The sequence below is a fragment of the Pseudomonas sp. 2835 genome, assembly GCF_050435905.1.
Taxonomy (GTDB): Bacteria; Pseudomonadota; Gammaproteobacteria; order Pseudomonadales; family Pseudomonadaceae; genus Aquipseudomonas.
The window spans coordinates 1-224,242 of sequence record NZ_JBNDLE010000002.1 but is presented as its reverse complement, the minus strand read 5'-3'; the positions used below and the strand labels follow the sequence as shown (position 1 = coordinate 224,242).

The window sequence follows — 224,242 nt, the reverse complement described above, 5'->3', positions numbered from 1 at the left end:
GCCCCTGTGGGAGCTGGTCTTGCCAGCGATGGAGCGTAGAGCGCTGCCGTTACTTCTGGGCCGGCTTGCTGCCGACGCCATCAGCGCGGAACATCTGGCGGATGCCGCGCACCGCCTGGCGGATGCGGTCCTGGTTCTCGATCAGGGCAAAGCGCACATGATCATCACCATAGTCACCAAAACCGATGCCCGGCGACACGCAAACCTTGGCCTCGGCCAGCAGCTTCTTGGCAAATTCCAGCGAGCCCAGGTGAGCATACTCCTCGGGAATCTTCGCCCAGACGTACATCGACGCCTTGGGGTTCTCGACCATCCAGCCCAGCTCGTGCAGGCCTTTGACCAGTACGTTGCGGCGCTGGCGATACTGCTCGGCAATGTCGCGTACGCACTGCTGGTCGCCTTCCAGGGCAGCAATGGCCGCGACCTGCAGCGGGGTGAAGGTGCCGTAGTCGTGGTAGCTTTTGATGCGAGCCAGGGCGCTGACCAGCTCGGGGTTGCCGACCATGAAGCCGATCCGCCAGCCCGCCATGTTGTAGCTCTTGGACAAAGTGAAGAACTCCACGGCAATGTCCTTGGCCCCGGGCACCTGCATGATTGACGGCGCCTTCCAGCCGTCGTAGACGATGTCGGCGTAGGCCAGGTCGTGGATCACCAGCACGTCGTACTGCTTGGCCAGGGCCACTACCCGCTCGAAGAAGTCCAGCTCGACGCACTGCGCGGTCGGGTTGGAGGGAAAACCGAGGATCATCATCTTCGGTTTCGGGATGGACTCGCGGATCGCCCGCTCCAGCTCATTAAAGAAGTCCACGCCCGGAATCAACGGCACCGAACGCACCTGGGCACCGGCAATCACTGCGCCGTAGATATGAATCGGATAGCTGGGGTTGGGCACCAGCACGGTGTCGCCATGGTCGAGGGTGGCGAGCATCAGGTGCGCCAGGCCTTCTTTGGAACCGATGGTGACGATGGCTTCGCTTTCCGGGTCGATCTCGACCTCGTAACGGTCCTTGTACCAACGCGAAATCGCCCGGCGCAAGCGTGGAATACCGCGGGAAGTAGAGTAGCCGTGGGTGTCTTCACGCTGGGCGACCTGCACCAGTTTTTCGACGATGTGCGGCGGCGTGGCCCCGTCGGGGTTGCCCATGCTCAGGTCGATGATGTCCTCGCCACGACGGCGTGCAGCCATCTTGAGTTCGGCGGTGATGTTGAAGACGTAGGGGGGGAGACGATCAATGCGCGCAAAGCGGCGCGGCGAACCTTGGTCAGCCATGGCTTCCTCGAAGACGTAAGCGCCCGGAACCGTCCGAGCGACGTTGGCCACTGCGGTGGCCGAAGCAGAAGATAGGGCCTCGGCCGCCGCGCTGTCCAGCACAAAAATCGGTACTAACGGATTTCCTTGTAGGACGACGTCTGCCAGCGCACTGGCGCAGCCAAGCCTTCGACGGGCATCAGGCCGCTGCCTTTGACCGCGCTGAACCCGGCAGTCTGGCTGCCCAGAGAAACGGCACGCTCGCCCTTCTCCGACTCGGTCACCAGGGTGTACGAATGCTTACGCATTGCCTGATATTTGCTGTCATCCTGGACCAGCACCTGGTGATAAGCCTGCAGCTCACGTTCGCCCAGGTTAAGCATTTTTTGCAGTTTCACTCCCCAGCGAGTCAGGCAGACTTCAGCAAAATGGCGAACGATCAAGCCAGGTTCGGCCAGTACTTTGCTGCCGGCGGCACCGTCGGCAGCGGCATTGCCCACCAGCGTAGCGTGACGTCCGGGCATCGGATAGACGTGGCAGCGGGTACCGGCATGGGTTTTGGGAATCACGCAGGAAAAGCCCTTTGAGCGCTCGTCGCGGGAGAAGAAACCTACGTACTGTTTGACGTTTTCGCCCAGTTGCACGCGGTGGCGGTCGAAGTTACCAATGCCCGGCACCGGATCGATGGCGAATATATTCACTGGAAGCTTTTTCAGCTCACTGTCGCCAAGCATGGCATTGGCCAGCATGTGGCAGCTGACGGCGCCCCTGCTCCACCCCACCAGGTTGACCTGGGTGGGAATGACCCCGTCCTTGCGAAACTGCTTGATAATCTGCTCCTGGAGCAGCTGCGGGGTAATCTTGCGATTGCCGTAGTTGTAGGTGCGCCAGAACCAGGACGCCGTAGCGGTCGAGTTGGGGATAGGGATGCCAGCAGCCTTCAGGCGCTGATACTCCTCCTCGCTCAGTTCCGTGCGCTGCCAGTTGCTCTGCCCCTTGATGATCTGCAGTGCGTGCTGGACGTTCTCCTCCCAGCCTTTGCCGAACAAGGTCTGGTTCCAGTTGTAATAACCACCGGGTTCGACGAACAGCTCATCGGCTTGCAGGTTGCCACTGCCCGGGCCATCGACGGCGATCCAGTGGGCATACTCCTTGCCCTGGTCGTTTGAGGCGAGGGTCGAAACCAGCTCGCCATTCCAGAAGCTGGGGTTGTTGTCGTCGAATCGGTGCGACCCAGTGCCGCAAAAATACACGGTCAAAACACTCATGCCATGATCCTATCGGGTTGAAGATCACGACACGCTACCGCCGGCACAGCACCCGCGGCAGGCGGAAAGCCTCCCGGGCAACGGGCACCGAGCCGCTGCCAGGGAGTGTTCGGCTCAGTACACTTGAACCCGCCAGAGCTCGCGGGAAGCCGAAGCCGGCGACATCGGCAAGCGCCCGTGCAGGGTTTGGTAGTTGTCGATAAGCACCAGGTCACCCTCGACCCATTCATGGGCAATCAGGCATTCCTCGTCATACACCAGGGCATTAAGTTGCTCGAGCAGAGCCTGCTGAGCGTGCGCCTCGAACCCTTGCACTTCCTGGCTCAAGGTCTGCAGGCTGGACTCGGTACCCTCCTGATAACGCAGGATCCGCTCACCGGTGCGCGGGTGCAGGTCGACCAGGCTGTAGTGGCGCGGCGAGCCACCAAAGTAGGTCATGCGCGTGTAGTAGGTGATATCAACCCCTTGCCACAACCGCGCTACCTGGTTGCCGACCTTGCGCAGGGCGTTGCGGCTGTCGACGATGGTGGTCTGCCCTTCCCCCGGTTGCGGCGCCGTCTTGCAATAGAGCATGAACTTGCTCGCGCAGAACTTCGGGTCACGCTGAACCTGGGCATCACTGTCCGGCAGCATGTTCAGGTCCCAGTGCAGCGGGGTCTTTTCCAGAGAGTGCACCACACCTTCGGGCTTGTCCGCCGGTTTGACCACATGCACCTTGCCGAACGCCCACTGATAAATGGTGCCAAAACGCTCGCAGTCGCGGGCGAAGCTGTCACGGTCGTCGAAGGTGCAACCACGCAGGCAGACAAAGCCGAATGTCTCCACCAGCGCTTCGAGCAACTGCGTCGAAAAGCGCTCGAAGCCCAGGCCCAGCGGATCCCGTACCACCAGGCCGAACAGCGGCCGTTTCTGCAGTTCGAACTCGAAGCCCTGCAGCGCCTCACCCGTGCTTTCGTGGTACAGCCAGGGGCGCCCCTGGTACTGCACCAGCACATGCTTGTCGATGTCCACTTCAGCCCGGCCACGCAGGGTCTGGCTGCCATCCAGGTGGCGTACCGGCACAGCATGCCAGGGGCTGGAAACCCGGGTCAGACCGTCGGCCAGGGCCAGGGTGAATTTCGGCCCGGCGTTGTCGTACTGATGCACCGACAGGCGGATGTCGTCGGGGAAGAAGCGATTGACCGCAGCGTTCAACGCCTGCCCGCGGAACATCATCTGGTAAGCCTTGTAGCCAATCTGCAACAGGTGATCGTCTTCGCTCTGCCCCGCTTCGCGGCATAGGCGCAAATCGTTGTAGAGGTGGCTGCAGAGCTTGTCGTGGGCGTGGCTGAGGGTTTCGTCATGGCGGCTCTGTTCGATCAGTGCCTCGACGTTCTTCCACGGCAAACGCGCCTGCTTGACCAGGGTCGCGCGCACGGCATCGGCACTGCTGGCCTGGGGGAACAGGTCTTCCATGCTCACCCAGTTGATTGTGTGGGTGGTGCACAACTCGCGCAACGCCTGGTTGTAGGCTTTGCGCACATCGTCGGGCACCCCGACGATGTCGTTGAAGGTGGTGCCGTCGCTGAGGATCGATACCACGCAACCCGCTGCGTGCAACGCGGCAATGTCCTGGCCCAGTTGGTCGAGGCGCTCGATGGCCATGGCCTCGCCGTAGTCCGGCATTGTGCCGAAGGTCTGGTCGCGGGCGTTCGGCGACTTACACGGGAAGCCCGGCAAAACCAGGCGCACCGGTGCCTGTTGATCATAAAAGCGGGCAAGGCTGGTGGCCAGGTCAGCCCTGCCCGCCGTGTCGAAGCGATCGTCATTGTCCTTGAGCAGATAACCCGCCAGCACGTCGCTGACCGCCTTGATCCAGGTGTCCTTGTGTTGCATGACCTTTCTTCCTTGAGAGGTGGTGTTTCAACGCTGGCTGGCGAGAGTGCCAGCCATGCAAGAAGTGGGTGCCTGTTGCAAGGCTTGCAGCAGCTCTGCCGGCTGCTCGCAGTAAAGATCCGCCGCCTGCGCCTGCAGGGCGTAGACCGGGCCATAGCCCCAGGTCACGGCGGCGCAGTGCATGCCCGCCGCCCGTGCAGTCATCAGGTCGATGACGGTATCGCCAACGAACAGGCAACGCGTCGGCTCGACAGCCAGGTACCTGGCAGCTTCCAGGGCCGCATCAGGTTGCGGCTTGAGCGGGTGGCCGCGGCGCTGGCCAAGGACAAGTTCGAAAGTGCCTGAAGGGAACAACTGTGCGGCCAGCTGCAGCGCCATGTCATGGGCCTTGTTGGTGACGATGGCCATCGGCAGTTGCAACCGGCGGCACCCCGCCAGCAGCTCCAGCACGCCGTCAAACGGTCGCGAAAACTGCACCAGGTGCTGCTGGTAACACGCGATGTAATGCTCATGCAGGGCCTTGTCGTCGGCAAGCCCCAGGCGTGCGGCAACCCGCTCGAGCATCGCTGCGGTACCACCGCCCACGTAGGCACTGATGGTTTCCAGCGACAGCAGCGGATAACCCTGCTGCTGCAGCACCCGGTTCAGGCACCAGACGATATCGGGCAAGGTGTCGACCAGGGTGCCGTCGAGGTCGAAGATCACGGCATCAGCCGCCAGCAGTGCAGACATCATTGCGCACTGGCGTAGTGGCAAGGGCGGCCCTGGCGGAACACCAGGCGGCTGTAGCGCTCGTCGATGTTGCTGCGCTTGTCGAGCATTACCACCCCGCTGCGCTTGATCGCCACCGAATGCCAGGGCGTGCGCCAGAGGTCGCTGGTGGGTACCAGGCGAATACCGATTTTCGCCGATACCGCCAACTGCGGGTGGATCGACAGGCGCAGGCATTGTGGATAACGCGCCTGCAGTAACGCACTCCAGGCTTCGCTGCGCTGGATCACCCGTTGCGAGGCCGGCTTGGCAATCTTCTTCACGGCGTTCAGGCTCATGCCGGCAAATTCGGCAAGGCCCGAGTAATCCTCGGACAAGAAGCGGTGGATGCCGCAGTACATCAGCATCATGTGCGGCTCGTCCTGAAAGCGCTGGCCCAGCGCGATCAGCGACTGGCCGTATTCGATCATCAGCTCTTCACGCATGGAGTCCAGACAGCCCAGCTGCGGGTAGGCATCCTTGAGGTCGAACAGGGCGAAGCTGTTCGGGTAGTGCTGCTCGGCGTAGCGCTGGATCTCGTCGGTGTAGGCCTTGACGTGCTCGTCTGGCACGCGCACCAGGTCGGAGAACACATAGCCGTCGGAGCAGATGTGAATCAACGCCCCCGGCGCATACAGGGCCTGGATTTCCGCGCACAGCTGCTGCAGCTCGTCGATGGCGTGGCGCTCGGCAAGGTCTGGCAGGTGGCTGAGGGTTTTCTGCCGGTTCGGCGATTTGCCCGGGAAGGCCGGCAGGACCATCTCGATACGCTGGCCGGCTTCGATGGCCTTGAGGACTTTATCAAGGTGCGGCTCGAGCACGTCGACCGACAGCTCATCATCCTGCCCGGGCGCCAGGCTACGACGACGGAACAGGCAGTCGAGCACCTGCAGGGCGGTATCGAAATGAGCAGAGGTGTGGCGTTCGCGCAGCGGCGCGAGGCACGCCCGTTGATCAACGGCGTTTGGCTCGGTCATGTACAGTCCCTTGTGTGATGGATCACGGCCAGCATCCTCTGGCCCTGCGCAGATACTCCTTACCTGCGCGGCGATAAAATCCGGCAAACCCGGGGTACTTGTCAACAGCAGTTTCGGTCGTTTGTGGAAACGCCGCACAAACAAAAACGCCCCAGGCTTCGCAGCCTGGGGCGTTTTCATTACACGCTGATGAATCAGTGCGCGTAAGTCAGCAGCAGCTCGGTCGGCACTTTGGTGTCCAGCGACATCATCACGCTCAGGGCAGTGATGGTGAAGATCGAGAACACGAACAGCTTGCGTGCCCACAGGCGGTCATCGACAGCCTTGTAGCCGGTCCAGGCCATGTACAGCCAGTACATGCCCATGGCCGCGGCTACGGCCATGTAGCTCATGCCGGCGTAGCCACCCAGGGTCAGCATCAGGGTCGCTACCAGGAACGCCACGATGTACCAGAGGATGTGCTTCTTGGCCACGAGGATCCCGCGCTTGACCGGCAGCACCGGAATCGATGCGGCCAGGTAGTCGTTGAAGCGGAAGATCGCAATGGCGTAGGAGTGCGGCATCTGCCACAGGCTGAACATCACCAGCAGGGTCAGTGCAGCCAGGTCGAAGCTGTTACTCACCGCGCAGTAGCCGATCACCGGAGGCATGGCACCGGACAGGCTGCCAACCAGGGTGCCGTGCACCGATTTGCGCTTGAGGTACAGGCTGTAGAACCCGACGTAGATGACAAAGCCGATCAGGCCGAACAACGCCGCCAGGGCGTTGGCCTGCACGTACAGCAGGCCAAGGCCGGCCACCCCGAGCAGGGTGGCGTAGGCCAGCGCGACTTTCAGCGAGATCTGGCCCTGGACCATCGCACGGTTCTTGGTGCGCTCCATCTTGATGTCGATGTCACGGTCGATGCAGTTGTTGAACACGCAACCGGACGCCACCACCAGCGAAGTGCCAATCACCGTGGCCAGGAACAGCATGAAGTCGACATGCCCTTGCGCGGCAAGGAAAAAACCGCCTGCCACAGAAAGCACGTTACCGAAAATGATCCCCGGTTTGGTGATTTGGATAAAGTGCTTAACGGACATGTCGTCTTACCTCACTTCGCCATCATGCTGGTGTGGATGCTGAACATGATCCACAGCGACAGGCCGACCAACAGTGCAATGACCATCACGGTAAACATGAAGGTCGACACGTTGGAGCGCTGCTCGGCGGAACGGTCCATGTGCAGGAAGTACACCAGGTGAACCACGACCTGGATGACCGCCAGGGCCACCACGACCATGATCGTGATGTCCTTCGGCATGCTCGGGAACATCACCAGGCCGAACGGAATCGCCGTCAGGATCACCGACAGGATGAAACCGATCACATAGGACTTGACGCTACCGTGGTTGCCCTCGGCGTGGCTGTTATGTGCGTTAGCCATTTACAGAACCCCCAGCAGATACACGACGGTGAACACGCAGATCCAGACCACGTCCAGGAAGTGCCAGAACAGGCTCAGGCAGCTCATGCGGGTCTTGGCGGTGCCAGTGATACCGTGCTTGTTGATCTGGTACATCATCACTGCCATCCAGATCAGACCTGCAGTCACGTGCAGACCGTGGGTACCGACCAGCGCGAAGAACGCCGACAGGAAGCCACTGCGCTGCGGGCCGAAGCCCTCGGCGATCAGGTGATGGAACTCATAGACTTCCATCGCGATGAAGCCGGCACCGAACAGGAAGGTGACAGCCAGCCAGCCCAGCACGCCGCCCTTGTTGCCCTTGAACATCTGCAACATGGCGAAGCCGAAGGTGATACTCGAGAACAGCAGCAGTGCGGTTTCGACCGCGACAAAGTCCAGCTGGAAAATGTCGTGACCCGACGGGCCGCCGGCAAAACTGCCGGACAGCACCGCGTAGGTGGCGAAGAGCGACGCAAACAGGATGCAGTCGGTCATCAGGTACAGCCAGAAACCGAATACGGTCATCTGGCCCGAGTCGTGGTGGTGGTCGTCATGCCCATGGTCGTGACCATGAGCATGAGTATCAGCGTTAATTACATGACTGGACATTGATTAAACCCGTTCAAACGATTCGACACGTGCGCCAACCGGAGTACCGGTAGCCAGGCCCAGGGACTTCATGCGCTCACCTTCGATGCGCGCCACTTCCTCGGCTGGAACCATGTAGCCCTGGTCGTCCCGTGCAGCGTGGGCGACGAAGACCGCGATGGTGCCGATCAGGCTTGCGCCAACCAGCCACCAGATGTGCCAGATGAAGGCGAAACCGAATACGGTGAGCAAGGCACCCATGAACACACCAGTGGAGGTGTTGTTCGGCATGTGGATCGCTTCGTACTTGGCTGGAACCTTGTAGGCAACACCGGCTTCCTTGGCTTCGTGCCAGGCATCCAGGCCGACTTTCTCAGGCATGGTGGCGAAGTTGTAGAACGGTGGTGGCGACGAAGTCGACCATTCCAGGGTACGGCCGCCCCATGGGTCGCCGGTCACGTCCATGTTGTCCTTGCGGTCGCGGATCGAGACGTACAGCTGGATCAGCTGGCAAGCGATACCGAACAGGATCAGCACGGCGCCAACAACGGCTACGTACAGGTAGGGTTCCCACAGTGGGTTGTCGGAGTGGTTCAGACGACGGGTCATACCCATGAAGCCCAGTGCGTACAGCGGCATGAAGGCCACGTAGAAACCGGAGATCCAGAACCAGAAGGCAGCTTTGCCCCACTTCTCGTTCAGGGTGAAACCGAAGGCTTTCGGGAACCAGAAGGCGAAGCCGGCGATGTAGCCGAACACCGCACCACCGATGATCACGTTGTGGAAGTGCGCGATTACGAACAGGCTGTTGTGCAGAACGAAGTCAGCACCTGGAACAGCCAGCAGTACGCCAGTCATACCACCGATCGAGAAGGTAACCATGAAGCCCAGGGTCCACATGATCGGCGCGGTGAAGCGCAGACGGCCCTGGTAGATCGTGAACAGCCAGTTGAACAGCTTCACCCCGGTTGGAATCGAGATCAGCATGGTCGCCAGACCGAAGAAGGTGTTGACGCTGGCGCCCGAACCCATGGTGAAGAAGTGGTGCAGCCAAACCGCAAAGCCCAGGACCGCGATCGCGCCCGAAGCGTAGATCATCGACTTGTGGCCGAACAGGCGCTTGCCGGCGAAGGTCGAGGTAACTTCCGAGAACACACCGAAGGCCGGCAGGATCAGGATGTAAACCTCAGGGTGACCCCAGGCCCAGAACAGGTTGACGTACATCATCGGGTTCCCACCAAGCTCGTTGGTGAAAATGTGGAAGTCCAGATAACGGTCAACAGTCAGCAGAGCCAGTGCAGCGGTCAGGATCGGGAACGAAGCGACGATCAGCACGTTGGCCCAGGTGCAGGTCCAGGTGAAGATCGGCATGTCCATCAGCTTCATGCCAGGCGCGCGCATTTTCAGCACGGTGGCGAGGAAGTTGACACCCGTTAGCGTCGTACCCAGACCCGATAGCTGTAGCGCCCAGATGTAGTAATCGACACCCACGCCAGGACTGTACTGGATACCCGCCAACGGTGGATAAGCGACCCAGCCGGTCTTGGCGAACTCACCAACACCCAGGGAGACGTTGACCAGCACGACGCCGGAAACCAGCAGCCAGAAGCTCAGGGAGTTGAGGAACGGGAAAGCAACGTCACGCGCACCGATCTGCAGAGGCAGGGCCAGGTTCATCAGGCCGGTGAAGAATGGCATTGCCATGAAGATGATCATGATCACACCGTGAGCGGTGAAGATCTGGTCATAGTGTTCGGGCGGCAGGTAGCCCTCGGAACCGCCGGTGGCCATGGCCAACTGCGTGCGCATCATGATGGCGTCGGCAAAGCCGCGCAGCAGCATGATCATCGCGACGATGATGTACATCACCCCGATCTTCTTGTGGTCGACCGAAGTCAGCCACTCGGACCACAGGTAGGTCCACTTCTTGAAATAGGTGATAGCACCAACGAGCGCGAGACCGCCGAGCGCGATCATGGCAAGCGTCACCATGACTATCGGCTCGTGATACGGAATCGCATCCAGACTTAGTTTACCGAACATCTCTTACTCCTCTGCCCCAGCAGCTGAATGCATACTCACGTCCATCCCTTCGGTACCGGCCGCTTCTTTGCTCTGCTCTTTTTCGTGGACCGGCCGGCCGCGGTTCATGCCTTCGTACTTGTCGACGATGGACTGGAACTGCTCAGGCGAGGCCACGCTGTACAGCGCGACTGGATTGTTTTCGCTCGTTTTGGCCAATGCTGCGTATTCAGCGGCATCCAGCTTTTTAGGCGATTGCTTGACTTCGTTCACCCATGCTTCGAAATCAGCCTGGGAGGTGGCGGTTGCCTTGAACTTCATACCGGTGAAACCAGCACCGCTGTAGTTGGCGGAGATACCGTCGAACTCACCGTTCTCGTTGGCGATCAGGTGCAGTTTGGTGGTCATGCCAGCCATTGCGTAGATCTGCCCGCCCAGGCCCGGGATGAAGAAGGAGTTCATCACCGAATCCGAGGTCACGCGGAAGTTGACCGGGGTGTTGGCCGGGAAGACGATCTTGTTGACCGTGGCAATGCCTTGTTCCGGGTAGATGAACAGCCATTTCCAGTCCAGGGCGACCACGTCGATCTGCACCGGCTTCACGTCGGAAACCAGCGGACGATACGGGTCCAGCTCATGGGTGGTCTTGTAGGTCACGTAACCCAGGGCAATGATGATCAGAACCGGGATGGTCCAGACCGCCACTTCGATCTTGGTCGAGTGCGACCAGTCCGGGGTGTAGGTGGCTGCCTTGTTGGAAGCGCGATACTTCCAGGCAAACGCCAGGGTCATGAAAATGACAGGAATCACCACCAGCAACATCAAGCCGGTAGCGATCAGGATAAGGTTCTTTTGCTCAATGCCGACCTGGCCCTTCGGGTCGAGCAGGGTCCAGTTGCACCCACTGAGTAAAAGCATGCCTAAAAAGGGCAGAATGCCAAACAGTCTGGGGTAACGCTTTTTACTCATCTCACGACCTCTAGAGCAGCTTGCTTCAATGCAATTTGTGTTTTGGTCGCCAACACTTCGTCCTGCCAAGCGTCAGCATTTATGGGATCGAATACGGTCATGCCTTGAGGCCAGCTGCGGCGGCTCGGCATAAACCGGGTATTGCGGTGTTTATTATTTTGACTTCAGTAGGCAACAGGCCTGTGTTCAGACCAATTCCATTTGGTGCGGGAAATCACGGAGGGGGGTCAGCCCGGCATCGCCGCAGGCGATGCTCGTCAGAGTCAGCGAAAAGAGCCCTGGAGCTCCTTTAATCCTGCGACTCGCAAGCGGTGCCGAACGGAAATTGGGGGCGATTGTAGATAGGTAACCTATCGTTGACTATGACTTATTGAGCAACAGTCCTTTACCAATTGTGTAACAATCGCGCCTGAAAAATCAGTTTCGCGACAGTTTGTCGCACCCCTTTCAATACCCCTGGAACGCCCGCTCTACAAGGGCTCGAACTTGATCAGGATCAAGTTTGGTGCGACAAACTTTGCAAATCTCATTGCACAACAGGCTTGCGTCAATACATGACTTTTGTCTAAGCCTGACGGCGGTTGCGGTAGATGCCCAGGGGCACCAGAACGGCGGTCAGTATAAAGGCAACCAGCGCCCATTGCGCCAGGGACAGGCCCATTACCGGTGGGTACGGCGTGGAGCAGAAACCATCGACCTGAAACACCAGCGGCAGTACCGAGGCCAGTGGCAAGCCGTCGACAATCGGTTGCAGGGTATCGATGCCGCAACTGACCGCCGGGTTGGCGAGGATGTACACATGGTTGCCGGCAGCGGCGATACCACCGATGGCGCTGAGCACCACCAGGCCCTCGAGCAGGGTCAGGCTGCGCTTGCCGGGCATCGCCGCGCCAATAAAGGCAAACAGCGCGATCAGCAGCAACGCATAGCGCTGCAGGATGCACAGCGGGCATGGCGCCTCGCCAAGCACGATCTGCATGTACAGCGCCCCACCGATCAGGGCCAGACAGATCACCCCCAGCAGTACCAGAAAGCGCCGTTCCCGATTCAGGCGCGATGTTTGCTCGTTCATTGCTGTTCCTTCGTAGACTGGATGGCTCGACTGCCGACCCGCAATTCTACACGCTGAAGCAGACCATAGAGAGCGGCAAAAGTGCCGCGCCAGGCCTTCGTGAAGAATGGCGAGAAGCAGAATACTGATTTGCCACTATCTTAGTCCTGTGGATTACCCTATCATTAACACTGTACAAATAAACAGTATCGAATACATCGATTACCAAAGGCATGTGAGGTGATGAATGGCCGTCGAAGTGGTATACCGCAGCAGCCGCGACCTGGAGCGCTTGTTCATGGATAAAGCCGAAGCAGACCGTCACGACAAGATGCTGGAGCTGGCCGAGCTGCTGGCCGAAGTCCTGAAGAAAGCCGTGCCATCGCTGAGCGAACAGCAGGTCGAGGATGCCGGTATCTATATGGCGAAAAACCGTGATGTGTTCGCCAAGGCCTTCAAGAGCCAGCCCGATGCCCTGTCGGAACTGCTGGCCGACGGCGCCGCCGAGTGACCGGCGTTCAGCTGTAGATCAACCGTTCGGCGAGCATCTGCGCCACCCGTGCCGGCGAACGCTTTTCGGCCTGGGCATGGGCAAACACCTCGGTCAGGCGCGAGGGTATCCGCGCCAGGTGCGCGGTAATGGTGCCCAGGTCCTCGCCACGGTGCTTGAGCGCCACGTAGATCAGCCCGCCAGCGTTGATCACGTAATCCGGCGCATAAAGGATGCCACGGCTTTCCAGCTGATCGGCCACCTGCAAGGTGGTCAGCTGGTTATTGGCCGCCCCCGCCACCGCCGCACAGCGTAGCTGCATCACGCTCTGGCCGTTGAGCACCGGCCCTACCCCGCAAGGGGCAAAGATGTCACAGGGCGTGCTGATCAACATCTCGTTGGCCACCGGCCGGGCATTGAACTGCTCGATCGCCAGTTGCACCCGGCCCGGATCATGGTCACTGACCAGCAACTCGGCGCCGGCGGCATGCAACTGCTCGGCCAGCGCGTAGCCAACATTGCCCAGCCCCTGTATGGCAATGCGCAAGCCTTCGAGGTTATCGCTGCCCAGGCGCGCCATCGAGGTGGCGCGAATGCCGGCAAACACCCCCATGGCCGCATGGGGCGACGGATCGCCTGCGGCGGTGGTGCTGGTGACGTGCTGGGTGGTCTGGGCGATGCAATCCATATCCAGGGTCGAGGTGCCGCTGTCCACGGCGGTGATGAAGCGCCCCTGCAGGGTTTCGACAAAACGCCCGAATGCCTCGAACAAGGCCGCGCGGTTTTCCACATGGGGGCTGCGAATGATCACCGCCTTGCCCCCGCCCAACGCCAGCCCCGCCAGGGCGGCCTTGTAGCTCATGCCTTGGGCCAGGCGGATGGCATCGACCATGGCACTGTCGTCGTCCGGGTAGGCCAGGTAGCGACAGCCTCCCATGGCCGGGCCCAGGTGTTCGCTATGGATGGCGACCACTGCTTTGAGGCCGGTCGGCGGGTCGATGCACAGGTGCAGCGACTGCGTGCGGGTGCTTTGCATGAGAGCGAACATCGGCAGGCTCCTCGATGAGGTGCTGATCCCAGTATAGGTCGCGCTTTGAACCTCGATGACAACACTCGGACCACTGGACGAAAGGCCGCGCCAGCGCTACAACAGAAGCTTGAGCGGAGGTTGTCATGAACCCACGTAGTGCCTGTCTGGCTTGCCTTGAGCGTGACCCCGTCGCCTTGCTGGAAGCGGCGCTGTGGATCGCCGCCGAGCACGACGACAGCGTGGTGCCTGCGCGCGTCCTGACCGAGGTTCAGGCCCTGCAGCAGGAGGTCAGCGCCGGGCTGCCGATGCTGCCACTCAGCGAACTGGCCCAGCCGTTGTTGCGCCGCCTCAACGCCCTGGGTTTCCAGCAGGACGAGTACCACCCGCTGCGGCCCCAGGCGGCGCTGCTCGACAAAGTCATGCAACGACGTCGCGGCCAGCCCCTGGCCCTGGCCCTGCTGACCCTGGAACTGGCCCGCGGCCTGTCGATCCCCCTTGAGGGCGTGAACTTCCCCGGGCATTTCCTTTTGCGCGTGCCGGGTGCCGACCACCTGCTCGACCCTTGTGGTGGCAGGCGCCTGTACCCGGCCGATTGCCGCGAGCTGCTGGGCCGTCAGTTCGGCCCGCAGTTGGCCTTGAGCGCCGACCACCTGCTAACTGCCAGCCCGCTGCAGATGCTCCAGCGCCTGTCACGCAACCTGCGTCAGCTGCACAGCAGCCACGACGATCACCTCGAAGCCCTGAAGGACGCTGAACGGGTGCTGCAGCTAGGCCCGGGCACTGCCGCTGACTATATGGCCCGCGCCACCCTGTATCAGCACCTGGAGTGCCCCCAGGCCGAACGCTTCGACCTGGAGCACGCCTTGCTGCTCAGCGACGATCCAATCCAGCGCTTGCGCCTGACGGAACGCCTGAGCCATCTGCCACCGGTGTCGCCGTCGGTGCACTGACAGCCTCGCCCGGGCTGCGCACCTGAAGGATCAAAGGGCAGCGTGATTTATGGTGCGTCGGGCTGCCTCGACGGGTGGGCCTGGGCAAACGCCGAATGCGCTTCGGCCAGGGCCGCGACCCGGCGAATGCGCGGGAAGCCACTCAAGTCGATATTGAAACGCTCGGCGGCGTACAACTGCGGAATCAAGTAGATATCGGCCAGCCCCGGCTCGTCGCCAAAGCAGAAGCCTTGATCACCGATCAACTGCTCGACCGCGGCAAGGCCCTGGCTGATCCAGTGGCCGATCCACTGGTTGACCTGCGCATCGTCATGGCCCAGGGCGCGCAGCTGATTGAGCACGCTAACGTTGTGCAGGGGGTGGATATCGCAGCCGATCAGTGCCGCCACGCCACGGGCCTGGGCCCGGCGCACCGGGTCCTGGGGCAGCAGCGCTGGCTGTGGATAAACTTCTTCCAGGTATTCGATGATTGCAGGCGACTGCACCAGCAGCTCACCGGAATCGATCTTCAATGCCGGCACCCGCCCTTGCGGGTTGAGGGCCAGGAAGTGGGCTTCGCGCTGTTCGCCCTTGAGCAGGTTGACCGGCAACTGCTGGACTTCCAACTGCTTGAGCGCAAGGGCAATCCGCACCCGATAGGATGACGTCGAGCGGTAGTAGCTAAAGAGTTCCATGGCCCTGCCCTCTCAGTGCGCCGGCAGGATCTTGCCGCGGCATTCGCCGAAGCCGATCGAGGCCACGCCGTCGCGTTTGCAACGGGCACGCAGGATGATCTCGTCGCCGTCTTCGAGGAACTTGCGCACCTCGCCAGACGCCAGCTCAACCGGCTCCTTGCCGCCCTGGGTGATTTCCAGCAGGCTGCCAAACTGGCCAGGCTGGGCACCGGACAAGGTGCCGGAGCCGAACAAGTCGCCTGGCTGCAACTGGCACCCGTTGACGCTGTGGTGGGCAACCATCTGCGCCACGGTCCAGTACATGCTCAAGGTGTTGCTCAGGGTCAGGCGATGGGCGGGCAGGTTCTGCTCGCGCATGCGCTCGGTCAGCAGCAGCACTTCCAGTTCGATATCAAAGGCGCCGTTGGCCTGGTCGCGCTTGTCGAGCAGGTACGACAGCGGCTGCGGATCACCCTCCGGACGCGCCGGCTGGGCGCAGCGGAACGGCTCCAGGGCTTCGGCAGTGACTACCCACGGCGAAACGGTGGAGATGAAGCTCTTGGACAGGAACGGGCCCAGCGGCTGGTATTCCCAGGCCTGGATGTCGCGCGCCGACCAGTCGTTGAGCAGGCAGAAGCCAGCGATGTGCTCGGCGGCTTCAGCGACCGGAATCGAATCGCCCATGTCGTTGCCCTGGCCAATCCAGATGCCCAGCTCCAGCTCGTAGTCCAGGCGCGCGCACGGGCCGAAGCTCGGCTCGGTCTGGCCGGCGGGCAGGGTCTGGCCTTTTGGCCGGCGCACGTCGGTACCCGATGGGCGAATGGTCGAGGCGCGGCCGTGGTAGCCGATCGGCACATATTTATAGTTGGGCAGCAGCGGGTTGTCGGGGCGGAACAGCTTGCCGACATTCTTGGCGTGCTCGATGCCGACATAGAAGTCGGTGTAGTCGCCGATGCGCGCCGGCAGGTGCAGTTGGCACTCGCTGGCCACATGCAGCAGCGGTTTAAGCGCGGCCTGGTGTTCGCTATGCTCGCCGAGCAGCTCCAGCAGGCGCTCGCGCAGGGCAACCCGGGCGCTACGGCCGAGGGCGAAGAAAGCGTTCAGCGCACCACCACGGGTGGCTTCGACAGCAACACGGGCCTGGCCGTCGAACAGGCCGGTGGCCAGCACCGCTTCGAGGTCGAGGATGGCATCACCGATGGCCACGCCACAGCGCGGCGCCTGGTCTTTGCGGCTGAAGATGCCCAGGGGCAGGTTCTGCAGCGGGAAGTCGCCGTGGCCGTTGGCGTGTTCTACCCAACTGCGGGCAAGGGCGGACTGATTCATGGGTTATCTCCGATTCGGGGTAAAGGTGCTCGGCAACGAGGCCCAGCAACTATCGTAGTCGGCCTGCAATTGCGGGCATTCCAGCGCATGACGGCTCGGGCGCAGCACCTGGCTGGTCTCGAACATGAAGGCCATGGTGTTGTCGATCTTGTTCGGTGCCAGCTCCACGGCGATGGCCTTGCTGCAGGTCTCGGCATCCGGGCCGTGAGCGCTCATGCAGCTGTGCAGCGAGGCGCCGCCGGGCAGGAAGCCTTCGGCCTTGGCGTCATACTCGCCCTGGATCAGGCCCATGAATTCATTCATCAGGTTGCGGTGGAACCAGGGTGGACGGAAGGTGTTCTCGGCTACCATCCAGCGCGGCGGGAAGATCACGAAGTCGAGGTTGGCCATGCCCGGCACGCTGGTCGGCGAGGTCAGCACGGTGAAGATCGAAGGGTCCGGGTGGTCGAAGCTGACCGTGCCGATGGTGTTGAAACGGCGCAGGTCATATTTGTAGGGCACGTTGTTGCCGTGCCAGGCGACCACGTCCAGAGGCGAATGGTTGAGCTGGCAACCCCACAGTTCGCCGAGGAACTTCTGCACCAACTGCACCGGGCCGTCGATTTCTTCGTAATGGGCCACCGGCGCGAGGAAGTCGCGCGGGTTGGCCAGGCCGTTGCTGCCGATCGGCCCCAGGTCCGGGATGCGCAGCGGCGCACCGTGGTTCTCGGCCAGATAGCCGCGGGCCTGGGCGTCGAGCAGTTCGACGCGAAACTTCAGGCCTCGGGGCAGCACGGCTATTTCCAGCGGCTCGACCTCCAGCACGCCCAGCTCGGTGACGATGCGCAGGCGGCCCTGCTCGGGCACCAGCAGCAGTTCGCCATCGGCGTTGAAGAACACCCGCGCCATGGAGCGATTGGCGCAGTAGGTATAGATACTGATGCCGGCCGGTTTCTCGCCTGCCGAGTTGGCCGCCATGGCCACCCAGCCGTCAATGAAGTCGGTTGGCTCGCTGGGGATCGGCTGCGGGCTCCAGCGCAAGCGGTTGGGCGTCACCGGGCCCAGCGGGCCACCGGCCAACTGACGCTGCAGGCGCTCGAAGCGCGGGTGCAGGGCCGAAGGACGAATGCGGTACAGCCAGGTGCGGCGCAACTCGCTGCGGGCCATGGTGAAGGCGGTGCCGGAAAACAGTTCGGCATACAGACCGTAAGGCGCTTTTTGCGGCGAGTTCTGCCCGACCGGCAGGGCGCCAGGCAAGGCTTCGCTGGCGAATTCGTTACCGAATCCACTCTGGTAGCCAAGGACAGGGGTGTTATCGAGGTTCATCGAGCCTCCGGGCCCAGTGCAGGCCGGTCAATGGCAGTGGGCTGCGGGCCTTGAAGGGGTGGCAGCGCTTCTGCGTTATTTTTATCGTAATTACATTACGCATAACGTAATTTGATTGGTGAAGACCGTCAAGCTATAAAGACGCCCATTGAACTCCCCGGATCGACTACTCCATGGCCAAAGCCAGCACCCCCGCCGATAGCTCCGGCAAACAGAAGGTCCGCTCGGCCGAAGTCGGCACCGACATCCTCAAGGCCCTGGCCCAACTCTCACCCTCAACTTCACTGTCGCGCCTGGCCGAACACGTCGACATGCCGGCGAGCAAGGTCCACCGTTACCTGCAGGCGTTGATTGCCAGTGGCTTTGCCGAGCAGAACCCGGCCACCAACCATTACGGCCTCGGCCGCGAAGCCCTGCGCGTGGGCCTGGCGGCACTGGGCGGGATGGACGTATTGAAAGAAGCGGCGCTGCCGCTGTCGCAACTGCGCGATGAGCTCAACGAAAGCTGCTTCATCGCCGTGTGGGGCAACCAGGGCGCCACCGTGGTCAACATCGAGCCGGCGGTGCGTGCGGTTACCGTGGTTACCCAGATCGGTTCGGTGCTGCCCTTGCTGACGTCCTCCACTGGCCTGGTGTTCGGCGCTTACCTGCCAGAACGCGAAACCATCGATCTGCGCGAGCAAGAGCTGGCCGCGTCAGGTCACAGTGCTGACGAATACCAGGCATTGTTTGCAACCATCCGCCAACGCGGCCTGCATCATGTCCACGGCCTGCTGATGCCCGGCGTCGATGCGCTTTCCGCTCCTGTGTTCAACGCCGTGGGCAAAATTGCCGCAGTGCTGACCGTGGTCGGCCCGACCTCGATTTTCCACGCGGATGAACAGGGCCCCGCTGCGCAAAAACTGCTGGCCACCGCCAGGACCATCAGTTGGCGCATGGGGCATGAGGCCTGAGCCGATCGCGTCAGGCAGGAACCGTTCGCTCCAGGTGCTTGAGGAACAAGGTGAGTTCGTCGTCCAACGCCTCACCGACGTTGGAGACTGTTTCCGCACCCGCCTTGCCAAAGTCGGCGACCAGCTTTTTCAGCAGTTCGGTGGTCGGCGAACCGGGGCCCTTGGACAGCTTTGATAACACTCTGGCGCAGCGCCCTGCCAATCCGGAAATCGACACGACCCCCACAGCCGTGACAACAAACCACTTCAAGGCTGAAGCCCGATCGCCATCCTCGTAAGCCAGCGCACCTTGCACGAACGAGCGCAGGGTCAGCACTACGTTCAGCGCCAGGGTGGCCGGTGGAAAGGGAATCGAAAGAATCGCCGCAACGCCGATGGCGACCTCGAAGAGGATGCCCCAGATTCGTTCAGCCACACTGGTGGTGTCGGCCTCCACATCGGCAATGATCCGCTCGACCATCACGTCGAATTCATGCGCAAGATCGGTTACGCGCTTATAGGCGCTGATCGCCTTGAGGACCATTGCCTGACCATCAGCGGCACGTTCAACGCTTTCGATCAGGCTGCCGATGGCCGGCTGATCTTCGATGCTCACGCGCAGGTAGAAATAGTCCTGCAGCGCTTCCCATTGAAGCGCCAACGCTTGCGGCGTACGGAAGATCAGGTCATCCGGGGCATCGGGGGTGTAGACAAGATCTTCGACAACGCCTTTCGATACGTTCCTGAACAGATACACACCCTCTACCCTTCGGCCACTCAGAGCCAGTTGAAACAGACCGTTCTTACTAGTGGTCCGCTCACCGCCAACGACCACAGGCTCGAGATCGACCAGATTGTCGACAGCAATGCCCAGCCACCCGCTCTGCTCGGACGACAGGCGCCCCGCCATGCCTTCACTCAGCCAGGCGCGGCGGATCTGCAAACGCAGCACCTCGCGGTGAAGCAGGCGACGGCGTTTGTACTGTGACTCAGCGGGGTCGAGCAGGCGCCGGCGAATCATCTGGATGTAGTGCTCACCCAGCTTGGCAGATCGAATGTAGCCATCGACAGAGGCACGATCGAGTCGTGACAGGTCCTGGCCGATGGTGGAGGTGATTCTGGCAAAGCCAGCGAAGTTGAAACTACTGTCGTAGCCTTCAATGACCGTGCGGGTGAGCGTCTTTATGTCACCGTCCTCAAGCTCCACCAGTACGGTATCAGGGTCTATATCAGACGCAGGTACACGCTTCTTGATCCAGTCTTTCACCTGGCGATGGGCGTATTTGGCAAAGGGCTCGATGGTGTTGATCTGTTGGTAGGCGTCCTGGACCGCACCCAGTTGGGCATCAACATGGCTCAGTTGCTGGCGTTGAACCCGGGATGCATCGATGAACCACTGAGGCGTGGCCAATTGCAGTTGGTCAAGCAACGCAGATACCTTTCTGGAAGCAACGTGCGACAACACCGTCGGCCAGCTCGCATCGGGCCAGCGCTCCAGCGCCACTGTTTGGCGGGACCAGGTGCCCGGCAATTTTTGCGTCTGCTTGAGTAACCGACTGAACCTCATCCTGGCGTTGACCGGCACTTGGCCAAGCAAATAGGTTTGCCCCTGGTCGGTCTCGGCCCACCGGGCAATTTCCAGGCTGAGCTGTCCCTCATTGCTGAACACGCGCAAATCCGCTTCAGGCGCGCCAGGGGCATAGAGCAGGAAACGATGATCATCCTGCGAGCCAAAGCTCAGGTAGAGCATGTCCTTGAACGCCAACTGCAAGGGCTCAAGGATCACCGCACCCGCGTCGATCTTAAGCGCAGCCAGTACGCCGGTATGGTTGCGAGCAGCTTCCAGGGCATTGCAAGCCTCAGGGTCGAACCCTTGGTACCGCGCGGCCAGGGCGCTCAAGGCCAGCCGTGCATTGACCACGTCGCTCATCAGTTGAGGGCCGGAGCCTTCAAGGTAGGAAGACTGCAGTGCTTGCGGATAACTCAGGCGCACCTCAAGTTCATCGATCATTCGTTGAATGACATCCGGTGTCAGGCGCGCGGCCAACGTGGCATCGATGATGTGGGCCTGAAACTCACTGCCGGAGTAACCACCGGACAACACCCACTGCACCAGCGGCATCTCGCGCTCACCGAGTATCGTTTCGCCCTCGACGTCCAGTGCGTGACTGACTCGAACGCGCAGTAGCCTGGCATCTGTCTCGACACCCAAGGCCAATAGGTAAGCGGCGATCTGCGTAGCGGCATAGTCCTCAACGCTGGCCCTACCTTGCAGGTGTTCATCGACCCGTTGCTGGCACAAGGCAACAGCGCCTTCGCGCAACTCGAAGGCGGTACGTTGTTCACCCTGAAGAGCACGTAACCATTCAGGCAATTGTGCGTGGCGGTGCTGCCTGAGCCTGGTTGCAAGGCGTTGTTGCAGCAGAGCGTGGACAGGCACCTCGCGCAGGGCCTGACGGACATCGTCTACCTGTTGTCGAAACGGACTCTCGCTCAGCGATACCAGGCTCAACAGCGGCGTGTGGCCTTGCGCAAGTAACTGTTTTATTTCGTACGGCAACGGCTGCACCAAGAGGTCCTCGGCAGCCGGTGCGCACAGGCGCAGCGTCATCCTGTCGATGAATCGCCGCGCATCCCCCTGCTCTTGCAGCCCCTCCTGGAGGCTGTAAAACCAGAGCTTGCTGGTTGATGACAGGTCGAACGACTCGCTGATGACAAACGCCAACGGCAACATCGCCGTCTCTCCCTCGATATCGAGGGCCAGCATGCGAACGTGCTCATCGGGATCGAAAATCTGCTCCTCCAGCGCTGCCATTTCCGGCTGCTGCCAGGGATGGCGCAAAGCAAAGTAGCGCAGATCGAAAAAAAACAATTTCGACAGGTGCACAAACAGGCTCAGCGGCTTTGTAACCGGCTTGCGTGCCTTTTCCCAGAAACTGATCAGCGCCGCATCCTGCAGCGTTGCCACCGACTCAAGCTGACGCTGGATTTCAAAAGTGGTGCTGGTCATTTCCAGCAGCAGTGTCTCCAGAGTACTGTCGTCGTAGCTCAACGCGGGTGTGTCAAGCGAACGGGTCGATTCCATGTGCTGATCTCCGTTGGTGGTGAATAGTCATTACGCGGCTAATTGACTTGCCCACCTTCAGGGAAATTTCAGCGAAACCCGTCCCGGTTGCTAACTCTGGAAAGTGCCCAGGCTCCCGGTTTTTCAAACCCAATGAATTGTCCTACAGCTAACTAAAGCAACAGCCCATTTCCATATAAGAATAAAAGGACAGTGTGCACAGTTGCTTACACGCGTTCACTGACACTCGTGAAACAGCGGGTTACTGTCTTGCGGGCTGACTGTTACCTGAGTTGTAACAGTGAATGTCAGAAACACCTATTTTTCCGATTCTGACAGGCGCCTATTCTGGTTACACCCAGACGGTGCAGACGCCAAATGAAAGCGTCAGCACATTCCATCAACCGGCGTGCACACCCCGCCTGATGGCGTCTTCTCCAGGTTCACCGACGTTGATTTTGAAGCTCCTTGATCTGCGTCTTACTTGGCCGCTGCACTGCAGCGGCCTTTTTTATGCCTGCAATTCAGTCGTCGTCGGCGTCGTCAAAGTGGAATCGGTGTAACAATCGGTGGGCGATGGGCGCCAGGATCAGGCCGATGCTGGCGACGAACACCAGGCCGACATACAGGCCGTAACCTGCGAAAAATAGCTTGCCGCCGATAGACTCGGGGAGGATCACCGGCCCTACCCCGCCCAGCAGCAAGGTGGCATTGAACACGGCATCATGCCAGGGCACCTGCGGCTCGAAGTACAGATGGCCAACCACGCCAAACAGGATCGAGCCAACCAGCAACAGGCAGGCAGCAATACCGTGCCACATCAGGCGATAGCCGAACTGTCGGGTAGAGATGACAGCGTCCGTTCTGGATTCGTACATCCTCTGTGCTCCTGCAACCAAGGTGGCCGTCCAGCATAGGCAACTTGAGCCGGCGACCACAACCTTGGGCCAGGTTCAGCCCTGTGGATACTTCTGCAGGTTGGCCATCATCTGCTGCAGGGCCTCGAGACTGTCTTTGGGATGTACGGCATTGTCGAAGCTGCCGATTTGCTGCCAGTTGGCAGCGATATCTTCAGGCGAAAAGCCTTCGCGCGGATCGAAGCCGACACCCAGGCTACGCTCCCAGCGCACCTTGCCGACCCAGCCGCCGCCGACTTCATACAGGCCGCCACTGTCCTCGCAGGCGTCACTGCCCAGGTACACCACCAGCGGACTGACCAGCTCAGGCTTGAGCTGTTCGAACACTTGCTGCGGAATCAGCCCTTCGGTCATGCGCGTGCCGCCGGTGGGGGCGATGGCGTTGACCAGGATGCCGTGCTTGCGCCCTTCGATGGCCAGGGTGCGGGTCAGGCCGTACAGGCCGAGCTTGGCCGCGCCATAGTTGGCCTGGCCGAAGTTGCCATAGATACCCGAGGTCGAGGCGGTGAAGATCACCCGCCCCCAGTTCTGCTCGCGCAGGTGCGGCCAGGCGGCGCGGGTGACTTTGTAGGCCCCTTCGAGGTGGACCTGATAGACCTGCTCCCAGTCGCTGTCGTCCATCTTTTGGAAGGTCTTGTCGCGCAGGATGCCGGCATTGTTGATGACAATATCGACGCGACCGAAGCTGTCCAGGGCCTGCTCGACAATGTGCCGGCCATCGGTGACCGAGTCATGGTTGGCCACGGCCGTGCCGCCCGCTTCACGAATCTGAGCCACCACCCGGTCGGCGGCCGAAGCGCTGGCGCCTTCACCATGGGTCGAACCACCCAGGTCGTTGACCACTACCCGGGCGCCGTGCCGGGCAAACAGCAGGGCATGGGCGCGACCCAGGCCGCCGCCGGCACCGGTGACAATCACCACTTTATCGTCCAAGCGAATCGTCATGCTCAGTTCTCCAGCAAAACAAGGGAGGGATGCCCGAGTGTCGGCCAGCCGCGGCTGGCACACAATCAAGCGGGCAGGCGCTGAATGGCAGGCGATAAGGCCAGTCGATGATTGCGCGCGCCGGGTCGCTCAGGACCAGGCGACTTTCTGCGGCACACTCACCAGGGGTTGTTCGCGAAACGCCAGGTAATGGCGCAGCACCTGTACCGGTGCTTCGGTGTGCGGGTAATGCCCGATGCCCTGGAGCATTACGGTATCGGCATTGGGTACCAGCTCCTGGTAACGCTCAAGCATATGCGCTCCGGAAACCGGATCGACCGCACCGTTGATCAACCGCAGCGGCACCCCTTCACCCTGCAGGGCACCAACCCAGCGCTCGCGGTGAGCAACCCGTTCGGGAAGGTAGGTGATCAGCTTGTGCAGGATGCGCGTACCGCGGTTTGAGGCAATCAGGCTCCAGTAATCGTCCAGCGCGCTTTCGCTGGGGTGGGTACAAGGGCCGTAGATCTGGGTGACGTTTCGCACCAGGTCATCGCGCCCGAACGAACGCCCGACCAGCCAGCCCAGGCGGCTGAGCAGCAGCTTCTGGATCAGCAGCGGCCGGTGGCACTCGGGGAACAGGCCGCCATTGAGAAACACGCAACTGGCGATTTGCGCCCGGCCCTCATGGTGACGGGCGAGCAATTCCTGGGCGACGCTGCCACCGTAGTCATGGCCGAGCAGATGCACCGGCTGCTCGACCTGCAGGTGCGCCAGCAGCGCCTGTTGCAAGTCGGCCTGCTCCAGCAGGCTGTATTCGTGGTGCAGCGGTTTGGCCGAGTCGCCAAAGCCGAGCATGTCACAGGCAATTACCCGGAAGCGCTGGGCCAGCGGGGCCCACAGGTAATGCCAATCCCAGCTGGCAGTGGGAAAGCCATGAATGAGCAGTAGCGGTTCGCCCTGCCCTGCGGTCCAGTAACGAATGGCCTGGCCACGGAACGAGAAATTCAGGCCCCGGGTCCGCCAGACGCACAATGGAATCTCGGCCAAAGGCATCACAGTGGTCCCGGTAAGTTACAGGTGGTCGTGTTGGGCAAGGCATCGGCTGCGATCATTGCAATCACCTCGGCACATTCGTGTGCTCTATTGATCGACAGTCTAGTCAGGCAGGCCCTGCCCGAGAGTTGCGTTGGCAGCCAGCTTATTGACCCTTGGAGTCAGCGCGCAAAATAGCGAGGTAAATCACAGCAGCAAGGTCAGTAATGGCGCGGCAAACAGATTGAGCAGGCCGGTGAGGACCATGACCAGGCCGGCCACCGAGCCCTCTTCGCCGCCCACTTCATGCGCGCGGCTGACGCCCGCACCATGGGCGCCAACGCCGAACAGCGCGCCACGGGCCAGCGGTGTACGCAGCGGCAGGTACTTGAGCAGCACGCCACCGAACATCGCCCCGAGCACCCCGGTAAACATCACGAATACCGCAGTCAGCTCCGGTACGCCGCCCAGATCCTTGGCCAGCGGCATGGCAAAGGGCGTGGTGATCGAGCGCGGCACCAGCGACAGGCTCACCGAGTTGTCCAGTGCCAACAGGTGCGCCAGGCCCCAGGAACTGCCGATCGACGCCGCACTGCCGACCAGCATGCCCAGCGTGAGGGCTGGCCAGTGGCGTGCCAGCAAGGCGCGCTGTTGCCATATCGGCACGGCAAAAGCCACGGTGACCGGGCCCAGCACCGACATCAGCCAGTGGGTATTACGCGCGTATTCGGCGTAGGCCGTGTGCAGCGGCACGGCAATCGCCAGCAGCACCGCCGGCACCAGGATCAACGGCGATAGCAGGTAGCGCCCGGTGCGCCGGTACAACCAGCGGCTGCCCAGGTAGGCCAGCAAGGTCAGGGCCAGCCAGAACAGCGGCATCGGCTCAAGCGTCATGGCGCAGCCTCCAGCGGCAGATCCACTCCACCGTCACTGCCGTCACCACCATCACCAGCAAGGTACTGACGCCAATCACCAGCAAGATCCGCCAGCCTTCATCGCGCAGCAGGCTGCCGTAGTCGAGCAGGCTCATCAGTGCCGGAATGAAGAACAGCAGCATCTCGGCCATCAGTACCCCGGCACCGAGCTGCAACATGGCCGGTTTGAGCACGCCCAAAGCGAACAGCAGCAACAGCAGCGCCAAGCCGATTACGCCGCCGGGGATCGGCCAGGCCAACCAGGTGGCGAGCAGGCCACCCACCTTATAAAGAGCAAGCAACACCGCAAGCTCGGCGAGCAAGCGGATAAATCGGGTTAACGCAGGGGGGTTCATCGCGGGGGTCCTCTGAGGCCTGTATTTTAAAAGCCTGCTCCCCACGCCAAAAGCGAATTGTTAGACTGCCAGCTATTCCAGACTGGAATTCAAACGATGGAATTCAAACAACTACGCAGCTTTCTTGAAGTGGTGCACCGTGGCGGCTTTACCCAGGCCGCGCAAACCCTGCACATCAGCCAGTCGGCGGTGAGCAAGCAGGTCGCGCAACTGGAGCAGGACCTGGGCGTGCCGCTGCTGGAACGTCAGGGTTCGCACCTGCACCTGACCGCCGCCGGCAAGATCGTGCTGGAACGCGGCGAAGCCATGTTGCGCCTGCACCAGGAGCTACTGAGCGAACTGGATGACCTGAGCCAGCTCGCCCGCGGCGAACTGCGCCTTGGCCTGCCGCTGCTGGGCAGTGATGCGCTGTTCGCACGATTGTTCGCCGAGTACCGGCAACGCTACCCGAACATCAGCATTCAACTGTTCGAAGGCGGCAGTCGCAGTGTCGAGCAGGCCGTACTTAGTGGTGAACTGGAACTGGGCGGCAGCCTGACGCCCAGCGACCCGACCTTTGCCTACCAGCCGTTTTGCAACGAGCCCCTCGATGCCCTGCTGCCCACTGACCACCCATTGGCCGCTGCCGGCCAGGTCAGCCTTGCGCAACTGGCTGATACTCCGTTCCTGCTTTATCAGCGCAGCTTCGTGCTCAATGACCGGTTGCTCGGCGCTTGCCAGCAGTTGGGCTTCACCCCCAGGGAAGGCGGGCGCAGCGGCCAGGCCGACTTTCTCGCCGCGCTGGTGGCGGCAGGCCAGGGGGTGGTGCTGTTGCCCAGTGTGGTGGCCCGCGGCCTGGAACGACCGGGGGTAGTGCGCCTGGCCCTGAGCGAGCCGACCGACCTGCGCTGGGACATCGCCTTCATCTGGCGCCAGGGCGCCTACCTGTCGCGCGCCGCCCAGGCCTGGCTGCAGCTGCTGCGCGAGCAGCCACAGCCGCAATGATCAGCCGCGCAGCTTTTCGGCCAGCTCGGCAAGCCACGGCTCGGCGTCGGTTTCCGGGGTAACGGTTTCGCTGGCATCCAGGCGCAGCATCGGCTGTACCTCTACCAGGCCCAACTCGACAAACAGCTCACGCAGTTGCTCGCCGCCGCCGCAGTAGGTATCGCCGTAACTGGAATCGCCCAGGCCAATCACCGCGCCCTTGAGCCCGCGCCACTCGGCTGGCAGCACATCGCGAATGGCACTGAACAGCGGCATGAGGTTATCCGGCAGCTCGCCCATGCCGGTGGTCGAGGTCACGGCGAGGAACGCCTGCGGGGCAAAGCCCTGGATATCCTGCAGGGTTGCCCGGTTGGCGTGCCAGGCCTCGAAACCCGCCTCTTTGAGCAATTTCTCGGCATGCCGAGCGACTTCTTCAGCGGTGCCATAGACCGAACCGGAAAGGATCACGACTTTCATAGAGATTTCCGAAACTGAGTAAAAACGTAGGATACTAGCATCAGGCACTGGCAAAAGGCCTTAATCTGCCGCTGTACAGCGACGGCCAATCCACTAGAATCAGCCAGCATGCCCGATCTACAGCCCTTGCGGACCTAACAAGATGATCAATGCCACACTTCTTCAGCGCATGATTGACGCCTCCAACGACGGGATCGTGGTGGCCGAACAGGAAGGCGACGACGACACCATCCTGATCTACGTTAACCCGGCCTTCGAGCGCCTGACCGGCTATGACGCCAACGACATCCTCTACCGCGACTGCCGCTTCCTGCAGAACGACGATCGCGACCAGGGCGCCCGGGCATTGATTCGCCAGGCGATCGAGGACGGCCTGCCGAGCCGGGAAATCCTGCGCAACTACCGCAAGGACGGCAGCGCGTTCTGGAACGAGCTGTCGATTACCCCGGTGCTCAACGAGGCCGACAAGCGCAAGTATTTCATCGGCATCCAGAAGGACGTCAGCCGTCAGGTCGAAGCTGAACAACGGGTCGTCGAGCTGGAGCGTCAACTGGCCGAAGCCCGGGCGCGCATCGCGGCGCTGGAAGCCGACCAACGGTCTTAACAAACACGCCGTTTGGTTGTCCATGACGGTGAAGAAACGCATTCACGATTGTAACTTCGAGTTCGACCATGCAAGCAGATGCCCTTCTGACCCAGGATGAGCTGGACTTCATCCGGTCCATGCAGCACGCGACCCAGCCCATCCCGGCTGAACCGGCGTCGCGCCTGATGGTCAATGGCGGCAGCGAAATCAAGAACCTGCTGACCCGGTTGATCGCCGACGAACAGGTGACCCTGCAAGCCCAGTTCAACAACCAGCAGATGACCTTCCCGCTGCAACTGGTCGAAGACGAGTTCCATGCCCTGCACCTGCAACTGGGTGCGCCGAACATCTACGAAGAAGGCGCCGTGGTTCGCCCCTGGCGCCTGACCCTGGAGCAACCGGTGGCCCTGGAAGACGAGCTGGGCCTGAGCACAGGCTTGTGGGTGCGGGAAATCTCGTTCAAGGGTGTGCTGCTGGAAGTGCGCGAGCTGCCCGAACCACCGAAACACTTCGACCTCTGGTTCAGCCCCGACGGCGATGCCCCCATCGCCCTGCACGGCACCCTGCAACGGCGCACCGGCGAACGCCTGGCGGCCTATAACCTGAGCCAGAGCCTGCCGGCTGAAATCGAACGGTTACGCGAGTACATCCTTCAGGCACACCGCCGCGCCCATCCCGAGTTGCACCCTCAAGAATCCAGGTGACCGGCCAGGTACTGCTGCAGCCGCCGGCGCATCAATCGCCCCTCGCTGCCCAGGCACGCCACTTGCGAGCCCATCAGGCTGTCCTGAGCCAGGTCCGCCGCTTCACCCGCCAGCAATAACGGACACTCCAGTGCCAGCGCCAGGCGCGCCAGGCGCTTGGGCAAGTCAGTGGCCGGTGGATGATTGGAAAACAGCACCAGGGCATGCGGTGTCATGCGTTCGCAGACCAGGCCCAGCTCTTCCAGGGGCTGGCCGAGGCCGAGCACGCTGATGGCGATTTCACTGGTGCCGAGCAACAGTGCCGCCACCAGCAACTCAAGCTCGCGGCACTGGCCGGGAATTGCCGCCAGCAGCACACGCACTTCCTGCTGCTCACGCGCCAGTTGCAAACGCTGCAATACCCGCCCGCGCAGGAAACTGTCGAGAAACAGCCACTCACTGGCCTGCCCGAAGGCTTCGTGGGTACTGCGCAGCTCCTGCCAGACCGGCATGAGAATGTCCTGGAACACCACCAGCTGTGGATAACTGCTGAACACCTGGCCGTACACCCGCTCCAGGCGGCGCTCGTCGAATGCCCTCACGGCCTGGCGCACCTGCGCTTGCCACTGGTTGAAGTCGGCCTGGGATTCGTCGCTACGCTGGGGCTGGCTTTCGGCCTTGAGGTTCTGGCTCTTGGCCAGGATGCGCCCGACCTTGCTGACAGCGACCCCGCGCTCGATCCAGCCGAGGATGCTGCGTACCTCGTCGATATCGGCCTGTGAATACAAGCGGTGCCCACTTTCGGTGCGCGTCGGCTGAATCAGCCCATACCGGCGCTCCCAGGCACGCAGGGTGACCGGGTTGATACCGGTCATGCGCGACACTTCGCGGATCGGGAACAGTTCTTCGTGGTCCAACTCACGGGTATTCAATGAAGGCTGGTCTGGTTCGATCATTGCCGGGAAACCGCGGGTTTATGGGCCAATTGCCATTCTACTCCGCCTATCACCGGCAGGACCATTGGCATTTCTAACAGGTCGCCGACCACCAGCACTGACGAGTCAGATTATTTAAGGAATAATCCGCGCCCGATTCTTGCATCGATTCTTGCACAGAAGCGAATACCGCCCAGCACCCCGGGCGGCGTTCAAGGGGCAGGCCTACCCGCCACGCCCAGTTGCCAGGAGATATACCATGTCTACCCCACCCGTAACCCTGATGGTTACCCGCCGCGTCGCCGATGGTCGCTACCAGGACCTGATGGCCTGGCTGCACGAAGGCGAACAGCTGGCCACCGACTTTCCCGGTTACCTGGGTTCGGGCGTGCTCGCCCCGCCGCCGCAAGGCAACGAATTCCAGATCATCTTCCGCTTCACCAATGAACAGACCATGCACGCCTGGGAGCATTCGGCCTCGCGCAAGGCCTGGCTGGCTCGAGGCAACGGCCTGTTTGCCGAGCCGTCGGAACAGCGGGTCAGCGGCCTAGAAGGCTGGTTCGGCAGCAACCCGGTGCAGCGCCCGCCGCGCTGGAAACAGGCGGTGGCGATCTGGCTGGCGTTCTTTCCGGTGTCGCTGCTGTTCAATCTGCTGTTCGGTCATTGGCTGGGCGCGCTGGAGCTGGTGCCGCGCATCCTTCTCAGCACCCTGGGCCTGACGCCGTTGATGGTGTATTTCTTTATACCGCTGTCCACCCGCCTGCTGGCCAGCTGGCTGAACGCCAGCCCAGCCCGCCCGGGGCCGCAGGGCGCGCGCAATCCCGCCTAGTTCGGGTATGCTGGGGGTTATCCAAGCGAACCAGTAAAAGTTGACCGCCCCCACCATGAACAGCCCAATTCTTGTTACCGGAGCCAGCCAGCGAGTCGGGCTGGCGCTGGCCCTGAACCTGGCGCAGGCCGGCCATACCGTGGTCAGCGCCAGCCGCAGCAAAAGCCCCGAGGCCGAGCACCCGAACATCATTCAGTTCCAGGCCGACCTGTGCCGGGAAGACGACCGTCTGGCCCTGATCGAGCACCTGCAAGGCAACTACGACGGCTTGCGGGCGATCGTGCACAACGCCTCGTTGTGGCTCGACGATGACCTGGCCAACCTCAACACCATGTTCAAGCTGCACGTCGAGGCGCCTTACCACCTGAACCTGGCCCTCGGCGCACAACTGGCCAAAGTCGACAAAGCCGACATCATCCATATCTGCGACGAGACCTCTTCGCGCGGCAGCGGCAGCCATATCGGCTATGCCGCCACCAAGGCGGCCTTGCAGAACATGGTGCTGTCGTTCGCCGCCAAGTACGCACCGAATATCCGCGTCAACGCGATCCTGCCGGGCTTGCTGATCCTCAAGGAAAACAGCGACGAGGCCTACCGCCAGCAAACCCTGAAAAAGGCCCTGCTGGAATTTGAACCTGGTGCCCAGCCGCTGATCGACGCCGTGCGCTTCTTGCTCGACAGCCAGTACAGCACCGGCAGCAACCTGGTCATCAACGGTGGCCGCCACCTGAAAAACCGCATCGCGGTAGACTGAACTACCGCTGTCACGAGAACGTCCATGAACGATCAACAGAAACTCGAACTTGAAGCCGCCGCCTTTCGCCGCCTGGTTGCCCACCTGGACAGCCGCAAGGACGTGCAGAACATCGACCTGATGAACCTCGCCGGCTTCTGCCGCAATTGCCTGTCCAAATGGTACAAGGCCGCCGCCGACGAAAAGCAGATCGAGCTGAGCATGGATGAGGCCCGCGAAGTGGTCTACGGCATGCCTTACGCCGAATGGAAATCCCTTTATCAGCAAGAAGCCAGCGCCGAACAACAAGCGGCGTTCGCCAAAGGAAAGCCCAATGACTGATCTGAACACCCTGCGCGCCAGCCTGACATCCGGCGAACATGCCTTCGCCGACACCCTGGCCTTCATCGCCGCCAACTACAGCTACCAGCCACAAGCCTTCACCAACGGCGGCGTCGACAACGCAGCCGGGCAGAACGAAGGTTCGTGCAAGACCCTGGGTTTGGCCCTGCTTGAAGGCCTGAGCGATGAAGAAGCCCTGTTGGCGTTCGGCGAGCACTACCGCTCGGTACTGGCCACCCCGCAAGGCAGTGACCACAGCAACATCCGCGCCCTGATCGCGCACGGCCTGGCTGGGGTCAAGTTCGCCGAGCAGCCGCTCAAGCGTCTGGTCTGATCAAGCGCCCCGGCGTGCCTTCGGCCAGTTGCCCGTGCTGCAGCCAGTGCAGGGCAATTGGCCACAGCCGAGTCTGGAAGCGGCTGTGGAAAAAGGCGAAATGACCGATCCGGGCCTCGTCGATATCCCCCGGGGCGATGCGCAGATGGCTGCGTTCACTGGCCTCGAAATACCCCAGTAAACGCTCGATGGCGGCCACCGTACCGAACGGGTCATCGCTCAGGCTGATGGCCAGGGTTTGCGCCCTGACCCGGGCGAAGGGCAACTCACTCAGTGCCTGGCCACTGGGTCGCTGCTCATAAGCGCCTGTGCGCGTGCTCCAGTCCTGTACCACTCCGGCCGGTGTGTCTTCCAGCCAGCCCAGGCGCTTGCCGGGAAAGTAACCAAATACCCGCGTCAGCAACGGCATCAGCACATGCCATTTGCCGAACAGTTGCCAGCGACTGTCGGCGGCATAGTCGCGCCAGTAGGCAAACTGCGCGCCTACCGTCACCAGCCGGCGCAGTTGATCGGCCGACGGCGCCAGCCCCGCCGCGCAGCCACCAAAACTGTGCCCGACCACATCGATGGGCTGGCCGGGAAACTCGCGCTGGGCGCGTTGCAGGATGGCTTCGAAATCCAGTGCGCCCCAGTCGGTCCAGGACGCCTGGAAATGGCGCAGGGATGCCGGACGCGATTCGCCGATGCCGCGATAGTCATAGGTGATGACATCCAGGCCATGGCCGAACAGGTATTGGGCAAACCGGGCGTAATAACTGCAGCGCACCGAGGTGGCGGCGTTGATGATCACCAGCGCGCGCGTGGCGTCCGGCACTTGCTGGCGCCAGCAGAAACCGCCGAGCGAGTAACCGTCGGCGGTGATTTCACGAAAGGCTTCACCGCTGTTGCTGGCAACGGGCAAAGCCGGGAATGCTTCGAGACTGCTCATCGACCTCTGTCATGCCGACGCCGCTACCTGCGGTGCAGGGACCTTGCGCAAGCCGCTCAGTCGCGACCCATCGTAACGGCTTTCGCGGAACAGGCGCCAGCGTCCGAACAAGCCATACACATGCATCACTCGGCCCTGCTCGTGATAGCCCATGCGCAAGTGCAGCTTGAGCGCGGGGATATTGTGGGACTCGCAGACATCCACCACCGTATCGCAGCCCTTGGCGCGCATGGTTTCCCACAGGCTGATCTGGGCATCCACCGACAGCCGGGAGCCAAAGAAGGCGGGGGTCATTTCCCCCCCGAACTCAAAGAATTCACCGGGCTTCACCGGGAAGGTGCAGCCATAGTAATGCCGGTCGTGATAGTCACGCATGCTGGCGAAGATGAACGCTACGGCATCGCCCTGCTCATCCAGGTACATGTGCCCGGTGTGGCCTTCGGCGGCCAGCTCACGCATGGTCTGCACACGGTTGCCGAAATAGCGGGCAAAGGCGTCGGCGTTGTCCTCGGTGATCTCGACCAGGCGTACCGGGGGATGCTCGCGCTGGTTGTGCGGCGGTACCGGGCTGACCAGGTCGCGCTCCATCCACAGCAACTCCCAATGGAAGTAGATGTAACGCTCACACAGGGTTTTAAGGACCTTTTGCAGACCCTTTTGCCTGATCCGCTCTTTTAGTTTTTGCAGTCCACTCATGGTGCCTCCTGTCGAAACCTTGACGGTTTAAAGGGCATTTGAATGAGTGGTATAGATCAGCGCCGAGGAGGGGGTAGCAAATGGCCACTGAGATACTTGTTACAAAATGCTTCTAAATTTAACTGCTGTTACCGCACCCCGGTAAAACGGGTGCGGTAACAAGTGCTTACAAAATTCTCTTAGAGCTCGATGCAGTCGAACCGTACGTCGGTAGCGACATCGGCGTTGTAGTCAACATCCTGACGCTCGAAACCGAACAGGTTGAGGAACTGCTTCTTGTAACCGGCGTAGTCGGTGATTTCGAACAGGTTCTCGGTGGTCACCTGCGGCCACAGGGCCTTGCAGGCATCCTGTACGTCGTCACGCAACTCCCAGTCGTCCAGGCGCAGGCGGCCTTTCTCATCCAGCTGCGCCGGGGCACCGTCAGCACGGTACATGCGGTCACGGAACATGCGGTCCAGTTGGTCCTGGGTACCTTCGTGAACGCCCTTCTCCTGCATGATTTTGAAGACCATCGACAGGTACAGCGGCATCACCGGAATGGCCGAGCTGGCCTGGGTCACCACCGACTTGAGCACGGCCACGTTGGCGCTGCCACCCACTTTGCCGCTCAGGCGCTCGGCCGTCTCGTCCAGATCCTGCTTGGCCTTGCCCAGGGCGCCGTGCCAGTAGATCGGCCAGGTGATCTCGGTACCGATGTAGCTGAAGGCCACGGTGCGCGCTTGTGGCGCCAGAACACCGGCTTTGCTCAGGGCGTCGATCCACAGCTCCCAGTCCTGGCCCCCCATGACGGTGACGGTGTCGGCAATTTCCTGCTCGCTGGCAGGCTCGATGGACGCCTCGATGATGGTGTCCTTGTTGGTGTCGATAGCGGTCGACTTATACGGCTGGCCGATTGGCTTGAGCGCCGAACGGACCAATTCGCCTGCGCGCTCGCCAGCCGAAGCAGGCAGCTTGCGCACCGGCGAGGCCAGCGAATAGATCACCAGGTCGACCTGGCCGCCCATTTCGTTCTTGATCAGTTCGATGACCTTGGCCCGCGCTTCGTCAGAGAAGGCGTCACCGTTGATCGACTTGCTGTACAGGCCGTCGGCCTTGGCGAACTTGTCGAAAGCGGCAGCGTTGTACCAGCCCGCAGTGCCGGCCTTGGTTTCGGTGCCCGGTTTTTCGAAGAACACGCCCAGGGTATCGGCCTTGAAACCGAACGCAGCGGTGATACGCGCCGCCAGGCCGTAGCCGCTGGAAGCACCAATCACCAGTACCTTTTTCGGACCATCCTCGCGCACGCCCAGTTTGCGGGTGGCTTCGATCTGATCACGTACGTTCAGCTCGCAACCGGTCGGGTGCGTAGTGGTGCAGATAAAACCGCGGACTTTGGGATGGATGATGGCCAATGTCTGTACCTCGTCAGTGAATTTGCTGAGGGAGCCGAATCGCGTGGACTCAAGGTTCCGTTTGCTGTGAGGGTGAGACTACACCCGCAGCGTTGCCGACACATCCGGCTCCCTGGAATCCTGCAGGGCGCTACTTTGTCACAGCGCGGAAAACTTCAGCAACCGCTGATCTCAGACCCGGAACGCACCGATCAGACGCTTGAGCTCCAGCACCTGGGTCGACAGTTGGCGGCTGGCGTCCTCGGTCTGGTGTGCGCCCTGGGTGGTGTTATCCGCCGCCCGGTTGATCTCGACGATGTTCTGGTCGATGTCATGAGCCACCGCCGTCTGCTGCTCCACCGCGGCGGCAATCTGCTGGTTCTGGTCGACGATGCTGCCGATGGCACCGAGGATATTCTCCAGCGCCTGCTGCACCTGCTGCGACTCGCCGACCGTACCCGAGGCCATCTGATGGCTGCTGTCCATGGCCTTGACTGCAGCCCCTACCCCGCCCTGCAGGCGCGAAATCATTTGCTCGATTTCTTCGGTGGAGTGCTGGGTGCGCTTGGCCAACGTGCGCACTTCATCGGCCACCACGGCAAAGCCCCGGCCCTGCTCACCCGCCCGGGCCGCCTCGATGGCGGCGTTGAGGGCCAGCAGGTTGGTCTGCTCGGCAATGCTCTTGATCACCTCCAGCACCCGGCTGATGGCCTGACTGTCACTGGCCAACTGGTTGATCACCGCCACCGACTGATCGATCTCGCCGGCAAGGCGGGCGATATTGCCTTGCTGGGTTTGCACCAGGCCACGGCCGCTGACGGTTTCCTGATTGACACTATGGGCGCTGTTGACCGCCGCCGCAGCGCTGCGCGCCACCTCCTGGGCGGTGGCTGACATCTGGTTCATGGCCGTGGCCACCTGCTCGATCTGCCCGCGCTGGCCGCTGACCGCCTGGTTGCTGCGTGCCGACACCGCATGCACCTGCTCGGCCTGGCGCTCGACCTGGGCGACGGTGTGGCCGACTTGTTCGATCAGGTCATGGATCCGCCGAACGGTGCCGTTGAATACCTGGCCCAACTCGCCCAGCTCATCACGGCTGCTGGCCTGGAAGTTCACCGTCATATCACCGGCGGCGACCTTGTCCATCACTGCGCCGAGGCTCTTGAGGGTATTGCGGGTCGAGGCGTAAAAGCCGCTGTAGAGGTAGACAATCAGCAGGAACACCGCGGCCAGTGCGCAAACCTGCAGGATCATGTGCGAACGGTGTTCAGCCAGGCGTTGCTCCAGCTGGTGGCCAAGGAACTCGCCAATGGCGGTGTTGAGCGTGTAGGTCTGCTGCATCAAGCCGCTGATCTGCTGGAAGAACCCCGGCCACGGCTTGTCGAGCGTATCGGCCACTACCACCTGTTCTTCGATCAGCTCGCTGGCCTGCTTGAGCGATGCCTGGCTGCTGCTGGCCAGGCTGCCGAGCCTGACCTGCGCGCCCGGCTCGGTGGCCAGTGCCTCATCCAGGCGGATGGCATAATCAGCGCCGAGCTTTTCCAGCTTCTGCAGCAGGTCATCGAAACGCGCACTGGAAGCCGAATTGACGAAGCCCTGGCCCAGCGAATAAGCGCCAATCGCTCGCCCTTCGCCGAGGGTTTGCGTCACTTGCGGGGTGACCGTGGTCATCAGTTCGCTGAGCTGGCGAATCGCCGAATCGCTGTCCTGGCTGAGCCCGGCCTGGCTGGCAACTACCTTGCTGAGCACTTGGGCCTGGCCCAGCAGCTTGTCGAAAAACGCCACTTTACTGGACAGCGAAGACTCACCCTGGGCCGCCTTGAGGGTCGCGAGCATCTCGCTGCGCTTGTCGTCGAAGACCTTGGCCTGAGCCTCGTCGCTGGTCATTGCAGTCAAGCCAGACAGCCGGTTCTGCACCTGTTGCTCGACACTGGCGATCTGCACCTCGACATCCTCGGCCTTGCCCGACTGACCGAGCACGGCGTTGATCTGCACCAGGTTACCGAGGGTTTCAACCTCGCCGCGCAAGGCCAGGCTGTTGCCCAGCAGCTCCAGGCTCTGCAGCTCGGTGCGAGTGGCGTGGAACTGCGCATAGGAATCTCGCACCAGATAGTAGTTGGTCACCAGCATGGGCAGGAAAAACAGAATACTGATCAGGCTGAACTTCATGCCGAAGCTCAGTCGGTTCATCAGCGCGATGGCCGGATACAACAGGCTCTTCACAGGTGGCGCCCTCCGATTCTTATTGTTCTGCACACAGTGGCACAAGGCCACTGAATGTATTCAGCAGCACCTGTATAGCGCATATCGGATCGGGGGTTTGTAACTTAAGGTTAACCGGCAGCGGAGCGACCAACGGCCGCTGCGCAACCGGCTTCAGCCAAGGACTGTCCACAGGGCGAAACAGGCGTACCAGAGCACTGCCGAGCGCAGCAGCAACTCCCACAGATTATCCAGCCCGAGCAGGCCATCGGGGCCGGCCGACGTGCTGGCCGGCAAATCACCGGCTACACGACCAACTGCGCTGATCAGGCCGGCGGCACTGATATGCCAGTTGAGCAGCTCGTGCAGCATCACCCGGCTGACCGCCACGAAGTTGCCGACCAGGGCAAAACTCACGCCCAGCACACGCACCGGAGCCCAGTCGAAGGCGTGGCGCAACTGCAGGGCATGATCGCGCAATGCGGGTGTCCGAGCATGTTCGCCAGCCAGGGCCAACAACCGGTACGCCAGGGCGGCCGCCGGGCCGAGCAGGAAGTACCAGAAAATCACCGCAAAAAAGCTTTGATAGGCCTGCCACAACAAGTTGCCCTGCACCCGTTCCAGCAATGCCTGGGCATCGTCGGCGGTCAAGCCCAGGTCGCGCTCGGCCACATGCACCGCCGCCTGTTCGTCGCCGCGCCGCCAGGCATCGCGAAACGGCCCTTGCGCCGCCTTGATGTCGCCGCGACCGAGGCTGTAGATCAGCACCAGCAGGTGCACCGGCAAGGCCAGCAAGCCGTAGGCAACCGGCTCCAGCACATGCAGCAGCAAGGCCAGCAGGGCCACCGGCAGCAGCACCAGAATGGTCAGCACCCACCAGGGATGACGCCTGCCGTCACGCTCAAGGCGTGCAAGCTCGGTGACAAAAAAACCGTCGCGTTGCAGACGCTGACGCAGGGCTGAGAACTTCTCGAACCACAGCACCAGCAACAACACCAGAAAACTCATGCTTCGCTCTCCTTGTCCTTGAGGCCTGCGCGGTAGCGCGGCCAGTCAAAAGCACCGCCGGGGTCGGTCTTGCGTCCCGGGGCAATATCGCTGTGGCCCTGAATCCGTTCAGTGCCGATGGCTGGCCAGGCAGCCTGAATCTGCCGGGTCAGTGCTTGCAGCGCCTGGTACTGGGCATCGGTGAAAGGCAGCTCGTCGGTGCCTTCGAGCTCGATGCCGATGGAAAAATCGTTGCACGCCTCGCGCCCCTCGAAACTGGACACACCGGCATGCCAGGCGCGGTCCAGACAGGAGACAAACTGCGTGACCTTGCCGTCACGTTCGATAAGAAAGTGCGCCGACACGCGCAGGTGCTGGATGCCTTCGAAATACGGGTGTTCACTGGCATCCAGGCGGTTCTGGAAGAACTCCTGGACCTTGCCGGTACCGAATTGCGCCGGTGGCAGGCTGATATTGTGGATAACCAGCAGGGAGATGACTTCACCCTCGGCGCGGGCATTGCAGTTGGGTGAAGGACAATGGCGGACGCCGGCGAACCAGCCAGTAGCGCGGTCCAGTTGCATAGAAAATCCTGAGACACGGGGGCACCGGCTCAGTATGCCCCGTGGTGACGCGGGATGCATCGTTAAAACGCGCAGGAACCTAGCGTGCCTGCGCCTGGCGCAACTGGCTGAGCACCGAGTCCAGGGCCCGGTCGAACAACAGGGTGTCGTCCAGCTGGCGTACATGGCCGCGGCGCAAGGCCACCGCCAGGGCCATGCGCGACCATTCGCGGACCTTGAGGCCGGTGCGATTGACGAAAATGAAGCGATCGGTGCTGTCGATCTGGGCGATCAGCTTGCAGCGCTGCACTTCGTCTTCATCGAGCAATTCGACCCAGGCGCCGATGCGCAGGCGCTCAACCTGCAGCAGCGCCGGGTCGTCATCGGCCAGGCGTACCTGGGCCGCTTGCGGATCGCCGGCCTCAGGCGCGCGCAGGACGATTTCATCGAGCACAAGCACCCGCTCGCTGGCATCGTTGTGGCTCACCCGGCCGCCCACCACCGGCGTGTCAAACAGCTGCACATGCAAAGCCTCGAGCTGGGCAAAGAATTCGCTGGTGGCAAACGGATCGAAGGCGGCGCTGGCCAGGCCGTCGCGCAAGGCCTTGAGCAGGCCCGGCACAAGCTCCAGCAGGCGCAAGCGCGCAGAGTCTTCAGTGTGTGGCTGCACGCTCCAGATCAGCTCGTCCATGGTCTCCAGGGCTTGGAGCCACTGGCTGGAAGTGTCGCCATGCTTGAGGCAGGCCAGCAACAGCACCTGGCTCCAGGCCTCTTCGAGCAAACGCACCACCACCCGCGGCAACGAGCGGCCAAGCAGGCGCCGGTTGAGTTCCTGCTGAACCCGCTGACGGGCCAGGGCAGTGCGTGCACGGCCTTCTTCGGCGTCGCGGGTGCGTTGTTCGAGCAGTTCGTTGCGACGGCGCTCATCACTGCTGAAGGCAAGAAACTCAACAAGCAGTTCTGAGAAGATCGCCGGGTCGTCGACAAAGTCGCTGAGCAGGCGCTGGACGATTTTTTCCACCCGCAGGTACAGGCTGTCGCGCTGGCAATCATCGCTGGTGCCCCAGCCCATCGCCGCCGAGGCGATCTCGTTGAGCAGGCGTCGGGCCGGGTGGCTGCTGCGGCTGAAAAAGCTCTTGTCGAGGACCGCGACCTTGAGCATCGGGATCTGCATGCGCCCGATCAGGGCGCGCAACGTGCGCGGCAGGTTGCGGTCGGCAAGAATGAATTCGAAGAGCATGGCGATGAGGTTGATCACATCTTCGTCGACCACCTCGATCTTGCGGTAGGTGCCGCTCTTGACGCTGACCCGGGTCAGCAGTTGTTCAAGCTGCTGGTGCAGGTCGAAATCGTCGGTCTGCGGGGTGGGCGGTACGTAGTGCTGCAGGTGCGAAAGCAGCCGCAACAGGTCACGGGTACTGATCGCCTGCACCTGCTCGCACGCCTCAAGGCGCGGGGCAACCCGCCCGCGCACCGGCGACAACAGGGCCTGCAACGAGGCAAACACCGCCTGGCCGTTGGCATCCAGCGCGTCATTGGCCGGCTCGTTATCGGCTGCGCTGGCGGCAGCCTCGCGTTCTGTCTGCGGGCGGTCCTGGGCTCGACGGCGCGGCACGGCCTTGAGCTCGGGCAGCACGCCGGTGGCAATCAGCAACTGGTTGGCTTCCCCGTACAACTGATCGGCGTCGTGCAGCACATAGCGCTCGAACAGCTTGAGAATGATCAGCTTGACCTTGATCCCCACGCCCAGGCTGCGCCCGGCACGCAGGAAGTAATCGCAAAGCATTGCCGGGCCCAGCGGGTTGCGCGGATCGTCCAGGGCCTGGCCGACCAGGGCGCTGAAACGCAAGGTCAGCTGGTTGAGGGCGATGCCGTCACGGGCCAGCACCCGCGCGACCATCGCATCCAGCGCCACGGTGCGCTCCAGTTCGTCATTGGCCACCAGCGCCAGGCGGTCGTAGCCAGGGCCATGCAGGGCCGGCAGGGAATCGGGCTGGCCGATCTGCACAAAGGCTTCATAGAAGTGGTCAAGATAGCCGCGCTCGATGTTCTTGCGCTTGAGGCGCAGGTCGCGCATGGCTTCGAAAAGGATGTTCTGTTGGACGTTGTTGGTGGCCTTGTCGGCCATCTCGAACAGGGTGTCGTCGGCGTTGTCGAACAACGCCTGCAGGCCCTGGCGCAGTTGTAGCGCGGCCTTGTCACGTACCTGCAGAAGCACTACCGGCAGACGAGCGAGGGGCGCGCTGTGCGCCTGATCGGTGATGGCCTTGATCGGCACCACCTTCCCGTCGTTGTGCATCCTGGTCTCCTTACAGGTTCGATTTTGAGCTTTTTAGCGGTCGTCAAAGCTATGACGCCAAATACAAGGCGCATTATCGAGTAAAAATCTTTCACTCGCCAGTGCGCGCATGCCGCTGCTGATAGACCGGCGTCCGGGCGAAAAGCTCATCTGGCCTGACCAAAGGTCAAGCTTTGGCCGCCGCTGCAGTGTTTGCTGCAAGCGCGGGCTGCCCTGCCCTATAATCGCCAGCACTTAGCTTGTGGAGCCCGCCATGCCGAATTTACGCCTCGCCGACCTGACCGCCGAAATCGAAGCCAACGTGCGCCGTGCGTTGCTTGAAGACATCGGCAGTGGCGATATCACCGCCCAGCTGATCCCGGCCGAACGCCTGGCCAAGGCCACCATCATTACCCGCGATGACTGCGTGATTGCCGGCACGGCCTGGGTAGACGCGGTATTCCGCCAGCTCGACCCACGGGTAGCGGTGCACTGGCAGGTCAAGGATGGCGAGCGCGCCAGCGCCAACCAGGTGCTGTTCCACCTCGAAGGCCCGGCCCGCTCCCTGCTCAGCGGCGAGCGCTCGGCGCTGAACTTCCTGCAGATGCTTTCGGGCGTTGCCAGCCACGCGCAGTTCCTTGCCGACAAGGTTGCCGACACCCAGGTCAAGCTGCTCGACACCCGCAAGACCCTGCCCGGCCTGCGCCTGGCGCAGAAGTACGCCGTCACCTGCGGCGGCTGCCATAACCACCGCATCGGTCTCTACGACGCCTTCCTGATCAAGGAAAACCACATAGCCGCCAGCGGTGGCATCGCCGCAGCCATCACCGCCGCGCACCGCATTGCCCCGGGCAAGCCGGTGGAGATCGAGGTCGAAAGCCTGAGTGAATTGAAAGAAGCGCTGGATGCCGGCGCCGACATCATCATGCTCGACGAATTGAGCCTGGACGACATGCGCGAAGCGGTGCGCCTGAATGCCGGCAAGGCCAAGCTTGAGGCCAGTGGCGGGGTGACTGAAAGAACCTTGCGGGTAATCGCTGAAACGGGCGTGGACTACATCTCGATCGGGGCGATGACCAAGGATGTGAAAGCGGTGGACCTGTCCATGCGCCTGAGCCTCTGAGGCAGATTGCAGACACAAAAAAACCGGCCATCAGGCCGGTTTTTTGTTAGCTCACAAGATCAACTGTGGGAGCTGGCCTTGCCAGCGATCGAGCGCAGAGCGCTCGCGCAATCCTCAGAGCGCTGCGTTCTGCAGCCCATCCAGGTAACGCTCGACATCCAGAGCCGCCATGCAGCCGGCACCGGCCGAGGTGATGGCCTGGCGGTACACGTGGTCAGCCACGTCACCGGCAGCGAACACACCTTCAACGTTGGTCGCAGTGGCATTGCCGTCACGGCCGCCATTGACCACCAGGTAGCCGTCCTTCAAGGTCAGCTGGCCTTCGAACAGCGAGGTGTTCGGGGTGTGACCGATGGCGATGAACACGCCGTCGACCTTGATTTCGTCGAAGCTGCCGTCGTTGTTCTTCAGGCGCGCACCGGTGACGCCCATGTCGTCGCCCAGCACTTCGTCCAGGGTGGCGTTGAGCTTGAGCTCGATCTTGCCTTCGGCCACGCGGGCGTTGAGCTTGTCGATCAGGATCTTCTCGGCGCGGAAGGTCTCGCGGCGGTGGACCAGGGTGACCTTGCTGGCGATGTTGGCCAGGTACAGGGCTTCCTCGACGGCGGTGTTGCCACCACCGACCACAGCGACCGGCTTGTTGCGGTAGAAGAAACCGTCGCAGGTCGCGCAGGCGGAAACGCCCTTGCCCATGAACGCTTCTTCCGATGGCAGGCCCAGGTAGCGAGCGCTGGCGCCGGTGGCGATGATCAGTGCGTCGCAGGTGTAGGTAGCGCTGTCGCCCTTGAGGGTGAACGGCTTGCTGGCCAGGTCAACGGCGTTGATGTGATCGAACACCACTTCGGTCTCGAAGCGCTCGGCGTGTTCCTGCATGCGTTGCATCAGCGCCGGGCCGGTCAGGCCGTGGGCGTCGCCCGGCCAGTTGTCGACTTCGGTGGTGGTGGTCAGCTGGCCGCCGGCCTGCATGCCGGTGATCAGCAGCGGCTTGAGGTTGGCGCGCGCGGCATAGACCGCAGCGCTGTAACCGGCAGGGCCGGAACCGAGGATGATCACTCGCGAATGGCGTACTTCAGACATGTCACACTCCTGTCGAGCTGGCGCTCAGTGGCCAGCCTCTTTAGCCGGGATCGCCGGCTGGAATAAAAAAGAACCCGCGAAGCACTTGGGGAAGGCTTTTGGCCGCAGGTCCTGAAAAGCGTTAACGGGCAGCCTTACAGGCTGGCGGCGTTCTCGGCCAGGTAGTCGGCAACGCCCTGGGCGTCAGCCTTCATGCCTTTCTGGCCTTTGCGCCAGCCAGCCGGGCAGACTTCACCGTGTTGTTCGGTGAACTGCAGGGCTTCGACCAGGCGGATCATCTCGTCGACTTCACGGCCCAGCGGCAGGTTGTTGACCACCTGGTGCTGGACAACGCCTTGCTGGTCGATCAGGAACGAGGCACGCAGGGCCACGCCGTCATCGTGCTCGATGCCATAGGCACGGGTGATCTCGTGCTTGACGTCGGCAACCATGGTGAACTCGACCGCGCCGATACCGCCCTTCTCGACCGGCGTGCTGCGCCAGGCGTGGTGGGTGAACTGCGAGTCGATGGAGACGCCGACTACTTCCACACCCAGCTCGCGGAACTTGTCCATACGATTGTTGTGGGCAATGATTTCCGACGGGCAGACAAAGGTGAAGTCCAGCGGCCAGAAGAACAGCACGACATATTTGCCGCGCAGGGAAGAAAGCTTGAAGCTGTCGACGATCGAACCGTCGCCCAGCACTGCCGCCGCATCGAAATCAGGGGCTTGCTTGTTGACCAGAATGCTCATGGAAACTCCTTGAAAGTCAGAATTCGAAGGCGTTGAAAAGATGTGCGCACTTTAGCGAGGTGGCAGAGATTAAGGAAATATCCTTAGACAATCCACCTTATAGGCCGGCTCTATTCATCAGCAAAGGCGCGCGCGGTTTATCTATGAAGCCCGGTATAGATGCTGCCGAGGTTTTGTTACAGCCCGTTTCTCGCTCTGCGCCGCGCTTTCGCCCGCCGCGCAAACTCGGTAAGGTCAGCGCGTTTGCCTTTACCCGGAGCCTTCCCTTATATGCAAGCCCCTGTCCTCTCTGGCCCACAGTACCTGCGTGAAGGGCTGAAACTGGTCCTGAGCCCGAGCCTGCGCCTGTTCGTGTTGCTGCCACTGGCAGTCAACCTGCTGCTGTTCGTCGGCCTGATCTACTTCGCCGGCCATCAGTTCAGCCTCTGGGTCGACACACTGATGCCCAGCCTGCCGAGCTGGCTGAGCTTCCTCAACTATGTGCTGTGGCCGCTGTTCGTGGTGCTGGTGGGGCTGATGGTGTTCTTCACCTTCACCATGCTGGCCAACATCATTGCCGCGCCGTTCAATGGATTCCTGGCGGAAAAGGTCGAAGTGGTGGTGCGCGGCACCGATGATTTCCCGGCCTTCAGCTGGGCCGAACTCACCGCCATGGTGCCCCGCACCCTCGGCCGCGAGGCGCGCAAGCTGGGCTACTTCCTGCCACGGGCGATCGGCCTGTTCATCCTGTCGCTGATCCCGGTGGTGAACATCGTTGCCGCGCCGCTATGGCTGCTGTTCGGTATCTGGATGATGGCCATCCAGTACATCGACTACCCAGCCGACAACCACAAGATGAGCTGGCAGGACATGCTCGCCTGGCTTCGCGAAAAGCGCTGGCAGAGCCTGGGCTTTGGCGGCTCGGTGTACCTGGTGTTGCTGGTGCCGTTCCTCAACATCCTGATGATGCCGGCAGCGGTAGCTGGCGCCACGCTGTTCTGGGTGCGCGAACGCAAGTGAGCTGGCGCCGCGTAGCCACCCGGCTACGCGGCACGTCCATCAGCTCGACAGCTGGTTGGAGAACTGCCCGACCGCATTGACCACCTTCTGCGCACCGTCCTGAATCTCGACAATCACCGTGCCGGTCTGCCCGGCCAGTGACAGGCCCTGCTCGGCCTGGCGCTTGCTGCTGTCGATGATGTCCACCGCCGCCTTGGCCAGCTGTTCGTTCTGCTGCACCACCCGGGCGATTTCCTCGGTGGCGGTGCTGGTACGCGAGGCCAGTTGCCGGACCTCGTCGGCGACCACGGCAAAGCCACGGCCCTGTTCGCCGGCACGCGCAGCCTCGATGGCGGCGTTGAGGGCCAGCAAGTTGGTCTGCCCGGCAATGTCGCTGATGGTCTTGATGATCGAGCCAATCACCTGCGACTGCTTGTCCAGCGCCTCGATGCCTTCGGCGGCTTCCTGCATGTAGGTTTCCAGGCCGCGCATGACGTCAACGGTCTGGGTCACCACCTCGGTGGCCTTGCGCGCACAGGCGTCGGTTTCCAGCGAAGTGGTGTAGGCGATATCCGCAGCCTGGGCGACGGCTACTTCCTGATTGACCTGATCGGTGATCACCGTGGCGAACTTGACCACTTTGTAGAGCACGTCATGGGCATCGATAATCGGGTTGTACGACGCTTCCAGCCACACCACGCGGCCATGGGCATCGATACGCTTGAAGCGTTCGGCGACGAATTCACCACGGCGCAGCTTGTCCCAGAACGCGTGATAGCCGACCGAGTTGTACTCTTCCGGCTCGCAAAACAGGCGGTGATGCTTGCCCACAACCTGATCAAGCTTGTAGCCCATGGTTTGCAGGAAACGCTCGTTGGCCGTCAGCACCTCGCCGTTGAGGTTGAACTCGATCACCGCTGTGGAGCGCATCAGCGCCTTGATCAGGCTCTCGTGCTCGCGGGAGGTTTCGATGGTGCGGGTCAGGTCGCTGGAGTGCAGGGTGAAATACTTGATGCGCCCTTCGCTGTTTTTAACCGGCTGAAGAATCGAGCGCAACCAGGCCTCTTCGCCGTTGCCACGCAGCAGACGCACGGCACCATTGAGGTGCTCGCCGCGGGTGATGGCTTGCTTCATGCGCTGGTAAAAATCGAGCTGCTTGACGTGGGCGGGGACGATTTCTTCGATGTTGCGGCCAATCAGTTGATGGCTGCTGTAGAGCATCTCTTTTTCGAAGTTGCTGTTGACCGATTCGATGCGCCCTTGCGGGTCGAGCTGTAGCACCAGCATCTCACTGTCGAGGCTGCACTTAACTTGCTCCACGGATTGCAATTCTTCACGCAGCCGGAGGATTTCTTGCTTGAGTTTGCTGTTGAACATGACGCTCTCCCGGAGCGAAATCAGTCATTCGAATGCTTCTGCATCGGCTGCCTGACCTGCAATCTTGAGTCGCTCGCTGGGAAATATTTATACGCCGGAAATCGCCAGTAATCAGGCGTCATCGATCTGTCATTTTGCGGTCACAGCGTGGCAATCCGCACGGTCGACACTGGGTTCATGAGCACACCGTCCCTGCATGTCACCCTGATCAGCGAAACCTTCCCACCGGAAATCAACGGCGTGGCCAATACCCTTGGCCGCCTCAGCGATGGCTTGTGCTCACGCGGCCATCGGGTCGAACTGGTGCGCCCCCGGCAGGCAGCCGAACAGCCTTCGGCCAGCGACGACAACCTGCTGCTGTGCCGCGGCTGGCCGTTGCCGGGGTATCCGGGTTTGCAATGGGGCCAGGTGTCGATGCACAAGCTGATGCGGCGCTGGCGCCGGCAACGCCCGGACGTGCTGTACATCGCCACTGAAGGCCCGCTGGGCCTGAGCGCCCTGCGCGCGGCGCGGCGCCTGGGGATCGCAGTGGTCAGCGGTTTTCATACCAACTTCCAGCAGTACTCCAGCGAGTACGGCCTGGGCCTGCTGGCACGCCTGCTGACCCACTACCTGCGTTGGTTCCACCGACGCACCCACACCACCCTGGTACCCAGCCTCAGCCAGCGCCTGGAGCTGGAACGACGCGGTTTCGACAACCTCAGCCTGATGGCCCGCGGGGTCGACAGCCAGTTGTTCAACCCGGCGCGGCGTAGCCAGGCGCTGCGTGAGCAATGGGGGGTGGGCGCCGATGATATTGCCCTGCTGCATGTCGGACGCCTGGCCGCCGAGAAGAACCTCGGTTTGCTGCAACCTTGCCTGGCGGCCCTGCAACAGCAGTACCCGCAGCGGCGCATCAAATTGATCGTGGTCGGTGACGGACCTCAACGCGCCATGCTGGAACAACGTCTGCCCGGCGCGGTGTTCTGCGGTGCCCAGCGTGGTGAAAGCCTGGCGCAGCACTTCGCCTCCGGGGATATCTTCCTGTTCCCCAGCCTGACCGAGACGTTCGGTAATGTGGTACTTGAAGCGCTGGCATCAGGGCTGGGCGTCGTTGCCTATGACGAAGCAGCAGCGGCCCAGCACATTCGCCACGGCCACAGTGGCGCGCTGGCCATGCCGGGGGATGAAGCGGCGTTCATCGATGCCGCCTGCTGGTTGCTGGAAGAGCCAGAAACCCTGCGCCGGGTGCGTCTCAATGCCCGCCAGCATGCCAGCCGCCAGGGCTGGCCGGCGATTGTCGAGCAATTCGAAGCGCACCTGCAGGCAGCCTGTCGCCAGGGCCAAGGCAGCGTTGCGCGCCCGGCCCCGGCGGCACTTGCGATCAAACCAGGGTCGTCAACGCCTCACGGCTGAACGGCAGAATGTCCTGTTCGCGGCCATCGCGCACCTTGGCGGCCCACTCAGGGTCGACCAGCAGCGCCCGGCCGACCGCCACCAGGTCGAACTCGTCGTTGTTCAGGCGTTTGAGCAGGTTCTCAAGGCTGGCCGGTTGCGCCACCTTGTCGGTCGCTACCATGAACTGCAGGAACTCGCCATCCAGGCCGACGCTGCCGACAGTGATGGTCGGCTTGCCAGTGAGCTGGCGGGTCCAGCCGGCCAGGTTGAGGTCCGAGCCGTCGAATTCCGGCTCCCAGAAGCGCCGGGTCGAGCAGTGGAAGATATCCACACCGGCCTCCACCAGCGGCTGCAGGAACGCGCCGAGGGCTTCGGCGCTGTGCACAAGGCGGGCGCTGTAGTCCTGCTGCTTCCACTGCGAAAAACGGAAAATGATCGGGAAGTCCGGGCCCACCGCAGCGCGCACCGCCTGGATCAGCTCGATGGCAAAACGCGAACGGCCGGCCAGGTCGCCGCCGTACTCATCCGTGCGCTGATTGCTGGCCTCCCAGAAGAACTGGTCGATCAGGTAACCATGGGCACCGTGGATCTCGATACCATCCATACCGATAGCCTGGGCATCACGAGCGGCCTGGGCGAACGCCTCGATCACGTCACGGACATCGGCCTTGCTCATGCCATGCACCACAACCTGGCCGTCCTTGAGCTTCTCGCTCGGGCCACAACCCGGCACGCTGGCGTCCGGCTCGGTGCCAAGGCGGCGCACGCTGCCCACGTGCCAGAGCTGCGGCACGATGCGCCCGCCTTCAGCATGTACAGCGTCGACGACGTTCTTCCAGCCGGCCAGGGCATCTTCACCGTAAAAGCGCGGCACGTTCGGGTAGCCGTTGGCCGCTTTATGACCGACAGTGGTGCCTTCGCTGATGATCAGCCCAACGCCTGCCGCGGCGCGGCGGCGGTAGTACTCGACCACTTGCGCATGAGGTACGCCGCCAGGGCAGAAAGTACGGGTCATCGGCGCCATGACCACACGGCTTGGCAGCTCGAGGGCGCCCAGTTGGAAGGGAGTGAACAGTGCGGTGGCGGACATGAGGCGCTCCTGGGAATGGGGAATGCGCCTGAGGATAGGGGGAGCCGTTCGGGTGGCCCAGTACTATTGATCTGGGTGATTGAACAGCATCGCGGGGCAAGCCCGCTCCTACAGAAGTGTAAGAGCGGGCTTGCCCCGCGATGAGGCCGATCAGGCCGATCAGGCCAAAGCCTTCTCGATGGCCTGCACCACCGTTGGATCATCCGGCGCCGTACGTGGCGAGAATCGCGCCAGCACGCGGCCGTCCTTGCCAACCAGGAACTTCTCGAAGTTCCAGGTGATATCGCCGGGGAACTCGGCGCCTTCGCCGGCCAACAAGCGGTACAACTGATGGCGGTCATGGCCATTGACCTCCAGCTTGCTGCCCAACGGAAAGGTCACGCCGTAGTTCAGGCTGCAGAACTGCTGGATTTCCTTTTCTGTGCCCGGTTCCTGCCCGGCAAACTGGTTGCACGGCAGGCCCAGTACACTGAAGCCTTTGCCCTTGTACTGCTGGTAGAGGTTTTCCAGCGCCGCGTACTGAGGGGTCAGGCCACACTTGGAAGCGACATTGACCACCAGCACCACCTGGCCCTTGAACGGCGCCAGAGGCAACTCCTGGCCATCCAGTGCCTGCAATTTCAGGTCGTGAAATGCACTCATGACGTACTCCCCTTTCCAGATCCCGGTTGCCGCTGCGGGCTGCAATCAGTAAAACCAGCCCATTAAAAAGGCGCCCTGCCAAGCCGTCTTCCCCTGCTGGAGTGCGACGGACTTGCCCGGGCGCCTTCGCGACTCTCTGAGCTTAGCGCAGAAAATCAGTGGTGATGGCCACCTTCGCCATGAACGTGGCGATGGGCGATTTCTTCTTCGCTGGCATCACGAACATCGACGACCTTGACCTTGAAGTTCAGGCGCTGGCCAGCCAGTGGGTGGTTGCCATCAACGGTGACGTCGTCGCCGTCCAGGTCGCGAATGGTGACGATCTGCATCTGGCCATCCGGCGCCGAAGCGTGGAACTGCATGCCCACTTCCAGCTCGTCGACACCTTCGAACATGCTGCGGTTCAGGGTGCTGACCAGCTCGGCCAGGTATTCGCCGTAGGCGTCTTCCGGCTCAACGGTAACGTCCAGCTCGTCACCGGTGGTTTTGCCTTCCAGGGCTTTTTCCAGGCCCGGGATGATATTGGCTGCACCGTGCAGGTAGACCAGCGGAGCGCCGCCGGCGGAGCTGTCGATGACCTCACCAGCGTCGTTGGTCAGGGTATAGTCGATGGAGACAGCCTTGTTGGCGGCGATCAGCATGGGGCGAGACCTTTTGCATAAGAATGTAGAACGAACAAGTGTAACCAAGGCATCGCCTGAAAGCGAACGCAACCCGGACAAACGGGTTGCCGGATCCTTCAGCCAGGTGCTGGGTTTCCATCAGGACGAGGACGGCCACTGGGTGGTCGAGCTGTCGTGCGGGCACACCCAGCACCTGCGCCACCAGCCGCCCTGGCAATCACGCAGCTGGGTGCTCGACCCCGAGCAACGCCAGCAACGCATCGGCCAGGCATTTGCCTGTGGCTGGTGCGCTCAGGGGGTCGATAGCGATACCCTTGGCAATTGATTCTTTTGCACAGCTCATTTCGAGAAGCTCGCATGCAGACATTTTTTATCGCGCCGACCGATTTTGGCGTCGGCCTGACGTCCATCAGCCTGGGCCTGGTGCGCACCCTGGAGCGCGCCGGGCTGAAGGTCGGCTTCTTCAAGCCGATCGCCCAGCCGCACCCGGGCGATACCGGCCCGGAACGCTCCACCGAACTGGTTGCCCGCACCCATGGCCTCAAACCGCCACAACCGCTGAGCCTGGCCCATGTCGAGCGCATGCTCGGCGACGGCCAGCTGGATGAACTGCTCGAAGAGATCATCACCCTGTACCAGCAGGCCTGCGTCGGCAAGGACGTGGTGGTGGTCGAAGGCATGGTCCCGACCCGCCACGCCAGCTACGCCGCGCGGGTCAACCTGCACCTGGCCAAGAGCCTGGATGCCGAGGTGATCCTGGTCTCGGCGCCGGAAAACGAAGTGCTCACCGAGCTGTCCGGGCGCGTCGAACTGCAGGCCCAGTTGTTCGGCGGCCCGCGCGACCCGAAAGTGCTCGGAGTGATCCTCAACAAGGTGCGCACCGACGAAGACATGAATGCCTTCGCCGCGCGCCTGACCGAACACTCGCCGCTGCTGCGCGGCGGCGACTTCCGCCTGCTCGGCTGCATCCCGTTCCAGGCCGGCCTCAACGACCCGCGCACCCGCGACGTCGCCGAGCTGCTTGGCGCCCAGGTGCTCAACGCCGGCGACTACGAAACCCGGCGCATGAACAAGATCATCATCTGCGCCCGAACCGTGGCCAACACCGTGCCGCTGCTCAAGCCCGGCACCCTGGTGGTGACCCCGGGCGATCGCGACGACATCATCCTCGCCGTGAGCCTGGCGGCGATCAATGGCGTGCCGCTGGCCGGCCTGCTGCTGACCAGCGACAGCAAGCCCGACCCGCGCATCCTCGAACTGTGCCAGGGCGCGCTGCTGGCCGGCTTGCCGATCCTCTCGGTGAGCACAGGCTCCTACGACACCGCCAACCAGCTCAACGGCCTGAACAAGGAAATCCCGGTGGATGACCGTGAGCGCGCCGAGCTGATCACCGATTTCGTCGCCAGCTACCTGGACGCCGACTGGCTGCACCAGCGCTGCGGCACCCCGCGCGAGCTGCGCCTGTCGCCCGCGGTGTTCCGCTACCAGTTGATCCAGCGCGCCCAGCAGGCCAACAAACGTATCGTTCTGCCCGAAGGCGCAGAACCCATGACCGTGCAGGCCGCCGCCATCTGCCAGGCCCGCGGCATTGCCCGCTGCGTGCTGCTGGCCAAGCCCGACGACGTCCAGGCGGTGGCCCGCGCCCAGGGCATCAGCCTGCCCGAAGGCCTGGAGATCCTTGACCCGGACCTGATCCGCGAGCGCTATGTCGAGCCGATGGTCAGCCTGCGCAAGAGCAAGAGCCTCAACGCGCCGATGGCCGAACAGCAGCTGGAAGACCCGGTGGTGATCGGCACCATGATGCTGGCCCTGGACGAAGTCGACGGCCTGGTCTCGGGCCTGGTGCACTCCACCGCCAACACCATCCGCCCGGCCCTGCAACTGATCAAGACCGCACCCGGCTGCAGCCTGGTGTCGTCGGTGTTCTTCATGCTCTTCCCCGAGCAGGTGCTGGTGTACGGCGACTGCGTGATGAACCCGCACCCGACGGCCAATGAGCTGGCGGAAATCGCCCTGCAGAGCGCCGACTCCGCCGAAGCCTTCGGTATTGCCCCGCGGGTGGCGATGATCAGCTATTCCAGTGGTGATTCGGCCACCGGCGAAGAAGTCGAGAAGGTCCGCGAGGCCACTCTCCTGGCCCAGGAATCCCAGCGCGGCCTGCTGATCGACGGCCCGTTGCAATACGACGCCGCCGCCAACCTGGAGATCGCCCGGCAACTGGCGCCCAACAGCCAGGTGGCCGGGCGCGCCACGGTGTTCGTGTTCCCCGACCTGAACACCGGCAACACCACCCACAAGGCTGTGCAGCGCAGCGCCGATTGCGTCAGCCTGGGGCCGATGCTGCAAGGCCTGCGCAAGCCCGTCAACGACCTGCCGCGCGGCGCCCAGGTCGACGACATCGTCTACACCATCGCCCTGACCGCCATTCAGGCCAACCGCTCACTGGATAGTTGAACATGCTCGGATTGCTACCCGCGCCATTGCGCGGGGTTATCGCCTCGCTGCTGCTGGGGCTCAACACCATCGTCTGCTGCACCCCGTTGTTCATCGTCAGCCTGTTCAAGCTGCTGCTGCCGTTCGCTGCGGCGCAGCGGCTCACCGATGAACTGATGCGCCACATCCACGAAGCCTGGATCAGCAACAACAATGCCTGGATCAACCTGCTGGGCAAGGCCCGCTGGCAGGTCGAAGGCCTGGCCGGGCTGGACTACCAGCACAGCTACCTGGTCACCAGCAACCACCAGAGCTGGGTCGATATCCTGGTGCTGCAGTACGTGCTCAACCGGCGTATCCGCCCGCTGAAGTTCTTCCTCAAGCAGGTGCTGATCTGGGTGCCGGTGATCGGCCTGGCCTGGTGGGCACTGGGCTTCCCGTTCATGAAGCGCTACTCCAAGGCGTACCTGGCCAAGCACCCGGAAAAGGCCGGCAAGGACCTGGAAACCACTCGACGCACCTGCGCCAAGTTTCGCGGCAAGCCAACGGCGATCTTCAACTTCGCCGAAGGCACGCGCTTCACCGCAGCCAAGCATCGCCAGCAGCAGTCACCGTTCAAGCACCTGCTCAAGCCCAAGGCTGGCGGCATTGCCTTTGTGCTTGATGCCATGGGCGAGCAACTGCAATCGATCGTCAACGTCACCATTCATTATCCGAACGGTGCGCCAGGCTTCTGGGACTTGTTGTGCGGGCGGGTCAGGCACATTGTCGTGCACTTCGAGGAACTGGCGATTCCGGCCGAGTTCCTGGGCAGGAACTACGACCAGGATGAAACCTACCGCCTGGCCTTCCAGCAATGGATAAACCAGCTGTGGAGCGACAAGGACGCCTTGCTCGAACGGCTGCGACAAAACGCCGACGGGTAATTTGCCGGACAGCATCTATGCTCACTTCCTACGATGATTTCACTAGCAATCACAAGGAACGTAAGCCTATGAAACCGCTGCGCCGCTTTGCCCATGCTTTTGCTGTTGTTTCACTTCTGTCTGCAGCCAGTTTTACGGTGCAGGCAAAAGACATCCTGATCGACGCTGTCGCCACTGAGGATGTGGTGAATACCAAAGTCCTTGCCGTTGACCTCGATAAGCGCGTCGTTACGGTGGCAGGGCCTGAGAACTCTGAGGTGCCGATCCAGGTGAGCGAACAGGCCAAGGACCTGCATAACCTCAAGGTCGGCGACCTGGTCAACATCACGGTCAACCGCTCGGTTGCTACTGTGCTCGAAACCGACCTCACCAAGGCCCCGGGCATCAGCAAGGAGGCCGGTGTCATTCGCGCCACCAAGGACAACCCTAACCCAGGTGGTGAGGCATTTCGGCAGATCAAGGTCACCTCGAAGATCACCAAGATTGACCTGAAAACCCATGAGGTAACGCTGACGCCACCTGAGGGCCCGCAAAAGGTCGTGAAGGTCGAAGACCCTGACCTTCAGGCGCGCATGAAAAATCTCAAAGTCGGCCAGTCTGTGGTCATCGTTTACACAGATGTGCTGACAATCACTACCAAAAGTCCAAGCTGAGTCGCCTGACCTACCGTATCGCCGGCAAAGCCGGCTCCCACAGTTAATCTGGGCACACTCCGGACCTGTGGGAGCTGGCCTTGCCAGCGATCAAGCGCAAAGCGCTCGCAACTCAGGCGCCGGCTGGCATCCTGATCGCCCGGCTCTCCAGCCCATCGAGCAACGCATCAATCAATGCCTTGGCCATTTCATGGGAATGCAGGGTCGCCTGAAGGAACCCTCGCCCCGGCTCACGAGTATGCTCGACCGCCAGCGGCCCAGTCAGGCTCGCGCACTTCAAATACAGCGACGCATGCACCAGCGCATCTTCGACATTGACCCCGGCGCGCACGGCGAATAACTGTGGATGACCGACATCGCAGAGGCCGAAGGGCGTCTCTGTGGTTTCGAGAAGGTGGAATTCAGGTGGGTCTGGAACGATCTTTTTCATGATGAAGCTCCTGATGTGAAGGGAGCTGCACCACCTCTGTCGCCAAACAGAAATGGTGGCAGCTGTACGCAGGTTGGCGAACCGAGACATCAGGACAACCCGGCAGGGCCGAAGCCCTCCCGCGCACAACTGCCATAACGACTGACGTCATGGAAGCAGGATGATGTACTCGGGTCGCCAAACCCGATCGCTGATACTTCAGCGACCTGGTGAGCCTAGTGGCGTACTTCCCCCGGAGCAATCATCTGCAGGGCGACAGAATTCGTAGGATAGGTCCTAGGACACTCAAACCACCAGCACAAGGCTGTTGCAGGATGCTAGCCAGGCCTCTGTGGGAGCTGGCCTTGCCAGCGATGAGGCCACTGCAGGCACAAAAAAGGGGAGCCAGGCTCCCCTTCTTCACATATTGCGACTTACTGGTACTGCTGCCCAGGAATCGGCTTGAGGTTGACCTCTACCCGACGGTTCTGCGCGCGGCCGTTGGCGTCGGCGTTGCTGGCGATCGGCTGGTCCGGGCCCAGGCCGCGGGCGCTGACGCGGCTGCCATCGACACCCTGGGAGGTCAGGTAGGTGACCACCGATTGCGCACGACGCTGGGACAGGTCCATGTTGTGCTGGCGGCTGCCGGTGCTGTCGGTGTAGCCGACCACTTCAATGGTGTTCTGGTTGAACTGCTTGAAGGAGTTGGCCAGGTTGTTCAGCGGCGAGTAGAAGCTCGGGGCGATGTTGGCCGAGTCGGTGGCGAAGGTGATGTTGCCCGGCATGATCAGTTTGATCTGGTCGCCCTGGCGCTGCACCTCCACACCGGTGTTGGCCATGCTTGCACGCAATTCGGCTTCCTGCTTGTCGGCGTAGTAGCCATAACCTGCTGCGGCAGCGCCCACGGCGGCAGCGCCGATCAGCGCACCCTTGCCGCGGTTGTTATGGTCGATGGCGGCGCCCGCGATGGCCCCGGCCAGCGCACCCAGGCCGCCGTACTTGGCGGTTTTGCTCATCCCTGTGGAACCCTGCTGCGCCTGACCCTGGCTGTCATACGGGTTGGGGCTGGCGCACCCGGACATCAGCGCGGCAGCGGTAGCGACGATAATCAAACGACGCATGGTGAACATGGACAAGCTCCTACTGTAATTCGAAAGTGCAGCGGATCTGATTCGGATCTATGCCAGCCTTGGATTGCAGCAAAGCAGAAAAATTCCCTGAAGCGTCAGGCGCGCACGAACGGGTTCTGACGCATCTCGTCGCCAAGGAGGGTGTCCGGGCCATGGCCGGTGACCACCGTGGCCTCCTCATCCAGGCTGTACAGGCGCTGCTTGATCGAACGAACGATAGTCGCCTGATCGCCACCCCACAAATCTGTGCGACCAATCCCACGACGAAAAAGCGTATCGCCTGCAATCAGAAGCTTGGCCTCGGCGAACCAGAAACTCATCGATCCCGGCGTATGCCCAGGGGTGTGCAAAGCCACGCCACAACCGCAGGCCAGCTCTTCATCGTCGGCCAGCCAGCGATCTGGCGGCGGTACCGGGGTGTAGGGCACGCCGAACATCTGGCACTGCATTTCCAGATTGTCCCAAAGAAACTGATCGTCCTTGTGCAGGTGCAAGGTGGCGCCGGTCTTTTCCTTCAACTGCCCGGAGGCGAGGAAATGATCCAGATGCGCGTGGGTATGGATAATGCTCACCACCTTCAGGCCATGGGCATCGAGGCGGGCGAGGATCTGCTCAGGGTTGCCGCCCGGATCGACGACGATGGCCTTTTTGCTGATCGGATCGCCGATGATCGTGCAATTGCACTGCAGTGGGCCGACGGGGAAGGTTTCGCGGATCAGGGCGGGTGTGGCCGGGTTCATCGCAGCAGTCCTGTGGAGCAAATGACGGAGTGTCGCACAGGCCGGCAAAGCCTGCGACGACGCTCGTCAGCTTAGCCTTGAGTGCACAGGCGTTACGGCAGATACAGCCTGAACAACCCGCCGCCCAGGGCCCCGCCATTGGCGATCTCGATCCGCCCTTTGACCCCGTTGCGCTCATGCAGGCCGGCAATCCGCGCCGCAAAGTACAAACCCAGGCCGGTGCTGCCGCTCTGGCCATCGATACCCTGCACATACTCCTGCTGGCGCTCGAGCATCCGCGTCGGGAAGCCCGGGCCGTCGTCGTTGATGCTCAGCACCAGTTGCTCGCCTTCGTCACTGACGCTGATCAGCAAGGTGTGGCCAGCATAGCGGATGGCGTTGTTGAGAATGTTGGCAACCACCGAACCGACCAGTTCACGGTCGAAAAAGCCCAGCGGGCTGGCGGTTTCGATGCGCCAGCTGGCGAGGATGTCGCGGTGCTGCAGCAGGTTCTGCTGGGCCGCCAACTGGGCTTCGATGAAGTCGTCAAGCTCATGGTAGTCGGGGCACATGGGCAGCTGGTTGACGCCCAGTTTGTACAGGCCCAGTAACTGCACCAGCATGCCGTTTAGGTGGCTGAACTCGTGCTCCATCACCCCCTGCTCGCTGCCGCTACGCAGGGCCTCGGGCAGGCGCGCCAGCCACTGGCTGTGGGCCTGGGTCAGGGCGGCGAGGGAGTTTTTCATATCGTGTACGGTGGAGGCGATCACCGTGGAGAAATCCAGCCCCTGATTGTCCTGGTTCATGCGCCAAAAGCCCGGATGTGCAGTTTGCGGTAGCGATCGTAGCGGCTGTCGCTTTTCGGGATGCCGGTGACGCTGCCCAGGCACGCGCGGCATTCGTCCATGATCGCCGGCGGCGGTGTCTCGCCACCGATGCGCAGCAAGGCTTGCGCGGTGTTGAGGGCGATACTGATGTTCTTCGGCTGCAGCGTCAGCGCCCGGCGGAACTGCGCCAGGGCTTCGCTGAGCTGGCCTGCCTGGTAGCTGCGTACGCCCTGGCGGTTGAGGTCGACCGCTTCGGTTACCGCGCCGAGCACGCTCGGGTCGTCGGTGAGCTGCGCCACACTCTGCATGACCTTGGGGTCGTCACCGTAAGTTTCCACGCAGCCTTTGAGGATCGAAGTGCCGGCGGCTTCCTGGCCGAGTTTCTGCAGTTGCGTGGCCACCACCAGCGCCGCTTCCACCGAAAAGAACTGGTCCATCTTTTCCAGCCGGGCCATGGCCTGTTCAGTCAATTTGGCGGCGGTTTCGGCGTCGCCGGCCTGCTGCAGGCTGGCAGCTTTCATCAACCGCGCGCGCACCTGCAGGCCCTGGTCTTCGACGTTCTCCTTGGCCACTTCGCTGAGCACGGTGTTGATCTCGACCCGGGTGCGCGCATCCAGGCCGTTGCCGGCGTTCTTGTTCATCAGGGCCTGGACCAGCCCGAGGTTGCTTTCCGGGTCTTTGTAGCGCGAGCTCTGGCCCTGGTTGACGGCATGCCGGTAGGCCTTGGACGAAGTGTCGTAGTCGTCGTTGCTCAGGGCCAGCTTGCCCAGCATCATCTGCCGGCGCACAGCCAGCGGCGAGAGGCGCACGGCCTCTTCCAGCACGCCCTGGGCGCGCTTGCTTTCACCCTGGGCCACCAGCACTTCGGCCAGGCCGTCGTACAGGCTGGGCATCATCGGGAAGGCCTTGAGCGCCTGCTCGTATACACCCTGGGCCTGGGCCAGCTGGTTGCGCTTGTACAGCAGGCTGCCGAGGGCAGCGTAGGCCCAGGGCGTGGCGCGGCTGGCGATGATGGTGGTGAGGAATTTCTCCAGCTCATCGAAACGGTTCAGGTCGCGCAGGGCGTCGGCGCGGTAGCGCAAGCACAGCGGGGCAAAACGCGGATCCTTCTTGCACAGCTCGGCGCAGGCCGCCAGCACTTCGGCCGGGCGGCCGCGGTCCAGGGCCTGGAGGATCGGCTTGAGCAGGGTCTTGCGCTGCACCAGTTTTTCCAGGCGCTGGGCCAGGCCGATGCGGTTGAACGGCTTGGTCAGGTAGGCGTCGGGCTCGTGTTCCAGGGCACTGAGGACAATCGCCTGGCTGCTTTCGGCGGTAACCATGAGGAACACGCACTCATGGCTGATCAGTTTGTCGAGGATCAGGTCTTCGAGCACCTGCTGGCCGTTCTTCTTGCCATCGCCCAGGTGGAAGTCCTGGAGAATGAAGTCGTAGCGTTTTTGCGCACACATGCGCAGCGCCTGCTCGCCGCTGTCGGCGGTATCGACATCACGCACGCCCAGCTCGCGCAACATCGAGCGGGCCGAGCTGCGAAAATCGGAGAAGTCATCGACGATCAGAAAGCTTTTTTGGCTGTAGACCTGCATCCACGAAACCTGTCATGGCAAATAAAAAAATAGACGCAGAGACACCTTCACGGACAGGCTCGGCTTCGCGGGTAGATTCGTTGCGGCGCTTAATCAGGCCGCACTCGCAGAGTATCGGCCACACAGGGCGATAGCTTGAGGCGTACAGAGCGCATATTTGCTGGACGCGAGTGCCAGCAACGGAAGAAATAATGGCACTGCGCCATCATCATTGATGTTCACTGCCGAGTAAAGCTAATGCAGCATGCCCAACGCCTTGGCCCGAGCCACCGCCTGGGTACGGCGCTCGACGCCAAGTTTGCTGTTGATGTGGCTGGCGTGGGTTTTCACCGTGTGCAGGGAGATGAACAGGCGCTCGCTGATCTCCTGGTTCGAACAGCCCTGGGCGATCAGTTCGAGTACAGCCCTCTCGCGGGTGCTCAGGGCTTCGCTGCTGCCGCTGGCCGTTTCAATCGGTTCAAGCGTCGGCAACAGCTCCAGCAGGCTGCTCTGCGCCGGCCCCTGGGGTTGCTGCAGCAACTGCTCGCGCAGCCACTGCGGGTGATCTTGCAATAGCCGCTGGAAAGGCTGCAGCGCACCGCCGCGGGCCGACTCCAGGGCCAGCACCAAAAGGCCACGCGCCTGGGCTTCGTTGTTATTGGCCAGCAGCAGCACGGCCCAGTGGCACAAGGCGGTGACGCAAAGCATCTGCCCGCCGCTGGCCTGGCCGCGCTCCACCAGCGCCTGCAAGCGCCGCCCGGCCTGTTCCAGGCGGCCCTGGGTGCGTTCAAGCAAGGCCTGTTGCAGTTCGATATGCAACGGCAGCAACGGGTGAAACTCCGGGGCGGCCGCCGCCTGCTCGCCACCGTAGGTCTGGCCCAGGCGCAGCAACCAGGATTCGGCCAGGTCGGTGCGCCCCTGGGCCAGCCACAGCTCGCATTTGACCAGGGTGATCATCGCCAGGTAGAAAATCGGCGGCACATCCCAGATGTGCATGAGCCGCTCGGCCTCGGCGAGCTCGGCGAAGGCTTCGGCAAAGCGCCCTTCGCGGCCATCCAGCGAAGCGATCACGCAATGGCCGATCAATACGCTGATATCGCGACAGGCGCGCGCCTCGATCAACCCGGCACGCAGGCGGCTGCGCCCAGCTTGCGGTTGCAGTCGGGCCGCCAGCAGGTAACCCTCGTACAGGGTCAGCCGGGCCCGTGCCGCGTACAGGCGTTGCGCCGACAAGCCTTGCAGGCGTTGCAGGCCCTGGCGCACTTCATCGAGAGCGCGCAATACCTCACCACGGGCGTGCAGTACCCGCGCCCGGTCGTAGTGAGCCAGGGCCTCGAACAACGGGTTGCCGACCCGCTGGGCCAACTCCAGCGCCTCGCGGTTCCAGCCACGGGCGCGCCAGAAATCGGCATCGGCAATGGCCAGGTTGGACAGGGTCGATAGGCATACCAGCCGCTGCCCATAGCGTTTGAACGGCAGGCTGTGCAGGGCTTCGGAGCAGTATTCAAGGGTGCGCAGACGGTCGCCGCGACCACGGGCGATCACCCCGCTGAGCGCCAGCCATTGAGCGAGCATGGATTTTTGTGCGGTGGCCGAAGGCGCCGGCAAGAAGCGGCTCAGGTGGCTGGCCAGCTCTTCGGCGGCGTCCAGTTGCCCGGCCAGGCCCAGGGCCCAGCTGTACAGCACGATCAGCCGCGGCGTGCTGATCAGCAGGCTGTCGGGCAGGTCCATCTTCCAGCGCAACAGCATGCCGACGTTCTGCTCGGCCAGCAGCTGCTCTTCGGAGAGGTTCTGCACCAGGTTGGCGGCCACGTCCAGGTGCCCGGCGCGCAAGGCCTGCTCGACCGCTTCATCGAGCAGACCCTGGCCGTGGAACCAGCGGCAGGCGCGTAAATGCAGGCTCGACAGCGGCAAGCTTGCCTGGCGGGTGCGCAGCAGGTCGGAGAACAAATGGTGATAGCGGAACCAGCGCCCATGTTCATCCAGCGGAACGAGGAACACCTGGTGCGCCTGCAGGTACCGGAGAATCTCGACGCTGTCGTGGCTTTCGCGCAGGGCATCGCAGAGCTCGGCGCAAAAGCGCTCCTGGCAGGCAGTGTCATAAAGAAAGCCCTGCACTTCGGCCGGCAGCATCTCGATGACTTCTTCAAGCAGGTAGTCGCGAATCAGCCCTTCGCCACCGTGCAGGGCCTGTGGCAAGGCGCTGTCGGCACCGGCTTCACTGGCCGCCAGCAGCCAGAACCGCAAACCGGCGACCCAGCCATCGCTGCGCTGGATCAGGTTGTCCAGCGCCTGCCCGCGCAACACCGTCGGTTGCTGGCCCAGCACGGCGAGGGACTCATCGGTGGTCAGGCGCAGGTCCTGCTCATTGAGTTCGAGCAACTGGCGCGACAGGCGCAGGCGCGCCAAATGCCAGTCCGGCCGCTGGCGGCTGGTGACCAGCAGTACCAGGCCAGGTGGCAGGTGATTAAGGAAAAACTGCAGGCAACGGTCGAGCACCGGGCCCTGGGCCAGGTGGTAGTCGTCCAGCACCAGTAGCAAGGGATTGTGCGGCTGCAGGTGACGAGCCAGTTCATCAAGCAGGCCGTCGAGCCATTCTTCAAAGGCAAACGGCTGGTGCCGCTGGCGCATCTTCAGCAGGCCCAAGGCCTGGCCGCCCAGCGCCGGGCAGTACTGTTGCAAGCCTTCGAGCAGGCGTTCAAGAAAACGCCCGGGATCGTTGTCGCGCCGGCTCAACCCCAGCCACAGGCTGCTCCAGTGGTTGGGCAGGCCCTGGCAGAACTCCACCGCCAACGAACTTTTACCGAACCCTGCCGGTGCATTGACCAGCAGCAAACGCCCCCCGAGCCCCGCCTGCAAACGCTGACACAAGCGCGCCCGCGGCACATGGCCTTCGGGCAGCGGCGGGCGAAAGAAACGGCCCTCCAGGACGCTCATGGCCTGGCTGGCGAACCCTTGCGTACGGGACAGATCAGTCATGGCCGGCTCGTTTTTAGTTAGGGAATCGTCGGCAGTACGGATCAGGGCAGACTAGCGGGTTAAACCGCACATTTGAAGATGATTGCCCCGTTTTGCGGAAAAAAGACTACAACAAAAAACGACAAACCCGAGGCAGTCAGAACGCAAAAACAGAAACGCCCCGGCAAGCCGGGGCGTTCTGGGAGATCACACGGAGGTTTGAAACTTAGCGCACGCCTTCCTGGCGAAGCGCTGCAGGCTGGAAGTCAGCCTTGGAGGCAGTGAAGCCGAAATCGTAGGCTCGCTTTTCCTCGTTCTTCATGCCCAGGGCCAGGTAGCGACCCGACTGCAGGTCGTAGATGGCTTCCAGGGTGTACCACGGCACCTGGACGTTGTAGTAGTCCTGGGAGTGGGCCTCGGACACGCGCCACAGCTGGTTGCGACCGTCGTACTGGTCGATCACCGCCGCTTGCCAGGTGTCTTCGTCGATGTAGAAGTCACGCTTGGCGTAGATATGGCGCTGGCCTGGTTTCAGGGTTGCGACCACATGCCATACCCGGCGCAGCTCGTAACGGGCGAGGTCCTGGTTGATATGCCCGGCCTTGATGATGTCGGCGTACTTGAGCTTCGGATCGTCGAGCTTGTAGCTGTTGGAGGCGATAAACAGCTCTTTCTTGCCTTCCAGCTTCCAGTCGTAACGGTCCGGTGCGCCGTTGTACATGTCCAGGTTGTCGGAGGTGCGCAGGCCGTCGGCAGCGGTGCCCGGGCCGTCATAGGACACCTGTGGCGCTGCCCGTACCCGACGCTGGCCGGCGTTGTAGACCCAGGCTTTACGCGGCTCTTTGACCTGGTCGAGGGTTTCGTGCACCAGCAGTACGGTACCGGCCAGGCGCGCAGGCGCTGTCACCTTCTGCTTGAAGTAGAACAGCACGTTGCCCGGGTTGGCTGGATCGTAGTCTTTCATCCGGTCACGGAAGACGAACTGGTCCTGGAAGTACACCAGGCTGAACGAGCCGTTCTGTTGCGGCGTGGCCTGGGTTACCAGGCGGGTCACGCTGCCGCCACGGTAGCGGGTGATGTGGTTCCAGATCACTTCCACGCCGCTTTTCGGAATCGGGAACGGCACGGCGGTATCGAAGTTTTCCAGACCGTTGCCGCCGCCGACCAGGTTGGTGCTGGTGGCGTTTTTCTTGATCGCCGCGAACACCGGGTCCGGCACGGTAGCGCCCCGGTGGGTCGGGTACACCGGCATCTTGAAGGTGTCCGGGTAGCGCTTGAACATGGCGACCTGGCCTGGGGACAGTTTGTCCTTGTACTGGTCGACGTTCTGCGCGGTGATGGTGAACTTCGGTTGCTCGTTGCCGTACGGGTCGGAGAGGAAGCCCTTGGCATCGACGTTACCGGCACCTTTGGACAGCGGCTTCCAGGCCGTGATCGAGCCGTCGGCGTTACCGGCCTTTTCCGCACCCATCGGCGTCAGGCTGGCGCCCAGCTTGGCCGCCTCGTCGGCGGAAACCGCCGCCATGACACTGGTCGCCAACAGGGACAGGCCCAGTACACCGGCTTGCAGCAGAGTCTTGGTTGTTTTCATCTTCATGGTCGTCCTGAATCCGAATTCTTAGAAGTTCACGCCGAAGCTGAGGGCGATGAAATCGCGGTCATCCACGGTGGTGTACTTGCCGTCGAAGAAGTTGGTGTACGACAGGCTGGTGGTGTAGGTGTTCTGGTACTCGGCGTCCAGGCCCAGGCTGATCGCCTTGCGCCCTTCCTCGAAGTTGCTGCCAGGGCCTGGCGAATAGCCCGACACGTCATGGGACCAGGCAATGCTCGGCTTGAGGTTGACCCCGGCGAACACGTCGTTGTAGTCCCAGATCGCCCGGGCGCGGTAGCCCCAGGAGGTGCTGGTGGTGTAACCGTCGTTCTCGCAATTGCGGCTGCGGTTGGCGTCCGAAGCACCCGGGCCTGCGCCATTGATGGTGCCGGTGTTGATGATCGCCGAGCAGGTGTCGAGGTTGCCGGCGCCTGGGGTTGCCGGCAGCGGGCCTGGGCCGTAGACCGGGTCACGGCCGTAACGCACATCGTGGGCGTTTTCCAGGCCGCCGACATGGGTCACGCCGACTTCACCCACCACGGTCAGGCGGCTGGCACCCATGACCTGGTCGAAGAAGTGCGTCAGGGTGGTCTGGAACTGGGTGATTTCCTTGCGACGGTAGCCGTTCAGGTCCTGGCCCGGCACACCGTTGAGCAGCGAGGCGTTGGCCAGGGTGCCGCCAATCGGACGCACGCCGGCATAGAGGATATCGGTGGTGTTGAGCTGCACCGGGGCGTTTGGCCGGTAGCTGATTTCACCGCTCCATGCCGTGCCGGTAGGCAGGGTGGTGGAGAAACTCAAGCCGTACAGGCGGATGTCTTCCGGGTACTCGACGAAGTAGCTGGAGTTGCCGGCGACGATCAGCGGCGCCAGTGGACGCAGTGCTGCAGGCAGCCCGGCCAGGCCGGCATAGACGCGCGGATCGGCACCGTGGGCGCTGAAGATCGGCGCACGGCTGTGGTAGTTCATGAAGTAGGCACCGAATTCGGTACCCAGCGGGTCGTACATGTAACGGAAGGCCACACCGAACTGGCCGCTGTCACGCGCATCGCGGTCAGGGCCACGGGCAACCCTCACACCTTCGCCGTTGACGTCCACACCCTGGCTTGCGAGGAAGCCGCGGGCGGCCGCTGGCAAGGCGTTGGCACTGTTGAGTACGCGCAGGTTATCGGTACAGCCGTCGGCAATGATGTCCGGCTGGGAGAAGAAGGTGCCGCAGTTGTCGACGACGGTCTGGTCCCATTCGAGCTGGTAGAAGGCTTCGGCCGAGAGGTTGTCGGTCAGGCTCTGGGAAACATAGAACATGTTGACCGGAATCAGGCCTTCCTTGATTTCGGCACCCGGGCGGCGGAAGGCCGCCACGTCGATCGGGTTGATCGAGTTGATACCGTTACCGATGAAGGTACTTTCACCCCAGCTGACCACCTGCTTGCCCAGGCGCACCGAGCCTGGCTGATCGGCGATCGAGTAGTTGTGGTAGACGAAGGCGTCGAGGATCTGCCCGCCGGACGACTTGGCGCCCTCTTTGCGGTTGGAGTCGCTGATGTCCTTGAACTCGCGATGCTCATCCTTGAGTTCGAAGTCGTACCAGTACTTGCCACGGACGAATACCCCGGTATCGCCGTACTTGAGCTCCAGGTCATGGATGCCCTTGAAGATCTTCGAGAAGGTCTCACCGCGCTTGAAGTTCAGGTGTCCGTCATCGGAGGTTTGCGACAGGCCCTTGCCGCCGTTGTTGACGCCGATCAGGTTCTTGTTCGGGCTGGCTGTCGACCAGCTCGCCCCCACCGACAGCGACGAGTCGAACGAGCCTTCGATTTCACCGATGTTGAAACTGACGCCGAATGCAGGACCGGCGAGCGTAGAAGCGAGGCTGACGGCCAGGGGCAGTTTCGCCCGGCGCCAGAACAGATTTGCTGATGTCATCGACGCTACTCCATGTACTTTATTTTTATGGCAGTGAGTCCTTTGCAGAAACGCATCGGTCGAGCGGTGTGAGCGCACCTTTTGCTCGAGCGAGTGGCTGGGCACATGCATGTGCGATCCCCCGTTCCTGAAAATCCCCTGAACCGACTATAGCCAGCAGGTTGAACTGCTTGATCCCTCTAAAGTGTGATTTGCATCCCAACCCCTCTGGCGTGGTCTGCAGGACCGGCCACTACGCTGGCAGGGGAAGAATGGCTTAATTTTGTCATTTGACAAGGCGGCCATGCGTCTGGCGTGCGGGTCGCGCCGAATCTGGCGCGACCCGCCAGCTTTTACAGGGTCGAGAGAAAAGTGCTGTTACTGGCTTGCCACTGGCTGATATCCAGGCGGATGCGCTTCTTGTCGAGCTTGCCGACGCTGGTCTTGGGAATTTCAGTAACAAGGGCGATCTGGCTGGGGATCGCCCACTTGTTGATGTGCCCCAGTTCCACGAAGGGCTTGAGATGCTCCTTGAGGACCTTGGCGTCGATGCTCTGGCCGTCGTGGATCACCAGCAGGGCAAACGGCCGCTCGCCCCACTGCGGATCGGCGACACCGACCACCGCCACTTCGCGGATCGCCGGGTGGCGGCTGATCAGGTCTTCGAGCTCCAGCGACGAGATCCACTCACCGCCGGTCTTGATCACGTCCTTGATGCGGTCGCGGATATCGATCACACCCATGCTGTCGAGGGTGGCGACGTCACCGGTGTGCAGCCAGCCGCCCTGCCAGAGCTCGGCGCCCTTCTCGGGCTCGCGGAAGTAACCCATGGTCAGCCAGGGTGCGCGCAGCACCAGCTCGCCCTGGGTCTCGCCATCGGCCGGGAGGAAGTTGCCCTCACCATCGACAATCGCGGTTTCCACCAGCGGCACCGGTACGCCGGCCTTGATCCGGTAGGTGATGCATTCGTCTTCGCTGCCAGCCAGCAGCTCGTCGTTGAGGTGGGCGCAGGACACCAGCGGGCAGGTCTCGGACATGCCGTAGGCGGCGGTCAGCTGGATCCCGTGAGCCTTGGCCGCCTCATACAGCGCGCGGTTCAGGGCGCTGCCGCCGATGATGATTTTCCAGCCGCCAAAGTCCTGTTGCTGGGCGCCCTTGGCGTTGAGCAGCATCTGCAGGATGGTCGGTACACAATGCGAGAAGGTGACCTTCTCGTTGCGCCACAATTCACAGAGCATCTCCGGCTCGTAGCGTCCGGGGTAGACCTGCTTGATGCCGAGCATGGTCGCCACGTAGGGAATGCCCCAGGCATGGACATGGAACATCGGGGTGATGGGCATGTATACATCATTGCTGCCAAGCAGGCGCACGCTGTCGATACTGCCGGTGACCGTCGCGGCCGCCAGGGTGTGCAGCACCAGTTGCCGGTGGGTGAAATACACCCCCTTGGGGTTACCGGTGGTACCGGTGGTGTAGAACGTGGTGGCAACCGAGTTCTCGTCGAAATCAGGGAAGTCATAGACCGGGCTGGCCGCCGCCAGCAAATGCTCGTACTCACCGACCAGGTTGGGCAGGTCGGCAGTTTTTTGCTCGCCATCGGTCAGCAGCAGGGTTTTCTCCACCGTGGTCAGTTGCCCGGCAATGGCCTGGTAGAGGCCAACGAAGTCGCTGTTGACCAGCACAAAGCGGTCATCGGCGTGGTTCATGGTGTAGAGGATCTGCTCCGGCGACAGGCGCACGTTGATGGTGTGCACCACCGCGCCAATCATCGGAATGGCGAACATGCATTCGAGGTAGCGATGGCTGTCCCAGTCCATCACCGCCACGGTGTCACCGGCCTTGACTCCCGCCTCGGTGAGCACATTGGCCAGCCGCGCAATGCGCTCGTTCAGAGTCAGGTAGCTGTAGCGCAACTGATCGCGGTAGACGATCTCGCGGGTTTTCTCGTAACGGCTGCCGGACAGCAGCAGGCGCTTGATCAACAGCGGAAACTGATAAGCGTCCTCGGCGGGAGGAATGACGCGAGTCTGCAACATAGGAGTCCCTTTTCTAGAATGCACAGGCTGGGCAAGACATGCCTTACTCTAGAACGCCACAGCAGCGGCCAAATCAGCCAAAGGAATGATTTGACCGGCGCAGGGACTAGTGGCTTTTAACCATCAATGTCAGTGCATTTCGGTGAAGGCGATCTTCACCCCCAGGGCAATCAGTACCGCGCCCATGGTGCGGTCGAACCAATGGCCCATGCGCGCGAAAGCGGCGCGCACCCGCTGCTGGCTGAACAGCATGGCCACCAGGCAGAACCACAGGCCGGTGGCCACGGCCAGGTACAGCCCGTAACCGGCCTGGATCGCCAGCGGCGTGTGCGGGTTGATGACCACAGTGAACAGCGAGAGGAAGAACAGCGTCGCCTTGGGGTTCAGGCCGTTGGTCATGAAGCCTGCGACGAAAGCTGCACGCGGTGTGCGCTCAACCGTCGAAGCCTGCACATTGTCGCTGCCGGGCGTGGCCGGGCGAGCACGCAGGGCCTTGAAGCCGATGTACAGCAAGTAGGCGGCTGCCAGCCATTTCAGCGCGTTGAACAGCATGATCGACTGTGAAACGATCAGGCCGATGCCCAGCAGCGAATAGCCCACATGCAGGAAAATCGCAGTGCCGACGCCGAAGGCCGTCCAGGTACCGGCGCGCCGGCCGTGGGTAACACTCTCGCGCACCACCACGGCGAAGTCCGGGCCGGGGCTGGCCACTGCCAATAGGTGAATCAACGCGACAGTCAGAAATTCGGCCCAGTACATTGGGGCTCCTTGAGGCAAAGAAGGCAATCGGGGGCGCTACATTACGCTTTCGTCCTTTCGGGCAACAGTCTATGGCAAAGCGGGCTTGACTCTCCTCCTAGGGGCAAGCGTTAGCCTCAGCGCTTTTACCCCTGGACCTGCCTTCGATGAGCAAACGAATTCTGGTGATACTCGGCCACCCTTCGCGTAACAGTTTCTGCGCCGCAGTGAGCGACAGCTACATCAGCAGTGCCCGCGACAAAGGCCATGAGGTGAGCCTGCTGGAGCTCGGCACTCTGGCCTTCGACCCGATCCTGCGCGAGGGTTATCAACAGGTACAACCCCTGGAGCCCGACTTGCTGCACGCCCAGCAACTGATCAGTTGGGCCGAACACCTGGTGTTCGTCTTCCCGGTCTGGTGGGGCGGGATCCCGGCGTTGCTCAAGGGCTTCTTCGACCGCATCCTGCTGCCCGGTTTTGCCTTCAAGTACCGCAACAACTCGCCCTTCCCCGAACAGTTGCTCAAGGGCCGCAGCGCCGACTTGCTGGTAAGCATGGACACCCCGCCCTGGTACTACCGCTGGGTCTACCGCATGCCGGCGCTGCAGCAGATGCGCCGCACTACCCTGGGCTTCTGTGGAATCAGGGCGCAAAAGACGTTAACGTTTGGCCCCATCATCAGCTCGAGCCAACGCCAACGCGACACCTGGCTGCAACAGGTGCGCAGGCTGGCTCACCGGCATTAACAGGACGTTCGATGTACATCGGCAAAGCCGCGCAGTTGTCCGGAGCGACCATCAAGAGCATTCGCCACTACGAGCGCATCGGCCTGCTGCCGGCGCCCAGGCGCCAGGGCAGTTATCGCCTGTATGACCAGCAGAGCGTCGCCCTGCTGAGCCTGATCAAGTGCGCGCAAAAGCTCGGCTTCAGCCTCAAGGAGATGCAGGCGCTGGTCGCTGAAGACCAGGCCGGCCTGCCAATCGAGCGGGTGCGCCAGGCGATTGCCGGCAAAAAAAACCAGTTGCAGATGCAGATCCAGGCGCTGCAGCAACAACACCAGGGCCTGCTCGAACTGGAAACCAGCCTCGAGCACAGCCATTACGATTGCTTCGCCTATACCGCTTGAGCCCTTACTGGAGCCGCCCCATGCCCACCTCCCGTCGCGCCGTATTTCTCGACCACAGCTCCCTGGACCTGGGTGACCTGGCGCTGGATCGCCTCAAGGCCTGTTTCGATGAGCTGCAACTCTATCCGGCAACAGCCCCGGAGCAGGTCGCCGAACGTTTGCAGGGCGCGACCGTGGCGATCAGTAACAAGGTCATGATCGACGCCGCCACCCTGGAGGCCTGCCCCGAATTGAAGCTGATTCTGGTGGCCGCCACCGGCACCAACAATGTCGACCTGCAGGCTGCCCGTGCCCAGGGCGTGGTGGCCAGCAACTGCCAGGGCTACGGCACGCCGTCGGTGGCGCAACACACCCTGGCCCTGCTGCTGGCCCTGGCCACGCGCCTGAGCGACTATCAAAAGGCCGTCGCTGACGGCCAGTGGGCCCAGGCCAAACAGTTCTGCCTGCTGGACTTCCCCATCGTCGAGCTTGAGGGCAAGACCCTCGGCCTGCTCGGCCATGGCGAGCTGGGTGGCGCCGTCGCGCGCCTGGCCGAAGCCTTCGGCATGCGTGTGCTGCTTGGCCAGTTGCCCGGTCGCCCGCCCCGCGAAGACCGAATTGCGCTGGATGAGCTGCTGCCACAGGTCGACGCCCTGACCCTGCATTGCCCGCTCAACGAACACACCCGTAACCTGATCGGCACTCGCCAACTGGCCCTGCTCAAGCCCGGCGCCTTTGTGATCAACACCGCCCGCGGCGGCCTGATTGACGAGCAGGCCCTGGCCGATGCCCTGCGCGCCGGCCACCTGGGCGGCGCGGCGACCGATGTGCTGAGTGTCGAGCCACCGGTCAACGGCAACCCGTTGCTGGCGCCAGACATCCCGCGGCTGATCGTCACCCCGCACAGCGCCTGGGGCGCGGTCGAGTCACGCCAGCGTATCGTCGAGCAGTTGAGCGAGAACGCCGAGGCGTTTTTCGCCGGCAGCCCGCGCCGCCAGGTCTAAGCCTGCCCAGGCTCTGGTAAACTGCGCCACTTTTTTCAGGAGTCGCCGTCCATGGACCCGCGCAGTGAAGTGTTGCTTCGTCAGGCCGAACTTTTCCAGGGCTCGCTGTTGCTGGCCGGCTTGCCGGCCGACGACCTGCTCGGCAAGTTGCCGGCGGCCCATGGCTGGAGCTGGCACGCCGGCGACCAAGCGGCGCTCGACGCACGTTTCACCGGGCGCAGCCACTTCGGTGTAGACGCACCGGCCAAGGCTTTCGAGGCCGCCGTGTTGTTTTTGCCCAAGTCCCGCGACCTGGCCAATTATCTGCTCAACGCCCTGGCCTCGCGGCTGGCCGGTCGCCAGCTGTACCTGGTCGGCGAGAAACGCGGCGGTATCGAAGGTGCGGCCAAACAGCTGCACGCCTTCGGCAAGCCACGCAAACTCGACAGCGCCCGCCATTGCCAGCTGTGGCAGGTCACGGTAGAGCACGCGCCCGAAGCCAAGCCCCTGGAAAGCCTGGCCGAGCAATTCCAGCTGGAACTGGCCGACGGCCCGCTACAGATCGTCAGCTTGCCCGGCGTATTCAGTCACGGTCGTCTGGATCGCGGCAGCGCCCTGCTGCTGGAAAACCTCGATCATCTGCCGGGCGGCCACGTGCTGGATTTTGGCTGTGGCGCAGGCGTTCTCGGGGCGGCAATCAAACGCCGCTACCCGCAAAACCGCATCACCCTGCTCGATGTCGATGCCTTTGCCGTGGCCAGCAGCCGCCTGACCCTGGCCGCCAATGGTCTGGAGGGTGAAGTGATCAGTGGCGACGGCATCGATGCCGCACCGCGCGAACTGGATGTGATCATCAGTAACCCGCCGTTCCACACAGGCGTTCACACCAACTACCAGGCCTCGGAAAACCTGCTGCGAAAATCGGCCGACCATCTGAAAAAAGGCGGAGAAATGCGCCTTGTTGCCAACAGCTTTCTGCGCTACCAGCCACTGATCGAAGAGGCTCTGGGCAACTGCCGGATCCGCGACGAGGGCCAAGGCTTTCGTATCTACCAGGCAACACGCGGTTAAAAAGAGCGCTTGCCGAAACGGATTTGCCTAGGCAGAATCCGCTCCGTCCTAGGGGAGTAGTCTCCCGCGAGCACCCAGCTCGCCCGGTACGCGTCAACATACTTGGTCCACAGACCATGGCGCGTGCGACCCACGGTCCGCACAGACGGACCCAGGGTTTGACAAGACCTATGACACGAACACCTTACCCGGGGCGGGAAGGCTGTACGTGTCATAGCCGTGTCGACCCGCCCCCGTAGGAATCCTGATGCTGGAATCATTGCTCGTCCCCACCGCGATCGTGGCCCTCGCCGAAATTGGCGACAAGACCCAATTGCTCGCGCTGATCCTTGCTGCGCGCTTTCGCAAACCCTGGCCGATCATCGCCGGTATCATCGCTGCAACCCTGGCCAACCATGCCGCCGCAGGTGCTGTCGGCGCCTGGGTCAGTACCTTCTTCTCCGCCGCTACCCTGCACTGGATTCTCGCCGCGAGCTTTGCTGCCACCGCACTGTGGACGCTGATCCCGGACAAGATGGACGATGACGAAGCCAGCACCGCACGGCGCTTCGGCCCGTTCCTGACCACCCTGATCGCGTTCTTCATCGCTGAAATCGGCGACAAGACCCAGGTCGCCACGGTGATGCTGGCGGCGCAGTATCCGCACCTGATCATGGTGATTATCGGTACCACCCTGGGCATGCTGATTGCCAACGTGCCGGTGGTATTGGCGGGTAATTTTGCTGCAGAGAAACTGCCGCTGACCCTGATCCGCCGCCTGGCGTCGGCTGCATTCTTCGTCCTGGCCGCGGTGGCGGTGTATTCGGCGATGCAGGTCAGTGGCTGGATAGGCTGATCACTGACCAGCCAGCTCTCACAGCCCTTTATACACAGGCCCCTGTGGGAGCCGGCCTTGCCGGCGATGGGCCGCAACGCGGCCCCGGTTACCCTTTACTTGCGGGCCTGCTCATACAACGGCATCACCTTCGGAATCGCCGCCTGCAACGAAGCCTTACGGCTGTCCGACGCCGGGTGAGTGCTCATGAACTCAGGCTGCGAGCCGCCCGAAGCCTGGGCCATCTTGTCCCACAGGCTGATCGCCGCATTCGGGTTGTAACCGGCACGGGCGGCCAGCTCCAGGCCGATCAGGTCGGCTTCGTTCTCGTTGGCGCGGCTGTTGGGCAGGGTCATGCTGTACTGCACCACAGTGTCGGCGATCGCCATGCTGTCCTGGCCCAGGCCCAGCAAGGCCCCGGCGCCCTGGCGAGCCATCTGCACACCATAGGCCTTGGACATCGCTTCACGACCATGCTCGCGCAGGGCGTGGGCGATTTCATGGCCCATCACCGCAGCGAGTTCGTCGTCAGTCAGCTTGAGCTTTTCGATCAGGCCGCTGTAGACGAAGATCTTGCCGCCAGGGCCGCAGTTGGCGTTGAGCTCGTCGCTCTTGATCAGGTTCACTTCCCAGTTCCACTGCGCCGAGTCCGGGCGGAACTGCGGGGCCTGGGCAATCAGGCGGTCAGCGATGAGCTGCACGCGCTTGGCATTGTTGCTGCTCTTGTCGAGCACACCCTTGCTCGATGCCTCGCCCAGGGTTTGCTGGTAGGACTGGGCATACATCTGGTTGACCTCATCGGTCGACAGCATGCTGAACATGTATTGCTTACGCTCGACACCCACGGCGCCGCCGCTGGTGGTGTTCACCGCCTGGCAGCCAGCGAGCAGGACGCTGGCGCTCAATGCACCGATTACAAATGATTTACGCATGAAAACACTCCCTTCGAACATGCCGCGTATCCTAGGCCGACTCGGTTGAGCCCGCCATATCCCTGATGAAGATTTCTCCAGACGGTGCTCATGCTTTCGCCCGGCCGGGCCGATAACGCAAGGCAGACGCCTTTCCTTGCGCTTGGAGCCCCCACATGAAGTTCCGGTCGATCCAGTTTTCCGTCGCCGCCCTGGCTGGTGCCATTGTCCTGAGCATTGTCGCCGCCCTGGTGCTGTACGCCGTGTACGCCGGCGAACGCACCCAGGAGTTGGTGCAAAGCCGCACCCAGCAGCAGTTCGAGGCGGTGATCGAGCAGCGCCTGACCGCCCTGGCGCGGACCCAGGTCAGTGAGATCCAGCGCGGCCTGGAAGCACCGCTGCTGATTGCCAAGGGCCTGGCCACCAGCAACGCCATGCTCGGCATGCAGGACGCTAGCGGCAATCCGCTGCTGAAGATCGAACGCCAGCAAATGATCGCCCTGCTCAAGCAGACGGCGCTGACCAACCCGCTGATCCTCGGCACCTACCTGGGCTGGGAAAGCAACGCCCTGGACCACGACGACACGCGCTTCGTCGGCACCTCGATCACCGGCATCGACAGCGCCAGCGGGCGCTTCCTGCCCTGGTGGTTCCGCAACGAAGACGGCAGCCTGGGCCTGGACAAGCTGGCCGACGTCAACGACCAGACCGTCCTCGCCACCGGCGTGCGCGCCAGTGAGTACTACCTGTGCCCACGGGAATCGAAGAAAGCCTGCGTGATCGACCCGGCACCTTACAAGGTAGGCGACAAAGTGGTGATGCTTGCCTCATTCGTCGAGCCGATCATGATCGACGGCACATTCCAGGGCATTGCCGGCGCCGACCTGTCGGTGAACTTCATCCAGGAGCTGCTCAATACCGCCGACCGCCAGCTCTACGACGGTGCCGGCGAACTGGCACTGGTGTCCGGCAACGGCCGCCTGGTGGCCTTTACCAAGGACCCGGGCAAATTCGGCGAAAAAGCCAGCGACGTCCTCGACGCCAATGCCGCCGCCACCCTGGCGCAACTGAGCGGCGAGAACCTGCACTACGAAGTCGACCAGGGCGCGGGTCGCATCGAGTTGTACCTGCCGTTCAAGATCGCCCATACCGACGCACGCTGGACCCTGCTGCTGGAACTGCCGATCAGCGCGGTGATGGCCGATGTGCAGAAGCTGCAAAGCGACCTCAGCGACCAACGCCGCACCGACATCACCGGCATGACCGTGGTCGGCCTGGGCATCGCCGCCCTTGGCCTGCTGGTGATCTGGCTGCTGGCCCACGGCATTGCCCGGCCACTGCGACAGATGGTGGCGATGCTCGATGATATCGCCCAGGGCGAAGGCGACCTGACCCGCCGCCTGAGCAGCGACCGCGCCGACGAACTGGGCTCGATCGCCAAAGGCTTCAACACTTTCCTGAGCAAGCTGCAGGCGATGATCAGCCAGGTGGTGGCCTCGGTACAGAAGGTCAGCGACTCCTCGGAGCACACCGCCGACATCGCCATTCGCACCAACCAGGGCGTGCACAAGCAGATGGCCGAAATCGACCTGGTGGCCACCGCCGTGCACGAAATGACCGCTACCGCCCAGGACGTCGCGCGCAACGCCACCCATGCCGCCCAGGCCGCCAGCAATGCCGACCAGGCTGCGCATCAGGGCCTGGCCATCGTGCGCGACACCTCCAGCTCGATCAGCGCCCTGGCCGAGGAAATCGGCCGTGCCGTCGGCGTGGTGCAGAACCTGGCCCGCGACAGCGAGAATATCAACGCGATCCTCACCGCCATCCGTGCGATTGCCGAGCAGACCAACCTGCTGGCGCTCAACGCCGCCATCGAGGCGGCTCGTGCAGGTGAACAGGGCCGTGGCTTTGCCGTGGTGGCCGACGAAGTGCGCAACCTGGCGCAGAAAACCCAGCAGGCCACCGAAGAAATCCAGCAGATGATCCAGCAGCTGCAGCAGGGTACCCGCGATGTGGTGCGTGTCATGGAAGACAGCCAGGGCAAGACCGACGACAGCGTGCAGCAAGCTGCGCGCGCCGCCCAGGCGCTGGAAAGCATTACCCAGGCGGTGTCGGTGATCAACGACATGAACACGCAGATTGCCAGTGCCGCCGAAGAGCAGAGCGCGGTGGCCGAAGACATCAACCGCAACGTGATCAATATTGGCCAGGTGGCCAACGAAGTGGCTGGCGGGGCGGATGAGTCGAGCACTGCCAGCGCCGAGCTGACCAAGCTGGCCGAGCAACAGCGGCGCTTGATCAATCAGTTCAGGGTGTGAGGTCTTGGGGCTGCTTCGCAGCCCATCGCTGGCAAGGCCAGCTCCCACAAGGTCAGTACACACACTCCACTGTGGGCCGGCCTTGCCGGCGAAGCCCTTTCAAGCACCCTCAAGCCGGGGTCAAACACTCCGGCCCATTAAGCTTCGGATCGTTGACCATATTGGCCAGCACCCGCTCACGCAGCGGTGCCTGACTGCTCGCCAGCAGCTCGTACAAGCGCGCCGGCGGGGTCTCGGGATCAAGCCACGCTGCCTGCCCGGCGGCATCGAGAATCAGCGGCCGGCGCTGGTTCAGCGCCGCCTGGGTCACCACTGCGGTACTTAGCCAGACCTGATCCTGCACCGGATACGCCTCCCATATCGCCGCAAAAAACAACGACGAGCCCTCCCCCGGCGTCAGCCAGTAGGGCCGCTTGCGCTGGGTGCCGCGCCATTCGTAAAAGCCGTTGGCCGGCAACAGGCAGCGGCGCAGGCGAAAGGCTTCACGGAACATCGGCTGTTCGGCCAGGGTTTCGGCGCGGGCATGGGCCGGGGTCCGCGAGAGGTCGGTGAGCCAGGCCGGGGTCAGCCCCCAGCGCGCCCGCGCCAGCTCCATCTGGCCGTCGTCGAGGCGGCGCTGGATCAGTACCGAGGCACCGGGGGAGATATTCCATTGTGCTTGCTGGTCACAGGGAAATCCCGGCAGGGCAGCAAAGGCGGGAGACCAGCGAAACAGCGCATAACGTCCACACATGAGGGCAAAAACCTAGCAAATCAGGGTTCCGGGGATGTTCTCCGGTTCGTCGCCCACAAGTGGCAGGGCACTATTGTACGCGGCGATCAGCTCGCGTGCGCAGGCAGCCTGCTCATCGGCCACCGCCAAACCGAGCAAGCCGTGCATCGGCAGGTCGCCCATGGCGCCCATCAGGTCGCGGCCGACCAGGTGCACGGTGATGCCTTCGTTGTCGAGCATACCGATGAGCATTTGTGCTTCCAGCAGGCTCTCAGGGTCGTAGATTCGCTGCATCAGTCATTCTCACCGTAAACGTCCAGCATCCATTCCTCGCCATGCACCTGCAGCACGAAGCGGATCGGCTTGCAGCACACCTGGCAGTCTTCGATGTACTCCTGATCACCGCCCGACAGGTCCACCGTCGTCTCGACTTCTTCACCACAATAAGGACAATCGTAGATCGCTGTCTCCAGCATCGCGGCCTCCCGAGTGACTTGTGCGTATAATTGCCGGTCTATTTACAGGCCCTGAGTGTGTCTGAGCCGTTTTTCAGACCCCGGCCCTACCTATTACCCTAGCCGTTTCCAACAAGAGAGCATGATGGGCGAATTCGATGCCATCCGACCGTACGACGACGCTGAAGTCCCTGCCGTTCTGGCACGGCTGCTCAGCGACCCGGCATTCCTCGATATCCTCACCCACTTCCGCTTCCCGCGCATGGCCGGGGCTTTTGGCTGGCTGCTCAAGCCGCTGATCGCCCGGCGCCTGCGCAAAGAGTTTGCCGGGGTCAGTTGCGTCTCGACCCTGCAGGACAAAGTCGAGTACTACGTCGACCATACCATCGAGCGGGCAACCGACGGCGTGACCTACACCGGCGTCGAACAGCTCAAGGCCGGTACCGCCTACCTGTTCCTGGCCAACCACCGCGATATCGTCATGGACCCGGCCTTCGTCAACTATGCCGTGTACCACGCCGGCCTGCCGACCCCGCGCATCGCCATCGGCGACAACCTGCTGCAAAAGCCGTTCGTCAGCGACATGATGCGCCTTAACAAGAGCTTCATCGTGCATCGCTCGATCACCGGCCGGCGGGAAAAGCTCGCGGCTTACCAGCTGCTGTCGGCCTACATCAACCACTCGATCCGCAACGACGGCCAGTCGATCTGGATCGCCCAGGCCGAAGGCCGGGCCAAGGATGGTGATGACCGTACCGATTCGGCAATCCTGAAAATGTTCCACATGAGCCGCAAGGACGAGCCGTTCGGCGCCGTGATCCAGTCGCTGAACCTGAGCCCGGTGTCGATCAGCTACGAGTACGACCCGTGCGATCAGGCCAAGGCCCGCGAGCTGTATATCCGCGCCACCACGGGCACCTACAGCAAGGCGCCGGGTGAGGATGACATCAGCATCGCCCAGGGCATCACCGGCTACAAAGGCCGCGTGCACATCAACTTTGCCCCGCCGGTGACGGAGTTCGTCGAGGACACCAAGCAACTGGCCGCGGAGATTGACCGGCAGATTCTGGCCGGCTACCGGTTGTTCCCGGTGCATTACCTGGCTTATGCGCAGTGGGCCGATGCCGACCCGGCGCTGGAAGTACCGGCGGCGGCCAAGGTGTTTACGGCCGATGAACTGGCCCGCGCCCAGGCCGAATGGCAGCGCCGCCTGGACGCCTGCCCGGCCGAACAGCGGCCGTACCTGGTGCAGCAGTACGCGATGCCGGTACGCAATCAGTACCGGGTCAAGGCGGGGTTGGCGTTGTAAATTTATTGCGGATCAAGCCCGCTCCTGTAGGAGCGGGCTTGACCCGCGAACGGTTCACACCCAGGTGCTGAACCAGGACAGCAACAAGGCCAGCGCCAGAAAGGCAAAGCCGAGAATGTAGTAGAAGCGGTTGATGCGCAGGCTCATGCCATCGACCACCGCTTCATCACCAGCCAGGCCCGCCAGGGTTTGCGCCGCGCGGCGGCGGGCACTGTGCAGCAGCAGGCCGCCCGGGCAGGTCAGCACCAGGGCCAGCAGATTGATCAGCTTGGCCGGATGGGCGGCGAACAGCCCCCAGATCACTTGCAACGACATCGCAAAACCTCAAAAGAAGTACATCGATACTTTCGACACGGCGGGCATTCTACCCAAGCGCCGTGCCCTTGCCTGTGCTTTGCGACAAATGACGATTAATTCCCGGCGTCACACGCTCGTCATCAAGACGCGCCACTCTATCGGCCGTCGCCACTTACCGGAGCTTGTCATGCTGCACGCCGAAAACCAGGACCGCCTCTACCTGATCGCCCAGAGCGACGAGCAGCAGGCGCTGATCGACGGCCTGGCGTTCAACGTCCAGGACCGCCAATGGCTGGTGTATTGTGCCCTGGGCGGGCATGCCCATGATCACCTGCCCGAGGTTGACGGCCCTACCGGCATCAGCGTGCTGGACTTCTACGTCGAAGCCGCCTGATCGCCCAGAAACGCAAAAGCCCGATGCCTGCCATGCAGACATCGGGCTTTTTGCTGTTATGACTTATTCGCCGAGGATCTGACCGATGGCCTGGTCCTTGAACAGACGGGTCAGCGCATCGCTGAGCACATCGCCCACCAGCTTGGTGTTGGTTTCCTGGTTGGGCGCCATGCCGAAGCGCTGGTCCAGCGAAGCGCCGTAGCGGCCGCTGTAGCGACGGTTGGCGTTGGCCACGTCGGCCTTGAAGGTCGCACCGATGGTGGCTTCGGTCACGTACATGCCCTCTTTGGGCGACTGGTACTTGAGTTCGGTCAGGGTCACGGTCAGCTGCGGCGCGTTGTAGGCGTTCGGCGTCGGGGTGAAGCCCAGCAGGCGCACGGCCGCTTCGGCCTGGGCCTGCAGTTTTGGCAGGATGTCGTTGCCGGTCACGGTGATGGCGCTGGTTTCAGGGTACAGGCCGCCACGGGTGCCCAGGGTTTGCGAAGCACGGCCATCGACGACCTTGACCACCACCGGCTGGCCATGACCGACCGGCGCCAGCTGGGCGTTGAGTTTCGGTTGCGGGCTGAGTTGTTGCGGGCTGTGGGCACAACCGGCCAGAGTCAGACTGGTCACCGCGATCAAACCGAACAACAAACGTTGCAACATGCTCATCTCTCCAGAATAGGCAGCAAAGGCCGCCAGTATAACCAGCACGAGGCAGACCAGCTATCGGCGTGCCATTAGTGAATAAGACCGGCCTGCCCGGCCCCGGTTCGCTGTCACAATCGTTTCATCACTGCCCGGTTATCCTAGGCTCAGTTCTTCACAGGGATACCCGCCATGTCCTCGCTCCTGGCCCTGCTGTTCAAACGCAACCCGCAACGCTGCTTCGCCCGCCTCGACGCCCTGGGCCATTGCCAGGCCTTCAAGCAGTGCGCACAGGCCCCGGCGACCAGTGGTTGGGTGGAAATCAACGAAATTCGCCTGGCCTGGCTCAACCGTCCGCTGCCCGCCAGCGCCCGTGTTTCAAAGCGTGTCAGTGGAAACTGGCTGCAACGCAGCCTCGCCGCCTGAGTTTTGCCTCAATAAAAGTCGCTAATAAAGAGCTTTTCTGCCCGCGACATCGCTATAATCTCCCCCCGATTATAAGGACGTCTCCTGATCGGGCCTCGCAGTACCGCCAATGCCCAGCATTGCGCATCCCCCGCACCGCCCACAGAGAGCCTTCCACACAGGTCTTGCACCAGCCAGTGTGCCTGCGTCATTCGGCCATCTGCTCTGCCTGAACCTGCCGGGTCTGCCATCGCGCAGCCCATTTTGAGGTTCACGACTCCAAAAGAGCGTGAAAAAACGGGTTTTCACAACTTCACGAGAGTGTGGCGAGCAATGAACAGTCTGGCATGTGCAAAAGCACCTAAAGTGTCCCGAACAGCCCTGAACAGCTGGCAACAGCGCTCATTTGCAATGGGTGCCTGAAACCGGTCCATAACGCACGACGGATACCTTGACCATAAGTCGAATTGCCGCACCGGCTGTAAAATGCGTTCATAGGCAACGCAAAGCCCGGTTGGTGGTGTCCGCTGAAGTTGCAAAAACTGCGAATAATCGGACATGGCGATCCTGGCAAGCCAGGGATCCTATGCTGTCAATTTGGTGCTGAAGATTTTGGAGACGCGTTAATGGCGCAGAACGAAGCAGTCGATGTAGTACTGGTAGGGGCAGGCATCATGAGTGCCACCCTGGCCGTACTGCTCAAGGAACTCGACCCGGCGATCAAGCTGGAAGTCGTCGAGTTGATGGATTCGGGTGCCGCGGAAAGTTCCAACCCGTGGAACAACGCCGGGACCGGCCATGCCGGGCTGTGTGAACTGAACTACACGCCACAGGCCGCCGACGGCAGCATCGATATCAAGAAAGCGGTGCATATCAATACCCAGTTCGAGGTGTCCCGGCAGTTCTGGGCCTACCTGAGCAAAAAAGGCGCGTTCAGCTCGCCACGGGCGTTCATCAACCCCGTGCCGCACCTGAGCTACGTCGAGGGCGAGAAGGGCATCAGCTTCCTCAAGAAGCGTTTCGAGATGCTCAAGCAGCACCACGCCTTCAGCGAAATGGAATACACCGAAGACAAGGCGGTGATGAACGAGTGGATGCCGCTGATGATGCCGGGTCGCCCTGCCGACCAGCAGATCGCCGCCACCCGCGTCATGAAAGGCACCGACGTCAACTTCGGCGCGCTGACCAACAAGCTGCTCAAGCACCTGGCCAACGCCCCCGAAGCACAGGTCAAGTACTGCAAGAAGGTCACCGGCCTGCGCCGTAACGGCAGCGGCTGGACCGTCAGCATCAAGGACGTCAACAGCGGCAGCAGCCGTGAAGTCGATGCCCGCTTCGTATTCCTCGGCGCCGGTGGCGCGGCCCTGCCGCTGCTGCAACTGTCGGGCATCGAAGAGAGCAAGGGCTTTGGCGGCTTCCCGGTCAGCGGCCAGTGGCTGCGTTGCGACAACCCGGAAGTGGTCAAGCGCCACCAGGCCAAGGTCTACAGCCAGGCCGCGGTAGGTTCGCCACCGATGTCGGTACCGCACCTGGATACCCGCGTGGTCGACGGCAAGACCTCACTGTTGTTCGGCCCGTATGCCGGCTTCACCACCAAGTTCCTCAAGCATGGCTCGTTCCTTGACCTGCCGCTTTCGGTGCGCATGGGCAATATCGGCCCGATGCTGGCCGTGGCCCGCGACAACATGGACCTGACCAAATACCTGGTTAGCGAAGTGATGCAGTCGATGGAGCAGCGCCTGGACTCCCTGCGTCGCTTCTACCCCGAGGCCAAGGCCGAGGACTGGCGCCTGGAAGTGGCTGGCCAGCGTGTGCAGATCATCAAGAAAGACCCGAAAAAAGGCGGCATCCTGCAGTTCGGTACCGAACTGGTTGCAGCCAAGGACGGCTCCCTGGCCGCCCTGCTCGGTGCATCCCCTGGTGCTTCGGTGACTGTGTCGATCATGCTGGAACTGATCGAGCGCTGCTTCCCCGAGCAGGCCAAGGGCGCCTGGGCGGCCAAGCTCAAGGAAATCTTCCCGGCCCGGGAAAAGGTCCTGGCCACCGACGCGGCCCTGTACCACAAGATCAGTGCGTACAACGACGAGGCCCTGGGCCTGGTCGAAAGCAGCCCGGCGCAGAGCTACGCATAACCTGCCGGCATAAAAAAACGCCCTTCGGGGCGTTTTTTTATGGGCGCTGGTATCAGCCGCGAGCCTTGTCGATGATCTCGACGTACTCGGGTGCGTTGCGCTGGTCCGCGATGGCTTCAACGAAGGTCTGGCCGTGCTCGTCCTTGCCGTCCAGGTCATAGCCAGCTTCGACGAAGAAGCCGACATAGCGCTCGAAGTCATCGACGCGCAGGCCGCGGTAGCCCTTGATCAGCTTGTGATGAGACGGCGAAGTAGCGCCATCGGCCGGCTCGTACTGCAGGAACGACTTGATGTAGTCGTCGCTGATCTCATCACCAATCACTTGCTTCTTGTCTTTACGCATTGCCGACTCCAACTGAACCATCACGGACATTTTCACGGGCCGGCAGTTTACCCCCGGGCAGCGCCGGCACTCAACGCGCGCGTACGCTGCCGGTGTGCAGATCGGCCCAGATATGGCCATTGGGGTAGCTGAGGAACTGCACATAGACAGTATCGTTGCGCAGCAGGTCGAGCATCACCCGGTACTGGGCCAGTGGGTAATTGAGGGTCAGGGTCTTGCTCTTGTCGTCGAAGACCGGCTTTTTCAGGCTTTTGCTTTCGGCGTCGAAGCTGATCAGCACCTGGCTGATGGTCGCGCCCTTGCTCAGCGGCTTGCCCTTCAGGCGCAGGATCAACGGCGAAGTGACGGGAATGGGTTGCTGATTGGACTGGCGCTGATTGCCTACTACCACCGAATAGCTGGTGACCTGCAGCAACTGCTGCGAATCGGCAACTTCCTTGCGCAGCCCAAGATCATCGGGCGGCAGGAACTGGCTGTGCAGGGGCGCCGCGGCCAGCGGCATGCTCAGCAGGAACAACAGGGGGAAAATCGCACGCATGTCAGGCTCCTTGGGGGCAGCCTGGCACTCTAGCATGGGACGGCGTCAGCGCGGGGCAGGCCCACCCAACATGGGCGGGCTTGCCACAAGACTGTATCTCAGAGGCCTTTGACGGCGTAAATGCCGTTGGCGTTGCGCCAGTAGCCTTTGTAGTCCATGCCATAACCGAATACGTAGCGGTCAACACAGCTCAGGCCGCAGAAATCGGCCTTGAGGTCGGCGCTGGCCTTGCGGTCGTGGTCCTTGTCGATCAGCACGGCAGTGTGCACGGCGCGGGCGCCAGCGTGCTTGCAGAAGTCGATAATGGCGCTGAGGGTATGACCTTCATCAAGAATATCGTCGATGATCAGCACATCGCGATCGATGAACGAGACTTCCGGCTTGGCCTTCCAGAACAGGTCACCGCCGCTGGTCTGGTTGCGGTAGCGGGTGGCGTGCAGGTAGGACGATTCCAGCGGGAACTGCAGATGGGTCAGCAGCTTGCCGGCGAAGATCAGGCCGCCGTTCATCACGCAGAAGACGACCGGGTTGCTGTCAGCCAGTACTTCGGTGATCTGCGCGCCCACGCGGGCGATGGCTGCCTCGACTTCGGCTTCGGTGTGCAGGCAGTCAGCCTCGCGCATGACTTGACGGATGTGCTCGAGATCGGCGGACATGGCGCTCTCCAAGGGGCGGCAATTGAGAAAAGCGGGCAAAGGTACGCATCCCGTCGCATCAGATCAAGCATTTCTGGACTAACGTCCAGTAAGTCTGAGGACATGCATGGCTGAATAGATTAATCTAGCGCGGTTTTTTTGCCCGCCCCCCGGAGCTTTTCCCTATGCCTACCCGTGAGATCCGCCATCCGCTGATCCGCCACAAGCTCGGCCTGATGCGCCGCGCCGACATCAGCACCAAGAACTTTCGCGAGCTCGCCCAGGAAGTCGGCACGCTCCTGACCTACGAAGCGACCAAAGACCTGCCGCTGGAAAGCTACGAAATCGACGGCTGGTGCGGCAAGGTCCAGGTCGAGAAGATCGCCGGCAAGAAGATCACTGTAGTCCCGATCCTGCGCGCCGGCATCGGCATGCTCGACGGCGTGCTCAGCCTTATTCCAGGCGCCAAGGTCAGCGCCGTGGGCGTGGCCCGCAACGAGGAAACCCTCGAAGCGCACACCTACCTGGAAAAACTCGCCCCGGAAATCAACGAGCGCCTGGCGCTGATCATCGACCCGATGCTGGCCACCGGCGCCTCGATGGTCGCCACCATCGACCTGCTGAAAAAAGCGGGTTGCAAGGACATCCGTGCCATGGTCCTGGTTGCTGCCCCCGAAGGTATCGCCGTGGTGGAAAAAGCCCATCCGGACGTGCAGATCTACACCGCCTCGATTGACCAGTGCCTGAACGAGCACGGCTACATCATCCCGGGCCTGGGCGATGCCGGTGACAAGATCTTCGGTACCAAGCAGAAGGACGCCTGAACATGCAGGATGAGTTCAACGACCCGCTCTGGCGCCAGGTCGTCTCCGGCGCGCAGATGCTCTTCGTCGCCTTCGGCGCGCTGGTATTGATGCCGCTGATTACCGGCCTCGATCCCAACGTCGCGCTGTTCACGGCGGGTTTGGGAACTCTGCTGTTTCAGGTGGTTACCGGCCGTCAGGTACCCGTGTTCCTGGCCTCGAGCTTCGCCTTCATTACCCCGATCATCCTCGCCAAGGGCCAGTTCGGCCTGGCCGAGACCATGGGCGGGGTCATGGCGGCGGGCTTCGTCTACACCTTCCTCGGCCTTGCGGTGAAAATCAAAGGCACCGGCTTTATCGACCGCCTGCTGCCGCCGGTAGTGATCGGCCCGGTGATCATCTCGATCGGCCTGGCAATGGCGCCGATTGCCGCCAACATGGCCATGGGCAAGGCCGGTGACGGCACCGAGCTGCTGCCGTACAGCACCGCGATGATGATCTCCATGCCGGCACTGCTGACCACCCTGATCGTCGCAGTATTCGGCAAGGGCATCTTCCGCCTGGTGCCGATCATCGCCGGCGTGCTGGTGGGCTTTGCCCTGTCGTTCTACTTTGGCGTGGTCGACACCGCCAAGATCGCCGCCGCGCCCTGGCTGGCGCTGCCGCACTTCACCGCGCCAGCGTTCAACTGGCAGGCAATCCTGTTCATCGTACCGGTGGCCCTGGCGCCGGCGATCGAGCACATCGGCGGGGTTATTGCGGTGGGCAGCGTGACTGGCCGCGACTACCTGAAAAAACCTGGCCTGCACCGCACCCTGCTCGGTGACGGCATCGCCACCACCACTGCCGGCCTGTTCGGCGGGCCGCCCAACACCACCTACGCCGAAGTGACCGGCGCGGTGATGCTGACCAAGAACTACAACCCGAAGATCATGACCTGGGCGGCAATCTTTGCCATCACCCTGGCCTTCATCGGCAAGTTCGGCGCGCTGCTGCAGAGCATTCCGGTGCCGGTAATGGGCGGCATCCTCTGCCTGCTGTTCGGCTCGATCGCGGCGGTGGGCATGAACACCATGATTCGCCACAAGATCGATCTGAGCGAAGCGCGCAACCTGGTGATCGTTTCGGTGACCCTGGTGTTCGGTATCGGCGGCGTGCTGATCGGTAGCGGCACAGGCCCCGATGACTGGGGCCTGAAGGGCATCGCCCTGTGCGCGGTGGTGGCTATTGCCTTGAACCTGCTGCTGCCGGGTAACGACAGCTGGAAAAACAAGGCGCTGGACGATCAGTTGCCTTGATCTGATTGCCTGATGGGGCCGCTGCGCGGCCCATCGCTGGCAAAGCCAGCTCCCACAGAGTGCATGCATCGCCATTGTGGGAGCCGGCGTTGCCGGCGATGGGTCGCACAGCGGCCCCTTGCTTTCAACCTGCTTGCAGACACATCCCCTTCAACGCCTGCACCCATTGCGGGTGATCATTCAGGCACGGCACCAGCACCAGTTCCTCGCCGCCGGCCTCGACAAACTGCTCGCGCCCGCGGTCACCAATCTCTTCCAGGGTTTCGATGCAGTCGGCAACAAACGCCGGGCACATCACCAGCAGTTTTTTCACCCCTGACTTGCCCAACTCGTCCAGCCGCGTTTCGGTGTACGGCTCGATCCACTTCGCCCGCCCCAGTCTTGACTGGAACGACACCGACCACTTGCCGTCGGGGATGCCCATCTTCTGCGCGAACGCCTGGGCGGTGCGCAGGCACTGGCCGCGATAGCAGACCGCAAGCACCTCGGGCGAAGCGTTGCGGCAGCAATCGGCGTCCTGGAAACAATGCTTGCCGGTGGGGTCGAGTTTTTTCAGGTGTCGCTCGGGCAGGCCATGGAAGCTGAGCAGCAGGTGATCGTAATCCTCCTGCAAATATGGCTGCGCGCTGGCTACCAGGGCGTCGATGTATTCCGGCTTGTCGTAGAACGGCTGCAGAATCGCCATCTCGAGCGGCAGCTTGTGGTCGGCAATCACCTGTTTCGCCTGCTCGATGACCGTGGTCACGGTGCTGTCGGCAAACTGCGGGTACAGCGGCGCCAGGGTGACCTTCTTCACGCCCTGGCTGGCCAGGCGCGCCAGCACCGTCGGCAACGAAGGTTCGCCGTAGCGCATGGCGATTTCCACCGGGCCGTGGCTCCACTGCTCGCGCATGGCCGCCTGCAGGCGGCGGGTCAGCACCACCAGCGGTGAGCCTTCGTCCCACCAGATCGAGGCATAGGCATGGGCCGACTGCTCCGGGCGCTTGATCAGGATCAGCGATACCAGCAAGCGCCGCACCGGCCATGGCAGGTCGATGACATAGGGGTCCATGAGAAACTGATTGAGGTACCGGCGCACGTCGGCAACAGAAGTGGAGGCCGGTGAACCCAGGTTGACCAGCAGCAAAGCGTGATCGGTCATGCAACGTCCTATTTCAGAGGCGGCTGGACAACTCGTCCAGGGCCGATTGCAGATCATTGAAGCGGAAGGTGAAACCGCCAGCCAGCAAACGCACCGGCCGCGCCCGTTGCCCGCCCAGCAGCAGGGTCGACAACTCGCCAAGCCCGGCCTTGAGCACCAGCGCCGGCAGTGGCATGAACGCCGGGCGGTGCATGGCCCGACCCAGACGCCTGGCGAACTCGCGGTTGCGCACCGGCTCTGGGGCACAGGCATTATAAGGACCGCTGGCATCCTTGTGCTGCAAGAGAAAATCAATCAGGGCGACCTGGTCGTGTATATGAATCCACGGCATCCACTGCCGACCGTCGCCGATAGGCCCGCCCAGCCCGAGTTTGAACGGCAGGCGCAGGCGCGACAAAAAGCCGCCCTCGCTCGACAGCACCAGGCCAGTGCGCACCAGCACCACACGAATCCCCAGCGGCTGCGCAGCCATGGCGGTTTCTTCCCAGGCGATGCACAGCTGACTGGCAAAATCCTCCTTGACCGGCTGCGAGGCCTCGGTGAGCTCACGCTCGCCACCATCGCCATACCAGCCTACCGCCGAGCCCGAGATCAGTACCTCGGGGCGCTGCTGGCGCGCCTCGAGCCAGGCCAGCAATTGCTCGGTCAAGGTGATGCGACTGGCCCAGAGCAAGGCGCGACGGCTGGAACTCCAGGGCCGATCGGCGATCGGCGCGCCGGCCAGGTTGATCACCGCGTCCACGCTGTCGTCATCGGCCAGCTCATCGAGGCGGGCAATGCCGCGCACGCCAGCGCCACACAACCTGCCCACCTGCTCGGGGCGTCGACTCCAGACCGTCAGCCGATGCCCCTGAGCCAGCCAGTGCTGACACAGGTGTTGGCCGATCAACCCGGTACCGCCGGTCAGCAATATATGCATGGCTGTGTCCTCGCTTGGCGCGCCAGTGGTCTATTTTTAACAACAAGGCACTTTTTTGACCGATCGCTCTCGGATAAACATAGGCCAACCTGTGGTAACGAGCGGAATCATCTTATACAAGATTCATGCATTGTACAGGTTTGCCGGGCAGCGTAGTCTGCAACCACAAGGTTCGAAGAGGCCATCATGACTGTACCTATTGCCATCATCGGGGCCGGTATCGCCGGCCTGTCCGCCGCCCAGGCGTTGCAAAAGGCCGGGCAGACCGTTCATTTGTTCGACAAGGGCCACGGCAGTGGTGGGCGCATGGCCAGCAAGCGCAGCGACGCCGGTGCCCTCGATCTCGGCGCCCAGTACTTCACCGCCCGCGACCGGCGCTTCGTCGACCAGCTTCAGCAATGGGTGACCGCTGGCTGGGCAGCAGAGTGGAAGCCACAGTTGTACCAGTACCAGGATGGCGTGCTCAGCCCCTCCCCCGATGAGCAGACACGCTGGGTCGGCGTACCGCGCATGAGCGCGATCACCCGCGGCCTGCTCAAGGATGTCACGGTGAACTTCAGTTGCCGCATCGCCGAGGTCTATCGCGGCCAGAAGTACTGGCACCTGCAGGACACCGACGGCTGCAGCCATGGCCCCTTCAGCCGCGTGGTGGTGGCGGTGCCCGCGCCCCAGGCCACCCCGCTGCTGGCATCGGCACCCAAGCTCGCCGCAGCCGCCGCCGGCGTGCAGATGGACCCGACCTGGGCAATTGCCCTGGCCTTCGATACACCGCTCGACACGCCGATGCAAGGCTGCTTCGTGCAAGGCAGCGCACTTGATTGGCTGGCGCGCAACCGCAGCAAACCCGGGCGCGATGAACACATGGATACCTGGGTACTGCATGCCACCTCCAGCTGGAGCAAGCAGCACATCGACCTGGCCAAGGAGGCGGTGATCGAACAGCTGTGGGGCGACTTCGCCGAACTGGTCGGCTGCGTGGTGCCTGCTCCCAACTTCTCCCTCGCCCACCGCTGGCTCTATGCCCGACCGGCCAGCAACCATGAATGGGGCGCCCTGGCCGACGCTGACCTGGGCTTGTATGCCTGCGGTGACTGGTGCCTGTCGGGCCGGGTCGAAGGCGCCTGGCTCAGTGGCCAGGAGGCTGCCCGACGCCTGCTCGAGCACTTGGAGTAACACCTGCCGGGGCTGCTTCTGTTCAGCCCCGCTTGACGTTTTTCAACACCCTGGACAAAGGCTGTACAAGTGATTTGACTTGCATAGGTTTATCTCTATGATGGGATTTATCTGTACAGGTTTTTACTTTTGTACAATCTTTTTCAGGATCTGTTCATGGACACTCGTGACCTGCCGCGCAAACCCCGTATCGCTGTCAGCGCCTGCCTGATCGGTCAGGAGGTGCGTTTCAACGGTGGTCACAAAGCCTCGCGGCTGTGCAACGAGATCCTCAGCGAGCATTTCGATTTCGTCCCGGTCTGCCCGGAGGTCGCCATCGGCCTGGGCGTTCCGCGTGCCCCCATCCGCCTGGTCGGTGATCCTGCCGACCCGCAGGCCGTGTGCAGCCGCGACCCCGGCCTGGATCTGTCTGGCCCGCTACGCGCCTACGGCCAGCAGATGGCCAAGGACCTCGACGACATCTGCGGCTACATTTTCATGCACAAATCACCGTCCTGCGGCCTGGAGCGGGTCAAGGTCTATCAGGCCAATGGCTACCCGGCGCCCGAGGGTGGCCGCGGGCTCTTCGCCGCCGCGTTTTGCGAGCAACGTCCCGACCTGCCGGTGGAAGAAGACGGCAGGCTCTGTGATCCGGTACTGCGCGAGAACTTCATTACCCGGGTGTACGCCTACGCCGACTGGCAACAGGTAATCGCCGCTGGTGTCAGTCGCGGCGCCCTGATCGCTTTCCATGCCCGCTACAAATATCAGCTGATGGCGCACAACCCCCAGCAGTACAAGATCCTCGGCAAGCTGTTGGGCAGCATGAGCCGTGACGACGATCCCGAAGTGCTCGCCCCGCGCTATTTCAGCCAGTTGATGCAGGCCCTGAGCCGTTGCGCCAGCCGTGGCACTCACAGCAACGTGCTGCTGCACCTCAGTGGTTACCTGCGCGATGCCCTGAGCCGCGACGACAAGCAGGAAATCCGGCAATTGATCGCCCAGTACCATGCGGGCGTAGTACCGCTGGTGGTACCGCTGACCCTGCTCAAGCATCACTTGCGCAACCACCCCGCCCCCTACCTGGCGCAGCAGGTGTACCTGCAACCGCATCCGGAAAACCTGAGCTTGCGCAATGCCATCTGAAACCCTGCTGCCGATCCGCGAGGTGACGCGCCTGACCGGAGTCAACCCGGTCACCCTGCGCGCCTGGGAAAGGCGCTATGGCTTGATCGTGCCGCAACGCACCGGCAAGGGCCATCGCCTCTATAGCCAGGAAAACGTCCAGCGTATCCAGCAAATACTCACCTGGCTGAACCGCGGCGTTGCGGTCAGCCAGGTCAAAACCCTGCTTGCGGCCAACCCCGCCGAAGCACAGCCCCCCGCCGGCAGTGACTGGCAAGCCCTGCGTGAGCAGCTCAAGGACGCCATCGCCGCCCTCGCCGAGCGCCGCCTTGAGCAACAGCTGAACCAGGCCATGGCCCTGTACCCGGCGGCAACGCTCTGCGAACAGCTGTTGATGCCACTGCTTGCCGACCTCGAGCTGCGCTGGCAAGGCCAGTTTGCCGCGGGCCTCGAGCAAGTGTTCTTTCATTCCTGGCTGCGCAGCAAACTGGGTACGCGGATCTACCACAACAACCATCAGCTCGGCGGCGCCCCCTTGCTTTTGGTCAACGGCTCGGACTTGTCCTTCGACCCGCGACTGTGGCTGAGCGCCTGGCTGGCGAGCAATGCCGGATACCCGGTGCAGGTCTTCGACTGGCCGCCGCCGGGCAACGAGTTGAGCCTGGCGGTGGCACGGCTGCAGCCATGGGCGTTGCTGCTGAGCATCGACAAATCGGTCGACATCGCCCGCTTGCAAAGAAGCCTGGCCAACGTCGAAATCCCGAAACTCCTGTGCGGCCGCGCAGTCAGCATTCATAAGCATGCCCTGCAGGCCTGGACGGACAAGACGCTGTTTGCCCTCGATTCGCCCCAGGCGGCGCTCCGGTGCCTGCAACAACTGAGTGGGCGCATGCCCGAACACCCCCATGAACGGTAAAGGAACAGCATGCAACTGATCTGGCTGCGCAGCGACCTGCGCGTATTCGACAACACTGCACTGGCAGCGGCCTGCGAACGCGGCCCGACCCTGGCGGTGTGGCTGCTCAGCCCCGGGCAGTGGCAGCGCCACGACGATGCGCCGTGCAAGGTCGATTTCTGGTTGCGTAACCTGCAAAGCCTGCGCACAGCGCTGGCGCAGTTGAACATTCCCCTGCTGATCCGCCACGCCGACACCTGGCAACAGGCGCCGCAGGCTCTGCTGCAGCTGTGCCGTGAACATCAGGTACAGGCCGTACACTTCAACGAAGAGTACGGCGTCAATGAAAGCGCCCGCGACCAGGCGGTGCGGGACGTCCTCGCGCAGCAAGGCATTGGCGCCCATGGTTATCTTGACCAGTTGCTACTGCGCCCCGGCAGCATCCTGACCCGCAGCGGCGGTTACTTCCAGGTTTTCAGCCAGTTCCGCAAGGTCTGTTACGAGCGTTTGCACTTGGGCTTGCCACCCTTGGTCAAGGCAATCAAGGCACAAGCGCCGATGCCTATTGCCAGCGACCCGGTGCCTGCCGAGGTGGCCGGCTTCAATACGCCCTCCCAGGCGTTACGCGAGCTCTGGCCTGCCGGCGAAGAAGAAGCCCAGCGCCGCCTGCAGCGTTTCATTGATGAATGTGCCGAAGACTACCAGGAGCACCGCGACTTCCCCGCAGTCGCCGGCACCAGCCAACTGTCTGCCTACCTGGCGGCAGGAGTGATTTCGCCGCGCCAGTGCCTGCATGCTGCGCTGGGCCACAACTTCGGCGAGTTCGACAGTGGCAACCGCGGCCTGGTGACCTGGATCAACGAGCTGCTCTGGCGCGAGTTCTACAAACACATCCTGGTTGGCTACCCGCGGGTTTCGATGCACCGCGCCTTCCGCCCGGAAACCGAGGCGCTACCCTGGCGCCACGCGCCGGACGAGCTCAAGGCCTGGCAACAAGGGCAGACCGGTATCCCGATCATCGATGCGGCCATGCGCCAGTTGCTCGCCACCGGCTGGATGCACAACCGCCTGCGCATGGTCGTCGCCATGTTCCTGACCAAGAACCTGCTGATCGACTGGCGTGAAGGCGAGCGCTTCTTCATGCGCCACCTGATCGACGGCGACCTGGCCGCCAACAACGGCGGCTGGCAGTGGAGCGCCTCGACCGGAACCGACGCGGCGCCCTATTTCCGCATTTTCAACCCGGTGAGCCAGTCCCAGCGATTCGACAGCGAAGGGCGCTTCATTCGGCAATGGCTGCCAGAGCTTGCCGACCTGGATAAAAAAAAAATCCACAACCCCGTGCCTGTTGGCGATCTTTTTGCTACTAATCATTATCCGCACCCCATTGTGGACCTCGGTAGCAGTCGCCAACGTGCGTTGAATGCATTCAAGAGTTTACCCACACGGCAGGAAGAGAGGGCAGTAACGTGAGCGAACCCATCGCGCGTAAGGTGTGGGTCACCGGTGCAAGCAGCGGCTTGGGCCTGGCGCTGGTGCAACAACTGCTTGAGCAGGGCTGGAAAGTCGCTGCCAGCGGGCGCGTATCGCCTGAATTGAAAGGCCTGTCGCAGCTCAACCCCGAGCAGCTGTTGCTGCTCGACGGCAATCTCACTGACGGTGCGCAAGCAGCGCAAGCCAGCCAGCAACTCAAGACCCACTGGGGCGCCCTCGACTGCCTGCTGGTGAATGCCGGTACTTGCGATTACCTGGACGCCAGCCTGCCGCCGACGGCGATTTTCGAAGCCATCGCCAGCAGCAACCTGAGTGCCTCGGTTCACTGCCTGAACGTGGCAATGCCGCTGCTGGAAAAAGGCCAGGCGCCCCAAGTGCTGGCGGTCCTCAGCCGCTATTCGGCGTTGCAACTCTGCGAGCCAAGCCAGCCGGCAACCGCGGACAACAACCTGGCGCAGGTGTTTCGCGCTGAGCGCCAGAACCTGGAGGGCAAAGGCATCGCCTTGACCGTGGTCGCGCCACAAGCTTTAAAAACGCCACTGGTGGCGGTTCAGGTCCGGCCTGAACTATGGACGCCGGAAAGCGCCGCAGATGTGATCATTCAGAGGCTGCCGGAACGAGCTCCCGAGCTGCTGCTCGAAGCCCTCAACCTCAACAGCCTCTGGCCACTGCCCCAACAACCTGCAAGCCCTGTGTAAGACACAGGGCAGTACTTTTCAGGTCAGAGCGGCATACGGTAGTGCAACGCGTAACTTTCTACCCCATCGTTGGGCGTTTGCAGCCCGGCGTTGGAATAGTGGATCGCGCGCACGCCAACTTCATGCCCGCCAGCAAAGCGCAGACCAAAGCCGATACGGTCTTCGAACTGGAAAGAAGAACCGAGTTTATTGCTCTCAACTTCGGTACTGGAAAACGCGGCTACGCCAATACCGGCTTCGATATAGGGCTTGACCGACTCACCGGCGAACTCGTAAACGAATACCGGCGCAAACGACAGGCTGTGGTTACTTGCCGTCTCGTCGCCATCCCAATAGGTGTAGGCACCGTCCCAATAGCCGGTGATACGGCCTACGCTGGTCTGCCACCAGCTTGCATCCCAGTTCGATTGCAGACCGAGGCGGTAGGTCATGGTCGAGTCGCCGGTCTGTCCGACCGAGAACGACACGTCCGCTGCTTGAGTTGCGAAAGATTGCCCCAGGGTAACGGCTGCAAGAGCAGCCAAGCAAAGCAGTTTCTTCATGAGAAACGTCCTTTTTCCTAATGCTGTTGTTGGTTTTTCTGTCTCACCAGACAATAAATAGAAATCGGCAGCGTTGCGTTAGTTCAGTCAATGTTGAGTGCTTTTCACACTTTTTTTACATTGGGAAGCTTCGCACACTGTCAGATTTATTCCACAACATTGGAAGGATGTTTCGCAAATGTTCGGGGCTGGCACTGGTCCAGAATTGCGCATCGCCAGCCGGCCCTGCAGCCAGTAACTCACGCTCGCCCAGCAGCCGCTGCAATTGCCGGGCAACCGCGGCGCCGGTGTCGATGATCGCCACCGAAGCGGGGATCATTTGCGCCAGCAAGGGCTTGAGGAAGGGGTAATGGGTACAGCCGAGGATCAGGGTGTCGCAACCCGCGTCGAGCAAGGGCTTTACATACCCTTGCAGCATTTCGCGCACCACCGGGCTGCTCAGATCGCCCGCTTCGATGCATTCCACCAGGCCCGGGCAAGGCTGGGTGACGACGCGAATGTCGTTGGCAAAGCGATCGAGCAAGGCGACGAACTTGGCGCTTTGCAGGGTGCCAGTGGTGGCCAGAACGCCGACCACACCGCTGCGGGTCGCGGCGGCGGCAGGTTTTACCGCAGGCTCCATGCCCACGATCGGCCAATGTGGGTACTGTTCGCGTAAATCTGCCACTGCCGCCACGGTGGCGGTATTGCAGGCCAGGACCATGGCCTTGGCCCCCTGCTCGCGGAAGAACTCAGCGACCATGCGACAGCGCTGGCGGATGAACTCCGGCGACTTCTCGCCATAGGGAATGTAGCCGCAGTCACCCACATACAGCAGCGACTCGTTGGGCAGCAGGCGCTGGATCTCGGCCAGCACCGACAGGCCGCCGACTCCGGAATCAAAAACGCCGACCGGCGCCGTCGCAGCGTCAGCCATGATGCTCGCCACACACGCTACAGCCAGGGTCGCGCTTGACCCGCAGCTCCCGGAAGCGGCTGCCGAGGGCATCAATCAACAGCAAGCGGCCTACCAACGGCTCGCCGAAACCGGCCAGCAGCTTGAGCGCCTCGAGCGCTTGCAGGCTGCCGACCAGGCCCACCAGCGGGCCAAGCACACCGGCTTCGCTACAGGTCAGTTCGGCTTCGCTGCCATGCCCGTACAGGCAGTGGTAGCAGGGGCTTTGCGGGTTGCGCGGGTCGAACACCGACAACTGCCCTTCCAGGCGAATCGCCGCGCCACTGACCAATGGCTTGCCGTGGGCAACGCAGGCGGCATTGACGGCTTCGCGGGTGGCAAAGTTGTCGGAGCAATCGAGCACCAGGTCCACGGCCTTTACCGCTTCGGCCAATGAGTCCTCATCCAGCGCGCTGCGATGTGCTTTGAGGGTGATTTGCGGGTTGATCGCCGTCAGGCGGGCAAGCGCCGAATCGACCTTGCTCAAGCCTACCGATGCGCTGTCGTGCAAGACCTGGCGCTGCAGGTTGGTGACATCCACGGTATCGAAGTCGGCCAGGTGCAGTTCGCCAACCCCGGCGGCCGCCAGGTACAGCGCCACTGGCGAACCGAGGCCGCCAAGGCCGACGATCAGCGCCTTGCTGTTTTTCAGCCGTAGCTGACCGTCGATATCCACCTGTGCCAGGAGGATCTGCCGGCTGTAGCGCAAAAGCTCCTGGTCGCTCAGCACGACAGCCGTCCCAGGGTGATGCGCTCGTGTCCGTTAAGATCGAGGCGGCTTTCGATCTGTTCGAAATCATGTTTGGCCAGCAGTTCGCGCACCGCGGCGGCCTGGTCGTAACCGTGTTCGAGCAGCAGCCAGCCAGCCGGCAGCAGGTGCGCCGGCGCCTGGCTGACGATGCAGCGCAGGTCGTCCAGGCCGTCTTCGCCGGAGACCAGCGCGCTGCTGGGCTCAAAGCGCACGTCGCCGGCCACCAGGTGCGGGTCGGCGGCGGCAATGTACGGCGGGTTGCTGATGATCAGGTCATAGCGCTCGCCGGCCAGGGCATCGAACCAGTGGCTGCTGCGTACGTTGACGTTGTTCAGTTGCAGGCGCTGGCGGTTGCGCTCGGCCAGGGCCACGGCTTCGAGTACGCGATCGACAGCGGTGACCTGCCACTGTGGACGCTCACTGGCCAGGGCCAGGGCAATCGCCCCGGTGCCGGTGCCCAGGTCAAGCAGCCTGGCGGCGCTACCCGGCAACAACTGCAGGGCGGTTTCCACCAGCAGTTCGGTTTCCGGGCGCGGGATCAAGGTATGCGGGGCCACTTCCAGGTCGAGGTTCCAGAACCCCTGCTGACCCAGAATGTAGGCCACCGGCTCACCGGCGCGGCGGCGCTGCAGGTAGTCGGCAAAGGTCAGCGCCGCTTCGCTGCTGACAATCCGCTCCGGCCAGGTGTGCAGGTAGCTGCGCGACTTGCCGATGGCCGCCGCCAACAGCAGTTCGATATCCAGACGCGCGGTCGGCGAATCCGGCAGCTCCGCACCGCGGAGCAAGCTGGCAATAATCGTCATTTACTCACCCAGTGCTGCCAGTTGATCCGCCTGGTACTCGGCCAGCAACGGCTCGATTACCGCGTCGACCCCACCGGCCAGAACGTCATCCAGGGAATACAGGGTCAGGTTGATGCGGTGATCGGTCACCCGCCCCTGAGGATAGTTGTAGGTACGAATTCGCTCGGAACGGTCACCCGAACCGACCAGCAGCTTGCGCTCACTGGCCATGGCATTCTGCGCCGCGCTGGTCTGGATGTCGTTGAGCTTGGCCGACAGCCAGGACATCGCCCGGGCGCGGTTCTTGTGCTGGGAACGTTCTTCCTGGCACTCGACGACAATGCCGGTGGGCAAGTGGGTGATGCGGATCGCCGAGTCAGTCTTGTTGATGTGCTGACCACCGGCACCGGAGGCGCGGTAGGTGTCGACACGCAAGTCCGCCGGGTTGATCTCGATCGCCACCTGCTCGTCCGGCTCCGGCAGCACCGCCACGGTGCAGGCCGAGGTGTGGATACGGCCCTGGGATTCGGTCTCGGGCACACGCTGGACGCGGTGCGCACCGGACTCGAACTTCAGCTTGCCGTAGACACTGTCGCCTTCGACCCGGGCAATGATCTCCTTGTAGCCGCCATGCTCGCCTTCGTTCTCCGAGAGGATCTCCAGGCGCCAGCCGCGTTTTTCGGCGTAGCGCGAGTACATGCGGAACAGGTCGCCGGAGAAGATCGCCGCCTCGTCACCGCCGGTACCGGCGCGGATTTCCAGAAACACGTTGCGCCCGTCGTTGGGGTCCTTGGGCAGCAACATGCGCTGCAGCTGGTTTTCCAGCAGGGCCAGTTGCTCCTTGGCTTCGCGCACTTCTTCCACGGCCATTTCGCGCAGGTCCGGGTCGCTGTCCTTGAGCAGCGCCTGGGCGCCGGCCAGGTCATCCTGGACCTTGCGCCACTGGGCGTAGGTAACGGCTACCGGCTCGACTTCAGCGTATTCACGGGAATAGGCGCGAAAGCGAGTCTGGTCGCAAATGACCTCGGCATCGCCCAGCAGGGCGGTCAGTTCCTCGAAACGGTCCTGGAGTGTGTCCAGTTTATTCAGCAGCGACGCTTTCATTGCGGGGTTTTATCCGTCGAACCCTCGGAGAGGGCAAAGAGTTCCTGGGCCATGGCCAGCGCATCGAGGCGGCCTTCGGCAGAGAGCTTTTTCAGTTGCACGCTGGGCGCATGCAGCAATTTGTTGGTCAGGCCACGGGCCAGCTGCACCAGCACCTCGTCGGCACTGGCACCATTGGCCAGCAGGCGCTGGGCCTTTTGCAGCTCTTCGTCACGCAGGCGTTCGCTCTGCTGACGGTATGCCTTGAGTACATCCACCGCAGCCAGCTCGCGCAGGCGCAGCATGAAATCTTCAGCACCCACCGAGACCAGCTCTTCGGCAGCCTGGGCAGCACCCTGGCGACTCTTGAGGTTCTCGGCGACCACTTCGTGCAGGTCATCGACGGTGTACAGATAGACGTCATCGAGTTCGCCAACCTGCGGTTCAATATCCCGCGGCACGGCGATGTCGACCATGAAGATCGGCTTGTGCCGGCGCTGCTTCAGGGCACTTTCCACCGCGCCCTTGCCGAGGATCGGCAACTGGCTGGCGGTGGAACTGATGACGATATCGCTGTTGACCAGTTCCTGGGGGATGTCGGCCAGCAGCACCGCGTGGGCCCCGAACTGTTCGGCCAGGGTGCTGGCGCGCTCCAAAGTGCGGTTGGCGACGACGATGCGCCGTACGCCCTGCTCGTGCAGGTGACGGGCCACCAGGGTGATGGTTTCACCGGCACCGATCAGCAGCGCCTGGCTACGGCCCAGGTCGCTGAAGATCTGCTTGGCCAGGCTCACGGCGGCAAAGGCCACCGACACCGGGTTTTCGCCGATGGCCGTGTCGGTACGCACCTGCTTGGCGGCGCTGAAGGTCGCCTGGAACAGGCGCCCGAGCAGCGGGCCGATGGTCCCGGCTTCGCGGGCCACGGCGTAGGCCGACTTCATCTGGCCGAGGATCTGCGGCTCGCCCAGCACCAGCGAGTCGAGCCCGGAGGCCACACGCATCATGTGCCGCACGGCATCGTGATCTTCATGGATGTAGGCGCTGGCGCGCAGTTCATCCAGGCTCAGCTGATGGTATTCGGCCAGCCAGCGCAGGATGCTCTCTGCGGCCAGGTGGTCCTGCTCTATATAAAGCTCGCTGCGGTTGCAGGTCGAAAGGATCGCGGCTTCGCGGCTGGCGGTCAGTCGGCAGAGCTGCTGCAAGGCGTCCACCAGCTGCTCAGGGGTAAACGCCACGCGCTCGCGTACGTCTACCGAGGCAGTCTTATGGTTGATACCGAGGGCAAGAAAGGCCATGCAAGGTCGCTGATTGTGACGAGAAGCCGATAATTGTCCTACTTCGCAGAGCGCAGAACAACCACCGCTCGCTATTGTCTCTATAGTCTACCCCTACCGAGACCTTCGCTTATGGGTTTGCCCCGGCGCTTGTGTCATGATGATCCGACCGCTGGTAAGCCGCCCAAATCCCGATTATGAATAGATCCTACGCGTTGCTCCTTGCCCTTGCCTTGCTCCAGGGCTGCCAGACCCTGGCCCCGGATTCACCGGATGCCAAGGCGCCTGCAGATGCCGCCCCGGTACAACCGGCCAAGCCCACCGTCTACGGGTCGTTCAGCCAGGACACCGTGTACAGCCTGCTGACTGCCGAACTCGCCGGCCAGCGCGATCGCTTCGACATCGCCCTGGACAACTATGTCAGCCAGGCAATCAAGACCCAGGATCCGGGTATCTCCGAACGCGCCTACCGCATCGCCGAGTACCTCGGCGCTGACCAGGCCGCGCTCGACACCGCGCTGATCTGGGCGAAAAACGACCCGAACAACCTCGACGCCCAGCGCGCCGCTGCCATTCAGTTGGCCCGTGGCGGTCGCTATGACGAGTCGATGGTGTTCATGGAGAAAGTTCTCCAGGGCCAGGGCGACACGCACTTCGACTTCCTCGCCCTGTCGGCGCTGGAAACCGACCCGGACACCCGCGCCGGCCTGCAAAACAGCTTTGACCGCCTGCTGGTGAAATACCCTGACAACGGTCAGTTGGTGTTCGGCAAGGCCTTGCTGCTGCAACAGGACGGCAAGGCCCAGGCCGCCCTCGACCTGCTCGAAGCGCATCCGCCGGAGTCGGGCGAGATTGCCCCGGTGCTGCTGCGCGCCCGCCTGCTGCAGGGCCTGGACCGCGGCAAAGAGGCCCTGCCGCTGCTGCAAAAAACCATTCGCCAGTACCCGGACGACAAGCGCCTGCGCCTGACCTATGCGCGCATGCTGGTCGAACAGGATCGCCTGGCCGATGCCAAGGCCGAGTTCGTCAGCCTCGTCCAGCAATACCCGGACGACGACGAACTGCGTTATTCGCTAGCCCTGGTCAGCCTTGAAACCAAGGACTGGGACGAAGGCGCCGGCTACCTCGAAGAGCTGATCGCCCGCGACAGCCATGTCGATGCCGCGCACCTGAACCTGGGCCGCATCCATGAAGAGCGCAACGACCCCGAAAGCGCCCTGAACGAATACGCCCTGGTCGGCCCCGGCAACGACTACCTGCCGGCGCAACTGCGCCAGGCTGACATCCTCATTGCCAATGGTCGCAGCGCCGAGGCATCGCGGCGCCTGGCCGCGGCCCGTGATGCCCAGCCCGATTACGCTATCCAGTTGTACCTGATCGAAGCCGAAGCCCTGGGCAACAACGACAAGGACGCCCAGGCCGAGCAGGTGCTGAAGCAGGCGATCAAGCAGTACCCGGACGACCTCAACCTGTTGTACACCCGGGCCATGCTGGCGGAAAAACGCAACGACCTGGCGCAGATGGAAAAAGACCTGCGCAGCATCATCAGCCGCGAGCCGGAAAACGCCATGGCCCTCAACGCCCTGGGTTATACCCTGGCCGACCGCACCAGCCGCTACGCCGAAGCCAAGTCGCTGATCGACAAGGCGCACCAGATCACCCCGGACGATCCGGCGGTGCTCGACAGCCTCGGCTGGGTCAACTACCGCATGGGCAACCTCGACGAAGCCGAGCGCCTGCTGCGCCAGGCCATCGAGCGTTTCCCCGATCACGAAGTCGCTGCCCACCTGGGTGAAGTCCTCTGGGCCAACGGCAAGCGCCGCGAAGCCCGCCAGGTCTGGGCCAAAGGCTTCGAAGCCCAGCCCGACAGCCCTATCCTGCGCAAGACCGTCCTGCGCCTGACCGGATCGGAGACTCTATAAGCCTATGTTTTTGCGCCACTGCATCACTTTCTGCCTGATCGCCCTGCTTGCCGGTTGTGCCGGCTTCGGCTCCCGTGAGGCCCTGCGGGGCGAAGGGAACCCCCAGCTGTGGCGCGAGCACAAGCAACAGCTGAGCACCCTCGATGGCTGGCAGATCAACGGCAAGGTCGGCATCCGCGCGCCGAAAGACTCCGGCAGCGGCACGCTGTTCTGGCTGCAACGCCAGGATTACTACGACATCCGCCTGTCCGGCCCGCTCGGCCGCGGCGCCGCCCGCCTGACCGGACGCCCCGGCGGCGTCACCCTGGAAGTCGCCAACCAAGGCCGCTTTGAAGCGCAAAGCCCGGAAGCACTGCTCGAAGAGCAACTGGGCTGGGAGCTACCGGTGTCACACCTGGTCTGGTGGATTCGCGGCCTGCCCGCCCCCGACAGCAAGAGCCAGCTGACCCTCGACGGCGACAGCCGCCTGGCCAGCCTCAAGCAGGACGGCTGGGACGTGCAGTACCTGAGTTACGCCGAACAGAACGGCTACTGGCTGCCCGAGCGTATAAAGCTGCACGGGCAAAACCTCGACGTGACCCTGGTGGTCAAGGACTGGCAACCTCGGCAACTGGGCCACTGATTTATGAACACTGCAACCCTGACCCTGCCGGCACCGGCCAAGCTCAACCTGATGCTGCACATTCTTGGCCGCCGCGCCGATGGCTACCATGAGCTGGAAACCCTGTTCCAGTTTCTCGACCATGCCGACGAGCTGTCTTTCGCCCTGCGCGATGACGGTGAAGTGCGCCTGCACAGCGAGATCGACAACGTTCCCCATGAAAGCAACCTGATCGTCAAGGCCGCGCGTAAGCTCAAGGCCCTGACCGGCTGCGACAAGGGCGTGGATATCTGGCTGAAAAAAATCCTGCCCATGGGCGGCGGCATTGGCGGTGGCAGCTCCGACGCCGCCACCACCCTGCTCGGCCTCAACCTTTTATGGCAACTGGGCTTGAACGAAGACCAACTGGCCGAACTGGGCCTTACCCTGGGCGCCGACGTGCCGGTTTTCGTCCGCGGCCATGCGGCGTTCGCCGAGGGCGTGGGCGAGAAGCTGACCCCGGTCGAGCCCGAGGAGCCCTGGTATGTTGTGCTGGTCCCGCAAGTATTTGTTAGCACAGCAGAAATTTTTTCCGATCCGCAGTTGACACGTGATTCCTTGCCCCTTAAGATGCGCCCCGTTCCCAAGGGAAACAGTCGAAATGACTGCCAACCGGTGGTAGAGCAGCGTTACCCAGAGGTACGCAAATCGTTGAATTTGTTAAACGAATTCACCGACGCTCGGCTTACCGGAACTGGAAGTTGTGTGTTTGGGGCCTTCCCAAACAAAGCTGAAGCTGATAAAGTTTTGGCCCTTCTTGCAGAGACCCAAACAGGGTTTGTAGCTAAGGGAAGCAACGTTTCGATGTTGCATCGCAAGCTGCAGAGTCTGCTCTAGGAATCGAGCACCAGGTGCTCGCAGCAACAGATACAGGGGCGTCGCCAAGCGGTAAGGCAGCAGGTTTTGATCCTGCCATGCGTTGGTTCGAATCCAGCCGCCCCTGCCATTTTCCTTATACTCATCCAGGTATACCCTCAGCCTTCAGGTACTGCGCGTGTCCAAGATGATGGTCTTTACGGGGAACGCTAACCCCGATCTGGCTCGGCGTGTCGTACGTCAGCTGCATATCCCACTGGGTGATGTTTCTGTCGGCAAATTCTCCGACGGCGAAATCAGCACTGAGATTAATGAAAATGTTCGTGGTAAGGACGTTTTCATCATTCAGCCGACTTGCGCGCCAACCAACGATAACCTGATGGAACTGGTAGTGATGGCCGATGCCTTCCGCCGCTCCTCAGCTTCCCGAATCACTGCCGTGATTCCTTACTTCGGATATGCCCGCCAGGATCGCCGTCCGCGTTCGGCGCGTGTAGCTATCAGCGCCAAAGTCGTCGCTGACATGCTCACCGTCGTTGGTATCGACCGTGTTCTCACCGTCGACCTGCACGCTGACCAAATCCAGGGTTTCTTCGATATTCCGGTAGATAACATCTACGGCTCCCCCGTTCTGGTGGATGACATCGAAGACCAGCGTTTCGAGAACCTCATGATCGTGTCCCCGGACATCGGCGGCGTCGTGCGTGCACGTGCTGTTGCCAAGTCCCTGGGCGTTGATCTGGGTATCATCGACAAACGCCGTGAAAAGGCCAATCACTCCGAAGTGATGCATATCATCGGCGACGTCGAAGGACGTACCTGTATTCTCGTCGACGACATGGTCGACACCGCCGGCACCCTGTGCCACGCGGCCAAGGCCCTGAAAGAACACGGCGCTGCCAAGGTTTACGCCTACTGCACGCACCCTGTCCTCTCGGGTCGGGCGATCGAGAATATCGAGAACTCCGTGCTGGACGCACTGGTGGTGACCAACACCATCCCGCTGTCCGCTGCAGCACAAGCCTGTGACCGTATCCGTCAACTGGATATCGCACCGGTTGTTGCCGAGGCGGTTCGCCGCATCAGCAATGAAGAATCGATCAGCGCGATGTTCCGCTGAGGGTTTTACCCTCGCGAACTCACGTTGACGTAAAGCGCCCCGCCCCAACACTGGTTGTTGGGGCGGGGCTTTTTTGCCCATCCCGCTTTGGCGCTGGTCGCAAACGCCACTCGGGAATGGCTATTTTGGAGATACAAAATGACTGATTTCATTCTGAACGCCCAAGCGCGTACTGACCTGGGGAAAGGTGCGAGCCGCCGCCTGCGTCACTCCGCCAACATCCCTGCCGTTGTCTACGGTGGTGGTCAAGCTGCTGAATCCGTGACCATCCTGACCAAGGAAATCACCAAGCTGTTCGAAAACGAAGCTGCCTTCAGCCACGTTATCGAACTGAACGTCGACGGCAAGAAGCAAAACGTCGTTGTCAAAGCGATGCAGCGTCACCCTGCCAAGCAGTTCATCATGCACGCTGACTTCGTCCGCGTTGTTGCTGGCCAGAAACTGACCGCCAAAGTACCAGTGCACTTCATCAACGAAGAAGCTCCGGTCAAGAAAGGCGGCGAGATCTCCCACGTAGTCAACGAGATCGAAGTTTCCTGCGAAGCCAAAGACCTGCCTGAGTTCATCGAAGTCGACCTGGCCAACGCCGAAGTCGGCGCGATCATTCACCTGTCGGACCTCAAAGCTCCGAAAGGCGTTGAGTTCGTCGCTCTGGCTCACGGTAACGACCTGGCTGTTGCCAACGTTCACGCTCCGCGTGTTGCGCCTGAAGCTGCAGAAGGCGCTGCCGAGTAATCTACTCAGCACGCCGGCGTTGACCGGGTTACAGTGCCCAGCGCTGTAACCCACAACTCCAAGGAAGAGCCCCTGACGTGACCGCCATCCAACTGATCGTCGGCCTGGGAAACCCAGGCCCCGAATACGAACAGACCCGGCATAACGCAGGGGCTCTTTTCGTAGAACGCATTGCCAGCGCCCAGCGCGTCAACCTGACCGCTGACCGCAAGTATTTCGGCCTGACGGCTAAATTCAGCCATCAGGGCAACGACGTTCGTCTGCTGATTCCGACCACCTACATGAACCGCAGCGGCCAGGCCGTTGCTGCATTGGCGAATTTTTTCCGCATTCCGCCAGATGCCATCCTGGTGGCCCACGACGAACTCGACCTGCCTCCCGGCGTCGCCAAGCTCAAGAAGGGCGGCGGCCATGGTGGGCACAACGGGCTGCGCGACATCATCGCCCAGCTCGGCAACCAGAATGACTTTCACCGTCTGCGGCTTGGCATCGGCCACCCGGGTGACAGCAGCAGGGTCTCCGGCTTCGTCCTCGGCAAGGCGCCACGCGCCGAGCAGGAGAAGCTGGACGCCAGTATCGATTTTGCCCTCGGCGTGCTGCCGGACATCCTCGCCGGCGACTGGACGCGTGCGATGAGAGAGCTGCACAGCCAAAAGGCCTGACTCCACGAAGAGGGATTCACCATGGGTTTCAATTGCGGCATCGTCGGCCTGCCCAACGTCGGCAAGTCCACCCTGTTCAACGCCCTGACCAAATCCGGCATCGCCGCTGAGAACTTCCCGTTCTGCACCATCGAGCCGAACAGCGGCATCGTGCCAATGCCCGATGCACGCCTGGATGCCCTGGCAGCCATCGTCAAGCCGAACCGTGTGCTGCCGACCACCATGGAATTCGTCGACATCGCCGGCCTGGTTGCCGGTGCCTCGAAAGGTGAAGGCCTGGGCAACAAGTTCCTCGCCAACATCCGCGAGACCGACGCCATCGCCCACGTGGTGCGCTGCTTCGAAGACGAGAACGTGATTCACGTCTCCAACAGCGTCGACCCCAAGCGCGACATCGAGATCATCGATCTGGAACTGATCTTCGCCGACCTCGACAGCTGCGAGAAGCAACTGCAGAAGGTTGCGCGCAACGCCAAGGGCGGTGACAAGGACGCCCTGGCACAGAAAGCCATCCTCGAAAAACTGATCCCGCACTTCACCGAAGGCAAGCCTGCGCGCAGCCTGATGAAGAACATGGCAGACGACGAGAAAGCCCTGATCCGCGGCTTCCACCTGCTGACCAGCAAACCGGTCATGTACATCGCCAACGTTGCCGAAGACGGTTTCGACAACAACCCGCACCTGGACGTGGTCCGTGCAATCGCCGAAGAAGAAGGCGCGATCGTGGTGCCGGTGTGCAACAAGATCGAAGCTGAAATCGCCGAGCTCGACGACGGTGAAGAGAAGGACATGTTCCTCGAAGCCCTGGGCCTCGAAGAGCCGGGCCTGAACCGCGTGATCCGCGCCGGTTACTCGCTGCTCAACCTGCAGACCTACTTCACTGCCGGCGTGCAGGAAGTCCGCGCCTGGACCGTCCGCGTTGGCGCTACCGCCCCGCAAGCGGCCGGCGTGATCCACACCGACTTCGAGAAAGGCTTCATCCGTGCCGAAGTGGTCGCCTATGACGACTTCATCCAGTACAAGGGTGAAGGCGGCGCGAAAGAGGCCGGCAAATGGCGTCTGGAAGGCAAGGACTACATCGTCAAGGACGGTGACGTGATGCACTTCCGCTTCAACGTCTGACCCGCTGCCAGCAGCCCGAAACCCCTTGAGGTCATGCCTCAAGGGGTTTTTCTTTGCCTGCGCTACGCGCAAACACTGACCAATAGCCGGATCTATACTCAAAGCCGCATTCACACGGCTCTTGCCCACAGATCAGGTACCGGCGCATGGCTAAGAAAAAAGAAAAGCAAGGCAGCAGCGAACGCCTCCCCCGCAAAGAATACGAGCAAGCGCTCAAAGCCCTGCACATCGAGCTGGTCAAGCTGCAGCAATGGGTGGTGGCCAAGGGCTTGAAGGTCTGCATCGTCTTCGAAGGTCGCGACGGCGCAGGCAAAGGCGGCACCATCAAGGCCATCACCGAGCGTGTCAGCCCGCGGGTGTTTCGTGTGGTGGCGCTGCCAGCGCCAACCGAGCGGGAAAAAAGCCAGATGTATGCCCAGCGCTACATACAGCACATGCCCTCGGCCGGCGAAGTGGTGATCTTCGACCGCAGTTGGTACAACCGCGCCGGCGTCGAGCGGGTGATGGGCTTTTGTACCGAAGAACAATCGAAAAAATTCCTCTCGGTAGTACCGTCCTTCGAAAAAATGCTGGTGGAGTCCGGGATCATCCTCATCAAGTATTGGCTTGAGGTCAGCCCCCAGGAGCAAGAGCGGCGTCTGAAGGAGCGCATCACCGATGGCCGCAAGATCTGGAAGCTGACACCGATGGACCTCAAGTCCTTCACTCGCTGGGACGACTACACTCGCGCCCGCGATGACATGTTTGCCGCCTCCGATACTTCGTGGGCCCCGTGGTATGTGGCTGTTTCCGAGGACAAGCGGCGGGTGCGCCTGAACATCATCAGCCACTTCCTCAAGCAGGTACCGTACAAGGACATCACCCACAAACAGAAGATCGAGCTACCCAAGCGCGGCAAGATCGGCCGCTACAAGAGCACCCGCTACACCTCGCGCATGGTGCCTGAGCGCTTTTGAAGCGGCCATCGCCCTAGGCTGCCCCCTGATCTACGCGCTGGGCGCGGAAGGCCCGGCGCCGGGCGCTGCGGGCGAACACCACGAACAGCGCCGCCATGGCCGTCAGTGCCATGGGCAGGCCATGGGGGGCGACGTCCATGGCCGCGCCGCTGAGCAGCGGCCCAAGCAGGCTGCCGACGCCCCAGAGCAAGCCGACGCTGGCGTTGGCGGTGACCAGGTCCTGGCCCTTGAACTGCTGGCCGATCAGCACCAGCGCCAGGGTATAGACCCCGCCCGCCACCGCGCCGAGCACCACCAGGGCCGGCCACAGCAGCCACTGCATACCAATCAGCCACGGCAGCGCCAGGCCGATCAGCATCGCCACCACACCGCATACCAGGTGCACGGTGGTGCGCTCGCAGCGGTCGGCCAGCCAACCGATCGGCAGCTGGAAAAGCATGTCGCCGGTAAGGATCACCGTCACCATCAACGCTGCGACGCCCACCGCGTAGGTATGGTTGGTGGCATATACCGGTAACAACGAGAGAATCACTGCATCGAAAAACGAGAAGAACAGCACGCCCATGCACAAGGCTGGCGCCACGCGGAAAAAGCCCGCCAGGGAAAAGCTCTTGCCGCCCTCCTCGCCATGCTCGACGTGGTCATTGGGCACCGTCAGCACGATGCACAGCAGGGCCAGGCCGTAGCAGCCGGTCACCACCGTGGTCACCCAGGTGCTCTGCGCCCCGAGCAGCGCCAGCATTGCCGGGCCGAGCATCTGGAAACCGGTGAAAGCGGTGGCGTACAGGGCCATGATCTTGCCGCGGTTGTGCTCCGGGCTCAGTTCGTTGACCCACGACTCGCCAAGGATGATCGCGATGCCCATGCCAATCCCCAGGCCCAGACGTAACAGGCCGAGCAGGTAGATCGAGGAAAAGCCCCATTCGAGCAGGCCGATGCTCAGGGTGCACAGGCTAAAGCACAGCAGGTAGATGGTGCGCCGGGTCAGGTGCCGGCAACAGGCATCGACCATGAACGCCGAGAGCATCATCCCCGCCGCCGGAATCGCCGAGACAATGCCGATCTGCAAAGTGCTGGCACCGGCGTCGAGCAAACGCAGCGACACCAGCGGCAAACTCGCCCCGAGGCTGAAACCGACCACCGAAACCGCAAACAACAAGCCCAGCAACAAACGCGTATTCATCACCACTCCGAACTCACCGGCGCAAAGCACGACATCGCACCTGCGCAGGCGCTTACATGACCGTAAAAAGATTTGCATACAGGCGCGCCAGCCACGGCAAAACGCCGGGCATGCAGCTGCCAGGTCAGGAGGTGGGGCGGTGAGGTGAGAAGGTAAAGGCGAACAAGACGCTGCGCCGCCGCTTGAGCACTGTGTCGCACGGCCAGTCGCACACAACGGCCTGGATGACAGCCGGCTGGATGGCGCGTGGACGGGAAAAGCGCTTCATGGGTCTACTACAGGTAAAAAGGAAGGTCGGCACTCTAGGTGAAGCCCGGGCTAGACGTCAATCTCACCGTGCTACTCTCGCGCCACCATGGAAGAGGAGCAACGCATGTCCGAGCATCATCAGTTCGTTTTCCCCCGCTATCGCCACCTGCCGCCCGCGGACTGGCAAGCCCTGGAGCGACAGCTGCTGGCGCTGGGCCTGCTGCAGCCGGCGGCGCCCGATGCCCTGGATGAAACCGGCGACAGCGATCACAGCCTCTGGCGCAGCCCGCTGTACCGGCCGAGTGCCACGCTGTGCCGGCGCCTCGGGATCGAGCCCGACCCTGCGCAGGTCGTGCGCCTGTTCGAATTCGAGCGCGGACAGCCGTTCGTCTGCACTGGCGAGAACTTCACCCTGCCCAGCCAGTACCAGCAAGCGCAGGTGGACGAGGAAACCTTCATGCAGTTCATGGGCGACGCTATCGAAGCGCCGCACAGCCGATGGCGCAACCCTGTCGATGGCAACGCCTACTACCTGATGGACCTGGACTGGGACTTCAGCTTCGGTGTTGGCGAGCAAGTGCTGCGCAGCGACCGCCTCAACCGCGCCGAAGCCGAACGCCTGGCGGCGCTGATCGGCGAGCTGGCCGGGCAGCCGATGAGCTGTGCCCACCGGCATCGCTGAAGCGCGTCAGTGCTTGCGGGTGGACGGCAGGAGAATCGCCAGCAGGCCGAACAGCGGCAGGTACGAGCACAGGCTGTAGACGTACTCAATGCCCTTGAGGTCGGCTAGATAACCCAGCGCCGCCGCGCCAATGCCGCCAAAACCGAACATCAGGCCGAAGAAAATCCCGGCGATCATGCCGACGTTACCCGGCACCAGCTCCTGGGCGTAGACGACGATGGCCGAGAACGCCGAGGCGAGGATGAAGCCGATGATCACGCTGAGCACGCTGGTCCAGAACAGGTCGGCGTAAGGCAGCATCAGGGTGAACGGCGCAACGCCGAGGATCGAGAACCAGATCACCGCCTTGCGCCCGATGCGGTCACCGATCGGTCCGCCAAAGAAGGTCCCGGCCGCGACTGCGCCGAGGAACAGGAACAGGTACAACTGCGAGCTGGCCACCGAGAGGTCGAATTTCTCGATCAGGTAGAAGGTGAAATAGCTGGTGAGGCTGGACATGTAGAAGTACTTGGAGAACACCAGCAGCCCCAGCACCACCAGGGCACCGATCACCCGCTGGCGGGAAAGGCCATGGGTGGCGCGCTGGCCCTGCTTGGCCTTGAACAAGTTCAGGTGTTCCTTGTACCACCGGCTCAGGCCGTAGGTGACCAGTACTGCGCAGACCGCGAACAGGCCGAACCAGGCCACATTGCCCTGGCCGAAGGGGATGATGATCGCCGCCGCCAGCAGCGGGCCGAAGGCGGAACCGGCGTTGCCACCGACCTGGAAAGTCGATTGTGCCAGGCCAAAACGCCCGCCCGAGGCCAGTCGGGCAATACGCGAGGTCTCCGGGTGGAAGGTCGAGGAGCCGATGCCCACCAGAGCCGCCGCCAGCAGAATCATCGGGAAACTGCCGACATAGGCAAGCATGACAATCCCCACCAGGGTGCACAGGGTGCCCAGCGGCAACAGGTTCGGCATCGGCTTGCGGTCGGTGTAGAAACCGACCCAGGGCTGCAACAGCGACGCGGTGATCTGGAAGGTCAGGGTGATCATCCCGATCTGGGTAAAGGTCAGGCCATAGTTGGCCTTGAGCAGCGGATAGATCGACGGCAGCACCGCCTGGATCAGGTCGTTGATCAGGTGCGCCAGGGCACAGGCGGCGATGATACGCATCACCAGCGGGCTGCTCTGGGCGGTCGCGGTGCTGGCGGGTGACGTTGACGAGGCAGTGCTCACAGCCATGACAAAAGCTTCCATCCGGGGGGCGGGATCCAATTATCCAGAAATCGTTAGCAAGCGCACTATTCTTTTCGACCAACGTGCTTTTGATGTACTTGTTAATAATTCTCAATAACGTTAGCATCCCCAGCGTTTTCCCAGACTCCACTGCCTGCCTATCCGAGGCCCGCATACGCCATGTCCGACGACCAGGACAACCGCAGCCTGTCGCTGCTCTATCAGCATCACCGCAGTGAACTGCTGGCCTTCCTGACCCGCCGCGTGCGCTGCCGGGAGACCGCCCGCGACCTGCTGCAGGACGCCTTTGTGCGGCTGATGCACAGCGAACGTGGCGAGGTTGGCAACCTGCGGGCCTTTCTGTACCGCATCGCCAACAACCTGAGCATCGACCATGCTCGGCGCAGTCAGGTACGTGGGGTCAATGATGAGCAGGCGCTGGAGCAACTGCTCAACGAAACCTCACCCGAGCGCAGTGCCGTGGCCGGAAATACCCTTGACCATCTTGAACGCCTGATCGACGGCCTGCCCTCGCCGACCCGCGAGGTATTTTTGCTCGCCCGGGTCGAACAATTGAGCTACAAGGACATCGGCGCGCGCCTGGGGCTCGACCCGCGTGCGGTCGAGCGTCATTTGAACAAAGCCCTGAGCCATTGCGCCGCGGCTGCCCTGCATAACCGAAACAAGACTGACCAGCCATGAACCCATCGCCAAATAGCGCACACCCAAACGAACCTGGCGATCGGGAACAGCAGGCCCTGGACTGGTTTACCCGGCTGCGTGCCCACGATGTTCCGCGGGAGGAACGCCAGGCCTTCGAAAACTGGCGCCTGGACCCCGAGAATGCCCGCACCTTTGCCGAGGTCGAACTGTTCTGGCAACAACTGGAACTGCCCGCGCGTCGCCTGCACAAGATCAAACGCGGTGCCGCCCCACGCTCCTGGGGTGGCTGGGCTGTAGCGGCCAGCGTACTGCTGATCAGTGGCCTGGTGATGCTGCAATTGCCATTGCTGCAACGCCTGAACAGCGATGTTGCCACCGCCGTCGGCGAACGCCGGCAGATCCAGCTGGCCGACGGCTCACGGCTGACTCTGGACAGCGCCAGCGCCGTCGATGTCGACCTGCGCGGGCCGGTGCGCACGCTGCGCCTGGTGCAGGGGCAAATGTTCATAGAAGTGACCCACGATGGCAGGCCCTTTGTCGTCGACATCGATGATGCCCAGGTGCAGGTGCTGGGTACGCGCTTCTCGGTCAGCCGCGGCCGCGATCACGATGAAGTGGTGCTGCTCAAGGGCAAGGTCGAGGTCAGCAGCGCCGGCGACAAACGCATGCTCGCCCCCGGTGAACGCGTGACCCTGAGCGGTAGCCGCCTCGACCAGGTCGAGAAAGTCGATGCCGAACGCCTGCTGGCCTGGCGCGAGGGGCAGTTGCGGGTACGTGAGGTGCCACTGCGCCAGGTGCTGGAACAGCTCGCCGAATACCAGGGCAGCCGCCTGCTGTACATCGATGAACAGGTCGGCCGGCGCCCGGTCAGTGGCAGCTTTAACCTCGACCAGGCCGCCAGTGCCATCGATGCCCTGGCACGCACTCAGAACCTCAACGTGAGCAACCTGGCCGGGCAATGGATCATCGTCCGCTAAGCCGGTGAAAATATATTTCCCAGGCATTCGGTAATTGTCTTTGCTGCTGCGTCACACCTCCACATAAGAAGCATTATCGTTTGTATTCTCTGGGGGAGGACACATGCAGTACCCACGCGATTTCCGATTCAGCCGTCAGCCGCTGGCCCGCGCCATCCTTGCCGCCAGCCTGTTTTGCGTAACCCTGAGCCTGCCGGTGCAGGCCGCCGAGTCTGCTCAGACCCAGGCCCAGGCGCTGGACTTCAACATCCCCGCGCAAGCCTTGGCCGATGCCCTGGACCAGTTCAGCGCCCAGAGCGGGCTGCAGGTGATCTACGACGTTAACCAGTTGGCCGGTCACTCGTCGCCTGGAGTCAAGGGCCGCATGAACCCGACTCAGGCGCTGCAGGCCCTGACTGCCGGCAGCAGCGCGCGCCTGAGCCAACCCAACGCCAGCAGCTTCGTCATCGATTTGCCGATGGAGCTGGGCAGCGCCCTGCAACTGGATGCCATGAGCATTTCCGGCAAGGCCCCGGGCTCCACCACCGAAGGCACCGGGCTGTACACCACCTACTCGTCCAGCAGCTCGACGCGGCTCAACCTCACCCCGCAAGAAACCCCGCAATCGCTGACGGTGATGACCCGCCAGCGCCTGGATGACCAGCGCCTGACCAATCTCAGCGATGCCCTCGAAGCGACCCCCGGGGTGATCGTCGTGCGCGACGGCCTGGGCGCCGAAACCGACAGCTACTACTCGCGCGGCTTCGTCATCCAGAACTACGAGATTGACGGCGTGCCGACCGTCACACGGATGGACAACTACACCCAGAGCATGGCGATGTACGACCGCATCGAGATCGTCCGCGGCGCCAGCGGCCTGATCAGCGGCATGGGCAACCCGTCGGCGACCATCAACTTGATCCGCAAGCGCCCGACCGCCGAAGGCCAGGCCAGCGTCACCGGCTCGGCCGGCACCTGGGACCGCTATGGCACCGGTTTCGACGTCTCCGGGCCGCTGACCGAAAGCGGCAACGTGCGCGGCCGCCTGGTGGCCGACTACAAGACCGAAGGCGCCTGGGTCGACCGTTACAAGCTGGAGAGCCAGCTGCTGTATGGCATCACCGAGTTCGACCTGAGCGAAGACACCCTGCTGACCATGGGCTTCAGCTACCAGCGTACCGACGTCGACTCGCCGCTGCGCACCGGCCTGCCGACCCGCTTCAGCACCGGTGAGCGCAGCAACCTCAAGCGCTCGATCAACATGGCCCCGGACTGGTCGTACAACGACCACGAGCAGACCAGCTATTTCGCCTCGATAGAGCAGCAACTGGGCAACGGCTGGAGCGGCAAGATCGAGTACAGCCACTCCGAGAACAAGTTCGACGAAGTGTTCGGCTTTCTCATGGGTGAGCTGCAGCCTGACGGCAGCGGCCTGAGCCAGTTGCCGGTGCGGTTTTCCGGCACCCCACGCCAGGACAACCTGGACCTGTACCTGACCGGCCCGTTCAGCCTGTTCGGCCGTGAACATGAACTGATCGGCGGCGTGACCCTGTCCAGGTACAACGAAAACGTGCCGAGCTGGGGCGGCTGGCGCTATGACTACAACGCAACACCGGGCGCGTCGGTGGAGAACATCTTCGACTGGGACGGCAAGCAGCCCAAGCCGGACTGGAGCATCAGCGGCAAATCGTCGATGGAAGAAACCCAGTACGCCGCCTACCTCACCTCACGCCTGCACCTGACCGACGACCTCAACCTGATTCTCGGCAGCCGGGTCATTGACTGGAAGCGTGACACCGAAGATCGCCCGTACGGCGGTGAAAAGACCGAGGTCAACCGTAAGGAAACCGGCGTATTCATCCCCTATGCCGGGGTAGTCTATGACCTCGATGAAACCTGGGCCCTGTATGCCAGCTATACCAAGATCTTCAACCCGCAAGCCTCCTGGGTCACCGACGAGAACAACAAGCCGCTCGACCCGATGCAAGGCGTTGGCTACGAGATGGGCGTCAAGGGCAGCCATTTCGACGGCAAGCTGAACTCCAGCCTGGCGCTGTTCAAGCTCGAACAGGACAACCTGGCGATCTGGCTGCACGACAACGTCTACGACGCCAAGCAGGACACCACCTCCAAAGGCCTGGAGATGGAGCTCAATGGCGAGCTGGCCGAAGGCTGGCAGGCGTCGGCGGGCTACACCTACACCCTGACCACCGACAACCAGGATGAGCGCATTGCCACCGTGTATCCGCGCCACAGCCTCAAGACCTTCACCAGCTACCGCCTGCCGGGCATGCTCGACAAAGTCACCGTGGGTGGCGGGGTCAACTGGCAAAGCAAGGTTGGTACCGACCTGCACAGCTTCGACCAGGGCAGCTATGCGCTGGTCAACCTGATGGCGCGCTACAACATCAGCGAAAACCTCAGCGCCACGGTCAACCTCAACAACGTTTTCGACCGCGAGTACTACTCGATGGCATCGTCGTACGGCAACTACGGAGCGCCGCGTAACCTGATGACCACGTTCAAATATGACTTCTGAGCCCGTTTACGGCTAAGCGGTTGATCGCGCGTTAATTTTTTTGAAAAAGAGTGTTGACACAAATCCGTTTCAGGCGAATAATGCGCGCCACTTGGCTACATAGCTCAGTTGGTTAGAGCATAGCATTCATAATGCTGGGGTCCGGGGTTCAAGTCCCTGTGTAGCCACCAAGTACTAAAAAGGGCTTACCGCAAGGTAAGCCCTTTTTTCTTGCCTGCGATTTTTACCCCGCCCGCTTAGCGCACATTGGCGAACACCACTGCCAGCCCCAGGCCGATCAAGGCCACGCCGATCACCCGGTCAACCAGACGCTGGCGTTCGAGCATGGCCCGGCGCAACACGGCGCTGGAGAAAAACACCGCCACCAGGCTGAACCACAGCCAGTGGGCGAACGACATGAACGCGCCATAGCCGAAGTTGACCGCCAGCGAACTGCCCGGCTGAACCACCTGGGTGTAGGCACTGACCACGAAGAGCATGGTCTTGGGGTTCAGGGCGTTGGTCAGAAAGCCCGAGCGAAACGCCGCCAGCACACCGAGCTGGCTGGCGCTGGCGCCGTCCAGGGAAATCCGCGTGGTGTTGGTCAGCGACTTGTAGCCCAGATAAATCAGGTAGCCCGCCCCCAGCACCTTCATGGCCAGGAACAGCGCCGGGCTCTGGCTGATGATCACCGCGATGCCCAGCACCGTGTACAGCACATGCACCTGCACGCCCAAGGCGATGCCCATTGCCGCCGCCAGGCCCGCACGCCGGCCGAAGGCATAACTGCTGCGGGTAACCATGGCAAAGTCGGCGCCTGGGCTGATTACCGCCAGCACGGTAAACAGGGCAACGGCTATGAGTTCATTCACGTAAAGTTCCTCGATCTGCTAGGCCAATGCACAGATAGCTCTGCACGGCGCCATTATCGAAAGCTTCGGGTAAGGCCAAAAGCGATTTATAGTGAGGCAAATCCGCTAGTTTTTCTCACAGATATGAAACTGCCTGCACTGTCCGCCTTTCGCTATTTCGACGTTGCCGCGCAAACCCAGAGCTTTGTGCGCGCCGCCGAGCTGCTCAATGTCACCCACGGTGCGGTGAGCCGGCAGGTGCGCCTGCTGGAAGAGACGCTGGGGGTGCAACTGTTCGAGCGGCGCAACCGGGCGATCTTTCTCACCGCCGCCGGCCGCGCCCTGCATGGCACCACCCTGTCGGTGTTCGAGCAACTCGAAGGCGCGGTGTACCGCCTGCAGCAACAGGCGCGGGAGAACGTCCTGGTGCTGTCGTGCGAGCCGACCATCGCCATGCGCTGGCTGATCCCACGGCTGCCGGCCTTTCATGCCGCTCACCCGGATATTCACCTGCACCTGGTGGCGGCCGGCGGGCCGATCGACTTTGCCCGCAGCGGCGTCGACCTGGCCCTGCGTCGTGATGACTTTCGCTGGGACACCAACCTGCATGCGCTGAAAATCTGCGATGAATGGGTCGGGCCGGTGTGCAGTGCCAGTCACACCCTGCCTGATCACGGCCTGGCCGGCCAACGCCTGCTACACAGCGCTTCGCGCCCCAACGCCTGGGCCACCTGGCTGCGCCAGTGCGGTGAGTCGGCCAAGGGCAGCAGCCGCGCCGATTACGAGCACTTTTATCTGTGCATCCAGGCGGCGGCAGCCGGTCTGGGTGTGGCCATGGCCTCGCGCCTGATGGTCCAGGATGAAATCGACAGCGGCCAGTTGCAGGCGCCGCGCGGTTTTATCCAGGACCAGTCGGCCTACTACCTGCTCAGCCCCCGGGCGCTGCTCGAGGACGATAAGAGCCGCTGCTTCGCCGAGTGGGTGATCGGCCAGTCACAGGCCTGCCTGGCTCACCTTGGCTGAGCCCTGCTGGCCGTGGCCGGCGCACAGAAGGAGGAGCCGGCACTGAAGTCGCCACCCCAGGTGCGGTAGCCCGCCGTGTCGATGTGAATGCGCCCCGACGGGTAGCGCCCCAGGCCCATGTTCCAGTCCTTGCCGTGGGCCTGCCAAAAGCTGCACAGCGGGTTCGGGTCGGCCCAGGCCGGCAGCAGCAGGTCGACCGCGAAGGCACGGGTATGGGCACTGGCTACCGCTCCACCGGCGCAGCGGTTGAGCACCGGGTCGCGGTAGGCCGAAACCACTTCATAACGCTTGAGCACGCCCTGCTCGCCCAGGGTCTTGAGCAACTGCAGGGTCGAGCGCACCGCCGGCCACTGCGCCGCGGGCGCCAACGCAAACGGCTCGGCCTTGCACAAGCGCCAGTCACTGGCCGAGCGCAACAGTTGATGAATTGGCACCACGCCATACAGGCGCGCATCCACCAGCATTTCACGAAAGGGCCGGGTCTGATGATCGCCCGCCCACTGGGCAAACAGGTACAGGTCGCGCTCTTCAGCCTGCGCCTGCATTGCCGCAAGCGCTGTCAGTAAAAGTCCTGCACCGATACCGGCCTTGCACCACGTTTTCATCAGCCTGCTCCCCTTCCCAACCCCCGGGAAATTCCTCCAGTATGGCAAGCCTCCCGACTGCGGGGAGGAACTGACAAGGAGTTAAGCATGCACAAGACTGCTCCACTGACCTTTGCCCTGGCCACGCTGGCCTTCAGCGCGGCCATCCAGGCCGACGCCCGCATCGACCTGGGCAGCCAGGAGCGCGTGACCCGGCTGTTTGCCTACCCCAACAACTGCAACGTCATCTGCTTTCGCGACTGGACCCTTGAGCAAACCGTGGAGCACTACCTGACCCAGAGCGTGCAACGCGACGGTTACGCCGCAGCAACGGTAAAGGTCAAGCGCGACAACGACACACTGCATGCCGACATCCAGGGCGTACCGAGCGACTACAGCAAGCCCCTGCAAGCACTGCTCGACACCGGCGAGCTGGCCTACCAGGGCGCCACCCAGCTCAACCGCGAAGGCAAATGGGCCTACAGCTGGAACCTGTTCCTGCCCCTGGGCATGGCCCTGGAAAAGCGCCGCAGCATCGAACTGCTGCACTTCCCGCCGGACTACTCGCTGACCCAGGCCCAGGACTACCTGCGCTCCAACACCACCGACCGCTGGGCCACACTGCTGACCTTCAACGGCATCCCCGCCGAACAGACCCCGGCCTACCAGACCATCGTCGACATCGCCCCGATCGCGGCGCCGGCCAGTGCCGGCAAGGAGCTTGAAGGCGTATATGGCTACTTCAAGGATTATCAGTTGCAGATGGTCAAGGAGATGACCCGAACCGGCAGCGGCGCCTCGTTGCCGATGGTTGCCTTCGGCTCGCCAGTGCGCAGCTGGATCGAGCAGCAGTATGGGCCCAGGCTCTATGTACTGGGCCTGGCCAGCATCAGCCCGACGCCTGGGCAGAAGGTACCGGTACTGGGTGCCAACCACCCGAGCGCGATCTGGTATGCGGCGGATAAAACCAACTATGGCGGCGACCAGGATAAAGCCGATCAGGCCGGCCTGAAGATGATGGGCCAGGATTTGAGCGCTGCCTGCTGGCAGGCCGGCATGGGCCGTAACCCGGCGGCGGATGCCAAGGCAACGCTGGGCGCCTGTACGCAGAAGTGGCAGGTGACGGCGAAGAAGCAGACCTGCGAGCTGTATTTTCGCAGCATTCGCAACATGACCCCGGAGCAGGCCAGTGCCAAGTGCAATACCGGGGCGGTGACGCGGACGTTGCGGGACTTGCAGAAGACTTGAGGTGAAGCCTGTCGCGGGGCAAGCCCGCTCCCACTTCTGTAGGAGCGGGCTTGCCCCGCGATGGCCTCAATCCTGCGGACGCAACCGGTACTGCGGCGGCAACTGGTCGAGGCCGCTGATGGTTGCATTCAGGCTCTTCCAGCGGCCGTCCTTGATGCCATAGATGCAGCCATGCACCGACAGGCTCTGGCCACGGTGCCAGGCATTCTGGACGATGGTGGTATGGCCGACATTGGCCACCTGCTGGATCACGTTCAGCTCGCACAGGCGATCCACCCGCTCTTCCTCGGTCGCAAGCTTGGCCAGCTCCACGCGGTTCTCGTAGTACAGGTCACGAATCGAACGCAGCCAGCCGTCGATCAGGCCCAGTTGGCGATCCTGCATCGAGGCCCGCACACCGCCGCAACCGTAATGACCAGTGACCAGGATATGCTTGACCTTGAGCACGTCGACCGCGTACTGGATCACCGACAGGCAGTTGAGGTCGGTATGCAGCACCACGTTGGCGACATTGCGATGAACGAACAGATCGCCCGGCAGCATGCCGACGATCTCGTTGGCCGGTACCCGCGCGTCCGAGCAACCGATCCAGAGAAACTCAGGGGTCTGCTGACGCGCCAGCTTGGCGAAGAAATCCGGATCTTCCTGCTTGATCGCATCGGCCCAACGCGCGTTGTTATCAATCAGTTCTTGTAGATCGTGCATGTTCAAGCCTCATGGTTGGTGCGCATCTTGTGACAGGCGCCGGCCCGTTCAGGTCACGCCTTTGAATCTTCGGCCAAGTGGCAGGTCCACCGCATACGCCCACCCGCAGGAGGATCAACCATGAGCCAGGAACACCGCCCGCTGCACGCCCCGCAGCCAGCCCCGATCGACACCGACGAAGACCGCATGGGCTCGGTTGAAGAGCTTCACTTTGACAAGGATACCCCCAATGTCGATACCGGTTTCGACCCAAGCGACGACGACCTCGAGCCAGAAACCCTGATCCCCGAAGACGGCGCCCGCTCGCCCAGCGAAGCCGGTGCCGATCACCCGGCAGACTGGGACCTGAGCGTAGTCGACGAAGATGACATCGGCGGCGGCAACGGCCTGGATGAAGCAGAACTGGCCCGGCGCGACCCGCTGGACGGCAAGCGCGAGCGCTGAGCCGTTACTCGAACAGCGTGCAGGCCATGACCAGAGCGTCTTCGCGCCCGCCAGCAACCGGGTAATAGTCACGCCGGCGACCGATTTCATTGAAGCCGTAGCGTTCGTACAGACGATAGGCCGACTGGTTGCTGGCGCGTACTTCCAGGAAGCACTCGCGGCCGTTGCTGGCGTAGGCGCGCTTCATCAGCTCTTCCAGCAGGCGCAGGCCCAGGCCGCGGCCCTGGCTTTCTGGCTTGATGGTGATGTTGAGCAGGTGCGCCTCGTCGATGATCACGTTGATCACGCCGTGGCCGACCTGCTGCTCGCCTTCGAACATCAGCCAGATTTCATAGGACTTGAGCCCGTCGAGGAAAATCCCGCGGGTCCAGGGGTGGCTGAAGGCGGCGTATTCGATCTTCAGTACGGCATCCAGATCCGCCTCGGTCATCCGGCGAAAGCTGATTGTGTCACTCATTGCTTGGTTTCCAGCGCGCCATCAGCCGGCGCATGGCTTGCCAGACGTGCGCCTTGCGCTGCGGCTCGTCCATCAACAGTTCGAGCCCCGGCAAGGCCCAGGCAGCGCCCAGGCCTTCAACCGGCAACTCGCGGTAATAAGCTTCGGCGTCGGCCTCACCGGCAAAGCGCACGGCAGGCAGGCCAATCAGCCACAGGCAGACGCACGGCGCCTCTTCAAGCCGGGCCTGGATAAAGCCCTGAACGAAATCGGTCGCGGCCTGCGGGCCCTGGTCAAGGTTGCCGCGCACCAGCAACGGCCAGCGCACCGGCTCGCCGATGATCTGCGGGCTGTCCGGCAGGCCGGCGGCGCGCAGCATGTCCTTGAGCAGCAGGTAGGACGGGTCGCGGCTCTGGAACGGCTCGCCGGTGGCCAGCTCGACCAGCAGCAGGCAGTTGCCAGCCCGCAGCAGCTGCAGGGCAAAGCGTGGCGGTGGCACCGGCGCAGGCCTGGCGACCACGGGCTTTTCGGCTTCGTCCACCGGCTTGGCCGCCACTTTCGGCGTGCTGCCCGGGCGCGGGATCTCGATCTTCGGGCGCTCGCCAGAACGCACCAGCGGCGCGCTCGGCGCAACGCTGGCGGAGGCAGGTGCCTGCTGCTGCGGCTCAAACGCCGGTTCCTCGAGTGCCGCCACCGGCAACAACAGCTCCGGGCGCGACGGCGCAGCGAACGGCAGTTCGGCACGCGGCAGCCAGTGCACCACTTGCATGGCGTTGAGATAAGCGCGGCGGCGGGACTCGATTAACAAGAAGGATCGGCCATCTGTGGATAAGTCAGGGCCGATATTCTAACGTTGTTCGCCGCTCGGCGCCGCTGTTGATCGGCAGAAAACCGCCCGACAGCAGCTTGAAGCGATCAAGGGGGTGAATCGACAGGCGTCTGATGCAGTACAATCGGCGCTTTTATTTGGCAACGAGTCGACCCGCCAATGATCGAACCCAAGCGCGTCCTGCGCGCCCTAGCCGAACACTGGGCCCTGCTCGAGCCGTTGTGCGAGCGCTTCGACGGGGGCACCCTGAGCCTGGCCGAACTGCGCCAGCAACTGGCCACCCAGCAGCTGGAGAGCACGCCCCAGGACATCACCAGCCTGCTCGACGTATGGATCCGCCTGGATATCCTGGTGCCAGTGGCAAAAAGCCCGAACCGTTTCGAGCTCAACGCCCAGATCCATGACTTTCTCGCCTACCTGCGCCGCGAGCACCGCCTGGGCCTGTGCCTTGAGATCGAAGCCTACCTGCGCCACCTCGAGCGCCTGGCCGGGCATATCCAGGATGCCTTCGAGATTCGCGACGGCAACGACCTGGCGCGCCAGCTGCGCCTGCTCGACATGCGTGTGCGCGACGTACTGAAGAAGCTCGACAACGACGAACAGGCGCTGGTCGCCGTGGCCGAACGCGCCAAAACCAGCGACCGGCAGATCCCCTTGCGCCAGCGTTACGCTGAAGTCCTGGCGACCTGGGACGAATACGTCGAGCCGATGATCCAGCTGGTCAACGCCGATGGCGCCTTCGAGCAAGGCGTACGCAAGGTCGAGACCGTGCTGCTGCGCTTGCTCGGCGAGCAGGCCCGCCTCGGCCACCTGGTCGATGACGACATGCTCCTGCGCACCCATGCGCGCATCCTGGAGATGCAGACCAGCGCCCAGCTGACCCTGCGCCATGCCCGCGAGCTGCTGCTGCCGCTACGTGAAGAAGCGCGCCGGCACAACGCCGTGACCCGCGGCGCCGCCCTGGCCCTGTCGGTGATCCGCCGCAAGGGCCTGGACGCCGTGCCGCAAGCGGCCATGTCGCTGTTCACCCGCCCGCAGAGTACCTTCCTCGGCAGCGCCAGCCAGGTCGAAGCCTACGTTTATGCCCTGGCCCGCTTCGAGCCCAAGCCTGCGCAGTTCCCCAAGGCCCACAAGAGCCACAAGGGCGACGCCCCGCGTGCGCCGCGCACGGTCAAGGAAATGCTCGAGCGCTGCGAAGACGCCCTGCCGCTGCCGGACCTGATGGTCTGGCTGCTCGACCAGGAGCCCGAAGGCGCCACCGACGAGCTGCTGTACTGGTTCTCGCGCCTGTCGCGGGAAAAACGCTTTACCCGCGCGCGCCTCGAGCGCCGCGAATACACCACCCGCGAACACCTGGTCAGCCTGCGTTCCTTCGCTCTGACATCGAGCCGCGAACCATCGCCTGAGCCAACTGCGAGCCCTGCCCATGCATCTTGATCTTTCCGAACTGTCCCAGCTCGCACCGATCTTCCGCGAGCTGTTCAAGGGCTTCCACATCAGCCGCCGCGACCCGGAGCTGTACGCCCAACTGTCGAACTTCCAGGACCAGTACCGGGGCCTGTTCAAGGCCCTGGGCTTTGAACTGGTGTGCGACACCCGCGGTTTCTACTACTTCGTCCCGGACCTGGCTGCCGCCCAGGTCAACAAGACCGCGCAGCGCCTGTCGCTGTTCACCTTCATCCTGGTCGAGCACCTGGCCGACCAGGGCCGCGACCCGATGTCGGTGCTCGACGGCGGCAGCCTGGGCCGCGACGAGCTGCCTTCGCTGCTGGAAAAATACCGCGACCTGTTCATCCAGGCCGAAGTGCAGACCCCGGACGAGCTGGAAGAAAAGATCATGCGCCGCATGACCCAGCTCGGCTTTGCCCACGAAGAGAACGGCATCTACCGCTTCCTGCCGCCGATGCACCGTTTCCTCGACGTCTGCCTGTCGGTCCAGCAGGACCGCGACCTGGCCGCCAGCCTGCACAGCGCCCTGCCGCTGCCAACGCCGGTACTGGTCGAGGAAGAGAGCCCGGAAGAGCTCAACCGTACCGACGACCCGCTGGACCTCAGCCCGTTCGAAGAAAGCGAAGAAGACGCCTTGGCCCGAGCCATAGCCGAAGAGCAACAGGAGATTGACGCATGAGCCAGGAACGCTACGGCATTCGCCGCTTCGCACTGCTCAACACCGCCGGCTACAGCCTGGGCCTGTTCCCCCTGGAACACCCATTGTCGGTCTACGGTGCCAACAACCTGGGCAAGAGTGCCTCGATCAACGCCCTGCAGTTCCCGATCCTGGCGCGCATGTCGGACATGAGCTTCGGCAAGTACAGCCTCGAGCAGTCGCGCCGGTTCTACTTCGCCACCGACACCAGCTACATCCTCTGCGAGGTCAACCTGCCCCACGGCCCGCACGTGATCGGCGTGGTCGGCCGCGGCCCGGGTGGCGGTTTCGGTCACCAGTTCTTCGCCTATGCCGGCGAACTGGACCTGGCCCACTACCAGAAGAACGACACCTGCCTGCGCCAGAAAGAGCTGTTCAGCAACCTTGAGCGCAATGGCCTCAAAGCCTACGAGCTCAAGCCAGACGAGCTGCGCCGCCTGCTGGTCGGCGGCCACACCTCGATCCCGCTGGACCTGACCCTGATCCCGCTGCGCTCCACCAGCGAGCAGAGCCTGAAGACCTTCCGCGCGCTGTTCATCAACCTGCTGCACATGCGCGAGATCACCGCGGCCAAGCTCAAGCAGCTGTTCCTCGATGCCTTCGAGCACAGCCTGCGTTCGGGCAGCGTCGACTACATCGCCGCCTGCGAAGAAGCCTTCCGCGACGTGCGGCGCATGGAGCAGGACTACAACTCGCTGGTCGCCGCCGGCCCGCTGGTCGAGGCCCTGGCCAATGGCGTGGCCCAGCGCGACATCCTGCGCGGCAAGCTGCATCGCCTGTCGCCACTGCTCGACTCGCTGCTCGGCACCTGGCAGGACTACGCCAGCGCGCGCAAAGAAGAGCTGGTGATCCAGGCCGAGCACTACAAGAACGAACAGGACAGCCTGCAGAACGACCAGCGTGGCGGCACCCAGGAGCTGATGCGCCTGGAGCGCGAGATCACAGGCGTGCAGCGCTGGCTCGGCGAGCTGTCGGTGCTCAAGCACCGCTTCGCCCTGGTCGACGACGTCAAGGTCCTGGAACAGCAGCTGCTGGCCGCCAAGGACGCCCACGACGAACTGGCCGGCGCCCTGGCGCAGTCGCGCCAGTTCAGCGCCGAAGACCTCGAAGAGCGTCTGCGCGAGCTGGAAAAACGCCTGAAATCGGTCAAGCAACAGCTCGACCATGCCGACAACAACAGCTACGCCCGCCTGCGTGAAGAGTTCTCGCAACAGGACGTCGAGCGCCTGATGCGCCTGTTCAACGGTGCGCTGTTCAGCCTGCCGCTGGGCGAGCGCGGCATCGAGCTGGACGACAGCGACGTCTGGGTCAAATCCCTGGAAGCGGTACTCGACGGCTTCAAGGGCGAGCGCTTCGAAGCCCCAGGCCTGTCCATCGACCTCTCGCACATCGAGCCGCCTGCCTTGCAGGCCCTGGCCGACCGCGCCGCCCTGCGCGACCAGAAGGAGCGCCTGGAAAAAGAGCTCAAGCAGCTCAAGACCCAGCAAGCCGTGGCCGCCGACCGCGCCGCGAGCAAGACCCAGACCGAAGCCCTGTACCAGCAGGTACTGGATGCACAGAAAGCCCTGGAAGACTTCCGCCGCGCCGAGACTCTGTCCGCCGAGGAAGGCGACAAGCTCGAGCAACTGGCGCAGATGGAAGCGGCCCAGGACGAGCTCAAGCGCTCCAGCGATGCCTTCACCGAACGCGTCCAGCAACTGTCGGCCAAGCTGCAACTGGTCGGCCGCCAGATCGCCGACATGGAAGCCAAGCAGCGCACCCTCGACGACGCCCTGCGCCGCCGCCAGCTGCTACCCGCCGACCTGCCGTTCGGCACGCCGTTCATGGAGCCGGTCGACGACAGCATGGACAACCTGCTGCCGCTGCTCAACGACTACCAGGACAGCTGGCAGGGCTTGCTGCGGGTTGATGGCCAGATCGAGGCGCTGTACGCCCAGGTACGCCTCAAGGGCGTGGCCAAGTTCGACAGCGAAGACGACATGGAGCGTCGCCTGCAGCTGCTGATCAACGCCTATTCGCACCGCACCGAAGAAGCCCTGACCCTGGGCAAGGCGCGCCGCGCTGCGGTCACCGACATCGCCCGGACCCTGCGCAACATCCGCAGTGACTACGACAGCCTCGAGCACCAGCTGGCGCTGTTCAACCGCGAGATCAACAAGCGTCAGGTGTCCAACCTGCAGAGCTTCCGTATCGTTTTGGCACCAAACAAGGAAGCGCTCAAGCACATCGACCAGATCATCCACAGCGCCGGCCAGTACGAGGAAGGCGAGACCCTGTCGGTGTTCGACCTCAGCGCCAGCGCCGAGCAGGACAACAAGAACGAAGAGGCCAAGGAATACCTGGCACGGCTGGTCGCGGCCAACCACAACCAGCTGGGCCTCAAGGACCTGTTCGAACTGGCGTTCGAGATCACCAAGGTCGGCGGCCAGCCGGTGATCCACACCGACATCGACGGTGCAGCCTCCAACGGCACCACCATGACCATCAAGGCGCTGACCAACATGTACTTGTTGCTGCACCTGATGGACCGTGACCTGGCCGGCCGCGTGCGCCTGCCGTACTACCTGGACGAAGCGGCCGACATCGACGAACGCAACCAGGCAGCGCTGCTGGAAACCAGCTTGCAGCTGGGCTTCGTACCGATTCTGGCGAGCGTCAAGCCGCAGGTCTCGGCGCATGTCGCCATCGACCTGGAAGGCGGCAGCGGGCCGAACGGGATCTACATCGACGAGGCGGACTGGAAGTACATCAGCCGCCGGGATGTGGAGAAGGCAGTGGTGCGGACAGAAGAGGAAGAAGCTTCGGTTTGAGGCATCTGCAGGGGCCTTTCAGGCCCCATCGCCGGCAAGGCCGGCGATGCAGTCAACTCGGTGTTACTGCGCCCACGGCAGGATCGGAATCGCCGTTACCGCGTTTTGCGGGCTGCCTTCGATGATCCGGTCGGAGTACACCAGGTAAACCAGGGTATTGCGCTTCTTGTCGAGAAAGCGCACCACCTGCATGGTCTTGAACACCAGCGACGTGCGCTCCTTGAACACCTCGTCACCATCCTTGAGCTGCTCCTTGAAGCGAATCGGCCCGACCTGACGGCAGGCGATCGACGCCTCGGCGCGGTCTTCAGCCAGGCCCAGGCCGCCTTTCAGACCGCCAGTCTTGGCCCGCGACAGGTAGCAGGTCACGCCCTCGACCTTGGGGTCGTCAAATGCCTCGACAACGATGCGGTCATTCGGCCCGACGATCTTGAATACCGTCGATACCTGACCAATCTCCTCGGCCGACGCCAATACCGGCAACGCCAGCAGCGCTGCTGCAATCATCCCTTTGAACACAGGTATTTCCTCAGACCAGAATCAGGTTGTCGCGGTGCACCAGCTCCGGCTCGGCGATGTAGCCCAGCAGGCCCTCGATCGCGTCGGACGGCTGGCCAATGATTTTCTGTGCTTCCAGGGCGCTGTAGTTGGCCAGGCCGCGGGCGACCTCAAGGCCATCCGGGCCGACGCAGACCACCATCTCGCCACGGCGGAAGCTGCCCTGCACGGTCTTCACGCCGACCGGCAACAGGCTCTTGTTGTCCTTGCGCAAAGCCTTGACCGCGCCATCGTCGAGCACCAGGGTGCCGCGGGTCTGCAGGTGCCCGGCCAGCCACTGCTTGCGTGCGGCGATCATGCCGCGCTCAGGCGACAGCAAGGTACCCAGGCGCTCGCCTGCCTTGAGCCGGTCGAGCACGCGCTCAAGGCGCCCACCGACGATGATCGTGTGGGCACCGGAACGCGCCGCCAGGCGCGCGGCGCGCAGCTTGGTCTGCATGCCGCCACGGCCCAGGGCACCGCCGGTACCGCCGGCCACGGCGTCGAGGCTCGGGTCATCGGCACGGGCTTCGTAAATCAGTTGCGCATCTGGGTTGTTGCGCGGGTCGGCGTCGAACATGCCGTCGCGGTCGGTGAGGATCACCAGCAGATCGGCTTCCACCAGGTTGGCCACCAGCGCGGCGAGGGTGTCGTTGTCGCCGAAGCGGATCTCGTCGGTGACCACTGTGTCGTTTTCGTTGATCACCGGCACCACGCCCAGCTCCACCAGGGTGCGCAAGGTGCTGCGGGCATTGAGGTAACGCTTGCGGTCAGACAGGTCGTCGTGGGTCAGAAGGATCTGCGCGGTGTGCCGGCCATGCTCGGCAAAGCTCGACTCCCAGGCCTGTACCAGGCCCATCTGGCCGATTGAGGCCGCCGCCTGCAGCTCGTTCATCGCACTCGGTCGCTTGGCCCAGCCCAAACGGCTCATCCCGGCGGCAACCGCCCCGGACGACACCAGCACCAACTCGACACCAGCCTCATGCAACGCCACCATCTGCTCGACCCAGACACCCATGGCCGCGCGATCCAGGCCCTTGCCATCTGCTGTCAGCAGGGCACTGCCGATTTTCACGACCCAGCGCTGCGCACCCGTCACCTTGCTCCGCATTTTCTTCCAACCTATTCAGATCTTTAGATACCAAAACGCCGCTCCTGAGAGCGGCGTTTAGTGTACTGCAACGAATCAGTCGCGCACGTAAATGATTTCCGGGCCGTCTTCGTCGTCCTCGTCCCAATCATCGTCATCGTCGTCGCCGATGTCGTGCACGCTCTTGACGCCGCTGCGGCGCAGGGCGCGGGCGTCGTCCAGGGCCTGCAGCTGGGCACGGGCTTCGTCTTCGATGCGCTGGTCGAGCTCGGCCAACTCTTCGGCATAGGCCGGGTCATTGGCCAGGCGGTCGGCGCGGTCTTCGAGGTAGCGCATGATGTCGCGGCTAAGCTGCTCGGTGCCCTGCTTGGAGATGGCCGAGATCACGTAGACCGGACCTTCCCACTGCAGGCGCTCGACCACTTCCTTGACCCGCTCGTCACGCTCGTCGTCCATCAGCATGTCGGTCTTGTTCAGCACCAGCCAGCGGTCACGCTCGGCCAGCGACGGGCTGAAGCGGGTCAGCTCGTTGACGATGACTTCGGCGGCGTCGGCGCTGCTGCTTTCATCCAGCGGCGCGAGGTCGACGAGGTGCAGCAGCAGGCGGGTACGCGCCAGGTGCTTGAGGAAGCGGATACCGAGGCCGGCACCGTCGGAGGCGCCTTCGATCAGGCCGGGAATGTCGGCGATGACGAAGCTCTTCCAGCGGTCGACGCTGACCACACCCAGGTTCGGCACCAGGGTGGTGAACGGGTAGTCGGCGACTTTCGGCTTGGCGGCCGATACCGAGCGGATGAAAGTACTCTTGCCGGCGTTTGGCAAGCCCAGCAGGCCGACGTCGGCCAGTACTTTCATTTCCAGTTTCAGGTCACGCTGCTCACCCGGCTTGCCCGGAGTGGTCTGGCGTGGCGCTCGGTTGGTACTGGATTTGAAACGGGTGTTGCCCAGGCCGTGCCAGCCGCCCTGGACCACCATCAGCTTCTGGCCTGGCTTGACCAGGTCACCGATGACTTCCTGGGTGGCCGAGTCGATCACCGTGGTGCCGACCGGCACGCGCAGGATCAGGTCGTCGCCCTTCTTGCCGGTGCAGTCGGTGCTGCCGCCGTTGGAGCCACGCTGGGCTTCGAAGTGACGGGTGTAACGGTAGTCGACCAGGGTGTTGAGGTTATCGTCGGCAACCATGTACACCGAGCCGCCGTCGCCACCGTCACCGCCGTTGGGACCACCGTTCTCGATGAATTTTTCGCGGCGGAAGCTCATGCAACCGTTACCGCCGTCACCGGCTTTGACCCGGATCGATACTTCGTCAACAAACTTCATAAAAACCGCCTCTCGTCAGCTGGACGAGCTGAGTGACACAAAGACATAAGGCTCTTGCAAAAGTGAGCGCGGCGGCCCCGTCACGACAGTAACAACCCACGCCGGCAGCCCATACAAACAGCTTTGCAAGAGACTCACCCCACAAACGAAAAAGCCCCGTCGCGAGACAGGGCTTTTCCAGCGTTCGCGCGATTACTCGGCGACAACGCTCACGTAACGACGACCGAAGGCGCCTTTAACTTCGAACTTGATCTTACCCGCGATCTTGGCGAACAGGGTGTGATCTTTACCCATGCCAACGCCGTAGCCAGCGTGGAATTGGGTGCCGCGCTGACGCACGATTATGTTGCCAGGAATGATAGCCTGGCCGCCATACATCTTCACGCCAAGGCGTTTGGCTTCTGAGTCGCGACCGTTACGGGTACTACCACCAGCTTTTTTGTGTGCCATGGTTCAAATTCTCCAGAAATGGATTCAGGCGATTAAGCCGAAATACCGGTGATCTTGATTTCGGTGAACCACTGGCGGTGGCCCATACGCTTCATGTGGTGCTTACGGCGGCGGAACTTGATGATGCGAACTTTGTCGTGACGACCTTGGGAGATCACTTCAGCAACAACCTTGGCACCAGCAACGACTGGAGCGCCGATGTTCACGTCGTCGCCATTGGCAACCAACAGAACGCGGTCGAAAGTCACGGATTCGCCAGTGGCGATTTCCAGTTTTTCGATTTTCAGGTATTCACCTTCGGCGACTTTGTACTGCTTGCCACCGGTAACAATTACTGCGTACATGGGTATTTCTCCGATAATCCTGCTCACCCAGCTCTTTATAGGAAGAGTGTTGGCTGGCATGGCTGCATAGGGCTGGAACGGCCCAGTGCAATTGCGTAAGGCAGGTGCTGCCCAGGAAGTTCAGGGTGCGCGATTGTACGCAAGCCCCGCTTTGCTTGCAAGTCCCACCCCCGGCCCGCGGGCAGCGCGCCTTGACACGCCGGGACCCGCGACCTAGCATGCCGCGCAACCTTTATGGAGCACCTGTGGCCGATGCAACCCCAAGCTTTCTACCGTGCGGTAGCGGACGACTTCAGCGCCGTTGACGAGATTATCAAGAAACAGCTGACTTCGCGTGTACCGCTGGTATCGAAAATCGGCGACTACATTACCTCGGCCGGCGGCAAGCGCCTGCGCCCGTTGCTGGTGCTGTTGTGCGGCAAGGCCCTGGGCCGCGAAGGCGACGACCTGCGCCTGCTGGCCGCCACCATCGAATTCCTGCACACCGCCACCCTGCTGCATGACGACGTCGTCGACATGTCCGGCATGCGCCGTGGCCGCTCCACCGCCAACGCCCTGTGGGGCAACGCGCCGAGCGTACTGGTCGGTGACTTCCTGTATTCGCGCTCGTTCGAGATGATGGTCGAACTGGGCTCGATGCCGGTCATGCAGATCCTCTCCAAGGCCACCCGGGTCATCGCCGAAGGCGAAGTCCTGCAGCTGTCCAAGGTACGCGACGCCAGCACCACCGAAGAAGTCTACATGGACGTCATCCGCGGCAAGACCGCGATGCTGTTCGAGGCCTCGACCCACAGCGCCGCGGCCCTGGCCCAGGCCACCGAGGAGCAGAGCGAAGCCCTGCGCACCTTCGGCGACCACCTGGGCGTGGCCTTCCAGCTGGTCGACGACCTGCTCGACTACAAGGGCGATGCGCAAACCCTGGGCAAGAACGTCGGTGACGACCTGGCCGAAGGCAAGCCGACCCTGCCGCTGATCTACACCATGCGCGAAGGCACCGCCGAACAGGCTGCGCTGGTTCGCCAGGCGATCCAGAAAGGCGGCATCGAAGACCTCGAGAGCATCCGCGCGGCCGTTGAAGCCTCGGGCTCGCTGGACTATACCGCCAAGCTGGCCCGCGACTACGTGGCCCGCGCCATCGCCTGCCTGGACGTACTGCCGGCCAGCGAATACCGCGATGCGCTGGTCGAGCTCAGCGAATTCGCCGTCGCCCGCACGCACTGACCCCCCTGCCCCGGCCCATCGCTCGATGGGCCCGATTAGCCTCTGACGGACAAAACCCTATACAATGTAGGTTTTGTACCTGTACGTCTTGAGGAACCTTAGTGAGCACTTTGCCACCCTGCCCCAAATGCAACTCCGAATACACCTACGAAGACGGCGCCCAGCTGATCTGCCCCGAGTGCGCCCACGAGTGGTCGGCTGCCGGTGAAGCCGAAGCGGCCAGCGACGAAGCGGTGAAAAAGGATGCAGTGGGCAACGTCCTGCAGGACGGCGACACCATTACCGTGATCAAGGACCTCAAGGTCAAGGGCACCTCGCTGGTGGTCAAGGTCGGCACCAAGGTCAAGAACATCCGCCTGTGTGATGGCGACCACGACATCGACTGCAAGATCGACGGCATCGGCCCGATGAAGCTGAAATCGGAATTCGTCCGCAAGGTCTGATTCTTCTGGGTTTCGGGGTCGCGCTGCGGCCTCGACAACCCACAGGCGGGAAAAAACCGCCAATAGGCACTTGCTATTTTGATAATAAGAATTATTCTCATTGAACGCTTTCAAGGAGAATAGCCATGACTTATCTGATAGACGCCTGGCTTGACCGCCCCCATCCTTACCTGCGCATCCTGCACCGGGAAACCGGCGAGGTCTGTGCCGTGCTTGAAGAAGAAGCACTGGACGAACTGCGCGACCAGGGCGACCTGGACCTCAATGGTTTGAATTCAAGTGAGCCGAGTGTGCTCAAGGAGCTGGTGCGAAACCTGTTCCTGTTTTGCTATGCGCGGGCGTTGCGCCCTGGCGGCGGGACCGATTGGAACTGAACAGCATCGCGGGGCAAGCCCGGCTCCCACAATGAACCGGTGTGAACCACCCTGTGGGAGCTGGCCTTGCCAGCGATGAGGGCCGCAAGGCCCTCTGACGTTCTTACAGAACGTCCAGCAGCTCGACGTCGAACACCAACACGCTGTGCGGCGGGATGCTGCCAACGCCCTGAGCGCCGTAAGCCAGCTCGCTCGGAACGTACAGGCGCCATTTGCTACCGGCGTTCATCAGTTGCAGGGCTTCGGTCCAGCCGGCGATTACGCCGCTGACCGGGAATTCTGCTGGTTGGCCGCGCTCGTAGGAGCTGTCGAACACGGTGCCGTCGATCAGGGTACCGTGGTAGTGGGTACGCACGCTGTCGTCGCGGCTTGGCTTGGCGCCTTCGCCAGCAGTCAGTACTTCGAACTGCAGGCCCGAAGCCAGGGTGGTGATGCCGTCACGCTTGGCGTTCTCAGCCAGGAAGGCCTTGCCTTCGCCAGCAGCAGCTTCGGCCTTGGCAGCAGCTTCGGCTTGCATGATTTCGCGGATGACCTTGAAGCTGGCCGACAGGTCGGCTTCGCTGACGCGGCTGTCCTGACCGTTGAAGGCGTCGGTCAGGCCGGCCAGGATGGCGTCCAGGTTCACGCCTGGTGGCGGGTTGTCACGCAGTTGGCCACCCAGCTGACGGCCGATGCCGTAGCTGACGCGAGTTTCGTCGGTAGACAGGTTGAGTTCGGACATTTGCTTGCTCCGCTGCAGGGCGCATGACAGCTGCGCCCTTTATGAAAAGGGCGAGCAGCCTAGCACACTGCGGTTGCGCAGATCAGCTACCAGGCCGAACGTCGAGGCATGGGTATTTTCAGGTCGCCGTCACCGGCGTCATCACCACCGCACATCTCGTCGTCCATCGACCAGTGCACCAGGTGCAGTGGTATAGCGGGCAGGCCGTCAATCAATCGCTGCGCGTCGACTACCGAATGCACTTGCAGACGCCGTCCACGCTTATCTGCCAAGGGATGTGCACGGCCTTTGACCCGGGCTTCGATAATGTAGTCCCCGCCCTCAATGGCAATCAGGTTGAGTTCATCGACATGACCAGCCCTGGCCTCGGTGTTCAGTTGTTGAAGGTTCATTGCGATACCTCATTACTGGAACTTCGAGTGACCGTTCATTTTTTGTACAGCCGCGAACAAAGCACAAGGCAAAAACGCAACCGCCCGTCCGTTTTGCAACGGACGGGCGGTATTTGACTGGCAGGACGCTGATCAGTGCTTGGTAACCTTGTCCAGGTAACCCATGGCAAAGGCCGAGACCACGAAGGTCATGTGAATGATCACGTACCACATCAGGTACTGGGTCTCGATGTTGCGCGCATCCATGAACACCCGCAGCAGGTGGATCGAGGAAATCGCCACGATCGAGGCTGCGACCTTCATCTTCAGCGAGGACGAGTCCATCTTGCCCAGCCAGCTGAGCTTTTCCTTGTCTTCGTCGATGTCCAGCTGCGAGACGAAGTTCTCGTAACCGGAGATCATCACCATCACCAGCAAGCCACCGACCAGGGCCATGTCGATCAGCGACAGCAGCACCAGGATCAGGTCGGCTTCAGCCAGGGCGAAGACGTTGGGCAGGACGTGAAAGATCTCCTGGAAGAACTTCAGTGCCAGCGCCAACAGGCCCAACGACAGACCAAAATAGATCGGCGCGAGCAGCCAGCGCGAGGCATACATCGCATTTTCGATAATACGTTCCATTGAAAACTCGTCAGGTTGGCAAAAAAGCGAGCGCGAGTATAACAGCCACCCATGACAGAAAAAGCCCGTGGCACGCTGCCACAGGCGCAGCGCGGGCGTTTCAGGTTTCCGGATGGAACTGGAAGTCGCCGACGTGATGGACGCGTTCGCCGTTGATCCGGCGCAGTTGCGCTTGCAGGTGCACGCACCAGATCTGCGGATCGTCGGCCAGCTGGTAACCGTGCAGGGTCAGGCTGTCGACAATGGCATTGAGCACCGACTCGGCCACGAACGGCCCGTGAAACGGACCCTGGGCCTTGATCGCAGAGGGTTGCTCGCCAGCCATGCCGGCAGCAAACAGCAGGGTCCACATGCCGTTGTCACCGGCCAGTGGGCGAATACTGCATTCAATGCGGGTCACCAGGCCCAGGCATTGACGGGTGAGGCTGAGGCTGCGCGGCATGGCGGAGGTCCTCGGTAAACCCTTGTTCAGCCCTCAGGTGAGGGCTGTCTCATTCCTGTACCTACGACTGTCCCTGAACTGAAGAATAGAAGAATTCCGCCCATGCGTGGAAAAACCGGCGCCGAATGGTCATGTTCCATTTAGCGCCGTTTTTTTGACTCGTACCACTCAGATCAGGACGGCTTGACCTGGGCCAGGGCCTGCTCGGCCTGCTCTTTTTCTGCCTCCTTGAGGTCCTCTTCGCTGATCATCTCGGCGATCACCCGCAGGCGCTCCACTACCCGGGCGTTGACGCTGCCTTCCGGGAACTGGCCTTCTTCATCCGGCTCACCGGCAGGTTCACCGACCAAAAGACTCAAGGCCTCGTCGGCCTGGCTCACGGCGTAGACATGGAACATGCCGGCGCGCACCGCCTGCAGCACCCGCTCGTCGAGCATCAGCGTGGCAACGTTGGCGCGCGGGATGATTGCACCCTGCTCGCCAGTCAGGCCTCGGGCTTCACAGAGGCGGAAGAAGCCCTCGATCTTCTCGTTGACCCCACCCACCGCCTGCACTTCACCGAACTGGTTAATGGAGCCGGTGATGGCGAAGCACTGCTTGAGTGGGGTTTTCGACAAGGCCGAGATCAGCGTGCAGGCCTCGCCCAGGGAGGCGCTGTCGCCGTCGACGTAGCCGTAGGACTGCTCCAGGGCGATACTCGCAGAGATCGCCAGGGGGAATTCCTGGGCATAACGGCTGCCCAGGTAACCGGTGAGGATCATCACCCCCTTGGAGTGGATCGGCTGGCCAAGGTTGACCTCGCGCTCGATGTCGACGATGCCGCTGCCGCCGGGGTAGACCGTGGCGGAGATCCGCGCCGGCACACCGAAGGCCGAATCGCCGACTTCCAGCACGGTCAGGCCGTTGCACTTGCCCACTGCGGCACCATCGGTATCGATAAGGATGATGCCGGCCAGCATGTCGTCGAGAATCCGCGCCGAGACGCGCCCGGTGCGAGTGGCCTTGGCCTTGAGCGCGCGCTCGATGTGCCCGGCGTCGGTCATTTCGTCATTGGCCAGGTGGCGGATGAAGTCTGCCTCGCTGACCAGCTGGAACAGGTCGCCGATACGCGCCGACAAGCGCCCCTGGTGTTCGGCCAGGCGCGCGCTGTAGGTCGCCAGGCGCGCCACCGCATCGGCACTCAGCGGCGCCATGCCCTCTTCGCTGGTGCGGGTCTTGAGCAGTTGGGCGAACTGCTCCAGGCTCTCGTCGACCATGGGGATGTCTTCGTCGAAGTCGACCAGCACCCGGAACATTTCCTGGAAGTCCGGATCGTGATCCTGCAGGGCGTAGTACAGCTGGCGCGCACCGATGATCACCACCTTGATGTTCAGCGGGAGCATCTGCGGGTTGAGAGTTACTGTGGCCAGGCGGCCGAACTCGCCCAACGGCGATTCCATCTTCAGCTTGCGCGACTGCAGGGCGCGCTTGAGGGCGTCCCAGACAAACGGCTCGCCGAGCATCTTCTCGGCTTCCAGGATCAGGAAGCCGCCGTTGGCCCGGTGCAGGGCCCCCGGGCGCAGTTGCCGGTAAGTGGTGTACAGCGCGCCCTGGTCAGTGCTGTATTCGATACGGCCGAACAGGTTGTCATAGGTCGGATGCGGCTCGAACACCACCGGTGCGCCGCCGCTGGCGTGATGACCGACCACAAGGCTCGGTGCGTATTGCTCTTCGAGCAGCTTGCGCGCCTGAGCGTCGGTCTTGCTGTCATCGACCAGTTGCTCGACCACGGTGCGCAGCAGGTAGACCTGCATGGCCTGCAGGTAGGCACAGACGGCGGCGTTCTCGGCGTACTTTTCAGACAGCGGCGCCAGCAACGGCTGCAGCGCCAGGGTGATGGTTTCTTCATTGAGCTGACGCAGCTGGTTGCTCGATTCGCGCTTCCATTGCGGCAGGCTCGCCAGTTCTTCGTTGAGGCGCTCTTCAAGCGCGGCGATATCGTCGTGGAAACGCTCACGCTCGGCTTCCGGCAACTGAGCGAATTCGGCTTCGTCCAGCGCCTTGCCATCGGCCATCGGGGTGAAGGCGACGTTACTGCTGTCGCGGTACAGGGCCACGTCTTTTTCCAGCGAGGCGCGCTCGATCACATCCAGGGCGCGGTCGTAACGCTGGTTGAAGGCGCGGTCGATGGCGCTCTTCTTCTGCTGGTAGGAGGGGTGCTCGAACACCGCCGGAAAAGTTGCCAGCAGGTTGTCGATCAAACCACCGATGTCGCTGATGAAGGCCCCGGCGCTGCCCGGTGGCAGCTCCAGGGCGCGCGGCTCGCGTGGCTCGTCGTAGTTGTTGACATAGACCCAGTCCGAGGGCGTTTGCAGGCGCTTGCCTTCGGCCTTGAGGTAGCGTTTGACGAACGAGAAGCGGCCGGTGCCGGGCTCGCCCATGACGAATACGTTGTACCCAGGACGTGGCATGGCGACGCCGAACTGCAAGGCTTCGACTGCACGCTCCTGGCCAAGCACACCGCGAAAAGGCTCCAGATCATTGGTGGTGGAAAAAGCGAACTGTTCAGCGGAAAACGGCCGGGTCAGGGCTTCGGGCGCAAGACGCAGGCTCGCAGCGACAGGATCGGGCATCGGGCTTCCTTACTTCGGCGGGGCGGATGTCAGCATTCTGGCGCCGTGCGCGTGCGCCTTGCAAGGCTCATCGCTGCTAATTGTCGCAGGGGCGAAAAGCCGATCTACGTCAATATTTTCAGGCAATCTTTCGCAATAAATCACGGAACCCTTAGATCGTGCCTAAACTCCAAACTGCGCGGCTGGGTAAATAACCGACCCGCCCTGGCAACTGGTCCTACAGATATGCCAGACAACCCTGACCTTTGGTATGTAATTCTAGAAAGAGAACAATGCTATGAAACGGATTCTTCTGGGTACTCTGTTCACCGCGGTCTCCCTCAATGCCATGGCCCAGGCCCCTGGCGGACCGGACTGCGGCTGGGGCAACATGCTGTTCGAGGGCCAACGCGGCACACCGGCCCACTTCCTTGCATCCACCACCAACGGCACCTCCGGCAACGCCACTTTCGGCATGACCTCGGGCACCAACGGCTGCTCGACCAATGCTGCGCTGACCTATGGCGGTAAATCATGGTTCGCCATGAACGGCATGATGAACGAACTCTCCGAAGACATGGCCAAGGGTCAAGGTGAAGCACTGACCACCTATGCCGTGGTGCTCGGTGTCGCACCGGAAGATCGCGCGCACTTCGCCGCGGTTACCCATCAACACTTCCAGGACATCTTCAAGACTGCCGATGCAACGGCTGAAGACGTGCACAGCAATACCCTCGCCGTCCTGAAAAGCGATCCGCGCCTGGCCAAATACGCCACCCAGGCTTAAGCTCGGCCCTCCCGCCCCTTAACCGGGGCGGGTTGTTGTCCGCCTCTATCGGCATCATTCAGACTTAGTTGCCCGACATGCTCAAACGCCTTGCCTACCTGGCGCTCTGTGCCTGCGCCCCGCTGCACGCTGCCCCTTCATTCGATGACGCCCGCCTGAAGCAACTGGCGGCCGACCGCTACTGGATCGCCCTTGGCCATTACGAGACGGCCAAGCTTGGCGGCTGGCGCAGCTACGTCGATGACAAACGCTTCTTTCTTGCCCAAGACGGCGCCCATCACCCGGACCAGGAGCTAAACGCCACCGTCAAGGCGCTATACGCACCGGCGAGCCTGGGCGACAAACATGCCCAGTGCGTGTTCCCGGCGCGCACCCGCTGGCTGCGCGAGCAGTTGCAACTGAACGACCTGCCGAGCCCGGACTGCAAGGAGTACACCCAGTGGTTCAAGGACGTCTCGCCGCACAGTGCGGTGATGATCTTCCCGGCCGCTTACCTGAACAGCCCCTCGTCAATGTTCGGCCATACCCTGCTGCGCATCGACCAGGCCGACGTGCAGAGCAATGAAACCGCCCTGCTCAGCTACGCGATCAACTTCGGCGCTTATATCGAAGGTAGCGACAACAGCATCCTCTACGCCTGGAAGGGCCTGATGGGCGGTTATCCGGGGCTGTTCGCCCTGGTGCCCTACCAGGAGAAACTCTCCGAGTACCGTAGCCTGGAAAACCGCGACCTGTGGGAATACCGGCTGAACCTGACCCCGGAAGAAACCGGGCGCATGGTCGAGCATGTCTGGGAACTCAAGCAGATCCAGTTCGATTACTTCTTCTTCGACGAAAACTGCTCCTACCGCCTGCTTGAACTGCTGCAGGTGGCGCGCCCGAGCCTGGACCTGACTTCCCAGTTCCCGCTGACCGCGATCCCCACCGACACGGTCAAGGCAGTCAAGCAGGCCGGCCTGGTCGAGCGCATCGACTACCGGCCGTCCCGCGAGCGTGAACTGCTGGAGCGGGCCAAGCCGCTGGATGCCGAGGAACAGCAACAGGTGCTGGCAGTCAGTGCCGACACCGCACAACTGCAAAGCCCCGAATTCACTGCCCTGCCCCGCGAGCGCCAGGCCCTGGTGCAGGACGCCGCCTACCGCCTTGAGCGTTACCGCGCCAACGGCCAGGAGCGCGACCCGGCGCGCAGCAAACGCAGCTTCGAGCTGTTGCGGGCAATCAACCGCAACCCGCCGCCGGAGCTTGATATCGAGCGTCCGGGGCTGCCTGAAGACGGTCATCAGTCGCGCACCTGGCAAGTAGGCCTGGGCAGCCGTGATGATCGCGCCTACGCCGAATATGGCCTGCGCATGGCTTACCACGACCTCAACGACAACGCCTACGGCTTCCCCCTCGGCGCGCAGATCGAGATCCTCCAGCTCAAGCTGCGCCAGTACGAAGGCAACGACTGGCAGGTGCAGCGCCTGGACCTGGCGACCATCCGCTCGCTGACCCCGCGCAACGCCCTGCTGCAACCCTGGTCATGGCAGGTTGCCGGCGGGCTTGAGCGAGTGCTAGGCAAGCATGGCGACGAGGTGCTGGTCAGCCACGTCAACGGCGGCGCCGGCGCTACCTGGCAGCTGGCCGACGACCTGCTGGGCTTTGCCCTGGGCACGGTGCGGGTCGAGCATAACAATGACTTCGCCGGCTTCATTGCGCCGGCTGCGGGCTTCAACACCGGGCTGCTGTGGCGCAACCCGCTGGGCAACCTGAGCGTCGAAGCCAAGGCCGATTACTTCACCAATGGCGAGGTGCGCCGTAGCCTGAGCTTGAACCAGCAGTGGGAGCTGTCCCGTGACCTGGGTTTACGTTTGAGTGCCAGCCGCGACTTCAGCAAGCTGGCGTCGGCGCAGAACGAGGTGATGCTGGAATTGAAGTGGTACCAGTATTAGCAAGGCTGCGCCTTGCATCGCTGGCAAAGCCAGCTCCCACAGGTCAGGTGTACACAGTCCAGTGTGGGAGCCGGCCTTGCCGGCGATGGGCTGCGCAGCAGCCCCAATACCCTGATCACATCCTTTTGACACGCCGCCGACAATTCCCCACCTAGACTTTCCCTGGCAAGCGGAGAGTCTGAACATGCGGTGGTATTGGCTGGTAGTGACGCTAATGGGTGTAATTGCGGGTTGCCAGACAACCCATGAGCAATTGATCAATCAAGGTTACCCACCGGCCTATGCCGATGGCTTCCAGGACGGTTGCAGCAGCGGTCGCCAGGCCGCTGGGGTGATGGCCGGGGACTTTCGCAAAGACGTGCCGCGCTACCTGCACAACCGCCAGTACGAGTCCGGCTGGGACGACGGCTTTCGCCAGTGCCACGCCATGCAGGAGAACCAGGACCTGCAGGAATATCGCGCCCGCCATTGGGATGAGCGGGATGAGCAGTGGCAGGAAGAAAAGGATCGCGATGCCGCGCGCGCCTATCGACGCAAATAAGTGCTGTGGCGACGACCGGCCGGCGATGTGCTGATCGAAGTCGTCGCCATCGAGCCCGAGGCTTAAACCACGCCCTGGGCCAGCATGGCGTCGGCAACCTTGACGAAGCCGGCAATGTTGGCGCCTTTGACGTAGTTGATCCGGCCGTTCTCTTCGCCGTAGTGCACGCAGGCGTGGTGGATCGACTGCATGATGTTATGCAGCTTGCTGTCCACTTCACCGGCAGTCCACAGCAGGCGCATGGCGTTCTGCGACATCTCCAGGCCACTGACGGCAACGCCGCCGGCGTTGGACGCCTTGCCCGGAGCGAAGAGAATGCCGGCCTCGATGAAGATATCCACAGCCTCGAGAGTGGTCGGCATGTTCGCGCCTTCGGCCACGCAAATGCAGCCGTTACGCAGCAGGGTGCGCGCGTCTTCGGCGTCCAGTTCGTTCTGGGTTGCGCATGGCAGGGCGATGTCGCAGGCCAGGCTCCAGGGGCGCTGGCCCTTGCGGAACTCCAGGCCAAAACGCTCGGCCAGCTCGCTGATGCGGCCACGCTTGACGTTTTTCAGCTCCATCAGCGCATCCCACTGCTCGTCGCTCATGCCGGCTTCGCAGTACAGGGTGCCTTCGGAGTCGGACAGCGAAATCACCTTGCCGCCCAGGTCCATGACCTTGCGCGCTGCATACTGGGCAACGTTGCCGGAGCCGGAGATGGCCACCCGGCGACCGTCGATACGCAGGTCCTGGCGCTTGAGCATTTCTTCGGCGAAGTACACGCAGCCGTAGCCGGTGGCTTCGGGGCGGATCAGGCTGCCGCCATAGGTCATGCCCTTGCCGGTCAGCACCGAAGTAAACTGGTTGGCCAGGCGCTTGTACTGGCCGAACAGGAAGCCGATCTCGCGAGCGCCGACGCCGATATCACCGGCCGGCACGTCGAGGTCGGCGCCGATGTGGCGGTACAGCTCGCTCATGAATGCCTGGCAGAAGCGCATGACTTCAGCATCGCTCTTGCCCTTCGGATCGAAGTCCGAGCCGCCCTTGCCGCCGCCCATGGGCAACGAGGTCAGGGAGTTCTTGAACACCTGCTCGAAGGCCAGGAATTTCAGCACGCCAAGGTTCACCGAGCGATGGAAGCGCAGGCCGCCCTTGTACGGGCCGATGGCGCTGCTCATCTGGATGCGGTAGCCGCGGTTGACCTGGACCTTGCCCTGGTCATCGACCCACGACACACGAAACAGGATCGCCCGCTCCGGCTCGACCATCCGCTCGAGGATACCGGCCTGCAGGTAGTGTGGGTTGGCTTCGAGGAACGGCCAGAGGCTGCGCAGCACCTCTTCGACCGCCTGATGGAATTCAGGCTGGGCCGGGTCGCGTTGCTTGAGGCGGGCGAGGAAATCTTCGACAGATTCGATCATGTAGACATTCACCAGATGGAGTTGGACTTATTGGTTTTTTTCCGACTTTACCAAGAAGCCACGGCACCGCAACAGGGCGCAATGTCGTTTTTATGAAATTAAATGGTGCATTTGTATAAGTGTATACATGTTCACCCGTATCGCGGGGCAAGCCCGAGTCCACAGGGCCGGGGTAAATTTCGGGCAAAAAAACGGGGCCCGCAGGCCCCGTTCCAGTGCAAAACCCTGAGGGTTATGCCAGTTTTTTGTGCCGTACGCGGTGCGGCTGGGCAGCCGCTTCGCCCAAGCGCTTCTTGCGATCGGCTTCGTACTCGGTGTAGTTGCCTTCGAAGAACACCGCCTGCGAATCATCTTCGTAGGCCAGGATGTGGGTCGCCACACGGTCCAGGAACCAGCGATCGTGAGAAATCACGATGGCGGCGCCCGGGAAGTCCAGCAGGGCTTCCTCCAGCGAACGCAGGGTTTCGACGTCGAGGTCGTTGGACGGTTCGTCGAGCAGCAGGACGTTGGCGCCCTCTTTCAGTGTCAGGGCCAGGTGCAGACGGCCGCGCTCACCACCGGAAAGGTCCTTGACGAACTTCTGCTGGTCGCCGCCTTTGAAGTTGAAACGGCCAACATAGGTACGCGACGGGATCTCATAGGTGCCGATGCGCAGTTGGTCGGAGCCGTCGGAGATCTGCTGGAACACGGTCTTGTTGCCGTCGAGGTCTTCGCGGCTCTGGTCGACACAGGCCAGTTGCACGGTTTCACCGATCTCGATGCTGCCCGAGTCCGGCTGTTCTTTGCCCATCAGCATGCGGAACAGGGTCGATTTACCGGCACCGTTACCGCCGATCACGCCAACGATGGCGCCTTTTGGCATGGAGAACGACAGGTTGTCGATCAGCACGCGATCGCCATAGCCCTTGGTGACGTTCTTGAACTCGATGACCTTGTCACCCAGGCGCGGACCGGCCGGGATGTAGATCTCGTTGGTCTCGCTGCGCTTCTGGAACTCCTGCGACTGCATTTCTTCGAAGCGTTGCAGACGGGCCTTGGATTTGGACTGACGTGCCTTGGCGCCTTTGCGCACCCACTCCAGCTCTTCCTTCATGGCCTTTTCGTGGGCCGACTGCTGCTTGGATTCCTGAGCCAGACGATCGGACTTGGCTTCCAGCCAGCCCGAGTAGTTGCCTTCGTACGGAATACCGGCGCCGCGGTCGAGCTCGAGGATCCAGCCGGCAACGTTGTCGAGGAAGTACCGGTCGTGGGTAATCGCTACCACGGTGCCCGGGAAGTCGTGGAGGAAGTGTTCCAGCCAGGCGACGGAGTCGGCATCCAGGTGGTTGGTCGGTTCGTCGAGCAGGAGCATGTCAGGGGCCGACAGCAGCAGGCGGCACAGGGCCACACGGCGCTTCTCACCACCGGACAGGTGCTCGACCTTGGCTTCCCAGGCTGGCAGGCGCAGGGCGTCGGCGGCCACTTCCAGCTGGCGCTCGAGGTTGTGGCCATCGCTGGCCTGGAGGATGGCTTCGAGCTTGGCCTGTTCGGCGGCCAGCTTGTCGAAGTCGGCATCCGGCTCGGCATAGGCGGCGTAGACCTCGTCCAGGCGAGCCTGGGCGTCCTTGATCACACTGACCGCTTCCTCGACCACTTCACGCACGGTCTTGGACGGGTCCAGCTGTGGCTCCTGCGGCAGGTAGCCGATGTTCAGGTCCGGCATCGGACGGGCTTCGCCGTCGAACTCGGTGTCGACACCCGCCATGATTTTCAGCAGGGTGGACTTGCCCGAGCCGTTGAGGCCGAGCACGCCGATCTTGGCGCCGGGGAAAAACGACAGGGAGATGTTCTTCAAGATTTCCCGCTTCGGCGGGACAACTTTGCCCAGCCGATGCATGGTGTAGACGTATTGAGCCATGGAAAAACCTAGCGTCAGAGACGAAAAAATAGAAGCGAAACAGATGAAGGGAGCCGTGGCACCCAGGAAAGGGCCAAAGCTACCGTAATGCGCCGGGTTGGGCAAACCGCCGACGAACAGGGCTGGCACTTTGCCACGTTTGCGGGCATGCTAGCCGCCCTTCGGGCGTCCGGCTTATAGTGCGCACCGGAGCCGTCGCCAGGAACGCGGCACTTGCCAACCAGCAGCTCTAAACCTGCCATCCAGCCATACCGCAGGATCAACGTTTGACCAATCTCACTCAGCCGTCCTCCCTGCGCAAGCCGGCCACTGCGCCAGGCTTGCCGCTGCGTGGCTCATTGAAAGGCGCGCTGGCCCTGTTGGTGCTGTTGCTGCTCGGCCTGCTGTTGTGGCAGTTGATCGCCCAGTTCCGCCACACCCAGGCGGACCAGTACCAGCACAGCCTCAACGCCAGCGCCGAACTTGCCGATCACATGAGCCTGAACATGGCGCTCAAGGCCCAGGTGGCGCTCAACCAAATCCAGCATTACCGCTCGTCGCCTGCCCCGGAGCAACTGCCGAAGGTCATCGAGCAATTACGCCAGCAGCAACCCAATCTGCAAAACATTGCCTGGATTGGTGCCGATGGCAGCCTGCAGGCCGACAGCCTGAAAGGTACGCCCGATTACCAGGCACTGGACGAACTGATTCGGCTCAACCAGGGCCGCGACTTCTATTACAGCAACAGCGCCGACAACCAGCAGGTCTACCTGTTGCTGCGCCAGCCGGGCGAAGCCCCCAGCGGTTACTGGTTCCTGCGCCTGGCGCCAAGTTACTACAGCGACCTGACCAATCACCTGGACCGCCCCAACCACCCGTTGTGGCTGCTGGAAAACAGCCGCACCGGCGAGATCATCAACCGTCACCAGCCCACGCCCGGCAGCGACGAACCGCTGCAAAGCGTGATGCTGGCGTTCCTCGACAACAGCACCTGGCAACTGCGCGGCCTGTTCGATGCCGGCCTGGCGCGCCAGCAACTGCTGCCGGCGCTGATCGGCAAATGCATGCTCGGCCTGTTCTGCGCCCTGATCCCGCTGCTGGCGCTGATCAACATGCGCCGCCGCCATCGCCTGCTGCAAGAAAGCCGCCGCCGCTACCACGACATCTTCGAAGGCACCGGGGTCGCCCTGTGCGTGCTCGACCTCTCCGGCCTGCCCGGTCAGCTTGAACGCTATCGCCTGCGCAGCCGCCCGGCCCTGGAACAGCGCCTGGCCTTCGACCAGCCGCTGCGCCGGGTGCTGCTGCAGGAACTGAAAGTCACCGAAGTCAACCAGGTGGCCTTGCAACTGCTCGGCGTCAATTGCTGCGACAGTGCCTGGCAGCGCCTGGTCGAAGGCTCGCAAGCGGGCAACGAAGGCATCGGCATTCAGCTGCTGGGGGCGATCCTCGACAACCAGCAACAGCTGGAACTGGAAATGCGCCTGCCGGTACCCGATGGCGACGACCTGCACCTGTGGCTGATGGTGCGTTTCCCGCAGCAGCGCCGTGACTACCAGGCGGTGATCCTCAGCATCAGCGACATCACCAGCCGCAAGCAGGTCGAGCTGTCGCTGCTTGAGCGCGAAAGCTTCTGGTCGGATGTGGTGCGCACCGTGCCCGACCAGTTATACGTGCAGGACGTGCACAGCCAGCTGATGATCTTCAGCAACCGCAACCTCGGCCAGACCCTGGGCTACAGCCGCACCGAACTTGCGCAGATGGGCGATCATTTCTGGGAGTTGCTGCTGCACCCGGACGATGCCCAGCTGTACCACCACCTGCGCCAGCAACAACGTGACTCGGGCTACGTCGAGCAACTGCATTGCCAGTTGCGCTTCCGTCACCACGACCAGCGCTGGCTGCGTTTTGACATTCGCGAGCAAGCCCTGACCCGCAACAACGCAGGTTGTGTGACGCGGATCATCGGCGTCGGCAAGGACGTCACCGAACAGATCGAGGCCAGCGAATCGCTGCGCGACAGCGAACAGCGCTACCGCATGCTCGCCGAAAGTATCAGCGATGTGATCTTTTCCACCGACAGCCAGTTGCAACTGAACTATGTCAGCCCGTCGATCCAGGCGGTGCTGGGCTTTGAGGTGGAGTGGATCTTCGAGAACGGCTGGCACTCGACCATCGCCAACCCGGCCCAGCTCACCGGCATCTACAGCCTGGTCGAGCGGGTCAACAAGGCCCTGGGTGACCCCGGGCAACTGGAGCTGCTGCGCACCCAGTTGCCGACCCAGCTGTTTTTGTTCGACTGCCTGCGCGCCGATGGCCGCAAGATCCCGATCGAACTGCGCCTGGTACTGGTCTGGGATGACCAGGAGCGCTTCGAAGGCATCCTTGGCGTCGGCCGCGACATCAGCCAGCAACGCCGCGCCGAGAAAGACCTGCGCATGGCCGCCACGGTATTCGAGCACTCGACCTCGGCGATCCTCATCACCGATCCAGCCGGCTACATCGTCCAGGCCAACGAGGCCTTCAGCCGCGTCAGTGGTTACGCCGTGGCCGATGTGCTGGACCAGTTGCCGGGCCTGCTGACCGTCGATGAGCATCAGGACGCCCACCTGCGCTACGTGCTCAAGCAGCTGCACCAGCGCGGCACCTGGGAAGGCGAAGTGTGGCTCAAGCGCCGCAGCGGCGAACACTACCCGGCCTGGGTCGGCATCACTGCGGTGCTCGATGACGAAGGCGACCTGGCCAGCTATGTGTGCTTCTTTACCGACATCAGCGAGCGCAAGGCCAGCGAACAGCGCATCCATCGCCTGGCCTATTACGACGCCCTGACCCACCTGCCCAACCGCACCCTGTTCCAGGACCGCTTGCACACGGCCCTGCAGCAGGCCGAGCGGCAAAAGTCTTGGGTGGTGCTGATGTTCCTCGACCTTGACCGTTTCAAGCCGATCAACGACTCCCTCGGCCATGCTGCGGGCGACCGCATGCTCAAGGACATGGCCGAGCGCCTGCTCGACTGCGTCGATGACGACGACACCGTGGCGCGCATGGGCGGCGACGAGTTCACCCTGCTGCTGCAACCGCGCGCCACCCGCGAGATGGCCCTGAACCGCGCCATTCACGTGGCCGAGCAGATCCTTGGCAGCCTGGTGCGGCCGTTCGTGCTGGAGAACCGCGAGTTCTTCGTCACCGCCAGTATCGGCATCGCCCTGAGCCCGCAGGACGGCAGCGAACTCAGCCAGCTGATGAAGAACGCCGACACCGCCATGTACCACGCCAAGGAGCGCGGCAAGAACAACTTCCAGTTCTATCAGGCCGACATGAACGCCAGCGCCCTGGAGCGCCTGGAGCTCGAAAGCGACCTGCGCCACGCCCTGGAGCAGAACGAGTTCATCCTTTATTACCAGCCGCAGTTCAGTGGCGACGGCAAGCGCCTGACCGGTGCCGAAGCGCTGCTGCGCTGGCGTCATCCGCAGCGCGGGCTGGTGCCGCCGGGGGATTTCATCCCGGTGATCGAGGAGCTCGGCCTGGTAGTCGATGTTGGCGACTGGGTGCTCAAGGAGGCCAGCCGCCAGCTCAAGGCCTGGCACCAGGCCAAGGTGCGGGTGCCGAAAGTCTCGGTGAACATCTCGGCGCGGCAGTTCTCCGATGGCCAGCTGGGCGAACGGATCGCCACCATCCTCAAGGAAACCGGCCTGCCGCCGGCATGCCTGGAGCTGGAGCTGACCGAAAGTATCCTGATGCGCGAGGTCAACGAGGCCATGGTGATCCTCGACAGCCTGAAGAACCTCGGCCTGAGCATCGCCGTTGACGACTTCGGCACCGGCTATTCGTCGCTCAACTACCTCAAGCAGTTCCCCATCGACGTGCTGAAAATCGACCGCACCTTCGTCGACGGCCTGCCCGAGGGCGAGCAGGACGCGCAGATCGCCCGGGCGATCATCGCCATGGCCCACAGCCTGAACCTGGCGGTGATCGCCGAGGGCGTCGAGACCCACGAACAGCTGGAGTTCCTCCGTGAGCACGGCTGTGACGAAGTGCAGGGCTACCTGTTCGGGCGGCCGATGCCGGCGCATCAGTTCGAGGCGCAGTTCAGCAACGAAACCCTGTTCATGTTCGAATGATCCGTACAGCTGCAAGTGCCTCATCGCTGGCAACGCCAGCTCCCACAGGGGATATGCAGGGCGCTTCATTGTGGGAGCCGGCCTTGCCGGCGATGGGCTGCGCAGCAGCCCCTGACCTGCCACGATCACCATCCATCTCTGAATGAAGCCCACTTGTCTGCGACATGATGCCCTTTCATATGCCAGACAAAAGCTGATGAGGTAGAATGCCCGCCTATTTCAGCACGATCCTTGAGGACCGCCATGTTCAGCCGTGATTTGACCATTGCCAAGTACGACGCCGATCTCTTTGCCGCCATGGAGCAAGAAGCTCAGCGCCAGGAAGAACACATCGAGCTGATCGCCTCGGAAAACTACACCAGCCCGGCTGTCATGGAAGCCCAGGGCTCGGTATTGACCAACAAGTACGCCGAAGGCTACCCGGGCAAGCGCTACTACGGCGGTTGCGAATACGTCGACGTGGTTGAGCAACTGGCCATCGACCGTGCCAAGGAACTGTTCGGCGCTGATTACGCCAACGTCCAGCCGCACGCCGGCTCGCAAGCCAACAGCGCCGTTTACCTGGCACTGCTTTCGGCCGGCGACACCATCCTGGGCATGAGCCTGGCCCACGGCGGTCACCTGACCCACGGCGCCAACGTCAGCTCCTCGGGCAAACTGTACAACGCCATCCAGTACGGCATCGACGCCAACGGCCTGATCGACTACGACGAAGTCGAGCGCCTGGCGGTCGAGCACAAGCCTAAGATGATCGTTGCCGGTTTCTCGGCCTACTCGCAGATCCTCGACTTCCCACGCTTCCGTGAAATCGCCGACAAGGTCGGTGCCTACCTGTTCGTCGACATGGCCCACGTTGCCGGCCTGGTCGCTGCAGGCGTGTACCCGAACCCGGTGCCATTCGCCGACGTGGTCACCACCACTACCCACAAGACCCTGCGCGGTCCACGTGGCGGCCTGATCCTCGCGCGTGCCAACGCCGAGATCGAGAAGAAGCTGAACTCCGCGGTATTCCCGGGCGCCCAGGGCGGCCCGCTGGAGCACGTGATCGCCGCCAAGGCCATCTGCTTCAAGGAAGCGCTGCAGCCTGAGTTCAAGACCTACCAGCAACAAGTGGTGAAGAACGCCCAGGCCATGGCCGGTGTGTTCATCGAGCGCGGTTTCGACGTGGTGTCCGGCGGTACCCAGAACCACCTGTTCCTGCTGTCGCTGATCAAGCAGGAAATCTCCGGTAAAGACGCCGACGCCGCCCTGGGTCGCGCCTTCATCACCGTCAACAAGAACTCGGTACCGAACGACCCACGTTCGCCGTTCGTCACCTCCGGCCTGCGCTTCGGCACCCCGGCTGTGACCACTCGTGGCTTCAAAGAGGCCGAGTGTAAAGAACTGGCTGGCTGGATCTGCGACATCCTCGCCGACCTGAACAACGAAGCGGTGATCGACGCCGTTCGCGAGAAGGTCAAGGCCATCTGCGCCAAGCTGCCGGTGTACGGCAAGTAAGCTTAGTTGTGAGGTGAAAAAGCCCGGCTCTTGAGCCGGGCTTTTTTGTACCTGTAGGAGCGGGCTTGCCCCGCGATGCAATAGTGATCGCACCATCGCATCGCGGGCCAAGCCCGCTTCTACAGAGTCAAAGCCTCGAAGCCTTCACGAATCTTCGCCTGCGGCAAATCATCGGCAATAAACACCATCACACTTTCGCGCGCCTCGCCCTCTGCCCATTCACTGTCCCAGTCAAAGCCATAGAGCTTGAGCACGCCCTGGAACACCAGGCGCCGATCTTCGCCAGCAATGTTCAGCACGCCCTTGTAGCGCAGCAACTGCTTGCCGTGCTCTTCCAGCAACTGGTTCATGAAGTCGCTGAGGCGATCGATGTCCAGCGGTTTGTCGGTGCGCAACACCATGCTGGAGATCCGGTCGATACTCGAAGCCGCTACTACCGGCCGCAAGTTCAGGCTTGCATTGAGGTTGAAACCACGCACATCGAGCAACTCGGCCAGATCGATCTTGCCGTTGTCCACCACCCGGATCGGCGCGCGGCGGTTGATTCGCCCCAGGCGCTCGCTCAGGGCCTGGAAGCTGGCAGCATCGACCAGGTCGGTCTTGCTCACCAGCAGGCGGTCGGCGAAACCGACCTGGGCCTGGGCGATGGTCTGGGTCAGGTGCTGATCGGCATGCGCGGCATCCACCAGGGTGATGATGCCATCGAGGATGTAGCGCTCGCGCAGCTCTTCGTCGATGAAGAAGGTTTGCGCCACCGGCGCCGGGTCGGCAAGACCGGTGCACTCGATCACCAGGCGGTCGAAGGCGATCTCGCCGCTGTCCAGGCGCTCGAGCAGCAGGAACAACGCCTTGGTCAGGTCGGTGTGGATGCTGCAGCACACGCAGCCGTTGGCCAGGGTCATGACCTGTACCGGCTCATCGCCCAGCAACTGGGTGTCGATGCCGGCATCGCTGAATTCGTTTTCGATCACGGCGATCTTCAGGCCGTGCTCGGCCTTGAGCAGGTGGCGCAGCAAGGTGGTCTTGCCGGCGCCAAGAAAACCGCTGAGCACGGTAACGGGAATGGGAGATAACAAACCGAATACTCCTGAACGCTGAAAATGACTGTGGGAGCGCGGCGCGAACCGGGCTCCCACAGCTTTGTCACTAGCCTTGCGTGCCGTTGTTCAACAGCACTTGGGCCCACCCTTGCCGCCGTAACGAGCCTCCTGGCGTTCGCGGAAGAACTCCTCGTAGGTCATCACCGGCTTGTCCGGGTGCTTGGTCTGCATATGCTCGACGTAGTTGTCGTAGTCGGGCATGCCGACCATCAGGCGGGCTGCCTGCCCCAGGTACTTACCCAGTCGACCGAGATCGTTGAACATCACTGCATTCCTCTAGGGTTACGCATCCGGCAGGGCCTGGAACGGGGACTCTTTGTCAGTCCGCTCTTTTTTGCCCAGGGCAGCGATGCCGACCTTGAGGGCGAAGAACAGAATGCTGAAGACCACGAACAGGAACAGGCCGGTCAGGGCCGCGTTGGTGTAGGCGTTGAAGATCACGTGCTGCATCTGGCCGATGTCCTTGGCCGGGGCCAGTACTTGCCCGGCATCGAGCGCCACGCTGTACTTGTTGGCCAGCGCCAGGAAGCCGACCGCAGGGTTCGGGTCGAACAGCTTGATGAAGCCGGCGGTGGTGGTGCAGATCAGCAGCCATACCGCAGGCAGCAGGGTGACCCACATGTAGCGCTGGCGCTTCATCTTGATCAGTACAACGGTGCCGAGCATCAGGGCGATACCGGCGAGCATCTGGTTGGAGATACCGAACAGCGGCCACAAGGTATTGATGCCGCCCAGCGGATCGATCACGCCCTGGTACAGCAGGTAGCCCCAGAGCGCCACGCAACCGGCGGTGGCGAGCAAGTTGGCGCCCCACGATTCGGTGCGTTTGAGCGCAGGTACGAAGCTGCCCAGCAGGTCCTGGAGCATGAAGCGCCCGGCACGGGTACCGGCGTCCACCGCGGTAAGGATGAACAGCGCCTCGAACAGGATCGCGAAGTGGTACCAGAAGGCCATGGTGTTTTCACCCGGCAGCACCTGGTGAAGGATCTGCGCGATACCCACTGCCAGGGTCGGCGCACCGCCGGCACGGGCCAGGATGGTGTGCTCACCGATGTCCTTGGCGACCGCTTCCAGCGCATCGGGGGTAATGGCAAAGCCCCAGCTGCTGACGGTCTGCGCCACCGAGACGACATCAGAGCCGACCACTGCGGCCGGGCTGTTCATGGCGAAGTACACGCCTGGCTCGATCACCGAAGCGGCAACCATGGCCATGATCGCCACGAACGACTCCATGAGCATGCCGCCGTAGCCGATGTAGCGGGCGTTGACTTCGTTATCCAGCAGCTTGGGCGTGGTCCCCGAGGAGATCAGCGCATGGAAGCCCGATACCGCGCCACAGGCGATGGTAATGAACAGGAACGGGAACAGTGTGCCCTTCCACACCGGGCCGGTACCGTCGGTGAACTGGGTCAGCGCCGGCATTTTTAGCTCCGGTGCGATGATCAGGATGCCGATGGCCAGGCCAACGATGGTGCCGATCTTGAGGAAGGTCGACAGGTAGTCACGCGGCGCCAGCACCAGCCATACCGGCAGTACTGCGGCAACGAAACCGTAGCCCACCAGCATCCAGGTGATCTGCACGCCGGTGAAGGTGAACGCCGGGCCCCAGACCGGGTCGGCGGCAACCTGGCCCCCCAGCCAGATCGACAGCAACAGCAGCACCACACCGATCAGCGAGATCTCGCCGATATGGCCCGGGCGGATGTAGCGCATGTAGATGCCCATGAACATCGCGATCGGGATGGTCGCCATTACCGTGAACATGCCCCATGGGCTCTCGGCCAGGGCCTTGACCACGATCAGCGCCAGCACCGCGAGGATGATGATCATGATCAGGAAGCAGCCGAACAGGGCAATGGTGCCCGGGATCCGGCCCATTTCTTCACGGACCATGTCGCCCAGCGAGCGGCCGTTACGGCGGGTGGAAAGGAACAGGATCATGAAGTCCTGGACCGCACCGGCCAGTACCACCCCGGCAATCAGCCAGAGGGTACCGGGCAGGTAGCCCATCTGCGCCGCCAGCACGGGGCCGACCAAGGGGCCGGCACCGGCAATCGCGGCGAAGTGGTGACCGAAAAGAATGTGTTTGTTGGTCGGCACGTAGTCCAGACCGTCGTTGTTAACCACCGCCGGGGTAGCCCGACGCGGGTCCAGCTGCATCACCTTGGTGGCGATGAACAGGCTGTAGTAGCGGTAGGCGACCAGGTAGATAGCCACCGAAGCGACGACGATCCACAAGGCGTTGATGGCCTCGCCACGACGCAGGGCGACCACACCCAGCGCACAGGCTCCTATGACTGCCAGCGCCAGCCACGGAATGTGGCGTAGCAGGCTATTATTGTTGTTCATGGTTTGCTTCCAGCTAGTGGATAAAAGACAGCCTTTCGAGTCTAGCGATACTGGCAGGAAAGGCCAGCCCCCACGTTGGTCTAGAGCCCTCCAGCGTGGTTGAACAAATCTCGTTATGCGCCCTTGCGCGGGCCTTGGCAAGTGCTGAGCTATAGTCAGGAAGAACCCCGGAGTGCCTGAACATGAGCGACCACCAAGAACGTCGACGTTTCAAACGCATTGCCTTCGACGCCCCCACCGAACTGGTGCAAGGCGAACACCGTTGGCAGGTCAGCCTGCTGGACATCTCCCTCAAGGGCATATTGATCGAATACCCCGAACCCTGGGACGCCGACCTCGAAGAGCTGTTCGATGCGGTGATTCACCTGGGTGAAGGCGCGCAGGTCGAGATGCAGGTGCAACTGCGCCATATCGATGAACAGCAGCTCGGCTTTATCTGCCTGCATATCGACCTGCCTTCGCTGGAGCATCTGTGCCGCCTGATCGAGCTTAATCTGGCCGATCGCACCGAACTGGAGCGCGAGTTCCACCAACTGATCGAAGTTTAGAAACTCTTAGCTTCCTACCTACCTTCCTCCAAATACCTTTCTTGTCCGTTTGGACAGCTTTATAGCCAGCCCCACGGTGCCCGCACGAGGCCCTGTGGCGCTGGCCTGTGGCTCTTGGAACAGAATCTGCATCCAGCCCTGAAGCCAAACCACGGGTAGGACTGTTCCTACGCAAATCTAAAAATTGTATACAATTGTTCTGGCATTACCGTGTAGGACTTGTCTACAGTAGCGCCACAACAATAAAACTGAGAACTTGCCCCATGAATACGTCCTCCCCTAGCACGTCTTCAGCCCAGCGTCCCGAAGACGAGAACCTGGGCCTTGGCGCCAACCTGGCTTATGGCCTGCAGCATGTTCTGACCATGTACGGCGGTATCGTCGCCGTGCCGTTGATCCTCGGCCAGGCGGCCGGCCTGGGCCCTGCCGATATCGGCCTGCTGATCGCCGCGTCGCTGTTTGCCGGTGGCCTTGCCACCCTGCTGCAAACCCTCGGCCTGCCGTGGTTCGGTTGCCAGTTGCCGCTGGTGCAGGGCGTATCGTTCGCCGGTGTGGCAACCATGGGCGCAATTCTCAGCAGTGAAGGCGGTGGTGGCTTGCCCGGGGTACTGGGCGCGGTCATGGCGGCGTCGCTGATCGGCTTTCTGATTACTCCGGTGTTCTCGCGGATCACCAAGTTCTTTCCGCCGCTGGTGACCGGCATCGTCATCACCACCATCGGCCTGACTCTGATGCCAGTGGCCGCGCGCTGGGTGATGGGTGGCAACAGCAAGGCGCCGGATTTCGGCAGCATGGCCAATATCGGCCTGGCCGGGCTGACCTTCGTCATCGTCCTGGTGCTGAGCAAGCTGGGCAGCGCGACCATTTCGCGGTTGTCGATCCTGCTGGCCATGGTGATCGGCACCCTGATCGCCTGGTCGCTGGGCATGGCTGACTTCAGCAAGGTCCTCGACGGCCCGCTGGTGGCGATGCCAACACCGTTCCACTTCGGCATGCCGACCTTCCACATCGCCGCCATCCTGTCGATGTGCATCGTGATCATGGTGACCCTGGTGGAAACCTCGGCGGACATCCTCGCAGTCGGTGAAATCATCGACACCAAGGTCGACTCCAAACGCCTGGGTAACGGCCTGCGCGCCGACATGGCCTCGAGCATCCTGGCGCCGATTTTCGGCTCCTTCACCCAGAGCGCCTTCGCCCAGAACGTCGGCCTGGTCGCCGTGACCGGGGTCAAGAGCCGCTACGTGGTAGCCACCGGCGGGGTGATCCTGGTAGTGCTTGGTCTGCTGCCAATCATGGGCCGGGTGATTGCCGCAGTGCCGACCTCGGTACTCGGTGGCGCCGGCATCGTGCTGTTCGGCACCGTCGCCGCCAGCGGTATCCGCACCCTGTCCAAGGTCAGCTACAAGAACAACGTCAACCTGATCATCGTCGCCGCCTCCCTGGGCTTCGGCATGATCCCGATCGCTGCGCCAAACTTCTACGCGCAGTTCCCCAACTGGTTCGAGACCATCTTCCACTCCGGCATCAGCTCGGCGGCGATCATGGCCATCGTCCTCAACCTGGTGTTCAACCACTTCACCACCGGTAACTCCGACCAGCAGTCGGTGTTTGCTGCCGCTTACGAACGCACCATCCACTACTCGGATATCTCCGCCCTGCGCGATGGTGACTACTTCGAAGACGGCAAGCTGTTCAACGCCGAGGGCAAGGAAGTGCCGGTGATGAGCGAGGGCGAGCATGGAGAACCGCCGGCGCGACGAGAGACGGTTTCGGAACACTGAATGAGTTAGCAGTTGAATCTTCGGGGCCGGTGCACATGCACCGGCCTTTTTGTTTCAGCGCGAAGCAAAGTAGCCATTGAGTTGTTGCAAGTCCTGCGGCTCCAGCACCCCGGCCAGGTAACGCAACTGCAGCCAGGCGCGCAGGTAGTCGTAGCGCGCCTGGGCCAGGTCGCGGCGGGCGCTGTAGAGCTGCTGCTCGGCATCCAGCACGTCGAGGTTGACCCGCTCACCACCTGCCACGCTTTTGCGCGTTGCGGTAATCAAACCGCGGGCGGATTTGACTGCCAGTTCATAGGCACGGATCTTCGCCGTGCTGCTGGCGCAGAGGTTGAACTGCTTGCGCAACTGGTTGACGGTATCGGCGATCTGCCCGTCGAGGCTGAAACGCGCACTGTCACGCTCGGCAGCAGCCTGGCGGGTAGAGGCCGACACCCCGCCGCCGGCGAACAGCGGCAGGCTGAACTGGATGCCGATGCTGTCGGTGTCATAGCGCTGGTCGTAGCTGCTTTCCGAGCTTGAGCTGGACTTGCCGGTGCTGGCGTAGGCACTCAGGGTCGGCAGGTGGCCGGCGCGCTGGCGCTCGACAGCGTAGTCGGCGGCAACCAGGGCGTGACGCTGGGAGGCCAGTTCGGCATTGTGGGCCACGGCAAGATCCCGCCAGCTTTCGAAGCGTAGCGGCTGCAAGGGTTGAACCCGGAACTCGCCACTCAAGGGCGCCAGGTCGGCGACGTCCAGCGGCTCGCCGATGATCGCCTGCAAGGTACGCAGGGCTGCATCAAGGTTGTCGCCGGCTTCGATTTCCTGAGCCTGGGCCAGTTCGTAACGGGCCTGGGTTTCCAACAGGTCGGTGCGGGTGCCCTCGCCACCCTTGAGCAGGCGCCGGTTCAGTTGCAGTTGCTCGGCATAGGCGCGGCGCTGGGCCTGGGCCAGGGCGATCTGTTCGTTGGCGAACAAGGCTTCGCTGTAGGCGGCGAACACCCGTACCGCCAGTTCCTGGCTGCGGCCACGAAAGCGCTCGTCGGCCAACAGCGCCTTGGCCACACCCTGGCGGTATTCGGCCCAGGCGCCGTAGTCGAACAGCGGCTGTTGCAAGGTCAGGGTCGAGGTGTAGCTGCGGTAGTCACGCTGGCTGGTGACGTTGCCGCGGGCGTTGGTCTGGGTCACTTCGGAATCGTTGCGGGCATTGTTGTAGCGGTAGGACAGGTTCGGCAGCAGCGCCGCGCGGCCAATGGCGCGACTTTCAAGGCCGGCATCGCGCTCGGCGATGGCAGCATGGAAGGTCGGATCGTTGCGCAGAGCCAGGGCATAGGCATCGCCCAGGTCCACGGCGGTGGCCGACAGGCTGGTGCCCATTAGAAGCAGGCAACACATCACACGCATCGACATCATTCCTCTGCCAGGGCGACATGCACCCGGTCGGTCAACGGCTTGAACAGATAATTGAGCATCGAGCGCTCGCCGGTACGCACGAAGGCTTGCACCGGCATGCCGGGGCGGATGTCCTGGCCGGCCAGTTGCTGCAAGCCAGCATCGCTGACCTTGGCGCGCACCTGGTAATAGGGCTGCTGGGTTTGCTCATCGACCAGGCGATCGGCCGAGACCAGGGTCAGCTCGCCCTCCACCCGCGGAGTCTTGCTCTGGTTGAAGGCGACGAACATGATTTCCACCGGCAGGCCCGGATGCAGGCGATCGACCAGCTCCACTGGCGCGCGGGCATCGATCAGCAAGGGCGCGTCCCTCGGGACGATCTCCATCAGTTGCTGACCACGGGCAATCACCCCGCCATTGGTGAACACGCTCAGGCCCACCACCGTGCCGCTGGCCGGTGCGCGCAGCTGGGTGTTGGCCAGTTCGAAGGCGGCGCTGCGCAGGCGGTTGCCGAGGTCTTCTGCGCTGGACTGCATGTCGCTCAACTGCTGGCCGACCTCGCGCTGATATTCCTGCTGACGCTGGGCCATGCGCAGTTTCAGCTCCAGCACCTGGCGGCGGGTGCGACCGATATTGCCCAGGTCTTCGGAGATCGCGCCGTTGATCTGGGCGTACAGGCGTTCACTGTCGAGCAGGCGGTTGCGCGGGATGTAGCCGTCACGGGCCAGTTCGCGCAGGCCCTGCAGTTGCTCATCGAACGCAGCGCGTTGTTCCTGCTTGTGGCTCATAGAGCCCTGCACACCGGCGAGCATGGCCTCGGCGCCGGCGATGTTCTCGCGCAGGCCGGCCAGCTCCATGTCCAGCGACTGGCGTCGGCTGCTGCGCAATTGGCGCTGCAGCTCAAGGGCGGTGGCGACCCAGGGTTCAGTGGCCAGCGCCTGCAGCTCGGCCGGGAAGGTGATGCTGGCCAGGCCGTCGCGCTCGGCCTGCAGGCGCGCTTCACTGGCTCGGGCGTTGACGTATTGCACCCGCAACGAATCGTGCTGAGCCTGGGCCTGGGTGGCGTCCATCTGCACCAGCACCTGGCCGCCACTGACGCTGTCGCCATCGCGTACCAGCAGGCGTTCGATGGTGCCGCCGGTGGGATGCTGCACGGCCTGGCGACTGCCGGCGACCACCACGTTGCCCGACACCGGCACGCCTTTATCCAGCGGCGCCAGGGCTGCCCAGAGGATGAAACCGCCAAAGCCGCCGAGCACCAGCCAGCGGCCCAGACGGCTGTGACGGTGAGCATTGAGGCTCAACAGGTTGTCAGCAGTGGCATGGGCGTGAAGCGACTGAGGGGCGGTCATGTTCAAGATCTCGGGGAGCCGTAGCTCATGCTGACGCTGGTTGCGCTGCGCAATGCTGTAGTCGGAGCAGGCATGGGAATGCCGGCCGGTTTGTGGCTGCGCTGCAAATCCTGCAGCACCCGCGCGGTCGGGCCGAAGGCCTGCATCTGGCCGTTCTGCAGCACCAGCAGTTTGTCTACCGCCGCCAGCAGGCTGGATTTATGGGTAATCAGGATCAGCGTGCGCTGCTGCGCCTTGACCTGGCGGATCGCCTCGAGCAGCGCGCGTTCGCCGAAGTCATCGAGATTGGAGTTGGGTTCATCAAGCACGATTAGCGCCGGCAGGCCGTACAACGCCCGGGCCAGGCCAATGCGCTGGCGCTGGCCACCGGACAGTCCCGCCCCGCCTTCACCGAGCTGGGTGTCGTAGCCGTTGGGCAGTTTCAGGATCAGCTCGTGGACACCGGCCAGTTGCGCGGCAGCCACTACCTGGTGCGAATCCACTTCACCCAAACGGGCGATATTCTCGGCAATGCTGCCGGCGAACAACTGCACATCCTGGGGCAGGTAACCGATGTGGGCACCGAGCAGGCTCTTGTCCCAGTGCTGTAACTCGGCGCCATCCAGGCGCACCTTGCCGGCTGCCGGTGTTGCGGCGCCAACCAGCAGCCGCGCCAGGGTCGACTTGCCCGAGCCTGACGCGCCAATGATGCCCAGGCTATCGCCGGCCGCCAGCTCGAAGCCGAGATTGGCCAGGCATGGCTTGCGCGTGCCCGGCTGCAGGGCGCTGAGTTGCTCCACCAGCAAGCGCCCGCCAGGTACCGGCAACGGCATACCGGGCGCACGCGGTGGCTGCTCGCTGAGCAGGGTGTGCAAGCGTTCATAGGCCTGGCGTGCCGCCCCCCACTGGCGCCACACGGCAATCAGTTGGTCGATCGGCGCCAGCACCCGGGCCATAAGGATGGAACCGGCGATCATCATCCCCGGGGTGATCAGTTGCTCGATCGCCAGCCACGCCCCCAGGCCCAGCACCAGTGATTGCAGGGCCAGGCGCAGGCTCTTGGACACGGCGGTTACCGCCGCCGTGCGTTCGCTGCCGAGGTTCTGGCGCAGGAGAAACCCGTGGTGCAATTGGGCCCAGCGCTGGCGCACCGCCGCCAGCATGCCCATCGCCTCCATCACCTCGGCATTGCGCAGGTTGGCGCCGGCCTGCTGCCCGGCCTGCTGCGCCAACTGCCCGGCTTCGGCGAACGGCGCCTGGGTCAGGCGCTCGTTGACCCAGGCGAGAATCGTCAACAGCACCGCGCCCACCAACGCCATCAAACCCAGCCATGGGCTGAACAGGAACATCACCAGCAGGTACACCGGGAACCATGGCGCATCGAAAAAGGCGAACAGCGCCTGGCCGGTGGCGAACTGGCGCAAGGTGGTCAGGTCGCTCAACACCTGGTTCGCCGCGCCCTTGTGGCCAGCCAGGCTGGCTTGATAAGCGGCCTCGAACACCCGTGGGTTCAGGCGCATGTCCATCTGCGTGCCGAGGCGGATCACCACCAGGCTGCGCACCCATTCCAGCAGGCCCATGAAGGCGAACAAGCCCAGCACCATCAGGCTGAGCATCAGCAGGGTCATCTCGTTGCCCGAAGACAGCACCCGGTCGTAAACCTGCAGCATGTACAGCGCCGGCGCCAGCATCAGCAGGTTGATCACCGCAGTGAACAGGCCGATGTTGGCAAAGCCGGCGCGGCAGGCCTTGAGCGCCTGCAACACTTCGTTGCCAGGGCGGGAGCGGGTGGTTTTCATGAACGACCTCAACAAGGCAAGCTTGCGGGCGATTGACCTCGCCGGCGCAGGCTCGCAGAATTCGCACCACCGCCACCTGGGCCCGGCAAAGACGCAGGCGGCGGGGTAAGCAAGCAGCGAATGGAGGAGTGATCTTCCATTCGCTTTTTTTTGCCTGGGGTCAGGCAGCCAGGGCGAAGTCCTCGGCCAGTGCCTGGACACCCACCACATCGGCCGAAGCCACGCTCAGCGGGCCGCCGGCCAGGGCAGCACTGATGGCATCGAAGGTGTCGTCGGTAGACACGCCGTAGCCGGCCAGCAAGTTGTCCAGCACGCCTTCCAGGGCCGAGGTGTTGCCTTGCATCAGGCCGTAGATCACGCTCTGCACTTCGTTGCCGGCACGACCGGCGCCCAGCGCGGCGTCCAGGTCCAGGCCGTTGAAGCTGACCACGTAGTTACTCAGGGTGAAGTCGCTGCCACCGCCGCCGCCCAGCACCTGCCCCAGGGAAACGTTGTCCAGTTCGCCCCACAGGTAGTGGTTGAGGTTGTCACCGGCTGGCAGTCCACGGTCGAACACATAGTGCAGACCATTGGCGGTGTTGCTGTCGGCGATGAATGCGTAGTCGGAGCCCTGGCCACCGTGGGTGGCGTACTGGTCACCGCTCAGGCTGCCGTTGCTGAAGCCGCCGGTATTGCTTTGTCCATGACCTGCAGTGACGAAGCCCGAGGTCCAGAACGCCAGGTAGTCATCGATCGACGAGCTGGAGAAGGCGGCATCGTAAGTAACGGAAAGAGTCATAACGGTTCCTCGTTGCATTGCATGATTGCGAAGGCGTGTTCCCTGCCTTCGTGTCGCCCGACATGGGCAAACCCGGTGTGGATCAGAATTTGTATTCGAGCATCCCGCTCAAGGTCCGGCCGCGGGCCAGCGACAGGTTGTCGGTGTCGCCCATGGCCACGAAGTAGGCTTCGTCGGTGGCGTTCTCCAGCGACAGCGCCAGGTTCAGGCTCGGCGTCATCCAGTAGCTGGCGTACAGGTCGTAGACTTTGTATTTGGGCCACTGCGCCTGGTCGATCAGGCGGTAGCCGTGGTCATTGAGGTTCTCGCCGTTGCCTTTGCTGTAGCGCAGACGAGCGCCGACATCGAGGGTGCGGTCAAGAAAGCGCATGCCCACCGTCAGCGAGCCGCGATCTGCCGGCATGTAGCTGGCGTTGCCCATGATGTGGCCGCAGCTGACAGTCTGGTCGAGGTCGGCAGCGTCCTCGGCCCGCGAAACGCGCACCGGCAACATGATCACGCGGCTGCCCACCCGCACCGGGCGCAGCACCGTCCCGGCGCTGACCAGACGCTGCCCTCCCCCCATGTACAACTGCTTCGAGCAGAAATCGTTGCTGCCAATCATGTGGGTATAACTGAGCTGGCTGTAGTAACGCCCGGCGTCGTAGTCGAGGCTGTATTCGACCCCGCGAAAACGCGTCTGCTCCAGGTTGTTCTGATAGGCCGAACGCCCGAGTGAAGTCCCCAGTGCAGAGGCGCCGGGCACATCGGCGTTGACATCCATGAACGAGAAGTTGTCGATGCGGGTGTCGAAATAGGCGACCTTGGCGCCAAAGCGATCACCTTCCTGCAGCAGCGATTCCTTGAACAGGTTCACCCCCAGTTCCCAGTTGTGCGACTCCTCGGGCTTGAGGAAGGGGTTGGGATAGAGCATCTCGCTACCGCCACCATGGGGACGGCCGCTCATGAATACTTCAGTCACGGACGGCGGACGCCAGCCACGTCCCCAGCGGGTGTAGACCTGCATCCAGTCGACACCGGGCTTCACCGCAATGCCGAAGGTGGGCGAGAAACGACCCTGCTCCTGTTCTTCGTCAAAGATCAGGTGAGTCTGCACGCGTTGAAGGTTTTCACCTGTGACACCCCTTGGATACATCCAAGTGGTGATACCGGTTTCGCCGGTGAGACGGTAACGGTCGTAGCGCAATCCGGCATCGACCGTCAGCCAGTCGCCATGCTCGTACTGCACATCACCGAACAGGCTGGCCATGATGCGCTTGCCTTCTGGCGTAGTGCCCTGGACGTACGGCAAGGCCTGTTCATTAGGAGCCGGATTGCGGTTGGTGTCCGGCTTGAAACTGTCCTGGAACAGCTCGGTACCGTAGTTGAAGGTGATCTTGTCGGCATCGCCCAGGTAGAAGCGCGAAGTGTTTTGCAGCTGCAGGCCCCAGGTATCGGTCTGAAAACGATCGTCATACGCCTCGACGCGGTTGTTGCTGCTGGCGGAGGCATCGTTGCCCGCATTCCAGCGATCCTGCCGGGTCGAGACGAAGTACAGCTTGGCCTTCAGATCGACCAGGTCGTTGTCCGGGCTGTAGCTGTAATCGAGCGAGGCATTGCGGGCGTTGAAATCACTGCTACCGGTACGCTTGTAATAGAACTGGCGGGTCTGATTGTCGTAATAGGTCCAGGCATCCTTGCTGTCCGTGTCGGTTTCCATGTAGTTGAGCTGCAGGCGCTGGTCATTGGCCAGGTTCAGGCCCAGCTTGAGCATTTGCGAGCGAGTGACGCTGCCGGTCTCGCCGACTTCGGAGTGCAGCCAGTCCTTCCAGGCTTCGGGATAGCTGGTCTTGCCGCGGATCTGGGTGCCGAGGTTGTCAGCGTTATTGGTCCCGGCGCGGTAGTCACCGAAATGCCGTTCACTGACGCCGAGCAGTACATCACCCAGCTCATTGCCGAAGGCAAACAATGCGCTGCCGTTGAAGTGGGTGCCATTGCCCAGCTCGCCGATACCGTTGCCCGCGCGCAGGCGGCCGCCATACTCCTTGTCAGGGCCGAGAAAATCACTGGCCTGCACTGTATTGAAGCTGGCGATACCGCCAATGACACCAGCACCACCCATGCCCGCCTGGGTGCCTTTTTCGATCTCGATGGAGCTGATGAACTCCGGGTCGATGAACATCACCCCGTTGCGCTGCTGGTGGCCATTGACGTTGAAGTTCTGGCGCATGCCGTCGATGTTCATGTTGACCCGGCCATAGTCCTGCACGCCGCGAATGTTCACCGACAGCCCCGGATCGCGCTGGTTGACCGCGGTGTAGACGCCGGCGGTTTCTTCGAGCATGTCAGCGGCATGGCGCGGTGGGCGCTTGTCGATCTGCTCGCGGGTAATGACGCTGACCGAAAGCGGCGTCTGGTAGACCCAGTCGGCGTCGCTGTTGGAGTCGACATGGGTGGTACCCAGCTCGAGGGTCTGGCCATCATCACTGACCCGCTCCAGGCCGACCCGGTCGGCGCCGCTGAAGCGATAGCGCACGGGCGAGCCGCGCAACAACAGGCCGAGCCCTTGCTGGGCCGAGTGCTCGCCACGCAGGCCGTCACTGCGCAGGCCAGCCAGCTTGCGGCTGTCGAAAAATACCTGGACCCCAGCCTGTTCGGCGAATGCCAGCACGGCGCTGTCCAGCGCCTGGGCGGGAATGTCGAAGTGAATCAGTGCGGTTCGCTGGCTCGGGTGAGCGGACTCGGCTGCCTGCACGCTGCCGATCCCCATCGGCAAGGTCCAGGCACCCAGCATCAGGCTGCTGGCAAGGGCTACCCGACCGAACGGCCGGGTGCGTCGTTGTTGTTGATTGCTCACGTCTGTTGCTCGCTGTGTTGGCGTTTTCTAGTAATGAAAATCAATCTCAACAAACAGACGTGCAACGCGGGAAAAGTCAGTAAAGAAAATTCAAAAGAATTTTAACCGGCCAGATTCAGACGCCGCAGGTAAGCGAAACGCCAGTTTCGTGGAAAACAGCGCTACCGACAATCGGCCACGCGCCACTCAATAGATCAGGGTCAGCCCGGGCAGGTCGAGGCGGCTGGCCTTGAGCTCGTCGGTCAGCATGGCCAGCGCGGCATCGAGGTTGTCCAGGCGAAACATGCCGCTGACTTCACGCCGGGCCAGGGCCTGATCGGTGATTAGCACGTGCCCGCCACGATAGCGATTGAGCTGTGCGGCCACCTCGGCCAGCGGTTCGCGCTCGAACACCAGCACGCCGCGCTGCCAGGCGCTGGCGCGACGCACGTCATGCTCAAGCCACGGGCGAATGCCATGGGCGGCGTCGTAGCGCAGGCTTTGGCCTTCCTTGAGCACCTGCTCGGAACTGCCCGCTTGCGGGGTGGCCTGCAAGGTCACGGCAACACTGTGTTCGAGCATGCCGACCCAGGTGCCGCCGTCAGGCTCGGGGCCCACCACGAAACGCGTGCCCAGGGCGCGACTGCTGCCCCCTGCCCGCTCGACCACAAAGGGCCGTTGTTCAGCGCCAGAAACCGGTGCAACGGTGAACACTGCTTCACCGGCCAGCAGGCGCACGCGGCGCTCGCTGTCGTTATAGGCCAGCTCGATGCCACTCTGGCTGTCGAGGTCGACCTGACTGCCATCGGGCAACGTCACCTGGCGAACCTCGCCCTTGGCCGTTGCGTAGTCGGCGCGCAATGCCAGCGCAAGGCTGGGCGCCTGCACGAGCCCCACCACCGCCAGCACCAGCAGCGCCGCCGTACTCAACGCCCAGCGCAGGCGTGAACGGCGCCGGCGCCCGGCCAGTGGGCGAGCCGCCATAGAAGGCACGCTGGGTGCCGGCTGATCCATACGGCCAAGACGGCCGAGATCAGCCCAGGTCGCCTGGGCAAAATCCAGCGCCTGAGCATGGCGCGGATCAACGGCCAACCAGCGCGCCAGCGCCAGCGCCTGCTCGGGGGTCAACGGGCCGGCGCTGCGCAGCACCGCCCACTCGGCGGCCTGCTCGCGAATGGCTTGCTCTGGCAAGTTCTGGCTGGTCACACGGTTCTCTCGAATTCTGGTTATGTGAGTGCTGACGTCTGAAGGCGCATTTCCCAGTAAACCGTTCGTCATCCTGGTTCCTGCAGACACTGCATCACATAGGCCAGGGCCTTGGCCAGATGCTTCTGTACCGAGCTGTCGGAAATATCCAGCGCCCGCGCCACCTCGGCGTGGGTCATACCCTCGAGGCGGTTCAAGCGAAACACATCCTGGGTGCGTGGCGGCAAGTCGGCCAGGGCCCTGCGCAAGCGGCGCATGTGTTGTTCAGTGGCGGCGTTTTCGTCCAGGCCAGGACTGTCTTCAATAATGGTTTCCAGCGCCTCATGAGGCACCGAATCGGTCTTGCGCCGTTGCTGCTGGCGCACGTGATCGATCATCAGGTTGTGCGCAGTGCGATAGAGGTAGGCCGGGGTGTTGTCGATCCGTTCGCGGCCCTGTTGCTCGGCCAGGCGCAGGAAGCTTTCCTGCACCAGGTCGGCGGCCAGTTGCGGGTCACGCACCTTGCGCGTCAACAACCCCTGCAAGGTTTTCGCGTGCTTGAGGAACAGCCGCTTCAAGTCGGACTCCGCCACGCGAACTCCCTGTGGATGGCCGGAAAGAAGGCGGTATGCTACTCGTTAGTGAGAATCAGTTGCAACTTCACCCCGGCACGCATTGCACGCGCCGGGATGCGAAGATCACTAGAACAGCGCGTCCAGCGCCTGTTCAAGGCGGGTCACAGCAATCACCTGCAGCCCAGGTGGCGCTTCCTTCGGGGCGTTGCCCTTGGGCACGATGGCGCGCTTGAAGCCATGCTTGGCCGCTTCCTTCAACCGCTCCTGGCCGCTCGGCACCGGTCGCACTTCACCAGACAAGCCAACCTCGCCAAACACCAGCAGGCCGTTGTCCAGCGGACGGTTGCGCAGGCTGGACATGATCGCCGCCATCAGCGCCAGGTCGGAGGCCGTCTCCAGCACCTTGACCCCGCCGACCACGTTGAGGAACACGTCCTGGTCATGGGTAGGGATGCCGCCATGGCGATGCAGCACCGCCAGCAGCATGGCCAGGCGGTTCTGGTCCAGGCCCAGGGTGACCCGCCGCGGGTTGGACAGGTGGCTGTCGTCGACCAGCGCCTGGACCTCCACCAGCATCGGCCGGGTACCCTCCCAGGTGGCCATGACCACACTGCCAGGTACTTCTTCCTGGGCACGCGTAAGAAAGATCGCCGAGGGGTTGGAGACTTCCTTCAGGCCACGGTCGGTCATGCCGAACACGCCCAGTTCGTTGACCGCGCCAAAACGGTTTTTCACTGCGCGCAGCAGGCGTAGGCGGCCGTCGGACTCACCTTCGAAATACAGCACGGTATCGACCATGTGCTCGAGCACCCGTGGCCCAGCCAGCGCGCCTTCCTTGGTCACATGACCGACCAGGAAGATCGCCGTGCCACTTTGCTTGGCATAACGCACCAGCAAGGCTGCGCTTTCGCGCACCTGGGACACGCCACCGGGGGCGGACTGCAACTGCTCGGTAAAGATGGTCTGGATCGAGTCGATAACCATCACCTTGGGCTTTTCGACCCGGGCGGTGGCGATGATGGTCTCGATGCAGGTTTCGGTCATCACCCGCAGTTTGTCCTGGGGCAGGCCCAGGCGTCGGGCGCGCATGGCTACCTGCTGCTGGGATTCCTCGCCAGTGACGTACAGCGCCGGCATGCGCGTGGCGATGTTGCACAGGGTTTGCAAGAGGATGGTCGACTTACCGATGCCCGGGTCGCCGCCGATCAGCACCACCGAACCGTCAACCAGGCCGCCACCGAGCACCCGGTCGAGTTCGGCGCTGGCGGTGGTGAAGCGCGGGATTTCTTCGACGCTAACTTCGGCCAGGGTCTTGATCTGTGCCTGCTGCCCGGCCCAGCCGGTGCGCCCGCTCGGTGCTGCGGCCGCGCCACTCTCCAGCACGGTCTCGACCAGGGTGTTCCAGGCGCCGCATTCAGCGCATTGCCCGGCCCATTTCGGAAAGGTCGCGCCGCACTCGGTGCAGCCGTACATGCGCTTGGCCTTGGCCATGGGGACGGTCCTCTGGAAAAAGGCACCATCATAGCCGACCTCGGGCGCCCCGGCGGGCAGAGAAAACGACAAAACTATTCGATATAACCGCAGTCTGTTGCAGCAGCGCGGAGCATGAAGCGCATAGCTGAATTACACTGCGGTTACCCAAATCATCTGTTACAAGGAATAAAACATGGGCGTGCTCAATGAATTCAAGGCCTTCGCGGTCAAAGGGAATGTCGTCGATATGGCCGTCGGTATCATTATCGGCGCCGCCTTTGGCAAAATCGTTTCATCTTTTGTAGGTGACGTGATCATGCCACCTATCGGTTTGCTGATCGGCGGAGTCGATTTCAGTGACCTGGCGGTAACCCTCAAGGCCGCTGAAGGCGACATACCGGCCGTAGTGCTGGCCTATGGCAAATTCATCCAGACCATCCTCGACTTCATCATCGTCGCCTTCGCGATTTTCATGGGCGTCAAGGTCATCAACCGCCTGAAACGCGAAGAAGCCGCCGCGCCAACCCTGCCGCCGGTACCGACCAAAGAAGAAGAGCTGCTCACCGAGATTCGCGACCTGCTCAAGTCGCAGAATCAGCAACCCAGAGATCCAGTGTAAAAAAAACGGCGCCTGCGGGCGCCGTTTTCGTTCCTGCTTACCAGTAAGTCTCGACAGCTACCTGACCGGGTCGCCGGCTGAGGCTCAGATTCATGTCCCGTTGCTTGAGCACCTTGCGGGTGTCGTCGATCATCTGCGGGTTGCCGCAAAGCATTACCCGCGAGTGTTCCGGGGTCAGCGCCAGGCCGGCCGCGCGCTCCAGTTCTCCATTCTCGATCAGGGTGGTGATGCGCTGGTTCAGCGCTCCGGGATGCTGCTCGCGGGTGACAATCGGGATGAACTGCAACTTGCCGGCATATTCAGCCAGGTAATCGCGCTGCTCCAGACCTGCGATCAGTTCCAGGTAGGCCAGCTCGCGAGCTTCACGCACCGAATAGACCAGCTTGATCGACTCGAACCGCTCCCATACTTCGAAGTCCTGAAGGATCGACAGGAACGGCGCAATGCCGGTGCCAGTTGCCAGTAGCCACAGGTCGCGACCGTCGACAAATCGGTCGAGGGTCAGGTAACCGAAGGCCTGGCGATCGATCAACAAACTGTCGCCGGCGCCCAGGCGGCTCAGTTCACTGGTGAACTCACCGCCCGGCACCACAATGGAAAAGAAATCCAGGTGCTCGTCGAACGGCGAGGACACCATCGAGTAGGCGCGCCAGACCACACTGCCGTCTGCCTTGGTCACCCCAAGACGGGCGAACTGGCCGGCACGAAAGCGAAAGCCCTGGTCACGGCTGGTACGCAAGCTGAACAGGCTGGGGGTCAGCGGCTGGACGTCGAGCAGCGTCTGGCGGGTGAACTTTTCAGCACTGGCAGTCATGACTTACTCCAAAGAACAGATGCCCCAGTGTCGCGCAAACACCGCGGGATAAACACCGTTGGTTTGTAGTGGCATCTGCCGCTGCTGCTGTGCGGGGAACACAGCCGGTGCCTGTGAAGGCGAAACCACGATGTCATAACACTTGAACAGTGACTGGGGAAAATCACAAGGTATGTCCGGTGATAGCCCAATGATTTCGAACTGATATCAAATAATTACGCACTGCGCTCTAAAGAACAGCCCTGTAGAAATGTTCACATTTCTATAGCCAAAAAACCCAACAAAACCGTGGGACATTTCCTACACTACGTTGCACCTTGCCAGATCTTGGATCCACCCATCGAGAGAAAGCTCCCATGCCGCACTGGAAAGAACAGCAACTGGAACAGTTGCTCGCCGAAACCGATGAACAACGGATGTTTGATCTCGCGGTTTCCCTGGCCCAGCAACTGGACATGGAGTACCTGTGTTTCGGCATGCGTGTGCAAATCGCGACCTTCGCCCCGCAGCTACGATTATTCAACAACTATCCCACCGCCTGGAACGAACGGTACCAACACTGCAACTACCTGGACATCGATCCCACTGTCGCCCATTGCCACCGCTCCTTGATGCCGTTGCTGTGGAACGATGAGCTGTTCCGAGAGACGCCCGAATTCCGCGAAGAAGCCAAGTCTCATGGGCTGTGTCACGGCTGGAGCCAGTCGGCACACGACATGCGTCACAACGAAAGCATTCTCAGCATCGTCCGCAGCCAGCGCGCCATCGGCCTCGACGAGCTGTACGACAAGGCTGGCCAGACCATCTGGCTGTGCAACCTGCTGCATACGTTGATGATTGACCGCCAACCCGGGCAGGCAACGCCGACCTACAACCTGTCCGAGCGCGAAAGCGAAGTACTCAAGTGGTCGGCCGCCGGCAAGACCGCCGCCGATATCGCCTGCATCCTCTCGTTGTCGCAAAGCACGGTGAATTTTCACATCCGCAGCATCTTCACCAAAACCAACGCCAGCAACAAAGCCGGTGCAATCGCCATTGCAGCGATGAATGGCCTGATCTGAGCCAACGCCCCCGCCCCCTGCAAAGCACGGTAGAATCACGGCCCTGTAGAGCGCGCCGCGCGCACGCACATCAATGCCCCAGAGCCTTACACCATGCCCCTGCTGACCAGCCCCTTCGCCGAACTCGACCTGCTTCGCCAGCCCGAGCAAGCCAACGATCCCCTGCAAGCCTTCGATGCTGCCGACGAATACCTGCTGGAGCACCTGGCCGAACAGGCACCTGCCGCGACCAGCCGGGTACTAGTGCTCAACGACAGCTTCGGCGCCCTGGCCATCAGCCTGGCGGCGCATGTGTCAGTGCTCAGCAGCGGCGATTCGCACCTGGCGCATCTGGCCCTGGAAAAGAACCTGGTGCGCAATGGCCTGGCCTTCGACGCGGTGCCGTTCGTGGCGGCCAGCAATACCTGGCAAGGCCCGTTTGACTGTGTACTGGTACGCGTGCCGAAGACCCTGGCGTTGCTTGAAGAACAACTGATCCGCCTGCAGGGCCAACTCGCGCCCGGTGCCCAGGTGGTTGCCGGGGCCATGATCAAGCACTTGCCACGGGCTGCTGGCGATCTGCTGGAGAAGTACATCGGCCCGGTGCAAGCATCCCTGGCGAAGAAAAAGGCCCGTCTGCTGATTGCCACCTTTGAGGCCAAGCCGGCGTTCGTTTCGCCCTACCCGACCCGCTACCAACTCGACGCGCCACGCCTCGAACTGCTCAACCACGCCAACGTGTTCTGCCGCGAAGGCCTGGATATCGGCACCCGGGCGTTCCTCCCGCACCTGCCCAAAGACCTCGGCAGTGCCCGGGTCGCGGACCTGGGTTGCGGCAATGGCGTGCTGGCCATTGCCAGCGCCCTGGCCAACCCGCAGGCGCAGTACACCCTGGTCGATGAATCGTACATGGCCGTGCAGTCAGCGCTGGAGAACTGGCAGGCAGCATTGGGCCAGCGTGAAGTCACGGTACGCGCCGACGACGGCCTGGCCGGGCAGCCTGCGCAGTCGCTGGATGTGGTGCTGTGCAATCCGCCGTTCCATCAACAGCAGGTAGTCGGTGACTTCCTCGCCTGGCGGATGTTCCAGCAAGCGCGCGAGGCGCTGGTGGTCGGTGGCGCGCTGTATATCGTCGGCAATCGTCACCTGGGTTATCACAGCAAGCTGGCGCGGTTGTTCCGTGGGGTCGAACAGGTGGCGGCGACGCCCAAGTTCGTGGTGCTCAAGGCGCATAAATAGGCCAGCGATGAGGCCCTAAAAAAAACCCTCCGCAGCGAATGCTGCGAAGGGCTGTAAATCCGCCGCAAGGCGGGATGGGAAATAGCGTGTCAGTGCGTGCTCAGTCCGGCCGCACTCATGAACAGGCGCATCAGCCAGGCGACCAGGGCCAGGCTCACCACGCTGCCGACCCAGATCGCCACCAACCAGCCCAGGCGCTGCCAGAGCGGTTTCTTCTCTTCGTCAATCGTGCCTTTGCCAGTCATTGCCATGCTCCCCTAGTGGTAGCCATCTTCGTGGGTCACCTTGCCGCGGAACACGTAGTAGCTCCAGAAGGTGTAACCGAGGATGAACGGGATGATGAACAAGGTCCCGACCAGCATGAAACCCTGGCTTTGCGGCGGCGCGGCAGCGTCCCAGATCGAAATCGACGGCGGGATGATGTTCGGCCACAGGCTGATGCCCAGGCCGCTGTAGCCGAGGAAGATCAGCACCAGGGTCAGCAGGAACGGGGTGTAGTGAGCGTTACGCGCCACCGCCCGGAGCAAGCCGTAAAGGGTTACCAGCACCAGGATCGGTACCGGCAGGAACCAGAACAGGTTGGGCAAGCTGAACCAGCGCTCGGCAATGTCCGGGTGGGCCAAAGGCGTCCAGATACTGACGATACCGGTCACTGCCAGCAGCACCAGGGCCAGCGGACGCGCCAGATCGTGCATCTGCAGTTGCAGCTTGCCTTCGGTCTTCATGATCAGCCAGGTGCAGCCGAGCAAGGCGTAGGCAACGATCAGGCCCAGGCCGCAGAACAGGCTGAACGGGGTCAGCCAGTCAAGGCTGCCGCCGGCGTAGTTGCGATCGACCACCTTGAAGCCTTCGATGAAGGCGCCCAGGGCTACGCCCTGGAAGAAGGTAGCCGCCAGCGAGCCGCCGATGAAGGCCTTGTCCCACAGGTGGCGCTTGGCCGCAGTAGCCTTGAAGCGGAACTCGAAGGCCACGCCGCGAAAGATCAGCCCGATCAGCATCAGCATCAACGGCAGGTACAGCGCTGAAAGGACCACGGCGTAGGCCAGCGGGAAGGCGCCGAACAGCGCCGCGCCACCGAGCACCAGCCAGGTTTCGTTACCGTCCCAGACCGGGGCGACGGTGTTCATCATCACATCGCGGTCCTGCTCGCCCTTGACGAAGGGGAAGAGGATGCCGATGCCCAGGTCAAAGCCGTCCATGACCACGTACATCATGATGCCGAAGATGATGATGATGGCCCAGATAAGCGGAAGATCAACACCCATGGTTCAGTTCCCCTTGTTCAGGCTGGCGTGCTCGCCATTGTCATGATCGTCATCGGCGGCAGACAGCGGCCGTGCCGGGGTACGTTGCTGGCCGGGGCCACCGGGGTTGGTCTCGTCGCCCTCACCGGTTTTCGGCCCTTTGCGCACCAGGCGCATCATGTAGCCAAGGCCGGTACCGAACAGCGCGAAGTAGACCACCACGAACATCACCAGGGTCAGGCCGAGCTGGCCGTAACTGTGGTTCGAGGCGCCATCGGCGGTGCGCATCAGGCCGTAGACCACCCAGGGCTGACGACCGATCTCGGTGGTGAACCAGCCGGCGAGGATCGCGATCAGGCCGGAGGGGCCCATCCACAAGGTCAGGTACAGGAACGGCCGCGAGCTGTAGAGCTTGTCGCTCTTGCGCAGCCACAGGCTCCAGAGGCCGACGAAGATCATCAGCATGCCAAGGCCGACCATGACCCGGAACGACCAGAAGACGATGGTCGAGTTAGGCCGGTCTTCTTTCGGGAACTCCTTCATCGCCGGCACTTGCTTGTCCAGGCTGTGGGTCAGGATCAGGCTGCCCAGCGCCGGGATTTCCACCTTGAAGCGGGTGGTCTCGGCTTCCATGTCGGGGATGCCGAAGAGGATTAGCGGGGTCGGTTCGCCCGGCTTGTTCTCCCAGTGGCCTTCGATCGCGGCGATTTTCACCGGCTGGTGCTTGAGGGTGTTGAGGCCGTGGAAGTCGCCGATCACCGCCTGTACCGGGGCGACGATCAGGGCCATCCACATGGCCATCGAAAGCATCTTGCGAATCGCCGGGTTATCGCGGCCGCGCAGCAAGTGCCAGGCGGCCGAGGCGCCGACAAAGAACGCTGTAGCAACAAAGGCGGCAGTCGCCATGTGCGCCAGGCGGTAAGGGAACGACGGGTTGAAGATCACCGCGAACCAGTCCACCGGCACGACCACGCCGTTGACGATTTCGTAGCCCTGGGGGGTTTGCATCCAGCTGTTGGAGGCGAGGATCCAGAAGGTCGAGATCAAGGTGCCGATGGCCACCATGACCGTAGCGAAGAAGTGCAAGCCACGGCCGACGCGGTTCCAGCCAAAGAGCATGACGCCAAGGAAACCGGCTTCGAGGAAGAAGGCGGTGAGAACTTCATAAGTGAGCAGCGGCCCGGTGACGGAGCCGGCGAAATCGGAGAACTTGCTCCAGTTGGTGCCGAACTGGTAGGCCATGACCAGGCCTGAAACCACCCCCATGCCGAAGTTGACGGCAAAGATTTTCGACCAGAAATGGTAAAGGTCACGGTAGACGCTGTTGTTGCTCTTCAGCCACAGCCCTTCGAGAACAGCCAGGTAGCTCGCCAGGCCAATGGTGATGGCCGGGAACAGGATGTGAAAGGACACGGTAAACGCGAACTGAATTCGGGCGAGATCTAGAGCCTCTAATCCGAACATAGTGCTTCCTCTGTCAGGTAATCCGGCGTCAGGCGGTGGCCTCGGCGCCAACTGCCCCCACGGTAGTTGAGTGCGGCAAGTTGGAATTGTTCTGTAAACATCACATCGCAGGGAATTCGGCCGTCTGGCCATGCCGTTGCAAATGAAACAATTGATCCAGATCAACGGATGCCTGAAAGGATAGTCCTGAACGGGCTGCGCGCTTGTGTGGTTGATTGCCGCGTGACCGGTTGTCTCACCCCCTTTACCGCGCCCCAAAACAGTGCGCTTACCGCACAGAGATGCCTTGCTCGCAACCTGCTGTTACAAAGTGGTGATAACCTGCACCGCCGATCCCTTCGCCGAGGCTCTGTTTCGCCGATGTCAGACCCCGTTGTGCTGCTGCGTCATCACCGCCCCTTCCTGGCCTTCTGGCTCGCCCGGGTATTTACCGCCAGCGGCTTTCAGATGCTCACCGTGGCGATCGGCTGGCACCTTTACCAGTTGACCGGCAATGTCCTCGACCTGGGCCTGGTGGGCTTGGTGGAATTCGCCCCGCGGGTGCTGTTCATGCTCCATACCGGGCACGTCGCCGACCGCTATGACCGGCGCCGGGTCGCGGCCTTGTGCCAAAGCGCCCAGGCGATGATCGCCCTGGTGCTGGTGGTGGCCAGCAGCACTAACAGTGTCAGCCGCGAACTGATCTTCCTGCTGGCGTTCTTGCTCGGCGGCGCACGCTCCTTCGAAATGCCGGCGAACCAGGCGCTGCTGCCCAATGTGGTGCCCTCCGAGCTGTTCCCACGTGCCGTGGCTGCTTCTGCCTCGGCGATGCAGGCGGCGACCATCGTCGCGCCGGCGGTGGGGGGGTTTCTCTATGCCTTTGGCAGCGTCTGGGTGTACGGGCCGACGGTGGCGCTGTACCTGATTGCCTGCGTGTTGACCCTGGGTCTGGTGTCGCGCCAGCAACCAGGCAACCAGGGCCGCGCCAGCCTCGAATCGCTGATGGCCGGCATTCGCTTTATCCGCAGCCGCCCGGACATTCTCGGGGCGATCTCCCTGGACCTGTTCGCCGTGCTGCTGGGCGGCGCCACCGCGCTGTTGCCGGTGTTTGCCAAGGACATCCTGCTGACCGGCCCCTGGGGCCTGGGCCTGCTGCGCTCGGCGCCGGCGGTGGGCGCCCTGCTGATGTCGCTGTGGCTGGCGCGTTTTCCGGTGGAGCGCAAGGTCGGGCGGGTGATGTTTACCGCCGTCGGCGTGTTCGGGGTGGCGACCATTGCCTTTGGCCTGTCCACATCGTTCTGGTTTTCCCTGGCCGTGCTGGCGGTGCTAGGTGCCGCCGACATGATCAGCATGGTGATTCGCGGCGCGTTCGTGCAGCTAGAGACGCCGGATGAGATGCGCGGCCGGGTCAGTGCCGTGAACGGGCTGTTCATCGGCGCCTCGAACCAGCTCGGTGAGTTCGAGTCAGGGGTGACTGCGCACTGGTTCGGCACGGTACCGGCGGTGGTGCTGGGCGGGGTCGGCACGCTGCTGGTGACCGGGGTGTGGATCAAGCTGTTTCCGACCTTGGCTGGGCGCGATCATATGCACAGGCAATAAGGGTCTGTGGGAGCGGGCTTGACCCGCGATAGTCACACCCGCAGCTCAGTAGTCACCCGCTTTCGAACCGCCCGGCCCGCCACGCTCTCTACCAACACCAAGGCAAATTCCAGCGCCGCCGCCGAACCCTGGGCGGTGATGCAATTACCGTCCACCACCACCGGCTTATCGACAAAGCTGCACCCGGACAACCCCTGGCTGACACCCGGGTCACAGGTCATGCGCCGCTGACGCAACACACCATAAGCCTGTAGCGCCAACGGCGCTTCGCCGATCGCGGCAAAAAACTTGCCGGCCCTGGACTGATCCTTGATCTGCTGCGCCAGCGGTTGGTGCGCAGCCATGTGCTGTGCGCCTTTTTCGCCCCCAGGCAAGACCATCAGGTCGAACGGCTGGGCCAGCAGGTCGACCAGCATGCCGTCGGCGGTCAAGCGCGTGCCGCGGGCACAGGTGAGCATCCGCCGGCCTTCGATACTGGCTACCACCACTTCGATCTCGGCGCGGCGCAGCACGTCAATCAGGGTCACGCTCTGCAGGTCATCCACGCCTTCGGCGACTACGATCAGGGCTCTGTGGGTCATCAACTGCTCTCCGCCGGGGTATCCCACAAGCTTAGTCGCTCACAGCAACAGGGTCAGTTGACGCTCGTGGCCCTGGCGCGCGCGGTAGCCATCGCCGCTGCCGACCCAGCCGCTGGCCAGGTACAGCGCCAGGGCAGCGTGGTTGTCCGGGTCCACCGACAGCTGTAGGCAGCGCACCTCGGGCCACAACTGGCGAACCAGGCCAGGCAATGCCTGCATACAAAATCGCCCCAAACCACGCCCTTGCACACCTTGATCGACCTGCAAGGCATTGATTGTTGCTGCATCAGCCCGGGCCCAGGGCGCCAGGAACGCCCCGCGCTGGAGCAGCAGGAAGGCCTGCGGCACGTTGTCCACCAGCAGTGCCACGCCGCGCAGGTCAGGGCTGTTGCTGCTTTGCAGGGTGTACAAGGCACCGGCCATATCGCCGGCAAAGTGCTGTTGCTCAGGCCGCACCTGGATGTCGAGCAGTTGCTCGCGCTGGGTCGGGGTGAGGTCGCGGTAGTCGGTCAGGTGCACAGCATGGTCAACTCGGGTTGGGGGGAACGGCGCAGAACCTGCAGATATCTGCAGTGTATCGCGACATTAATTACCGCTGCCCGAGCATGCTGGTATGATGCGCGGCTTTTTTCCGACCCAGGGAAAAACCACAGTCTCCCGGTACAGTCTGTGCTTTGCTAACTGGGTCGATACATTCACGGCGCCGGGAGCGCCACGGGGAGCAGGCATGCTGGAAAGGCTGTTTCAACTAAAAGCACACGACACCAATGTCCGCACCGAGATTCTCGCGGGCGTGACCACCTTCCTGGCCATGGCCTACATCCTGTTCGTCAACCCGAGCATTCTCGGCGAGACCGGCATGGACAAGGGCGCGCTGTTCGTCGCCACCTGCCTGGCTGCGGCCATCGGCTCGACCACCATGGGCCTGATCGCCAACTACCCGATCGCCCTGGCACCGGGCATGGGCCTGAACGCCTTCTTCACCTACACCGTGGTCCTGCACATGGGCCACACCTGGCAGGTGGCCCTGGGCGCGGTGTTCATCTCGGCGGTGTGCTTCTTCCTGCTGTCGATCTTTCGCATCCGCGAATGGATCGTCAACAGCATCCCGCTGCCGCTGCGCTCGGCGATTGCCGCCGGTATCGGCCTGTTCCTGGCGCTGATTGCCCTGCATAACGCCGGTATCGTCGTGGATAACAAGGCGACCCTGGTGGGTCTCGGCGACCTCAAGAAACCCGCGCCGATCCTCGCCACCCTGGGCTTCTTCCTGATCGTCGCGCTGGAGGCCATGAAGGTTCGTGGCGCGGTGCTGATCGGTATCCTGGTGGTGACCGTGGCCTCGATCGCCCTCGGCGTCACTCCGTTCAATGGCGTGGTATCGATGCCGCCGTCGCTGGCGCCGACCTTCCTGCAGCTGGACATCAAAGGCGCGCTGGACGTTGGCCTGATCAGCGTGATCTTCGCCTTCCTGTTCGTCGACCTGTTCGACAACTCCGGCACCCTGATCGGCGTCGCCAAGCGCGCCGGGCTGATGCGCAAAGACGGCCACATGCCGAAAATGGGCCGGGCGCTGATCGCCGACAGTACCGCGGCCATGGCCGGTTCGCTGCTGGGCACCTCGACCACCACCAGCTACATCGAATCCGCCGCTGGCGTGAGCGCCGGTGGCCGTACTGGCCTGACTGCCATCGTGGTGGCCGTTCTGTTCTTGCTGGCGCTGTTCTTCGCGCCGCTGGCCGGCAGCGTGCCAGCCTTCGCCACGGCACCGGCGCTGTTGTTCGTCGCCGTTTTGATGGCTTCGGGCCTGGCTGAAATAAACTGGGACGACATTACCGAAGCTGCGCCGGTGGTGGTCACTGCCCTGGCCATGCCGCTGACCTACTCGATCGCCAACGGCATCGCCTTCGGCTTCATTGCCTGGACCGCGATCAAGCTGCTATCCGGCCGTGCCCGTGACCTCAACGCGGCGCTGGTGATCCTCTCGGTCCTGTTCGTCATCAAACTGGGCTGGTTCAACGCATGAGTGCTGTCTTCGACCCTTCGACCTACACCCAGCAGCTCGACGCCAAGGTCGCGCGCCTGCGCGAGCTGCTGGCACCGTTCGCAGCGCCCGAGCCTGCGGTGTTCGACTCGCCGCGCGAGCACTATCGCCTGCGCGCCGAGTTCCGCCTGTGGCGCGAAAACGAGCAGCGCTTCTACGCGATGTTCGCCCCAGGCGAAAAACACACGCCGATCCTGATTGAAGACTTCCCGATTGCCAGCCTGCAGATCAACGACCTGATGCCACGGCTCAAGGCCGCCTGGCAGACCAGCTCGGCGCTGAGCTTCAAGCTGTTCCAGGTGGAGTTCCTCACCACGTTGGCGGGCGATGCGATGATCACCCTGTGCTATCACCGTCCACTGGACGAGCACTGGGAGCGCGCCGCGCAGCAACTGGCCAGCGACCTGGGCGTGAGCATCATCGGCCGCTCCAAGGGCAAGCGCGTGGTGATCGGACGCGATTACGCGGTCGAAGAACTGCAGATTGCCGGGCGCACCTTCCGCTACCGCCAGCCCGAAGGCGCCTTCACCCAGCCTAACGGCGCGGTCAACCAGAAGATGCTCAACTGGGCCTATGAAGCCCTGGGCGAGCGCCAGGACGACCTGCTCGAGCTGTACTGCGGCAATGGCAACTTCACCCTGCCGCTGGCCACCCGGGTGCGCAAGGTACTGGCCACCGAGATCAGTAAGACCTCGGTCAATGCCGCCCTGCACAACCTCGACGACAACGCTGTGGACAACGTGCGCCTGGTGCGTCTGTCGGCGGAAGAGCTGACCGAAGCGCTGAACGAAGTGCGTCCGTTCCGCCGCCTCGAAGGCATTGACCTGAAGAGCTACCAGTTCGGCAGTGTGTTCGTCGACCCGCCGCGCGCCGGCATGGACCCAGACACTTGTGAACTGACCCGGCGCTTCGACAATATCCTGTACATTTCCTGCAACCCGGAAACCCTGGCGGCCAACATCGCCCAGTTGCACGACACCCATCGCATCGAGCGCTGTGCATTGTTCGACCAGTTTCCGTATACCCATCACATGGAGAGTGGGGTGTTGCTGGTTCGGCGTTGAAGCTATCGCGGGTCAAGCCCGCTCCCACAGGTTTTGTGGGAGCGGGCTTGACCCGCGATCAGGGCCCTTCAGCCCTGCCCCGAACACATCAACAACGGCACCAGCTGGTCCTCATCGGTCAACGCCCCATGGTGCCCCCGCCACTGGCTGGCGTGCTTCTCTACCTCGCTGCGAATGATCCCGCCCGCCCCGTTCGGAACCACGATCAGGTCGCCAATCCGCGCCTCCGCCTGGCTTAGCAGCACGTCGCCGAACAGCCCCTTGGCAATCGCCTGGGCCTTGCTCAACACGTGGTAACCCTCCCCCAGGCGATTCTGCCAACGCTCATGCACGCGGTCTTGCTGGTGCTCGTGGGTGTACAGGTAGCGCGCGCGGATATCCCCGGCCATCGCCCGCACCCCCTCCTGCAGCACCGGGTCCAGATCAAAGTCGCACACCTGTTCGCTGTCCAGCGCCAGCATGCCGTGGTCGGCAATGACCATCAGCCGGGCCTGCTCAGGCAAGGATTGGGCGATGGCCTGGGCCAGCTGGTCGGCAATCTGCAACTGCTTGAGCCAGCCCTCGGAGCCTGGGCCGAACAGGTGCCCGGCAAAATCCAGGTCGCCGAAATAGGCGAAGCAGAACGCCGGCCCAGGCACGGCCAGGGCGGCATTGACCAACTGTGGATAAGCATCATAGGCCGGCGCCGGGAAAATTTTGCCGGCCTTGTAGATCGCCCGGGTGAAGTCGGAACTGGCATAGCGCCCAAGCATCACCGTGCTGATGGCGATGCCCTGGGCCGCGGCCTGGCTCCAGGCATCGACGGGTACGATAAAGGCCTCCGGCAGTGGCGCGACACTGGGCTGCGCCTCGACCTGCAAGGGCGAGGTGGTCCAGGTCAGCGGCGACAGTTCGGTTTGTTCATCCAAGGCAAAACCACAGCCAACGATACCGTGGGCGCCACTGCCCAGCCCGGAAGCCACCGAGGCCAGGCTGCTCGCGGTGGTAGCCGGGAAACCCACCTTGAAGTGGCTGTCCGGCTGCATCAGCGAGGCGAGAAACGGTGCATGCCGGGCGTGGGCCTGCAGCAGGTTCCAGCCCAGGCCGTCGACCAGAAGCAGGCAGGTGCTGCGCGAATGATCGAGGCGAAAGGCATTGCGAAAACCATGGCCACCCAGGGCCGCGAAGATTGACTGGGTCAGGTTGGCCAGGCCCGGCCAGGTTTCACCCAGCGACTGCAGGTCGTTGATCGGGGTTGCCATGTCTCCCTCCGTGGTCAGGTGCAAAGCAACAGGTGTAGCACAGGCTGTGCGATCAGCGCACAGAAAACACGCCTTTGGCCTTGCGCCCAATTGACCAAATTAACCATTCGGTACATTTTCTAGCTGACGCGCTCCCGCTTCATTACCAAGAACAACAACGGAGTTTTCAGCATGGCTTTGGCCTCTTCTTCCGGCATCCTCGCCGGCCTTATCGGCGCCGGCATCCAGGCCTCGCGCACCCCCGCGCTGCACGAGCACGAAGGCGCCGCGCAAGGCCTGAACTACCTGTACCGACTGATCGACCTGGACCAGCTCAAGCTCGACGCCAGCGCCCTCGAAGAGCTGCTGACCGCAGCCGAGTACATGGGCTTCACCGGCCTGAACATCACCTTCCCGTGCAAGCAGGCGATCCTGCCGCTGCTCAACGAGCTGTCGCCGCAAGCCCGCGGCATTGGCGCGGTGAACACCGTGGTACTCAAGGACGGCAAGCGCATCGGCCACAACACCGACTGCCTGGGTTTTGCCGAAGGCTTTCGCCGTGGCCTGAGCGATGCGCCGCGCCGCCAGGTGGTGCAGATGGGTGCCGGTGGCGCCGGGGCTGCGGTGGCCCATGCGCTGCTGGAAGAAGGGGTCGGGCAACTGAGCGTGTTCGATGTTGAACTGGCCCGTGCCCAGGCCCTTGTGGATAACCTCAACCAGCACTTTGCCGGCAGCCGGGCCAGGGTCGGCCATGAGCTGCAAAGCGCCATGGCCAGCGCCGACGGCCTGGTCAACACCACGCCCATGGGCATGGCCAAGCTGCCGGGCATGCCGGTGCCCAAGGCGCTGCTACGGGCGGATCTGTGGGTGGCGGAGATTGTTTACTTTCCGCTGGAAACCGAACTGCTGCGCGAAGCCCGGGCCCTGGGCTGCCGCACCCTGAGCGGGGCGAACATGGCGGTGTTCCAGGCGGTGAAGGCGTTTGAACTGTTCAGCGGGGTGAAGCCTGATGCGGCGCGGATGATCGAGCACTTCAACAGTCTGGGTGACTGAAAAGCATCGCGGGCAACGCCGGGTCCCACAATGGATCTGCATGCGCCGCAACTGTGGGAGCTGGCCTTGCCAGCGATGGGCCGCCAAGCGGCCCCGGCTCCTCACGCCTGCAAGAACCTCAGCACCGACTCGCAAATCATCTCCCGATGCCGGTCCTTGACCGCCTTGTCCTCGAAGTCCACCTGGAAGATCTCACCAAAGGTATGCCGGTTCGACACCCGGTAGAAGCAGAACGAGCTGATCAGCAGGTGCACATCCAGCGCCTCCAGCCCCTGGCGAAACACCCCTTCGGCCGCCCCGCGCTTGAGCACTTCGTCCAGCGCCGTGAGCACGGTCTTGTTCATCGAACGGATGGCCGAAGAGCGCTTCACATACTCGCCGTGGTGCATGTTTTCGTTGCAGACGATACGCACGAAATCGACGTTGCGATCATGGTGATCGAAGGTGAACTCCACCAGCCGGCGGATGCCCAGGCGCGGCTCGAGCTCGGCCAGGTGCAGGTTGCTTTCGGTGCTGCGGATATCACCGTAGAGTTTCTCCAGCACCTCTACGTACAACTGCTCCTTGCTGTTGAAGTAGTAGTAGATCATGCGCTTGGAGGTTTGCGTGCGCTCGGCGATCGCATCGACCCGGGCGCCGGCCAGCCCCTGCTGGACGAACTCGCTGATCGCCGCCTGGAGAATGTTCTCGCGGGTCTTTTCCGGATTGTTCTTGCGGCCCTTGCGCGGCGCCTGTTCGGAAGCTGCGCAGAGTGCTGGGGTAGTCGTCATACGGGACTCATGGCCATCGGTTAACCCGGCAATTATGAGCCCCGGGTGCTGAGTAAGGAAGCCTCGGTGCCTGCGCCCTACAACTTGGCCTGTGCCGGCGACCCGGCGCGGGCCTTGGCCATGGCGGCCAGACGCACGGCGACGTTGGCCGCGCCATAGCCGCTGTAGCCGTTACGCCGTTGCAGCACCTCAAAGAAGAAGCGCTCCTCGAACGGCTCTGTATACACATGAAACAGCTCACCACCCTGGGCATCACGGTCGTAGAGCACGTTGTAGTAGGCCAGTTCGCTGAGGAACTCGTCGTCGAAATCAAAGCGCGCGGCAAGGTCGTCGTAGTAGTTGAGCGGGATGTCGAGCAAGGCCACGCCCGACTCCTTGGCCTGTTTGACTGCAGTAAAAATATCCGCGCAATCGAATGCGATGTGGTGCACACCCGAGCCGCGGTAATGCGACAAGGCATGGGCAATCGCCGTGTTGCGGTTTTCCGAAATGTTCAGCGGCAGGCGGATCGAGCTGCAGCGGCTGCGCAAAGCGCGGCTCTTGACCAGGCCGTAGGGGTCGGGCAACACCACTTCGTCGTCGGCGCTGAAATCCAGCACGCTCTTGTAGAATAGCGCCCAGCTGTCCAGGCCGTCGGCCGGCAAAGCCAGGGCCATATGGTCGATGCGGGTCAGGCCCAGGCTGCTGCCCGCTTGCTGCTGCAGGCTGAAGTCGGTGTCGTAGATGGTCCGGCCCTGGGCATCCTGGTCGACCAGGTAGATCAGGCTGCCGTCCGGCGCACGCACTGCTGCCAGCTCGCGCTCATTGGGGCCGACCAGGCCACGATAGGGCTGGCCATGGTAGGCCACGGCCCGGGCCAGGGCCTGGGCGCTGTCCTTGACCCGGATCGCCGTGGCGCACAGCGACGGGCCATGACTTTCAAAAAAGTTGTGGGCGAAGGAGTAAGGCTCGGCGTTGAGGATCAGGTTGATGTCGCCCTGGCGCAGCAAGCTGACATTCTTCGAGCGGTGCACGCCGGCGCGGGTAAAGCCCAGGCGTTCCAGCCAGTTGCCAAGCTTGGCCCCCAAGGCATCGTCGACGGCAAACTCGAGAAACTCAATACCGTCGTAGGCGCTGGCAGGCGGCGGGGCGAACAGCAGGTCGTCGCTGGCAGGCGCTACACGCTCTTGCTCAAGGCGCTGGCGCGTTTTTTCTTCCAAGTACAACAGCGAGCGCAGGCCGTCGGCGGCATTGGCCCGAGGTGGCGCGGCACGAAAGCCATCGTTGAAGATTTCCAGCGACAGCGGGCCGCTGTAACCGCTGGCCAGAATCGGCGCGAGAAAGCCTGGCAGGTCAAACTCGCCCTGCCCCGGGAAGCAGCGAAAGTGCCGGCTCCACTCCAGCACGTCCATGGCCAGGATCGGCGCGTCGGCCATCTGCACGAAGAAGATCTTGTCCCCCGGCACCTGGGCGATGGCCCGCGGGTCGCCCTTGAGCGATAAGGTGTGGAAGCTGTCGAGGATCATCCCCAGGCTTGCATGGTCAGCCGTTTTGACGATGTCCCAGACCTGCTCCCAGGTGTTCACGTGGCGGCCCCAGGCCAGGGCTTCGTAGCCGATACGCAGGCCACGGGCGCCAGCGCGCTCGGCCAGCAGGCGCAGGTCGTCGACCAGCAACTGGCGCTCACCCAGAGAATCGGCGGCGACATTGCTGCACACCAGCACCAGATCGGTGCCCAGCTCCTGCATCAAATCGAATTTGCGCTCGGCCCGTTCCAGGTTGCGCGCCAGGCGATCGCGGCGGCAGCCCTCGAAATCGCGAAACGGCTGGAACAAGGTAATCGCCAGGCCCAGGTCGGCGCAGCGCTGGCGAATTTCGCGCGGGCTGCCGGCGTAGTACAGCAGGTCATTTTCGAAGACCTCGACGCCGTCGAAGCCAGCGGCGGCGATGGCTTCGAGTTTTTCTGGCAAAGTACCGCTCAAGGATACGGTGGCGATCGAACGCTGCATTATTCTGGCTCCGATGGGCAGGCAAAAACCGGTGGAGGAATTATTGGTGTTGAGCAATTTTTGCTCAATGCAAAAGGTACGAACTAGTTAGTTTTGTGTTCGATTATCGCCCAATATAGCGTTCAGTCAATTGACCCTTTTTTGACCACAGGCGCACCATTTCGACACCAAGGCTTGACCCATAAACATAAAAATACGGGTAACCCGCGATGATCCACTCTCAATCCACCCGCATGGCCCAGCCCCTGGGCACTACTGCGCACGCCGGCATCGGCGACAAGCTGCGTGGCGCCATGGCCGTCGGCAAGACCCGCTGGGTCATGCTCGCGCTGGTGTTCTTCGCCACCACCTTGAACTACATCGACCGCGCCGCCCTCGGGGTGATGCAGCCGATCCTGGCCAAGGAGATGAGCTGGACGGCGATGGATTACGCCAACATCAACTTCTGGTTCCAGGTGGGCTATGCCATCGGCTTCGTGCTCCAGGGCCGGCTGATCGACCGGGTCGGCGTCAAGCGCGTGTTCTTCTGCGCGGTGCTGCTCTGGAGCCTGGCCACCGGCGCCCATGGCCTGGCCACCTCGGCGGTGGGCTTTATGGTCTGCCGGTTCATTCTTGGCCTGACCGAAGCGGCCAACTACCCGGCCTGCGTCAAGACCACCCGCTTGTGGTTCCCGGCCGGTGAACGCGCGGTGGCTACCGGCATCTTCAACGCCGGCACCAACGTCGGCGCCATGTTCACGCCGATGCTCCTGCCATTGATCCTTACCGTGTGGGGCTGGCAAGCGGCGTTCATCGGCATGGGCGCCCTGGGCCTGGTCTGGGTAGTGTTCTGGGGTCTGAAATACTTCAACCCGGAAGACCACCCAAGCGTCAGCAAAGAAGAACTGGCCTACGTGCAAAGCGAAGTGGAACCGGAACAGGCCCGCGTGCCGTTCTCACGGATCCTGCGCATGCGCGGCACCTGGGCCTTCGCCCTGGCCTACTCGATGACTGCGCCGGTGTTCTGGTTCTACCTGTACTGGCTGCCACCGTTTCTCAACCAGCAATACAGCCTGGGCATCAGCGTCACGCAGATGGGCATCCCGCTGATCGTCATCTACTTGAGTGCGGATTTCGGCAGCGTCGGCGGTGGCATTCTTTCGTCGTTCCTGATCGGTCGCGGCATGGCCCCGGTCAAGGCGCGGCTGCTGTCGATGCTGCTGTTCGCCACCACCATCATCGGCGTGATCTTCGCCGCCGGCGCCAGCAGCCTGTGGGTCGCGGTGCTGGCGATTTCCCTGGCCATCGCCGCTCACCAGGCCTGGACCGCCAACATCTGGAGCCTGGTCATGGACTACACGCCCAAGCACATGATGAGTACGGTGTTCGGTTTCGGCGGCATGTGCGCAGCCATCGGCGGCATGTTCATGACCCAGTTGGTCGGCTACATCCTGACCACCACCAACAACAATTACACCCTGCTGTTCACCATGATCCCGGCCATGTACTTCATCGCCCTGACCTGGATGTACTTCATGGCCCCGCGCAAGGTGCCGAAGGTCGAGGCCTAACGCCGCCGTTGCAACCAGGCGGCGCCCAGGCCGCTGAGGCAGATCAAGGCAATCCCCACCAGCCCGGCCATGTCCGGGCTGTGTCCGAACAACACCAGGCCGAGAACACCGGCGAACACGATCTGACAGTAACTGAACGGCGCCAGCATGGCCGGTGGCGCATGCCGGAACGCCTGGGTCAGGAACAGGTGCGCGGTCATCCCGCAGGTGCCCAGGGCCACGGCCATCAGGCCATGGATGAAGCTCGGGGTCTGCCAGAACATCGGCACCACGGCGCTCATCACCAGGGTGTTGAGCAGGCCGGTGAAGAAGTTGCTGGTGGTCGGGCTATCGGTACCGCTGAGCTTGCGCGTCAGCAACTGGTAGAAGCAAAAACACAGGGCCGAGCCGAACGGCAGCAACACCGCCGGGGTAAACAAGGCCCCGCCCGGATGGATGATCACCGTCACCCCGACAAAACTCACCAGCACCGCCACCCATTGCCCACGCGTGACCTTCTCGCCCAGCAGCGGCAGCGACAGCGCCGTGACCAGCAACGGCGCGAGGAAGTTGACCGCCGTCGCCTCGGCCAGCGGTATGTACTGCAGGGCGGTGGTGAACAACAGGCTGGTGCCCAGCAGGCACAGCGCGCGCAAGGTCTGCAGCCCCGGCCGCCGGGTACGCAGCACGCGCAAGCCCGACTGCGGCAGGAAGATCACCATCATCAGCAGGGTGTGCACCAGGTAGCGCGCCCACACCACCCAGAGAATCGGGTAGAACCCCGCCAGGTACTTCGACAAGGCGTCGTGGCTGGCGAACAGAAAAGTCGCCAGCACCACCAGGGCAATGCCCTTGAGCGGTTGGCTGACAGCGTCGAGCGCAGTGGGACGGGGCATCGATAAAAGCTCGCAGGTTCAGAGTTGACGGAGCAACTGATGGGTCTTGTCCAGGGCCATCTGCGCCCGTTGCAAGGCACTCAGGCCCTGGTCGCGAACGGGAACTTCCAGGCTCAGGGCGATATTTTGCGGCAGGCTACGCAGCAGGCCGGGCAAATCGCAATTGCCATCGCCGGGAAAACGCCGCTCGTTACGCGCCTGGCGCAAGATCTCGGCCATGTCGTCCGGACGCGGCCCGGCTACGTCGCACACCTGTGCATAGCGTAGCCGCGAGGCCGGGACCTGGCGCAACTCGTCCAGCGACGAGGCCGAGCGGTCAAAGTGAAAGGCATCGACCAGCACCCCGCCATTGTCGCGCCCGGCCTGCTCGACAATGCGCCAGGCCTGGGTGAGGTTTTTGGCATCGGTCCAGGGCATGAACTCCAGGTGTGGGTGCAGGCCGTAATCTGCGGCCAGGTCACAGAGGGCGGCGAAGTTGTCGCTCTGGCGTTGCTCATCAGGGTCGTTGCCAGCCACCAGCAACTCGCTGGCGCCAAACTCGGCGCCGACGGCCAGCAGGGCTTCGAAGTCGGCCACGCAGGTCTCGGGCTTGAGCCGCAAAATCTCCACATCCAGCACCTGGATGCCGGTATCGCGCAGGCGCGCGGCAGTCTGCCGGCGCAGGCCGGCGTCGGCCACCAACGGGAAGTGATGTTCCTCGGCCGTGGCCGGTTCCAGGCGCAGGCCAACATGGCTGTAGCCTGCGCGGGCAGCAACCTCGACCATGTCCACAGGCGACAGCTCAAGTACCGTCAGGGCGGCGAGGGACATCACGCGTTGGCTCATTGTTGTTTTCTCGGCGAGTTGAATTTGGAAATATTTAGAACTTAGTTCCAATTTCAATGCAAGCAAAAAAACGGACCTCGGGTGCAGGAGCGGGCTTGACCCGCGATGCTTTTAGACAAACAACTCAGAAGCAGGACTCGCCGCCGACAATTCCGCCACCGCCGCCAGCAACACCGGCGCCAGCTCGTGCATGCGCGCCTCGCTCATCCGCGCACTGGGCCCGGCCACGCTGAGCACGCCGACCGCGTGGCCATCCAGCGGATGACGCACCACCGCCGCCAGCGCCGACATCCCCACTGCCGAACTTTCCACCACCCAGGCATAGCCATGCTCGCGGGCGATGCGCAGGCGCTCGAGCAGCTCGGCATTGGATTTTGGCGCATTGGGACCGAACTGCGCCGGGTCGGCGATGCCCTGGCGTTCCACCAGCAACAAAGCCTGGGCATCGCTCAGGCTCGACAGCCAGGCATGCCCGGAGGCGGTGTAGAACAACGGCGCATCACGGCCCATGTCCGGGTCGTAGCGCAAGCCGGAGCGGGCGCCCTGGGCCTTGGCGATCCAGGTCTGGCGCTCACCGTCGATCACCCCCAGGCGCACCAGCTCGCCGGTCTGCTGGGCCAGTTGGTCAAGAATCGGCTGGACGATATCGGCGCCGCTGCTGGCCAGGTAGCGAAAGCCCATGGCCACCAGGCGGGTGCTCAAGTGATAACGGCTGCTCTCGGCGTTCTGACGCACATACCCCAGGCGCATCAACTCGGCGAGCATGCGGTGGGTGGCGCTCTTGGGGATGTCCAGCTCTTCGGCCAGGGTCTGCAGGGGCAGCCCGCGCGGGTCGCTGGTGAGGCGTTCGAGAAGGCTGAACGCGCGTTCGATCTGACTGCCGGCCATGGTCATGGTCCCTGAAATTTGTGCCGATTCTAAAGAGCCTCGGCGAAAGCGCAAATCACTGTCCGATCTTCGCCCACTTTGTCGTGGCACGCCTTGGCTGGACGATTGATCTAACCATAGAATATGGAATCAAGTTCCAAAATATAACAAAATTGCCTGGAGGATACTGCTCATGCCCGTCGATACCCCGCTGGTCGAATGCGATGTACTGGTCATCGGCTCCGGTGCCGCCGGGTTGGCCGCTGCCGTGACTGCCGCCTGGCATGGCCAGAAGGTCATCGTGGTCGAAAAGGATGCGGTGTTCGGCGGCGCCACGGCCTGGTCCGGCGGCTGGATGTGGGTGCCGTGCAATCCGCTGGCGCAGCGCGCCGGGATCATCGAGCAGCGCTCGCAGCCGCGTACTTACCTGGAACATGAGCTGGGCGAACGTTTCGACGGGCAGATGATCGATGCGTTTCTCGAGGCGGCACCCAACATGGTGTCGTTCTTCGAGCGCCATACCGCCCTGCAATTTGCCGACGGCAATGGCATTGCCGACATTCACGGCAATACCCCTGGCGCCGGCACCGGCGGGCGTTCGGTAATTGCTGCACCCTACGATGGCCGCCAGTTGGGCAAAAAGCTGCTCACGCGCCTGCGCAAAACCATGCGCGAAACCTCGTTCATGGGCATGCCGATCATGGCTGGCAAGGACCTCACTGCCTTCCTTACCCTGACCCGTTCCTGGCGCTCGTTGCTGCATGTGAGCAAGCGCTTCAGTCGCCACCTGCTCGATCTGGCAACCCACGGCCGGGCCCTGCAACTGGTCAACGGCGTAGCTTTGGTCGCGCGGCTGGCCAAGTCGGCTGAAGACCTCGGCGTGTTGCTCTGGGAATCGGCAGCGGCTCGCCAGTTGATCCGCGAGCATGGCCGGGTCAGCGGTGCGCTGATTGAAACCGCACGCGGGCCGATCCGAATCAATGCGCGCAAGGCCGTGGTGCTGGCCGCTGGCGGCTTTGCCAACGACATCGAGCGGCGCAAGGCGCTGTTCCCGCGTACGCCCACCGGTCACGAGCACCTGGCCTTGCCGCCGCTGGGCGCCAGCGGGGATGGCCTGCGCCTGGGCGAAAGCGTTGGCGGCCAGGTGGCTGACGACCTGCATAGCCCGGTGGCCTGGGCGCCGGTATCGCGGGTGCCTTACAAGGACGGCAGCACCGGGCATTTCCCGCACATCATCGAACGGGCCAAGCCCGGCATCATCGGCGTGCTCGCCGACGGCAAACGCTTCGTCAACGAGGCCGACGGTTACTACGACTATGTCAGCGCCATGGTCGCCAAGGCACCGGGGGACAAGGTCGAGTCGTGGCTGATCTGCAGCCATGCTTTCCAGCGCCGTTATGGCCTGGGTATCTCGCGCCCCTTTCCGTTGCCGCTGCAGCCGTTGATCACGTCCGGCTACTTGAAGTCCGGCGACAGCATTGAAGCCCTGGCGCGGGCCTGCGGGATTGACCCTCACGGCCTGGTCGCGACGGTCGCCGAGTACAACCGGCATGCCCGCAACGGCGAGGACCCGCAATTCGGCCGCGGCTCGACGCCCTACAACCGCAAACAGGGCGATGCCCTGCACGGGCCAAATCCATGCGTAGCGCCGATCGAACAGGGGCCGTTCTATGCGGTAAAGGTCGAACCAGGCTGCTTCGGCACCTTTGCCGGGCTCAAAACCAACGCCCATGCGCAAGTGCTGGACGAGCACCAGCAGGCCATTGCCGGACTGTATGCGGTGGGCACCGACATGGCCAGCATCATGGCCGGACATTATCCGGCGGGCGGAATCAACCTGGGGCCGGCGGCGACGTTCGGGTATATCGCCGGGCGGCATATTGCCGGGGCAACGGATTACGAATGAGCCGTTCCTTGCAATAAGGCATCACAGGGAAAGCAGACAGGCTGCTTAGGATTATCCACCACGCGAATACTTCACGGCTCCCATTGCGCCTTAAGGCAAGCAATCCGCTCGCCGCGCCGGCGACCGTTCAAAAGGAGTTGAACCGTGAACAACCTGAGCCCCCCCGATGGCGACGCAAAGCCTGTCGACCAGCTGTTTTCCTGCACCACTGCCCGCGTTGACCTGTGGCGTGAGCTCAACGCCCTCTGTCGCCGTTGGCGCGGCAGCAAAGATCAGCACAGTAGCGAGAAGCTCCGACAGCAATGCCTCGCCCAACTTGAGCAGATCGCTCAATTGGAGGCCTATCAGGCCTACCCGGGCCCTCGCCTGCTGGACCTGCTGGTCGAACGCGTAGCCTCGGGCAATGCCATCGGGGCACTGCACCTGGCTCAGCGCATCAGCAGTTCACTGCTCGACCGCAGCTACAAACAGGATGCAAACGACTGGGAGGCCAGCGAGGACCTTCCCGATGCACCCGCGACCCGTAGTTTCGCTGGCGCGTCGGCGCATCGTCCGTATTTCGAAACACTGATTGTCAGCCCCGCGCCCACGTCGACATGGCCTCAGCACCTTCAAGCCATTCGCCGGTTGCGCCGCCATCAGGACCCTTTCATCTATGAAGCGGTCATGACCGGATCCTATGAGGATGCGTTGTTGGCAGTGATCCTCAACGTCAATCTGCAAGCGGTGGTGATCTATGAAGGTTTCGGTTTTGCATCGACCTGTCGCGCCGCCTGGGTGCGTGACCTGCTTGCGCCACACCAGGGCAACAACCCGGACGACGAAAAACCCACGAACCTGGCCTTGCCGCTGGCCCGAGCGATCAAGTCCATCAGGCCGGAGCTCGATATCCTGCTGCTAAGCGATCGTCAGGTTGAGCGAATTGCCGGTGATGAAGACTACGCGTTCATCAGCCGGGTGTTCTACGAAGTCGAGGAGCCGCTGGAGATCCACCTGAGCCTGCTGCAAGGCGTTGCAAAACGCTATGAAACGCCGTTTTTCAACAACCTGAAACACTATGCTCAACGTCCTATCGGCACCTTCCATGCGCTGCCCATTGCCCGAGGCAAATCGATATTCAAGTCGAACTGGATCCGCGACATGGGCGAGTTCTACGGCATCAACCTGTTTCTGGCCGAAAGCTCCGCCACCACGGGCGGGCTCGACAGCCTGCTAGAACCAACCGGCAACATCAAAAAGGCCCAGGACAGGGCAGCCCATGCGTTCGGCGCACAGCAGGCGTTTTTCGTCACCAATGGCACCTCGACCTCGAACAAGATCGTTGAACAGGCCCTGCTTGCCCCCAGTGACATTGTGATTGTCGATCGCAACTGCCATAAATCACACCACTACGCCATGGTTCTGACCGGCGCCTATCCGCTGTATGTCGAAGCCTACCCGCTGCCCCGATACTCAATGTACGGCGCAGTGCCACTGAGCGCTATCAAGCAAGCGCTACTCGACCTGAAAAAGGAAGGAAAGCTGCATCGGGTCAAACTGCTGGTGTTGACCAACTGCACCTTCGATGGTCATGTCTACAACACCTTCCGGGTCATGGAAGAATGTCTGGCGATCAAACCGGACCTGGCCTTTCTCTGGGATGAAGCCTGGTTTGGCTTTGCACGCTTCTCACCCCTGCTGCGCCGTCGAACCGGCATGGGCGCCGCCGCACAACTCAAGCAGGCGCTAAGCTGCCCGCAGTACCGGCACGCTTTCGAACGCCAGCGCGAACGACTGCAAGCGCTTGCTCCCGATGACTCCGCGCTGCTGCAGGAACATCTGCTAATGGACCCGGACACCACCCGCGTGCGCGTCTATCAGACCAACTCCACCCATAAGTCGATGTCCGCCTTGCGCCAGGGCTCGATGATCCTGGTCGATGACCAGGACTTCCATCAGGTTGAAACCTCGTTCCGCGAGGCGGTATTCACCCACTCTTCCACTTCGCCCAATCAGCAAATCATTGCCTCCCTTGATGTTGCCCGCCGGCAAATGGAGCTGGAAGGCTATGAACTGGTGATGTCGGCAACCCAGCTGGCCTTCGACATCCGTCGAGAGGTCAGCCGCCACCCGCTAATATCAAAGTATTTCAAGATACTCACGATCGAGGACCTGGTGCCAACAGCCTATCGGGCTTCAGGACTGCAGGATTACCTGGCAAAGGGCACCGCCTGGCCCACCGTCATCGATGCCCTGAACACCGATGAAGTCGCCCTGGACCCTACCCGCCTGACGCTGGTCTGTGGCCATGCAGGCTTTGACGGCACCACGTTCAAGAACTTGCTGACCAACCGCTACGATATTCAGTTGAACAAGACTTCTCGCAACAGCGTGTTGCTGCAAACCAACATCAACAACACCCGAAGTGACGTGGCACATCTGATCCGGGTGCTGGTACGGATAAGCCGCGAACTGGAAGATCGACTGCACACCAGTGATGGCAAACTGCGGGACACCTTTAATGCCCGAGTCAAGTCACTCATGGAAGATGTGCCGGACCTGCCCGACTTCAGCTGTTTCTACCCCGCTTTTCGTGAGTCGGCGAACAACAGTACGGCAGAAGGAGACATTCGCAGTGCTTACTACAAAGCCTACGACAGCGCAGCGTGCGAGCATATTCGTCTGTTCGACAAAACCATCGACGAACGCCTGGAAAATGGCCCGCCGCTGATCTCGGCAAACTTCGTGATTCCCTATCCGCCGGGGTTTCCAATCCTGGTACCGGGGCAGGTGATCACTGCTGAAACGCTCTCGTTCATGCGCAAGCTCGATGTGAAAGAGATTCATGGCTACAACGCCGATGAAGGCTTGAAACTGTTGAAGTCCGAATCCATCGGCGTTACGACACCACGCTGATCCGAACAAAAAAGCCCGCCAATGGCGGGCTTTGCTCATGTCACTCGCTTCAACATTCAAAAATCGAAGAATACCGTCTCGCCTTCACCCTGAATGCGGATATCAAAACGATACGCCAGCTTGCCGTCTACCTCGCAACGGGTCGCCACCAGCGTCTCGCGCCGCTGCGGCTGCTCGATCAGGTTGAGCACCGGGCACTTGGCGTTGGCCTGGGCTTCGTCATCGAAGTACAGGCGGGTCTGCAGGTGGATGTTGATGCCACGGGCAAACAGACTGACGTTGATGTGCGGCGCCATCGGCACACCAGCGGCGTTGTTCACCACCCCCGGCTTGATGGTGTGCAACGTCCACTCACCGGCATCGAAGGTGGTGGCGGTACGGCCAAAGCTGTTGAAGGGTTTTTCCAGGTTGAAATCGTCCTGGTAATCGCCGCTGTGGTCGGCCTGCCAGAACTCCAGGAACGAGTCGCGCACCAGGTGGCCGTTGCCGTCATAGACGTTACCGAACACCAGGATGTGCTCGCCTGGCGCGTGCGCCTGCGCCATGCGGTTCCAGATTTCCTGGTCGCGGGTCGGGTTGCCGGCGGCCTCCTGGGCCAGGCCGATGTGCACGTAGGGGCCGGCGGTCTGCGAAGGGGTTTCCGGCAGCAGTTCGATAGGCATGGGGCACCTCCTCAGCAGTTTTCGAAGTGGGTCTTGCGTTGCCCGCGCAACACGATGTCAAAGCGGTAGGCCAGGCAATCCATGGGGTTGGCATTGCTCATGTCCAGCCGGGCGATCAGGCTCTGCACCGCGTCAGGGTTGGCAATCGACTTGACGATCGGACACATCGGAATCAACGGGTCGCCTTCGAAATACAGCTGGGTGATCAGCCGCGTGGCAATCGACGGGCCGCTGATCGACACATGGATATGCGCCGGGCGCCAGTCGTTGGGGCCATTGCGCCAGGGGTACGGGCCCGGCTTGATGGTACGGAAGCTGTAATAACCTTCGCTGTCGGTCAGGGCACGGCCGACACCGCCGAAGTTGGGGTCCAGCGGCGCCAGGTAGCGGTCATTCTTGTGCCGGTAGCGGCCACCGGCGTTGGCCTGCCAGATTTCTACCAGGGTGTGCGGAATCGGCTTGCCGTGCTGGTCGCAAACGCGCCCGGCGAGAACGATACGCTCACCGATCGGCAGGCCGCCGTTATTGAAGTTGAGCAGCAGGTCATGATCGTTAGGGCCGAATTTCAGGTGGGAGAAATCCGGGCCGGTGCTTTCGCTGATCGACTGCGGGATGCTCACCAGGGCCTGGCGCGGCGAGCGCGCGACAGAGGTCTTGTAGTCGGGGGTCAAGGCTTTCGGGTGCCAGTTGCGATCACGGATAGCGAAGCGACTGTTGTCTTGCGCAGACATGCCGTTCTCCTGTCTTGGAATTATTGGAGGGCCTGGGCGTGGCAGGCGAGCTTGCAGTTTCCGGTATGCAGGGCCCGGCGAATACTGAAAAGAACAGCGCAATACATAACCAAATGGTTATGAATAAATCAGGAACCTGACAGAGCCCCACGCCGTGAACTAATCTTTGTCCTCATGTTTCCAAGCTCCGGAGAGCACTCATGCAATGGCGAAAAGGCAGGCGTAGCGACAATGTGGTCGATGCCCGTGGCGAGGGCGGTGGCGGCATGCGCTTCGGCGGTGGCAAAGGCCTGAGCATCGGCGCGATCCTGTTGATTGTCGGGATTGGCTGGATCACCGGCCAGGACCCGCTGCAGATCCTCGGCCAGTTGGCCGGGCAAATGGGCCAGGAACAGAGCGCACCGGTCAGCCCTGGCACCGGCAAGGCGCCGCCGGCCAATGACGAGCAAGCGGAGTTCGTCCGCTCGGTGCTTGGCGACACCGAAGACACCTGGAAGGCCATCTTTGCCCAGGCCGGCCGCCAGTACAAAGACCCCAACCTGATCCTGTTCAGCGGCCAGATCAATTCGGCCTGCGGCTTTGCCTCTTCGGCGGTCGGGCCGTTCTATTGCCCGGCCGACCAGAAGGTCTACCTGGACATGAGTTTCTTCCGCGAAATGGAACAGCGCTTCTCGGCCGCCGGCGATTTTGCCCAGGCCTACGTGATCGCCCACGAAGTCGGCCACCATGTACAAACCCTGCTTGGCGTTTCGGCCAAGATCCAGGCCGCTCGCCAGCGTGGCGAGCGCATGGAAGGCGACAACGGCTTGCTGGTGCGCCAGGAGCTGCAGGCCGACTGCCTGGCCGGGGTCTGGGCCTACCAGGCGCAAAAACGCCTGAACTGGCTGGAGCCGGGTGATATCGAAGAAGCCCTGAACGCCGCCAACGCCATCGGCGACGACCGTCTGCAGCAGCAGGGCCAGGGCCGGGTGGTACCGGACTCGTTCACTCACGGCACCTCGCAACAGCGCCAGCGCTGGTTCAAGACCGGCTTCGCCAAGGGCGATATCAACCAGTGCGACACCTTCGGCGCACGCTCGCTCTGACGGTTTTTGCGGCCGCCTGAAGCCTCAGGCTGGCCGCAGAAATCCCCTGTTACCTACCGCTGATCATTTTTGCTGAAAAAGCGTTTCAGCTCCGGCGCAAGCCGCCGATAAACCCTGCTCAGAACATCGGCTGGCCATCAATAACAACAACCTTCCACCGATTCGGATCAAGAAGCACAACGTTCCTGGAGGGATTGCATGAATAGCTGGTTTGCCAACATCAGCGTCAACCTGAAACTCGGCCTGGGCTTTGGCCTGGTGCTGTTGCTTACCGGCCTGCTGGCCCTGACCGGCTGGAACAGCCTGGGCAGCCTGATCGATCGCAGCAACTGGATGAGCGACATCACCCAGCTCAACAGCGACCTGACCAACCTGCGCATCACCCGCCTGCAGTACATGCTGACCAACGGCGACGATGCAGCGGCCGGCAACGTCCAGGTCAAGCTCAATACCTTCAGCGAGCAGCAGCAAAAACTGCTCAAGAGCTTCAAGAGCCCGGAGAACATCAAGCTGCTCCAGGAGCTGGGCCAGACCATCAGCCAATACCAGGTGTCGATCAACAAGATGCGCGCCGGTTACAAGACCAGCCTGGCCGCTCGCGATTCGATGAACCAGGCTGCGGCCCGCGCCATCGAGCTGATCGAAGCGATCAACCGCGACGTGCTGGCCCTGCCCGAGGGTGACGCCAGCCGCCTGGAACAGTTCCGCACCATTACCCAGGCCAAGGAGCAACTGCTGCTGGTACGCCTGGCCGTGCGCAGCTACATCGCTGACATCAGCAGCGAGACCGAGCAACTGGCCCTGCGTCAGCTCGACACCGCCCTGGCCGAAATCGCCGGTCTGAACCGCCAGCTGCCAGGCGAAACCGCGCGCATCAAGCAGTTTGAAACCGCAGTGATGGCCTACCGTGACGCCGTACGCCAGTTCCGCGACGCCACTGCCGATATCGCCGTAGCCCGTCAGGAAATGACCGTTCAAGGCGCCGACATCGTCAAGACCAGCGACGCCCTGTACCAGATCCAACTGGACCGCCGCGACAGCGAAAGCGCCCAGGCCCGCACCCTGCAGCTGACTGCCACCTTGCTGGCACTGCTGGTCGGCGTACTGGCTGCGGTAATCATTACCCGCCAGATCACCCGCCCGCTGCGTGAAACCCTGGCTGTGGTCGAGAAGATCGCCGCCGGCGACCTGACCCATAACATGCGCGTCACCCGCCGCGACGAGCTAGGTGTGCTGCAGCAAGGCATCCAGCGCATGGGCTCGACCCTGCGTGACCTGATCACCGGCATCCGCGACGGCGTCACCCAGATCGCCAGCGCCGCCGAAGAACTCTCGGCTGTTACCGAAGAAACCAGCGCGGGGGTCAACAGCCAGAAAGTTGAAACCGACCAGGTCGCCACCGCCATGCACGAAATGGCTGCCACCGTGCAGGAAGTTGCGCGCAATGCCGAGCATGCTTCCGAGGCTGCCACCGAAGCTGATGGTCAGGCCCGTGCCGGTGACCAGGTTGTCGCCGAAGCGATCAGCCAGATCGAACGCCTGGCCGAAGAGGTGCACCGCTCCACCGAGGCCATGGGCCTGCTGCAACAGGAAAGCCAGAAGATCGGCAGCGTCATGGACGTGATCAAGTCGGTGGCCGAGCAAACCAACCTGCTGGCACTCAACGCTGCCATCGAGGCGGCCCGCGCCGGTGAAGCCGGCCGTGGTTTTGCCGTGGTCGCCGACGAAGTTCGCGGCCTGGCCCAGCGTACGCAGAAGTCCACCGAAGAGATCGAAGAGCTGGTCGCCGGCCTGCAGAGCGGTACCCAGCAGGTGGCCAACGTCATGCTCGGCAGCCGCAACCTGACCGACAGCAGCGTCGAGCTGACCCGCAAGGCCGGTGCTTCGCTGGAAAGCATCACCCGTACGGTGTCGAACATTCAGTCGATGAACCAGCAGATTGCGGCGGCGGCGGAGCAACAGAGCGCGGTGGCCGAGCAGATCAGCCGCAGCATTCTCAATGTCCGTGATGTGTCCGAGCAGACCGCAGCGGCCAGTGACGAGACGGCGGCGTCGAGCGTTGAACTGGCGCGCCTGGGTAACCAGTTACAGACCATGGTCAGCCACTTCCGCGTCTGACCCTCTGAAGCCGGGGCTGCTTTGCAGCCCATCGCCGGCAACGCCCCACAAAAGGCCTGCATGCGCCGGACCTGTAGGAGCTGGCCTTGCCGGCGATCGAGCGCGTAGCGGTCGTGATCCAGGCGCTAGCTGATGTGCTGACTGCACTGGCCTCATCGCCGGCAAGGCCGGCTCCCACAGTAGACTTGCATGTACCGGACCTGTGGGAGCAGGCCTTGCTAGCGATCGAGCGCGAAGCGGTCGCAATCCAGGCGCTAGCTGATGTTCTCACTGCACTGGCCTCATCGCCGGCAAGGCCGGCTCTCACAATGGATCGGCGTACACAGAGCCCTGTAGGAGCTGGCCTTGCCAGCGATCGAGCGCGAAGCGGTCGCAATCCAGGCGCTAGCTGATGTTCTCACTGCACTGGCCTCATCGCCGGCAAGGCCGGCTCCCACAATGGATCTGATGACAGCTGACCCTGTGGGAGCTGGCTTGCCAGCGATAGCTTCAGCACTTACTTAACGATCTGCCCCACACCCCGCCCACGCGGATCAGAAGCGGTTTCCAGCGCCGTGCCATTGACCCGGATAGCCTGGATATCGCCCATCTCCCAGCCCTGATCTTCCAGGGTGTAGCCCATTTTCTTCAGCTCTTCAGCGACCTTGCCGGTAAGCGGTGCAAAGGCATCGAAATAGATCGTGTCCTTGGGCAGCAGCTGGTGATGCACGCGTTGTGCAGCCACGGCTTTTTCCAGCGGCAGGTTGTAGTCATAGAGGTTGTTCAGCACCTGGAAGATCGAGGTGAAGATCCGCGAGCCACCCGGGGTCCCCAGTACCAGGGTGACATTGCCTTCGCGGGTCACCAGGCTCGGGGTCATCGACGAAAGCATGCGCTTGCCCGGCTCGATCGCGTTGGCATCGCCACCGACCACTCCAAAGGCGTTGGCCACGCCCGGCTTGGAGCTGAAGTCGTCCATTTCGTCGTTGAGCAAAAAGCCCGCGCCCTTGACTACCACGCCGCTGCCGTAGTCCCAGTTCAGGGTGTAGGTGTTGCTGACCGCGTTACCCTCTTTGTCGACGATGGAGAAGTGCGTGGTCTGGTGCGGTTCGAGGCCAGGGCGGACTTTCTCGGTGTCCGAGATGGCCGTCGGGTTGACCTCCTGGGCGCGCTTGGCGATGTAGTCCTTGGCGATCAGTTGCTCGACCGGTACCTTGGAGAACGCCGGGTCGCCGAGGTAGTCGGCGCGGTCGGCGAACACGCGTTTTTCGATCTCGGCCAACAGGTGGATGTAGCGTGCCGAGTTCAGCTCGACGCCCTTGAAGTCGGCGGCGCGCGCTTCCTTGATGCCCAGCAGCTGGGCCAGGGCGATGCCGCCCGAGCTTGGCAGCGGCGCGGTGTAGACCGTATTGCCACGCCAGTCGATTTTCATTGGCTCACGCCATACAGCTTTGTAGTCCTTGAGGTCGTCCTTGCTGATCAGGCCCTTGTCGGCCTGCATCTGCGCGACCAGCAGGTCAGCGGTCTTACCCTGGTAGAACTCGCTGACGCCCTTGTCGGCGATGCGTTCCAGGGTCTGCGCCAGCTCCGGCTGCTTGAAGGTCTCGCCGACTTTCATGCTGCCGAAATAATCGTTGAAGTTGGTGCTGTCCTTGAACAAGCCCAGGGCGTCCTCGCGGTACTGGTACTGTTTGGAGGCGACCTTGAAGCCATTCTTGGCGTATCCGACCGCCGGGGTCAGCAGTTCGGCCCACGGCAGTTTGCCGAATTTCTGATGCGCCTCCCACAGCCCCATCACCGTACCGGGCACGCCGGCAGCGCGGGAACCGACCAGGCTGAGGTTCTCGATGATCTCGCCCTTGTCGTCCAGGTACATGTTGCGGCTGGCGGCCTTCGGCGCGGTTTCGCGGTAGTCGAGGAAGTAGGCCTTGCCGTCGACATACAGGGTCATGAAACCACCGCCACCGATGTTGCCGGCCTCGGGGTAGGTGACCGCCAGGGTGAAGGCGGTGGCCACGGCCGCATCCACCGCGTTGCCGCCTTTTTTCAGGATATCGGCGGCGACCTGTGCACCATATTGATCGGGTGCAGCAACCGCACCGCCCTCCAGGGTAACCGCGTAAGCCGCGTTACTGGCGAGGATCGCGGCGCCGAGGGCCAGGGATCGGAACATCACAACGCGCATGAGAGCTTCCTTAGTGTTGTTTTCGTTGAACAGCCATTAAGGCTGATGTCAGACGAGTTATCAAACACCGTAGGAGTTTTCGCCGCGCATAGGCAGAAGCTGTCGCAGATGGACGCTTCAGCAGGCGTAGATCGCCAGCTTGTTCTGAATGAAATCGAGAAAGCACTGGATGCGCAGTGCCAGCTGGGTGTTGCGGTAGTACACCGCATTGATCGGCTGGCGGTAGCCGCTGTTGTGCTCGGCCAAGAGCACCTGCAGGCGCCCGCTGCGGATGTCTTCATGGGTCATGAAGTGCGACAGGCAGACGATGCCCTCACCGGCCAGGGCCAGTTCGCGCAGGGTTTCACCGCTGGAGGCCGACAGCGCCGGGCGGATCAGCAGGCGGTCGCCTTCGGCATGGCGCAGCGGCCAGTGGTTGAGGGTCTCGGTCTGGGTAAAGCCAAGCAGCGCGTGGCCTTGCAGCTCTTCAACCCGCTCGGGTGTGCCATGCCGGGCCAGGTACTCGGGGCTGGCCAGCAGGTTCAACGGGCTGCAACCAAGGGCACGGGCATGCAGGCTGGAGTCGGCCAGCTCGCCGATGCGAATGGCGACGTCGGTACTCTGCTCGATCAGGTCGATGATCAGGTCGCTGGTGTTCAGCTCCAGCTGGATCTGCGGGTACAGCGCGCGAAACTCACCAACCCAGGGCACGATGGCGTGCAACATGAACGGCAGCGCGGCGTTGATACGCAAGCGCCCGGACGGGGTCTGGTGGTGCACCGACAGGTGCTCTTCGAGTTCGTCCATCTGCTGCAGGATCGACTTGGCCCGCTCGAAGAAAAACCGCCCTTCCTCGGTCAGGTCCATGCGCCGGGTGGTGCGGTTGATCAGGGTGGTGCCGAGCTTGGTTTCCAGGCGCGACAGGGTCCGGCTGATTGCCGACGGCGTCTGCCCGCCCTGCTCGGCGGCCGCGGAAATCGAGCCGCACTCGATCACCGAGACGAACACCTGCAATTCATCGGACCTGGCTTTCACGGCTGTACCCCGGGGTTGGCAACAGCCGTGATAGATAGCCGCTTGGCGCGCCTTGCGCAAGGCTTCATCAGGCTTGAGTCTGGAAAACCTCGGCCAGGTGCTGCTCGTAGGCGGCCACGGCGGCTTCAACGTTGGGGCGCTTCATCACGTCCACCGCAAGGTAAGTCGGCAGGCCGCTCATGCCAAGGAACTGGTTGGCCTTGTGGAACGGGAAGTACACCGCGTCCACGCCCTTGCCTTCGAAGAAGTCGGCCGGGTCGTCAAACGCCTGCTGCGGCGCGTTCCAGGTCAGCGACAGCATGTACTGCTTGCCCTGGATCAGGCCGCCGCTGCCGTACTTTTGCGACGCATCGGAACGGGTGCGGCCGTCGTTGGCGTAGAGACTGCCATGGCCGGCGGTGAAGACTTCGTCCAGGTACTGCTTGACGGTCCACGGCGCGCCCATCCACCAGCCGGGCATCTGATAGATGATGACGTCGGCCCAGAGAAACTTCTGCACTTCTTCGGCGTTGTCGTAGCCGCCATCGATGTAGGTGGTTTTCACATCGAACCCTGCGCGGTCCAGGAAGGCCAGCGCGGCTTCGTGCAGGGTTTCGTTCAGGCGGCCATCGGAGTGGGCGAATTTTTTACCACCGTTGAGCAACAGGACTTTTTTCATGGGTGCCTCATCTGTTTTCGATCAGGGGCAGCGGAGCCTGTGACCGAGTGAATTTGATGGCGGCAGAATAGAGGCCGGCCTCGCGGGGAAACAGACGCGCCGGGGCAAAATACATTTGACTAAAAAGCACGAATCCAGAGTTTATTGTTGCCTTAGAATCGATTCACCCCCTTTCATTCAGAGGCCTGTTCATGAGCGAGCAGTACGGTTTCATCCTCAAAGCCAAGACCCGTCCACAAATGTCCGAGTCCTTCGAAGCGCTGTTTCGCGCTTACGTCGAGCCCAGCCGCCAAGAGCCGGGCTGCATCGAATACCACATGCTGCGCGACCAGCAGGACCCAAGCCTGTTCGTGTTCTACGAGATCTGGGCCAGCAAGGCCGCGCTGGATGTGCACTCGGCCCTGCCGCACATGGCGGCGTTCTTCGAAAAGCGCATGGACTACCTGGAGCGCGACTTCGATATCCAGCTGATCGAAATGCTCAGCCCCTCATCCGCTAGCCGTTGAGCAACAGGTGCGTGCCGAGCAGCGCCAGGCCGATAAAGAAGCAGCGCTTGAACAGCACCGCGCTGATGCGCTGACGCAGCCACTGGCCGCCGAGCATGCCCAATAGCGCCGGCGCCAGCACCAGCAATGATGCGCCCAGGGCCTGTGCACCCAGCGCATCCTGGCCCGCCAGGCCGATCGCCAGGGCCAGGGTCGAGACGCTGAACGACAGGCCCAGGGCCTGGACCATTTCCTCGCGGCTCAGGCCCAGGCTCTGCAAGTAAGGCACGGCCGGAATCACAAACACCCCGGTGGCCGCCGTGATGACCCCGGTGATCAATCCGCAGAACGGCCCGAGCCAGGCTTCATGCGCAGGCGCCAGACTCATTCCGCGGCCGACCAGGCCATACAGCGCATACACCAGCAACGCCCCACCCAGAGCATGCGCCGCCCAGGCGCCACTGTTGATGCCCAGCCAGGCGCTGCCCAGCAAGGTGCCGACAAAGATCAGCGCCAGCATCGGCCACAACCTTTTCAGCAAGGCGCGCAAGTGCCCACCAAAGGCCAGTTGCCAGAGGTTAGTCAAGGTCGATGGCACAATCAGCAGGGCCGCTGCCTGCGCCGGAGACATAGCCATGCCGAGCAGGCCCATGGCGATGGTCGGCAGGCCAAGGCCGATCACCCCCTTGACCGCACCGGCCAGCACGAAGGTGACAATAACCAGCAGCGACAGCGCTGGACCGATATCCTGATAGAAGCCGAAAAAGGTAGTCATGGCGCTATCCTGCACTTCGCCACCCAGAGTGAAAATCTGCCATATACTCAGCCAGACTATTGCTCAGGAAGAGGCTGATGCATTTCGATCTGATTGACCTGCGCCTGTTCCAGCACACCCTGGAGTGCGGCAACATCACCGCCGGCGCCCAGCGCAGCCACCTGTCGCTGCCGGCCGCCAGCGCGCGTATCCGCGCCATGGAAAGCTCACTGGGCACGCCGCTGCTCGAACGCAACCGCCGCGGGGTGCAGGCCACGCCTGCCGGGCAGGCGCTGCTGCAACATGCGCGACTGATCGCCCAGCAGGTCGAGCGCCTGCAGTTCGACCTCGGGCAATACGCCAAGGGCCTGCAGGGCCAAGTGCGGCTGTTGTGCAATACCGCAGCGCTGACCGAATACCTGCCGGAATTGCTCGCCGGGTTTCTCGAGCAGCACCCGGCGATCGATATCGACATTCACGAGTTGCCAAGCCTACGCATCGTCCAGGCGATCACCCAGGGCGTGGCGGATATCGGCATCATCTCCAGCGCGGTGGCCAGCGAACACCTGCAAACCCTGGCGTTTCGCGACGACCCGCTGGTGCTGATCATGTCGCCCGCGCACCCGCTGGCCGCCAACCCCAACCTGCGCTTTGCCGACACCCTCGGCCACGGCTACGTTGGCCTGCAAGCCGACAGCGCCCTGGCCCTGCACCTTGAAGAGCAAGCCCTGCACCTGGGCCGGCGCTTGCAGGTGCGGGTGCGCGCCGATGGGTTTGACGGGGTGATCCGCATGGTCGCCCATGGCGCGGGCCTGGGCATCGTGCCAAAGGCTGCGGTGCAGCGCTGGCAGGGGTTGCTGGCGTTGCACAGCCAGGCGCTGCACGAGCCGTGGGCCAAGCGCCAACTACACCTGTGCAGCCGGGATTTTGCCAGCCTGCCCGGGCATGCGCGGGCCTTGCTCGACTGCCTGAGTGCCGGCGCTATTGCTCCGGCAGGGGCAATCCACCGACAATCGCCCCCGCGGACGTAGCTGTTGCTGCACTGATCGCCAACCGAGTCGTAAAAGGGAGTTTCACCGTGCCGTCGATCTACCAGCTCAAACCCCGCTTTCAGGCGCTGTTGCGCCCGACGGTCGAGCGCCTGTACCAACGCGGCGTCACTGCCAACCAGGTAACCCTGAGCGCCGCCGTGGTTTCCGTCCTGCTCGGCCTGTTGCTGGCCTGGCTGCCACAGGTCGCCTGGCTGTTCGCCCTGGTGCCGGTATGGATGCTGCTGCGCATGGCCCTCAATGCCATCGACGGCATGCTCGCCCGCGAATTCGGCCAACAATCGAAGCTTGGCGCCTACTACAACGAACTCTGCGACCTGATTGCCGACAGCGCCCTGTACCTGCCCTTCGCGCTGTTGCCGGGTGTGTCCTCGGCGCTGGTGGTGATCGTCGTACTGGCGGCGCTGATCAGCGAATACGCCGGGGTCATGGGCCCGCTGGTGGGCGCTGAACGCCGCTACGACGGCCCCATGGGCAAAAGCGACCGCGCCTTTGCCTTCGGCGTGCTCGGCGCCGGCGTTGCCAGCGGCCTGTTGCCGGCCAGCTGGCTCAACGGCGTGCTGCTGGTGATCTTGCTGCTCTCGCTCTATACCCTCTACAACCGGGTCAGCTGCGGTCTGGCGCAAACCCGCTGAAGCTCTTTGTGCCAGATAAGGATATTTGCCATGCGCAACGCGCAATCGCTGCACTTCACCACCCACGACGGCGTCGAACTGCATTACCGCCACTGGCCCGCCGACGTTGCTGACGACCAGCCGCGCCGCGCGGTGGTGCTGTTCCACCGCGGCCACGAACACGGCGGGCGCATGGCCCATCTGGCCGATGAGCTGCAACTGCCCGACCACGACTTCTTCGCCTGGGACGCCCGGGGCCACGGCCAGTCCCCCGGCGCCCGTGGCGACAGCCCGAGCTTCGCCTGCAGCGTGCGCGATGTGCAGACCTTCATCGAACACATTGCCCGCGAGCACGGCATCGCCGAAGAGGACATGGCGGTGCTGGCGCAAAGCGTCGGCGCCGTACTGATCGCCACCTGGGCCCACGACTACGCGCCCAAGGTGCGCTGCCTGGTACTGGCCTCGCCGGCCTTCAAGGTCAAGCTCTACGTGCCCTTCGCCCGTCCGGGGCTGAAGCTGATGCGCGCCTGGCGCGGCAACTTCTTCGTCAACAGCTACGTCAAGCCGCGCCTGCTCAGCCACGACCCCGAGCGCATTGCCTCGTACGAAAGCGACCCGCTGATCAGCCGGCCGATTTCAGTGACCATGCTGCTTGGCCTGTATGAAGCCGCCGACCGCGTGGTGGCCGATGCCCAGGCGATCCAGGTGCCGACCCAGCTGTTGATTTCCGGCGCCGACTTCGTGGTCAAGCGTAAACCCCAGGAGCAGTTCTTCGAACGCCTGGGCAGCGCGCACAAAGAGAAACACATCCTCCCCGGATTCTTCCACGACACCCTTGGCGAGCGTGACCGCAGCCATGCCCTGGCGCGGATCCGGCGGTTTATCGAACACTGCTTCAGCCTCGCGCCGCAGCGCCCTTCGCTGCTCGCTGCCGACCAACTGGGCGCCAGCTGCGCCGAGGCCGAAAGCCTCGCCGCGCCGCTGCCGCGCAACTCGCCGGCTGATCTTTACTGGCGTGCCACCCGTGCCGGCCTACGGCTGGGCAAGGGTTTGTCGGACGGGGTCAAGCTGGGTTTTGACACCGGCTTCGACTCGGGCAGCACCCTGGACTACATCTACCGCAACCAGCCCACCGGCAAGGGCGCGATCGGGCGCATGATCGACCAGAACTACCTCAACGCCATCGGCTGGCGCGGCATCCGCCAGCGCAAACTGCATGTCGAAGAGCTACTGCGCCTGGCCATCGAACGCCTGCGTGAACAGGGCAAGCCGGTGGATATCGTCGATATCGCTGCCGGCCATGGCCGCTACATCCTCGAAGCGCTGCAGGGCCTGGAACGCAAGCCGGAGTCGATCCTGCTGCGCGACTACAGCGAGCTCAATGTCCAGCAGGGCAGCGCGCTGATCGCCGAAAAGGGCCTGGCCGAGATTGCCCGCTTCGTCCAGGGTGATGCCTTCGATACCCAGAGCCTGGCCAGCCTCGATCCACGCCCGACCCTGGCGGTGGTTTCGGGCCTGTATGAGCTGTTTGCCAGCAACCAGATGGTTGGCGATTCCCTGGGCGGCCTGGCCCAGGCGGTGGAGCCCGGTGGTTACCTGGTGTACACCGGCCAACCCTGGCACCCGCAACTGGAGATGATCGCCCGCGCCCTGACCAGCCACCGCGCTGGCCAGGCCTGGGTGATGCGCCGGCGCAGCCAGGTGGAAATGGACCAACTGGTCGAGGCGGCAGGCTTTCGCAAGGTCTGCCAGCGTATCGATGAGTGGGGCATCTTCAGCGTCAGCCTGGCCCAGCGGGTCGTTTGATGAGCACGGCGCGCGAGCCAGGCTTGATCAAGCGCGGGGTGCTCTGGCTGCTGTTGCTGGGGCCGCTGTTCTTTCTCAGCTACGGCCTGACCAACACCTACACCGCCGGGCGCAGCGACGTCGGCAGCCTGGTGTTCGCCTGGGAAGGCGGCATCCCGCTGTGGCCCTGGACCATCATCCCCTACTGGTCGATCGACCTGCTCTACGGGTTGTCGTTCCTGTTGCCGCTAAGCCGCCTGGAGATGGACCGCCACGCCCTGCGCCTGCTCAGCGCGCAGGTCATCTGCATCCTCGGCTTTCTGCTCTGGCCGCTGCGCTTTACCGTCGAGCGGCCCGCGCTGGATGGCCTGTTCGGCTGGCTGTTCGATGTGCTGATGGGTTTTGACAAACCCTTCAACCAGGCGCCGTCCCTGCACATCGCCTTGCTCGTGATCATCTGGGCGATGTTTGCCCGGCATATCCACGCCAGGCTGCCGCGCTTGCTGGTGCATGGCTGGATGGCGTTGATCGGCATTTCGGTGCTGACCACCTGGCAACATCACTTTATCGACCTGCCCAGCGGTGCGCTGGTGGGGGTGCTGTGTTGCTGGCTGTGGCCGGTTGCGGGTCAGCCGGTACTGCGCCCGATGCACCTTGCCCGTGATCCGCAGCGCTGGCGCCTGGCCTTGCGTTACTTCGCCGGCGCCGCCCTGCTGGGTGGTCTGGCGTTGTACCTTGCAGGCGCTGCCCTGTGGCTGTTGTGGCCGGCGGTGGCGCTGCTGGTGGTGGCACTCAACTACGCGCAACTGGGCGCCGAAGGTTTTCAGAAAAGCGCCAACGGCCAGCTGTCGTACGCCGCACGCTGGCTGCTGGCGCCCTACCTGATCGGCGCCTGGCTCAATTCGCGCTGGTGGACCCGGCGCCATCCGCAAGCGGATGAAGTCTGCGACGGCGTGTACCTGGGGCGGATTCCGGGCAAAGGGCAAGGGGCGCAGTTCGCCGCCATCGTCGACCTGTGCGCCGAACTGCCCGCCTCGGTTGCCCCGGGCCAGGCTTACTGTGGCCTGCCCAGCCTCGACCTGGTGGTACCTACGGCCGAACGCTGCCGCGAAGCGGCGGCGGCCATCGAACAACTGCGCAGCCAGGGCCCGGTGCTGGTTTGCTGCGCGCTCGGTTATTCGCGCAGCGCCAGCGCCGTGGCCGCCTGGCTGGTGCTCAGCGGCCGCTGCGCCAATGCCGGGCAAGCGCAGCAACGCATCAGCCAGGCACGCCCCGGGGTGGTCCTACATCCGCAGCACCTGCGGGTAATTGAACGCCTGCAAACGGAGCCCTGCCTGTGAGCGCCACAATCCATCTGGCCGTGGTCGCCAGCCTGCTCAAACGCGGACGCCAGGTCGAGCGCCTGGCCGACGGCATCAGCCTGCTGGCGGTGTTGCTTGGCCTGGCGGCGCTGCTGATCGAATCGCCTGCCCCAGGTTACTGCGCAGTACTGAGCAGCCTGTTGTTGCTGGCCGGCTTGCTGCAAAAGTTCTTCGCCATGCGCGTCGCGCTGGATGCCGAACTGTTTGCCCACCTGGCCACGCGCAGCGATCAGCTTGGGCAACACACCCAGGCCCTGGACCAGTCATTGTTCGCCCTGGGCCTGAAAGCCAACCCGGTCGATCACCGCGACTGGCAGGCACGCGGCCTGGCGGCCTTGGGCCTGCTGCGCAAACAACTGCTGTGCTTTGCCGTACAAGCCGTGCTGGCGCTGGCCGGCATGCTGCTTTTGCCCTTGCTTCACTTCGCCGGATAAGGACCTTGCCCATGCTTGCTGCCCTCACCGCCTTTGCCATCACCTCGGTCGCCCGCCTGATCACTGGCGCCCGCGCCTTGTGGCTGGGCTGCACGCCGCAACCGGTGCAACGGCTGTACTACGCCAACCACAGCAGCCACGGCGACTTCGTGCTGATCTGGGCCTCGCTGCCCCAACCGCTGCGCCAGCACACGCGGCCGGTGGCCGGTGCCGATTACTGGCAAAAACCTGGGATCCGCCAGTTCCTGATCAAGCGGGTGTTCAATGGCGTGCTGATCGACCGTCAGCACAACGACGCCACAAGCAACCCCTTGCAGCCGATCCAGGATGCACTGGCCCAGGGCGATTCGCTGATCTTCTTTCCCGAAGGCACGCGCAACCTCAGCGACGAGCCGTTGCTGGCGTTCAAGAGCGGCCTGTTCCACCTGGCCAGCGCCCACCCGCAGGTCGAGGTGATCCCGGTGTGGATCGCCAACCTCAACCGGGTCATGCCCAAGGGCCGCGCCCTGCCGTTGCCCTTGCTGTGCACCCTGAGTTTTGGCGAGCCGCTGCACCTGCAAGCGGACGAAAGCAAGCACGCGTTTCTCGACCGGGCCCGCCAGGCCCTGTTGGCCCTGGCCCCGAAGGAATCCTGAGATGGACAACAACACCCTTTCGCTGTTTGCCGGCATCGGCGGCCTGCTGCTGCTCGCCAGCCTGATTGGCCGCCTGCTCAAATGGCGCGCCGGCCCCGCCCCCCACGCGGTGATCGACAACCTCAACGCGCGGATCAACGCCTGGTGGGTGATGGTCCTGGTCATCGGCCTGGCGTTTCTGTTCGGCAAGCTGGGGGTGATCCTGCTGTTCTATTGCGTGTCGTTCTACGCCTTGCGTGAATTCCTCACCCTGACACCCACCCGGCGCAGCGACTACCCGGCACTGGTCGCGGCCTTTTACGTGGCCCTGCCGGTGCAGTACCTGCTGATCGCCATGGACTGGTACGGGCTGTTCAGCATTTTCATCCCGGTCTACCTGTTCCTGCTGCTGCCGATCCTCGCCAGCTTCGGCGGCGACACCACGCGCTTTCTCGAGCGTGCCTCGAAGGTGCAGTGGGGCTTGATGATCGCGGTCTACTGCCTGTCTTCGGTACCGGCCTTGATGACCCTGGACATCCCCGGCTACGAAGGCCGCAACCTGCTGCTGATCGCCTGGCTGATCCTCGTGGTGCAGATCTCCGATGTGCTGCAGTACGTCTGCGGCAAGCTGTTCGGCAAGCACAAGGTGGCGCCCAAGCTGTCGCCGTCAAAGACCGTCGAAGGCCTGGTCGGCGGCGTGGCCCTGGCCACCCTGATCGGCGCCACCCTGTGCTGGATCACGCCGTTCAGCTTCTGGCAGGCGGCGCTGATGGCCCTGACCGTCAACCTCATGGGCTTTGCCGGCGGCCTGGTGATGTCAGCGATCAAGCGCGATCGCGGCGTCAAGGACTGGGGCCACATGATCGAAGGCCACGGCGGCATGCTCGACCGCATGGACTCGGTATGCTTTGCCGCGCCGGTGTTCTTCCACTTCGTGCGTTACTGGTGGGCGTAAGCGTTAAGCCAACAGGTCGTAGGACAGCTTGCCGATCAAGATCAGCAGCAACACCAGGAACAGTGCGCGAACGAAGGGTACGCCCTTGCGCACTGCCAGCCAGGTGCCGGTCAGCGCGCCAAGAATGTTGAAGGCGGCCATGGGAATGGCGATCAGGTACAGCACGTTGCCGGTAGGAATGAAGAACATTAGCGCAGCGACGTTGGTGGCGATGTTCACCAGTTTCGCCGACGCCGAGGCATGCAGGAAGTCGAAGGCAAAGCAGCGAATGAACAGGAAGATCAGGAAGCTGCCGGTGCCGGGCCCGAACAGGCCGTCATAAAAGCCGATGGCACCGCCGATGACGATCGCCAGCATTTTTTCGCGAGTGCCGATACGCATCGGCTTGTGCAGGGCGCCGAAGTCCTTTTTCCAGAAGGTGTAGATCGCCATCAGCACGATCAGCACCAGCACCGCCGGGCGCATCAGCCCTTGCGGCACCAGCGACACCGTTGCGGCGCCGACGAACGCCATGACAAAGGCCGCACAGGCTGCCGGAACCACCAACCCCCAGTCGATCACCACCTTGCGTACGAACGAGCGGGCGGCAAACGCCGTGCCGCAGGCCGAGGCAACTTTGTTGGTGCCCAGCAACGCAGCCGGGGGCGACGCCGGCAGCACGTTGAACAGCGCCGGAATCTGGATCAGCCCGCCACCACCGACTGCCGCATCGATCAGCCCGGCGGCAAAGGCAAACACGCAAAGAACAACGATATCGACCATGGTTTCAGGCTCTGGCAGTCAAGGATGGGCGCGCCAAGGTTAACCAACCCCCGGGTTTTGTGTTGCAATGCCATATTGCAAAAACTGCAACGAGGTAGTGCATGGCCCTGGATATGCTCGCGGAGCTGGAAGCCTTCGCAATGGTTGCCCGCAAGCGCAGTTTCGTCGCTGCGGCACGCGCCCTGGGCCGCTCGCCCAGTGCTGTGACCCGTGCCGTGCAAGCCCTGGAAGAAAACGCCGGGGCCAAACTGTTAAACCGCTCGGCCAATGCCGTGAGCCTCACTGAAGCCGGCGAACGCTTGCTGCCCTATGCCAACAAAATGCTTGATCTGCAACGCGAGGCCGATGAAGAGTTAGCCGGGCTCAGCGGCCTGGCTTGCGGCTGGGTGCGGTTTAGCGCCCCCGAATCACTGGCGCCGGTATTGCCCGGTTTGATAGCGCACTATGGCGAACGCTACCCGCAGGTGAACGTCGATGTGATCTTCAGCGACGAGCCTATCGACCCGGCCAAGAGCAAACTGGACTTCGCCATTCGTGGCGCCTTTGCCCAGGACAGCGAACTGATCGGCTACCCGCTGTGGCGCTACTCACGTTCGCTGTACGCCAGCCCTGCTTACCTGGAAAAGCATGGCATGCCCGCATCGATCGAGGCGCTGGAAGCACACGCGCTGATCCTGCATACCGCGCCGCGGATCCTCAAGGAATGGAAGTTTCGCAGCGTCGATCAGGCCGTCAGCCTGCGGGTGCATCCGAAGTTTCGTTTCAGCTCCGGGGTCGCGGTATTCCAGGCCGCCCTGGCCGGTGTCGGCATCGCCCGCCTGGCCGACTGGCTGGCCGAACCCGAAGTGCAGGCCGGGCGCCTGCAGCGGGTTTGTGCCGAGTACCGGCTGACCGCCAGCAACGGCGACAGCCCACAAATGCACGCGGTGTACCCGGCCGGCAGCTTGCCGCAGCGAGTCAAGGCGCTGCTGGAAGTGATCCGCAGCTTTGGTGACAGCCTCGATCGCTAATCACGGGTTTGCGCTCCCAGACACCCCAAGGTCGAGACCAGACATCTGCCGGGCACCGATCACGCCTATGGTGATGGACCTTTGAGTCATCCTCTGGAGCCTGGAATGTCCGATTTCATCACCGTGCTGCGCGAGACCTGCCCTACCCCCGTGCTGGATGCGACCAAGTGGCAACGCATCGGCGGCGACCCGCACACCGTCAACCTCAATGCCTATGTATCGGCCGATGGCAGCAAGATCATGGGCACCTGGATCTGTACGCCGGGCAAGTTCCAGGTCAGTTACGAGAAGTGGGAGTATTGCCATTTTCTGGACGGCTACTGCGTGATCACCCCGGAAGGTGAGCAGCCGGTGCACCTGAAGGCCGGTGATGTGTTCGTCATCGAACCTGGGATGAAAGGCACCTGGGAGGTGGTGGAGACGGTGCGCAAGTATTTCGTTTTTGCCTGATGCCGGGGCTGCCTTCGCAGCCCCTCGCTGGCAAGGCCAGCTCCCACAGAATGATGTGTGCGCAGTACCTGTGGGAACCAGCCTTGCTGGCGATGCTCTTTTTACTCGGGCTTGCGGTAACCTTCGACAATCGCCGAGAAATCCTTGCCACCCTCGCCGCGCAAGCTCATCGCCTGGTACAGCTGCTGGGCCACTGCGCCGAGAATCACTGGCTGGTGTGCCTGACGCGCGGCTTCTGTCGCCAGCCCCAGGTCCTTGAGCATCAGCTCGGCACCAAAGCCACCGGTATAGCCGCGCGATGCCGGGGCCGTCTCGATGATGCCCGGCCACGGGTTGTAGGTGTCCGAACTCCAGCAACGACCGGTCGAGCTGTTGATGATCCCGGCCAGCACCTTGGTGTCGATCCCCAACGCGTTGCCCAGGGCCATGGCCTCGGACACGCCGATCATCGAGATGCCCAGCAGCAGGTTGTTGCAGATCTTGGCGATCTGCCCGGTGCCGACCTCACCGCAATGGACGATGTTGCGGCCCATCTGCGCCAGTACCGGCTGCAGGGTGGCGAACAGCGTGTCGCTGGCGCCGACCATGAAGGTCAGGGTGCCGGCTGCGGCGCCGCCGGTACCACCGGACACCGGCGCATCGGCAAGGTCAACGCCCTGCTTGGCCGCAGCGGCTGCTACGTCACGGGCGGTCTGCGGGTCGATGGTGCTGCAGTCGACCACCGGGGTCCCGGCCTTGACACCGGCCAGCACGCCATCTTCGTTAAGGTACACACCGCGCACATGGGCGGCGGCCGGCAGCATGGTGATCACCAGTTCGCTCTGCTGCGCGGCGTCACGCGGCGAGCTGCTGATCTGCCCGCCGAGCTCGGCAAGTTCGGCCAGCACGGTCTTGTTCAGATCGAACAGGTTCAACTGGTGCCCGGCCTTGATCAGGTTGCGGGCCATGGGCGCGCCCATGTTGCCCAGGCCGATGAATGCGATACGCATGATGAGCTCCTTAGCGCAGGCTGATGGTGGTGTTCACGCCATCGTTGACGCTGTCATCATCGAACCAGCGGCTGGTGACGGTCTTGGTCTGAGTGTAGAACTGCACCACCTGTTTGCCGTACGGGCCCAGATCGCCGAGCTTGGAGCCGCGCGAGCCGGTGAAACTGAAGAACGGCACCGGCACCGGAATCGGGATGTTGATGCCGACCTGGCCGACGTCGATCTCGTTCTGGAACTTGCGCGCCGCCGCGCCGCTCTGGGTGAACAGGCCGGTGCCGTTGCCGAAGGGGTTGCGGTTGACCAGGGCAATGGCTTCGTCGAGGGTGTCGACTTCCAGTACCACCAGCACCGGGCCGAAAATTTCCTGGGTGTAGATCTGCATGTCGGTGGTCACCCCGGAGAACAGGGTCGGGCCGACGAAGTTGCCCTGCTCGTAGCCCGGCACGCTGACCTCACGACCGTCGAGCTCGAGCTTGGCGCCTTCCTTGATGCCGCTTTCGATCAGGCCCAGCACCCGCTCCTTGGCACGTTTGGAAATCAGCGGGCCGACATCGGTGCCCGGCTCGCTGCCAGCGTTGACCTTGAGCTTGGAGGCCAGCTCCTTGAGCTCCGGCAGCCACTCGCGGGCCTTGCCCACCAGTACCGCCACCGAGGTGGCCATGCAGCGCTGGCCGGCCGCGCCGAAACCGGCACCGACCAGGGCATTGAGGGTTTGCGTGCGGTTGGCGTCCGGCAGCACCACGGCGTGGTTCTTGGCGCCCATCATCGATTGCACGCGCTTGCCGTGCTGGCCAGCCAGGTTGTAGACGTGGGTGCCGACCTCGGTTGAGCCGACGAAAGAGATCGCCTTGATATCGCTATGGGTGCACAGCGCATCGACCACCTGCTTGCCACCATGCACGACGTTGAGCACGCCGGCCGGCACACCGGCTTCGACTGCCAGCTCCACCAGCAGCATGGTCGACAACGGGTCCTGCTCGGAAGGCTTGAGTACGAAGGTGTTGCCGCAGACGATAGCCATCGGGAACATCCACAGCGGGATCATCGCCGGGAAGTTGAACGGGGTGATACCGGCACAGACGCCGATCGGCTGGCGCAGGGTGTAGGTGTCGACGCCACCGGCAACGTTCTCGGCGAACTCGCCCATCTGCAAGGTACCGATGCTGCAGGCATGCTCGACCACTTCCAGGCCACGGAAGATATCGCCTTCGGCATCGGCAATGGTCTTGCCCTGTTCTGCGCTGAGGACTACGGCGATGCGCTTGGAGTGTTCGCGGATCAGCGCCTGCAGCTTGAGCATGATGCGCATGCGCGCGCCGATCGGGGTGTCGCGCCAGGTCTTGAACGCACGTTGGCCGGCGGCGATGGCGGCGTCGACTTCTTCGGCGGTGGCGAAGGGTACGCGGGCCAGTACTTGCTGGGTAGCCGGGTTGACCACGTCGCGCCATTCGCTGGTTTTCGATTCGACCCATTGGCCGTCGATCAGCAGCTTGACCTGCTCGACCTTGGTCTGGCCGGGAGTAAGGGATGCGTTCATGTGCGTTCTCCTGAAATTGTTGTTAGGGAGAGATCGACGCCACCGGGTCAGCCACGGCGGGCGCTTGGGTCCAGGGCTTTTTTGGAGTATAGATGTGCAAACATCTAATAAGAACGCACATAAAAGCCGGACCAACATGCAAAAAAACATCACCTCCCTGGGGTCGCTGAACTGGGATGACCTGAAGTTTTTCCTCGAAGTGGCGCGTACCCGCAAAGCCAGCAGCGCGGCCAAACGCCTGGGCGTCGACTACACCACGGTGTCGCGGCGGATCAGTTCGCTGGAAGTGGCGCTGGGCACTCTATTGTTCGAAAAGTCGCGGACCAACGGCTTTGTCCTCACCGCCGAAGGCCAGCGCTTGCTCAGTTACGCCGAATCTATCGAAAGCACCCTGCACATGGCCTGCGAGCAGGTTTCCGGCTCCGGCGTAGCGCTGTCGGGGCATGTGCGCATGGGCTGCACCGAAGGTTTCGGCAGCTTCTTCGTCACCCCGCAACTGAGCCATTTCGTCGACGCCTACCCGGCGATCTCGGTGGACATCCTGCCGCTGCCGCACTTCATCAGCCTGTCCAAGCGCGAGGCCGACATCGTCATCGCCCTGGAACGCCCGGAACACGGGCCCTACGTGTGCTGCAAGCTGTGCGACTACCGCCTGCGCCTGTATGCCACCCAGGAATACCTGGACAGCCACGAGCCGATCACCCGCAGCAGCGACCTGGCCCGCCATCAGTTCATCAGTTATGTCGACGACCTCGCCTTCAGCTCCGAGCTCCTGTATCTGGCCAACCTGATCCCGGCCGCCAGCGCCAACCTGCGCAGCACCAGCGTGATCGCCCAGTACGTGGCCGCCCAGCAGGGTCGCGGCCTGGCGATCCTGCCGTGTTTCCTGGCCGCACAAGACCCGCGCCTGGTGGCGATTCTGCCGGAGGAGGTCGAGATTACCCGGCAGTTCTGGATGTACTGCCGGGAGGACTTGAGGAAATTGAAGCGGATCACCCTGCTGTGGGATTACATCCGCGATGTCACCGAGCGCAACACCCCGCTGCTGATGGGCGAGTCGCGCGCGATGAGCTTTGCCGACTGATCAGTCGGAGGCGACCACGATCGATACCCGGCGGTTTTCCAGGCGCCCGGCGCGGGTGTCGTTGCTGGCCACCGGCTCGCTGCTGCCCAGGCCGCGGGTTTCGACGTTTTCCGGGCGCATGCCGACGCCGACCAGCACATTGGCCACGCTCTGCGCCCGACGCTTGGACAATTGTTCGTTATAAGCCGCGCGGCCCGAGGCATCGGTATGGCCGTCGACCCGCACGCGCTGGATGTTCACCGACAGCAACGACTTGCCAATGCGCTCGACGATCGTCCGGCTCTGGGCGTTGAGAGTGTCGACATCGCTGCCGAACAGCACTTTGCTCGACAGGCCGAACTCCCAGCCTTCATCGGTGAGCTGGAAGCCCTCCTGCTTGAGCAGGGCAATCTGTTCAGGGGTCAGCCCTTTGGGTGGCACGCTCTGGCAGCCGCCCAGGGCGAACAACGCCAGGGCCAGGCAAATAAAATGAAAACGTAGTCGTTGGCTCAGGTGAATCACGGTTCAGCTCCTGTTTTTTACGTGTTGGACAGAGCGCTCCGTCTCTGCCATTTGCCCCTGGCCACGCAAGTTGCGCTTGGCCTGATACATCGCCGCATCAGCGGCATTGAGGAGATCGGACGGATTCCCGCCGTCGTCGGGAAAATAGGCGATGCCGATGCTCAGCGAAGTGACGATGATCTGCCCTTCGCTCAGGCGGATCGGCAGTTTCATGCTGGCGGCAATCTTCTCGGCGATTCGCAGGGCGTCTTCGCGTGCGTGCAGTGGCGCCAGCAGCACGGCGAACTCGTCCCCGCCCAGACGGGCCACCAGGTCATTTTCACGAAGCTGCGCGCGTACCCGGGTGGCCACGCTGATCAGCACTTCATCGCCAGCGGCGTGGCCAAAGTTGTCGTTGACCTCTTTGAAGTTGTCGCTGTCGAGAAACAGCAAGGCCAGGTGCTCATTGTGCTTTTGCGCATTGCGCAGGGTGCGGCTCAGGCGGCCTTCGAAAAACGCCCGGTTCGGCAGGCCGGTGAGGCTGTCGTGGCTGGCCTGGTGGGCCAGGCTTTCGTTCTCGCTCTGCAGGTGGCTCTGCCACGACTCCAGCTCGTCGAGCAAGGCGTTGAAGTCGTTGCCCAGTTCGTTGAGCTCGGCGATCTGCGCCGGCGGCACACGGCGGTCGAAGCTGCGCTCGCGGCGCGCGGCGTGGGCGACATTGGCCAGGCTGCGCAGCGGCCCGACGATGTCGCCGAACATACGCCGCGACAGGTACAGCGCACTGAAGGCACTGAGCGCCGTGCACAGCAGGATCCCGGCCAGGCCGCTGAGCAGAAAGCGCACCAGGCTGCCGCCCTGCCCCACCAGCTCGATGCGCCCGACCTGCTGGCCCTGGTGCAACACCGGCAGAATGATCGGCTCTTCCAGCAGGCTGCGGGCGATCAGTTGCTCGGTCTGCGCCAGCAAGCTGCTGTTGTTGCGCTGCCAGCGGGCCAGCAATTCACCGTTGTCATCGAAGACTTTGACGTCGGCCACCTCTTCAGCGGCGGCAATCAGCGCCAGCGCTTCATTGGCCGCGCCGGCGTCGTTGAACACCACCGCCGCTTCCACGGTGTAATTGATCGAGCGGGCAATCAGGTGCAGGTTGTGATTGGCGTAAACGCGCAGGGCCAGCACGCCGAGCAGGGTCAGGGAGACTCCGGCAAGGCCGACGGCAAGCAGTGCGACGCTCAGGTGGCGACGGCCAAGCACGGCACGCAGGGTCGGGCGCTCGCGCCCCTTGCCAAAGCCGATCATGGTTGTGCCGCCCGCCGCCGCGAGAGCTGCAGCACGCTGGGGTGAATGCGCACGCCGCTGCGCGCCACCGAGTCGAGGTTGACCTCGAACGCCACCTGGCGATCACTGACCCGCAGGCAGAACAGGCTGCCGACCGTGCACGGGTCGTCGGCCTCGCTCATGCTCAGTACCGGATGACCGCTCAATGCGCTGAACAGCCGGTTACGTTCGTCCTGGCTGAGCTTGCCGATATAAATCGCATCGCATTCGTTGGCGATACGCGGGTCGCTGGCCAGCAAACGGCGGACCAGCACCGGGCGGCCGGTGGCCTGGGTGGTGCCCTTGACCAGGTCGTCGGCGTATTCGGTCGGGCCAATCAGGCACAGGCGCAGTTGTGCCGGCTCGACCGGCCAGCGTGCATAGCTGAGGATACCCAGCACGACCTGGGTGACCGCCTTGGCCCGCTGCTCGGCCAGGTTCGACGTGACCTCAGCCGCGGCACCGGCCTGCGCGGCGAACAGCAACAGCATCGCGGCCAGCAGCGAACGCGTCAGGCTCGTCACACGTCCCGATGTCGGGGCGGCCACATTCATGAAGGAAATCTCTTAAAACCACGCAGGATGATGCCGCAACGATAGCACAGAGGCCGATTTTCCAGCGAGGGAGCAGCCCGCCGGCGATCCGGTAAAAGGCCGAATCGCCGTGCTTAAACCTGCTCCAGCATCAGCCCCGAGATGCGCTTGACCTTGCGCCGCACCGCGTCCTCAAACACGCCCTGGCGCGGCTCGATCAAACTAAAGCAGGTCTTGGCCCGGGTGATACCGGTGTAGATCAATTCCTTGGTCAAAACCGGGTTCAGGGCGTCTGGTAGCACCAGCGCAGTATGGGTGAACTCCGAGCCCTGGGACTTGTGCACGGTCATGGCGAACACGGTTTCGACTTCGTTGAGCCGGCTTGGCAGAACGAAACGCACGCCGCCGTGCCCGTCGTTGCGGGCAAAAGCCACACGCAGCACCTGCTGGCCCTCATGCTGCTCATCGGGCAGGCGCAGGGCGATGCCGATATCGCCGTTCATCAGGCCCAGTCCATAGTCGTTGCGGGTCATCAGCACCGGACGGCCCTCATACCAGGGCTGCTCACTGTCGATCAGCCCGGCAGCGCCGAGTACCCGGCTGACCCGCTGGTTCAAGCCCTCGACACCCCAGGGGCCCTTGCGCACGGCGCACAGCAACTGGAAAGTCTCAAAGCCCTGCAGCACCTGCATGGCCCAGGTCTCCCAACGCGGGTCATCCACTGGCGTGCCGAGCGGCGGACGCTGCTGGCGGATGGTCTGCAGATAGCTGCGATAGCCCTGGGGGCCATCACCGCCGCGACCCAGACCTTCGAGCAGCAAGCGATCGAAGTTACGGTCCTGTTCGCCGCGCAGGCTCAGGGCAAACACATCGTCCTGTTTCTGGTTGAGCAAGGCCCGGGCCTGATCGGCCTCCTGGCGGTTGACCAGGCGGGCCAACTGGCCGATGCCGCTGCCTTCGCCAAAACGCCGCGAATAGCGCAGCATCACCACTTGCTGTGCCAACGGGTATTGCGCGGCGCTGCCAGGCAGCAGCTCACTGCCAGCCAGGGTTTCACCACTGACCTGCTCGAGCCAGGCCTGGGTCTCGGTGCTGTAGCGCCCGGCTTCGGCATCGCGGCACAAGTCACCGAGGACTGCACCGGCCTCGACCGAGGCGAGTTGGTCCTTGTCGCCCAGCAGCACCAGGCGCGCATGGGCCGGCAAGGCGCCAAGCAGATTGGCCATCATCTCCAGGTCGATCATCGAGGCTTCGTCGACCACCAGCACATCCAGCGGCAACGGGTTGCCGGCATGGTGACGGAAATGCCGCGAGCCCGGGCGGCTGCCGAGCAGGCGGTGAACAGTGGAGACGTCGGTAGGAATGTTGTCACGGACCTCGGCAGCCACCGCCAGGCGCTCGACCTGCTGGGCGATGGACTCGGTCAGGCGCGCGGCGGCCTTGCCGGTCGGTGCCGCCAGGCGAATGCGCAGCGGTCGCCCCGCCTCCACCGCGGGCGCCTGCAGCAAGGCCAGCAAACGCACCACCGTGGTGGTTTTGCCGGTACCCGGGCCGCCGGTAATGATGCTGAAGGCACTGCGGGTGGCCAGGGCACAGGCAAGCTTCTGCCAATCCACCTGGCCGCTGGGAGCACCGCCATCGAACAGTTGCGCCAGCCGCGCAGAGAGGTCTGCCGGGGTTGGCTCGACCTGCTGCAAGCGCTCACGCAAGGCATTGTCGATACGTCGCTCGTAGGCCCAGTAGCGGCGCAGGTACAGGCGCTGGCCATTGAGCACCAACGGGCGCGCGCTGTCTTCACCACTGCTGCCGTGGGCCACCAGCCGACTGCGGCTCAGTTGCTGCAACCAGGTGTCGAGCGACAGGCGCTCAAGCAGTTGCGAGGGCAGCAGCAATGGCCCCGCCAGGGCGTCACCCTCCGGCGGCAGCGACAGGGCGAAATCAGGCTCGGCCAGGGTTTCACCCAGGTCCAGGCAGACATGGCCGTGGCCCAACTGATGACTGGCCAGTGCCGCCGCCAGCAGCACCAAAGGCTCGCCGCCCGGGTCGCGCTCACCGAGGAAACTCACAAAGGCCCGGTCCAGGGCACGCAACCAGCCACGCTCGACCCAGCGATCAAGCAAGGCCAGCAGGTCCGCGCCCTTGCTCAGCGGCTGCAGCGCCGCCAGGTGGCCGGCATCCAGCGGCGTCGGCAACAAGTCGTCGAGGCTACGGCTCATGGTGCGTCTCCGAAAAACAGGTCGTGTTGCTGCGGGGCGCTGACGCCACGGAACAGTGCATCGAGCTGCTCGATCAGCTCACGCGGTGGCTTGACGAAATAGAGGCCACGGGAAGCGGAATCGACTCCACGCAGGAAGATGAACAGTGCCCCGCCGACATGCAGGTCGTAGTCATAACCCGGCAGCCGCGCGCGCAACTGGCGGTGCAGGGCCAGCAGGTAGAGCACGTATTGCAGGTCATAGCGGTGGCTGAGGATCGCCCCTTCCATGGCCAGTTCGCTGTAGGCCAGGTCATCAGGCCCCAGCCAGTTGGATTTGTAATCTGCGACGTAATAGCGGCCGTCGTGTTCGAAGGCCAGGTCGATAAAGCCCTTGAACATGCCATTGAGCAGCGCCGGTTGCGCAGCCAGACGCGCGACGCCCTGATGGGTGTATTCGCACACCAGTTGGTCGAGCCGGCCGACATCGACCTTGTGGCTGGCGAACCAGAATTCCATTTCGATCTGGTACTGGCTGAGCTGGCTCAAGGACAACGACGGGCTGTCGGGCGCCAGCGCCATGGGCTGCGCAAGCAGTTGCTGCAACCACTGGCTGAGGGTCGGAATCCAGCCAGTCCAGTCGCGGCGGTTGCAGCGCTGACCGACGGTGCGGGTCAATTGCTCGGGGTCAGTGCTGACCTGGGCGAAGCCTTCGTGTCCGGCCCATTCGAGCAGGCCGTGGAGGAAGGTGCCGGGGTTCGGCCCGCGCGGGAAGCGGTGAATATCGCCGCTACCGGGCGTCACTTCTCGCAGCTGCTGCACGTCGGGCCGCTCGTCATCGAGCAGCTGTTGCGCCTGGGAGCTGTCGGCCGCCAGGGTCATGGCCTCTTCGCCGATGCGCAAGGCACTGTAGGAGGCGATCCACCAGTTTTCCGCAGCCCGGCGTTTGGGCTGGCGAGCGGGCAGCAGCTCGGCCTGGTTGCGCGGGGCGCTGTAGGCCTGTTCATCCGGCGCTGGCAACTCGATGCTGGCGATGGCCGGGCAGCCGGACTGCAAGGCCTGCAGCCAATCACCCAGTTGAGTCGAAGCCGCCAGGGGCGTGCCGCTACCCAACAGGTAACCCAGGGCCGAGCGATGCAGGGTCGAGGCCTTGCCGGTGCCGCGCTTGAGGTCGGCAACACCGAGCCAACAGGCATGCTGGGCGCGGGTCAGGGCCACGTACAGCAGGCGCAGGTCTTCAGCCAGGCGCTCGTCGTCGGCCAGGGCGATCTGTTCGGCATCCGGGGTCAGGGTCAGGTGCGCCTGGCCTTCGCCGTCGTGCCAGGCCAGTGGCAAGCGTGAGCCATCGACCGGCTTGCTGGTGCAGATGAAAGGCAGGAACACCAGGGGGTACTCCAGGCCTTTGGACTTGTGGATGGTTACCACCTTGACCAGTTGCTCGTCGCTTTCCAGGCGCAGGATCTGCTCTTCGCCAGCCTGGCCGGAACTGGCCAGGTGCTCGCCCAGGTGGCGAATCAGCGCTTGTTCGCCATCCAGTTCGGTGGCCGCCTGTTGCAGCAGTTCGGCCAGGTGCAACAGGTTGGTCAGCACCCGCTCGCCATCGCTGCGGGCGATCAGGACCTGCGGCAGATCAAAGTCATGCAGCAGGCGCCGCAGCATCGGCAGAACACCCTGGCCGCGCCAGATCAGCCGGTACTGGCGGAACTGCATGACCCAGCGTTCCCACACCCGTTCGTCCTGGTTCAATTGGGCCAGGGCGCTAAGCGGCAGGTTGAGGGTGATGCTGGCAAGTGCCGCCTTGAGCAGGCGCTCGGCGTCCGGCTCGGCGCAAGCCTTGAGCCAGGCCAGCAGGTCATGGGCTTCCTGGGCGGCAAACACCGAGTCCTTATCAGACAGGTACACACTGCGCACATCGCGGGCTGCCAGCTCAGCGCGAATCAGCTGCGCCTCACGGCCATCGCGCACCAGAATGGCGATATCCGAAGGCAGGCAGCCACGCAGCGACTGATCGGCGAGCAGGAAACCACTGCGCCCCTGCTGCCCGCCATTGAGCAAGGCGACGATCTGGCTGGCACAGCTGGCGGCCAGTTGCTGGCGATACACGGCGCCGGAAACCGGTTCTTCACTGCTCAACTGCCAGAGGTTGAGTGCTGGCACCGGCACGCCATCGACCTGCAACTGCTCGCTGCGGCCCTTGGCCTTGACCTCGAGAAACGGCACCGGGTTGTCGCTGCCGTCGCGGAACAAAAAGGCGCCACGACCCTGCTCGCGCACTTCGGCCTGCATGAACACATGGTTGACCGCCGTGACCATGGCCTGGCTGGAGCGGTAGTTGGTATCGAGGCTGTGCAGGCGCCCGGCCGTCGCCCGTCGAGCGCCCAGGTAAGTGAAGATGTCGGCGCCGCGGAAGGCATAGATCGCCTGTTTGGGGTCGCCGATCAGGAACAGGCCGGTCTCTCGGACGTTCTCTTCAATCCGATAGATGCGCTGGAAGATCCGGTACTGCACCGGGTCGGTGTCCTGGAATTCATCGATCAGCGCCACCGGGAACTGCTCACGGATCAGCCCGGCCAGGCGCTCGCCGGCATCGCCGTGCAGCGCATGGTCGAGGCGCAAGAGCATGTCATCGAAGCCCATCTCGGCGCGGCGGCGTTTTTCCTGTTCGAAGCGGGCGCCGACCCAGGCCGCAGCATGTTCGAGCAAACAGGCATCAGGCGTGGGCAGGCCCTGAAGCTGGTCGCGCAGCCCCTCCATCGCCTGCAATGCCGGGTGCGCTGGCGGTTCGCCCTTCCAGGCTTCGGCCATGCCGGCGCGGGTAAAGCGGCTGAAGCCGGTGCCCAGGTCCAGCTCCAGTGCCTGGTCGTCTTCGGCCCAGGCCTTGAGCTTTTCGCACCAGGGCTCGAAATAGCGTGCCTGCATCTTGCGTCCATCGACCTGCTTGGCGGCCAGACCATCCCGGCAGATCTGCAGCAACTCGCCAGACCATTGCGCCCAGGGCGCCTTGAGCGTGCGCAGCAGCTCGGTACGCTGCTGCAGCACCGCTTCGATCAGGGCCTGGGGCTCTTCTTCATCGCTCTCGATGCGCTGTCGGCCGAACAGCGCGCGCACCCGTGGCAACAAGGCTTCGGGGCTGACCCAATGGGCGCGAACCCAGGCCAGCGCATCGCCCTGCATGCTGTAGCAGAAGCGCCGCCAGTAATCGCGCATGACCTGGCCAAGCAGGTCGCTGTGGTCGGTTTCCAGGGTCTGGGTAAACAGGCTGCCACTGTCGAAGGCGTGCTCGCGCAGCATGCGTTGGCACCAACTGTGGATGGTCGACACCGCAGCTTCGTCCATCCATTGCGCGGCCACGTCCAGGCGATTGGCGCACGCTGCCCACAGCGACGGCTCATAGTCATCGCGCAGTTGCTCAAGCAAGGGGTCGGCTTCGCTCAACTCTCCACGGAAATACCGCGCAGCTTCCGCCAGGCGGGTGCGGATGCGCTCACGCAGCTCCTTGGTAGCAGCGTCGGTGAAGGTCACCACGAGAATCTGTGGCGGCAACAGCTCCCGGCCAAAGCCCTGCTCGCCGCCATGGCCGAGCACCAGACGCAGGTAGAGCGCCGAGATGGTGAAGGTCTTGCCGGTACCGGCGCTGGCTTCGATCAGCTGGCTGCCTTGCAGGGGAAAGGTCAGGGCCAGGGGGGCTGGGGCAACGCCAAGGCTCATCGAGCGCTCTCCTCTTTGCCCAGCGTCTGCCAGGGCGCTTCGAACATTGGGCGGTACAGGGCCTCGCACCAGCCTTCGAATTCTTCACTGGCACTGAGTGCCGCAAAATCGCTGAACTGCCGGGCCAGTGCGGTGCTTTCGCTACGCTCGCCGAAGGTGTTCTGGCCATCGCCGTCGTAGGCCTTGGTTGCCGCCGCCAGGGCCTTGTCTGCATCGCTCTGGGCCAGCCAGGCAAAAGCGGTTTTCACCGCCACCGGCAATGGCGCGTTCATCCCTGCTTGGCGGGCCAGCAACAGGTCGCCCAACAGCTCGGCGGCGCGGCTCTGCTCCAGCGGCGCGAGCAACAAGGTGACATCGGTGGCGACCACGGCACTGTGCAACTTGAGGCCTACCGCGCAGGCTGCCAGGTGCATGACCCAGGTCGGGGTCAGACGGTGCCACTTGAGGGTGCGGCCACTGCTGATGCCATTGGGCAAGGTGGTGATGGTGAGCAACGACTCTTCATCGCGCTGGTAGACCCGGCCCAACCAGCCTTCAAGCTTGAGCTGGCGGTACTCGAAGCGGATCGGCACGGCGTTATCCACAGGCAACGGCCATTGCTCCAGCAGCTGTTGATAACGCTGGAGCAGGTCGGGCAACGGCTCGATCAGTTCAGCCTGCAGGCATTCACCGAAACCTGCCAGCGGCAGCAGCCCGTAGCCCTGCAGGCGCCGAGCCTGGGTGGTCAATGCCCGCTCGCTGTCTTGCGGATCGGCAAGGGCTGCTGCCAGCAGGCTTTCGCTCAGGCTATAGCGCTGCAGGGCATCGAGAACAAAGGGTTCTTCATCGGCCAGGGGCGCTTCCACCGACTCGAAGAACACCTTCAAACGCTGGCTGAAGAAGTGCCGCACCGGATGGCGAAGAAAGTCCTGCAGCAAGGTCAGGCTCAACGGTTCATCACTGCTGTAGGGCGGCAGCTCATCCTCAGGCTTGAGCTGTTGTTCGCCAGGCAGATGCAGGGTGCGCCACTCACGGGCATAGCTGAACAGGCTGCTGCCCTTATGAAAGTAGCGGGCGCTGAAAGGCTGCAATGGATGCTCGACGGTCAGCGCATGCAGCAATTGTTCGCCAGCATTGAGCTTGCCACCCTGCTCGGCGCCCGCCAGTCGCCACCCCGTCGCCAGGTGATCACGTAACTGGCCGATCAGCACCGAGGCCGGCCGTTCGCTGTTGTCGCGGATGCTGCGCCCGACCCAACTGACGTACAACTGGTCACGGGCCGACAGCAGCGCCTCGAGCAACAGGTAGCGGTCATCCTCGCGCCGTGAGCGATCGCCCGGGCGGTAATCACTGCCCATCAGGTCAAAGTCCAGTGGTGGTTGCGCGCGCGGATAGTCACCATCGTTCATACCGAGCAAGCAGACCACCTTGAACGGAATCGCGCGCATGGGCATCAAGGTGCAGAAGTTTACGGAACCTGCGAGAAAGCGCTGGGACAAGCGGCCCTGGTCGAGCCCGGCCAGCCAGGCTTCACGGACCACGGTGAGCGGCAGCAAGTCTTGCAGGCCGACCGACTCGCAGGTCTGCAACCAGGTCTCACGCAGGGTCTGCAGTTGCACCAACAGATAGTCGTCATGCTCGGTTTCGGCGAGGAAGAAAACCTGCAGCAAGGCATGCAGGCGCTCGCCCCACTGGGTAGCGGTTGCTGCTTGGGAGAGCTGCTCATGAGCGATTTCCAGGGCGTCGAGCAGTGCCACCAACGGGCCGATCAAGGCCGCATCCAGACCGCCGATTTCATCGAACGGCTCGATACCGTCACAGCCTTCGCCGACACCGACGGCGTAACCCAGCAGCATGCGTCGCAAGCCGAATCGCCAGCTGTTCTGTTCAAGGTCCGCCGGCAAGCCGAGACCGGCCCGTTGCTCGGCGTTCAGCCCCCAGCGAATGCCCGCGCCTTCGATCCAACGGTGCAGGGTCGGCAGGTCGCTTTCCTTGATCGCGAAGCGCGCGCGCAAGGCCGGCACATCGAGCAGATCAAGGATCTCGCTGACGGCGAAACGGCTGTCGGGCAACTTCAGCAGGTGCTCCAGGGCAATCAGCAACGGGTCGCGGCCACGCTGGCCCTGGTCGGTCAGGGTGAAGGGAATGAAGCGTGGATCGTTGCGGTCGAGCTGGCCGAACACGGCGCGGATGTGCGGCGCATAGGTGTTGATGTCCGGGAGCATGACGATGATGTCGCGGGGGCGCAGCGCCGCATCGGCGCTGAAGCGGGCGAGCAACTGGTCGTGGAGGATTTCCACTTCACGTTGCGGGCTGTGGCCGATATGAAAACGCACCGAGCGATCTTTGCCGGGATCGACGTCAGGCCACAGCTCGCGGGTTTCGGCCAGCGGGCGCAACTCGAGAATGTCGTCCTGCAACTGGTTGAGCAGGGTCTTGGGCTCGCTTTCGCTGAACAGGTCGATACGCCCGTCGCTGAACGCTGCGCGGTAACTGCCAGGGTCGTCGTAGCTGTCGAGCAGGTTGATGTAGTCGCGGCCCTGCTTGCCCCAGGCAGCCAGCAAGGGATGGGCGTGCTGGTGCAGGGTTTCGGCGTCGATCAGGCTGGGCATGCCCTGCTTGCGTTGCTGGCGCTTGTACTGATGGCGCAGCAGGTCCTTGTCGGCGACGATGTCGGCCCAATGGTGGCGGCAGGGGTTGTGCACGCAGAGCAGCACCTGGCTGAAACGCGCCAGGCCGGCGAGGGCTTCCAGCGCCTGGGCAGGCAACGACGAAATACCAAAGACGATCACCCGGGACGGCAAGCCAGCGGGCGCCTGTTCCAGGCTGTTGATCCGTTCGATGAAGCGCTGGTGCACCCCGGCACGGCTCTGGGCCATGCCCTCTACGCCGACATCCAGCAATAAGGCGCGCCACAGCTCGGCCTGCCAGCAGTTGGCGGGCGGCAGCGGCTTGGATTCGCCACGGGCGGTATTGAGCACATGACGGCCAGCGGCCCAGTCCTTGAGCCAGTCGGCGCGATACACCTGGTACTGGTCGAACAGGTCGGCCAGGCGCTCGGCCAGCTGGTAGCGCTTGCGCAGGTCGCTGTCGTCGGTGAGAAAGCGCTGCAAGGGCTCGAAGTGCGGCTTGTCGATGACCTCTGGTAGCAGGCGCATCAAGCGCCAGGTCAGCGGCGCCTTGTCGAGCAGCGACACCTCGGGGATTTCTTCGCGGCCCAGCACCTTGCGGTACAGCTGCCACATGAAACTGCCGGGCAACTGCACCTCGACCGCCGCAGCGATGCCGCAGCCGCCCTGGTCGTCATCCTCAGGATCTTCGGCCAGGGCCAGCTTCAACCACTGGGCGATACCGTTGCTCTGCACCAGGGCGATTTCGTTTTCCAATGGTGCCAGCGGGTAACGCCGCATCCAGCTCACCACCAGGCTGCGCAGTTCATCCAGGCGGTTGCCGTGAACCACCATGAAACCTGGTAGGAGTGGGTTTGCGTGCGGCATTGGGCATCCTTGAGGCTGTGCGGGCAGAGGGAAACCTTATCATGCTCGGCGAGCCTGACTGTGTTGTGCAACAGCCAGAAAGACAAAACCCCTACCTGCATGCGCAGATAGGGGTTTCGGAATTTAATCTTGACGATGACCTACTCTCACATGGGGAAACCCCACACTACCATCGGCGATGCATCGTTTCACTGCTGAGTTCGGGATGGGATCAGGTGGTTCCAATGCTCTATGGTCGTCAAGAAATTCTGTTGCCAGAAGGTCTTGTTAGACACTCCAGCGAATCGGGTATGTGATGTTTGTGAGTTACAAATCTTCGGCTGTGCAGTCTTCACAACACCGCAATCTGCTCATTCGACGCAAATTGCTTGGGTGTTATATGGTCAAGCCTCACGGGCAATTAGTATTGGTTAGCTCA

At 62.7% G+C, this 224,242-nt stretch carries 203 protein-coding genes, 2 tRNA genes, 1 rRNA gene, 6 pseudogenes and 1 riboswitch; of the genes and pseudogenes, 89 read left to right on the top strand and 123 right to left on the bottom strand.

Annotated elements, in window-relative coordinates; genetic code table 11:
* Positions 1–49 precede the first annotated feature (49 nt).
* The 11 genes from alaC to ABIE20_RS02990 all read right to left on the bottom strand — a co-directional run bounded on the left by alaC (position 50) and on the right by ABIE20_RS02990 (position 12,217).
* Positions 50–1,270, bottom strand: a complete 1,221-nt coding sequence (gene alaC / locus ABIE20_RS03040; RefSeq protein ID WP_115088667.1) for an alanine transaminase — start codon at positions 1,268–1,270, stop codon at positions 50–52.
* Positions 1,271–1,383: 113 nt separating this feature from the next.
* Complete coding sequence (locus ABIE20_RS03035; protein ID WP_429502689.1) at positions 1,384–2,517, bottom strand: hypothetical protein; 1,134 nt, start codon at positions 2,515–2,517, stop codon at positions 1,384–1,386.
* Positions 2,518–2,631: 114 nt separating this feature from the next.
* Positions 2,632–4,392, bottom strand: a complete 1,761-nt coding sequence (locus ABIE20_RS03030; RefSeq protein ID WP_429502687.1) for an isocyanide synthase family protein — start codon at positions 4,390–4,392, stop codon at positions 2,632–2,634.
* Between the two features lie 27 nt (positions 4,393–4,419).
* Positions 4,420–5,124, bottom strand: a complete 705-nt coding sequence (locus ABIE20_RS03025) for an HAD family hydrolase (RefSeq protein ID WP_429502685.1) — start codon at positions 5,122–5,124, stop codon at positions 4,420–4,422.
* Positions 5,124–6,119: an L-tyrosine/L-tryptophan isonitrile synthase family protein gene (locus tag ABIE20_RS03020; protein WP_429502683.1), complete on the bottom strand. Its 996-nt coding sequence runs from the start codon at positions 6,117–6,119 to the stop codon at positions 5,124–5,126. Before ABIE20_RS03020 ends, ABIE20_RS03025 begins: the two co-directional genes overlap by 1 nt.
* Before the next feature lie 194 nt (positions 6,120–6,313).
* Positions 6,314–7,201, bottom strand: a complete 888-nt coding sequence (cyoE, locus tag ABIE20_RS03015) for a heme o synthase (RefSeq protein WP_038997062.1) — start codon at positions 7,199–7,201, stop codon at positions 6,314–6,316.
* Between the two features lie 11 nt (positions 7,202–7,212).
* Positions 7,213–7,545 carry a cytochrome o ubiquinol oxidase subunit IV gene (gene cyoD, locus ABIE20_RS03010; protein WP_038997063.1) on the bottom strand — a complete coding sequence of 111 codons (333 nt, stop codon included), beginning with the start codon at positions 7,543–7,545 and terminating at the stop codon, positions 7,213–7,215.
* Positions 7,546–8,175, bottom strand: a complete 630-nt coding sequence (locus ABIE20_RS03005) for a cytochrome o ubiquinol oxidase subunit III (RefSeq protein WP_026001353.1) — start codon at positions 8,173–8,175, stop codon at positions 7,546–7,548.
* 3 nt (positions 8,176–8,178) lie between these two features.
* Positions 8,179–10,197 carry a cytochrome o ubiquinol oxidase subunit I gene (gene cyoB, locus ABIE20_RS03000; RefSeq protein ID WP_045196135.1) on the bottom strand — a complete coding sequence of 673 codons (2,019 nt, stop codon included), beginning with the start codon at positions 10,195–10,197 and terminating at the stop codon, positions 8,179–8,181.
* Between the two features lie 3 nt (positions 10,198–10,200).
* Entirely contained in the window at positions 10,201–11,145 is a 945-nt protein-coding gene (cyoA, locus tag ABIE20_RS02995) for a ubiquinol oxidase subunit II (protein WP_429502680.1), read from the bottom strand.
* A 565-nt stretch (positions 11,146–11,710) separates the two neighbouring features.
* Positions 11,711–12,217 (bottom strand): disulfide bond formation protein B, encoded by a 507-nt coding sequence (locus ABIE20_RS02990; protein WP_429502678.1) that lies wholly within the window; start codon positions 12,215–12,217, stop codon positions 11,711–11,713.
* Positions 12,218–12,443: 226 nt separating this feature from the next.
* Between ABIE20_RS02990 and ABIE20_RS02985 the strand changes: the two genes are divergently transcribed.
* Positions 12,444–12,707 (top strand): YebG family protein, encoded by a 264-nt coding sequence (locus ABIE20_RS02985; RefSeq protein ID WP_429502676.1) that lies wholly within the window; start codon positions 12,444–12,446, stop codon positions 12,705–12,707.
* A 7-nt stretch (positions 12,708–12,714) separates the two neighbouring features.
* On the opposite strand, the gene ABIE20_RS02980 is transcribed toward ABIE20_RS02985, so the two are convergent.
* A complete protein-coding gene (locus ABIE20_RS02980; RefSeq protein WP_429502674.1) occupies positions 12,715–13,734 on the bottom strand; it encodes a Glu/Leu/Phe/Val dehydrogenase dimerization domain-containing protein in 1,020 nt (339 codons plus the stop codon).
* A 125-nt stretch (positions 13,735–13,859) separates the two neighbouring features.
* Between ABIE20_RS02980 and ABIE20_RS02975 the strand changes: the two genes are divergently transcribed.
* On the top strand, positions 13,860–14,666 hold the full coding sequence (locus ABIE20_RS02975) for a SirB1 family protein (protein ID WP_429502672.1): 807 nt from the start codon (positions 13,860–13,862) through the stop codon (positions 14,664–14,666).
* 47 nt (positions 14,667–14,713) lie between these two features.
* Here the strand turns inward: ABIE20_RS02975 and maiA are convergent, their stop codons facing one another.
* From maiA to hmgA, 3 genes are read right to left on the bottom strand one after another with little or no spacing between them, the layout of a single operon-like run.
* Positions 14,714–15,340: a maleylacetoacetate isomerase gene (gene maiA / locus ABIE20_RS02970; RefSeq protein WP_429502670.1), complete on the bottom strand. Its 627-nt coding sequence runs from the start codon at positions 15,338–15,340 to the stop codon at positions 14,714–14,716.
* A gap of 12 nt (positions 15,341–15,352) precedes the next feature.
* The gene (gene fahA / locus ABIE20_RS02965; protein WP_429502668.1) at positions 15,353–16,645 is read right to left on the bottom strand and encodes a fumarylacetoacetase; all 1,293 of its coding nucleotides are present in this window, start codon (positions 16,643–16,645) and stop codon (positions 15,353–15,355) included.
* Between the two features lie 3 nt (positions 16,646–16,648).
* Positions 16,649–17,950, bottom strand: coding sequence for a homogentisate 1,2-dioxygenase (gene hmgA, locus ABIE20_RS02960; protein WP_429502666.1), 1,302 nt, complete (start codon positions 17,948–17,950; stop codon positions 16,649–16,651).
* Between the two features lie 173 nt (positions 17,951–18,123).
* On the opposite strand from hmgA, the gene ABIE20_RS02955 reads away from it, so the two are divergent.
* On the top strand, positions 18,124–18,903 hold the full coding sequence (locus ABIE20_RS02955) for an IclR family transcriptional regulator (RefSeq protein ID WP_429502664.1): 780 nt from the start codon (positions 18,124–18,126) through the stop codon (positions 18,901–18,903).
* A 10-nt stretch (positions 18,904–18,913) separates the two neighbouring features.
* Here the strand turns inward: ABIE20_RS02955 and ABIE20_RS02950 are convergent, their stop codons facing one another.
* The 6 genes from ABIE20_RS02950 to ABIE20_RS02925 form a co-directional block, all read right to left on the bottom strand.
* Positions 18,914–21,967 carry a hypothetical protein gene (locus ABIE20_RS02950; RefSeq protein WP_429502662.1) on the bottom strand — a complete coding sequence of 1,018 codons (3,054 nt, stop codon included), beginning with the start codon at positions 21,965–21,967 and terminating at the stop codon, positions 18,914–18,916.
* Positions 21,968–22,470: 503 nt separating this feature from the next.
* Complete coding sequence (locus ABIE20_RS02945; RefSeq protein WP_429502660.1) at positions 22,471–22,824, bottom strand: hypothetical protein; 354 nt, start codon at positions 22,822–22,824, stop codon at positions 22,471–22,473.
* 75 nt (positions 22,825–22,899) lie between these two features.
* Complete coding sequence (locus tag ABIE20_RS02940; protein ID WP_429502658.1) at positions 22,900–23,808, bottom strand: SDR family oxidoreductase; 909 nt, start codon at positions 23,806–23,808, stop codon at positions 22,900–22,902.
* Between the two features lie 129 nt (positions 23,809–23,937).
* Entirely contained in the window at positions 23,938–24,843 is a 906-nt protein-coding gene (locus tag ABIE20_RS02935) for an alpha/beta fold hydrolase (protein ID WP_429502656.1), read from the bottom strand.
* Between the two features lie 186 nt (positions 24,844–25,029).
* Positions 25,030–25,716, bottom strand: coding sequence for an LrgB family protein (locus ABIE20_RS02930; RefSeq protein ID WP_429502654.1), 687 nt, complete (start codon positions 25,714–25,716; stop codon positions 25,030–25,032).
* On the bottom strand, positions 25,706–26,092 hold the full coding sequence (locus ABIE20_RS02925; protein ID WP_429502652.1) for a CidA/LrgA family protein: 387 nt from the start codon (positions 26,090–26,092) through the stop codon (positions 25,706–25,708). The genes ABIE20_RS02930 and ABIE20_RS02925 overlap by 11 nt, the downstream gene beginning before the upstream one ends.
* Before the next feature lie 96 nt (positions 26,093–26,188).
* On the opposite strand from ABIE20_RS02925, the gene ABIE20_RS02920 reads away from it, so the two are divergent.
* Positions 26,189–27,076 (top strand): LysR substrate-binding domain-containing protein, encoded by an 888-nt coding sequence (locus ABIE20_RS02920; RefSeq protein ID WP_429502650.1) that lies wholly within the window; start codon positions 26,189–26,191, stop codon positions 27,074–27,076.
* Here ABIE20_RS02920 and ABIE20_RS02915 read toward each other — a convergent pair whose 3' ends face one another.
* The gene (locus ABIE20_RS02915) at positions 27,077–27,532 is read right to left on the bottom strand and encodes a flavodoxin (protein WP_429502648.1); all 456 of its coding nucleotides are present in this window, start codon (positions 27,530–27,532) and stop codon (positions 27,077–27,079) included. It abuts the gene before it with no gap.
* A 142-nt stretch (positions 27,533–27,674) separates the two neighbouring features.
* Here ABIE20_RS02915 and ABIE20_RS02910 point away from each other — a divergent pair, with 142 nt between their 5' ends.
* Positions 27,675–28,136 (top strand): PAS domain S-box protein, encoded by a 462-nt coding sequence (locus ABIE20_RS02910; protein WP_429502646.1) that lies wholly within the window; start codon positions 27,675–27,677, stop codon positions 28,134–28,136.
* Between the two features lie 68 nt (positions 28,137–28,204).
* A complete protein-coding gene (locus ABIE20_RS02905) occupies positions 28,205–28,822 on the top strand; it encodes a hypothetical protein (protein WP_429502645.1) in 618 nt (205 codons plus the stop codon).
* Here ABIE20_RS02905 and ABIE20_RS02900 read toward each other — a convergent pair.
* Positions 28,807–29,757 carry a MerR family transcriptional regulator gene (locus ABIE20_RS02900; RefSeq protein ID WP_429502643.1) on the bottom strand — a complete coding sequence of 317 codons (951 nt, stop codon included), beginning with the start codon at positions 29,755–29,757 and terminating at the stop codon, positions 28,807–28,809. The two genes, ABIE20_RS02905 and ABIE20_RS02900, sit on opposite strands and share 16 nt — an antisense overlap.
* Before the next feature lie 238 nt (positions 29,758–29,995).
* Between ABIE20_RS02900 and ABIE20_RS02895 the strand changes: the two genes are divergently transcribed.
* Genes ABIE20_RS02895 through ABIE20_RS02880 form a run of 4 tightly spaced genes read left to right on the top strand, consistent with a single transcriptional unit; the run spans position 29,996 to position 31,974 of the window.
* Positions 29,996–30,565: an antibiotic biosynthesis monooxygenase gene (locus ABIE20_RS02895; protein WP_429502641.1), complete on the top strand. Its 570-nt coding sequence runs from the start codon at positions 29,996–29,998 to the stop codon at positions 30,563–30,565.
* A 55-nt stretch (positions 30,566–30,620) separates the two neighbouring features.
* Positions 30,621–31,319, top strand: coding sequence for a dihydromonapterin reductase (folM, locus tag ABIE20_RS02890; RefSeq protein WP_429502639.1), 699 nt, complete (start codon positions 30,621–30,623; stop codon positions 31,317–31,319).
* A gap of 24 nt (positions 31,320–31,343) precedes the next feature.
* Complete coding sequence (locus ABIE20_RS02885) at positions 31,344–31,640, top strand: DUF1244 domain-containing protein (RefSeq protein ID WP_045196092.1); 297 nt, start codon at positions 31,344–31,346, stop codon at positions 31,638–31,640.
* The gene (locus tag ABIE20_RS02880) at positions 31,633–31,974 is read left to right on the top strand and encodes a HopJ type III effector protein (protein WP_429502637.1); all 342 of its coding nucleotides are present in this window, start codon (positions 31,633–31,635) and stop codon (positions 31,972–31,974) included. The genes ABIE20_RS02885 and ABIE20_RS02880 overlap by 8 nt, the downstream gene beginning before the upstream one ends.
* Here the strand turns inward: ABIE20_RS02880 and ABIE20_RS02875 are convergent.
* The 8 genes and pseudogenes from ABIE20_RS02875 to ABIE20_RS02840 form a co-directional block, all read right to left on the bottom strand.
* Positions 31,958–32,902, bottom strand: a complete 945-nt coding sequence (locus ABIE20_RS02875) for an alpha/beta hydrolase family protein (protein ID WP_429502635.1) — start codon at positions 32,900–32,902, stop codon at positions 31,958–31,960. The two genes, ABIE20_RS02880 and ABIE20_RS02875, sit on opposite strands and share 17 nt — an antisense overlap.
* Before the next feature lie 9 nt (positions 32,903–32,911).
* Complete coding sequence (locus ABIE20_RS02870) at positions 32,912–33,598, bottom strand: N-acetyltransferase family protein (protein ID WP_429502633.1); 687 nt, start codon at positions 33,596–33,598, stop codon at positions 32,912–32,914.
* Between the two features lie 179 nt (positions 33,599–33,777).
* Positions 33,778–34,992, bottom strand: coding sequence for an enoyl-ACP reductase FabV (fabV, locus tag ABIE20_RS02865; protein ID WP_429502631.1), 1,215 nt, complete (start codon positions 34,990–34,992; stop codon positions 33,778–33,780).
* A 171-nt stretch (positions 34,993–35,163) separates the two neighbouring features.
* Positions 35,164–35,868 (bottom strand): methyl-accepting chemotaxis protein, encoded by a 705-nt coding sequence (locus ABIE20_RS02860; RefSeq protein WP_429503009.1) that lies wholly within the window; start codon positions 35,866–35,868, stop codon positions 35,164–35,166.
* 150 nt (positions 35,869–36,018) lie between these two features.
* A pseudogene (locus ABIE20_RS02855) lies at positions 36,019–36,225 on the bottom strand (HAMP domain-containing protein); the annotation flags it as partial.
* A gap of 1,122 nt (positions 36,226–37,347) precedes the next feature.
* Positions 37,348–38,181 carry a regulatory signaling modulator protein AmpE gene (ampE, locus tag ABIE20_RS02850; protein ID WP_429502629.1) on the bottom strand — a complete coding sequence of 278 codons (834 nt, stop codon included), beginning with the start codon at positions 38,179–38,181 and terminating at the stop codon, positions 37,348–37,350.
* A complete protein-coding gene (ampD, locus tag ABIE20_RS02845) occupies positions 38,178–38,744 on the bottom strand; it encodes a 1,6-anhydro-N-acetylmuramyl-L-alanine amidase AmpD (protein ID WP_429502627.1) in 567 nt (188 codons plus the stop codon). The genes ampE and ampD overlap by 4 nt, the downstream gene beginning before the upstream one ends.
* 79 nt (positions 38,745–38,823) lie before the next feature.
* On the bottom strand, positions 38,824–41,022 hold the full coding sequence (locus ABIE20_RS02840; RefSeq protein WP_429502625.1) for a DUF1631 domain-containing protein: 2,199 nt from the start codon (positions 41,020–41,022) through the stop codon (positions 38,824–38,826).
* A gap of 253 nt (positions 41,023–41,275) precedes the next feature.
* Here ABIE20_RS02840 and nadC point away from each other — a divergent pair, with 253 nt between their 5' ends.
* Entirely contained in the window at positions 41,276–42,124 is an 849-nt protein-coding gene (gene nadC, locus ABIE20_RS02835) for a carboxylating nicotinate-nucleotide diphosphorylase (RefSeq protein ID WP_429502623.1), read from the top strand.
* A gap of 114 nt (positions 42,125–42,238) precedes the next feature.
* On the opposite strand, the gene trxB is transcribed toward nadC, so the two are convergent.
* Together trxB and ABIE20_RS02825 are read right to left on the bottom strand one after the other, a co-directional pair.
* On the bottom strand, positions 42,239–43,201 hold the full coding sequence (trxB, locus tag ABIE20_RS02830) for a thioredoxin-disulfide reductase (protein WP_429502622.1): 963 nt from the start codon (positions 43,199–43,201) through the stop codon (positions 42,239–42,241).
* Between the two features lie 134 nt (positions 43,202–43,335).
* Entirely contained in the window at positions 43,336–43,935 is a 600-nt protein-coding gene (locus ABIE20_RS02825; protein ID WP_429502620.1) for a peroxiredoxin, read from the bottom strand.
* A gap of 270 nt (positions 43,936–44,205) precedes the next feature.
* Between ABIE20_RS02825 and cysZ the strand changes: the two genes are divergently transcribed.
* Entirely contained in the window at positions 44,206–44,934 is a 729-nt protein-coding gene (gene cysZ, locus ABIE20_RS02820) for a sulfate transporter CysZ (protein WP_429502618.1), read from the top strand.
* A 39-nt stretch (positions 44,935–44,973) separates the two neighbouring features.
* On the opposite strand, the pseudogene ABIE20_RS02815 reads toward cysZ, so the two are convergent.
* Positions 44,974–45,333, bottom strand: a pseudogene (locus ABIE20_RS02815) (methyl-accepting chemotaxis protein); the annotation flags it as partial.
* A gap of 234 nt (positions 45,334–45,567) precedes the next feature.
* Positions 45,568–46,200, bottom strand: a pseudogene (locus tag ABIE20_RS02810) (PAS domain-containing protein); the annotation flags it as partial.
* 267 nt (positions 46,201–46,467) lie between these two features.
* Here ABIE20_RS02810 and ABIE20_RS02805 point away from each other — a divergent pair.
* On the top strand, positions 46,468–47,685 hold the full coding sequence (locus ABIE20_RS02805) for a glycosyltransferase family 4 protein (protein WP_429502616.1): 1,218 nt from the start codon (positions 46,468–46,470) through the stop codon (positions 47,683–47,685).
* Here the strand turns inward: ABIE20_RS02805 and ABIE20_RS02800 are convergent.
* From ABIE20_RS02800 to ABIE20_RS02790, 3 genes are all read right to left on the bottom strand, one after another.
* A complete protein-coding gene (locus ABIE20_RS02800) occupies positions 47,654–48,757 on the bottom strand; it encodes an NADH:flavin oxidoreductase (RefSeq protein ID WP_429502614.1) in 1,104 nt (367 codons plus the stop codon). The two genes, ABIE20_RS02805 and ABIE20_RS02800, sit on opposite strands and share 32 nt — an antisense overlap.
* 159 nt (positions 48,758–48,916) lie before the next feature.
* Positions 48,917–49,399: a glutathione peroxidase gene (locus ABIE20_RS02795; protein WP_429502612.1), complete on the bottom strand. Its 483-nt coding sequence runs from the start codon at positions 49,397–49,399 to the stop codon at positions 48,917–48,919.
* A gap of 155 nt (positions 49,400–49,554) precedes the next feature.
* A complete protein-coding gene (locus tag ABIE20_RS02790; RefSeq protein ID WP_429502610.1) occupies positions 49,555–50,040 on the bottom strand; it encodes an FKBP-type peptidyl-prolyl cis-trans isomerase in 486 nt (161 codons plus the stop codon).
* On the opposite strand from ABIE20_RS02790, the gene ABIE20_RS02785 reads away from it, so the two are divergent.
* From ABIE20_RS02785 to ABIE20_RS02770, 4 genes are all read left to right on the top strand, one after another.
* The gene (locus ABIE20_RS02785; RefSeq protein WP_429502608.1) at positions 50,009–50,347 is read left to right on the top strand and encodes a DUF3565 domain-containing protein; all 339 of its coding nucleotides are present in this window, start codon (positions 50,009–50,011) and stop codon (positions 50,345–50,347) included. The two genes, ABIE20_RS02790 and ABIE20_RS02785, sit on opposite strands and share 32 nt — an antisense overlap.
* A gap of 32 nt (positions 50,348–50,379) precedes the next feature.
* A complete protein-coding gene (pta, locus tag ABIE20_RS02780) occupies positions 50,380–52,476 on the top strand; it encodes a phosphate acetyltransferase (protein WP_429502606.1) in 2,097 nt (698 codons plus the stop codon).
* A 2-nt stretch (positions 52,477–52,478) separates the two neighbouring features.
* A complete protein-coding gene (locus ABIE20_RS02775; protein WP_045196055.1) occupies positions 52,479–53,381 on the top strand; it encodes an acyltransferase in 903 nt (300 codons plus the stop codon).
* Between the two features lie 68 nt (positions 53,382–53,449).
* Positions 53,450–54,034 (top strand): hypothetical protein, encoded by a 585-nt coding sequence (locus ABIE20_RS02770; RefSeq protein ID WP_429502604.1) that lies wholly within the window; start codon positions 53,450–53,452, stop codon positions 54,032–54,034.
* Positions 54,035–54,146: 112 nt separating this feature from the next.
* Here the strand turns inward: ABIE20_RS02770 and ABIE20_RS02765 are convergent, their stop codons facing one another.
* The 10 genes from ABIE20_RS02765 to ABIE20_RS02720 all read right to left on the bottom strand — a co-directional run bounded on the left by ABIE20_RS02765 (position 54,147) and on the right by ABIE20_RS02720 (position 67,930).
* A complete protein-coding gene (locus ABIE20_RS02765) occupies positions 54,147–54,464 on the bottom strand; it encodes a DUF3077 domain-containing protein (protein WP_429502602.1) in 318 nt (105 codons plus the stop codon).
* Between the two features lie 413 nt (positions 54,465–54,877).
* Entirely contained in the window at positions 54,878–55,573 is a 696-nt protein-coding gene (locus ABIE20_RS02760) for an OmpA family protein (protein ID WP_045196051.1), read from the bottom strand.
* Between the two features lie 95 nt (positions 55,574–55,668).
* The gene (locus ABIE20_RS02755; protein ID WP_429502599.1) at positions 55,669–56,313 is read right to left on the bottom strand and encodes an MBL fold metallo-hydrolase; all 645 of its coding nucleotides are present in this window, start codon (positions 56,311–56,313) and stop codon (positions 55,669–55,671) included.
* Positions 56,314–56,405: 92 nt separating this feature from the next.
* Positions 56,406–57,098, bottom strand: a complete 693-nt coding sequence (locus ABIE20_RS02750) for a sensor histidine kinase (RefSeq protein WP_429502597.1) — start codon at positions 57,096–57,098, stop codon at positions 56,406–56,408.
* Positions 57,095–58,702 (bottom strand): response regulator, encoded by a 1,608-nt coding sequence (locus ABIE20_RS02745; protein ID WP_429502595.1) that lies wholly within the window; start codon positions 58,700–58,702, stop codon positions 57,095–57,097. The genes ABIE20_RS02750 and ABIE20_RS02745 overlap by 4 nt, the downstream gene beginning before the upstream one ends.
* 234 nt (positions 58,703–58,936) lie before the next feature.
* The gene (locus ABIE20_RS02740; RefSeq protein ID WP_429502593.1) at positions 58,937–61,660 is read right to left on the bottom strand and encodes a LuxR C-terminal-related transcriptional regulator; all 2,724 of its coding nucleotides are present in this window, start codon (positions 61,658–61,660) and stop codon (positions 58,937–58,939) included.
* 205 nt (positions 61,661–61,865) lie between these two features.
* On the bottom strand, positions 61,866–63,230 hold the full coding sequence (locus ABIE20_RS02735; RefSeq protein WP_429503007.1) for a DUF1329 domain-containing protein: 1,365 nt from the start codon (positions 63,228–63,230) through the stop codon (positions 61,866–61,868).
* Between the two features lie 27 nt (positions 63,231–63,257).
* A complete protein-coding gene (locus tag ABIE20_RS02730) occupies positions 63,258–65,156 on the bottom strand; it encodes a DUF1302 domain-containing protein (RefSeq protein ID WP_429502592.1) in 1,899 nt (632 codons plus the stop codon).
* A 332-nt stretch (positions 65,157–65,488) separates the two neighbouring features.
* Positions 65,489–67,171 carry a fatty acid--CoA ligase gene (locus ABIE20_RS02725; RefSeq protein WP_429502590.1) on the bottom strand — a complete coding sequence of 561 codons (1,683 nt, stop codon included), beginning with the start codon at positions 67,169–67,171 and terminating at the stop codon, positions 65,489–65,491.
* A 129-nt stretch (positions 67,172–67,300) separates the two neighbouring features.
* On the bottom strand, positions 67,301–67,930 hold the full coding sequence (locus ABIE20_RS02720) for a LysE family translocator (protein ID WP_429502588.1): 630 nt from the start codon (positions 67,928–67,930) through the stop codon (positions 67,301–67,303).
* A 146-nt stretch (positions 67,931–68,076) separates the two neighbouring features.
* Here ABIE20_RS02720 and ABIE20_RS02715 point away from each other — a divergent pair, with 146 nt between their 5' ends.
* From ABIE20_RS02715 to ABIE20_RS02695, 5 genes are all read left to right on the top strand, one after another.
* Entirely contained in the window at positions 68,077–68,655 is a 579-nt protein-coding gene (locus tag ABIE20_RS02715; protein ID WP_429502586.1) for an NAD(P)H-dependent oxidoreductase, read from the top strand.
* Positions 68,656–68,666: 11 nt separating this feature from the next.
* Positions 68,667–69,035: a MerR family transcriptional regulator gene (locus ABIE20_RS02710; RefSeq protein ID WP_429502584.1), complete on the top strand. Its 369-nt coding sequence runs from the start codon at positions 68,667–68,669 to the stop codon at positions 69,033–69,035.
* A gap of 20 nt (positions 69,036–69,055) precedes the next feature.
* Positions 69,056–70,018 carry a 2-hydroxyacid dehydrogenase gene (locus ABIE20_RS02705; RefSeq protein WP_429502582.1) on the top strand — a complete coding sequence of 321 codons (963 nt, stop codon included), beginning with the start codon at positions 69,056–69,058 and terminating at the stop codon, positions 70,016–70,018.
* 51 nt (positions 70,019–70,069) lie between these two features.
* Positions 70,070–71,068 (top strand): methyltransferase, encoded by a 999-nt coding sequence (locus tag ABIE20_RS02700; protein WP_429502580.1) that lies wholly within the window; start codon positions 70,070–70,072, stop codon positions 71,066–71,068.
* A gap of 38 nt (positions 71,069–71,106) precedes the next feature.
* Positions 71,107–71,228, top strand: a riboswitch (yybP-ykoY riboswitch).
* A gap of 87 nt (positions 71,229–71,315) precedes the next feature.
* Entirely contained in the window at positions 71,316–71,903 is a 588-nt protein-coding gene (locus tag ABIE20_RS02695) for a TMEM165/GDT1 family protein (protein WP_010225776.1), read from the top strand.
* 95 nt (positions 71,904–71,998) lie between these two features.
* On the opposite strand, the gene ABIE20_RS02690 is transcribed toward ABIE20_RS02695, so the two are convergent.
* Complete coding sequence (locus ABIE20_RS02690; protein ID WP_429502578.1) at positions 71,999–72,814, bottom strand: M48 family metallopeptidase; 816 nt, start codon at positions 72,812–72,814, stop codon at positions 71,999–72,001.
* A gap of 155 nt (positions 72,815–72,969) precedes the next feature.
* Between ABIE20_RS02690 and ABIE20_RS02685 the strand changes: the two are divergent.
* Both ABIE20_RS02685 and ABIE20_RS02680 read left to right on the top strand, forming a co-directional pair.
* Positions 72,970–74,256 (top strand): annotated as a pseudogene (locus tag ABIE20_RS02685) (HAMP domain-containing protein); the annotation flags it as partial.
* 12 nt (positions 74,257–74,268) lie between these two features.
* On the top strand, positions 74,269–75,111 hold the full coding sequence (locus ABIE20_RS02680) for a methyl-accepting chemotaxis protein (RefSeq protein ID WP_371128693.1): 843 nt from the start codon (positions 74,269–74,271) through the stop codon (positions 75,109–75,111).
* A gap of 109 nt (positions 75,112–75,220) precedes the next feature.
* Here the strand turns inward: ABIE20_RS02680 and ABIE20_RS02675 are convergent, their stop codons facing one another.
* Genes ABIE20_RS02675 through ABIE20_RS02665 form a run of 3 tightly spaced genes read right to left on the bottom strand, consistent with a single transcriptional unit; the run spans position 75,221 to position 76,299 of the window.
* Complete coding sequence (locus ABIE20_RS02675; protein WP_429502576.1) at positions 75,221–75,844, bottom strand: SOS response-associated peptidase; 624 nt, start codon at positions 75,842–75,844, stop codon at positions 75,221–75,223.
* A gap of 12 nt (positions 75,845–75,856) precedes the next feature.
* Complete coding sequence (locus ABIE20_RS02670) at positions 75,857–76,117, bottom strand: putative signal transducing protein (RefSeq protein WP_429502574.1); 261 nt, start codon at positions 76,115–76,117, stop codon at positions 75,857–75,859.
* Complete coding sequence (locus ABIE20_RS02665; RefSeq protein ID WP_010225771.1) at positions 76,117–76,299, bottom strand: CPXCG motif-containing cysteine-rich protein; 183 nt, start codon at positions 76,297–76,299, stop codon at positions 76,117–76,119. The genes ABIE20_RS02670 and ABIE20_RS02665 overlap by 1 nt, the downstream gene beginning before the upstream one ends.
* A gap of 124 nt (positions 76,300–76,423) precedes the next feature.
* Here ABIE20_RS02665 and ABIE20_RS02660 point away from each other — a divergent pair, with 124 nt between their 5' ends.
* Positions 76,424–77,587: a 1-acyl-sn-glycerol-3-phosphate acyltransferase gene (locus ABIE20_RS02660; protein WP_429502572.1), complete on the top strand. Its 1,164-nt coding sequence runs from the start codon at positions 76,424–76,426 to the stop codon at positions 77,585–77,587.
* Positions 77,588–77,641: 54 nt separating this feature from the next.
* On the opposite strand, the gene ABIE20_RS02655 is transcribed toward ABIE20_RS02660, so the two are convergent.
* On the bottom strand, positions 77,642–77,902 hold the full coding sequence (locus tag ABIE20_RS02655) for a hypothetical protein (RefSeq protein WP_429502570.1): 261 nt from the start codon (positions 77,900–77,902) through the stop codon (positions 77,642–77,644).
* Positions 77,903–78,071: 169 nt separating this feature from the next.
* Here ABIE20_RS02655 and ABIE20_RS02650 point away from each other — a divergent pair, with 169 nt between their 5' ends.
* Positions 78,072–78,278 carry a hypothetical protein gene (locus tag ABIE20_RS02650; protein WP_429502568.1) on the top strand — a complete coding sequence of 69 codons (207 nt, stop codon included), beginning with the start codon at positions 78,072–78,074 and terminating at the stop codon, positions 78,276–78,278.
* A gap of 63 nt (positions 78,279–78,341) precedes the next feature.
* Here ABIE20_RS02650 and ABIE20_RS02645 read toward each other — a convergent pair whose 3' ends face one another.
* Positions 78,342–78,926, bottom strand: coding sequence for a YajG family lipoprotein (locus ABIE20_RS02645; protein ID WP_429502566.1), 585 nt, complete (start codon positions 78,924–78,926; stop codon positions 78,342–78,344).
* A 174-nt stretch (positions 78,927–79,100) separates the two neighbouring features.
* Between ABIE20_RS02645 and ABIE20_RS02640 the strand changes: the two genes are divergently transcribed.
* On the top strand, positions 79,101–79,334 hold the full coding sequence (locus tag ABIE20_RS02640) for a hypothetical protein (protein ID WP_038997152.1): 234 nt from the start codon (positions 79,101–79,103) through the stop codon (positions 79,332–79,334).
* Positions 79,335–79,939: 605 nt separating this feature from the next.
* Entirely contained in the window at positions 79,940–81,445 is a 1,506-nt protein-coding gene (gene mqo / locus ABIE20_RS02635) for a malate dehydrogenase (quinone) (protein ID WP_429502564.1), read from the top strand.
* Between the two features lie 52 nt (positions 81,446–81,497).
* Here mqo and ABIE20_RS02630 read toward each other — a convergent pair whose 3' ends face one another.
* From ABIE20_RS02630 to ABIE20_RS02620, 3 genes are all read right to left on the bottom strand, one after another.
* Complete coding sequence (locus tag ABIE20_RS02630; protein WP_429502562.1) at positions 81,498–81,788, bottom strand: PA4642 family protein; 291 nt, start codon at positions 81,786–81,788, stop codon at positions 81,498–81,500.
* 70 nt (positions 81,789–81,858) lie between these two features.
* Complete coding sequence (locus tag ABIE20_RS02625) at positions 81,859–82,326, bottom strand: hypothetical protein (RefSeq protein ID WP_195885670.1); 468 nt, start codon at positions 82,324–82,326, stop codon at positions 81,859–81,861.
* Positions 82,327–82,424: 98 nt separating this feature from the next.
* Positions 82,425–82,982, bottom strand: coding sequence for a hypoxanthine-guanine phosphoribosyltransferase (locus tag ABIE20_RS02620; RefSeq protein WP_010225758.1), 558 nt, complete (start codon positions 82,980–82,982; stop codon positions 82,425–82,427).
* A gap of 164 nt (positions 82,983–83,146) precedes the next feature.
* On the opposite strand from ABIE20_RS02620, the gene upp reads away from it, so the two are divergent.
* Positions 83,147–83,785, top strand: a complete 639-nt coding sequence (upp, locus tag ABIE20_RS02615; RefSeq protein ID WP_045196006.1) for a uracil phosphoribosyltransferase — start codon at positions 83,147–83,149, stop codon at positions 83,783–83,785.
* A gap of 2 nt (positions 83,786–83,787) precedes the next feature.
* Complete coding sequence (locus tag ABIE20_RS02610) at positions 83,788–85,062, top strand: uracil-xanthine permease family protein (protein ID WP_429502559.1); 1,275 nt, start codon at positions 83,788–83,790, stop codon at positions 85,060–85,062.
* A 124-nt stretch (positions 85,063–85,186) separates the two neighbouring features.
* Here ABIE20_RS02610 and hemH read toward each other — a convergent pair whose 3' ends face one another.
* Entirely contained in the window at positions 85,187–86,203 is a 1,017-nt protein-coding gene (hemH, locus tag ABIE20_RS02605) for a ferrochelatase (protein WP_429502557.1), read from the bottom strand.
* Between the two features lie 13 nt (positions 86,204–86,216).
* Complete coding sequence (locus tag ABIE20_RS02600) at positions 86,217–87,122, bottom strand: TIGR01777 family oxidoreductase (RefSeq protein ID WP_429502555.1); 906 nt, start codon at positions 87,120–87,122, stop codon at positions 86,217–86,219.
* A 186-nt stretch (positions 87,123–87,308) separates the two neighbouring features.
* On the opposite strand from ABIE20_RS02600, the gene ABIE20_RS02595 reads away from it, so the two are divergent.
* From ABIE20_RS02595 to ABIE20_RS02575, 5 genes are all read left to right on the top strand, one after another.
* Complete coding sequence (locus ABIE20_RS02595; RefSeq protein ID WP_429502553.1) at positions 87,309–88,295, top strand: NAD(P)/FAD-dependent oxidoreductase; 987 nt, start codon at positions 87,309–87,311, stop codon at positions 88,293–88,295.
* Between the two features lie 156 nt (positions 88,296–88,451).
* Entirely contained in the window at positions 88,452–89,420 is a 969-nt protein-coding gene (locus ABIE20_RS02590; protein ID WP_429502551.1) for a YbgA family protein, read from the top strand.
* Positions 89,410–90,315, top strand: a complete 906-nt coding sequence (locus ABIE20_RS02585; RefSeq protein WP_429502549.1) for a MerR family transcriptional regulator — start codon at positions 89,410–89,412, stop codon at positions 90,313–90,315. The genes ABIE20_RS02590 and ABIE20_RS02585 overlap by 11 nt, the downstream gene beginning before the upstream one ends.
* A 9-nt stretch (positions 90,316–90,324) precedes the next feature.
* On the top strand, positions 90,325–91,767 hold the full coding sequence (gene phrB, locus ABIE20_RS02580; protein ID WP_429502547.1) for a deoxyribodipyrimidine photo-lyase: 1,443 nt from the start codon (positions 90,325–90,327) through the stop codon (positions 91,765–91,767).
* On the top strand, positions 91,764–92,486 hold the full coding sequence (locus ABIE20_RS02575) for an SDR family NAD(P)-dependent oxidoreductase (protein WP_429502545.1): 723 nt from the start codon (positions 91,764–91,766) through the stop codon (positions 92,484–92,486). The genes phrB and ABIE20_RS02575 overlap by 4 nt, the downstream gene beginning before the upstream one ends.
* A gap of 23 nt (positions 92,487–92,509) precedes the next feature.
* Here the strand turns inward: ABIE20_RS02575 and ABIE20_RS02570 are convergent, their stop codons facing one another.
* From ABIE20_RS02570 to hemA, 6 genes are all read right to left on the bottom strand, one after another.
* Positions 92,510–93,028, bottom strand: a complete 519-nt coding sequence (locus tag ABIE20_RS02570) for an acyloxyacyl hydrolase (RefSeq protein ID WP_429502544.1) — start codon at positions 93,026–93,028, stop codon at positions 92,510–92,512.
* Positions 93,029–93,143: 115 nt separating this feature from the next.
* Positions 93,144–93,944, bottom strand: a complete 801-nt coding sequence (gene murI, locus ABIE20_RS02565) for a glutamate racemase (RefSeq protein WP_429502542.1) — start codon at positions 93,942–93,944, stop codon at positions 93,144–93,146.
* Positions 93,937–94,692, bottom strand: coding sequence for a molybdopterin-synthase adenylyltransferase MoeB (locus ABIE20_RS02560; protein WP_123564473.1), 756 nt, complete (start codon positions 94,690–94,692; stop codon positions 93,937–93,939). Before ABIE20_RS02560 ends, murI begins: the two co-directional genes overlap by 8 nt.
* A complete protein-coding gene (prmC, locus tag ABIE20_RS02555) occupies positions 94,686–95,516 on the bottom strand; it encodes a peptide chain release factor N(5)-glutamine methyltransferase (protein ID WP_429502540.1) in 831 nt (276 codons plus the stop codon). The genes ABIE20_RS02560 and prmC overlap by 7 nt, the downstream gene beginning before the upstream one ends.
* Positions 95,517–96,599: a peptide chain release factor 1 gene (gene prfA, locus ABIE20_RS02550; protein WP_429502538.1), complete on the bottom strand. Its 1,083-nt coding sequence runs from the start codon at positions 96,597–96,599 to the stop codon at positions 95,517–95,519.
* Positions 96,596–97,873, bottom strand: a complete 1,278-nt coding sequence (hemA, locus tag ABIE20_RS02545; RefSeq protein WP_045195978.1) for a glutamyl-tRNA reductase — start codon at positions 97,871–97,873, stop codon at positions 96,596–96,598. The genes prfA and hemA overlap by 4 nt, the downstream gene beginning before the upstream one ends.
* 176 nt (positions 97,874–98,049) lie before the next feature.
* Here hemA and ABIE20_RS02540 point away from each other — a divergent pair, with 176 nt between their 5' ends.
* The 9 genes from ABIE20_RS02540 (at position 98,050) to ppk2 (ending at position 105,825) form a co-directional block, all read left to right on the top strand.
* Positions 98,050–99,774: a tetratricopeptide repeat protein gene (locus tag ABIE20_RS02540; protein WP_429502536.1), complete on the top strand. Its 1,725-nt coding sequence runs from the start codon at positions 98,050–98,052 to the stop codon at positions 99,772–99,774.
* A gap of 4 nt (positions 99,775–99,778) precedes the next feature.
* Positions 99,779–100,396, top strand: coding sequence for a lipoprotein insertase outer membrane protein LolB (lolB, locus tag ABIE20_RS02535; RefSeq protein WP_429502534.1), 618 nt, complete (start codon positions 99,779–99,781; stop codon positions 100,394–100,396).
* 3 nt (positions 100,397–100,399) lie between these two features.
* Positions 100,400–101,251 carry a 4-(cytidine 5'-diphospho)-2-C-methyl-D-erythritol kinase gene (gene ispE / locus ABIE20_RS02530; protein ID WP_429502532.1) on the top strand — a complete coding sequence of 284 codons (852 nt, stop codon included), beginning with the start codon at positions 100,400–100,402 and terminating at the stop codon, positions 101,249–101,251.
* A gap of 34 nt (positions 101,252–101,285) precedes the next feature.
* Positions 101,286–101,360, top strand: a tRNA-Gln gene (locus tag ABIE20_RS02525).
* 48 nt (positions 101,361–101,408) lie between these two features.
* Positions 101,409–102,350, top strand: a complete 942-nt coding sequence (locus ABIE20_RS02520; protein WP_010225730.1) for a ribose-phosphate pyrophosphokinase — start codon at positions 101,409–101,411, stop codon at positions 102,348–102,350.
* Positions 102,351–102,488: 138 nt separating this feature from the next.
* Positions 102,489–103,085 (top strand): 50S ribosomal protein L25/general stress protein Ctc, encoded by a 597-nt coding sequence (locus ABIE20_RS02515; RefSeq protein WP_429502530.1) that lies wholly within the window; start codon positions 102,489–102,491, stop codon positions 103,083–103,085.
* Positions 103,086–103,162: 77 nt separating this feature from the next.
* Positions 103,163–103,747, top strand: a complete 585-nt coding sequence (gene pth / locus ABIE20_RS02510; RefSeq protein WP_038997179.1) for an aminoacyl-tRNA hydrolase — start codon at positions 103,163–103,165, stop codon at positions 103,745–103,747.
* A 21-nt stretch (positions 103,748–103,768) separates the two neighbouring features.
* Positions 103,769–104,869, top strand: coding sequence for a redox-regulated ATPase YchF (ychF, locus tag ABIE20_RS02505; RefSeq protein ID WP_429502527.1), 1,101 nt, complete (start codon positions 103,769–103,771; stop codon positions 104,867–104,869).
* A 146-nt stretch (positions 104,870–105,015) separates the two neighbouring features.
* Positions 105,016–105,825, top strand: a complete 810-nt coding sequence (gene ppk2 / locus ABIE20_RS02500; RefSeq protein ID WP_429502525.1) for a polyphosphate kinase 2 — start codon at positions 105,016–105,018, stop codon at positions 105,823–105,825.
* Between the two features lie 13 nt (positions 105,826–105,838).
* Here ppk2 and ABIE20_RS02495 read toward each other — a convergent pair whose 3' ends face one another.
* Positions 105,839–107,008, bottom strand: a complete 1,170-nt coding sequence (locus ABIE20_RS02495) for an MFS transporter (protein ID WP_429502524.1) — start codon at positions 107,006–107,008, stop codon at positions 105,839–105,841.
* Between the two features lie 373 nt (positions 107,009–107,381).
* On the opposite strand from ABIE20_RS02495, the gene ABIE20_RS02490 reads away from it, so the two are divergent.
* Positions 107,382–107,939, top strand: a complete 558-nt coding sequence (locus ABIE20_RS02490) for a hypothetical protein (protein ID WP_429502522.1) — start codon at positions 107,382–107,384, stop codon at positions 107,937–107,939.
* Positions 107,940–107,945: 6 nt separating this feature from the next.
* On the opposite strand, the gene ABIE20_RS02485 is transcribed toward ABIE20_RS02490, so the two are convergent.
* Positions 107,946–109,163: an MFS transporter gene (locus ABIE20_RS02485; protein WP_429502520.1), complete on the bottom strand. Its 1,218-nt coding sequence runs from the start codon at positions 109,161–109,163 to the stop codon at positions 107,946–107,948.
* A gap of 174 nt (positions 109,164–109,337) precedes the next feature.
* Here ABIE20_RS02485 and ABIE20_RS02480 point away from each other — a divergent pair, with 174 nt between their 5' ends.
* The 4 genes from ABIE20_RS02480 to ABIE20_RS02465 all read left to right on the top strand — a co-directional run bounded on the left by ABIE20_RS02480 (position 109,338) and on the right by ABIE20_RS02465 (position 113,485).
* On the top strand, positions 109,338–109,859 hold the full coding sequence (locus ABIE20_RS02480) for an RNA polymerase sigma factor (protein WP_429502518.1): 522 nt from the start codon (positions 109,338–109,340) through the stop codon (positions 109,857–109,859).
* The gene (locus ABIE20_RS02475) at positions 109,856–110,797 is read left to right on the top strand and encodes a FecR family protein (protein ID WP_429502516.1); all 942 of its coding nucleotides are present in this window, start codon (positions 109,856–109,858) and stop codon (positions 110,795–110,797) included. The genes ABIE20_RS02480 and ABIE20_RS02475 overlap by 4 nt, the downstream gene beginning before the upstream one ends.
* Positions 110,798–110,900: 103 nt before the next feature.
* Positions 110,901–113,315: a TonB-dependent siderophore receptor gene (locus ABIE20_RS02470; RefSeq protein ID WP_429502514.1), complete on the top strand. Its 2,415-nt coding sequence runs from the start codon at positions 110,901–110,903 to the stop codon at positions 113,313–113,315.
* Positions 113,316–113,408: 93 nt separating this feature from the next.
* A tRNA-Met gene (locus ABIE20_RS02465) sits at positions 113,409–113,485 on the top strand.
* Between the two features lie 66 nt (positions 113,486–113,551).
* Here ABIE20_RS02465 and ABIE20_RS02460 read toward each other — a convergent pair.
* Positions 113,552–114,166, bottom strand: coding sequence for a LysE family translocator (locus ABIE20_RS02460; protein ID WP_429502512.1), 615 nt, complete (start codon positions 114,164–114,166; stop codon positions 113,552–113,554).
* 123 nt (positions 114,167–114,289) lie between these two features.
* Between ABIE20_RS02460 and ABIE20_RS02455 the strand changes: the two genes are divergently transcribed.
* The gene (locus tag ABIE20_RS02455) at positions 114,290–115,168 is read left to right on the top strand and encodes a LysR substrate-binding domain-containing protein (RefSeq protein ID WP_429502510.1); all 879 of its coding nucleotides are present in this window, start codon (positions 114,290–114,292) and stop codon (positions 115,166–115,168) included.
* On the opposite strand, the gene ABIE20_RS02450 is transcribed toward ABIE20_RS02455, so the two are convergent.
* Positions 115,156–115,713 (bottom strand): D-Ala-D-Ala carboxypeptidase family metallohydrolase, encoded by a 558-nt coding sequence (locus ABIE20_RS02450; RefSeq protein WP_429503005.1) that lies wholly within the window; start codon positions 115,711–115,713, stop codon positions 115,156–115,158. The two genes, ABIE20_RS02455 and ABIE20_RS02450, sit on opposite strands and share 13 nt — an antisense overlap.
* Before the next feature lie 147 nt (positions 115,714–115,860).
* On the opposite strand from ABIE20_RS02450, the gene ABIE20_RS02445 reads away from it, so the two are divergent.
* Positions 115,861–117,000, top strand: a complete 1,140-nt coding sequence (locus ABIE20_RS02445; protein WP_429502508.1) for a hypothetical protein — start codon at positions 115,861–115,863, stop codon at positions 116,998–117,000.
* Positions 117,001–117,066: 66 nt separating this feature from the next.
* On the opposite strand, the gene can is transcribed toward ABIE20_RS02445, so the two are convergent.
* Positions 117,067–117,705, bottom strand: coding sequence for a carbonate dehydratase (gene can / locus ABIE20_RS02440; protein WP_038614773.1), 639 nt, complete (start codon positions 117,703–117,705; stop codon positions 117,067–117,069).
* A 120-nt stretch (positions 117,706–117,825) separates the two neighbouring features.
* On the opposite strand from can, the gene ABIE20_RS02435 reads away from it, so the two are divergent.
* Positions 117,826–118,149 carry a serine kinase/phosphatase gene (locus tag ABIE20_RS02435; RefSeq protein ID WP_429502506.1) on the top strand — a complete coding sequence of 108 codons (324 nt, stop codon included), beginning with the start codon at positions 117,826–117,828 and terminating at the stop codon, positions 118,147–118,149.
* A gap of 4 nt (positions 118,150–118,153) precedes the next feature.
* On the opposite strand, the gene rimI is transcribed toward ABIE20_RS02435, so the two are convergent.
* Positions 118,154–118,606 carry a ribosomal protein S18-alanine N-acetyltransferase gene (gene rimI, locus ABIE20_RS02430; protein ID WP_429502505.1) on the bottom strand — a complete coding sequence of 151 codons (453 nt, stop codon included), beginning with the start codon at positions 118,604–118,606 and terminating at the stop codon, positions 118,154–118,156.
* Positions 118,599–119,393 carry an energy transducer TonB gene (locus tag ABIE20_RS02425; RefSeq protein ID WP_429502503.1) on the bottom strand — a complete coding sequence of 265 codons (795 nt, stop codon included), beginning with the start codon at positions 119,391–119,393 and terminating at the stop codon, positions 118,599–118,601. Before ABIE20_RS02425 ends, rimI begins: the two co-directional genes overlap by 8 nt.
* A gap of 180 nt (positions 119,394–119,573) precedes the next feature.
* Here ABIE20_RS02425 and mksB point away from each other — a divergent pair, with 180 nt between their 5' ends.
* From mksB to mksF, 3 genes are read left to right on the top strand one after another with little or no spacing between them, the layout of a single operon-like run.
* Positions 119,574–120,851, top strand: a complete 1,278-nt coding sequence (mksB, locus tag ABIE20_RS02420; protein WP_429502501.1) for an Mks condensin complex protein MksB — start codon at positions 119,574–119,576, stop codon at positions 120,849–120,851.
* A complete protein-coding gene (gene mksE, locus ABIE20_RS02415) occupies positions 120,841–121,542 on the top strand; it encodes an Mks condensin complex protein MksE (protein WP_123564489.1) in 702 nt (233 codons plus the stop codon). Before mksB ends, mksE begins: the two co-directional genes overlap by 11 nt.
* Positions 121,539–124,370 (top strand): Mks condensin complex protein MksF, encoded by a 2,832-nt coding sequence (gene mksF, locus ABIE20_RS02410; protein ID WP_429502499.1) that lies wholly within the window; start codon positions 121,539–121,541, stop codon positions 124,368–124,370. The genes mksE and mksF overlap by 4 nt, the downstream gene beginning before the upstream one ends.
* Before the next feature lie 63 nt (positions 124,371–124,433).
* On the opposite strand, the gene ABIE20_RS02405 is transcribed toward mksF, so the two are convergent.
* The 5 genes from ABIE20_RS02405 to rplU form a co-directional block, all read right to left on the bottom strand.
* Entirely contained in the window at positions 124,434–124,877 is a 444-nt protein-coding gene (locus tag ABIE20_RS02405; protein ID WP_429503003.1) for a CreA family protein, read from the bottom strand.
* Between the two features lie 22 nt (positions 124,878–124,899).
* Positions 124,900–126,018, bottom strand: coding sequence for a glutamate 5-kinase (proB, locus tag ABIE20_RS02400; protein ID WP_429502497.1), 1,119 nt, complete (start codon positions 126,016–126,018; stop codon positions 124,900–124,902).
* Between the two features lie 75 nt (positions 126,019–126,093).
* Positions 126,094–127,317, bottom strand: coding sequence for an Obg family GTPase CgtA (gene cgtA / locus ABIE20_RS02395; RefSeq protein ID WP_010225700.1), 1,224 nt, complete (start codon positions 127,315–127,317; stop codon positions 126,094–126,096).
* Between the two features lie 192 nt (positions 127,318–127,509).
* Positions 127,510–127,767, bottom strand: a complete 258-nt coding sequence (gene rpmA, locus ABIE20_RS02390) for a 50S ribosomal protein L27 (protein ID WP_010225698.1) — start codon at positions 127,765–127,767, stop codon at positions 127,510–127,512.
* A 32-nt stretch (positions 127,768–127,799) separates the two neighbouring features.
* Positions 127,800–128,111 carry a 50S ribosomal protein L21 gene (gene rplU, locus ABIE20_RS02385; RefSeq protein ID WP_010225695.1) on the bottom strand — a complete coding sequence of 104 codons (312 nt, stop codon included), beginning with the start codon at positions 128,109–128,111 and terminating at the stop codon, positions 127,800–127,802.
* Positions 128,112–128,363: 252 nt separating this feature from the next.
* Here rplU and ABIE20_RS02380 point away from each other — a divergent pair, with 252 nt between their 5' ends.
* From ABIE20_RS02380 to ABIE20_RS02370, 3 genes are all read left to right on the top strand, one after another.
* Positions 128,364–129,332 (top strand): polyprenyl synthetase family protein, encoded by a 969-nt coding sequence (locus ABIE20_RS02380; protein WP_038997216.1) that lies wholly within the window; start codon positions 128,364–128,366, stop codon positions 129,330–129,332.
* A gap of 101 nt (positions 129,333–129,433) precedes the next feature.
* On the top strand, positions 129,434–129,775 hold the full coding sequence (locus ABIE20_RS02375) for a zinc ribbon domain-containing protein YjdM (RefSeq protein WP_045195941.1): 342 nt from the start codon (positions 129,434–129,436) through the stop codon (positions 129,773–129,775).
* A 125-nt stretch (positions 129,776–129,900) separates the two neighbouring features.
* Entirely contained in the window at positions 129,901–130,149 is a 249-nt protein-coding gene (locus tag ABIE20_RS02370; RefSeq protein WP_038997219.1) for a PA4570 family protein, read from the top strand.
* A 103-nt stretch (positions 130,150–130,252) separates the two neighbouring features.
* Here the strand turns inward: ABIE20_RS02370 and ABIE20_RS02365 are convergent, their stop codons facing one another.
* The 5 genes from ABIE20_RS02365 to ABIE20_RS02345 all read right to left on the bottom strand — a co-directional run bounded on the left by ABIE20_RS02365 (position 130,253) and on the right by ABIE20_RS02345 (position 134,937).
* Positions 130,253–130,870 (bottom strand): FKBP-type peptidyl-prolyl cis-trans isomerase, encoded by a 618-nt coding sequence (locus ABIE20_RS02365; protein ID WP_045195939.1) that lies wholly within the window; start codon positions 130,868–130,870, stop codon positions 130,253–130,255.
* Between the two features lie 86 nt (positions 130,871–130,956).
* Complete coding sequence (locus tag ABIE20_RS02360) at positions 130,957–131,262, bottom strand: DUF6482 family protein (protein WP_429502493.1); 306 nt, start codon at positions 131,260–131,262, stop codon at positions 130,957–130,959.
* A 132-nt stretch (positions 131,263–131,394) separates the two neighbouring features.
* A complete protein-coding gene (locus tag ABIE20_RS02355) occupies positions 131,395–131,883 on the bottom strand; it encodes a TIGR00645 family protein (RefSeq protein ID WP_038997223.1) in 489 nt (162 codons plus the stop codon).
* A 100-nt stretch (positions 131,884–131,983) separates the two neighbouring features.
* Entirely contained in the window at positions 131,984–132,325 is a 342-nt protein-coding gene (locus ABIE20_RS02350; RefSeq protein WP_010226382.1) for a hypothetical protein, read from the bottom strand.
* 173 nt (positions 132,326–132,498) lie between these two features.
* Positions 132,499–134,937, bottom strand: a complete 2,439-nt coding sequence (locus ABIE20_RS02345) for a Lon protease family protein (RefSeq protein ID WP_429502491.1) — start codon at positions 134,935–134,937, stop codon at positions 132,499–132,501.
* A 277-nt stretch (positions 134,938–135,214) separates the two neighbouring features.
* Between ABIE20_RS02345 and ABIE20_RS02340 the strand changes: the two genes are divergently transcribed.
* The 3 genes from ABIE20_RS02340 to ABIE20_RS02330 all read left to right on the top strand — a co-directional run bounded on the left by ABIE20_RS02340 (position 135,215) and on the right by ABIE20_RS02330 (position 138,175).
* On the top strand, positions 135,215–135,703 hold the full coding sequence (locus ABIE20_RS02340; RefSeq protein ID WP_123564495.1) for a DUF3015 domain-containing protein: 489 nt from the start codon (positions 135,215–135,217) through the stop codon (positions 135,701–135,703).
* 77 nt (positions 135,704–135,780) lie between these two features.
* Positions 135,781–137,634 (top strand): DUF4105 domain-containing protein, encoded by a 1,854-nt coding sequence (locus ABIE20_RS02335; RefSeq protein WP_429502488.1) that lies wholly within the window; start codon positions 135,781–135,783, stop codon positions 137,632–137,634.
* Between the two features lie 184 nt (positions 137,635–137,818).
* Positions 137,819–138,175 carry a hypothetical protein gene (locus ABIE20_RS02330; protein ID WP_429502487.1) on the top strand — a complete coding sequence of 119 codons (357 nt, stop codon included), beginning with the start codon at positions 137,819–137,821 and terminating at the stop codon, positions 138,173–138,175.
* Positions 138,176–138,237: 62 nt separating this feature from the next.
* Here ABIE20_RS02330 and gdhA read toward each other — a convergent pair whose 3' ends face one another.
* Together gdhA and ettA are read right to left on the bottom strand one after the other, a co-directional pair.
* Complete coding sequence (gene gdhA, locus ABIE20_RS02325; RefSeq protein ID WP_429502485.1) at positions 138,238–139,575, bottom strand: NADP-specific glutamate dehydrogenase; 1,338 nt, start codon at positions 139,573–139,575, stop codon at positions 138,238–138,240.
* A gap of 232 nt (positions 139,576–139,807) precedes the next feature.
* Positions 139,808–141,472 carry an energy-dependent translational throttle protein EttA gene (ettA, locus tag ABIE20_RS02320; protein WP_429502483.1) on the bottom strand — a complete coding sequence of 555 codons (1,665 nt, stop codon included), beginning with the start codon at positions 141,470–141,472 and terminating at the stop codon, positions 139,808–139,810.
* A gap of 1,109 nt (positions 141,473–142,581) precedes the next feature.
* Here ettA and ABIE20_RS02315 point away from each other — a divergent pair.
* A pseudogene (locus tag ABIE20_RS02315) lies at positions 142,582–145,569 on the top strand (sensor domain-containing protein); the annotation flags it as partial.
* 243 nt (positions 145,570–145,812) lie between these two features.
* A complete protein-coding gene (gene glyA / locus ABIE20_RS02310; RefSeq protein WP_429502481.1) occupies positions 145,813–147,066 on the top strand; it encodes a serine hydroxymethyltransferase in 1,254 nt (417 codons plus the stop codon).
* 119 nt (positions 147,067–147,185) lie between these two features.
* Here glyA and yjiA read toward each other — a convergent pair whose 3' ends face one another.
* The 3 genes from yjiA to ABIE20_RS02295 form a co-directional block, all read right to left on the bottom strand.
* On the bottom strand, positions 147,186–148,142 hold the full coding sequence (gene yjiA, locus ABIE20_RS02305; protein WP_429502479.1) for a GTPase: 957 nt from the start codon (positions 148,140–148,142) through the stop codon (positions 147,186–147,188).
* Between the two features lie 90 nt (positions 148,143–148,232).
* A complete protein-coding gene (locus ABIE20_RS02300; protein WP_010226397.1) occupies positions 148,233–148,430 on the bottom strand; it encodes a YbdD/YjiX family protein in 198 nt (65 codons plus the stop codon).
* Positions 148,431–148,448: 18 nt separating this feature from the next.
* Positions 148,449–150,515: a carbon starvation CstA family protein gene (locus tag ABIE20_RS02295; RefSeq protein WP_429502477.1), complete on the bottom strand. Its 2,067-nt coding sequence runs from the start codon at positions 150,513–150,515 to the stop codon at positions 148,449–148,451.
* Between the two features lie 182 nt (positions 150,516–150,697).
* Here ABIE20_RS02295 and ABIE20_RS02290 point away from each other — a divergent pair, with 182 nt between their 5' ends.
* Positions 150,698–151,063 (top strand): PilZ domain-containing protein, encoded by a 366-nt coding sequence (locus tag ABIE20_RS02290; protein WP_045195914.1) that lies wholly within the window; start codon positions 150,698–150,700, stop codon positions 151,061–151,063.
* Positions 151,064–151,326: 263 nt separating this feature from the next.
* Positions 151,327–152,847: a nucleobase:cation symporter-2 family protein gene (locus ABIE20_RS02285; protein WP_195885652.1), complete on the top strand. Its 1,521-nt coding sequence runs from the start codon at positions 151,327–151,329 to the stop codon at positions 152,845–152,847.
* 54 nt (positions 152,848–152,901) lie between these two features.
* Here the strand turns inward: ABIE20_RS02285 and ABIE20_RS02280 are convergent, their stop codons facing one another.
* The 8 genes from ABIE20_RS02280 to radA form a co-directional block, all read right to left on the bottom strand.
* Positions 152,902–154,227: a TolC family outer membrane protein gene (locus ABIE20_RS02280; protein ID WP_429502474.1), complete on the bottom strand. Its 1,326-nt coding sequence runs from the start codon at positions 154,225–154,227 to the stop codon at positions 152,902–152,904.
* A gap of 5 nt (positions 154,228–154,232) precedes the next feature.
* Positions 154,233–155,567, bottom strand: a complete 1,335-nt coding sequence (locus tag ABIE20_RS02275) for an HlyD family type I secretion periplasmic adaptor subunit (RefSeq protein ID WP_429502472.1) — start codon at positions 155,565–155,567, stop codon at positions 154,233–154,235.
* A 2-nt stretch (positions 155,568–155,569) separates the two neighbouring features.
* Positions 155,570–157,345, bottom strand: coding sequence for a type I secretion system permease/ATPase (locus ABIE20_RS02270; RefSeq protein ID WP_429502470.1), 1,776 nt, complete (start codon positions 157,343–157,345; stop codon positions 155,570–155,572).
* A 160-nt stretch (positions 157,346–157,505) separates the two neighbouring features.
* Positions 157,506–158,123, bottom strand: a complete 618-nt coding sequence (locus ABIE20_RS02265; protein WP_429502469.1) for a heme acquisition protein HasA — start codon at positions 158,121–158,123, stop codon at positions 157,506–157,508.
* Positions 158,124–158,205: 82 nt separating this feature from the next.
* Positions 158,206–160,896 carry a TonB-dependent hemoglobin/transferrin/lactoferrin family receptor gene (locus ABIE20_RS02260; protein ID WP_429503001.1) on the bottom strand — a complete coding sequence of 897 codons (2,691 nt, stop codon included), beginning with the start codon at positions 160,894–160,896 and terminating at the stop codon, positions 158,206–158,208.
* A gap of 249 nt (positions 160,897–161,145) precedes the next feature.
* Positions 161,146–162,144: a FecR family protein gene (locus tag ABIE20_RS02255; RefSeq protein WP_429502467.1), complete on the bottom strand. Its 999-nt coding sequence runs from the start codon at positions 162,142–162,144 to the stop codon at positions 161,146–161,148.
* Positions 162,145–162,212: 68 nt separating this feature from the next.
* Positions 162,213–162,716 carry an RNA polymerase sigma factor gene (locus tag ABIE20_RS02250; protein ID WP_429502465.1) on the bottom strand — a complete coding sequence of 168 codons (504 nt, stop codon included), beginning with the start codon at positions 162,714–162,716 and terminating at the stop codon, positions 162,213–162,215.
* A 108-nt stretch (positions 162,717–162,824) separates the two neighbouring features.
* Positions 162,825–164,189 carry a DNA repair protein RadA gene (gene radA, locus ABIE20_RS02245; RefSeq protein WP_429502463.1) on the bottom strand — a complete coding sequence of 455 codons (1,365 nt, stop codon included), beginning with the start codon at positions 164,187–164,189 and terminating at the stop codon, positions 162,825–162,827.
* A gap of 175 nt (positions 164,190–164,364) precedes the next feature.
* Between radA and mscL the strand changes: the two genes are divergently transcribed.
* A complete protein-coding gene (gene mscL / locus ABIE20_RS02240; protein ID WP_045195899.1) occupies positions 164,365–164,790 on the top strand; it encodes a large-conductance mechanosensitive channel protein MscL in 426 nt (141 codons plus the stop codon).
* 37 nt (positions 164,791–164,827) lie between these two features.
* On the opposite strand, the gene ABIE20_RS02235 is transcribed toward mscL, so the two are convergent.
* On the bottom strand, positions 164,828–165,604 hold the full coding sequence (locus tag ABIE20_RS02235) for a ferredoxin--NADP reductase (RefSeq protein WP_429502461.1): 777 nt from the start codon (positions 165,602–165,604) through the stop codon (positions 164,828–164,830).
* 356 nt (positions 165,605–165,960) lie between these two features.
* Between ABIE20_RS02235 and ABIE20_RS02230 the strand changes: the two genes are divergently transcribed.
* Both ABIE20_RS02230 and ABIE20_RS02225 read left to right on the top strand, forming a co-directional pair.
* Positions 165,961–166,665 carry an autoinducer binding domain-containing protein gene (locus ABIE20_RS02230; protein WP_429502459.1) on the top strand — a complete coding sequence of 235 codons (705 nt, stop codon included), beginning with the start codon at positions 165,961–165,963 and terminating at the stop codon, positions 166,663–166,665.
* 93 nt (positions 166,666–166,758) lie between these two features.
* Positions 166,759–167,883: a methyltransferase gene (locus ABIE20_RS02225; protein ID WP_429502458.1), complete on the top strand. Its 1,125-nt coding sequence runs from the start codon at positions 166,759–166,761 to the stop codon at positions 167,881–167,883.
* Positions 167,884–167,972: 89 nt separating this feature from the next.
* Here the strand turns inward: ABIE20_RS02225 and ABIE20_RS02220 are convergent, their stop codons facing one another.
* From ABIE20_RS02220 to ABIE20_RS02210, 3 genes are read right to left on the bottom strand one after another with little or no spacing between them, the layout of a single operon-like run.
* Positions 167,973–168,128 carry a DUF2474 domain-containing protein gene (locus tag ABIE20_RS02220; RefSeq protein ID WP_429502456.1) on the bottom strand — a complete coding sequence of 52 codons (156 nt, stop codon included), beginning with the start codon at positions 168,126–168,128 and terminating at the stop codon, positions 167,973–167,975.
* A 12-nt stretch (positions 168,129–168,140) separates the two neighbouring features.
* Entirely contained in the window at positions 168,141–169,148 is a 1,008-nt protein-coding gene (cydB, locus tag ABIE20_RS02215; protein ID WP_429502454.1) for a cytochrome d ubiquinol oxidase subunit II, read from the bottom strand.
* Between the two features lie 3 nt (positions 169,149–169,151).
* Positions 169,152–170,591: a cytochrome ubiquinol oxidase subunit I gene (locus ABIE20_RS02210; RefSeq protein WP_045195889.1), complete on the bottom strand. Its 1,440-nt coding sequence runs from the start codon at positions 170,589–170,591 to the stop codon at positions 169,152–169,154.
* Between the two features lie 360 nt (positions 170,592–170,951).
* Between ABIE20_RS02210 and ABIE20_RS02205 the strand changes: the two genes are divergently transcribed.
* On the top strand, positions 170,952–172,169 hold the full coding sequence (locus ABIE20_RS02205; RefSeq protein ID WP_429502452.1) for an MFS transporter: 1,218 nt from the start codon (positions 170,952–170,954) through the stop codon (positions 172,167–172,169).
* A 32-nt stretch (positions 172,170–172,201) separates the two neighbouring features.
* Here the strand turns inward: ABIE20_RS02205 and ABIE20_RS02200 are convergent, their stop codons facing one another.
* Both ABIE20_RS02200 and ABIE20_RS02195 read right to left on the bottom strand, forming a co-directional pair.
* Positions 172,202–172,750: a DJ-1 family glyoxalase III gene (locus ABIE20_RS02200; protein WP_429502450.1), complete on the bottom strand. Its 549-nt coding sequence runs from the start codon at positions 172,748–172,750 to the stop codon at positions 172,202–172,204.
* A gap of 39 nt (positions 172,751–172,789) precedes the next feature.
* A complete protein-coding gene (locus ABIE20_RS02195; protein ID WP_429502448.1) occupies positions 172,790–173,269 on the bottom strand; it encodes a GNAT family N-acetyltransferase in 480 nt (159 codons plus the stop codon).
* A 208-nt stretch (positions 173,270–173,477) separates the two neighbouring features.
* On the opposite strand from ABIE20_RS02195, the gene ABIE20_RS02190 reads away from it, so the two are divergent.
* Complete coding sequence (locus ABIE20_RS02190; protein WP_429502446.1) at positions 173,478–174,773, top strand: NCS2 family permease; 1,296 nt, start codon at positions 173,478–173,480, stop codon at positions 174,771–174,773.
* Complete coding sequence (trmA, locus tag ABIE20_RS02185) at positions 174,770–175,855, top strand: tRNA (uridine(54)-C5)-methyltransferase TrmA (protein WP_429502444.1); 1,086 nt, start codon at positions 174,770–174,772, stop codon at positions 175,853–175,855. Before ABIE20_RS02190 ends, trmA begins: the two co-directional genes overlap by 4 nt.
* A gap of 68 nt (positions 175,856–175,923) precedes the next feature.
* On the opposite strand, the gene ABIE20_RS02180 is transcribed toward trmA, so the two are convergent.
* The gene (locus tag ABIE20_RS02180) at positions 175,924–177,096 is read right to left on the bottom strand and encodes an alkaline phosphatase family protein (RefSeq protein WP_429502442.1); all 1,173 of its coding nucleotides are present in this window, start codon (positions 177,094–177,096) and stop codon (positions 175,924–175,926) included.
* A 171-nt stretch (positions 177,097–177,267) separates the two neighbouring features.
* Here ABIE20_RS02180 and ABIE20_RS02175 point away from each other — a divergent pair, with 171 nt between their 5' ends.
* The gene (locus tag ABIE20_RS02175) at positions 177,268–178,128 is read left to right on the top strand and encodes a shikimate dehydrogenase (protein ID WP_429502440.1); all 861 of its coding nucleotides are present in this window, start codon (positions 177,268–177,270) and stop codon (positions 178,126–178,128) included.
* A 101-nt stretch (positions 178,129–178,229) separates the two neighbouring features.
* On the opposite strand, the gene ABIE20_RS02170 is transcribed toward ABIE20_RS02175, so the two are convergent.
* Positions 178,230–178,898: a TetR/AcrR family transcriptional regulator gene (locus ABIE20_RS02170; RefSeq protein WP_429502438.1), complete on the bottom strand. Its 669-nt coding sequence runs from the start codon at positions 178,896–178,898 to the stop codon at positions 178,230–178,232.
* A 77-nt stretch (positions 178,899–178,975) separates the two neighbouring features.
* Complete coding sequence (gene quiC / locus ABIE20_RS02165; RefSeq protein WP_429502436.1) at positions 178,976–180,886, bottom strand: 3-dehydroshikimate dehydratase QuiC; 1,911 nt, start codon at positions 180,884–180,886, stop codon at positions 178,976–178,978.
* Between the two features lie 209 nt (positions 180,887–181,095).
* Between quiC and ABIE20_RS02160 the strand changes: the two genes are divergently transcribed.
* Positions 181,096–182,436 carry an MFS transporter gene (locus ABIE20_RS02160; RefSeq protein ID WP_045195868.1) on the top strand — a complete coding sequence of 447 codons (1,341 nt, stop codon included), beginning with the start codon at positions 181,096–181,098 and terminating at the stop codon, positions 182,434–182,436.
* On the opposite strand, the gene ABIE20_RS02155 is transcribed toward ABIE20_RS02160, so the two are convergent.
* From ABIE20_RS02155 to ABIE20_RS02145, 3 genes are all read right to left on the bottom strand, one after another.
* Positions 182,433–183,311 (bottom strand): DMT family transporter, encoded by an 879-nt coding sequence (locus ABIE20_RS02155; protein ID WP_045195866.1) that lies wholly within the window; start codon positions 183,309–183,311, stop codon positions 182,433–182,435. The genes ABIE20_RS02160 and ABIE20_RS02155 overlap by 4 nt on opposite strands.
* An 18-nt stretch (positions 183,312–183,329) precedes the next feature.
* Complete coding sequence (locus ABIE20_RS02150; RefSeq protein ID WP_429502433.1) at positions 183,330–184,136, bottom strand: sugar phosphate isomerase/epimerase family protein; 807 nt, start codon at positions 184,134–184,136, stop codon at positions 183,330–183,332.
* A gap of 111 nt (positions 184,137–184,247) precedes the next feature.
* Positions 184,248–185,024 carry an IclR family transcriptional regulator gene (locus tag ABIE20_RS02145; protein WP_258716305.1) on the bottom strand — a complete coding sequence of 259 codons (777 nt, stop codon included), beginning with the start codon at positions 185,022–185,024 and terminating at the stop codon, positions 184,248–184,250.
* A 172-nt stretch (positions 185,025–185,196) separates the two neighbouring features.
* Here ABIE20_RS02145 and ABIE20_RS02140 point away from each other — a divergent pair, with 172 nt between their 5' ends.
* Together ABIE20_RS02140 and ABIE20_RS02135 are read left to right on the top strand one after the other, a co-directional pair.
* Positions 185,197–186,909, top strand: a complete 1,713-nt coding sequence (locus ABIE20_RS02140) for an FAD-dependent oxidoreductase (RefSeq protein WP_429502431.1) — start codon at positions 185,197–185,199, stop codon at positions 186,907–186,909.
* Positions 186,910–187,053: 144 nt separating this feature from the next.
* Positions 187,054–189,804: a hypothetical protein gene (locus tag ABIE20_RS02135; RefSeq protein ID WP_429502429.1), complete on the top strand. Its 2,751-nt coding sequence runs from the start codon at positions 187,054–187,056 to the stop codon at positions 189,802–189,804.
* A gap of 56 nt (positions 189,805–189,860) precedes the next feature.
* Here the strand turns inward: ABIE20_RS02135 and pcaG are convergent, their stop codons facing one another.
* Together pcaG and pcaH are read right to left on the bottom strand one after the other, a co-directional pair.
* Positions 189,861–190,466, bottom strand: a complete 606-nt coding sequence (pcaG, locus tag ABIE20_RS02130; protein WP_429502427.1) for a protocatechuate 3,4-dioxygenase subunit alpha — start codon at positions 190,464–190,466, stop codon at positions 189,861–189,863.
* A gap of 11 nt (positions 190,467–190,477) precedes the next feature.
* Positions 190,478–191,197 (bottom strand): protocatechuate 3,4-dioxygenase subunit beta, encoded by a 720-nt coding sequence (gene pcaH / locus ABIE20_RS02125; protein WP_045195856.1) that lies wholly within the window; start codon positions 191,195–191,197, stop codon positions 190,478–190,480.
* A gap of 200 nt (positions 191,198–191,397) precedes the next feature.
* Between pcaH and ypfJ the strand changes: the two genes are divergently transcribed.
* The 3 genes and pseudogenes from ypfJ to ABIE20_RS02110 all read left to right on the top strand — a co-directional run bounded on the left by ypfJ (position 191,398) and on the right by ABIE20_RS02110 (position 194,400).
* Positions 191,398–192,282, top strand: a complete 885-nt coding sequence (gene ypfJ, locus ABIE20_RS02120; RefSeq protein ID WP_429502425.1) for a KPN_02809 family neutral zinc metallopeptidase — start codon at positions 191,398–191,400, stop codon at positions 192,280–192,282.
* Positions 192,283–192,480: 198 nt separating this feature from the next.
* Positions 192,481–193,545, top strand: a pseudogene (locus tag ABIE20_RS02115) (methyl-accepting chemotaxis protein); the annotation flags it as partial.
* Complete coding sequence (locus tag ABIE20_RS02110) at positions 193,537–194,400, top strand: methyl-accepting chemotaxis protein (protein ID WP_371128692.1); 864 nt, start codon at positions 193,537–193,539, stop codon at positions 194,398–194,400. The pseudogene ABIE20_RS02115 and the gene ABIE20_RS02110, both read left to right, overlap by 9 nt.
* A gap of 496 nt (positions 194,401–194,896) precedes the next feature.
* Here ABIE20_RS02110 and ggt read toward each other — a convergent pair whose 3' ends face one another.
* The 3 genes from ggt to ABIE20_RS02095 all read right to left on the bottom strand — a co-directional run bounded on the left by ggt (position 194,897) and on the right by ABIE20_RS02095 (position 198,236).
* Positions 194,897–196,564, bottom strand: a complete 1,668-nt coding sequence (ggt, locus tag ABIE20_RS02105; RefSeq protein WP_429502423.1) for a gamma-glutamyltransferase — start codon at positions 196,562–196,564, stop codon at positions 194,897–194,899.
* 117 nt (positions 196,565–196,681) lie between these two features.
* A complete protein-coding gene (locus tag ABIE20_RS02100) occupies positions 196,682–197,578 on the bottom strand; it encodes a LysR family transcriptional regulator (protein ID WP_123564529.1) in 897 nt (298 codons plus the stop codon).
* 67 nt (positions 197,579–197,645) lie between these two features.
* Positions 197,646–198,236: an NAD(P)H-dependent oxidoreductase gene (locus tag ABIE20_RS02095; protein ID WP_045195845.1), complete on the bottom strand. Its 591-nt coding sequence runs from the start codon at positions 198,234–198,236 to the stop codon at positions 197,646–197,648.
* Positions 198,237–198,427: 191 nt separating this feature from the next.
* Here ABIE20_RS02095 and ABIE20_RS02090 point away from each other — a divergent pair, with 191 nt between their 5' ends.
* Positions 198,428–198,742, top strand: a complete 315-nt coding sequence (locus tag ABIE20_RS02090; RefSeq protein WP_429502420.1) for a putative quinol monooxygenase — start codon at positions 198,428–198,430, stop codon at positions 198,740–198,742.
* Here ABIE20_RS02090 and ABIE20_RS02085 read toward each other — a convergent pair.
* On the bottom strand, positions 198,732–199,496 hold the full coding sequence (locus tag ABIE20_RS02085; RefSeq protein WP_429502418.1) for a sulfite exporter TauE/SafE family protein: 765 nt from the start codon (positions 199,494–199,496) through the stop codon (positions 198,732–198,734). The genes ABIE20_RS02090 and ABIE20_RS02085 overlap by 11 nt on opposite strands.
* Before the next feature lie 77 nt (positions 199,497–199,573).
* Between ABIE20_RS02085 and ABIE20_RS02080 the strand changes: the two genes are divergently transcribed.
* From ABIE20_RS02080 to ABIE20_RS02050, 7 genes are read left to right on the top strand one after another with little or no spacing between them, the layout of a single operon-like run.
* A complete protein-coding gene (locus ABIE20_RS02080) occupies positions 199,574–200,506 on the top strand; it encodes a LysR substrate-binding domain-containing protein (RefSeq protein WP_429502416.1) in 933 nt (310 codons plus the stop codon).
* 47 nt (positions 200,507–200,553) lie between these two features.
* Positions 200,554–201,159 carry a CDP-alcohol phosphatidyltransferase family protein gene (locus tag ABIE20_RS02075; protein ID WP_429502414.1) on the top strand — a complete coding sequence of 202 codons (606 nt, stop codon included), beginning with the start codon at positions 200,554–200,556 and terminating at the stop codon, positions 201,157–201,159.
* Between the two features lie 30 nt (positions 201,160–201,189).
* The gene (locus tag ABIE20_RS02070) at positions 201,190–202,944 is read left to right on the top strand and encodes a bifunctional alpha/beta hydrolase/class I SAM-dependent methyltransferase (protein ID WP_429502412.1); all 1,755 of its coding nucleotides are present in this window, start codon (positions 201,190–201,192) and stop codon (positions 202,942–202,944) included.
* Complete coding sequence (locus ABIE20_RS02065; protein WP_429502410.1) at positions 202,944–204,263, top strand: phosphatase PAP2/dual specificity phosphatase family protein; 1,320 nt, start codon at positions 202,944–202,946, stop codon at positions 204,261–204,263. The genes ABIE20_RS02070 and ABIE20_RS02065 overlap by 1 nt, the downstream gene beginning before the upstream one ends.
* Entirely contained in the window at positions 204,260–204,718 is a 459-nt protein-coding gene (locus ABIE20_RS02060) for a hypothetical protein (RefSeq protein WP_429502408.1), read from the top strand. The genes ABIE20_RS02065 and ABIE20_RS02060 overlap by 4 nt, the downstream gene beginning before the upstream one ends.
* A gap of 11 nt (positions 204,719–204,729) precedes the next feature.
* The gene (locus tag ABIE20_RS02055; protein WP_429502406.1) at positions 204,730–205,353 is read left to right on the top strand and encodes a lysophospholipid acyltransferase family protein; all 624 of its coding nucleotides are present in this window, start codon (positions 204,730–204,732) and stop codon (positions 205,351–205,353) included.
* Between the two features lies 1 nt (position 205,354).
* Positions 205,355–206,287 (top strand): phosphatidate cytidylyltransferase, encoded by a 933-nt coding sequence (locus ABIE20_RS02050; protein WP_045195828.1) that lies wholly within the window; start codon positions 205,355–205,357, stop codon positions 206,285–206,287.
* 3 nt (positions 206,288–206,290) lie between these two features.
* Here the strand turns inward: ABIE20_RS02050 and ABIE20_RS02045 are convergent, their stop codons facing one another.
* Positions 206,291–207,049 (bottom strand): sulfite exporter TauE/SafE family protein, encoded by a 759-nt coding sequence (locus ABIE20_RS02045; protein ID WP_429502404.1) that lies wholly within the window; start codon positions 207,047–207,049, stop codon positions 206,291–206,293.
* 101 nt (positions 207,050–207,150) lie between these two features.
* On the opposite strand from ABIE20_RS02045, the gene ABIE20_RS02040 reads away from it, so the two are divergent.
* Together ABIE20_RS02040 and ABIE20_RS02035 are read left to right on the top strand one after the other, a co-directional pair.
* On the top strand, positions 207,151–208,059 hold the full coding sequence (locus ABIE20_RS02040; protein WP_429502402.1) for a LysR substrate-binding domain-containing protein: 909 nt from the start codon (positions 207,151–207,153) through the stop codon (positions 208,057–208,059).
* Positions 208,060–208,164: 105 nt separating this feature from the next.
* Complete coding sequence (locus ABIE20_RS02035; protein WP_429502400.1) at positions 208,165–208,509, top strand: cupin domain-containing protein; 345 nt, start codon at positions 208,165–208,167, stop codon at positions 208,507–208,509.
* A 101-nt stretch (positions 208,510–208,610) separates the two neighbouring features.
* On the opposite strand, the gene mmsB is transcribed toward ABIE20_RS02035, so the two are convergent.
* Both mmsB and ABIE20_RS02025 read right to left on the bottom strand, forming a co-directional pair.
* Positions 208,611–209,498, bottom strand: coding sequence for a 3-hydroxyisobutyrate dehydrogenase (mmsB, locus tag ABIE20_RS02030; protein WP_038997302.1), 888 nt, complete (start codon positions 209,496–209,498; stop codon positions 208,611–208,613).
* Between the two features lie 10 nt (positions 209,499–209,508).
* Positions 209,509–211,035 (bottom strand): CoA-acylating methylmalonate-semialdehyde dehydrogenase, encoded by a 1,527-nt coding sequence (locus ABIE20_RS02025; protein ID WP_429502398.1) that lies wholly within the window; start codon positions 211,033–211,035, stop codon positions 209,509–209,511.
* 136 nt (positions 211,036–211,171) lie between these two features.
* Between ABIE20_RS02025 and ABIE20_RS02020 the strand changes: the two genes are divergently transcribed.
* A complete protein-coding gene (locus tag ABIE20_RS02020) occupies positions 211,172–212,119 on the top strand; it encodes a LysR family transcriptional regulator (RefSeq protein WP_045195818.1) in 948 nt (315 codons plus the stop codon).
* Here ABIE20_RS02020 and ABIE20_RS02015 read toward each other — a convergent pair whose 3' ends face one another.
* The 7 genes from ABIE20_RS02015 to rrf all read right to left on the bottom strand — a co-directional run bounded on the left by ABIE20_RS02015 (position 212,120) and on the right by rrf (position 224,067).
* On the bottom strand, positions 212,120–212,611 hold the full coding sequence (locus ABIE20_RS02015) for an OmpA family protein (protein WP_429502998.1): 492 nt from the start codon (positions 212,609–212,611) through the stop codon (positions 212,120–212,122).
* A gap of 12 nt (positions 212,612–212,623) precedes the next feature.
* Positions 212,624–213,895: a diguanylate cyclase domain-containing protein gene (locus ABIE20_RS02010; protein WP_429502396.1), complete on the bottom strand. Its 1,272-nt coding sequence runs from the start codon at positions 213,893–213,895 to the stop codon at positions 212,624–212,626.
* Positions 213,892–214,467: a YfiR family protein gene (locus tag ABIE20_RS02005; protein WP_429502394.1), complete on the bottom strand. Its 576-nt coding sequence runs from the start codon at positions 214,465–214,467 to the stop codon at positions 213,892–213,894. Before ABIE20_RS02005 ends, ABIE20_RS02010 begins: the two co-directional genes overlap by 4 nt.
* A 113-nt stretch (positions 214,468–214,580) precedes the next feature.
* The gene (recD, locus tag ABIE20_RS02000; RefSeq protein ID WP_429502392.1) at positions 214,581–216,662 is read right to left on the bottom strand and encodes an exodeoxyribonuclease V subunit alpha; all 2,082 of its coding nucleotides are present in this window, start codon (positions 216,660–216,662) and stop codon (positions 214,581–214,583) included.
* Positions 216,659–220,348 carry an exodeoxyribonuclease V subunit beta gene (gene recB, locus ABIE20_RS01995; protein ID WP_429502390.1) on the bottom strand — a complete coding sequence of 1,230 codons (3,690 nt, stop codon included), beginning with the start codon at positions 220,346–220,348 and terminating at the stop codon, positions 216,659–216,661. Before recB ends, recD begins: the two co-directional genes overlap by 4 nt.
* On the bottom strand, positions 220,345–223,824 hold the full coding sequence (gene recC / locus ABIE20_RS01990; protein WP_429502388.1) for an exodeoxyribonuclease V subunit gamma: 3,480 nt from the start codon (positions 223,822–223,824) through the stop codon (positions 220,345–220,347). Before recC ends, recB begins: the two co-directional genes overlap by 4 nt.
* Positions 223,825–223,951: 127 nt before the next feature.
* Positions 223,952–224,067, bottom strand: a 5S ribosomal RNA gene (gene rrf / locus ABIE20_RS01985).
* Between the last annotated feature and the right edge of the window lie 175 nt (positions 224,068–224,242).

What these genes read in the sequence shown, in the direction of transcription:
- hmgA (WP_429502666.1), bottom strand. Translation starts at nt 17,950, where the DNA reads ATGAACCTCGATAACACCCCTGTCCTTGGCTACCAGAGTGGATTCGGT.
- ABIE20_RS02755 (WP_429502599.1), bottom strand. Translation starts at nt 56,313, where the DNA reads ATGAACCCGGCCACACCCGCCCTGATCCGCGAAACCTTCCCCGTCGGC.
- ABIE20_RS02760 (WP_045196051.1), bottom strand. Translation starts at nt 55,573, where the DNA reads ATGTTCACCATGCGTCGTTTGATTATCGTCGCTACCGCTGCCGCGCTG.
- ABIE20_RS02080 (WP_429502416.1), top strand. Translation starts at nt 199,574, where the DNA reads ATGCATTTCGATCTGATTGACCTGCGCCTGTTCCAGCACACCCTGGAG.
- ABIE20_RS02110 (WP_371128692.1), top strand. Translation starts at nt 193,537, where the DNA reads ATGGGCTCGACCCTGCGTGACCTGATCACCGGCATCCGCGACGGCGTC.
- lolB (WP_429502534.1), top strand. Translation starts at nt 99,779, where the DNA reads ATGTTTTTGCGCCACTGCATCACTTTCTGCCTGATCGCCCTGCTTGCC.
- ABIE20_RS03020 (WP_429502683.1), bottom strand. Translation starts at nt 6,119, where the DNA reads ATGACCGAGCCAAACGCCGTTGATCAACGGGCGTGCCTCGCGCCGCTG.
- ABIE20_RS02645 (WP_429502566.1), bottom strand. Translation starts at nt 78,926, where the DNA reads ATGTTGCAACGTTTGTTGTTCGGTTTGATCGCGGTGACCAGTCTGACT.
- cyoE (WP_038997062.1), bottom strand. Translation starts at nt 7,201, where the DNA reads ATGTCCGTTAAGCACTTTATCCAAATCACCAAACCGGGGATCATTTTC.
- prfA (WP_429502538.1), bottom strand. Translation starts at nt 96,599, where the DNA reads ATGAAAGCGTCGCTGCTGAATAAACTGGACACACTCCAGGACCGTTTC.
- ppk2 (WP_429502525.1), top strand. Translation starts at nt 105,016, where the DNA reads ATGGCTAAGAAAAAAGAAAAGCAAGGCAGCAGCGAACGCCTCCCCCGC.
- ABIE20_RS02270 (WP_429502470.1), bottom strand. Translation starts at nt 157,345, where the DNA reads ATGAAAACCACCCGCTCCCGCCCTGGCAACGAAGTGTTGCAGGCGCTC.
- ettA (WP_429502483.1), bottom strand. Translation starts at nt 141,472, where the DNA reads ATGGCTCAATACGTCTACACCATGCATCGGCTGGGCAAAGTTGTCCCG.
- recD (WP_429502392.1), bottom strand. Translation starts at nt 216,662, where the DNA reads ATGAGCCGTAGCCTCGACGACTTGTTGCCGACGCCGCTGGATGCCGGC.
- ABIE20_RS02470 (WP_429502514.1), top strand. Translation starts at nt 110,901, where the DNA reads ATGCAGTACCCACGCGATTTCCGATTCAGCCGTCAGCCGCTGGCCCGC.
- ABIE20_RS02730 (WP_429502592.1), bottom strand. Translation starts at nt 65,156, where the DNA reads ATGACATCAGCAAATCTGTTCTGGCGCCGGGCGAAACTGCCCCTGGCC.
- cyoD (WP_038997063.1), bottom strand. Translation starts at nt 7,545, where the DNA reads ATGGCTAACGCACATAACAGCCACGCCGAGGGCAACCACGGTAGCGTC.
- ABIE20_RS02055 (WP_429502406.1), top strand. Translation starts at nt 204,730, where the DNA reads ATGCTTGCTGCCCTCACCGCCTTTGCCATCACCTCGGTCGCCCGCCTG.
- ychF (WP_429502527.1), top strand. Translation starts at nt 103,769, where the DNA reads ATGGGTTTCAATTGCGGCATCGTCGGCCTGCCCAACGTCGGCAAGTCC.
- upp (WP_045196006.1), top strand. Translation starts at nt 83,147, where the DNA reads ATGCCTACCCGTGAGATCCGCCATCCGCTGATCCGCCACAAGCTCGGC.
- ABIE20_RS02640 (WP_038997152.1), top strand. Translation starts at nt 79,101, where the DNA reads ATGTCCTCGCTCCTGGCCCTGCTGTTCAAACGCAACCCGCAACGCTGC.
- ABIE20_RS02800 (WP_429502614.1), bottom strand. Translation starts at nt 48,757, where the DNA reads ATGTCCGCCACCGCACTGTTCACTCCCTTCCAACTGGGCGCCCTCGAG.
- ABIE20_RS02450 (WP_429503005.1), bottom strand. Translation starts at nt 115,713, where the DNA reads ATGCAGGCGCAGGCTGAAGAGCGCGACCTGTACCTGTTTGCCCAGTGG.
- ABIE20_RS02275 (WP_429502472.1), bottom strand. Translation starts at nt 155,567, where the DNA reads ATGACCGCCCCTCAGTCGCTTCACGCCCATGCCACTGCTGACAACCTG.
- pcaH (WP_045195856.1), bottom strand. Translation starts at nt 191,197, where the DNA reads ATGTCTGCGCAAGACAACAGTCGCTTCGCTATCCGTGATCGCAACTGG.
- ABIE20_RS02090 (WP_429502420.1), top strand. Translation starts at nt 198,428, where the DNA reads ATGAGCGAGCAGTACGGTTTCATCCTCAAAGCCAAGACCCGTCCACAA.
- can (WP_038614773.1), bottom strand. Translation starts at nt 117,705, where the DNA reads ATGCACGATCTACAAGAACTGATTGATAACAACGCGCGTTGGGCCGAT.
- ABIE20_RS02630 (WP_429502562.1), bottom strand. Translation starts at nt 81,788, where the DNA reads ATGCGTAAAGACAAGAAGCAAGTGATTGGTGATGAGATCAGCGACGAC.
- ABIE20_RS02145 (WP_258716305.1), bottom strand. Translation starts at nt 185,024, where the DNA reads ATGGCCGGCAGTCAGATCGAACGCGCGTTCAGCCTTCTCGAACGCCTC.
- ABIE20_RS02095 (WP_045195845.1), bottom strand. Translation starts at nt 198,236, where the DNA reads ATGAAAAAAGTCCTGTTGCTCAACGGTGGTAAAAAATTCGCCCACTCC.
- ABIE20_RS02950 (WP_429502662.1), bottom strand. Translation starts at nt 21,967, where the DNA reads ATGGAATCGACCCGTTCGCTTGACACACCCGCGTTGAGCTACGACGAC.
- ABIE20_RS02585 (WP_429502549.1), top strand. Translation starts at nt 89,410, where the DNA reads ATGCCATCTGAAACCCTGCTGCCGATCCGCGAGGTGACGCGCCTGACC.
- ABIE20_RS02885 (WP_045196092.1), top strand. Translation starts at nt 31,344, where the DNA reads ATGAACGATCAACAGAAACTCGAACTTGAAGCCGCCGCCTTTCGCCGC.
- cgtA (WP_010225700.1), bottom strand. Translation starts at nt 127,317, where the DNA reads ATGAAGTTTGTTGACGAAGTATCGATCCGGGTCAAAGCCGGTGACGGC.
- cysZ (WP_429502618.1), top strand. Translation starts at nt 44,206, where the DNA reads ATGCAAGCCCCTGTCCTCTCTGGCCCACAGTACCTGCGTGAAGGGCTG.
- hemA (WP_045195978.1), bottom strand. Translation starts at nt 97,873, where the DNA reads ATGGCCTTTCTTGCCCTCGGTATCAACCATAAGACTGCCTCGGTAGAC.
- cydB (WP_429502454.1), bottom strand. Translation starts at nt 169,148, where the DNA reads ATGGGTGTTGATCTTCCGCTTATCTGGGCCATCATCATCATCTTCGGC.
- ABIE20_RS02695 (WP_010225776.1), top strand. Translation starts at nt 71,316, where the DNA reads ATGCTGGAATCATTGCTCGTCCCCACCGCGATCGTGGCCCTCGCCGAA.
- cyoA (WP_429502680.1), bottom strand. Translation starts at nt 11,145, where the DNA reads ATGAGTAAAAAGCGTTACCCCAGACTGTTTGGCATTCTGCCCTTTTTA.
- ABIE20_RS02405 (WP_429503003.1), bottom strand. Translation starts at nt 124,877, where the DNA reads ATGATTGCAGCAGCGCTGCTGGCGTTGCCGGTATTGGCGTCGGCCGAG.
- ABIE20_RS02920 (WP_429502650.1), top strand. Translation starts at nt 26,189, where the DNA reads ATGGAATTCAAACAACTACGCAGCTTTCTTGAAGTGGTGCACCGTGGC.
- ABIE20_RS02330 (WP_429502487.1), top strand. Translation starts at nt 137,819, where the DNA reads ATGCGGTGGTATTGGCTGGTAGTGACGCTAATGGGTGTAATTGCGGGT.
- ABIE20_RS02290 (WP_045195914.1), top strand. Translation starts at nt 150,698, where the DNA reads ATGAGCGACCACCAAGAACGTCGACGTTTCAAACGCATTGCCTTCGAC.
- ABIE20_RS02655 (WP_429502570.1), bottom strand. Translation starts at nt 77,902, where the DNA reads ATGTCGTTGCAAGTGATCTGGGGGCTGTTCGCCGCCCATCCGGCCAAG.
- mmsB (WP_038997302.1), bottom strand. Translation starts at nt 209,498, where the DNA reads ATGCGTATCGCATTCATCGGCCTGGGCAACATGGGCGCGCCCATGGCC.
- ABIE20_RS02915 (WP_429502648.1), bottom strand. Translation starts at nt 27,532, where the DNA reads ATGAAAGTCGTGATCCTTTCCGGTTCGGTCTATGGCACCGCTGAAGAA.
- phrB (WP_429502547.1), top strand. Translation starts at nt 90,325, where the DNA reads ATGCAACTGATCTGGCTGCGCAGCGACCTGCGCGTATTCGACAACACT.
- ABIE20_RS02570 (WP_429502544.1), bottom strand. Translation starts at nt 93,028, where the DNA reads ATGAAGAAACTGCTTTGCTTGGCTGCTCTTGCAGCCGTTACCCTGGGG.
- mscL (WP_045195899.1), top strand. Translation starts at nt 164,365, where the DNA reads ATGGGCGTGCTCAATGAATTCAAGGCCTTCGCGGTCAAAGGGAATGTC.
- ABIE20_RS02905 (WP_429502645.1), top strand. Translation starts at nt 28,205, where the DNA reads ATGCAAGCAGATGCCCTTCTGACCCAGGATGAGCTGGACTTCATCCGG.
- ABIE20_RS02900 (WP_429502643.1), bottom strand. Translation starts at nt 29,757, where the DNA reads ATGATCGAACCAGACCAGCCTTCATTGAATACCCGTGAGTTGGACCAC.
- ABIE20_RS02775 (WP_045196055.1), top strand. Translation starts at nt 52,479, where the DNA reads ATGCTCGGATTGCTACCCGCGCCATTGCGCGGGGTTATCGCCTCGCTG.
- ABIE20_RS02370 (WP_038997219.1), top strand. Translation starts at nt 129,901, where the DNA reads ATGACTTATCTGATAGACGCCTGGCTTGACCGCCCCCATCCTTACCTG.
- maiA (WP_429502670.1), bottom strand. Translation starts at nt 15,340, where the DNA reads ATGGAACTCTTTAGCTACTACCGCTCGACGTCATCCTATCGGGTGCGG.
- ABIE20_RS02910 (WP_429502646.1), top strand. Translation starts at nt 27,675, where the DNA reads ATGATCAATGCCACACTTCTTCAGCGCATGATTGACGCCTCCAACGAC.
- ABIE20_RS02065 (WP_429502410.1), top strand. Translation starts at nt 202,944, where the DNA reads ATGAGCACGGCGCGCGAGCCAGGCTTGATCAAGCGCGGGGTGCTCTGG.
- ABIE20_RS02765 (WP_429502602.1), bottom strand. Translation starts at nt 54,464, where the DNA reads ATGAAAAAGATCGTTCCAGACCCACCTGAATTCCACCTTCTCGAAACC.
- ABIE20_RS02170 (WP_429502438.1), bottom strand. Translation starts at nt 178,898, where the DNA reads ATGACGACTACCCCAGCACTCTGCGCAGCTTCCGAACAGGCGCCGCGC.
- ABIE20_RS02475 (WP_429502516.1), top strand. Translation starts at nt 109,856, where the DNA reads ATGAACCCATCGCCAAATAGCGCACACCCAAACGAACCTGGCGATCGG.
- ABIE20_RS03030 (WP_429502687.1), bottom strand. Translation starts at nt 4,392, where the DNA reads ATGCAACACAAGGACACCTGGATCAAGGCGGTCAGCGACGTGCTGGCG.
- quiC (WP_429502436.1), bottom strand. Translation starts at nt 180,886, where the DNA reads ATGCAGCGTTCGATCGCCACCGTATCCTTGAGCGGTACTTTGCCAGAA.
- ABIE20_RS02795 (WP_429502612.1), bottom strand. Translation starts at nt 49,399, where the DNA reads ATGAGTGCATTTCACGACCTGAAATTGCAGGCACTGGATGGCCAGGAG.
- ABIE20_RS02625 (WP_195885670.1), bottom strand. Translation starts at nt 82,326, where the DNA reads ATGCGTGCGATTTTCCCCCTGTTGTTCCTGCTGAGCATGCCGCTGGCC.
- ABIE20_RS02985 (WP_429502676.1), top strand. Translation starts at nt 12,444, where the DNA reads ATGGCCGTCGAAGTGGTATACCGCAGCAGCCGCGACCTGGAGCGCTTG.
- hemH (WP_429502557.1), bottom strand. Translation starts at nt 86,203, where the DNA reads ATGACCGATCACGCTTTGCTGCTGGTCAACCTGGGTTCACCGGCCTCC.
- rpmA (WP_010225698.1), bottom strand. Translation starts at nt 127,767, where the DNA reads ATGGCACACAAAAAAGCTGGTGGTAGTACCCGTAACGGTCGCGACTCA.
- ABIE20_RS02955 (WP_429502664.1), top strand. Translation starts at nt 18,124, where the DNA reads ATGGCCAAAGCCAGCACCCCCGCCGATAGCTCCGGCAAACAGAAGGTC.
- ABIE20_RS02930 (WP_429502654.1), bottom strand. Translation starts at nt 25,716, where the DNA reads ATGACGCTTGAGCCGATGCCGCTGTTCTGGCTGGCCCTGACCTTGCTG.
- radA (WP_429502463.1), bottom strand. Translation starts at nt 164,189, where the DNA reads ATGGCCAAGGCCAAGCGCATGTACGGCTGCACCGAGTGCGGCGCGACC.
- ABIE20_RS02455 (WP_429502510.1), top strand. Translation starts at nt 114,290, where the DNA reads ATGAAACTGCCTGCACTGTCCGCCTTTCGCTATTTCGACGTTGCCGCG.
- ABIE20_RS02870 (WP_429502633.1), bottom strand. Translation starts at nt 33,598, where the DNA reads ATGAGTGGACTGCAAAAACTAAAAGAGCGGATCAGGCAAAAGGGTCTG.
- trmA (WP_429502444.1), top strand. Translation starts at nt 174,770, where the DNA reads ATGAGTGCTGTCTTCGACCCTTCGACCTACACCCAGCAGCTCGACGCC.
- ABIE20_RS02445 (WP_429502508.1), top strand. Translation starts at nt 115,861, where the DNA reads ATGCACAAGACTGCTCCACTGACCTTTGCCCTGGCCACGCTGGCCTTC.
- ABIE20_RS02790 (WP_429502610.1), bottom strand. Translation starts at nt 50,040, where the DNA reads ATGCTGATCGCCGCCAACAAGGCTGTCTCCATCGACTATACCCTGACC.
- ABIE20_RS02595 (WP_429502553.1), top strand. Translation starts at nt 87,309, where the DNA reads ATGACTGTACCTATTGCCATCATCGGGGCCGGTATCGCCGGCCTGTCC.
- ABIE20_RS02750 (WP_429502597.1), bottom strand. Translation starts at nt 57,098, where the DNA reads ATGAACCAGGACAATCAGGGGCTGGATTTCTCCACGGTGATCGCCTCC.
- prmC (WP_429502540.1), bottom strand. Translation starts at nt 95,516, where the DNA reads ATGACGATTATTGCCAGCTTGCTCCGCGGTGCGGAGCTGCCGGATTCG.
- ABIE20_RS02990 (WP_429502678.1), bottom strand. Translation starts at nt 12,217, where the DNA reads ATGAACGAGCAAACATCGCGCCTGAATCGGGAACGGCGCTTTCTGGTA.
- ampE (WP_429502629.1), bottom strand. Translation starts at nt 38,181, where the DNA reads ATGAGTTTTCTGGTGTTGTTGCTGGTGCTGTGGTTCGAGAAGTTCTCA.
- fahA (WP_429502668.1), bottom strand. Translation starts at nt 16,645, where the DNA reads ATGAATCAGTCCGCCCTTGCCCGCAGTTGGGTAGAACACGCCAACGGC.
- ABIE20_RS02200 (WP_429502450.1), bottom strand. Translation starts at nt 172,750, where the DNA reads ATGACCCACAGAGCCCTGATCGTAGTCGCCGAAGGCGTGGATGACCTG.
- recC (WP_429502388.1), bottom strand. Translation starts at nt 223,824, where the DNA reads ATGCCGCACGCAAACCCACTCCTACCAGGTTTCATGGTGGTTCACGGC.
- mksF (WP_429502499.1), top strand. Translation starts at nt 121,539, where the DNA reads ATGAGCCAGGAACGCTACGGCATTCGCCGCTTCGCACTGCTCAACACC.
- rplU (WP_010225695.1), bottom strand. Translation starts at nt 128,111, where the DNA reads ATGTACGCAGTAATTGTTACCGGTGGCAAGCAGTACAAAGTCGCCGAA.
- ABIE20_RS02295 (WP_429502477.1), bottom strand. Translation starts at nt 150,515, where the DNA reads ATGAACAACAATAATAGCCTGCTACGCCACATTCCGTGGCTGGCGCTG.
- mksE (WP_123564489.1), top strand. Translation starts at nt 120,841, where the DNA reads ATGCATCTTGATCTTTCCGAACTGTCCCAGCTCGCACCGATCTTCCGC.
- ABIE20_RS02770 (WP_429502604.1), top strand. Translation starts at nt 53,450, where the DNA reads ATGAAACCGCTGCGCCGCTTTGCCCATGCTTTTGCTGTTGTTTCACTT.
- ABIE20_RS02005 (WP_429502394.1), bottom strand. Translation starts at nt 214,467, where the DNA reads ATGAATGTGGCCGCCCCGACATCGGGACGTGTGACGAGCCTGACGCGT.
- ABIE20_RS02340 (WP_123564495.1), top strand. Translation starts at nt 135,215, where the DNA reads ATGAAACGGATTCTTCTGGGTACTCTGTTCACCGCGGTCTCCCTCAAT.
- ABIE20_RS02155 (WP_045195866.1), bottom strand. Translation starts at nt 183,311, where the DNA reads ATGCCCCGTCCCACTGCGCTCGACGCTGTCAGCCAACCGCTCAAGGGC.
- ABIE20_RS02050 (WP_045195828.1), top strand. Translation starts at nt 205,355, where the DNA reads ATGGACAACAACACCCTTTCGCTGTTTGCCGGCATCGGCGGCCTGCTG.
- mksB (WP_429502501.1), top strand. Translation starts at nt 119,574, where the DNA reads ATGATCGAACCCAAGCGCGTCCTGCGCGCCCTAGCCGAACACTGGGCC.
- pta (WP_429502606.1), top strand. Translation starts at nt 50,380, where the DNA reads ATGCAGACATTTTTTATCGCGCCGACCGATTTTGGCGTCGGCCTGACG.
- ABIE20_RS02785 (WP_429502608.1), top strand. Translation starts at nt 50,009, where the DNA reads ATGGAGACAGCCTTGTTGGCGGCGATCAGCATGGGGCGAGACCTTTTG.
- glyA (WP_429502481.1), top strand. Translation starts at nt 145,813, where the DNA reads ATGTTCAGCCGTGATTTGACCATTGCCAAGTACGACGCCGATCTCTTT.
- ABIE20_RS02070 (WP_429502412.1), top strand. Translation starts at nt 201,190, where the DNA reads ATGCGCAACGCGCAATCGCTGCACTTCACCACCCACGACGGCGTCGAA.
- recB (WP_429502390.1), bottom strand. Translation starts at nt 220,348, where the DNA reads ATGAGCCTTGGCGTTGCCCCAGCCCCCCTGGCCCTGACCTTTCCCCTG.
- ABIE20_RS02035 (WP_429502400.1), top strand. Translation starts at nt 208,165, where the DNA reads ATGTCCGATTTCATCACCGTGCTGCGCGAGACCTGCCCTACCCCCGTG.
- alaC (WP_115088667.1), bottom strand. Translation starts at nt 1,270, where the DNA reads ATGGCTGACCAAGGTTCGCCGCGCCGCTTTGCGCGCATTGATCGTCTC.
- ABIE20_RS02260 (WP_429503001.1), bottom strand. Translation starts at nt 160,896, where the DNA reads ATGCTGGGTGCCTGGACCTTGCCGATGGGGATCGGCAGCGTGCAGGCA.
- ABIE20_RS02875 (WP_429502635.1), bottom strand. Translation starts at nt 32,902, where the DNA reads ATGAGCAGTCTCGAAGCATTCCCGGCTTTGCCCGTTGCCAGCAACAGC.
- ABIE20_RS02010 (WP_429502396.1), bottom strand. Translation starts at nt 213,895, where the DNA reads ATGATCGGCTTTGGCAAGGGGCGCGAGCGCCCGACCCTGCGTGCCGTG.
- ABIE20_RS02485 (WP_429502520.1), bottom strand. Translation starts at nt 109,163, where the DNA reads ATGGCTGTGAGCACTGCCTCGTCAACGTCACCCGCCAGCACCGCGACC.
- ABIE20_RS02230 (WP_429502459.1), top strand. Translation starts at nt 165,961, where the DNA reads ATGCCGCACTGGAAAGAACAGCAACTGGAACAGTTGCTCGCCGAAACC.
- ABIE20_RS02715 (WP_429502586.1), top strand. Translation starts at nt 68,077, where the DNA reads ATGAGCAAACGAATTCTGGTGATACTCGGCCACCCTTCGCGTAACAGT.
- ABIE20_RS02880 (WP_429502637.1), top strand. Translation starts at nt 31,633, where the DNA reads ATGACTGATCTGAACACCCTGCGCGCCAGCCTGACATCCGGCGAACAT.
- cyoB (WP_045196135.1), bottom strand. Translation starts at nt 10,197, where the DNA reads ATGTTCGGTAAACTAAGTCTGGATGCGATTCCGTATCACGAGCCGATA.
- ABIE20_RS02710 (WP_429502584.1), top strand. Translation starts at nt 68,667, where the DNA reads ATGTACATCGGCAAAGCCGCGCAGTTGTCCGGAGCGACCATCAAGAGC.
- ABIE20_RS02020 (WP_045195818.1), top strand. Translation starts at nt 211,172, where the DNA reads ATGCAAAAAAACATCACCTCCCTGGGGTCGCTGAACTGGGATGACCTG.
- ABIE20_RS02665 (WP_010225771.1), bottom strand. Translation starts at nt 76,299, where the DNA reads ATGCTGGAGACAGCGATCTACGATTGTCCTTATTGTGGTGAAGAAGTC.
- ABIE20_RS02335 (WP_429502488.1), top strand. Translation starts at nt 135,781, where the DNA reads ATGCTCAAACGCCTTGCCTACCTGGCGCTCTGTGCCTGCGCCCCGCTG.
- ABIE20_RS02265 (WP_429502469.1), bottom strand. Translation starts at nt 158,123, where the DNA reads ATGACTCTTTCCGTTACTTACGATGCCGCCTTCTCCAGCTCGTCGATC.
- folM (WP_429502639.1), top strand. Translation starts at nt 30,621, where the DNA reads ATGAACAGCCCAATTCTTGTTACCGGAGCCAGCCAGCGAGTCGGGCTG.
- ABIE20_RS02825 (WP_429502620.1), bottom strand. Translation starts at nt 43,935, where the DNA reads ATGAGCATTCTGGTCAACAAGCAAGCCCCTGATTTCGATGCGGCGGCA.
- ABIE20_RS02690 (WP_429502578.1), bottom strand. Translation starts at nt 72,814, where the DNA reads ATGCGTAAATCATTTGTAATCGGTGCATTGAGCGCCAGCGTCCTGCTC.
- ABIE20_RS02360 (WP_429502493.1), bottom strand. Translation starts at nt 131,262, where the DNA reads ATGAACCTTCAACAACTGAACACCGAGGCCAGGGCTGGTCATGTCGAT.
- gdhA (WP_429502485.1), bottom strand. Translation starts at nt 139,575, where the DNA reads ATGATCGAATCTGTCGAAGATTTCCTCGCCCGCCTCAAGCAACGCGAC.
- ABIE20_RS02040 (WP_429502402.1), top strand. Translation starts at nt 207,151, where the DNA reads ATGGCCCTGGATATGCTCGCGGAGCTGGAAGCCTTCGCAATGGTTGCC.
- ABIE20_RS02280 (WP_429502474.1), bottom strand. Translation starts at nt 154,227, where the DNA reads ATGCGTGTGATGTGTTGCCTGCTTCTAATGGGCACCAGCCTGTCGGCC.
- ABIE20_RS02540 (WP_429502536.1), top strand. Translation starts at nt 98,050, where the DNA reads ATGAATAGATCCTACGCGTTGCTCCTTGCCCTTGCCTTGCTCCAGGGC.
- ABIE20_RS02435 (WP_429502506.1), top strand. Translation starts at nt 117,826, where the DNA reads ATGAGCCAGGAACACCGCCCGCTGCACGCCCCGCAGCCAGCCCCGATC.
- ABIE20_RS02220 (WP_429502456.1), bottom strand. Translation starts at nt 168,128, where the DNA reads ATGACTGGCAAAGGCACGATTGACGAAGAGAAGAAACCGCTCTGGCAG.
- ABIE20_RS02235 (WP_429502461.1), bottom strand. Translation starts at nt 165,604, where the DNA reads ATGACTGCCAGTGCTGAAAAGTTCACCCGCCAGACGCTGCTCGACGTC.
- ABIE20_RS02940 (WP_429502658.1), bottom strand. Translation starts at nt 23,808, where the DNA reads ATGACGATTCGCTTGGACGATAAAGTGGTGATTGTCACCGGTGCCGGC.
- ABIE20_RS02945 (WP_429502660.1), bottom strand. Translation starts at nt 22,824, where the DNA reads ATGTACGAATCCAGAACGGACGCTGTCATCTCTACCCGACAGTTCGGC.
- ABIE20_RS02935 (WP_429502656.1), bottom strand. Translation starts at nt 24,843, where the DNA reads ATGCCTTTGGCCGAGATTCCATTGTGCGTCTGGCGGACCCGGGGCCTG.
- ABIE20_RS02225 (WP_429502458.1), top strand. Translation starts at nt 166,759, where the DNA reads ATGCCCCTGCTGACCAGCCCCTTCGCCGAACTCGACCTGCTTCGCCAG.
- ABIE20_RS02840 (WP_429502625.1), bottom strand. Translation starts at nt 41,022, where the DNA reads ATGCACAACGACGGGAAGGTGGTGCCGATCAAGGCCATCACCGATCAG.
- ABIE20_RS02085 (WP_429502418.1), bottom strand. Translation starts at nt 199,496, where the DNA reads ATGACTACCTTTTTCGGCTTCTATCAGGATATCGGTCCAGCGCTGTCG.
- ABIE20_RS02805 (WP_429502616.1), top strand. Translation starts at nt 46,468, where the DNA reads ATGAGCACACCGTCCCTGCATGTCACCCTGATCAGCGAAACCTTCCCA.
- ABIE20_RS02175 (WP_429502440.1), top strand. Translation starts at nt 177,268, where the DNA reads ATGGCTTTGGCCTCTTCTTCCGGCATCCTCGCCGGCCTTATCGGCGCC.
- ABIE20_RS02345 (WP_429502491.1), bottom strand. Translation starts at nt 134,937, where the DNA reads ATGCCCGATCCTGTCGCTGCGAGCCTGCGTCTTGCGCCCGAAGCCCTG.
- murI (WP_429502542.1), bottom strand. Translation starts at nt 93,944, where the DNA reads ATGGCTGACGCTGCGACGGCGCCGGTCGGCGTTTTTGATTCCGGAGTC.
- ampD (WP_429502627.1), bottom strand. Translation starts at nt 38,744, where the DNA reads ATGCAACTGGACCGCGCTACTGGCTGGTTCGCCGGCGTCCGCCATTGT.
- ABIE20_RS02860 (WP_429503009.1), bottom strand. Translation starts at nt 35,868, where the DNA reads ATGTCAGCCACCGCCCAGGAGGTGGCGCGCAGCGCTGCGGCGGCGGTC.
- ABIE20_RS02210 (WP_045195889.1), bottom strand. Translation starts at nt 170,591, where the DNA reads ATGTTCGGATTAGAGGCTCTAGATCTCGCCCGAATTCAGTTCGCGTTT.
- ABIE20_RS02355 (WP_038997223.1), bottom strand. Translation starts at nt 131,883, where the DNA reads ATGGAACGTATTATCGAAAATGCGATGTATGCCTCGCGCTGGCTGCTC.
- ABIE20_RS02670 (WP_429502574.1), bottom strand. Translation starts at nt 76,117, where the DNA reads ATGCAGCGAATCTACGACCCTGAGAGCCTGCTGGAAGCACAAATGCTC.
- ABIE20_RS02495 (WP_429502524.1), bottom strand. Translation starts at nt 107,008, where the DNA reads ATGAATACGCGTTTGTTGCTGGGCTTGTTGTTTGCGGTTTCGGTGGTC.
- ABIE20_RS02160 (WP_045195868.1), top strand. Translation starts at nt 181,096, where the DNA reads ATGATCCACTCTCAATCCACCCGCATGGCCCAGCCCCTGGGCACTACT.
- ABIE20_RS02745 (WP_429502595.1), bottom strand. Translation starts at nt 58,702, where the DNA reads ATGCAGGTCTACAGCCAAAAAAGCTTTCTGATCGTCGATGACTTCTCC.
- mqo (WP_429502564.1), top strand. Translation starts at nt 79,940, where the DNA reads ATGGCGCAGAACGAAGCAGTCGATGTAGTACTGGTAGGGGCAGGCATC.
- trxB (WP_429502622.1), bottom strand. Translation starts at nt 43,201, where the DNA reads ATGTCTGAAGTACGCCATTCGCGAGTGATCATCCTCGGTTCCGGCCCT.
- ABIE20_RS03035 (WP_429502689.1), bottom strand. Translation starts at nt 2,517, where the DNA reads ATGAGTGTTTTGACCGTGTATTTTTGCGGCACTGGGTCGCACCGATTC.
- ABIE20_RS02650 (WP_429502568.1), top strand. Translation starts at nt 78,072, where the DNA reads ATGCTGCACGCCGAAAACCAGGACCGCCTCTACCTGATCGCCCAGAGC.
- ABIE20_RS02285 (WP_195885652.1), top strand. Translation starts at nt 151,327, where the DNA reads ATGAATACGTCCTCCCCTAGCACGTCTTCAGCCCAGCGTCCCGAAGAC.
- ABIE20_RS02515 (WP_429502530.1), top strand. Translation starts at nt 102,489, where the DNA reads ATGACTGATTTCATTCTGAACGCCCAAGCGCGTACTGACCTGGGGAAA.
- ABIE20_RS02025 (WP_429502398.1), bottom strand. Translation starts at nt 211,035, where the DNA reads ATGAACGCATCCCTTACTCCCGGCCAGACCAAGGTCGAGCAGGTCAAG.
- ABIE20_RS02705 (WP_429502582.1), top strand. Translation starts at nt 69,056, where the DNA reads ATGCCCACCTCCCGTCGCGCCGTATTTCTCGACCACAGCTCCCTGGAC.
- ypfJ (WP_429502425.1), top strand. Translation starts at nt 191,398, where the DNA reads ATGCAATGGCGAAAAGGCAGGCGTAGCGACAATGTGGTCGATGCCCGT.
- pcaG (WP_429502427.1), bottom strand. Translation starts at nt 190,466, where the DNA reads ATGCCTATCGAACTGCTGCCGGAAACCCCTTCGCAGACCGCCGGCCCC.
- ABIE20_RS02590 (WP_429502551.1), top strand. Translation starts at nt 88,452, where the DNA reads ATGGACACTCGTGACCTGCCGCGCAAACCCCGTATCGCTGTCAGCGCC.
- ABIE20_RS02925 (WP_429502652.1), bottom strand. Translation starts at nt 26,092, where the DNA reads ATGAACCCCCCTGCGTTAACCCGATTTATCCGCTTGCTCGCCGAGCTT.
- ABIE20_RS03005 (WP_026001353.1), bottom strand. Translation starts at nt 8,175, where the DNA reads ATGTCCAGTCATGTAATTAACGCTGATACTCATGCTCATGGTCACGAC.
- ABIE20_RS02600 (WP_429502555.1), bottom strand. Translation starts at nt 87,122, where the DNA reads ATGCATATATTGCTGACCGGCGGTACCGGGTTGATCGGCCAACACCTG.
- ABIE20_RS02490 (WP_429502522.1), top strand. Translation starts at nt 107,382, where the DNA reads ATGTCCGAGCATCATCAGTTCGTTTTCCCCCGCTATCGCCACCTGCCG.
- ABIE20_RS02660 (WP_429502572.1), top strand. Translation starts at nt 76,424, where the DNA reads ATGGGCGAATTCGATGCCATCCGACCGTACGACGACGCTGAAGTCCCT.
- ABIE20_RS02205 (WP_429502452.1), top strand. Translation starts at nt 170,952, where the DNA reads ATGTCAGACCCCGTTGTGCTGCTGCGTCATCACCGCCCCTTCCTGGCC.
- ABIE20_RS02350 (WP_010226382.1), bottom strand. Translation starts at nt 132,325, where the DNA reads ATGCCGCGCAGCCTCAGCCTCACCCGTCAATGCCTGGGCCTGGTGACC.
- ABIE20_RS02480 (WP_429502518.1), top strand. Translation starts at nt 109,338, where the DNA reads ATGTCCGACGACCAGGACAACCGCAGCCTGTCGCTGCTCTATCAGCAT.
- ABIE20_RS02620 (WP_010225758.1), bottom strand. Translation starts at nt 82,982, where the DNA reads ATGTCCGCCGATCTCGAGCACATCCGTCAAGTCATGCGCGAGGCTGAC.
- rimI (WP_429502505.1), bottom strand. Translation starts at nt 118,606, where the DNA reads ATGAGTGACACAATCAGCTTTCGCCGGATGACCGAGGCGGATCTGGAT.
- ABIE20_RS02150 (WP_429502433.1), bottom strand. Translation starts at nt 184,136, where the DNA reads ATGAGCCAACGCGTGATGTCCCTCGCCGCCCTGACGGTACTTGAGCTG.
- nadC (WP_429502623.1), top strand. Translation starts at nt 41,276, where the DNA reads ATGCCGAATTTACGCCTCGCCGACCTGACCGCCGAAATCGAAGCCAAC.
- ispE (WP_429502532.1), top strand. Translation starts at nt 100,400, where the DNA reads ATGAACACTGCAACCCTGACCCTGCCGGCACCGGCCAAGCTCAACCTG.
- ABIE20_RS02740 (WP_429502593.1), bottom strand. Translation starts at nt 61,660, where the DNA reads ATGACTGATCTGTCCCGTACGCAAGGGTTCGCCAGCCAGGCCATGAGC.
- ABIE20_RS02895 (WP_429502641.1), top strand. Translation starts at nt 29,996, where the DNA reads ATGTCTACCCCACCCGTAACCCTGATGGTTACCCGCCGCGTCGCCGAT.
- ABIE20_RS02680 (WP_371128693.1), top strand. Translation starts at nt 74,269, where the DNA reads ATGATCAGCCAGGTGGTGGCCTCGGTACAGAAGGTCAGCGACTCCTCG.
- ABIE20_RS02300 (WP_010226397.1), bottom strand. Translation starts at nt 148,430, where the DNA reads ATGTTCAACGATCTCGGTCGACTGGGTAAGTACCTGGGGCAGGCAGCC.
- ggt (WP_429502423.1), bottom strand. Translation starts at nt 196,564, where the DNA reads ATGCGCGTTGTGATGTTCCGATCCCTGGCCCTCGGCGCCGCGATCCTC.
- ABIE20_RS03025 (WP_429502685.1), bottom strand. Translation starts at nt 5,124, where the DNA reads ATGTCTGCACTGCTGGCGGCTGATGCCGTGATCTTCGACCTCGACGGC.
- ABIE20_RS02700 (WP_429502580.1), top strand. Translation starts at nt 70,070, where the DNA reads ATGGACCCGCGCAGTGAAGTGTTGCTTCGTCAGGCCGAACTTTTCCAG.
- ABIE20_RS02365 (WP_045195939.1), bottom strand. Translation starts at nt 130,870, where the DNA reads ATGTCCGAACTCAACCTGTCTACCGACGAAACTCGCGTCAGCTACGGC.
- ABIE20_RS02180 (WP_429502442.1), bottom strand. Translation starts at nt 177,096, where the DNA reads ATGGCAACCCCGATCAACGACCTGCAGTCGCTGGGTGAAACCTGGCCG.
- ABIE20_RS02735 (WP_429503007.1), bottom strand. Translation starts at nt 63,230, where the DNA reads ATGAAAACAACCAAGACTCTGCTGCAAGCCGGTGTACTGGGCCTGTCC.
- ABIE20_RS02610 (WP_429502559.1), top strand. Translation starts at nt 83,788, where the DNA reads ATGCAGGATGAGTTCAACGACCCGCTCTGGCGCCAGGTCGTCTCCGGC.
- ABIE20_RS02380 (WP_038997216.1), top strand. Translation starts at nt 128,364, where the DNA reads ATGCAACCCCAAGCTTTCTACCGTGCGGTAGCGGACGACTTCAGCGCC.
- ABIE20_RS02980 (WP_429502674.1), bottom strand. Translation starts at nt 13,734, where the DNA reads ATGTTCGCTCTCATGCAAAGCACCCGCACGCAGTCGCTGCACCTGTGC.
- ABIE20_RS02045 (WP_429502404.1), bottom strand. Translation starts at nt 207,049, where the DNA reads ATGGTCGATATCGTTGTTCTTTGCGTGTTTGCCTTTGCCGCCGGGCTG.
- ABIE20_RS02190 (WP_429502446.1), top strand. Translation starts at nt 173,478, where the DNA reads ATGCTGGAAAGGCTGTTTCAACTAAAAGCACACGACACCAATGTCCGC.
- ABIE20_RS02140 (WP_429502431.1), top strand. Translation starts at nt 185,197, where the DNA reads ATGCCCGTCGATACCCCGCTGGTCGAATGCGATGTACTGGTCATCGGC.
- ABIE20_RS02720 (WP_429502588.1), bottom strand. Translation starts at nt 67,930, where the DNA reads ATGTACTGGGCCGAATTTCTGACTGTCGCGTTGATTCACCTATTGGCA.
- ABIE20_RS02725 (WP_429502590.1), bottom strand. Translation starts at nt 67,171, where the DNA reads ATGTTGCAGACTCGCGTCATTCCTCCCGCCGAGGACGCTTATCAGTTT.
- ABIE20_RS02975 (WP_429502672.1), top strand. Translation starts at nt 13,860, where the DNA reads ATGAACCCACGTAGTGCCTGTCTGGCTTGCCTTGAGCGTGACCCCGTC.
- proB (WP_429502497.1), bottom strand. Translation starts at nt 126,018, where the DNA reads ATGCGGAGCAAGGTGACGGGTGCGCAGCGCTGGGTCGTGAAAATCGGC.
- ABIE20_RS02675 (WP_429502576.1), bottom strand. Translation starts at nt 75,844, where the DNA reads ATGTGTGGACGTTATGCGCTGTTTCGCTGGTCTCCCGCCTTTGCTGCC.